Source organism: Pseudomonas carassii, from assembly GCF_036324045.1.
In the GTDB taxonomy this organism is placed as follows: Bacteria; Pseudomonadota; Gammaproteobacteria; order Pseudomonadales; family Pseudomonadaceae; genus Aquipseudomonas; species Aquipseudomonas peradeniyensis.
In genome coordinates this window covers 56,220-218,187 of the sequence record NZ_JAZDCT010000006.1, presented here as the reverse complement: position 1 = coordinate 218,187, position 161,968 = coordinate 56,220, and the positions used below count along the sequence as shown (strand labels likewise).

Annotated in this window: 149 protein-coding genes and 2 pseudogenes (1 of these 151 running past the window's edge); 65 read left to right on the top strand and 86 right to left on the bottom strand. The window is 64.7% G+C overall.

Annotated features, from left to right (window positions below; all coding sequences use genetic code 11):
* The 5 genes from V0R62_RS07110 to V0R62_RS07090 form a co-directional block, all read left to right on the top strand.
* Positions 1–2,044, top strand: a 2,044-nt coding sequence (locus V0R62_RS07110) for a T6SS effector BTH_I2691 family protein (protein WP_330103269.1), incomplete at its 5' end; no start/stop codon positions are given.
* Positions 2,041–2,856: a DUF6708 domain-containing protein gene (locus V0R62_RS07105; RefSeq protein ID WP_330103268.1), complete on the top strand. Its 816-nt coding sequence runs from the start codon at positions 2,041–2,043 to the stop codon at positions 2,854–2,856. The genes V0R62_RS07110 and V0R62_RS07105, both read left to right, overlap by 4 nt.
* Before the next feature lie 205 nt (positions 2,857–3,061).
* Positions 3,062–3,721, top strand: a complete 660-nt coding sequence (locus V0R62_RS07100; RefSeq protein ID WP_330103267.1) for a DUF6708 domain-containing protein — start codon at positions 3,062–3,064, stop codon at positions 3,719–3,721.
* Positions 3,718–3,975: a PAAR domain-containing protein gene (locus tag V0R62_RS07095; protein WP_330103266.1), complete on the top strand. Its 258-nt coding sequence runs from the start codon at positions 3,718–3,720 to the stop codon at positions 3,973–3,975. Before V0R62_RS07100 ends, V0R62_RS07095 begins: the two co-directional genes overlap by 4 nt.
* Positions 3,941–4,522 (top strand): hypothetical protein, encoded by a 582-nt coding sequence (locus tag V0R62_RS07090; RefSeq protein ID WP_330103265.1) that lies wholly within the window; start codon positions 3,941–3,943, stop codon positions 4,520–4,522. Before V0R62_RS07095 ends, V0R62_RS07090 begins: the two co-directional genes overlap by 35 nt.
* On the opposite strand, the gene V0R62_RS07085 is transcribed toward V0R62_RS07090, so the two are convergent.
* Both V0R62_RS07085 and V0R62_RS07080 read right to left on the bottom strand, forming a co-directional pair.
* The gene (locus tag V0R62_RS07085; protein ID WP_330103264.1) at positions 4,476–5,252 is read right to left on the bottom strand and encodes an AraC family transcriptional regulator; all 777 of its coding nucleotides are present in this window, start codon (positions 5,250–5,252) and stop codon (positions 4,476–4,478) included. The genes V0R62_RS07090 and V0R62_RS07085 overlap by 47 nt on opposite strands.
* Before the next feature lie 10 nt (positions 5,253–5,262).
* Positions 5,263–5,805, bottom strand: a complete 543-nt coding sequence (locus tag V0R62_RS07080; protein WP_330103263.1) for a helix-turn-helix domain-containing protein — start codon at positions 5,803–5,805, stop codon at positions 5,263–5,265.
* A 154-nt stretch (positions 5,806–5,959) separates the two neighbouring features.
* On the opposite strand from V0R62_RS07080, the gene V0R62_RS07075 reads away from it, so the two are divergent.
* The 3 genes from V0R62_RS07075 to V0R62_RS07065 all read left to right on the top strand — a co-directional run bounded on the left by V0R62_RS07075 (position 5,960) and on the right by V0R62_RS07065 (position 8,347).
* Entirely contained in the window at positions 5,960–6,742 is a 783-nt protein-coding gene (locus tag V0R62_RS07075) for an aldolase (RefSeq protein ID WP_330103262.1), read from the top strand.
* Positions 6,743–6,775: 33 nt separating this feature from the next.
* Entirely contained in the window at positions 6,776–7,666 is an 891-nt protein-coding gene (locus V0R62_RS07070; protein ID WP_330103261.1) for a dihydrodipicolinate synthase family protein, read from the top strand.
* A gap of 123 nt (positions 7,667–7,789) precedes the next feature.
* On the top strand, positions 7,790–8,347 hold the full coding sequence (locus V0R62_RS07065) for an RNA 2'-phosphotransferase (RefSeq protein ID WP_062360273.1): 558 nt from the start codon (positions 7,790–7,792) through the stop codon (positions 8,345–8,347).
* A gap of 168 nt (positions 8,348–8,515) precedes the next feature.
* Here the strand turns inward: V0R62_RS07065 and V0R62_RS07060 are convergent.
* The 14 genes and pseudogenes from V0R62_RS07060 to V0R62_RS06995 all read right to left on the bottom strand — a co-directional run.
* Positions 8,516–8,665: pseudogene (locus V0R62_RS07060) on the bottom strand (DUF3077 domain-containing protein); the annotation flags it as partial.
* A gap of 282 nt (positions 8,666–8,947) precedes the next feature.
* A complete protein-coding gene (locus V0R62_RS07055) occupies positions 8,948–9,238 on the bottom strand; it encodes a contact-dependent growth inhibition system immunity protein (RefSeq protein WP_330103260.1) in 291 nt (96 codons plus the stop codon).
* Positions 9,239–9,324: 86 nt separating this feature from the next.
* A complete protein-coding gene (locus V0R62_RS07050) occupies positions 9,325–9,555 on the bottom strand; it encodes a hypothetical protein (protein ID WP_330103259.1) in 231 nt (76 codons plus the stop codon).
* 514 nt (positions 9,556–10,069) lie between these two features.
* The gene (locus V0R62_RS07045) at positions 10,070–10,705 is read right to left on the bottom strand and encodes a hypothetical protein (RefSeq protein ID WP_330103258.1); all 636 of its coding nucleotides are present in this window, start codon (positions 10,703–10,705) and stop codon (positions 10,070–10,072) included.
* A gap of 271 nt (positions 10,706–10,976) precedes the next feature.
* Positions 10,977–11,501 (bottom strand): hypothetical protein, encoded by a 525-nt coding sequence (locus tag V0R62_RS07040; RefSeq protein ID WP_330103257.1) that lies wholly within the window; start codon positions 11,499–11,501, stop codon positions 10,977–10,979.
* Between the two features lie 861 nt (positions 11,502–12,362).
* Positions 12,363–12,701, bottom strand: coding sequence for a hypothetical protein (locus V0R62_RS07035; protein ID WP_330103256.1), 339 nt, complete (start codon positions 12,699–12,701; stop codon positions 12,363–12,365).
* Between the two features lie 157 nt (positions 12,702–12,858).
* Positions 12,859–13,095, bottom strand: coding sequence for a hypothetical protein (locus V0R62_RS07030; protein WP_330103255.1), 237 nt, complete (start codon positions 13,093–13,095; stop codon positions 12,859–12,861).
* 371 nt (positions 13,096–13,466) lie between these two features.
* A complete protein-coding gene (locus V0R62_RS07025) occupies positions 13,467–13,790 on the bottom strand; it encodes a hypothetical protein (protein ID WP_330103254.1) in 324 nt (107 codons plus the stop codon).
* 304 nt (positions 13,791–14,094) lie between these two features.
* Positions 14,095–14,728: pseudogene (locus V0R62_RS07020) on the bottom strand (hypothetical protein).
* A gap of 544 nt (positions 14,729–15,272) precedes the next feature.
* Complete coding sequence (locus V0R62_RS07015) at positions 15,273–15,752, bottom strand: pentapeptide repeat-containing protein (RefSeq protein WP_330103253.1); 480 nt, start codon at positions 15,750–15,752, stop codon at positions 15,273–15,275.
* A 347-nt stretch (positions 15,753–16,099) separates the two neighbouring features.
* A complete protein-coding gene (locus V0R62_RS07010) occupies positions 16,100–16,417 on the bottom strand; it encodes a hypothetical protein (RefSeq protein ID WP_330103252.1) in 318 nt (105 codons plus the stop codon).
* Positions 16,414–31,287, bottom strand: coding sequence for a two-partner secretion domain-containing protein (locus V0R62_RS07005; RefSeq protein WP_330103251.1), 14,874 nt, complete (start codon positions 31,285–31,287; stop codon positions 16,414–16,416). Before V0R62_RS07005 ends, V0R62_RS07010 begins: the two co-directional genes overlap by 4 nt.
* A 32-nt stretch (positions 31,288–31,319) precedes the next feature.
* Positions 31,320–32,999: a ShlB/FhaC/HecB family hemolysin secretion/activation protein gene (locus V0R62_RS07000; RefSeq protein WP_330103272.1), complete on the bottom strand. Its 1,680-nt coding sequence runs from the start codon at positions 32,997–32,999 to the stop codon at positions 31,320–31,322.
* 235 nt (positions 33,000–33,234) lie between these two features.
* Entirely contained in the window at positions 33,235–34,653 is a 1,419-nt protein-coding gene (locus tag V0R62_RS06995) for a short-chain fatty acid transporter (protein ID WP_330103250.1), read from the bottom strand.
* 349 nt (positions 34,654–35,002) lie between these two features.
* Here V0R62_RS06995 and V0R62_RS06990 point away from each other — a divergent pair, with 349 nt between their 5' ends.
* On the top strand, positions 35,003–35,596 hold the full coding sequence (locus V0R62_RS06990) for a DUF1842 domain-containing protein (RefSeq protein ID WP_330103249.1): 594 nt from the start codon (positions 35,003–35,005) through the stop codon (positions 35,594–35,596).
* A 19-nt stretch (positions 35,597–35,615) separates the two neighbouring features.
* Entirely contained in the window at positions 35,616–36,071 is a 456-nt protein-coding gene (locus tag V0R62_RS06985; RefSeq protein WP_330103248.1) for a DUF1842 domain-containing protein, read from the top strand.
* Positions 36,072–36,142: 71 nt separating this feature from the next.
* Here the strand turns inward: V0R62_RS06985 and V0R62_RS06980 are convergent, their stop codons facing one another.
* Both V0R62_RS06980 and V0R62_RS06975 read right to left on the bottom strand, forming a co-directional pair.
* On the bottom strand, positions 36,143–37,450 hold the full coding sequence (locus tag V0R62_RS06980) for a serine/threonine transporter (RefSeq protein WP_330103247.1): 1,308 nt from the start codon (positions 37,448–37,450) through the stop codon (positions 36,143–36,145).
* 216 nt (positions 37,451–37,666) lie between these two features.
* Positions 37,667–39,043, bottom strand: a complete 1,377-nt coding sequence (locus tag V0R62_RS06975; protein WP_330103246.1) for an L-serine ammonia-lyase — start codon at positions 39,041–39,043, stop codon at positions 37,667–37,669.
* Positions 39,044–39,189: 146 nt separating this feature from the next.
* Here V0R62_RS06975 and V0R62_RS06970 point away from each other — a divergent pair, with 146 nt between their 5' ends.
* Entirely contained in the window at positions 39,190–40,137 is a 948-nt protein-coding gene (locus V0R62_RS06970; protein WP_330103245.1) for a LysR substrate-binding domain-containing protein, read from the top strand.
* A gap of 24 nt (positions 40,138–40,161) precedes the next feature.
* Here V0R62_RS06970 and V0R62_RS06965 read toward each other — a convergent pair whose 3' ends face one another.
* Positions 40,162–41,025, bottom strand: a complete 864-nt coding sequence (locus tag V0R62_RS06965; protein WP_330103244.1) for a LysR family transcriptional regulator — start codon at positions 41,023–41,025, stop codon at positions 40,162–40,164.
* Positions 41,026–41,214: 189 nt separating this feature from the next.
* On the opposite strand from V0R62_RS06965, the gene V0R62_RS06960 reads away from it, so the two are divergent.
* A complete protein-coding gene (locus V0R62_RS06960; protein WP_330103271.1) occupies positions 41,215–42,207 on the top strand; it encodes an NAD(P)H-quinone oxidoreductase in 993 nt (330 codons plus the stop codon).
* 1 nt (position 42,208) lies between these two features.
* Here the strand turns inward: V0R62_RS06960 and V0R62_RS06955 are convergent, their stop codons facing one another.
* The 8 genes from V0R62_RS06955 to V0R62_RS06920 all read right to left on the bottom strand — a co-directional run bounded on the left by V0R62_RS06955 (position 42,209) and on the right by V0R62_RS06920 (position 51,751).
* A complete protein-coding gene (locus V0R62_RS06955) occupies positions 42,209–42,910 on the bottom strand; it encodes a PA1136 family autoinducer-binding transcriptional regulator (RefSeq protein ID WP_330103243.1) in 702 nt (233 codons plus the stop codon).
* A gap of 5 nt (positions 42,911–42,915) precedes the next feature.
* Positions 42,916–43,770, bottom strand: a complete 855-nt coding sequence (gene hchA / locus V0R62_RS06950) for a glyoxalase III HchA (protein WP_330103242.1) — start codon at positions 43,768–43,770, stop codon at positions 42,916–42,918.
* Positions 43,771–43,933: 163 nt separating this feature from the next.
* Positions 43,934–44,497, bottom strand: coding sequence for a nucleotidyltransferase family protein (locus tag V0R62_RS06945; RefSeq protein ID WP_330103241.1), 564 nt, complete (start codon positions 44,495–44,497; stop codon positions 43,934–43,936).
* Positions 44,494–45,465, bottom strand: a complete 972-nt coding sequence (locus V0R62_RS06940; RefSeq protein WP_330103240.1) for an XdhC family protein — start codon at positions 45,463–45,465, stop codon at positions 44,494–44,496. Before V0R62_RS06940 ends, V0R62_RS06945 begins: the two co-directional genes overlap by 4 nt.
* Before the next feature lie 3 nt (positions 45,466–45,468).
* Positions 45,469–46,680 (bottom strand): cytochrome c, encoded by a 1,212-nt coding sequence (locus tag V0R62_RS06935; protein ID WP_330103239.1) that lies wholly within the window; start codon positions 46,678–46,680, stop codon positions 45,469–45,471.
* Positions 46,681–46,682: 2 nt separating this feature from the next.
* The gene (locus V0R62_RS06930) at positions 46,683–47,222 is read right to left on the bottom strand and encodes a (2Fe-2S)-binding protein (protein WP_110738705.1); all 540 of its coding nucleotides are present in this window, start codon (positions 47,220–47,222) and stop codon (positions 46,683–46,685) included.
* The gene (locus V0R62_RS06925) at positions 47,215–50,046 is read right to left on the bottom strand and encodes a xanthine dehydrogenase family protein molybdopterin-binding subunit (RefSeq protein ID WP_330103238.1); all 2,832 of its coding nucleotides are present in this window, start codon (positions 50,044–50,046) and stop codon (positions 47,215–47,217) included. Before V0R62_RS06925 ends, V0R62_RS06930 begins: the two co-directional genes overlap by 8 nt.
* A 361-nt stretch (positions 50,047–50,407) precedes the next feature.
* Positions 50,408–51,751 carry an OprD family porin gene (locus V0R62_RS06920; protein ID WP_330103237.1) on the bottom strand — a complete coding sequence of 448 codons (1,344 nt, stop codon included), beginning with the start codon at positions 51,749–51,751 and terminating at the stop codon, positions 50,408–50,410.
* Between the two features lie 279 nt (positions 51,752–52,030).
* Between V0R62_RS06920 and V0R62_RS06915 the strand changes: the two genes are divergently transcribed.
* Positions 52,031–52,354, top strand: coding sequence for a DUF2790 domain-containing protein (locus V0R62_RS06915; RefSeq protein ID WP_330103236.1), 324 nt, complete (start codon positions 52,031–52,033; stop codon positions 52,352–52,354).
* Between the two features lies 1 nt (position 52,355).
* Here V0R62_RS06915 and V0R62_RS06910 read toward each other — a convergent pair whose 3' ends face one another.
* Both V0R62_RS06910 and V0R62_RS06905 read right to left on the bottom strand, forming a co-directional pair.
* On the bottom strand, positions 52,356–53,510 hold the full coding sequence (locus V0R62_RS06910) for a GGDEF domain-containing protein (protein WP_330103235.1): 1,155 nt from the start codon (positions 53,508–53,510) through the stop codon (positions 52,356–52,358).
* 120 nt (positions 53,511–53,630) lie between these two features.
* The gene (locus V0R62_RS06905) at positions 53,631–54,515 is read right to left on the bottom strand and encodes a LysR substrate-binding domain-containing protein (RefSeq protein ID WP_330103234.1); all 885 of its coding nucleotides are present in this window, start codon (positions 54,513–54,515) and stop codon (positions 53,631–53,633) included.
* Between the two features lie 104 nt (positions 54,516–54,619).
* Here V0R62_RS06905 and V0R62_RS06900 point away from each other — a divergent pair, with 104 nt between their 5' ends.
* The 4 genes from V0R62_RS06900 to V0R62_RS06885 all read left to right on the top strand — a co-directional run bounded on the left by V0R62_RS06900 (position 54,620) and on the right by V0R62_RS06885 (position 57,941).
* The gene (locus V0R62_RS06900) at positions 54,620–55,576 is read left to right on the top strand and encodes a DMT family transporter (RefSeq protein WP_330103233.1); all 957 of its coding nucleotides are present in this window, start codon (positions 54,620–54,622) and stop codon (positions 55,574–55,576) included.
* A gap of 210 nt (positions 55,577–55,786) precedes the next feature.
* Complete coding sequence (yghU, locus tag V0R62_RS06895; RefSeq protein WP_330103232.1) at positions 55,787–56,623, top strand: glutathione-dependent disulfide-bond oxidoreductase; 837 nt, start codon at positions 55,787–55,789, stop codon at positions 56,621–56,623.
* Positions 56,624–56,776: 153 nt separating this feature from the next.
* Positions 56,777–57,340, top strand: a complete 564-nt coding sequence (locus V0R62_RS06890; protein ID WP_330103270.1) for a hypothetical protein — start codon at positions 56,777–56,779, stop codon at positions 57,338–57,340.
* A gap of 16 nt (positions 57,341–57,356) precedes the next feature.
* Positions 57,357–57,941, top strand: coding sequence for a hypothetical protein (locus V0R62_RS06885; RefSeq protein ID WP_330103231.1), 585 nt, complete (start codon positions 57,357–57,359; stop codon positions 57,939–57,941).
* 82 nt (positions 57,942–58,023) lie between these two features.
* On the opposite strand, the gene V0R62_RS06880 is transcribed toward V0R62_RS06885, so the two are convergent.
* Positions 58,024–58,680 (bottom strand): CoA transferase subunit B, encoded by a 657-nt coding sequence (locus V0R62_RS06880; protein WP_330103230.1) that lies wholly within the window; start codon positions 58,678–58,680, stop codon positions 58,024–58,026.
* Positions 58,681–58,715: 35 nt separating this feature from the next.
* Positions 58,716–59,414, bottom strand: coding sequence for a CoA transferase subunit A (locus V0R62_RS06875; RefSeq protein ID WP_330103229.1), 699 nt, complete (start codon positions 59,412–59,414; stop codon positions 58,716–58,718).
* 120 nt (positions 59,415–59,534) lie between these two features.
* Here V0R62_RS06875 and V0R62_RS06870 point away from each other — a divergent pair, with 120 nt between their 5' ends.
* Both V0R62_RS06870 and V0R62_RS06865 read left to right on the top strand, forming a co-directional pair.
* A complete protein-coding gene (locus V0R62_RS06870; RefSeq protein ID WP_330103228.1) occupies positions 59,535–60,431 on the top strand; it encodes a LysR family transcriptional regulator in 897 nt (298 codons plus the stop codon).
* 105 nt (positions 60,432–60,536) lie between these two features.
* Complete coding sequence (locus V0R62_RS06865; RefSeq protein ID WP_330103227.1) at positions 60,537–60,854, top strand: DUF2388 domain-containing protein; 318 nt, start codon at positions 60,537–60,539, stop codon at positions 60,852–60,854.
* A 39-nt stretch (positions 60,855–60,893) separates the two neighbouring features.
* On the opposite strand, the gene V0R62_RS06860 is transcribed toward V0R62_RS06865, so the two are convergent.
* The 4 genes from V0R62_RS06860 to V0R62_RS06845 all read right to left on the bottom strand — a co-directional run bounded on the left by V0R62_RS06860 (position 60,894) and on the right by V0R62_RS06845 (position 63,924).
* Positions 60,894–61,829: a 5'-nucleotidase gene (locus V0R62_RS06860; protein WP_330103226.1), complete on the bottom strand. Its 936-nt coding sequence runs from the start codon at positions 61,827–61,829 to the stop codon at positions 60,894–60,896.
* A 40-nt stretch (positions 61,830–61,869) separates the two neighbouring features.
* Positions 61,870–62,568: an MOSC domain-containing protein gene (locus V0R62_RS06855; protein ID WP_330103225.1), complete on the bottom strand. Its 699-nt coding sequence runs from the start codon at positions 62,566–62,568 to the stop codon at positions 61,870–61,872.
* Positions 62,569–62,667: 99 nt separating this feature from the next.
* A complete protein-coding gene (locus V0R62_RS06850) occupies positions 62,668–62,937 on the bottom strand; it encodes a hypothetical protein (RefSeq protein WP_330103224.1) in 270 nt (89 codons plus the stop codon).
* 66 nt (positions 62,938–63,003) lie between these two features.
* A complete protein-coding gene (locus V0R62_RS06845) occupies positions 63,004–63,924 on the bottom strand; it encodes a LysR family transcriptional regulator (RefSeq protein WP_330103223.1) in 921 nt (306 codons plus the stop codon).
* Positions 63,925–64,048: 124 nt separating this feature from the next.
* Here V0R62_RS06845 and V0R62_RS06840 point away from each other — a divergent pair, with 124 nt between their 5' ends.
* Both V0R62_RS06840 and V0R62_RS06835 read left to right on the top strand, forming a co-directional pair.
* Positions 64,049–64,783, top strand: coding sequence for an SDR family NAD(P)-dependent oxidoreductase (locus V0R62_RS06840; protein WP_330103222.1), 735 nt, complete (start codon positions 64,049–64,051; stop codon positions 64,781–64,783).
* A 16-nt stretch (positions 64,784–64,799) separates the two neighbouring features.
* A complete protein-coding gene (locus V0R62_RS06835; protein WP_330103221.1) occupies positions 64,800–65,009 on the top strand; it encodes a tautomerase family protein in 210 nt (69 codons plus the stop codon).
* Between the two features lie 49 nt (positions 65,010–65,058).
* On the opposite strand, the gene V0R62_RS06830 is transcribed toward V0R62_RS06835, so the two are convergent.
* Complete coding sequence (locus tag V0R62_RS06830; RefSeq protein ID WP_330103220.1) at positions 65,059–65,940, bottom strand: LysR family transcriptional regulator; 882 nt, start codon at positions 65,938–65,940, stop codon at positions 65,059–65,061.
* 284 nt (positions 65,941–66,224) lie between these two features.
* On the opposite strand from V0R62_RS06830, the gene argC reads away from it, so the two are divergent.
* Together argC and V0R62_RS06820 are read left to right on the top strand one after the other, a co-directional pair.
* Positions 66,225–67,154 (top strand): N-acetyl-gamma-glutamyl-phosphate reductase, encoded by a 930-nt coding sequence (gene argC / locus V0R62_RS06825; protein WP_330103219.1) that lies wholly within the window; start codon positions 66,225–66,227, stop codon positions 67,152–67,154.
* 59 nt (positions 67,155–67,213) lie between these two features.
* Positions 67,214–67,900 (top strand): GNAT family N-acetyltransferase, encoded by a 687-nt coding sequence (locus V0R62_RS06820; protein ID WP_330103218.1) that lies wholly within the window; start codon positions 67,214–67,216, stop codon positions 67,898–67,900.
* 12 nt (positions 67,901–67,912) lie between these two features.
* On the opposite strand, the gene V0R62_RS06815 is transcribed toward V0R62_RS06820, so the two are convergent.
* The 3 genes from V0R62_RS06815 to V0R62_RS06805 all read right to left on the bottom strand — a co-directional run bounded on the left by V0R62_RS06815 (position 67,913) and on the right by V0R62_RS06805 (position 69,160).
* Entirely contained in the window at positions 67,913–68,392 is a 480-nt protein-coding gene (locus V0R62_RS06815; protein WP_330103217.1) for a VOC family protein, read from the bottom strand.
* Positions 68,393–68,477: 85 nt separating this feature from the next.
* Positions 68,478–68,765, bottom strand: a complete 288-nt coding sequence (locus V0R62_RS06810; protein ID WP_330103216.1) for a DUF2388 domain-containing protein — start codon at positions 68,763–68,765, stop codon at positions 68,478–68,480.
* Between the two features lie 23 nt (positions 68,766–68,788).
* On the bottom strand, positions 68,789–69,160 hold the full coding sequence (locus V0R62_RS06805) for a VOC family protein (protein ID WP_330103215.1): 372 nt from the start codon (positions 69,158–69,160) through the stop codon (positions 68,789–68,791).
* A gap of 154 nt (positions 69,161–69,314) precedes the next feature.
* On the opposite strand from V0R62_RS06805, the gene V0R62_RS06800 reads away from it, so the two are divergent.
* From V0R62_RS06800 to V0R62_RS06790, 3 genes are all read left to right on the top strand, one after another.
* Positions 69,315–69,806: a GNAT family N-acetyltransferase gene (locus tag V0R62_RS06800; RefSeq protein ID WP_330103214.1), complete on the top strand. Its 492-nt coding sequence runs from the start codon at positions 69,315–69,317 to the stop codon at positions 69,804–69,806.
* 84 nt (positions 69,807–69,890) lie between these two features.
* Entirely contained in the window at positions 69,891–70,499 is a 609-nt protein-coding gene (locus V0R62_RS06795) for a hypothetical protein (protein WP_330103213.1), read from the top strand.
* 61 nt (positions 70,500–70,560) lie between these two features.
* Entirely contained in the window at positions 70,561–71,376 is an 816-nt protein-coding gene (locus tag V0R62_RS06790) for a protein phosphatase 2C domain-containing protein (protein WP_330103212.1), read from the top strand.
* A 131-nt stretch (positions 71,377–71,507) separates the two neighbouring features.
* Here V0R62_RS06790 and cobF read toward each other — a convergent pair whose 3' ends face one another.
* Positions 71,508–72,257: a precorrin-6A synthase (deacetylating) gene (gene cobF / locus V0R62_RS06785; protein WP_330103211.1), complete on the bottom strand. Its 750-nt coding sequence runs from the start codon at positions 72,255–72,257 to the stop codon at positions 71,508–71,510.
* Between the two features lie 64 nt (positions 72,258–72,321).
* Positions 72,322–73,611: an OprD family porin gene (locus V0R62_RS06780; RefSeq protein WP_330103210.1), complete on the bottom strand. Its 1,290-nt coding sequence runs from the start codon at positions 73,609–73,611 to the stop codon at positions 72,322–72,324.
* Between the two features lie 346 nt (positions 73,612–73,957).
* Between V0R62_RS06780 and V0R62_RS06775 the strand changes: the two genes are divergently transcribed.
* From V0R62_RS06775 to V0R62_RS06765, 3 genes are all read left to right on the top strand, one after another.
* Positions 73,958–74,314, top strand: coding sequence for a histone-like nucleoid-structuring protein, MvaT/MvaU family (locus V0R62_RS06775; RefSeq protein ID WP_330103209.1), 357 nt, complete (start codon positions 73,958–73,960; stop codon positions 74,312–74,314).
* A 206-nt stretch (positions 74,315–74,520) separates the two neighbouring features.
* Positions 74,521–75,048, top strand: a complete 528-nt coding sequence (gloA, locus tag V0R62_RS06770) for a lactoylglutathione lyase (protein ID WP_330103208.1) — start codon at positions 74,521–74,523, stop codon at positions 75,046–75,048.
* Positions 75,049–75,141: 93 nt separating this feature from the next.
* Complete coding sequence (locus tag V0R62_RS06765) at positions 75,142–75,387, top strand: hypothetical protein (RefSeq protein WP_050705425.1); 246 nt, start codon at positions 75,142–75,144, stop codon at positions 75,385–75,387.
* Positions 75,388–75,537: 150 nt separating this feature from the next.
* Here the strand turns inward: V0R62_RS06765 and V0R62_RS06760 are convergent, their stop codons facing one another.
* Positions 75,538–76,359, bottom strand: a complete 822-nt coding sequence (locus tag V0R62_RS06760; RefSeq protein WP_330103207.1) for a shikimate 5-dehydrogenase — start codon at positions 76,357–76,359, stop codon at positions 75,538–75,540.
* Between the two features lie 162 nt (positions 76,360–76,521).
* On the opposite strand from V0R62_RS06760, the gene V0R62_RS06755 reads away from it, so the two are divergent.
* Together V0R62_RS06755 and V0R62_RS06750 are read left to right on the top strand one after the other, a co-directional pair.
* Positions 76,522–76,866, top strand: a complete 345-nt coding sequence (locus V0R62_RS06755; protein WP_330103206.1) for a hypothetical protein — start codon at positions 76,522–76,524, stop codon at positions 76,864–76,866.
* A gap of 101 nt (positions 76,867–76,967) precedes the next feature.
* Positions 76,968–77,150, top strand: coding sequence for a hypothetical protein (locus V0R62_RS06750; RefSeq protein ID WP_330103205.1), 183 nt, complete (start codon positions 76,968–76,970; stop codon positions 77,148–77,150).
* Between the two features lie 68 nt (positions 77,151–77,218).
* Here V0R62_RS06750 and V0R62_RS06745 read toward each other — a convergent pair whose 3' ends face one another.
* The 11 genes from V0R62_RS06745 to gntR all read right to left on the bottom strand — a co-directional run bounded on the left by V0R62_RS06745 (position 77,219) and on the right by gntR (position 88,635).
* The gene (locus V0R62_RS06745; protein ID WP_330103204.1) at positions 77,219–78,277 is read right to left on the bottom strand and encodes a metal-dependent hydrolase; all 1,059 of its coding nucleotides are present in this window, start codon (positions 78,275–78,277) and stop codon (positions 77,219–77,221) included.
* Positions 78,278–78,352: 75 nt separating this feature from the next.
* Positions 78,353–79,603, bottom strand: a complete 1,251-nt coding sequence (locus V0R62_RS06740; RefSeq protein WP_330103203.1) for an OprD family porin — start codon at positions 79,601–79,603, stop codon at positions 78,353–78,355.
* Between the two features lie 202 nt (positions 79,604–79,805).
* Positions 79,806–80,723 carry a catechol 1,2-dioxygenase gene (gene catA / locus V0R62_RS06735; protein ID WP_330103202.1) on the bottom strand — a complete coding sequence of 306 codons (918 nt, stop codon included), beginning with the start codon at positions 80,721–80,723 and terminating at the stop codon, positions 79,806–79,808.
* Between the two features lie 35 nt (positions 80,724–80,758).
* Positions 80,759–81,049 (bottom strand): muconolactone Delta-isomerase, encoded by a 291-nt coding sequence (gene catC, locus V0R62_RS06730; RefSeq protein ID WP_330103201.1) that lies wholly within the window; start codon positions 81,047–81,049, stop codon positions 80,759–80,761.
* A gap of 16 nt (positions 81,050–81,065) precedes the next feature.
* The gene (locus tag V0R62_RS06725; RefSeq protein WP_330103200.1) at positions 81,066–82,187 is read right to left on the bottom strand and encodes a muconate cycloisomerase family protein; all 1,122 of its coding nucleotides are present in this window, start codon (positions 82,185–82,187) and stop codon (positions 81,066–81,068) included.
* A 29-nt stretch (positions 82,188–82,216) separates the two neighbouring features.
* Positions 82,217–83,551, bottom strand: a complete 1,335-nt coding sequence (locus V0R62_RS06720) for an MFS transporter (RefSeq protein ID WP_330103199.1) — start codon at positions 83,549–83,551, stop codon at positions 82,217–82,219.
* Positions 83,552–83,606: 55 nt separating this feature from the next.
* A complete protein-coding gene (locus V0R62_RS06715; RefSeq protein ID WP_050705109.1) occupies positions 83,607–84,368 on the bottom strand; it encodes a 1,6-dihydroxycyclohexa-2,4-diene-1-carboxylate dehydrogenase in 762 nt (253 codons plus the stop codon).
* A gap of 202 nt (positions 84,369–84,570) precedes the next feature.
* Positions 84,571–85,581, bottom strand: a complete 1,011-nt coding sequence (gene benC / locus V0R62_RS06710; RefSeq protein WP_330103198.1) for a benzoate 1,2-dioxygenase electron transfer component BenC — start codon at positions 85,579–85,581, stop codon at positions 84,571–84,573.
* Between the two features lie 66 nt (positions 85,582–85,647).
* On the bottom strand, positions 85,648–86,133 hold the full coding sequence (benB, locus tag V0R62_RS06705; RefSeq protein WP_330103197.1) for a benzoate 1,2-dioxygenase small subunit: 486 nt from the start codon (positions 86,131–86,133) through the stop codon (positions 85,648–85,650).
* Positions 86,130–87,488 (bottom strand): benzoate 1,2-dioxygenase large subunit, encoded by a 1,359-nt coding sequence (gene benA, locus V0R62_RS06700; protein WP_232855143.1) that lies wholly within the window; start codon positions 87,486–87,488, stop codon positions 86,130–86,132. The genes benB and benA overlap by 4 nt, the downstream gene beginning before the upstream one ends.
* A gap of 127 nt (positions 87,489–87,615) precedes the next feature.
* Positions 87,616–88,635, bottom strand: a complete 1,020-nt coding sequence (gene gntR, locus V0R62_RS06695; RefSeq protein WP_330103196.1) for an HTH-type transcriptional regulator GntR — start codon at positions 88,633–88,635, stop codon at positions 87,616–87,618.
* A 207-nt stretch (positions 88,636–88,842) separates the two neighbouring features.
* Here gntR and V0R62_RS06690 point away from each other — a divergent pair, with 207 nt between their 5' ends.
* The 3 genes from V0R62_RS06690 to V0R62_RS06680 all read left to right on the top strand — a co-directional run bounded on the left by V0R62_RS06690 (position 88,843) and on the right by V0R62_RS06680 (position 91,254).
* Positions 88,843–89,382 (top strand): gluconokinase, encoded by a 540-nt coding sequence (locus V0R62_RS06690; RefSeq protein ID WP_262952325.1) that lies wholly within the window; start codon positions 88,843–88,845, stop codon positions 89,380–89,382.
* Between the two features lie 114 nt (positions 89,383–89,496).
* On the top strand, positions 89,497–90,849 hold the full coding sequence (locus tag V0R62_RS06685; protein WP_050705103.1) for a GntP family permease: 1,353 nt from the start codon (positions 89,497–89,499) through the stop codon (positions 90,847–90,849).
* 105 nt (positions 90,850–90,954) lie between these two features.
* Positions 90,955–91,254 carry a hypothetical protein gene (locus tag V0R62_RS06680; protein WP_330103195.1) on the top strand — a complete coding sequence of 100 codons (300 nt, stop codon included), beginning with the start codon at positions 90,955–90,957 and terminating at the stop codon, positions 91,252–91,254.
* Positions 91,255–91,410: 156 nt separating this feature from the next.
* Here the strand turns inward: V0R62_RS06680 and V0R62_RS06675 are convergent, their stop codons facing one another.
* The 4 genes from V0R62_RS06675 to V0R62_RS06660 form a co-directional block, all read right to left on the bottom strand.
* The gene (locus V0R62_RS06675) at positions 91,411–92,838 is read right to left on the bottom strand and encodes a sigma-54-dependent transcriptional regulator (protein ID WP_330103194.1); all 1,428 of its coding nucleotides are present in this window, start codon (positions 92,836–92,838) and stop codon (positions 91,411–91,413) included.
* Positions 92,807–94,300, bottom strand: coding sequence for a sensor histidine kinase (locus V0R62_RS06670; RefSeq protein WP_330103193.1), 1,494 nt, complete (start codon positions 94,298–94,300; stop codon positions 92,807–92,809). The genes V0R62_RS06675 and V0R62_RS06670 overlap by 32 nt, the downstream gene beginning before the upstream one ends.
* A gap of 291 nt (positions 94,301–94,591) precedes the next feature.
* Positions 94,592–96,037 (bottom strand): sensor histidine kinase, encoded by a 1,446-nt coding sequence (locus V0R62_RS06665; RefSeq protein ID WP_330103192.1) that lies wholly within the window; start codon positions 96,035–96,037, stop codon positions 94,592–94,594.
* 143 nt (positions 96,038–96,180) lie between these two features.
* On the bottom strand, positions 96,181–96,780 hold the full coding sequence (locus V0R62_RS06660) for a lytic transglycosylase domain-containing protein (protein WP_330103191.1): 600 nt from the start codon (positions 96,778–96,780) through the stop codon (positions 96,181–96,183).
* A gap of 186 nt (positions 96,781–96,966) precedes the next feature.
* Between V0R62_RS06660 and gspG the strand changes: the two genes are divergently transcribed.
* The 3 genes from gspG to V0R62_RS06645 all read left to right on the top strand — a co-directional run bounded on the left by gspG (position 96,967) and on the right by V0R62_RS06645 (position 99,805).
* Positions 96,967–97,392, top strand: a complete 426-nt coding sequence (gspG, locus tag V0R62_RS06655; RefSeq protein WP_330103190.1) for a type II secretion system major pseudopilin GspG — start codon at positions 96,967–96,969, stop codon at positions 97,390–97,392.
* 11 nt (positions 97,393–97,403) lie between these two features.
* On the top strand, positions 97,404–98,582 hold the full coding sequence (locus tag V0R62_RS06650) for a type II secretion system F family protein (protein WP_330103189.1): 1,179 nt from the start codon (positions 97,404–97,406) through the stop codon (positions 98,580–98,582).
* 65 nt (positions 98,583–98,647) lie between these two features.
* Complete coding sequence (locus V0R62_RS06645) at positions 98,648–99,805, top strand: GGDEF domain-containing protein (protein ID WP_330103188.1); 1,158 nt, start codon at positions 98,648–98,650, stop codon at positions 99,803–99,805.
* A gap of 15 nt (positions 99,806–99,820) precedes the next feature.
* Here the strand turns inward: V0R62_RS06645 and V0R62_RS06640 are convergent, their stop codons facing one another.
* Positions 99,821–100,735 carry a site-specific integrase gene (locus V0R62_RS06640; protein ID WP_330103187.1) on the bottom strand — a complete coding sequence of 305 codons (915 nt, stop codon included), beginning with the start codon at positions 100,733–100,735 and terminating at the stop codon, positions 99,821–99,823.
* Positions 100,736–100,950: 215 nt separating this feature from the next.
* On the opposite strand from V0R62_RS06640, the gene V0R62_RS06635 reads away from it, so the two are divergent.
* Positions 100,951–102,132, top strand: a complete 1,182-nt coding sequence (locus V0R62_RS06635) for an NnrS family protein (RefSeq protein WP_330103186.1) — start codon at positions 100,951–100,953, stop codon at positions 102,130–102,132.
* Positions 102,133–102,224: 92 nt separating this feature from the next.
* Positions 102,225–102,872: a DUF1345 domain-containing protein gene (locus V0R62_RS06630; RefSeq protein WP_062574194.1), complete on the top strand. Its 648-nt coding sequence runs from the start codon at positions 102,225–102,227 to the stop codon at positions 102,870–102,872.
* Here V0R62_RS06630 and V0R62_RS06625 read toward each other — a convergent pair.
* On the bottom strand, positions 102,798–104,027 hold the full coding sequence (locus V0R62_RS06625) for a pyridoxal phosphate-dependent aminotransferase (protein ID WP_330103185.1): 1,230 nt from the start codon (positions 104,025–104,027) through the stop codon (positions 102,798–102,800). The two genes, V0R62_RS06630 and V0R62_RS06625, sit on opposite strands and share 75 nt — an antisense overlap.
* Before the next feature lie 298 nt (positions 104,028–104,325).
* On the opposite strand from V0R62_RS06625, the gene V0R62_RS06620 reads away from it, so the two are divergent.
* Positions 104,326–104,589: a DUF1652 domain-containing protein gene (locus tag V0R62_RS06620; protein ID WP_330103184.1), complete on the top strand. Its 264-nt coding sequence runs from the start codon at positions 104,326–104,328 to the stop codon at positions 104,587–104,589.
* Here the strand turns inward: V0R62_RS06620 and V0R62_RS06615 are convergent.
* Complete coding sequence (locus V0R62_RS06615) at positions 104,586–106,673, bottom strand: putative bifunctional diguanylate cyclase/phosphodiesterase (protein ID WP_330103183.1); 2,088 nt, start codon at positions 106,671–106,673, stop codon at positions 104,586–104,588. The two genes, V0R62_RS06620 and V0R62_RS06615, sit on opposite strands and share 4 nt — an antisense overlap.
* 348 nt (positions 106,674–107,021) lie before the next feature.
* On the opposite strand from V0R62_RS06615, the gene V0R62_RS06610 reads away from it, so the two are divergent.
* Positions 107,022–107,303 carry a hypothetical protein gene (locus V0R62_RS06610; RefSeq protein ID WP_280083428.1) on the top strand — a complete coding sequence of 94 codons (282 nt, stop codon included), beginning with the start codon at positions 107,022–107,024 and terminating at the stop codon, positions 107,301–107,303.
* Between the two features lies 1 nt (position 107,304).
* On the opposite strand, the gene V0R62_RS06605 is transcribed toward V0R62_RS06610, so the two are convergent.
* The 6 genes from V0R62_RS06605 to V0R62_RS06580 form a co-directional block, all read right to left on the bottom strand.
* A complete protein-coding gene (locus V0R62_RS06605; RefSeq protein WP_330103182.1) occupies positions 107,305–107,985 on the bottom strand; it encodes an alpha/beta hydrolase in 681 nt (226 codons plus the stop codon).
* 116 nt (positions 107,986–108,101) lie between these two features.
* Positions 108,102–108,911, bottom strand: coding sequence for a substrate-binding periplasmic protein (locus V0R62_RS06600; protein WP_330103181.1), 810 nt, complete (start codon positions 108,909–108,911; stop codon positions 108,102–108,104).
* Positions 108,912–109,042: 131 nt separating this feature from the next.
* Positions 109,043–110,641, bottom strand: a complete 1,599-nt coding sequence (locus V0R62_RS06595; RefSeq protein WP_330103180.1) for a hypothetical protein — start codon at positions 110,639–110,641, stop codon at positions 109,043–109,045.
* Between the two features lie 3 nt (positions 110,642–110,644).
* Positions 110,645–111,406: a hypothetical protein gene (locus tag V0R62_RS06590; protein ID WP_330103179.1), complete on the bottom strand. Its 762-nt coding sequence runs from the start codon at positions 111,404–111,406 to the stop codon at positions 110,645–110,647.
* A 157-nt stretch (positions 111,407–111,563) separates the two neighbouring features.
* On the bottom strand, positions 111,564–112,091 hold the full coding sequence (locus tag V0R62_RS06585; RefSeq protein WP_330103178.1) for a thioesterase family protein: 528 nt from the start codon (positions 112,089–112,091) through the stop codon (positions 111,564–111,566).
* A gap of 269 nt (positions 112,092–112,360) precedes the next feature.
* Positions 112,361–112,771 carry an acyl-CoA thioesterase gene (locus V0R62_RS06580; RefSeq protein ID WP_330103177.1) on the bottom strand — a complete coding sequence of 137 codons (411 nt, stop codon included), beginning with the start codon at positions 112,769–112,771 and terminating at the stop codon, positions 112,361–112,363.
* 379 nt (positions 112,772–113,150) lie between these two features.
* On the opposite strand from V0R62_RS06580, the gene V0R62_RS06575 reads away from it, so the two are divergent.
* Positions 113,151–113,816 (top strand): HAD family hydrolase, encoded by a 666-nt coding sequence (locus V0R62_RS06575; protein ID WP_330103176.1) that lies wholly within the window; start codon positions 113,151–113,153, stop codon positions 113,814–113,816.
* Positions 113,817–113,940: 124 nt separating this feature from the next.
* Positions 113,941–114,669 carry a DUF899 domain-containing protein gene (locus V0R62_RS06570; RefSeq protein ID WP_330103175.1) on the top strand — a complete coding sequence of 243 codons (729 nt, stop codon included), beginning with the start codon at positions 113,941–113,943 and terminating at the stop codon, positions 114,667–114,669.
* A gap of 67 nt (positions 114,670–114,736) precedes the next feature.
* On the opposite strand, the gene V0R62_RS06565 is transcribed toward V0R62_RS06570, so the two are convergent.
* Positions 114,737–115,618 (bottom strand): LysR family transcriptional regulator, encoded by an 882-nt coding sequence (locus tag V0R62_RS06565; RefSeq protein WP_330103174.1) that lies wholly within the window; start codon positions 115,616–115,618, stop codon positions 114,737–114,739.
* A 158-nt stretch (positions 115,619–115,776) separates the two neighbouring features.
* On the opposite strand from V0R62_RS06565, the gene V0R62_RS06560 reads away from it, so the two are divergent.
* Both V0R62_RS06560 and V0R62_RS06555 read left to right on the top strand, forming a co-directional pair.
* Positions 115,777–116,421 carry an ankyrin repeat domain-containing protein gene (locus V0R62_RS06560; RefSeq protein ID WP_330103173.1) on the top strand — a complete coding sequence of 215 codons (645 nt, stop codon included), beginning with the start codon at positions 115,777–115,779 and terminating at the stop codon, positions 116,419–116,421.
* Between the two features lie 406 nt (positions 116,422–116,827).
* Positions 116,828–118,186: an 8-oxoguanine deaminase gene (locus V0R62_RS06555; RefSeq protein WP_330103172.1), complete on the top strand. Its 1,359-nt coding sequence runs from the start codon at positions 116,828–116,830 to the stop codon at positions 118,184–118,186.
* Between the two features lie 118 nt (positions 118,187–118,304).
* Here the strand turns inward: V0R62_RS06555 and V0R62_RS06550 are convergent, their stop codons facing one another.
* The 7 genes from V0R62_RS06550 to V0R62_RS06520 form a co-directional block, all read right to left on the bottom strand.
* Complete coding sequence (locus V0R62_RS06550; RefSeq protein ID WP_330103171.1) at positions 118,305–119,789, bottom strand: efflux transporter outer membrane subunit; 1,485 nt, start codon at positions 119,787–119,789, stop codon at positions 118,305–118,307.
* On the bottom strand, positions 119,786–122,896 hold the full coding sequence (locus V0R62_RS06545) for a multidrug efflux RND transporter permease subunit (RefSeq protein ID WP_330103170.1): 3,111 nt from the start codon (positions 122,894–122,896) through the stop codon (positions 119,786–119,788). Before V0R62_RS06545 ends, V0R62_RS06550 begins: the two co-directional genes overlap by 4 nt.
* On the bottom strand, positions 122,893–125,991 hold the full coding sequence (locus tag V0R62_RS06540; protein WP_330103169.1) for an MdtB/MuxB family multidrug efflux RND transporter permease subunit: 3,099 nt from the start codon (positions 125,989–125,991) through the stop codon (positions 122,893–122,895). Before V0R62_RS06540 ends, V0R62_RS06545 begins: the two co-directional genes overlap by 4 nt.
* On the bottom strand, positions 125,988–127,274 hold the full coding sequence (locus tag V0R62_RS06535) for an MdtA/MuxA family multidrug efflux RND transporter periplasmic adaptor subunit (RefSeq protein ID WP_330103168.1): 1,287 nt from the start codon (positions 127,272–127,274) through the stop codon (positions 125,988–125,990). Before V0R62_RS06535 ends, V0R62_RS06540 begins: the two co-directional genes overlap by 4 nt.
* A 289-nt stretch (positions 127,275–127,563) precedes the next feature.
* On the bottom strand, positions 127,564–128,064 hold the full coding sequence (tpx, locus tag V0R62_RS06530; protein ID WP_028692156.1) for a thiol peroxidase: 501 nt from the start codon (positions 128,062–128,064) through the stop codon (positions 127,564–127,566).
* A gap of 164 nt (positions 128,065–128,228) precedes the next feature.
* A complete protein-coding gene (locus V0R62_RS06525; protein ID WP_050705937.1) occupies positions 128,229–129,509 on the bottom strand; it encodes a serine/threonine transporter in 1,281 nt (426 codons plus the stop codon).
* 282 nt (positions 129,510–129,791) lie between these two features.
* Positions 129,792–130,988 carry an amino acid aminotransferase gene (locus tag V0R62_RS06520; protein ID WP_330103167.1) on the bottom strand — a complete coding sequence of 399 codons (1,197 nt, stop codon included), beginning with the start codon at positions 130,986–130,988 and terminating at the stop codon, positions 129,792–129,794.
* A 235-nt stretch (positions 130,989–131,223) separates the two neighbouring features.
* Between V0R62_RS06520 and V0R62_RS06515 the strand changes: the two genes are divergently transcribed.
* Positions 131,224–131,724, top strand: a complete 501-nt coding sequence (locus V0R62_RS06515; RefSeq protein WP_330103166.1) for a hypothetical protein — start codon at positions 131,224–131,226, stop codon at positions 131,722–131,724.
* 272 nt (positions 131,725–131,996) lie between these two features.
* Positions 131,997–132,245 carry a hypothetical protein gene (locus tag V0R62_RS06510; protein WP_330103165.1) on the top strand — a complete coding sequence of 83 codons (249 nt, stop codon included), beginning with the start codon at positions 131,997–131,999 and terminating at the stop codon, positions 132,243–132,245.
* Positions 132,246–132,281: 36 nt separating this feature from the next.
* On the opposite strand, the gene V0R62_RS06505 is transcribed toward V0R62_RS06510, so the two are convergent.
* Entirely contained in the window at positions 132,282–133,307 is a 1,026-nt protein-coding gene (locus V0R62_RS06505) for an Ldh family oxidoreductase (RefSeq protein WP_330103164.1), read from the bottom strand.
* A 143-nt stretch (positions 133,308–133,450) separates the two neighbouring features.
* Here V0R62_RS06505 and V0R62_RS06500 point away from each other — a divergent pair, with 143 nt between their 5' ends.
* The 6 genes from V0R62_RS06500 to V0R62_RS06475 all read left to right on the top strand — a co-directional run bounded on the left by V0R62_RS06500 (position 133,451) and on the right by V0R62_RS06475 (position 138,700).
* Positions 133,451–134,323, top strand: coding sequence for a MurR/RpiR family transcriptional regulator (locus V0R62_RS06500; protein ID WP_330103163.1), 873 nt, complete (start codon positions 133,451–133,453; stop codon positions 134,321–134,323).
* 26 nt (positions 134,324–134,349) lie between these two features.
* The gene (locus V0R62_RS06495) at positions 134,350–135,102 is read left to right on the top strand and encodes a transporter substrate-binding domain-containing protein (protein WP_330103162.1); all 753 of its coding nucleotides are present in this window, start codon (positions 134,350–134,352) and stop codon (positions 135,100–135,102) included.
* A 104-nt stretch (positions 135,103–135,206) separates the two neighbouring features.
* Positions 135,207–135,926, top strand: a complete 720-nt coding sequence (locus V0R62_RS06490) for an ABC transporter permease (RefSeq protein ID WP_330103161.1) — start codon at positions 135,207–135,209, stop codon at positions 135,924–135,926.
* Entirely contained in the window at positions 135,923–136,633 is a 711-nt protein-coding gene (locus tag V0R62_RS06485; RefSeq protein WP_330103160.1) for an ABC transporter permease, read from the top strand. The genes V0R62_RS06490 and V0R62_RS06485 overlap by 4 nt, the downstream gene beginning before the upstream one ends.
* Positions 136,634–136,649: 16 nt before the next feature.
* Entirely contained in the window at positions 136,650–137,894 is a 1,245-nt protein-coding gene (locus V0R62_RS06480) for an FAD-binding oxidoreductase (protein ID WP_330103159.1), read from the top strand.
* A gap of 23 nt (positions 137,895–137,917) precedes the next feature.
* On the top strand, positions 137,918–138,700 hold the full coding sequence (locus tag V0R62_RS06475) for an amino acid ABC transporter ATP-binding protein (protein ID WP_330103158.1): 783 nt from the start codon (positions 137,918–137,920) through the stop codon (positions 138,698–138,700).
* A gap of 362 nt (positions 138,701–139,062) precedes the next feature.
* On the opposite strand, the gene V0R62_RS06470 is transcribed toward V0R62_RS06475, so the two are convergent.
* Both V0R62_RS06470 and V0R62_RS06465 read right to left on the bottom strand, forming a co-directional pair.
* Positions 139,063–139,533 carry an OsmC family protein gene (locus V0R62_RS06470; RefSeq protein WP_330103157.1) on the bottom strand — a complete coding sequence of 157 codons (471 nt, stop codon included), beginning with the start codon at positions 139,531–139,533 and terminating at the stop codon, positions 139,063–139,065.
* A gap of 32 nt (positions 139,534–139,565) precedes the next feature.
* Positions 139,566–140,318, bottom strand: coding sequence for a methyltransferase domain-containing protein (locus V0R62_RS06465; protein WP_330103156.1), 753 nt, complete (start codon positions 140,316–140,318; stop codon positions 139,566–139,568).
* Between the two features lie 142 nt (positions 140,319–140,460).
* Between V0R62_RS06465 and V0R62_RS06460 the strand changes: the two genes are divergently transcribed.
* The 3 genes from V0R62_RS06460 (at position 140,461) to V0R62_RS06450 (ending at position 143,144) form a co-directional block, all read left to right on the top strand.
* On the top strand, positions 140,461–141,132 hold the full coding sequence (locus V0R62_RS06460) for a class I SAM-dependent methyltransferase (RefSeq protein ID WP_330103155.1): 672 nt from the start codon (positions 140,461–140,463) through the stop codon (positions 141,130–141,132).
* A 302-nt stretch (positions 141,133–141,434) separates the two neighbouring features.
* Entirely contained in the window at positions 141,435–142,739 is a 1,305-nt protein-coding gene (locus tag V0R62_RS06455) for an MFS transporter (RefSeq protein ID WP_330103154.1), read from the top strand.
* A gap of 93 nt (positions 142,740–142,832) precedes the next feature.
* Positions 142,833–143,144, top strand: coding sequence for a hypothetical protein (locus tag V0R62_RS06450; protein ID WP_330103153.1), 312 nt, complete (start codon positions 142,833–142,835; stop codon positions 143,142–143,144).
* A gap of 227 nt (positions 143,145–143,371) precedes the next feature.
* Here the strand turns inward: V0R62_RS06450 and V0R62_RS06445 are convergent, their stop codons facing one another.
* Entirely contained in the window at positions 143,372–144,304 is a 933-nt protein-coding gene (locus tag V0R62_RS06445) for a LysR family transcriptional regulator (protein ID WP_330103152.1), read from the bottom strand.
* Positions 144,305–144,419: 115 nt separating this feature from the next.
* On the opposite strand from V0R62_RS06445, the gene V0R62_RS06440 reads away from it, so the two are divergent.
* Together V0R62_RS06440 and V0R62_RS06435 are read left to right on the top strand one after the other, a co-directional pair.
* Positions 144,420–144,665, top strand: coding sequence for a DUF2790 domain-containing protein (locus tag V0R62_RS06440; protein WP_330103151.1), 246 nt, complete (start codon positions 144,420–144,422; stop codon positions 144,663–144,665).
* Between the two features lie 99 nt (positions 144,666–144,764).
* Positions 144,765–146,069, top strand: a complete 1,305-nt coding sequence (locus V0R62_RS06435; RefSeq protein WP_330103150.1) for an MFS transporter — start codon at positions 144,765–144,767, stop codon at positions 146,067–146,069.
* A gap of 6 nt (positions 146,070–146,075) precedes the next feature.
* On the opposite strand, the gene V0R62_RS06430 is transcribed toward V0R62_RS06435, so the two are convergent.
* A complete protein-coding gene (locus V0R62_RS06430) occupies positions 146,076–146,771 on the bottom strand; it encodes a tRNA (adenine(22)-N(1))-methyltransferase (protein WP_330103149.1) in 696 nt (231 codons plus the stop codon).
* 169 nt (positions 146,772–146,940) lie between these two features.
* Here V0R62_RS06430 and V0R62_RS06425 point away from each other — a divergent pair, with 169 nt between their 5' ends.
* Positions 146,941–147,321 carry a RidA family protein gene (locus tag V0R62_RS06425; protein ID WP_330103148.1) on the top strand — a complete coding sequence of 127 codons (381 nt, stop codon included), beginning with the start codon at positions 146,941–146,943 and terminating at the stop codon, positions 147,319–147,321.
* Positions 147,322–147,372: 51 nt separating this feature from the next.
* Here the strand turns inward: V0R62_RS06425 and V0R62_RS06420 are convergent, their stop codons facing one another.
* Positions 147,373–148,215, bottom strand: coding sequence for an RHS repeat-associated core domain-containing protein (locus V0R62_RS06420; protein WP_330103147.1), 843 nt, complete (start codon positions 148,213–148,215; stop codon positions 147,373–147,375).
* A 181-nt stretch (positions 148,216–148,396) separates the two neighbouring features.
* Between V0R62_RS06420 and V0R62_RS06415 the strand changes: the two genes are divergently transcribed.
* Together V0R62_RS06415 and V0R62_RS06410 are read left to right on the top strand one after the other, a co-directional pair.
* Complete coding sequence (locus V0R62_RS06415; RefSeq protein ID WP_330103146.1) at positions 148,397–150,397, top strand: peptidase U32 family protein; 2,001 nt, start codon at positions 148,397–148,399, stop codon at positions 150,395–150,397.
* 83 nt (positions 150,398–150,480) lie between these two features.
* Complete coding sequence (locus V0R62_RS06410) at positions 150,481–151,371, top strand: universal stress protein (protein ID WP_330103145.1); 891 nt, start codon at positions 150,481–150,483, stop codon at positions 151,369–151,371.
* Between the two features lie 45 nt (positions 151,372–151,416).
* Here V0R62_RS06410 and V0R62_RS06405 read toward each other — a convergent pair whose 3' ends face one another.
* The 4 genes from V0R62_RS06405 to ptrR form a co-directional block, all read right to left on the bottom strand.
* Entirely contained in the window at positions 151,417–151,938 is a 522-nt protein-coding gene (locus tag V0R62_RS06405; protein WP_330103144.1) for an acyloxyacyl hydrolase, read from the bottom strand.
* 214 nt (positions 151,939–152,152) lie between these two features.
* The gene (locus V0R62_RS06400) at positions 152,153–152,887 is read right to left on the bottom strand and encodes a phytanoyl-CoA dioxygenase family protein (protein ID WP_330103143.1); all 735 of its coding nucleotides are present in this window, start codon (positions 152,885–152,887) and stop codon (positions 152,153–152,155) included.
* A 52-nt stretch (positions 152,888–152,939) separates the two neighbouring features.
* Positions 152,940–153,383 carry a carboxypeptidase regulatory-like domain-containing protein gene (locus V0R62_RS06395; RefSeq protein WP_330103142.1) on the bottom strand — a complete coding sequence of 148 codons (444 nt, stop codon included), beginning with the start codon at positions 153,381–153,383 and terminating at the stop codon, positions 152,940–152,942.
* Between the two features lie 102 nt (positions 153,384–153,485).
* On the bottom strand, positions 153,486–154,361 hold the full coding sequence (gene ptrR / locus V0R62_RS06390) for a putrescine utilization regulator PtrR (RefSeq protein ID WP_330103141.1): 876 nt from the start codon (positions 154,359–154,361) through the stop codon (positions 153,486–153,488).
* 105 nt (positions 154,362–154,466) lie between these two features.
* On the opposite strand from ptrR, the gene V0R62_RS06385 reads away from it, so the two are divergent.
* Entirely contained in the window at positions 154,467–155,852 is a 1,386-nt protein-coding gene (locus tag V0R62_RS06385; RefSeq protein WP_330103140.1) for an aldehyde dehydrogenase family protein, read from the top strand.
* Positions 155,853–156,091: 239 nt separating this feature from the next.
* Positions 156,092–156,907 carry a 3-methyl-2-oxobutanoate hydroxymethyltransferase gene (gene panB / locus V0R62_RS06380; protein WP_330103139.1) on the top strand — a complete coding sequence of 272 codons (816 nt, stop codon included), beginning with the start codon at positions 156,092–156,094 and terminating at the stop codon, positions 156,905–156,907.
* Here panB and V0R62_RS06375 read toward each other — a convergent pair.
* Complete coding sequence (locus V0R62_RS06375; protein ID WP_330103138.1) at positions 156,895–158,298, bottom strand: aminotransferase-like domain-containing protein; 1,404 nt, start codon at positions 158,296–158,298, stop codon at positions 156,895–156,897. The genes panB and V0R62_RS06375 overlap by 13 nt on opposite strands.
* A gap of 54 nt (positions 158,299–158,352) precedes the next feature.
* Positions 158,353–159,252, bottom strand: a complete 900-nt coding sequence (locus V0R62_RS06370; RefSeq protein WP_330103137.1) for a helix-turn-helix domain-containing protein — start codon at positions 159,250–159,252, stop codon at positions 158,353–158,355.
* Between the two features lie 164 nt (positions 159,253–159,416).
* Between V0R62_RS06370 and V0R62_RS06365 the strand changes: the two genes are divergently transcribed.
* Together V0R62_RS06365 and V0R62_RS06360 are read left to right on the top strand one after the other, a co-directional pair.
* Positions 159,417–160,775: a glutamine synthetase family protein gene (locus tag V0R62_RS06365; protein ID WP_330103136.1), complete on the top strand. Its 1,359-nt coding sequence runs from the start codon at positions 159,417–159,419 to the stop codon at positions 160,773–160,775.
* Positions 160,776–160,929: 154 nt separating this feature from the next.
* Positions 160,930–161,968 carry the 5' portion of a polyamine ABC transporter substrate-binding protein gene (locus tag V0R62_RS06360; protein ID WP_330103135.1) on the top strand. Its footprint extends 50 nt past the window's final position, so 1,039 of the gene's 1,089 nt are visible here — the first part of the coding sequence; the start codon lies at positions 160,930–160,932; the stop codon falls past the right edge of the window.

Below are 161,968 nucleotides of genomic sequence, written 5' to 3'. Positions count from 1 at the left end.
GGCCCCCGACCTGGACGGCGAAGCCCGCGCCCCCGCACCAGGCAGCAGCGTGGCGCTGTGGCAGCGCTGGCTGCAAGACCCGAACAGCCCGCCCTACCGCGCCGTGCTCCTGCGCGATCGGGCCCTGCTCGCCGCGCTGCTTCCCAGTTTCTCCACCACCGACCCCACCGACTGGGGCGACAGCGAGAAGCTCTATGGGGCGCTGAGCAAGGTCATCGCCAGTGACGATGCCGGCTTGAACCTGCGCGACACCCTGCGTCAGGCCATCGCCGAGACGCAAGGCGCGATCAATGGCGCCAGCCTGCGCCTGAAGCCCCTGCTGCCGCCCGGCGTGCAGCGCGCCGTGATGCGCCTGAACAGCGCCAGTCAGTGGCTGTACAACGGCGTGCAACTGATCGAGCTGCAGGTGCAGATGAAGCTCCGCGAGTACTACTCCCTGCAGAGTGCCCACTTGCGCGAGCTGCAGCACAAGGCCAGCGCGCAGACCGCCAAGGCCCGCGAGCGCATGCTCCTGGGCCTGCGCGAATTCGACGAAGGGGTGAGCGCGTCCAGGCGCTGGGTGCGGCCGGTCATCCAGCACGGGCTGCTGAGCCTGGCGGTGCTCGACCCGAAGCTGGCGCACAGCATCATCACCGTCAGCGTCTGGGTCGAGGGCACCGCCGACGTGCTGCAGGAGCGCCTGGCCCAGGAAGCCGGTCTGCGCGTCAACCAGCTCAGCGACGCCGCACAGATCAGCCTGGTCAACCTCTCGGTCGCCGCAGGAACCCTCGACGCCAACGCCCGGCAACTGCTCCACGGCATGCGCATCACCGCGAAACAGGCGGCGCAGCTGGTGCGCACCAGCTTCACCGGCATGCGCGGCGTGGCGGGCAGCTGGGAACTCCTACTGGCCCTGGGCGGCTTGTACCTGACCCACGACAGCCTGGCGAAGAATCTGGAAAAGGCGGAAATCGAGATCGGCGAGAAATCCAGGGAAGCGGTGATGGCGTTGCATGGGTCCAAGCTGGCGATTCTTGGCGGTGGGATCGAGGCACTGGGTTTGATCATCAGGACCGGCGCCACGCAGATCAACACCAGGATACCCATGACGCCTGCGGGGACGGCACGGATGGCCACTGTCATAGAAATGGGGCGGGCAACAGTCAGGGTAGGTGCCGTCATGGGGGCCGTGGCCGGGATTTACGATACGGCACAAGCAGTGTTTTCCATAAAGCGAGCATCGGCGGGCGGGGATAAATACGCCATGTATATTCATAGCTTTGCTGCTACCGCATCGATTATTGGGCTTATTGCGTCAATACATGCAGTATTCACGCCTATACTTTTGGGTCCTTTGGGTATAGCGATTGTCTTCGCCACCGTCTCATATGGCGCTAGTAAATTTGCGGAAAGCAAGGAGTCCAGCCCATTAGAACGCTGGGCAAAGCGTTGTCATTTCGGAAAAGCCAATGAGAAACCTGCCATCCATTGGGAATTCCCTGAGCACGCTGATATCGCTTTTGCAGAGTTGAACGCCGCCACACTAGGCATCGAGGCAGGCCTGAAATTCGAATCCCGAAGAGCCGACCCCACGCTCACGGCTAAAATCGGATGGATTGCCCAAGCCGCGACCGATCAAAATCTGACATTCAAGATTTTACTACCCAATATTAATGTCTCAAGCTACAGCTATCACTGGTCCCTGATCGTTCATCGACATGGCGATGGGGTTCCGTCCAACTACACAAGCGGAGAAACAATCGCCTCAGGGTCCCATGAGGTTTTACACCCACTGCCAACTTCACAGAAAAAGCCGTCGTCGCGCCCCTCTCACAAAGTTAAAGACTACAGAGCAGATACCCTCAGCCAAAAAACCAGCAAAAAATCTGCAGTGTTGCACTCCGGGGGCTCCACTACCACCGAGTTCATAACCGGCCATATAGAACTCACCCCAAGCCTTGGCAGGCACAGCATACAGGCTGCAACTTTAAACGTGACTTACTGGCCAGACCGAAACTCCCCTGAGGCCTATGCACACTTAGAAATCCAGGCGATCAACGAATGACCAAAACCAATGAATATCTACCTCGCCACCCCATTGGCTGGAAGTATGACCTACCTCTTCCCTCCGAAGAACCACCTCAATCATTCAACCCGGCTCTGCTACCGCCCACACCAAATCAAATAAACAACACTTACATGGAAGTATCCAGAGCAACTTTGAGCACCAGAGGCCTTGGCAGCATTGGCGGAAGCATAACATTACTACTCAGCCTTCTAATAAACTTACCATTCATCTATGACTCAATCACAAATAGCAGCGAGATAAACATAGGATTTATACTTCTAGGATACCTATTTATAATTATTTCATGCTGGGCGATAATACCTTACATCCGTATAGACCTAGAACTACCGCGCGACGAGCCAATACGCTTCAACCGTTCACGCCAGAAAGTCTACTTCTATCAATACAGATTTGATCGCATCAGCGTGTTCAGCCGAAAAAAATGGGGGATCCACCCTGTGGTCTACGACTGGAAAGATCTTATCGCCGAAGCCTGTAGTGTCTACGCCCCCATGGGCAATGGCGGACTCGTAGAGAACGTCCTTATTGCAGTCCGCAAGCCAGGCACCGACGAAATCATCGACCGTCTTTTCTTCACCCATAACATCGAGGATGGCAAGCGATACTGGGAAATCATCAGACTGTTCATGCAACAGGGCCCAGAAGCCCTTCCCACCTTTGTTCGCCCGCCCCGCGATTGGGACAATGACTTCGAACTCACCCCCATTCGCCGATTGGCCCCCAGGGTGCAATGGCCTGAAGCGATAGACCGTGAGTCCCGTACCGACCCCGCAGGAGATCCCATATGAGATCGATTGCGCTTACTGCCCGTCAGGAATCCATGGAAATCTGTTAATGACCATAAATAACAAAACGTTAGCTCGTCGCGGCCTAGGCTGAAAATATAACCTACCACTTCCCGATGAGAAGCCCGCACATAAACTTAACGCAGCCTTGCTACCACCCACACCAAGCAAAATAAACAACACCTATATAGAGATTCCCAGATCAAGCGTGAGTGTTAGAGGTATTGCCTCAATTGGCGGAAGCATCGCCTTACTATCCGGCCTCATATTATATTTATTCACTATACTCAGCACAATAACAGAAATCGGCATCAGCGAAGCGAAAATCATAGCTATAGGCCTAACAATAACCACAGCCGCATACTGGGCAATGATACCGTTCGTGCGCTTAGACATAGAACTCCCACGCAACGAACCAATCCGCTTCAATCGACTCAGGCAAAAAGTTTATTTTTATGAATATCGATTTGATCGCTTCTACATATTCAGCCGAAAGAAATGGGGGGTACGACCCGTAGCCTACGATTGGAAAGACCTTATCGCCGAAGTCTGTAGTGTCTACGCTCCCATGGGCAATGGCGGACTCGTCGAGAACGTCCTTATTGCAGTCCGCAAGCCAGGCACCGACGAAATCATCGACCGTCTTTTCTTCACCCATAGCATCGAGGATGGCAAGCGATACTGGGAGATCATCAGACTCTTCATGCAACAGGGCCCCGACGCCCTTCCCACCTTCGTTCGCCCGCCCCGCGACTGGGACAATGACTTCGAACTCACCCCCATTCGCCGATTGGCCCCCAGGGTGCAATGGCCGGAAGCGATAGACCGTGAGTCCCGTACTGGCCCTACAGCAGGAGAACCCACATGAAACCAGTCGTCCTTGTAGGCCACCTGCACGAATGCCCGCTACATGGCGCGGGTGTGGTGGAAACCGGCAGTGAAACCTATCACTTCAATGGCAAACCCGTTGCCCGGGTCGGGGACCGCATCAGCTGTGGGGCGCTGATCGAGACAGGAGCCACGCACTTTCTCATCGATGGCAAGCGCGTTGCACGCCAGGGCGATCGCACCAGTCATGGCGGCACGCTTGTCGAGGGGGACTCTGGGTGGTTACTCGACTAATAGGACCAGTCAGCGCCTTTTTCACCAGGGGTTCCGCGACAAACCATGGATCCGCGACACGGCCCGCAACCATCGCGACACCTTTCTGCAGCAGGTCCTTGAGCAGGCCGGCAGCACCTACGGCGACGCCTGGCTCGCCGAGTTCCATGCCTTCGCCGCTCGTGAAAAACTGCAGCTGGTCTGCATCGACGAACAAATGCGCCTGGACGACCTGGCGCCGCCCGTGCTCGACAACATGGGCGTGCGCACCCACCAGGGCATGGGCTTCGAACTGCACAGCAATTTCTTCTTCGCCGACCACAGCATCTACTTCGCCACCTTCACCCACGCCCGCTGGTCCGAAGCGCCTCGCGAGGAGTACCTGGACGACCAGCGCGAACGGTACATCAGCCCGCCCTACACCTGGCACTCGCCCTGCGGCCTCTACCCCGTCGACCAGGCCTGCACGCAACTGGCCGCCCACTTCGCCGAGGCCAAGGCCTGGTCGCGCACCTGGCCTTTCAGCCATTGCGATAGTGCCCAGGCGTGGTCGCCAGGTGGCGCTTGAAGGCCCGCTGCAGATGGGCCTGGTCGGCGAATCCCGCTTCCAGCGCCACCTCGGCGATCGGCCTGCCGGCCCGCAGTTGCGCCCGGGCATGCTGCACCCGCTGGTCGAGCAGGTAGCCATGGGGCGTCAGGCCGAAGCGCTTGCCGAACGCGCGGATCAGGTAGGCCCGTGACAGCCCCGCCGCGATGCAGATGTCCTCCAATGTCAGCGGGTCGAGGCGATGGGCACGGATGAACGCGGCGGCCAGTTCAAGACGTGGATGGCGTGCGGGCTGGCCGCTCGCGTCAGCCTCCAGCACCTGCGGCAAGCCCCTGAAGAACGCGTCCAACTGCGCCTCCCGGCTTTCGTTCCCGGGCTCGAACAGCCCGGCGAACAACGCCAGCAACTGCCCGTACAGCGCCGCCGATGTGCTCAAGGTCGCCGAGGGCAGCGCAAAACCTCGCGCCAGCAGCCAGGGCATGTCGACGAACAGCATCAGGTACGACCAGGGTTCGCCCTGGATCGGGTTGCAGGTGTGCACCACGCCTGGGTTCATCAGCACCGTGGTCCCCGCCGCCACCTCGTGCCGGGCGTTACCGGTCAGGTAGGTGCTGCGCCCGCCAGTGATCACGCCGATGGAGAAGCTCTCGTGGGAATGGGCGGCGTAGCACACCTGGCGGCCGTCCCCCACGCGCCGGGCCTCGACGAAGGGCAATGCCGGATCACGCCAGAACCGCGAGACCTCGATCATCGCCCCGCCCTCACCCCTCGCCGCCCTGCACCACCACCAGCAACTGCGCCTGGCGCTCGCCGACCGAACGCAGGCGGTGCGGGGTCTGGGCATTGAAATGCAGGGCGTCGCCCGCCTCCAGCAGCACCCGCTCGCTCATGAAGTCCACCTCCACCTGCCCCTCGTGAACGAACAGGAACTCCTCGCCTTCGTGCTCCTTGAAGGTCGGGTCGCTGAACGTGGTCGGCGGCTGGATCAGGAACGGCAGCAGGCTGCGCTGGCCGACCTGCGAGGTCAGCACCGCATACCCCGGCCCGTCGCCACCGCCCACCAGCGCCTGGCGCTCGCCGCGGCGCACCAGGCTGTAGCGCGCCTGGCCGTCGTGCTCGCCGTCGAACAGCTCCTCGACATTGACGTTCAGCGCACGCGCCAGCTTCAGCGCGGCGGCGATCGACGGCGTGTTGAGGCCGCGCTCGACCTTGGACAGGTAGCTCTTGGTCATACCGGATTTCTCAGCCAGCTGCTCAAGGGTGATGCCCAGTTTCTTTCTCAGCAATTTCAGTCGGATAGACATGTGACGCGGGTTTCCCGAACAAACGCACTTGCTTATGACACTTTGTGTCATATAGGATTATTTGTGTCATCTGATGGCTCGCCCCCTCACCGTCCAAAGCTCGGGGGCGAGCCAGCCCTGACATCCGTCATCACGCCACAGAGGAAAGCTCCCCATGGCCAACACCCTTACCCTCAGCAAAGACCAGCTGGTGCAAAAGGCACTGACACAGATGCAAGGCTCGCTTGCCGATAATACGTGGACTGTGCGCGAAAAGCTGGCCCTGACCTGCCGAATTCTCTTCGACCACGGCCACGACTCGGGCCTGGCCGGGCAGATCAGCGCCCGTGGCCCGCAGCCGAGCACCTTCTACACCCAGCAACTGGGCCTGGGCTTCGACGAAATCACCGCCGGCAACCTGCTGCTGGTCAACGAAGACCTCGAAGTGCTCGAAGGCCAGGGCATGCCCAACCCAGCCAACCGCTTCCACAGCTGGGTGTACCGCGCCCGCCCCGACGTCAACTGCATCATCCACACCCACCCCACCCATGTCGCCGCGCTGTCGATGCTCGAAGTGCCGCTGCAGGTCTCGCACATGGACCTGTGCCCGCTGTATGAGGACTGCGCGTTCCTCGAGGCCTGGCCAGGCGTGCCGGTGGGCAACGAGGAAGGCGAGATCATCAGCGCCGCCCTGGGCGACAAACGCGCCATCCTGCTCTCGCACCACGGCCAGCTGTCCACCGGCACCAGCATCGAGCAGGCCTGCGTCTATGCCCAGCTGATCGAGCGCGCCGCGCGCCTGCAACTGCTGGCGATGGCCGCCGGCACCATCAAGCCGATCGCCCCGGAACTTGGTCGCGACGCCCACGACTGGATCGACCGGCCCAAGCGCCACGGCGCCGCCTTCAACTATTACGCCCGGCAGGCCCTGCGCCAGCACGCCGATTGCCTCGCCTGACCCTACCTTGCCTTGCTTGCGGAGCCACACACCATGACCACTCGATTCCACGGCATCATCGGCTACACCATCACCCCGTTCGCTCAAGACGGTGAAACCCTCGACCTGCCGGCCCTGGGCCGCTCCATCGACCGCCTGATCGACGGCGACGTCCACGCCATCGCGCCGCTGGGCAGCACCGGCGAAGGTGCCTACCTGAGCGACGGCGAATGGCAGCAGGTCGCCCAGTACAGCCTCGAGCGCATCGGCAAGCGCGTGCCGAGCATCGTCAGCGTCTCCGACCTGACCACCGCCGGCGCCGTGCGCCGCGCCCGCTTTGCCCAACAGCACGGCGCCGACGCGGTGATGGTGCTGCCGGCGGCTTACTGGAAGCTCAGTGAGGCCGAGATCGTCCAGCACTACCGCGCCATCGGCGCGGCCATCGATCTGCCGATCATGCTCTACAACAACCCGGCCACCAGCGGCACCGACATGCCGGTGGAGCTGATCCTGCGTATCGTGCGCGAAGTCGACAACGTGACCATGGTCAAGGAGAGCACCGGCGACATCCAGCGCATGCACAAGCTGCAGTTGCTCGGCGAGGGCCAGGTGCCGTTCTACAACGGCTGCAACCCGCTGGCGCTGGAGGCCTTCGTGGCCGGCGCCACGGGCTGGTGCACAGCGGCGGCCAACCTGATTCCCGAACTGAACCTGCGACTGTACCAGGCGGTGCAGGCCGGTGAACTGGAGCAGGCCAAGGCGCTGTTCTACCGCCAGCTGCCGTTGCTCGACTTCATTCTCAAGGGGGGCTTGCCGGCGACTATCAAGGCGGGCCTTGAGATGACTGGCCTGCCGGTAGGCGAGCCACGGCGGCCGGTATTCGGGCTGGATGCCCAGGGCCGCGACCAGCTGAGGGCGCTGCTCGACGCCTTGCGTCAGGGCTGACATCAGCGACGTACCTGTGGGAGTCAGCTCCCACAGGTGCTCTACACACTTGAGAACTCGACCCCGAACCCGGAGAATGCCCCCGACCCAAACGACCAGAAGCCATGGAAAAGGACCTTTCCAGTGAACCAGAAACAACGCGACACCCTCAGCAAGTTCCTCAGCTACGTACTGCGCCACGCCCCCGAATCCATCGACCTGTCCCTCGACCGTGACGGTTGGGCCGATGTCGACGCGCTGATCCACGGCGCCGGCCGGCAAGGCCACGCCTTCGACCTGCACGCCCTGCGTGAAGTGGTCGAGACCAATGACAAGCGCCGTTTCACCCTCTCCGACGATGGCCGCCGCATCCGCGCCGCCCAGGGCCACAGCAGCGCCCAGGTCGAAGTGCGCCACGTCGCCAAGACGCCACCCGCCCTGCTCTATCACGGCACCGCCAGCCGCTTCCTGGCCTCCATCGAGGCCCAGGGCCTGATCCCCGGCAGCCGCCATCATGTGCACCTGAGCGAGGATCCGCAGACCGCGCTGGCGGTGGGCAAGCGATATGGTCAGCCGGTGCTGCTCACGGTCGATACCCAGGCGATGTGCGCAGCGGGAACAGTGTTCTATCAAGCGGATAACGGTGTCTGGCTGGTAGACCAGGTGCCGCCGGCCCATCTGTCACGCCAAGCAGAGAAATAAGCCAAACCCGTCCCCCTGTAGGAGCGGCCTTGTGTCGCGAAAGGGGTGCGAAGCGCCCCCAGGGCTCGTGCATCAAGCAGATATCGCCGGGGCTGCTCTGCAGCCCTTTCCGACCGGTCCGACGCCTCGGCAAGGCCGCTCCTACAGGGGAATGCGCAAAGCCTGGGACTAGTGCGCCATCCACAGCTCATTGGCCAAGGCACTGAGATAATGCGCCGCCCAGACCATCCGCGGATCTTCGTCCATCACCCCGACCAAGGTCAGGAAACGCACATAGTCCATCAGCTCGGACGCCTGTTCGCGGGCATGCTGGCAAGGTGAACGCCGTCCAGTGTTCCTCCCACCGGGCAGCGCTTTGCCGCAACTGCTTCACTATTTGAAGATTCCGGCGCTGTTGGAGTCAGTTTCCATGTCCGTGATTTCTACACCTGGGTTCTCTGTGGTCAGCGGTGACTCTTCTTCCTGCGGCGAGGTGAGCATCAACAACCCTTCAGAGCTTCGTAAGCACACCAAATGCAATGGCGAACCTGCTCTGCGCCAAGATAATAATCTGGATCGCTCTGAAGCAAGCTGATCAGGCTCATATAGGACGATATTGTCTCATCCATCTTTATCAACATCAGTCAGTACCGCCCGAACCTTGCGCAGCCAACCAGCATAATCCAGACCTTCTGAGTCTGGCGCAAAAAAGCAACCTATTTCCCGTGCCACGAGATATTCAAGCACTTCATCAGGGAAACTGAAATCCAGCAACTCATCAATCTCTCGCACACCTGCCACAAGCACTTCTTTTCGCTCATCCACAAGCATACTGCGCAACGCCTCAGTGCTATTGAAATATTCTTCCGGCCAATCCTGATGAAAGTAGCAACCCAGTAGATGAGAGAGCATGGGGAACTTCATAGACACCTAAGTCGAAGATGTGAAAACATGGAACTCCAGACCCTGCACCCTGCGCTATCATGTACGCAGCACGCTCAGACCCTTTCCTCAAGGTAAGGGTAGTACTCTGGCCCGCCCTCCTTCTTTATCCAGATGCGTCCGCACTCCGGGCAAACAATAACATCTCTGCTCAGGGCATCTATCTGCTCGAAAAACGCCTCAAAAGAAACCTTCCTTTTGTCAGCCTGTTCCGCCAGCTCGTACAACAGCTTGTTCGGAATCAGCGTAAACTCCTCTGAAACAGGAGAGCTGACCAGACTGATCACATAAGTGCACCTGCATAGAAATTTAGCCAACGTTAATCTCTCAAAAAATTCCAGCACTCAGGCATTAAAACAATCAAAGCCTTCAGCATAGGAGTTACTTACGCATAGCTTCTTGCGAGGTCAATACTTGCAACACATCGCCGACCTTCATTTTGCCATTTTAAATCTCTCAAATTTGGCACAGGCCTCCCTTACCCAGCAGGTTGCAACCGACTCATTGTGCTAATCGCTGCTGTCACCCCTGTTCTTCCGGCAAACTATCCACGTACATAAGCACGCACTTGCCTGCATCCTTCACAACCATACTGATTGGCTTGCTGGTCTCACCACTGTCCAGCGAGAGCTCGACCAGCAGCTGCTGATTCTCGAACCCGGATCAGTTGCTCTATGCTTTTTCCGCAGTTTTCCCAGTCAAAGCGTTCTGTCATTTGATCGCCTGTTCATTTCAGTGGTCATGGTCAAAACACGTTCAGGTCACGATACTTTTAGCCTAATCAGCCAGTGCCCGGGAACGTCACTCACGACAGTTCTCCTCGGGTGCAGTGCTCCCTTGCACAGGCACCGGCAGGGTCTGTTCGACCTGCGCCAGACGCACCAGCTTGCGTACTTCGAACACACACTGCCACTGCCCTGTGCCCTTGCTGTTCCAAGGTGTGTCGATACCCACCGTCACCTCGTACTGCTGCCCTGCCTCCAGTCGATAGACCTTGCTCTGTTCCGGGCAGCTCACCGAGCTGATACTGCTGTCAGCGGCAACGGAGCGGTTGGTGGAGAACATGAACGGCGTCGACACCGGGACGCGATACTCCGTGACCACGGGCTGGTAAGGCCCAGCTGACGCCTGCCGGATACCACTGATGGCCGGTAACGACGGCATGACAGGGGGCGACATGCCAACCGAAGCGCTCTGCCTGGGAAATGCCGGATAAGCCGGGCTGGCCTCATCGAACCCACGGCCCGCCATGGCCATCAGGTGCCTTACCTTGGGTACGCACGAACCTGCGAGGGAGTCGCCATACACATCGGTATTGGTGGTTACACGTACCAACGCCATGTCGGCAGGCAGGGTCGGTTCAACATAGGGGACAGAGCCGAAGCCAGAGCAGCCAGCGAGTAAACAGGCCGACGAAAACAGAATTCCGCGCATCATGAAAAATCCTTTTACATCTTATTAGAAATATACAACATACTCAATGATCGCAAGAGATAGTTCTTGACAACCCTGAGTTCCAAAAGGGGACAAATTTAACTTCCATGCCCTAACTTCAGCGCACCCCGCCTCCAGAGCTCAACCGCGCCACCGACACCTTGAGTACCAGGCTTCGCCGTCGCCTTAGTCATGCAACAGCAGAATTTAGAGCAGCACAAATAAATCTATCCCTTTTTCCGTTGGTCCCTTTTCCCCTTTCAGTCACTTTAAATTACGACTGCCAGAATGTCAGGCAAACTCCATATTCATCAAGGAGATCGTCAGCAACCTCAAACTGAAATACCTTCCCTGGGAAAGCATCTGACAACGCACGCCTCCAATACTTGGCGATCTGTTCAGCAAATATATAACAAAGACGATAATCTTCTTCCGACAGGCCCACTTTAAATACGGGACGCCCCGGTGCATCTTCCCACTTTGAGAAAAACTGATTTATTGAAAATATATTTCTGTATCGCTCAACGTCTCTACGCAATGCACTTTGCTCCAACACACCGGACTCGGTCTCGACTAGCCCTTTCAAATGAAACCTTTGCGGATTGTATTGCTGAGCGTCAGGCAGCCAAAAAATGTGACCATTAATCTCAATAAAATCAGGAGAGAGCAGACCAAGAACAGAAATCGCTTGCTCTAATGAAACCAAGCTTCCTACATATGAAAAAAACTCCCCGGAACCAATATCTGAAACAAACAAACTCAGCGACTCTTTGGAGATATTACCTTTATACACCCTCATCACTTCAACCCCAAACTTTCAAGAATCGACAAAGGAACATTCCCTTCAAAAGCTTTTGTATCGCTTCCCTTCTTGGGGAAACACATTCCATTCGGAACTTCAAAAAAGGGGACCAAAAAAGGGGACAGATTTATTTTCCATGCTCTAACTTCAGCGCGCCCAGCCTCCAGCGCTCAACCTCCTCACTGAGACCTCAAACACTAGGCTTCGCCGTCGTCTAGGCCATGCAAAAGTAAAAAAATTAGAGTAGCATAAATAAATCTGTCCGCTTTCCCCTCGTAAATCTAGACCCTATAGCCCGCAAGCCTCATGTGCGAAAGCACCATCTCATCAAACACCTCATCAGACACCCCCCTCATCGACCTGACACTCTTCCAATTCCAAAAAATCGGAAGAATCTTACTGTCTAGGCGATCACACTCCTCAAGGAAAATATTAGCCAAATCATATTTATCCAAGCTTGGATTCTCCTCCAGCACCCTGTTTAGCACAAAGCTTGGCAGCATCCCATCAAGAATTTTCGACAACGAATCGTTACTTCCCAGAAACGACATGAATCCCCACCCACCGCTTCAACCTTTAAAACCATAGCACACCCGCAACTCTAGAGCGCCCGACAAGCCAAGTATCAAAGCATGAGCAACAAGGGGGGACAGATTTGCTTTCCATGCTCTAACTCCAGCGATCAACCTCCTCACCGATACCTTAAGCACAAGGCTTCGCCGTCGTCCTTGCCATGCAACAGCAGAAATTAGTTTATAATAAATATATCTACCCCTTTTCTCTTCAACCTCGCCTACCCATCTACCGGACAATGTTCAGCTCAACAATTGAAGGAATCCCTTTATACCGACCGGCGACTTACAGCTTGATAAAGGAAAAAACCTCTCTAAATGAATTCTCGATATCGGGTGATGCTTCAAGGTGAGCAAGTGCTTCGCTCGGGGTTAAAGGCATATCGTAAGGCTCAAAACCTCGGCGGACTGCAATACCATATAACGCATACTCATCAACATCCGAGTGCTCCCAATAGGGCACGAAGCCAATTATCTTATACACCTTAAAAACTTCATCCTGAAACCCCATCAAGTCGCATATATATACTGGGACTTTATCCAGCGATAAGGCTCCAGCACACCAGAAATTGAGCTCTTCTTTGCTGATAGCTCCACAAATCAGGCAGGTAATGACGAAGGCCATCAGCTCATCATTAAAAACATCAAACTCAATATACTTCACATTCCACCCCAATCAAAAAGAAGGGACAGATTTTTCATGTTTTCCGCTGCCACCTTCCACTACTTCGCCTGTTAATTCCTTACCAAACAACTGCGACGCCATTATTAAAACACCAATACTATCCCTCAATTGAATTCTTTGCGAGAATTATTGAGTCTAAAAATCCAGCCAAGGGAACCTTCAGGATTGAGCTATTCAAGTCAGTAAACACCTCAATCTCTAAACCACCCACTCCTTGATCCTGATTAACTTGCGCTATCGGCTCTCCTCTGTATTGTATTTCAACAGTCAACTTCTCGTAACGACTATCACTAAACCCAACAACCTCAAAGTCAGGATTACTATTAATTTTCATGGCTGCACCTTTGGATCTAAGAACCCAGATAATGACCCATCGCTATTGAACCGGAGCCCTCTACCCTCCGGAGCTCTCACCTCTAGCCCACCTCGACTCAAATTTTTATAGCTTGCATCAGGAAGCTTGAGTATTTCATTAACAATCCCTTGGGCGGTAGCGTTTTGTTTTTCAAGCCCACCTGACAGCTTAGGGAATATCCCCGTTGAGCGCTGCCCAGAAGCATGTTTTGTCAATGATCTAGCGGTCTCTGTGAGACCTTCCTTGTTAATAGAATTTGCAGCAGCTGAGGCTAGGTCATCAACAGTGCGACCGCCGAAGTTTTGCAACGCACTGGAAGTTGCTTTTGCACCGACTAGCCTTGGTGTTCGTTAAAAAACTTCATGCCTCAGCAACTTAAAACCACCACCTTGGCTAATCAACTTTTCTATATCAGCCGAACGATTTGTAGCGTTTATATAGAGCAAGACTTTATAGCTCGCGCAGTTCTGCTCTACTGGATAGCCGCCCAAAGGATCAATATTCAATTTTAAAACAAAATTCTCTGAATCACTTCTACCCCACATATAGTAGATACCACCCTGATAAGAGCTATCCCTTTCCTCAAAAATCTCTCCCAGCGCTCCTTCCACATCACTTCTCGCCGAAAGAAGACATGATTTTTCCGCACCATAGAGATCATAGACAATAGTCATTTCGGTAACACCGCACTCGGAGCACGCCTTGCGGCTGTTGCCGCAGAGTCATAGATCATAAAATTAACTTCGCGTCCTGCTTGGGCGCTCATCTTACTCGACAAATCTTTCAGGCCAAGGGCTTGCAAGTCTCTTGCACTCAACGGGCCCGTACGAGTTCCGCCACTCCTCAAACCTATTCCTAAGGATTGAGCGCGTTGCAAAAGTTCTGGACTTGCCAGCGCAACATCAAAGTCACTCCCCCTGCCAACGTCAAATGCCTCCCCAGTTTATTACAGCCCCTTTTGCACCGAGGCTATCGCCCTTATGTCACCGGCCTAAAATCATCAATCGTCCTATTTTTCTCTTTCAATAGAAACGCAACGAAACCGGGATTGAAAACCATCAAAAACTCAATAGCATCATAAATTTTCCAGCGATGTATTTCGGGATGATCAATTATGGTGACAAGGTGTTTTTTCAACAAGAGGCACATATTCCGAGTAGTTTTCACTACTCGCCAAATCAAAGATCTTGGCTATTTCAAACGGTTCACTACTCGCCAAAGCAATGATTTTCGATAGAGGGGAATAGATCTGGACTCTCGCAACCTCGATATCTCCACGATCAGCCACGTTGGCAAAATACCGAGTCACAGCCAAGAGTATTTGGTGATAAGTGTCGTCGTATCCGTGTAGTCGATGAAAATAGACTCCTTCGATGCCTCCAGGCTTGTCCATTCTCCCCTCCAAGGCAATCAACCCTTCATGGATGCCCCAACTAGTCAGTAACTTTGCAGCCAAGAATTGCTCCTCATCGTTATTCGCATGACGAAGCAAATCCAGCACGGCGTCAATTCTATCCTGTGGAATATCCTCTGGATCCAAATCTCCTGCACTCACGGCATAATCTGCATGTTTTGGAATGTGATTCAAAAGTTCGTATGTTTTCGACCCCATAAAAACCTATTTTTTTACCGTTTTAATATAGTCGGCCGGCACACAGCCCTTGATCAAACACTCACCATCACGCGTAGCGTTACCCAAATCTCTCTCCGCGCTAATCAACGAATATTTGTTTTTTTCGAGATGGGTTGTTTGTATACCTTGCACGAGCCGCATCTACTTTCGATTGCAATTCTGCTGCCACCTGTAGATTCGTCAAAGACTTGGTATCTGGAAGTACACCGGAATCAATGTCCTTCTGCAAGCGCTTTACGTCGATCTCAATTTTATCGGTGCCATAATTTTTCGGATTCGACGTTGCACTTGGATCGACCCAAAAGGGGACGACCCAAAAGGGGACAGGTTTATTTTCATGCTCTAATTTCAGCGCGCCCTGCCTCCAGCGCTCAACCTCCTCACTGAGACCTTAAAAACTAGGCTTCGACGTCGTCTAGGCCATGCAACAGCAGGGAATAAAGTAGAATAAATAAATCTGCCCCCTCTTCAGTCACGGCTCCCGCTGTTCCGGCTCATTTTGGATCGAGTAGAGAGGCTAGAATTAAACCTTGATTGCACCAAATACTACAGGATCGAAATCTTCAGGCCAAACTGTCCATTCATTATATATAGCACCAGAAAACAAAGCACCTTCTATTCTTTTAACGCAAAAATTAACATCGCACAAATTACCCCTCACAAAACTTGCACCACAAACATCCGCCCCCTCCAAACTAGACGACGAAAGATCTGCCCCGGAAAAATTTGCCCCAGTTGCTATAACATCTGAAAGATCCGCCCCCTTCATCTGCACGCACACTAGTGTCGCATTCATAAGAGCAGCACCATGCATTACAACCCCATTTAATATTGAATAATTAAAAGACGAACTCCTCAAATTCGACCTTGTAAAGTTAGCCCCCGAAACATCAAAATTATCAAAAATTGCACGATGAAGCTCCAACCCACTAAATATTGAGTTGACTAGACTATCCAAAGGCAAATCTAGAGTCTCGCCTGTCTCAAAGCAGATAGTTACCACCTATTCCTCCAATCTACCGGATAGCAAAAAGGGGGCAGATTTATTTTCCATGCTCTAACTTCAACGCCCCCGCCTCCAGCTCAACCTCCTGACCGAGACCTTAAGCACCAGGCTTCGCTGCCGTCTAGGCCATGCAACAGAAGAAATTAATTTATAATAAATATATCTGTCCACTTTTGCCCCGCCCCCTTTTGTCCCATAGCCAATAAAACCTTTCGATGCACCTACAGCAAAGTCGTCAAATATAACCTCACCGGTCTTTATCGTCACTTTCGGAGAGTATATGCTTCCAACCCCGTTAGCAGCATCAAATGAAACCTCCCCAAGATCGATTGCTTTTGACCAAATTAACTACCAATAGCCTCTCTGCGACGGTAAACGACCCGTCCAAGCTCCGATAGCCCCGGAAGTCTTTCGCTACCCACAATCAATTCAGAACGGCACCTCAAACTAGAGTTTTGATATGCCGTATATTGACAAACAATATCTTCAATCTCTTCAACGTCATCCTCAAGTTTTTCTTCAAGATAGAACCTCAATACCCACTCATCGCCCCCCCACTGCAATGCGACCATTCTAAAATTAGCAGAGACCGCCCCCACCAACGCCTGAACAAGCATTAGCACTTGGAAGTTCCACTCTTCCAGCCTAGGCTGACCACTCATTTCTGACTCCAGTTTGGATTTGTAGGGACAATGCTCGGCTTTTTTGTTCCCTTGATAATAAATACGTTAGTCGGCTGATCAGTTATACCAACTCCGAGATTAACGTTAGTTCCAGTTACACCCTCAAATTTAACCACTGGAAAACCTTGAGCATTCTTTCCTAGAATTTTCACTTGGCCAGAGTGGTAAGCATCAAGCACTTTTTGAGCATCTGAAACACTGTCCACGAAACCAACGCTCCCCCGCTCCTCAAGCTGCTGTGTCCCTGCAGTATGACGATTCTGCTTCTGGCTTATTTTTGTTGAGACCTCAGGGAAGTCTTTAGGTGTAAGTATTTCTTTTGCCCCACCAAAGCCTGACGCCCCCGGCCTGGAAGTAATAATATCCCTTTCCGCCGCCGCCAGCTCAGCAAGGTTCCCCCCCACCTTCGGTTTGAGCCCTGACTCCGTATAGAAGTACAGCTTTCCATCCGAAGCAAGGTATTCAAAGCTACCCGTCCTGCTGTTGAATACGGTCTGGTATCCATCCAGCTTGGCTACATTGGCGCCAACCCCACTGGCATCGCGATACCAGGCAGGTAACCCGGCCACCTCTCGAGTTGCAGCGCCCGCACCGACCATGGTGCCCGCCTTCGCCGCCTCCTCGCTGGCGGCCAGCATCCTGGCGACCTGCCCCAGTTTGGCCACCCGATTGACCGCGACGAAGTTCATGTAGAACTGCGTCTGCCACTCCATTTCGACCCTTGCCGCTTCCTCGGGCTTGCCCTGCAGGCGCAGCAACCGTGATTGCACTTGCGCATCCTGCTTGGCCTGCAGGAACGACTTGACGACTGCCTGCGGGTCGCGGGCCGAGGTCATCAGTTCATTAAGTATTCCTGTCGTAGTACGCTCAGGTTGCTTGACCAGTCCCTCGGCCAGCCCGGCAAGGTCCTTGAGGACGCCACTCAGGGCATCGCCAATCCCTTTGCCTGCACCTACGGCGTCCCCGCCCAAGTCGACTTTTTCGAAGTTCAGGTTCTTCTGGTAATAGTCGGCCCCCTTACCCGTCAGCGTGAACTCGCCATTCAACCTTGCATTATTGAAGTCAGCGTTGTGGTTCGTCGCATATGCCTCCAGCAACCCTAGCGTCTGCTCCGTGGTGTAACGCTTGTCTGGGTCCTCTATTACCGGGACGTCCCCCATGGCCTGGGGCACGTCGAAGCGCTTGGCCAGGGGCGTCAGTGCCTGGGCCAGATACCTCATGGTGACGGGGTCGATGACCAGGCCTTCCTTGGTCAACATCTCCTGCCATTGCTTGTCGGTGAGGTAGGCGAATGCCCGGGCCATGCGCTGCTCGGCCTCTGCGGGGCTGATGCCCTGCGCCTTGGCCAACGCCTCGGCCTGGCCCTTGATCAGGCGCATTTCGTCCGGGTGCGCCTGACGGTTGTACTGGTCGGCCATCTGCGCGACCCACGAACCCTTGTGGATATCGCCCCCAGCCAAGCCGGCCGAGGTCATGCCGATCAGCTGGGCGAATGCCTCTCGCAACTCAGGCTTGGATGCGAAACGCTCCTTGAGCACGCCGGCCATGGCCTGGCTGGCCCCCGCCGCCACGGCACCCGTGGTGAAGTCGCCCCCCGTCGCCGAAGAGATGGCGCCACCGGCCAGTGCGTGCAGCGCGGTGCGGCCAATACCCCCCTCTTTCCACATCGCCGCGGTGCTGTTGTCCTTGGCCGACTCCGCCAGGCTGACCTGCTTGTCGGCATAGGTCCCGATGTTGTTGAAGGCCACGGCAGCCGCGACGGTCGCCGCTTGCGAGACCAGCCCCTGGAGCAGGTTGTCGCTGAGGCTGCCGCCATTGACCGCCGTCTTGACCAGCCCGGACGTCAGGCCGATGGCGCCGGCATGCAGGCTGAAGCCGCCGATACCTTCCAGGGTGCCCAGGTTGAATCCATTGGTTTTGTCGAACACCGCATCGGTGCCGCGCAACGCCGGGGTGATGAACTTCTGCGCCAGCCCGGCGACCGCCATGGAGATCGCGGCATTCTTCAGGCTGTCCTTGCTGAACGTCTCCTTGAGCGCCTTGCCCAGGTTGCCCTTGTTGTTGATGGTGCTGACCGCGCCGGTAGTCGCCAGGCTCGTGGCCCCGGCCAACGGCGCGCCTGTCAGCCCCAACCCCGCCGGGCCCATGGCCACGGCCATCAGAATGGCGATGGCCAGCTGGGCAGCCGGGCCAAGGCCCGAGTTGTTGTACTTGAAGCTGGTATGGATCTCTTGCACCTGGCGCCAGTCGACGCCGCCTTGCGCTTCCAGGTCCTTGAGCCAGGCCAGCTTCGGATCGGCCTTGACCATCGCGTCGATGGACTCATGCACCGACTGCTGGTTGACCTGCCGTACATCCGCGCGAATCTTGCCGACGGCGTTGATCAGTACTTCACCCTGGGCCACCAGTTCGCTCTGACGCAAGGTTTCGTCGCTACGCCCCTTGCCCTTCATGCTGAACCAGCCAGCGTTGGACTTGCTCTTCTCGTGGCTCTCGTCGTGCAGGTCCTTGACCCCTTCGAAGGTGATGTCACCCCCGCTGTCCAGGGTCAGGTCGTCGCCGCTGGTGAGTTTGGCCACCTGGTAACGCTGGTCGCCGCCACTCTCCAGGATGAGGTCGCCGCCGGTACTGATCTCGCTGCCCACATGGCGCACGTCGGTGACTTCGTCGCGGCGGGTCTTCTTCTTGCCCCAGCTGCCCTTGCTCTTCTTGTCATACAGCGAATAGTCGCTGTCGGTCTCGGCCAGCAGTTCCAGCTGATCACCGGCACGGAGGAAGGCCTCGTCGCCGGCGCTGACGCGACTGGAGATCAGCTTGAGGTCCTCGCCGGCGGTCAGCGATATGTCGCCAGCGGCAGTGACGCGGGTGCCGACCTGGCGGACATGGTCCTCCTGGCGGGTGACCTTCTTGGTCTTGGCGTAGAAGTGCTCCTCGTTGGCCGCCGAGGACAGGGTCATGTCGTTGACGGCGCTGATGGCGATGTTGCGCTTGGCATCAAGCTCGCTGCCGGTCGCGGCGAAGTCATGGCCGGCCTTCATGCCGATATCGCGCCCGGCGCTGATCTGCGAGCCGAACTGCTGCACCGAGCTGCTGCGGTTGTTATGGCCGTTCTGGTAGCTGTAGGTCTGCTCGGCCGAGCCGATCAGCAGGTCACGACCGGTGCGCACGTCCACGTCGCGGCCGGCCTGGAGCATCCCGCCCACGTTCAGGAAATCGCGACCGATGCCCAGTGTCAGGTCATTGCCGGCCTCGATTCGCGCGGCGTTGTCGAGACGCCCTTCGGTAACGAACATGCCGCCCAGCATCGTCTGGGTGCGCTCGTTGATCAGGTCGCCAAGCATCGTGTTGAGGGCGACGTCGCGCCCGCTGATGATGCCCCCGGCACCGTTGAACAGGGTGTCGCCGGCCAGCAGGTCGACGCGGCCACCGGCCTGGATCAGGCCGGCGTTGACCAGGTCCTTGCCAGCGCTGGCCGACAGGTTGTTGCTGGCGCGCAGGGTACCGCTGTTCCTCATGCTTTCGCCGGCGACCAGGTTGATGTCCTTGCCTTCGATCAGCGCCCCGGTCGGCGCCAGGCGATCATTGGCATGGGCCAGATAGAGCACCGGTACCAGTACCTGCTCGCCCTTCACTTCATGCTTTTCGAGCCAGACGATGTCCTTGGTGAGCGCCGCCACCTGGGCGGAGGTCAGGGTGACGCCCACCGACAGACCCAACTGCTCGCGGCTGGCCACGGCGTTGTCCATCAGGTGGCGATACAGTGCCTCGTCGGAGGTCTGGCCATCGATGAAACGCTTGCCGGTGCGGGCGGTCACCGCCTGCTGGATAAGTTTCTGCTCGTAGTACCCATCGCCCAGGCGCTTCCAGCTCTGGTCCGGGTCGTAGCCGAGGTTGCCGAGCAGGTAGTCCGAGCTCATGAACTGCTTGAGGTCGGTGAGCACCGGGTCGGTCTCGACCAGGTACTTGTGCGGCTGCGGCGCGCGGCTGTTGGCCGGCAGGCCCTGGACCCGGGCGATGGTCTGCGGGCTGACCGCCGTGGCGGCGCTGGACACCGTCTGCGCCGCGGCCATGCGCACGTCCTGCGGCGCCGGCGCGGTGCCTGGCTGGACGATCGGGGTGGCGGTGTTGCGTTCGAGCGGCACGGCGGCGCTGCCACCGACGGGGCGGGCTATGTCCAGCGCGGCCAGGCCGGGGCCGCTGACCTGGGTCTGCTCCAGCGGGGTGCCGGCGCCGATCTGGGTGCGGCTCGGCAGGTTGTCCGGGCCCTGGGCCTGGCCCACCGCCGCGACACTGGCCACATCGGCCCGGTTGTCCAGGCCAAGGCCCTGGCGCTGGTTGGCCGCGAGTTGGCGCTCGGTGCCCTGGATGGCGGTGATCGCGGCGATGTCCACCGTGCGCCCCTGGACCACCGGCAACGGTTGCTGGCGCTGGGCCAGGTCGATGCTGGCGGCGCCGAGGGTCCAGTTGCTTGGCGCCGGCGCGGTGGTGCTGGCACCGGCCTGGCTGGCGGCATCGGCGCTCAGGCGGAACAGGCCGGTACCACCGGTGGGTAGGGTGAAGCCGGGCAAGGTCAGCGGGTTGACCTGGCGCTGGGCAAGATCAGGCGGCAACTGTGCGTTGATCTTGACGACATTGTTCCTGACCTGGCTGGCGGCCTGGGTGTCGGCGCCATTGAGTGCCAGGCTGGAATAACCGGTGTTGCTGCGGGTCACGCCATTGTTCAGGGTCTTGGTGGCCGTGATCGACACCAGTCCCCCCGCCTGGATCACCGCGCCGGCGGCAACGCCGGTGTTGGTCTGGGTTTCAGTCTTCGATACCTCTTCATAGGCCAGCAACTGCGCAGGCAAGGCGTAACCGGAATTGGGCCGGTAGTAGGGGTTGGCCCGGCCTGTATCCTGCGCCCCTATATGAATGGTCGGGACATAGGCTTCGTCTCTGCCACGACGCTTGGCGACGTAATCGAACTTGGTCTTGGAGTTGTACTTGGCGTATTCGGCGATCGCTCCGCCATTACTGACCAAGCCTCTCCAGACATCACTACGCTCACTGTCGTTCGGGTTACGGAACTGGCGTGTACGGATCAGACTCTCGGTCGAGGCGCCCTCGTTGTTGAACGTGTCCGCGGCGATGTTGATCGACGTTGCCGCGCTGATCGAGCTGTGCTTGTTCTCGAACGCCCCGGCCTGAACGCTCAGCGCGCCGCCGGTACTGATCGATGCCGCAGGCGAATTGCCTGTGGTAATGCGCTCGATCTCCTCGCTCACGTAGTAGTAGAGGTCGTAGTGTCGACCCTTGCAGTCCAGGCATTGGTACTTGATGGTCCCGGAGATCAGCCGCTCGTCGACCCTGAAGTTGTCACGCCGGTTGCTGAAGGTGTCGGCATGCAAGCCCATCGCCCCGTCACTCTGCAGCGTGGCGGAAACGTTCTCGATCAGGCTGGCCCGGCCCTGCGCGGCATTGGCCGCCACCATCAGACCGCCGAGGCTGTACACGGTGGCGAAGCGGTTGGTGAAGCTGCCGGTCAGCAGGCGCATGTCGCCGCCACTGGAAATCAGGCTCTGGCCAGTGGCGCTGCCTTCGTTGCGCAGCACCTGGCTGACCAGGTCGAGCTTGCCGGCGCTGCCCACCGTGCCGCCGTTGGCGAAACTGCCGGCATCCAGGGTCATGTCGCGACCCGAGGTGATCCGCCCCTGGTTGATGAAGGCGCCGCCACTGCTGACCTGTACATCGCCGGCACCGGCGATGCGCCCGCCGCCCAGTACCTGCACGCCGGCGGCGCTGAGGCCGAGGTTGCCCAGGCTGGTGGCCTGCCCGCTGCCGGTGTACCGGCCGCTCAGGGCCAAGTCGAGCGTGCCGTTGCTGGCGATCAGGCCGTTGTTGGTCCAGTTGCCGCCGCGGCCCACCAGGCTGGTGCTGGCCAGCAGCTGGCCGCTGCCGGTCAGGTTCAGCTCACCCACGTTGACGGTCAGGCGCGCGGCCTGGACCGCGCTGCTGTTGGTCCAGCTGGCGGCGTTCAGGGTCAAGCCGCCCAGGGTGACGATGTCGCCGCCGGCATTGCCCAGGTTGGCCATGCCGATCTGCAGCTCCCCTGCCCCGCCATGCAACAGGCGGCCGCCGCCGTTGAGGAAGCTGGCGGCCTGCAGGGTGAAGTCCTGGCTGGCAACTTCCAGCACGCCATTGCGGTTGTCCAGCACGCCAGCCAGTTGCAGCGTGGTGTTGCCAGCGCTGCCCAGGCTGCGCAATTGGCCGCCCTGGTTGTTCAGGCTGGCAGCGCTGAGGCCGATGCGGGTATCGCTCTCGACGATGCCGCCGACGTTGTCGAAGGCGCCACGCAGGGTGAAGTCCAGCGCCTGGCCGGCCAGTTGACCACCGGCGCCGTTGTCCAGGTCGGCGGCGTCGATGTTCACCTGGCCCAGGGCGTACAGACCGCCACCGCGGTTGTTCAGGTTGCCGGTATGGATCTGCAGCGTGCCGGCTTGCGCGGCCAGGCGGCCGCCGCTGTTGTCCAGGCCGCCCAGGGCGATCAGCTTGAGCTGACGCGCCTGCAGCGTGCCGCCCTGGCCGTTGCGCAGCAGCCCACCGACCTGGGCATCGAGCAGCCCCTGCAGGCTGGCGATGATGCCGCCGCGGTTGTCGACGCTGGCCGCCTTGAGCAGCAGGTTGCCGTCCTGGGCGATCAGCTTGCCGCCCTGGTTGTCGACAGCGCCGCTGGTGACGTCGATGGCGCCCTTGGCCTGCACGATGCCGGCCTGGTTGCTCAGGCTGGCGGTTTTCAGGGTGATGGCGCCGGCCTGGCTGTAGAGCAGGCCGTCGCGGTCGTTGTGCAGTGCGCCAGTGAGGTTCAGGCCCAGCGCCTGGTTGGCGGCCAGGGTGCCGTTGTCGCTGTTGTCGAGGCTGGCGCCGTTGAGGTCGAGGTAGGTCCGGCTGATCAGGCGCCCGCCCTGGTTGGCGATTGCCGCACTGCCGCGTAGCTGCAAGCCGGTGCTGGCCAGCAGGGTGCCCTGGGCATTGTCGAGCTGGCTGGCGAGGTCGAGGGTCAGCGTGTTCAGGCCGATCAGGGTGCCGCCACGGTTGTTCAGCGTAGTGGCCTGCAGGCTGAACGCGCCGCCTGCGTCCACGCGTCCGCCCTGGCTGTTGTCCAGGCTGCCGCCGCGCAGGTCGAGCTGCTGGGCGCCGGTGCTGGCGAGGTAACCGCCACGGTTGTCCAGACTCGCGGCCTTGATGCGCAGCTGGCCCAGGCTGACCAGGGCACCAGCGTCACGGTTGTCGAGGGCGCCGGCCAGGGTGATGTCCAGGTCGCCGTCGCGGCTGGACAGGGTGCCGTTGTTGCGGTTGTCGAGGCTCGTGGCATTGACGGTCAGGCCCTGCCAGCCGGAGATCAGGCCGCCCTGGTTGATCAAGGAGGTGGCGCCCAGGGTCAACTGCTGGCTGCTGATCAGCCGGCCATTGCTGTTGTCCAGCGTGCGCGCGGCGAGGCTGAAGCCCAGCGGGCTGGAGATCTCGCCCTGGCGATTGTCCAGGTCGCGCAGGTTGCTCAGGGTCAGCTGGCCCTTGGTGTGGATCAGGCCTGCGCGGTTGTCCACGTCGCCGCCGGCGATGCCCAGCAGCAGCGCCAGGCTGCGCTCGCCGAGCAGGCGACCGCCCTGTTGGCTCAAGCTGTCCGCGCTCACCTGCGCGGCGCCCTTGGCGGAGATTTCACCGCCGGCGTTACGCAAGGCAGCCGCGCCCAGGGTCAGGCTGTCGAGGCTGTTGATCAGCCCGTTGCCGCCATTGTCGAGTGTCCCGGCGCTGGTCAGCGCCAAGTGCGTGGCGGCGAGCAACTTGCCGCCCTGGTTGTCCAGGCCCTTGCTGGTGACGTTCATCTGCCGGCTGGCGCTGATCTGCCCGCCCTCGCGGTTGACCAGCTGACCGTCGATGTCCAGGGTCAGGTCGCCACGGCTGGTCACCGCCCCGCCGCTGTTGTCCAGGCGCTGCGCCTGCAGCGACAGGCTGGCGGCGGCGATCTGGCCCTTGAGGCTGGTCAGGGCTCGCTCGACCACCAAGGTCAGGCCCTGCTGGCCGAGCAGCTTGCCGTTGCTGTTGTCCAGGGTCGTGGCGGCCAAGGCGAAGGCCTTGGCGCTGGAGATCTCGCCGCCACGGTTGTCGACGTCGGCGAGGCGCTTGAGCAGCAACTGGCCGGGGGTGTTGATCAGGCCGCCCTGGTTGTCGAGCTGGCCGTGGTTCAGGTCCAGCTCAACACTCGCATCGGAGTACAACTTGCCGCCGTGCTGGCGCAGGCCGCTGACGTTGGCGGTCAGCGCCTGCTGCGCGGTGATGTGTCCGCCGCTGTTGTCCAGCAGGCCAGTGTCGATTCGCAGCAGGCCGGCGCTGGTCAGGCGCGCGCCGTCCTTGTTGTCGAGGCTGTCGCTGGTGATGCGCAGGTCGCCCTTGGCGCTGACCAGGCCCGCCTGGCCGTTGTCCAGGTGCGTGCCGCTCAAGGTGATCTTGCCATCGCCCAGCAGCTTGCCACCCAGGTTGTTCAGCACGCCCTGGCTGGACACGACCAGATCACCGGCGCTGGAGACTTCGCCAGCGGCATTGCTGATACTGGCGGCCGCCAGCGACAGCGCGTCCTCGCTGGCAATCTTGCCCTTGTCGTTGTTCAGCGCGCCGCTCAGTCGCGCATCGATGCCCTTTTCGCCGCGCACCTCGCCCTGGGCGTTGTCCAGGCTGACCCCGCGCAGGATGAACCGGTCTTCGCTGGCAATCAGGCCAAGGCGGTTGAGCAGCGTCTGGTGCTCGACCGTCAGCGCCCCCTTGGCCTTGACCAGGCCGCCGTCGCTGTTGTCCAGGGTCTGGCCTGAGAGATGAACGGCGCCCTGGCCGGAGATTTCGCCGTTGCGGTTGTCCAGACTGGCGGCCTTGACGTCGAGCAGGCCGGTAGCGGCCAGCAAGCCCTTGGCGCGGTTGTCGACTTTATCGGCGGTCAGGTCCAGCACACCGCCAGCCTCGACAGTGCCGGCCTGGTTGTCCAGTTCGCCCAGCTGCGCGCGCAGGTCGGTCCTGGCCGACAGCTTGCCCTTGCCATTGAGCACATTGGCCGCCTCGAGCAGCAAGCGGGCCTCGGCCGAGATGACGCCCGCCTGGTTGTCGAGCCGGCCCTGCACCTTCAGGTCGATGTCGTTCAGGCTGTTGAGCGTGCCCTCGGCATTGTTCAGGGTGTTGGCGCGCACCACCAGGTGGCGGGCGCTGATCATGCCGGCGACGTTGTCCAGCTGCCTGGCGATACGCAGGGTCAGGCCCTGGCTGCCGAGCAGCTTGCCGCCGCTGCCGTTGTCCAGGCTCTCGGCAACCAGTTCGTAGCCCTGGATGCCGTTGATCTGGCCGCCACGGTTGATGACTTCGCCGAGGTTGCGCAGCAGCAACTGGCCCGGGCCACGGATCAGGCCACTGCTGTTGTCCAGCCGGCCATGGTTGAGGTCGAGGCTGAGGTCCTCGATGCTGAACAGTTCACCACCCTGCTGGTCGAGGCGGGAGATGCTGGCCAGCACCTGGCGCCCGGCGATGCTGCCGGCGGCCTGGTTGCCCACCGTGGTCGCGCCGAGGTCCAGGCGCTGGCCACTGCTGAGCAGGCCACCCTGGCCGTTCTCCAGGGCGCCGGTGCGCACCGTGCTGTTGCCCTCGGCGGTGATACGGCCCTTGTTGCGGTTGTCCACGCTGGCGGCGCTCAGTTGCAGCTGGCCGTCGGTCTCCAGGGTGCCGCCCTGGTTGTCCAGCGCCGTGGTGCTGGTGATGCGCAGATCGCCCTTGCTGGTGACCTTGCCGGCCTGGTTGAGCAGCGTGACGCCTTCGAAAGTCAGGCTGCCGCGGCTGTCGATCAGGCCTTTGTTGTTGTCGATCACGGCATCGCGCAGCGGCTGGCCACGGTCCTCCAGGACCACCAGCAGCGAGCGACCGGCGCCCAGGCTTCCGCCCTGGTTGTCCAGGCGCGCGCCACGCAGCTCGACGTCGCGACCGGAGACCAGCCCCTTGTTCTGGTTGACCAGCCGCGCCACGGTCAGCTCCAGGCGGTTGTCGGCGATCAGCCGGCCACCTTCGCTGTTGTCCAGTTGTTCGGCCTGCACCAGCACCTGCGCCTGGCTGGCCAGGCGTCCGCCGCGGTTGTCGATATCGGTGACCCGCAGATCGATGCCGGCATTGCCGGCGACCACGCCACCGGCGCGGTTGTCGAGCGCGGCGCCGCGCAGGCTCAGGTTGCCCTCGGCGACCAGCTCGCCGCCCTGCTGGCGCAGCGTGCCGATGCGGGCGTCGAGGTTGGCGCGGCTGGAGATGCGCCCCTTGCCGTTGTCCACCTCCACGGCCTCGAGGTCCGCCGCCGTGGTGGCACTGAGCAGGCCTTGGCGGTTGTCCAGGTGCCGGCCCTTGAACGCCAGGGAGCCGCTGCTGCGCAGCACACCGCTGCGGTTGTCCAGGGCATCGACGAACAGTTGCAGCTGGCGATCGGCGTGCAACACGCCTTTGTGGTTGTCGGCGCTGGCGCTGCGCAGGGTCAGCAGGTCCTTGCCGGACACCACCCCGTTGCGGTTGTCCAGGCGACCGAGCAGCAGTTCGATCAGGCCCTGGGCGCGAATTTCACCGCCCTGGTTGTCGAGCAGGCCGCCGATCCGCGCCTGGATCCGGCCATCTTTGCTGGTCAGGCTGCCGTCGGCACGGTTGTCCAGGCTGGCGGCGGTCACCTGCAGGTCCTTGTGCGAGATCAGCGAGCCGTTGCGGTTGTCCAGCGCGCCTTGCACGGTGAGCAGGGCCGCCTGCTCGCCGATGATGCCGCCATCGCGGTTGTCCAGGCTCCCGGCTTCGATACGGGTGACCGCGCCGCTGGACAGCTCGCCGCCGACGTTGGCCAGCGCGCCGCTGACCTTCACGCTCAGGCCGTGCTCGCCACTGAGGGTGGCCGCTTGGTTGTCGAGGCTGGCGGCGCTGGCTTCAAGGCGGCTGCCGCTGACCAGGCCATTGACGTTGCGCAGGGCCTGGGCGACCCGCACCACCAGGGCCTGGTCGCTGCGCACGCTGCCGTCGCCGTTGTCCAGGCTTGTGGCGATCACCTCGAAGGCGCGGCTGCTGGAGATCTCGCCGCCACGGTTGTCAACGCTGCCCAGGCGCTTGAGCAGCAACTGGCCGCTGCTGTGGATCAGTCCGCCCCGGCTGTCCAGATGGCCGTTGGCAAGGTCCAGGGTCAGGTCGCTGTCGCTGGTCAGCTTGCCGCCGCCCTGCTGGTCGAGACGCCCGACCTCGACCAGCGAGGCGCCGTGGGCGCCGATGCGGCCACGCTCGCTGTTGATCAGCTCGTCGGCCTTGAGGGTCAGCGTGCCACCACTGGTCACGACACCCGCCTGGCGGTTGACCAGGGTGTCGGCTGTCAGGCGCATCGGGCCCTTGCCGGTGAGCAGGCCCTTGTCGCTGTTGTCCAGGCGCTGACCGGTGAAGGTGACGGCCTGGCCGCCGTTGACCACGCCGGCGCGGTTGTCCAGCTGACGGGCCTGCAGGGCGATGTCGCCCTCGGCGGCCAGGCGACCGAGGCGGTTGTCCAAGTCGCCGCCGAGGGTCAGCGTCAGGCCCTCCCGGGCCTCGATGACACCGGCGTGGTTACCCAGGCTCGCCGCCTTGAAGTCGAGTGCCTGCCCGGAGATGCGTCCCTTGGCGTTGTCCAGCGCCTGGGCGATGCGCAGGGTCAGCGACTGCTGCGAGAGCAGCTTGCCGCCCTGGTTGTCGAGGGCCTCGGCGGCGACCGAGTAGGTCAGGTCGCTGGAGATCTCGCCGGCGCGGTTGTCGACCCGGGCCAACTGCTGCAACAACAGCCGGCCCGGCGCATTGATCAGGCCGCCCTGGTTGTCGAGCAGGCCGTGATTCAGGTCAAGGAGCAGGTCCGCGCCGCTGAACAGCTGGCCGCGGTTGGCCTGGCGCAGGCCTTTGATCCGGGCGACCAGCGACTGGCCGGCGTGGATACGCCCGGCGTCGGTGTTGTCCACCTGACCGGCGTTCAACTCGAGCCCCTTCGCTGCGTAAATCTGCCCGCCGGCGTTGACCAGGCCCGCAGTGTCGACCTTGGCCTGGCCCTGGCTGCTGATCTGGCCGCGCTCGTTGGCCAGCGAAGCGCTTTGCAGCTGCAACTGCTCGGCGGCCACCACGGTACCCGCGCGGTTGTCCAGGGCCCCTGCGCTGGCAGCGGTCAGTTGCCGGTCGCCCTGCAGACGCCCGGCACGGTTGTCGAGGCTGGCCGCGCTCAACGTCAGGTCGGTGGCGCTGATCTCGCCACGCTGGTTGTCCAGCGCGCCGTTCAGGCGCAGCCGGGATACCTCGCGCGCCTTCAGCTTGCCGTCGGTGTTGAGCAGACTGCCCGCCTGCAGGTCCAGGCCCTGGGCCGAGACCAGGCCACGGGTGTTGTCCAGCAGTTGGGCGACACGCAGGGTCAGCGCCTGCTCGGAGAGCAGCTTGCCGTCCTGGTTGTCGAGGCTGTCGGCAGTCAGGCTGAAGCCGAGCTGGCTGGAGATCTCGCCGTGGCGATTGCCGACCGTGGTCAGGTTGCGCAACAGCAAGACGCCCGGGCTCTGCAGCGTGCCACCTTGGTTGTTCCAGTGGCCACGGGAAAGATCCAGCGTCAGCCCCTGGGCGGCACTGATGCGCCCCTGGCGGTTGTCCAGCCCGGTACTGGTCAGCAGCAGGCTGCCGTTGCCGGCGATCTGCCCTTGGAGGTTGACCAGGTGACCGGCCTGCAGCACGAAGGCCTGTTCGGCCAGCAACCGGCCACGGCTGTTGTCCAGCTGGCCGGCGACCGTCAGTTGCAGGCCTGCGCGCGCCTGCACGGTGCCGCCCTGGCCGAGCAGGGTCGCGGCGCTCAGGGTCAGCTGGTGACCAGCGATCAGGCCGGCGGTGTTGGCCAGTTGCCCGGCAATCCGCACCCGCAGGTCGTTGCCACCGAGCAGCTTGCCGGCACTGTTGTCCAGTTGCCGCGCCACCAGCGCATAAGCCTGGCCGGCGGAGATCTCGCCGCCGCGGTTGTCGACGGTCCCCAGGCGTTGCAGGGTCAGTTGCCCCGGGGTGGTGAGCAGGCCGCCGTCGCGGTTGTCCAGGTGACCGTCGGCCATGTCCAGGGTCAGCGCCTTGGCGCCGTGCAACTGGCCTGCGCCGCGCTGGTCAAGCTGGCCGAGGCGCGCCGTGGCCTGGCCATCGCTGGCGATACGCCCGGCATTGCGGTTGTCCACGCTGGCGGCCTGAAGTTGCAGGTCCTGCCCGGCGGCCACGGCGCCGGCGCGGTTGTCCAGGCGCCCGGCGACGGTGATGTCCAACGCCTGCCCGGCGCTCAGCCGGCCGCCCTGGTTGTCCAGCTGGTTGGCGTTCAGCGTGTTGCGCTGCGCCGACAGCTCGCCGCCGCGATTGTCCAGGGTCTGCGCGGTGACGCGCTGGGTCTGCCCGGCGCTGATCAGGCCGTTCTGGTTGTCGAGGGCCTGTGCCGCCTGCACGGTCTGCTCGCGCCCCGCCAGCACCCTGCCCTGGGCGCTGTTGTCCAGGGCGCCGCTGCTGATGCGGCTGTCCTGCCCGGCACTGAGGGTGCCGCCGCGGTTGCCCAGTTGACCTTGCACCTCGAGGCTCAGGTCACGGCTGGCGACAATGCTCTTGCCATGGTTGAGCAACTGCCCGCTGGCGATGCTCACGTCACCCTGGACGTTACGGCTGCCATCGGCATTCACGCCGGCCTCGATCACACCGAGGTTGGTCAAGGTGCCGGTCGCCTGGACGTTGATCCGGTTGCCGGCAGTGATCGCCTGGCGCGAGGTCAGGTCGGCGCTGCTGCGCACCTCGACCTGGCTGGCACCATGCACCGGCCCTTGCAGGTCGACACCGGCGGCCTGCAGCTTGACCGCGCCGCTGGCACTGGCCTGGGCCAGGCTCAGCTGGCCATTGGCGTCCAGGCGGATATCACCGCCACTGGCCGCCACGTCACCGGCCAGGCGCACACCGACGCCCGCCTCGGTGCCCACCAGGCGAATGGCCCCGGCGTACATGCCGCCCAAGGCCGTGGAATCGATGGCCAAGGCTGGTGCGGCGCTAGTGCTGCCAGCACGCGGCGTCGCGGCCAGGGTCTGGGCGTCGACATCGTTGCGCCCGGTGATGACATTCAGTTCACGCGCTCGTAACTGGGCATTCAGCCGCGCCGAGCGGGTGATGATGTCGAAGCGCTCGACATTGTCGGCATTGAGCCCCGCGCCCTCCAGGGCGACGCTGCCACTCTCGACCTGGTAGCCGCTGAGCGCGCCACGCCCATCGAGCACCGGCTTGCCGGTACTCAGGGTGACCTGTGGCGTATTGATGAAACCGCAACCATCGCAAGTAATGCCATGGGGGTTGGCGACAATGACCTTGGCGGCATGCCCGGCCACTTCGGTATAGCCGCGCAACTGGCTGGCGTTGGCACCGTTGACCTCGTTGAGGATGGTGCTGGCCGCCTGGCCCTGCAGGTTCGGGTTGCCGAGAATGATCCCGCCCAGCTGGGTGGCCTGGGTGCGCTCGGTGGCGTTGTTGAGAATCAGCCCCTGCTGGCCGACGTTGTAGTCGCGGAACTGGTTGTGCGACAGGCCGCTGCCGTTGGGCGCGGCGATATTGACGATCGGCACGCCGTTGCCCGCCTGGCCGAGGCTGGTGCCCGGCCCGCTGACCACCACGCCTTCGGCGGCCTGCGCCCACAGCGGCTGCCAGAACATGGCGTTGGCCAGCAGAAACGCCAAGCCACGCTTGGGCAACCCGCAGAAATGCTCACGGGGCTGAATTTCGGCCGAGCGTTGGCGGGCCAGGAAGGCAAACAGGCGGACGTCCATGTCAGGTCTCGTGAGTCAGGGGATCAGGTGGATCAGATGAAGAAGTCCAGGCGGAAATACACCGGGCGTTCCTTGTCGGTCAGCACATCGGGGCGTTCCAGGCTGTGGGCGAAGGTCACGCTGGCAGCCACATGCTGGCCACGGGCGAACAGCTCCAGCGAATGGCTGCTGGCACGGCCGTGGTACTGGCCGTTGTAGCGATCGTTGCGGATCACCCCGAGGTCGTAGCCCAGGCCCAGGCCGTACTCGGCCACCAGCGGCTGCAACAACGGCCAGTTGACCGCACGGGTCCAGCGCAGGTCGTTGCGCCAGTAGCCGCCGCTGTCGCCGGACAACGACTGGTCCTTCAGCCCGCGCACCGACGACAGGCCGCCAAGGCTGATGCGCTGCGGGCTGAACAGCACGTCCTCGCTGCGCTGGCCGGTGGCCAGGCTGCTGAAGCTCAGGCGCTCGCCGAGCACCTCGAAGCCCTGCACATAACTGAGGGTGGCGCTGTATTTGCGGTAGCGCGCCACCGGCTCGCCCGGGCGCGGGTCGGCATTGCTCTGGGCATCGAAGGCGCCGATGCCCTCCTGGGTGCCCAGGTCGAGGTTGACGAAGGCATTGCCCAGGCGCCGGCCATGGTTGATGCCGAACTGGGCTTCGCTGAGGCGGTTGCTGCTGCCTGCCAGGCGGCTGTCCTCGATGTAGTTGTTGGTGCGCAAGTGGGCCACGCCGGCACTGAGCGAGGTCTTGCTGGTGGCGTCGCGGTGCACCACGCGCTCGGCGCGCAGCTGGTGGTTCTGGCTGTCGCCGGTCTGCTTGAAGGCAAAGCCGTTGGCCTGGGCCAGGGAGCGGTATTCGCTCTCGCTGTAGCTGTAGGTGAAGTTCCACCAGCCCCAGGGCAGGTTGTAGAAGAACACGCCGTTCTTCGAGCCCTGGGTATGATCGCTGACCACGTCGTGGCCGCCGCGCAGCACCAGCTGATCGGACAGGCCCAGCGGGCTGTCCCACTCCAGGCCGACATTGGCCATCTGCTCGCCGGTGCTGCGCTGGCCTTCGTTGTTGCGCGACAGCGAGGCGCGCCAGGGTTTCTGCCGGGTGTTGCGCACCAGCACTTCGCTGCCGCCGACGGCCTTGCCCGGGGTCAGTTCCATCTGCGCCTTGTTCGACGGCAGGCGGTTGAGCTGGTCGACCATCTGCTCGATCTCGCGCAGGTTCAGACGCTGGTCGACTTCGCCGGGGAAGGCCATGGCCAACTCGCGCTCGCTCAGGCCACTGGTCGGGTCCGGGCGCAACCCCTCCAGGCGCCCTTCCACCACCAGCACCTGCAGGTGGCCCGAGGACAGGTCCTGCTGCGGCAGGTAGGCGCGGCTGGTGACCAGGCCACGGCCCAGGTAATGGTCGGTGATGGCCTTGAGCAAGGCGTTGAGCTGGGTGACGCCCAGGCACTGGTCGATGAAAGGCTTGAGCAGGCGGTCACGGTCGGCGACGGACAGGCTGTCGGCGCCCTTGAGCTCGATGGTGTGGATGGTGAAGCAGCGGGTGTCTTCAGGCCGGGGCTGTTCAGCAGGACGAGCACTTTCGCCGGGCAGGTTGCGCAGCTCTTCGAGGCGGCGTTGCTGCTCTTGCAGCAGACGGTCCTGACGGTCGCGGATCAACTCCTGGTCGCCGGGCGAAACCGCCCAGGCCGCAGGGCTGCACAACACACTGAAAAACGCACAGAGGGCCATCCTGCGCCCTGAAGGAAGACGTACCGCCATGACCGATCCCTGGTGAACAGTGCAAAGTGGCGGGCATACTATTTTGCCATCATATTGGCGTCAATTTGCCATCACTGGCTTTTTTGTAACCACATTCTCGATGTTGAATGGAACCATTGAGATAGAGCGGTTGCGCCTCCAGAAAATTTTATCGCCCCTTGCCTCGTTCGGCATGGGACTGCGCAGCAGCCCCATGCCTCAAGCCTTACGGCATCACCGGTGGCACATACTGCAAGGTCGTGCCCAACGCCCACAGCAGCACCAGCACCAGCGGTACATGCACCAGCAACTGCACGAACGAGAAGCCGATCAGATCACGTGCCTTGAGCCCCAGCACCCCCAGCAGCGGCAGCATGTAGAACGGGTTGATCAGGTTCGGCAGCGCCTCGGCGGCGTTGTAGATCTGCACCGCCCAGCCCAGGTGGTACTGCAGGTCGTTGGCCACCAGCATTACGTACGGTGCCTCGATGATCCACTTGCCGCCACCGGACGGAATGAAGAAGCCGAGCACCGCCGAGTACACGCCCATCAGCAGCGCGTAGGTGTCATGCGTGGCGATCTGGGTGAAGAACAGCGAGATATGGTGGGCCAGGGTCTGGGCGTCCGCGCCCTTGACCTGGGTGAGGATCGCGGCGATCGAGCCGTACAGCGGGAACTGGATCAGCACCCCAGTGGTGGTCGGCACGGCGCGGGCCACCGCGTCGAGGAAGCTGCGCGGGCGCCAGTGCAGCAAGGCGCCGAGCATGATGAACAGCAGGTTGTAGGTGTTCAATCCGGAGATCGCGGTGATCGCAGGCTTGGTGGCGAACTCCTGGTACAGCCAGCCGGCGGCCAGGGCCACCAGCAGCAGGATCAGGATCGGGCTGTATTCCAGCCACTCGCCCGGGCGGGTGCGCTGTGGCGAAGGCGGCGCGCTGAAGCTCGGGTCGACGCCGCAGTCCTGGGCGCTGCGGGCGCTGTTCGGCCCCGGGGCGGTGGCATAGGCCACGACCAGCGAGACGATCACCAACGCAGCGAGCATCACCCCCGACTGCCAGAGGAAGATGGTCTCGGTGAAGGGAATAACCCCGGTGATCGACAAGATCGACGGCGGCAGGCTGGCCGGGTTGGCCTGCAGTTGCGCGGCCGACGACGACAGGCCCAGCGCCCACACCGCGCCCAGGCCCAGGTAGGCGGCGGCGCCGGCGGCGCGGTAGTCCATCTTCAGGTCGCTGCGACGGGCCAGGGCGCGTACCAGCAGGCCACCGAACACCAGCGACAGGCCCCAGTTGAGCAAGGAGGCGAGCATCGAGATCAGCGCCACCCAGCACACTGCCGAGCGGCCATTCTTCGGCAGGCGCGCCAGGCGGTCGATCAACCGCGCGGCGGGTGGCGAGCTGGCCACCACATAACCGCCGATGACCACGAAGGCCATCTGCATGGTGAACGGGATCAGGCTCCAGAAGCCGTCACCGAAGGCCTTGGCGGTGTCGGTGGGCTTGCCGCCCATGGCCAGGGCGCCGAGGGACACCAGCAGCACCGCCAGGGCGGCGAACACCCAGGAGTCGGGGAACCAGCGTTCGGCCCAGTTCGAGCAACGCAGGGCAAAGCGGGCGGAGCGGCTGTCTTGGATATCAGCGGCCACGATGTTTTTCCTTTTATTGGTTTTATGGGGCGATGCCTTTCGAGCGAACAGCGCAAAGCCCCGAGGGCCGGCTGCCGTCACCGGACGCACGGTCGCCCTTGGGTGACACCACTCGTCGGACATACTGCAAAAAGGCCATCATCCCTTTTTCGGCCTGCTTAACTCAAGCGGGCTGCCAGGCAGGCGGCACCGCACTACAGGGATGGCTGCACAAGCCGGCTGCCAACAGCCGCTCGCACCGGGCACGCCAGTACATCCGCCCGTCTACCTGCCTCTCCCCCTTCTCCTCCGCCCGCCTGCGCAAGCGTTGGTAACGGTAATCCATTCATTGAATGCAACGGAGGCAATCATGTCTGTATCGCTGACCGCACCGTCGGAAGGCCTGTTCCCGGTGTCCTACCTCATTGGTACCAATGCCCCGGGCGCCCCGCGCCTGCAGCTGGACCTGCTGGTCTACACGCCAGACCGCAGCGTCAACGGCCACGCGCTGATCACCCAGACCACCAACCCACCGCTGGAGCTGGGCCTGGATGTCTGGGGCAGCTACAGCTACCTCACCGTGCAGCCGCCAAGCGAAGGCAAGATCCTGCTGACGGTACGTGGCAACCACGGTGGCCCACACGCCAATTCGCCGGAGCAGTTCGAGTTGCGCGCACTGCTCGACCTGGACTGGCAGAAAGGCACGGCCAGCTACCGTTACTACAACGGCCAGCGTTGGATCGAGGTGGACAACGTACCTGTCGTGCTTGAACTCAAACGCATCCAGACACTGGCGAACGTCGACCTGACGACCGAACTGCACAACGCCACCCTGGAGGCAGTGATCGCCACCGGTGACGTCGCGCAACTCAAGCAACTGGCCAGCGGTGCCGTGGGCAAAGCCCTGGACCAGGCCCTCGCCTCGACCAAGAGCCCGGCCGCCAAGGCCGCCAAGAAAGCCTGAGCAGACAAGGAGAATCAGCATGTCCTTCGGACTTTTTCATACCCGCCTGAACGTCAGCAACGGGCTGCTCGGCGCACCGATCCTGACCCTCGACCTGCTGGTGAATACCGTGCAGAAGAAGGTCACCGGCAGGGCCTCCATCATCCAGACCACGCATCCGGTGCAGGTCTTCCACGCCAAGGTGTGGGGTGGCTACAGCGAGCTGCCGTTCGCGCCCGCAGGCAGCCCGTCGATCGTCCTGCACCTGGATGGCAGCCCAAGCGGCCCGCTCAGCCAGATTGCCCAGACCTTCCACCTGCAAGGCCTGCTCGACCAGGGCTGGAACGCCGGCACTGCCAGCTACCGCTACTTCAGCAACGGCCACTGGGTCGACCAGCATGGCCGCGTGCGCAAGGCGCCGGACATCACCCACCAGGACCAACCGCAACCCGCGGAGCGCCTGAAGGCTGCGATCAAGCACCTGGAAAGCGTCTGACCTGAACGGATCGCGGGGCCAGCCCGCTCCCACACCTTGATGTGAGAGCGGTCTGGCCCCGCGATCATCGGTCAGGCCATGAAGCTGTAGGCGATCGCCGACAGCGTGATCAGGCCGATCACTACCACGAAGACATTCGACAGCTTGCCCGAATACTGGCGCAACGCCGGTACCTTCTGTACCGCGTACATCGGCATCAGGAACAACAGGCAGGCGATCACCGGCCCACCCAGGCTTTCGATCAGCCCAAGGATGCTCGGATTCAGGGTCGCTACCGCCCAGCAGGTCACCAGCATGAACAACGCCGTGGCGCGCTCCAGGCGCTTGGCCGGCCAGGCCTTGCCACGCCCGCGCAGGCTCTTGACGATCATGCCCTGGAAGCCCTCGCTGGCACCGATGTAGTGGCCAAGGAACGACTTGGTGATCGCCACTAGCGCGATCAGCGGCGCGACGAAGGCGATCACCGGGGTCTGGAAGTGGTTGGCCAGGTACGACAGGATCGAGATGTTCTGCGCCTTGGCCGCGGCCAGGTCGGCCGGGCTCAGCGCCAGCACGCAGCTGAAGCAGAAGAACATCACCGTCAGCACCATCATCACATGGGCGGTGGCCAGGGTGCGGCCGCTCTTGCGATCGGCGTCATTGCCATAGCGGTGCTTCTGGTCGACGGCGAACGCCGAGATGATCGGCGAGTGGTTGAACGAGAACACCATCACAGGAATCGCCAGCCACAGGGTCAGCAGCAGCTTCGAGGCGCTGATGCCTTCGTTGGCCTGGGCGAAGAACGCGCCGTTCCAGTTCGGAATCAGGCTCAAGGCCAGCAGCAGCAACGAGGCGACGAAGGGATACACCAGCACGCTCATGGCCTTGACGATGATCTGCTGGCCGCAGCGCACCACGATCATCAGCCCGCAGATCAGCAGCAGGGCCAGCAGCGCCCGTGGCGGCGCGCCGATGTGCAGCTGGTGCTCGAAGAAGCTGGTCAGGGTATTGGTCAATGCCACGCTGTAGACCAGCAGGATCGGGAAGATGGCGAAGAAGTACAGCAAGGTGATGAGCTTGCCGGCACCGACGCCGAAGTGCTCTTCCACCACCTCGGTGATGTCCTCGTTGCCGCCCTTGCGCCCGGACAGCACGAAGCGGGTCAGCGCCCGGTGAGCGAAAAAGGTCATGGGGAACGCCAGCAGCGCCAGGATCAACAGCGGCCAGAAGCCGCCGACCCCGGCGTTGATCGGCAGGAACAGGGTGCCGGCGCCGATCGCTGTGCCATACAGGCCCAGGGCCCAGGTGGTGTCGTGACGGTTCCAGGTGGTCGAGCCGCTGGTCGAAGCCAGGGCAGCCGAATCCGCACGAACGCTCGTGGTGCTTTGTACATCAGTCATTGGGTATCGCCTTGTAGTTGTTTTTGTCGCAGGTACAGCAGGTGTTGCAGGTTGATACCGCTCCCCTGTAGGAGCGGCCTTGTGCCGCGAATGGGCTGCAGTGCAGCCCAAGAATTTCAGTGTGGGAAGAGTATCGCCGGGGCCGCTTTGCGGCCCTTTCCGGCCAGTCCGACGCCTCGGCAAGGCCGCTCATACAGCGCAGTCAGTGCGAAGCCATCAGCACTCGACGAAAGCGACAGCCAGGCCGCCGCGGGAGGTTTCCTTGTAGTTGGCGTGCATGTCCGCGCCGGTGTCGCGCATGGTGCGGATCACCCGGTCGAGGGAGATGAAGTGCTCGCCGTCACCGCGCAGGGCCATCTGCACGGCGTTGATGGCCTTCACCGCGGCGATCGCGTTGCGCTCGATGCAGGGAATCTGCACCAGGCCGCCGACCGGGTCGCAGGTCAGCCCGAGGTTGTGCTCAAGGGCAATCTCGGCAGCGTTTTCCAGCTGTGGCGGCGTGGCGCCCAGCACTTCGGCAAGCCCCGCGGCGGCCATCGAGCAGGCCGAGCCCACCTCGCCCTGGCAACCCACTTCGGCGCCGGAGATCGAGGCGTTCTTCTTGCACAGGATGCCCACTGCGGCGGCGGCCAGGAGGAACGCCACCACGTCGTCGTCGCAGGCGCCGGGGTTGAACTTCATGTAGTAATGCAGCACCGCCGGGATGATCCCGGCCGCGCCGTTGGTGGGCGCGGTGACCATGCGCCCGCCGGCGGCGTTCTCTTCGTTGACCGCCAGGGCGAACAGGTTGACCCACTCCATGGCGCTGAGGGTCGAACCGATCACGTTGGGCTTGCCGACCTCCTGCAGGCTGCGGTGCAGTCGCGCCGCCCGGCGCTTGACCTTGAGCCCGCCGGGCAGGATGCCTTCGTTGCGCAGGCCGTTGTCGACGCACTCGCCCATGGCCGCCCAGATTTTCAGCAGGCCTTCGCGCACCTCGCTTTCCGGGCGCCAGGCGCACTCGTTGGCCAGCATCAGCTGGCTGACGCTGAGGTTGTGGGCCTTGCACAGGGCCAGCAGCTCGGCGCCGCTGGAGAACTCATAGGGCAAGGCGACCTCGCTGTCACTGCCTTGCGGCGCATCGATCTCGCTTTGCTCGACGATGAAGCCGCCACCCACGGAGTAATAGGTCTGGCTGAACTGGCTGCCCTGCCCGTCGAAGCTTTCCAGGGTCATCGCGTTGGGGTGATAGGCCAGGCTCTCGTCAAGCAGGCGCATGTCACGGCTGTACTGGAACTCGATCGGCTGGCTGCCATCGAGCATCAGGCACTGCTCCTGCATCAGCTGATCGATGCGTGGCTCGATGCTGTGCGGGTCGATGCGGTCCGGCCACTGGCCCATCAACCCCAACAGGCAGGCGCGGTCCGTGGCGTGACCGACACCGGTGGCCGACAGCGAGCCATAGAGGCGCACCTCGACTCGCCGCACCTGGGCCAGCAGGCCGCGTTCACGCAGGGCCTGGGCGAAGGTCGCCGCGGCGCGCATGGGGCCGACGGTGTGGGAGCTGGACGGGCCGATGCCAATCTTGAAAAGGTCGAAAACACTGATAGCCATGCTAATGCCTGACCGTGACAACCACATACGATTTGCCACGGCTCTCTGGAAAATTTGAGCGGTATTGCCAAGTTGCGCGATACTGCCCCTCTCAGGCCAGCTTGACCAACGAAACTTCCTACATAAGCCTTTAGCAGGACTAAACGATGAAAGGCCCACTCAACGGCCAGGTGTTCGTCTGGCTGCACGTGTTCTCCTGTGCGGCGCGGCACCTGTCGTTCACCCGCTGCGCCGAGGAGCTGCACATCACCCCCGGCGCGGTCAGCCAGCAGATGCGCCAGCTCGAGGAACGCCTGGGCTTTCGCCTGTTCCTGCGCCGCGCCCGCGGTGTCGAGCTGTCCGCCGAAGGCCAGCGCCTGGCGCAGACCGTGGCCGAGGCCTACGGCGGCATCGAGGCCGAGCTGCTGCGCCTGGATGCCGGTGAAATCCGCGGCACCCTGCGCCTGCGTTCGATCCCCTCGTTCCTGGCCAAGTGGCTAACGCCGCGCTTGCCGCGCTTCCAGCAGCGCTACCCGGACATCGAACTGCGCCTGGTGGCCGAGGACAGCAACCAGGCGTTGCACCCGGAAGACTTCGACCTGGCCATCGACCTCAACGACGGCAGCTACCCGGGCATGCTCTCCACCCCGCTGCTGGACGAGCAGATCTTTCCGGTCTGCTCGCCGGCCCTGCTGCGCGGCCGCCCGCCGCTGCACGGGCCGGCGGACCTGGCCCACTACCCGCTGCTGCACGACATCACCGCCTGGCGCGGCAGCTCGGAATACGCCGAATGGGAGTTCTACCTCGACGGCATCGGCGCCGGCGGGCTGGACGTGCGCCGCGGACACACCTTCAACCGCAACCACCTGACCATCGAGGCCGCCATCGCCGGGGTCGGCGTGGCCATCGCCCGGCGCACCCTGCTCAACGACGAGCTGGAGCGCGGCGCGCTGATCGTGCCGTTCGGGGTGCCGATCGCCAACCACAAGCGCTATGTGCTGCTGTATCCGCCAGGCGGGCTGAGCCAGCCCGGGGCGCGAGCGGTGCATGACTGGCTGGTGGAAGAGGCACAGGGTTTCCGCGCCTTGCATGCGCTGAAGCTGCCCGCCAACTGAAGGTATTCGGACCGGACGGCTTCCTCAATCGGCAAACGCCCGCACCAGGTGCTCGATCACCGCGCGCACCCTGGCCGTGTGGCGCAAGTCCTGGTGAGTGACCATCCACACCTCGTAGGGCTGGCTGCGCGTACGCTGTGGCCAGACCCGCCGCAGACCGTCGCGCTGCCCCAGCTCCACGGGAATCTCGCCCAGGCCCAACCCTTCGGCGATGCCCCGACGCAGCATCATGCTGGCATTGGCCGCCATCACCACCCGGCCCTCACCCATGGGCACGTCCACCAGGGTCGGTACCCCACGATCACGCCAGTACGGCTCGTACACCACCAGGTCGTGGCCGGCGAAACTGCCCTCCTGCGGCATGCCACGACGCGCCAGGTAGTCCGCCGAGGCGAACAGGCCCATCTGCCAGCTGGCCAGCTTGCGCAGCACCAGGTCAGGACTGTCCGGGCGCTGGTTGCGGATGGCGATGTCGGTTTCGCGTTGCGACAGGTTGACGATCTCCGAGCTGCCGCTGAGCACGATGCGCACCTCGGGGTGTCCCTCGTGCAACCGGCGCAATGCCGGAATGACGAACTCCAGGGCCAGGGAATCGGTGGTGGCGATGCGCACCTCGCCGGCCTGTTCGTTATCGCTGCCCCGGGTGCGACGGGCCAGCTCCAGGGCGGCCTGCTCCATCTTCTGCGCCAGCTCCACGGCCACTTCGCCGGTGGCGGTCAACTGGTAACCGGCGGGGGTGCGCAGGAACAGGGTCGCGCCAAGGTCGGCCTCCAGCGCCGCCACCCGCCGGCCCACGGTGGCCTGGTCGACGCGCAGCACCCGGGCGGCGCGGCGCAGGGTCAGTTCGCGGCTCAAGGCCAGCAACATGCGGGCGTCATCCCAGTTCATTCGCTCACTCCATTACTTGTCGGCCCGCAGGCATCGCGGCAGGAAACCCACCTGAAGAAAATCTGCAAAGGTGCGTCGCAAAATCGCCGCGCGACCGCGCAGCGTGGGTTTCATACCCTGTGACGCACCGGGCCAAAGCGGCCTTTCCTCAGAATGACAGAGGTCTTCATGCGTCACATCCCCACTCACATGACCGCCATCGACATTACCCAGCCAGGAGGCCCCGAGGTCCTGCAGGCCGCCCCCCATGCCACGCCTCGACCAGGCCCTCGGGAGGTGCTGATCCAGGTCCATGCCGCCGGCGTCAACGGCCCCGACCTGCTGCAGCGCAAGGGCCTGTACGACCCGCCCGCCGGCGCGCCGGACATTCCGGGGCTGGAGATCGCCGGCAAGGTCGTGGCCATCGGTGAGCAGGTCCGCCACTTTGCCGTGGGCGACGCGGTGATCGCCCTGGTCCAGGGCGGCGGCTATGCCGAGTACGCCGTGGCCGACGAACGCACCACCGCGCACTTGCCGGACAACCTGTCGATGGTCGAGGGCGCGGCCTTGCCGGAAACCTTCATGACCGTCTGGGTCAACCTGTTCCAGCGCGGCGGCTTCAAGGCCGGTGAAAGCGTGCTGATCCACGGCGGCGCGTCCGGCATCGGCACCACCGCCACGCAACTGGCCCGGGCCCTGGGCGCGGCGAAGATCCTCACCACGGTCAATGGCGCCGGGCAACAGGCCGCCAGCCTCGAACTGGGCGCCGACGTGGCCATCGACTACACCCGCGAGGACTTCGTCGAACAGGTCATGTTGCACACCGAGGGCAAGGGCGTGGACGTGATCGTCGACATCATCGCCGGCGACTATGTGGCCCGCAATTTCAAGGCCGCGGCCATGGATGGGCGCATCGTGCAGATCGGCGTGGTCAAGGGGCCGGCCACCGAGGTCGACCTGTTCCCCCTGCTGACCAAGCGTCTGACCCATATCGGCTCGACGCTGCGCGCGCGCAGCGCCGACGACAAGGCGGCGATTCTCGCGGACCTGCAGGCCAAGGCCTGGCCCCATGTGCGCAGCGGCGCGGTCAAGCCGCTGGTCCATGCGACTTTCCCGCTGGCGGCGGCCAGCCAGGCCCATGCCCTGATGGAGTCTGGCCGGCATATCGGTAAGGTGGTATTGAAGGTTGCGCACAACGGCTGAGTCAGTCGAGCGCGCCGCTGCCCAGGGCGATCCTGATCGCCTGGGCGGTGGTGCTCACCCCCAGGCGCCGGCGGGCGGCACGCAGATGATTTTCCACCGTGCGCACCGACAGGCCCAGGGTGGCGGCGATATCGGCCTGACGTTGCCCGGCGGCGGTCCAGGCCAGCACCTGGCGCTCACGCGCCGACAGTTGCCCCTCGCCGGGCGGTGCCTCCAGCAGCCGCCGGGCGCCGAGGAACGCGGCGTTGGCCAACAGGGTCAGGGCCAGGCGCGCCGACGCCGAAGCGTCGACTCGCACGCCACCCAGGCTCATCGCGCCCTCCAGGCCTGCCGGGCCGAACACCGGCACTTGCAGGCCATGGATACCCGGTCCGCCGGGCACCCGCACCACCCGATAGCGTTCGCCGTCGTCGCTCGGCTGCTTGCTCCAGAAGAAGGGTTCACGCGCCGCCAGCAGATGGCGCGTCACCGGGCAATGGCGCACGTAAGTCCGGGCATCGACCATCTGGCCGTCACCGAACCAGTCCCCTTCCACCCAGTGGATGCGCTCGACCACCTCGTCCCGTGCGGCGCTGGCGCTGAACAGCACGAAACGGTCATAACCCAGCGGCCGGGCGATGTTGCGCACGGCCGTCTGGATCGTCGCCAGGGTGGTGGCCTGCTCGATCTGCTGGATCGCCTGGACCACCTTGTCGAACGGCATGCCACTCACCCGCCGTTGGCCGCCTTGAGCAAGGCCGCGGCGGCCAGCTTGCCCAAGGCGTTGCCGGCCAGCGGGCTGTCGCCGGTGAGCAGCCGGCGATCCTGGTGGACCGCGCCGGAGATGCCGTCGTTGACGATCTCGACGCCCTGGGCCTGCAGGCGCTCACCGAACTTCCAGGTCAGGTGACCGGGCATGTAGCCGATGTCCGGGGTCTTGGCATCCAGCTCATCGGGGAAGGCGCAGATCTTGTAGCCGTCGTAGAGCCTGCCGCCGGCCAGCAGCGCCGCCGGACCGTGGCACAGGGTGATGACGAACTTGTCGTGGTCCGCCGCCCATTTCAGCACCTGGGCGACCTCTTCGCTTTCCGGCAGGCCGATCAACGCGCCGTGGCCGCCGGGAATGAAAACGCCAATGTAATCGGAGTCGTCACCCAGGGCGCTGTCGATCACCTCGGCGAGCTTGCGCGGCTGCTTGAAGGCGGGCTTGTAGCGCTCGAACAGGCCGAGCACCTGCTGGTCCTCGCGCGGCATGGCCCAGTATTCGAACTTGACCGGGTTGCCCGACAGGGTCGCGACGTCGAAGGCGAAGCCGGCCTTGTCCAGGTGGTACATGGGCAGCAGGGTTTCCACGGGGTGGTTGCCGGTGGAGAACAGCGTGCCGTTGTCGGTGAGCAGGTAGCGCTCGTCGGCGCCGATCAAGAGGATTTTCCAGCGTCCGCCCTGGTAGGCGTCGGGGTAGTCCGCACCGCTGAGATCAGACTTGGGTGAGGTGAACTGGCTGAGGGAATACGGCGAAGGGAAGAAGGCATTGTCCTCGGCCGGATCGGGGGTCGGGCGTTTGTCATCGTTGTTGCTGGTCATGGCTGTGCTCCTGTGCCTGGGGGGTTACCGGATCCATGCTAGGAGGCCACCGGATGAGCGGCAATGAGGGTTTTCCCTCAATGGCTGCCTGTGGCATCGGTACATCAGACCGCGCGGTCCTTGTGTAGGAGCGGCCTTGTGCCGCGAAAGGGCTCAGGGCAGTCTAGTCGAGCGCAGCGGGTGTATCGACGTCGCGCAATACACCTGCATCGTCTACCTCGACCACCTGCAATTGCTGCCGATGCCGTTGCAGCACCGAACGCGCGCCCTCATCGCCGGCCATCAGTGCAAGTTCAGGCCAGTAGTTGCGCCCAAACAGCACCGGATGCCCATTCTGCCCCAGATGACGCGGCACCACGATGACCGAAGGGCCAGCAGTTGCGATCAGACGCTGGAAAGTCGCGGGCAGAATCCACGGCATATCCCCCAACAGGATGGCGACCGCCTTTGCCTCGCTGTCCCCCAGCGATGCGGCGCCCGCCGCCAGGCTATGGCCCATGCCCAGCCCGGCATCGAGACTATGGACAACCCGACAGCCTGGCGGCAACCCCAGATCCTCGCCCCGCTCGCCAGCACGCAACACCACGCGCACCTCGTCGAACGCCGCCAGGGCGCGCTCGACGCTGTGCTGCAACAGACTGCGACCATCGCCAAGCATGGCCCGACGCTTGTCCGCGCCAAAGCGCGAACCCTGGCCGGCCGCCAACACCAGCGCGACGACGCTCACAAGGCCTCGCGGGCAATGCCGCTACGGGTGCGCAAGATATCGGCGAGCACCGCCAGGGCGATCTCCGCTGGCGTCTTGCTGCCCAGGTTGAGGCCGATGGGCGCATGGATGCGCGCCATCTCGGCATCGCCGAGCCCGCCGATACGGCGCAGGCGTTCACGGCGCTTTTCCGAGGTGGCCCGCGAGCCCATCACGCCAATGTAGAACGCTTCGGTGTGTACCGCTTCGAGCATGGCCAGGTCGTCGATCTTCGGATCGTGGGTGAGCGCCACCACCGCCGTGTCGCGGTGGCAGCCGCCGTTGGCGATGAACAGCGAGGGCAGTTCCCGACGGATTTCTATCCCGTCGAGCACCACGTTGTCCATCACCTCGTCGCGAGGGTCGCACAGCACCACCTCGAAGCCCAGGCCCTTGCCGAACTCGGCGCAGAAGTGCGCGACGCTGGAATACCCGGCCAGCAACAGGCGCTGGGCGGCACCGACGCGCAAGCGCACGCGATGCTCGCCCTGCTCCACCCGTGGTCCCTGGCTGTGGTCGTCCTGCACGCGGCGCTTGCCCGTATGCAGGTCGACCTCGCGCACAAGCCGGCGGCGGCCCAGCAAGGCCGCCTCCAGCTCACCCAGGTGCGCCTGGGTCGCGCAGTCGCCCGGCAGGTTCTCCACCAGCACATCGAGGATGCCACCGCAGGGCAGGCGGATGTTGCCACGGGTGTCGCTGCCGTCGCCATAGCGCACCACGGCGACGGCCCCGGCGAACTCGCCGGCGGCGACGCGCTCGAGGAAATCCTCCTCGACGCAACCACCGGACAGCGAGCCGACCCAGTGCCCCTGATCGTTGACCGCCAGCAGCGAGCCCGGCGCGCGCGGTGCCGAGCCATAGGTGCAGAGCACCGTGCACAGCCACACGCGCAGGCCATCACGCGACCACTGCGCCGCCTGGCGCACCACCTGCAGGTCGAGATGCTGCACGGGTCAGTCCGCCTTCAGCTGGGCCAGCTGCTGGGTGGTCATGTCGCCCGGCAGGCCACCCCAGGCTTCGCGCAGGTAGTTGACCATGTCGGTCAGCTGCCGGTCGTCGAGCTTGTCGGCGAAGCCCGGCATCGGCTGCATGCGCTCGAAACCGGTGAACTGCTGCTCGCGGATGCCGTCGACGATGGCCTTGACCAGGTTGCGCGAGTCGGCCTGGCGCAGCACGGTGTTGCCGCGCATGGCCACGGCGATGTGCGGCTTGCCCTCGCCCTCGACGCCGTGGCAACCGGCGCAGACATTGAGGTACTGCTGGCGGCCGCGCTTGGCGCTTTCGCCCATGGTCTCGTGGGCGACTGTCTGCACCACCTTGGCCGCCGGCGGCTGGTCGCCGAGCAGGTAGGTGGCCATGGCCGACAGGTCGCTGTCCTGCAGATGCTGGGTGCTGTGGTGCACCACCGGGTACATCTCGTTGAACATGCTGCCCTGGGCGCTGACACCGTGCTTGAGGAAGGTCGCCAGGTCCGCATGGTTCCAACCACGGTCGGCCAGGTCCTGGGCCAGCAGGCTCGGCGCCAGGTAGCCCAGCAGCAGGCCGCCGGTCAGGCGCTTGTCCTGCTGCAGCGCGCCAATCGGGTTGCGCGGGGTGTGGCACTCGCCGCAGTGGCCGAGCACCTCGACCATGTACTGGCCGCGCTTCCACGCCTCGCTGTTGCCCTTGCCCTCCTCCAGCTGCACGCTCTTGCCGTACAGCAGGTTCCAGCCGATCAGGCCGGTGCGCACGTTGAACGGGAAGCTCAGGCTGGTTTCCGGTGCCGGACGGTTGATCGGCGCCACGCTCATCAGGTAGGCATGAATCGCATCGGAGTCCTCGCGCTTGACCAGGTGGTACGAGGTGTACGGCATGGCCGGGTACAGGTTGGCGCCGTCCTTGCGCTTGCCCTCGGTGAGGGCGGCGAAGAACTCGTCGCTGCTGTAGTTGCCGATACCGTACTGCTTGTCCGGGGTGATGTTGGTGCCGTAGATGGTGCCGAACGGCGAATGGATCGGCAGGCCGCCGGCATAGGGCGCGCCGCCTTCGGCGGTGTGGCAGGCCATGCAGTCGGCGGCGCGGGCGAGGTATTCGCCGCGCTTGATCAGGGCCTCGTCCGCCGCCTGGGCGTTGAAGGTGACCAGTGCGCCGATGGCCAGGGCCAGGCTGCTTAGAACTCGCGTCATGCTCAGCCCTCCTTGACCAGGCCGAGGTCGCCCAGCACTTCGCGGGTCGCCTCGTAGTAGCGCACGTAGCCGGTGCAGCGGCACACATGGTGGCCGAGGCTGGCCTCGATGGCGCCCTCCAGCTCACTCTGCTTCAGCGGCTTGCGCTGGGCTTTTTCCACCAGCACCGTGGCGGCGTTGACGAAGCCCGGCGCGCAGTAGCTGCACTGGAAGGCGAAGCGGTCGACGAACTTCTGCTGGATCGGGTTCAGCTCGCCGGGGTTACCAGCTTCGTCGAGCTTGGCGTGGCCTTCGATGGTGCGGACTTTCTTGCCCTCGAAGTAATGCGCCCCGGTGATGCAGGTGCGCACTTCCTCGCTGGTGCCGTCAGGGTTGTCGACGATCACCACGCAGGCATGGCAGATGCCCTGGCCGCAGCCCAGGCGCGAGCCTGTGAGGTTCTGGTATTCGTGCAGGAAGTCGATCATCGCCAGGTCATCGGGGACCACTTCGGTGACGACAGGTTGACCGTTGAGGGTCAGTTGCAGCTTGCGGTCAGCCATTGAGGGCCTCCTTGACTCGGGCGGGGGTGATGGGCAGGTCGCGCACGCGCTTGCCGATGGCGTGGGCCACGGCGTTGCCGATGGCGCCGACCACCGGGATCATCACCACTTCGGCGATGCCCTTGGACGGGTCGGTTGGCGACAGCGGCGGCAGGATCTCCGAGGTCTGCTTCCACACCGCCACATGTTTGGCCATCGGCAGGCGATAACGGTTGAAGTTCCAGTCGCCCTCGCCCGGCCCCCCCTCGTACAGCGGCATTTCCTCCAGCAGCGCATGGCCGATGCCCATGGCGATACCGCCTTCGAGCTGGCCCTTGACCAGCTCCGGCACCAGCACCCGGCCGCACTCGACCCAGCTGTGGTGATTGAGCACCGTCACCTCGCCGCTGCCCTTGTTGACCTTGACCTCGACGATGGTCGCCACCGGGCTGTAGTAGGTGACCATGGCGTTGTTCAGCTGGGTGGCCGGGTATTCGGCGTTCTGCCGGTCGAGCAGGTGGAAGCCGGCGCTGTTCATCTGCGCCTTCTTCGCGTTCACCGCACCGTCGCCGTATTTCACCGCCACGGCATCGAGCGGCAGGCGCTCGCGCACGCCATCGATGACGAAGTCGGCCTCGGCCCAGCTCCAGCGGTTGAAGCCGTGCACGCTGACACCGGTGACCAGGCCCATTTCGTGGGCTTTCTTGGCCAGCGTGGCGAACGGGATCGGCGCCAGGCCGTTGCCGGTCAGCTCACCGTTGACCCACACCGCGTTCTCGCGGCGCACCACCAGCGGGTTGGCCTGGCCGCCATACGGGCCCTGGCTCCACAGGGCCATGGCCGCTGGCCACAGGCCGTGATTGAACAGCACGCGAGCCGCTTCGCGGGTGGCGTGGCTGAAGTAGAACGCCGAGTTGGTCGCCGACGACGGCGAGGCCAGCTTGCCGACCCAGCGCGGGTTGCGCAGCGCGGCGTCCTGCTCGGCCTGGCTGATCAGGTAGGGGTTGCCGCTGGTGGTCAGCGCCAGCTCCGGCCATTCGGTCTGGGCGGTCATGACCTCGTCGGCGACACGGCCAAGGAAATCGCTGACCACCAGCGCTTGCGAGGTCGACATGCCGGTGCCCAGCTCGGTGCCGATATGGCGCAGGCTGATGCGGCCATCGGCAGTGAACTCGACCGCCGCCATCGGCGCCTCGGAGCCGGTACCGAAGTCTTTCTGGGTGATGGCAAAGCCCACGCCGTACCAGTTGTCGTGGTCCTTGGCGTCCTCGGCCTGCTTGCGCGCCTGACGGTTCTTCCACCAGTCGTGTTCGGCAGCCTTGTCGAGAATCTCGTGCAGGCGCAGGGCGCCGGCGGGCACCGCGCCCTGGGTGTTCTTCATGCCCGACTTGAGCGCGTTCTTGCGCCGCAGTTCGATGGCGTCCACACCCAGGCGGTCAGCGATCTCGTCGACCATCATCTCGGTGGCGGCCATGCTCTGCAGGGTGCCGTAGCCGCGCATGGAGCCGGCCTCGACGCCACGGGAATGGTAAGCGGTCACCGACAGGTCGTTCTGCGGCATGTAGTAGATCGACTGCGCCGCGGTGGCGCCCACGGCGGCCACCGACGGGCTGTAGTTGATGCGCCCGCCACCGTCGACGCTCATGTCGGCGCGGAAGATCTTGAAGCTCATGTCCTTCTTGTCGACGGCCAGCTGGTAGCGGATGTCGAACGGGTGGCGCTTGATGCCGCTCTGGAACTGCTCGTAGCGGTCGTTGGCCAGTCGGATCGGCACGCCCGCGCCGTACAGCGCGGCGACGGCGGCGTAGAACACGAAGATGTTGTTGTCCTTGGAACCGTAGCCGACGGTGTAGCCCGGGTGCATGTTCAGGTGCTTCAGGCCGAAGCGCGACGGCTTGATCATGTGCACGCATTCCTGCGCCACTTCGAACGGGCACTGGGTGGCCACGACGAAATGCAGGGTGCCGGTGGCCGGGTCGAACCAGCCGTTGCCGTTGTCCGGCTCGAGGGCCGCGGGCTCGATCGACGGGGTATTGTAGCGCTCGTCGAACAGCAGCCAGTCTTCCGGCGGCTGCTTGAGCTGCTCGTCAATGCGCTGGGCGTAGAACATGCCCTGCTCGGTGAGGGTGCCGTGCTGCTTGGGCTCGGCGGTCCATACCGGCTTGCGCGCCAGGATGGTGGGGAACAGCATGGTGTTCTTCAGGCTTGAGTATTCGTCCTCGTCGAACGGCGTCTTGCCGCCCACGCGCACGAAACGGAAGCTGCCGTAGGGGTCGCGCTGGTACAGCGGGGCCTGGGCGCCGTAGCGGATCGCCTGGTCGTTGAATTGCAGCTTGAGCTTGGCCTTGCGGAAACGCTCGAAGTCGTTCCAGATCAGGATCGCCACCGGGTGGCCGATGAACATCGGCACCTGGCCCGGGGGCAGCAGCGGGTCCGGCGAATGGGCTTCGGGCCAGGCGATGCCGTCCTTCTTCAGGTCGTCGGCGGTGACGATGCGGTCCGGCTGCAGCTCGGCGCCCAGCAGGGACAGGTCGTAGCCTGCGTAGAGGCGGTCGGCCTTGGTGGCCTTGAGCAGCATGGCGTGGCCCTGCTGCTGCGGCCAGCCGGGCATGTCCTTGGCGCGGATGTCGCGGGCGAACACCTTGTTGCCACAGACCTTGGACAGCGCGTCGTTACGGAAACGCGCCTTGCCGTCGTGGTTCATCCACTTCTGCGGCGAGGTGGTGACCTTGTTTTCCATCAGGGCGGCGAAGGCCTGGCTGCCGAGCGGCGCCAGGGTCACGCCGACACCGGCGATCAGCCCGCCTTGCAGGAACGAGCGCCGGGAAATATCACGGTTGGACATGGTTGATCCTCTGGGTAGCTCTTGGGCTGCCCATGCTTTTTCTGGTGCTTGAGAAACTGGGAGGGCGCGCACGATCACAAAAACTGACTACGAAGTCAAGTTAACGATCGTAGGGTGCCTCTGCAAGTCAAGCAGACAACTTGTCGCGGGGTGGGGCCTTCAATTGGATAGGGCCCATGGCGAGGGCAACCGAGGCATCGCCGCTGCATGGCACGGGCGTTGCCCGTGATCGCGGGACAAGCCCGCTCCTACAGGTGGGGGCGTAATCACGGGCAAAAAAAGACGCCTCATCAGAGGCGTCAAGACATTCACCTGTAACCAAAGGAGCACGTGGGCTTCTCAAGGTGAATCCGGGAAATGTTCAGAGGATCGACAGCGGGTACTCGACGATCACCCGCACCTCGTCCAGGTCCGATTCGAAGGCCGTGGCCCGGGTAGTGGCCTGGCGCACGCGCAGCGACAGGTCCTTGGCCGCGCCGGTCTGCACCACGTACTTGACCTCGATGTCGCGCTCCCAGCGCTTCTGGTCGGTGAGCGGGTCACCGTTGTCGTCGCGGCGCATGTAGTAGGCGTTGGCGTGGCTGTAGTCGGCGTCGCTGCCACGGCCATAGCGGGTCATGAACGACAGGCCCGGCACGCCGTAGGCGGCCATGTTCAGGTCGTAGCGCAGCATCCACGAACGCTCTTTCGGCGAGTTGAAGTCGCTGTACTGAATGGAGTTGTCGAGGAAGATCGAGTCGGACTGGCGCAGGTAGTCGAAATCGTCGTCGCCGTTGTTGCGCTGATGCGTAAGCGCGAGGGTGTGGGCGCCGTAGCGCACGCCGAGCTTGGCGCTCCAGATGTCGTTGTCGAACTGCCCCAGGCGCTGACGCCCTTCATCCTTGGCATTGTAGAAATTGAACCCGCCGATCAGCGCCAGCTCATCCGACAACGGCCAGGTCACGCTGGTGCCGACGTAGTACTGGTTCCACACGTCCTTCAGGCGGCTGCCGAACAGGCTCACGCTGACGTTTTCGTTGATCGCGTAGTCGCCGCCGCCGTAGGCGATCCATGGCGAGTCCACCGGGCCGCCGTAGAAGGTCACGAAGTTCTCGCGCAGGTCGCTGGACACCGGCTGGCTCATGGCGTGCAGACGCCCGGCTTGCAGTGTCAAGCCTTGCAGGCTGGTGTTCTCCAGGGTCACCCCGCGAAAGCTCTCCGGCAGCAGTCGCGAGTCGCCGGCCGCCACCACCGGGTTGACCGGAAACACGTCGCCCACCCGCAGCACGGTGTCGAACAGGCGCACCTTGGCCGCACCGCCGACCTTGCTGTATTCGTCGCGGGCCTGGCCGTCACGGTCCACCGGCAGCACATCGAACGAGCTGCGCCCACCGTTGCGCCCGCCACCGGTGTCGAGCTTCAGCCCGAGCATGGCGAAGGCATCCACGCCGACGCCCACCGTGCCCTGGGTGAAGCCGGATTCGAAGCGGGTGATGATGGCGTGGGCCCAGGCTTCGGAGTAGCCGTTGTCGCTGGCCTTGCCGGGGTTGCTGGTGGGGGCGCGACCGTCGCGATGGTCGCGGTTGAAATAGTAATTGCGGTTGAGCACGCTCAGGCGGCTGCCCTCGATGAACCCTTCCTGCTGCGTTTCTGCAGCCCAGGCCGTCGGGCCGAAGCCGGCCAGCGCCACCAGGGCGGCCAGGGAAAATGTTGGATTGCTTGTCATCCGTTGCTCCTTCGATTGCGGCTGTTCTGGTTCTCGGGCCTTGGCGCTGGAGCGTCCCTGGTCTGGCCAGATGCGTGCGCACCCAGCCCCGTTGGCCGAGCCTGATGCTCGCCGCTGGCGGATAACGGGAAGGTGATGGGAGGATTACAATCGTGTCATTCGCGGCCGTGGAATCGGCATCCCCGGCCACCTTTCATATCTGTAACCCGGGCGTCATGCCGCTGTCGGCTGCCCGTCGCTAGCGTGGACTGCGAAACGAACCTTTCGGAGACACGCACCATGCTACGACCGACCCTGATCGCCGCCCTGCTGGCGCTTTCCCTTTCGGCCCAGGCCACGGGCTTTTCCAGGCTGGACAACGAGCAGTTGATCGAGGACCACCAGCAGGCCGTTGCGGCCTACGCGGCGCAACGCGCCAAACCAATGCCGGAGATCGTCGACTATCGCTATGGCATGAAGCTCGACGTCGCCCGCCTCGTGCGCCAGTCGGGCGACCCACGCACCTGCGAGGTGGTGCCCCGGCTGATGACCTTCGAGGACAGCCAGGGCACCCTGCGCACCGTGCGCTACTCGGTGCAGTCGCAATGCATCAACAACAAGTAGCTCAGCCGCGCAGCCCGTCCACCAGCTGCAGGCTGTTGCGCCCGCCGCGCTTGGAGGCGTACAGCAGCACGTCACCCTGCTCGATCAGGGCCGCCAGGCTGGCCGGTGGCCGGTCGAACAGGTTGGCGCCAATGCTCAGGGTCACCGCTTCGGGGGTGCGGAACGACTGCTCGGCCGTGACCTGGAACTGCCGGCGCAAGGTATCGGCGAGCTGTTCGATGGCCTGGCGCGAAGCATCGCCCAGCAGGATGACGAACTCGTCACCGCCCAGGCGCGCGGCGATCGCCCGTTCCGGCAGCAATGCCCGGATCATTTCGCTCAAGGCCACCAGCAGGCGGTCACCGGCGGCGTGCCCGTGCAGGTCGTTGACCAGCTTGAAGTGGTCGATGTCGATCAGCAATAGAGCGCCCGGACGTTGCGCCGAGACCTCCTTCAGCAGGTTCGCCGCCCGCACCTCAAGGGCGCGACGGTTGTACAGCGCAGTCAGCGGATCACGCGCGGCCAGGCGCTCGATGCGCTCCTCGCGGCGGTAGCGCACGGTGCCGGTCATCGACAGGGCGATCAGCATGATCGCCATGGCGCCCTCCACCAGCGACGCCTGGATGATCTGCCCACGGAACGCCGTGAGGTCGATCAGCGTCCCCGGCAGCAGCGCCGGCAAGGTCTTGGCCAGGTAGAACAGGCCGTGCAGCAGCAGGATGTAGCGCAACTGCACCGCTCCCACGCTGAGGGACTTGCCGTGCGGGCGCAGCAACGCGCTGGCATACAGGGTGAAGCCGGCGACCAGCAGCGAGTTGAGCACCAGGAAAGTCTTCGACCACAGCGGCCATTGCGGCAGCAGCAACAGGCCCGACCAGAGCAGCGGCGCCAGGTAGCAGGCTCGTGACAGGCGCGCCTCGGTGAAGCGCGACACCCCCAGCAGGAACAGCCAGTGGGCGGCGACCAGCATGCCGTTGGCGAACCAGATGCCGACGAACAGATAACCGCTGCCGCGCAGCAGGGCAAGCGAGGAGCCGACGCTGATGGTGGCGAAGCTGGCGCTCCAGCACAGCAAGGAGGACTCGCGCACGCTGATCCATTCCACGGCCAGGTACAAGGCGGCGACCGCGGCCAGGGCGATGGAGAGGGTCAGCAGGGTGGAAGCGTCGAACGCCATGGGTGGGGGTGGCCTGTGTATTACCGTTCAGAGCGCTGATTGTATGCGCTCGACGGCGTTTGCACAGGCACATTTGATATCCAAATGATGGCATCCTGACGAACAACCCATCCGCTCGCGCTATCGCCCGGCAAGGAAGCTCACCAGCTGTCGCCCATGGGAGCTCAGCGCCTCCCAGCCACGGAAGCAGATGCGCAGCTCCAGGGTCGCCCAGCGCTCCTCCAGCGCCACCCGGCGCACCGCCAGTTCCTGTTCGGCGCGCACCGCGGCGGTCTCGGGCAGCATGGCGATGCCGGCGTGCTGGGCCACCAACTGCGCGATGGCTTCGAAGCTGGGGGCGCGCACCCGCACCTTCAGCGGCATGGCCAGGTTCATCGCCAGCTCCTCGACGAAACGCTGCATGGCGCGCTCGGCCGGCAGGCAGACGAAGGGAAACCCCAGGGCATCCGCCAGGCGCAGTTGGCCACGCCCGGCCAACGGGTGATCGAGCGGCACCAGCAGCACCAGGCGCTCGGTGCGAAACGGCAGCGACACCAGGCCATCGTTGACCAGGTTGCCGTCGTACACGCCGATCTCGCACTCCCCGGCCAGCACCACCCGCAGCACATCGATGCTCTTGTGCTCGACCAGTTGCAGGTCCACCTCCGGGTAGTCGGCCAGGAACGGCCCGAGCACCGCCGGCAGCAAGGTGCTGTTGGTCACCGTGGAGGCCGCCAGGTGCAGGGTGATGCGCCGCTGGCCGGCCAGCTCAATGAGGGTGTCGTGCAGCTTCTGCGCCTCGCCCAGCACGCCGCGTGCCGACTCCAGCACCAGGCGCCCGGCGGGGGTCAGTTGCATGCCGTCGGCCTTGCGCAGGAACAGGGTCAAGCCACAGCGTGCCTCGAACAGGCGCAGCCGGGTGCTGGCGGCCGACACCGCCACCGGAAAGGTCGCCGCCGCCTTGCTCAGGCTGCCGGTCGCGGCAATGGCCGCGAGCAGGCGCAGATCCGCCAGGTCGAAGTGCATCAGGGCTTCTCCAAATCAGAACGCCATGTTCGAGAAAAAGCGATTCTAGCCTGCCTGCGTTCTGCGCAGAATAAGCCACGCCCCCTTGCCGTCACGGACCTGTCATGACCCGCCTGCCCGCCCCGCTCCACCGCGCCCTCGCCAACGGCAGCCTGTATGCCGTGCTCGCGGCCCTGGGTTTCAGCTTCAAGGCCATCTTCGTCAAGCTCGCCTATGCCGCCGGCCCCGTGGACGCCATCAGCCTGCTGGCGCTGCGCATGGCCCTGTCGCTGCCGCTGTTCGCCTGGCTGGTGTGGGCCAGCCGCGGTCAGGGCGGTGCGCCGCTTAGCGCCGGCGACGGCCTGCGGGTGGCCCTGCTCGGCCTGTTCGGCTACTACCTGGCCAGCCTGTTCGACTTCTATGGGCTGCAGTACATCAGTGCCGGCCTCGAGCGCCTGATCCTGTTCACCTACCCTACCCTGGTGCTGGTGATCCAGGCCATCGTCCAGCGCGAACGCCCCACCCTGCGCACCCTGGCGGCCATGGGCCTGTGCTACCTGGGGTTGGGCATCGCCTTCGTGCATGACATCGGCAGCGCGGGCGCCGGCAACCAGGTGCTGGTCGGCTCGCTGTGGGTGTTTGCCAGCGCGGTGACCTATGCCCTGTACTACTCCGGCACCGGGATGATGCTCAAGCGCATGAACTCGATGCGCCTGGCCGGACTGTGCGGCAGCGCCTCGTCGCTGATGGTGCTGGCCCATTACCTGCTGGTGGCGGATGTCGCGCCGTTGCTGAATCTGCCGAACGCGGTATGGCTCAACGCGGCGCTGATGGCGTTGTTCTCCACGGTGCTGCCGATCTACTGGGTGGCCCTGGCAATCCAGCGCATGGGCCCCACGCACACGGCGGCGGTGGGCAACCTGGGGCCTGTACTGACCATGCTGGCGTCGTGGTTGATCCTCAGCGAGGCAGTCTCGCTGTACCAGGTGGCCGGACTGGTGCTGGTGCTGTTCGGGGTGTCGCGGCTCAAGCCTGCGAAAAAGCCCGAGCCCCAGCCCGCAGTCCCTGCACGGTCCCTGTAGGAGCGGCCTTGCCGAGGCGTCGGACCGGTCGGAAAGGGCCGCAGAGCGGCCCCAGGATTTCAGCGTTGACGCATCAATTGCCGGGGCCGCTATGCGGCCCTTTCGCGGCACAAGGCCGCTCCTACAAAGAGCATGTCGCGCTTGTGACTATTGGCGAATCCATGGCATAGAAAGCAGTCAACCTGCATTGCGCCATCCTGGAGATTCCCCATGAGCAAGCCCTACGTTCCGCCCAAGGTCTGGACCTTCGAGGCGCCCTCCGGCGGCCAGTTCGCCAGCATCAACCGCCCGGTGGCCGGCCCCATCCACGACAAGCCGCTGCCCACCGGCAAGCACCCGCTGCAGCTGTACTCCCTGGCCACGCCCAATGGCGTCAAGGTCACCATCCTCCTGGAAGAACTGCTGGCCCTCGGCCACGGCGGCGCCGAATACGACGCCTGGCTGATCCGCATCGGCGAGGGCGACCAGTTCGGCAGCGGCTTCGTGCAGGTCAATCCCAACTCGAAGATCCCCGCCCTGCTCGACCGCGGCGTCGAACCGCCGGTGCGGGTGTTCGAGTCCGGCGCGATCCTCTTGTACCTGGCGGAAAAGTTCGGCGCCTTCCTGCCCAAGGACCTGGCGGCACGCACCGAGAGCCTCAACTGGCTGTTCTGGCAGATGGGCTCGGCGCCTTACCTGGGCGGTGGCTTCGGCCACTTCTACGTCTACGCGCCGGAAAAGTTCGAGTACGCCATCAACCGCTTCACCATGGAAGCCAAGCGCCAGCTCGACGTACTCGACCGCCGCCTGGCCGAAAGCGCCTACCTGGGCGGCGACGCCTACAGCATCGCCGACATCGCCGTATGGCCCTGGTATGGCCAGCTGGTGCGCGGCAACCTTTACGGCGCGGCCGAGTTCCTGGCGGTGCACGAATACCCGAACGTGCAACGCTGGGCCGAAGCCATTGCCCAGCGCCCGGCGGTACAACGCGGCACCCGCGTCAACCGCACCTGGGGCGAGGAAGCCAGCCAGGTGGCGGAGCGCCACGCGGCCTCCGACCTGGATTGAAGCGAGCCTGAAAACGGCCGGCACAAATAGTGGCATTTTGCCCTAAAGCTGCCGGCCTCTTGGCCGTAAACCTTGATCAGGTTCAACCCAGATCAAGGATGGCATTACTTGAAGAAGCTCTTCCAGGCCACCGCCGTCGTCGCCCTGCTGACGATGAGCGGATGCGTCTCCTACAACGTCAGCGGCCCGGTGGGCGCGCCGGCTCATCAGGCCACCGTCACCAGCCCGCGCAGCGCGCAAGTCGCCGATGTGCAGGTCAACGCCCCCGGCATTGACCACGCCACTGGCCAGGCCATCAGCCGCTCCCTGACCACCCAGCTCAATCACTACGTGACGCAGGCGGGTTACTTCAAGGCGGTCACCGAGTACCCCGCTCGCCTGGACGAGCAGGACGTGCTGCTCAAGTTCGACATGACCTCGCTCAAGGGCCACCGCGCGCCGCATCCGGCCTATTTCCCCGGGGCCCTGCTGACCCTGACGATGTGGATCTGGTTCAACGGCCCGATCTACGTCGACAGCTTCGATGTCGCCGGCAACCTGGTGATCGTCGACCGCGACGGCGTCGAGCTGGCACGGGCCAAGGAACAGCTCAGGTTCGAACACAACGTCGGCCTCTACGGTGGCGAATACTGGGCGCCGCAGATGGGCGGCAAGCAACTCACCAAACTGGTTGGCGAACTGCTCGACGACGCCACCGTGCAACTGGCAAAACGCTGATAACAGGAATTGATCGATGAACTTCTGCAAACACGCCGTGCTGCTCGGCGCCCTGCTGCTCGGCGGCTGCGTCTCCTACTCCACCGGCGACCTGGCCCCGGTCGGCACCTGGCCACCTGCGGCGAGCACTGCGGCGGTCAAGCCCAATGCCTACCTGCGCAACACCGCGCTGTACCAGGTCAATGACGGACCGGCCGTGGCCGCCGCCGGCGCCCATGCCGACATGTGGGAAAAGGCCGTCAGCGAGACCTACCAGCAATCCGGTCGCTTCACCCGGGTCAGCACCCAGAAGGGCGAGGCGGACCTGTACGCCGAATCGACCCTGACCAACCATGAAGAGTTCGTCACCGCATCGGCCTTCATCACCGGCTTCACTCTGTTCCTCATCCCCTCCACCGCCAAGAACACCTTCACCCTGCAGACCGTGTTCAAGGACAAGGACGGCAAGGAACTCGGCCGTATCAGCAAGAGCGAATCGGTGCGCACCTGGATGCAGCTGGTGCTGATCGTCGGCCTGCCGTTCCAGGCTGACACGCGCGACGTGGTTCGCGAGCTGGCTCGCAGCACCCTGGACGAGGCGGTACAGCGCAAACTGCTGTGACCGTCACGCTCGATTGACAGCGCGACAGCGGGCTTGCCCCGTGATCGGACAGCGATCACGGGGCAAGCCCGCGCGCACAGGACTAGAAAGTCATTTCCTTCACATCGTCGGCCACGATCAAGTTGCCGGCGGTCTTCTCGATGATTTCCTCGACGCTCACGCCCGGGGCGGTCTCGCGCAGGATGAAGGCACCGTTGTCGATCTCCAGGTAGGCCAGGTCGGTGAGCACCTTGCGGATGCAGCCGGCGCCGGTCAGCGGCAGGCTGCACTTGGGCAGCAGCTTGGATTCACCGTCCTTGGAGGCGTGGGTCATGGTGACGATGATGTTGTCGGCACCAGCCACCAGGTCCATGGCGCCGCCCATGCCCTTGACCAGCTTGCCGGGGATCATCCACGAGGCGATGTTGCCTTCCACGTCCACCTCGAAGGCACCGAGCACGGTGAGGTCGACATGGCCGCCACGGATCATGGCGAAGGATTGCGCCGAATCGAAGATCGACGCGCCACGGCGGGCGGTGACGGTCTGCTTGCCGGCGTTGATCATGTCGGCGTCGATAGTGGCTTCGGTGGGGAACTCGCCCATGCCGAGCAGGCCGTTCTCCGACTGCAGCATCACTTCCATGCCCTCGGGCACATAGTTGGCCACCAGGGTGGGGATGCCGATACCGAGGTTGACGTAGTAGCCGTCCTTCAGTTCACGGGCGACGCGTTGCGCCATTTGTTCGCGGGTCAATGCCATGGTCAGGATCTCTTTGTTGTTCTTGAGGACGGCGCTCAGGCCTTGACGGTGCGCTTTTCGATGCGTTTCTCGAAGGTGCCGACAATGACCCGGTCGACATAGATGCCCGGGGTGTGGATCTCGCTGGGCAGCAGCACGCCGGGCTCGACGATCTCCTCGACTTCGACCACGGTGATCTTGCCGGCGGTGGCGGCCAGCGGGTTGAAGTTCTGCGCGGTGTTGCGGTACACCACGTTGCCATAGTGGTCGGCCTTCCAGCCCTTGACGATGGCGAAGTCGCCAGTGATGGAGGCTTCAAGGATGTACTTGCGTCCGTTGAACTCGCGCACTTCCTTGCCTTCGGCGACCGGGGTGCCGTAGCCGGTGGCGGTGTAGAAGGCCGGAATGCCAGCACCACCGGCGCGCATCTTCTCGGCCAGGGTGCCTTGCGGGGTGAGTTCCACTTCCAGCTCGCCGCTGAGCAACTGGCGCTCGAACTCGGCGTTCTCGCCCACATACGAGGCGACCATCTTGCGGATCTGCCGGTCCTCGAGCAGCACGCCCAGGCCGAAGCCGTCGACGCCGCAGTTGTTGGACACCACGGTCAGGCCCTTGACGCCGCGGCGCTTGATCTCGGCGATGAGGTTCTCGGGGATGCCGCACAGGCCAAAGCCGCCGGCCAGCACGGTCATGTCGTCGGTCAGGCCCGCCAGGGCCTCTTCATAAGTTGCTACACGCTTGTCCAGTCCGGCCATGCTCAGTCGCCTTTTGTAGTTGTTGGAACCGTACGGTCATCTTCACTGTAGTCGACTGATTTGTTAATTTTGTTTTCGTCATCGATTGATAACTTTTACAAAACAAAGGGCCCATCCCCCATGAACGTCAAGCAGCTGCGCGCCTTCGTCACCGTGGCCAAGTACCAGAGCTTCGCCCAGGCCGGCGAGCACCTGCACGTCTCGCAACCGGCCCTGAGCCTGACCATCAAGGCATTGGAGGACAACCTCGGCGGCGCCCTGCTCACCCGCACCACCCGCAGCGTCAGCCTGACCCCCGAGGGCGAGGTGCTGCTGCCCCTGGCCCGACGCCTGCTGGCCGATTGGGACGACACCGAGGAAATGCTGCGCCAGCGTTTCACCCTGCAGCTGGGACGGGTCTCGGTGGCGGCCATGCCGGCCTTTGCCGGCAACCTGTTGCCGCAGTCACTGAAGGTGTTCCGCCAGCGCTACCCCAAGGTCAACGTCACCGTGCACGACGTGATCAACGAACAGGTGCTGGAGCTGGTGCGCCACCGCCGTGTCGAACTGGGTATCGGTTTCGAGCCCGAGAACAGCGAGGCACTGCGCTTCCACCCGCTGTACCTGGACCGCTTCGTCGCGGTGGTGCCCGCCGACTCGCCCCTCGCCCGCCAGCCTCAGGTGCGCTGGCCGCAGCTGCTGGCCGAGGATTTCATCGCCCTGCAGCGGCCCTCCGCGGTGCGCCTGCTACTGGAACAGCACCTGGCCGCCAACCATGGCAAGCTGGCGGTGGCCTTCGAGAGCCACCAGCTGTCGACCATCGGCCGCATGGTCGCCAGCGGCCTGGGCGTGAGCGCGGTGCCGGCGCTGTGCATCGGGCAGATGCAGGAGCTCGGCGCCCGCTGCGTGCCGTTGGTCGAGCCCACCGTTGAGCGGCGCATCGGCGTGATCGCCCTGAGCGATCACAAGCTGTCCAGGGCCGCCGAGGCACTGCTCGATGTACTGCTGACCCATACCCATCCGCAGGCCATCACCTGATTCGCAGGGCGTGCATTTCGCCAGCAGTGGAACTCCCGCCGGCCCTTCCTGCTCTTAACATCATGCAGTAACACCCTTGGGCTTCACCTTTGCGGAGGACTCACCATGCGCCACTTACTGCTCGTTCCCTCGCTGCTGCTCCTGCTCCCCGCAGGTTTCGCCCTGGCCCGTGTCGATGCTGGGGATGTCGCCACCTCGGCGGGGATCTCCGCCTCGCTGTACTCGACGTTCAAGGACGACAAACGGATCATCCCGGCCCAGGACGAACTGTCGGCCTTCGTCGCCAGTGGTGGCGCCATTCGCGGTGCTTACCTGGAGTCGGCGCTGACCCAGGTACGCCAGGCCAATCCCGGCTTGCAGGCCAGTGACGAGGAGCTGGCCAGGGCGCTGCTGTCGCAGGATGACAGGTTGGCGGATCACTAAGCGCAAGGAACCCGGGGCCGCTGTGCGGCCCCGGCCTGCTCAGCGCGCCCGGTTGGTGACCCCAAACGGAATATGCACCGACGGCGCCACGGTACTGGTGCTTTTCAAGTGGCCCGACTGGTCGTCGAAGAAGATGTGCGGCTTGAGCACCTGCAGCACTCGCCGCTTCTCGATCCCGCCGAGGAAGAACGCATCGTTGGCCATCACCCCCCAGCTTTTCAGGGTATTGAGTGCCCGCTCGTGGGAGGGTGCGTTGCGCGCCGTGACGATCGACACCCGCAGGCGGTTCTCGTAGCCGGGGTGGGTCAGTTTGTGCTCCTCCTCGGCCGCCTGGATACGGGCGATGCGCACGAAGAACTCCTTGAGCGGGCCGGGGTTGTGCGGCTGGGTGACGTTGATCACTTCATGGGCGTGGAAGCTGTCGAGCCCGCCCGACTGCATCACCGCCTCCGATTCATCCCCGGCCAACACACCATCGAAGTCGAAGGCGATGCGCAGGTTGTCGTCGCTTTCGTCGTCATCGAACTTCGAGTCCAGCACCTGCCCCGCCGGGTAGCCGGCCTTGATCGCGGCGTCGACGTGCTGCTTGTCGGCGGACAGGAACAGGGCGATGTTCAGTGCCGGGATGTACTCGTAGGGTGAACGGCCCTGGGTGAAGATCGCCCGGGTCATGTTCAGGCCGTAGTGACCGATGGTCTTCATCACCCGCATGCCGGTGTCCGGATCGTTCTGCGACAGCAGCACCACCTCCACCAGCGGGTCCTCGGGGTCGCCACGCAGGTCGTTGAGGGCCAGCAGGCGCTTGATGAAGGGATAGGCAATGCCTTTCCCCAACGGCACGTCCAGGTGCTGCTCCTGGTACTTGCGATACTGCGCCTCGCCCTCGCGACGGAACACCGCGTCCGATTCGCTGAGGTCGAACACGGCGCTGGAGGCGACACCGATGACCAGGCGATCATCCAGTTCGAAGGCCATGGGCTTTCCTTGTCTTGATATACGTTGATGGCGAGGCCGGTCAGCCGTCGCTGCGCCCCTGCAGGCGCGAGCTCCAATCCTCGACCTGGTGTTGCTCCAGGCGCTTTTCCAGTGTCCTGCGCCAGTTCGGCACCAGCGGCAGCGCCAGGCATTCGCGCAACAGGTCAGGCTCCAGCCGCTTGTCGAACAGCACCGCCGAGAGACGCGCCACCGACCATTGGGCATGGGGACGCTCAACCAACTGCAAGACATCGCCCGCCTCGACCACGCCCTCCTCCAGCACCCGGTAATACCAGCCGGTGCGCCCGCTCTGCTGCACCCGCAACGCCATCTGCGCCACGTCGAAGCGGTCGTTGAGCTTCCAGCACGGCATGCGCCCCTGGGAGATTTCCAGCAACGCCGTGCCGACGCGGATCCGGTCGCCGAGGCAAACATCGGCCTCGCGCCAACCGGTGCTGCTGAAGTTTTCGCCAAAGGCGCCGGGCTGAGTCAGCAAAGGGTGCTCGCCCAGCTCGGCGGTCCAGTCCGGATAGTGCTCGCGGGGATAATGGTGAATGGCCTTCTCGACGCCACCGTGTACGCGCAGATCGCCCTGTTCATCGCCGGCGATGCCAAGGAAGGTCACTGCCAGCGGGCCTTGGCGAGGTTGCTTATCGATGGCGCTGTGCGAACCCGGGCGGGTGAATGGCCGGGCACAGCCAGTGAGCAGGCTGTCGAGGCGCGGGCTGGGCGAGGTCATGCGGCGGTCTCGTGGAAAGGTCCGCCAGAGCTTACACCAGAGCTCTGGGTAATACCTCAGGGAGCGGGCAAGCCCGCTCCTGCAAAGCTGTACCGAGCGTTACTTGCCCCGCGCCTTGTTGTAGATGGTCTTGGCGCGATCGGCCGAAGCCTGGCAGGTCTTCATATCGCCCTTGGCCTGGGCTTCCTTGGCCTGCTTGAGCAACTCGTGATAATCATGTGCCATGCCGCCATGTAACGCCTGGCCCTCACTCTTGTTGATGTATTCCAGGTCCTTGATCTTGGCATCGCAGTTGGTCGCCGGGCCATCCTCGGCATGGGCGGCGAAACTCAGTACGCAGGTGATCGCTAGCAGTGTCATGGATTTCATGGCGTGTTCTCCTGGGAAACCGATGCAGCACAGAGCATAGTCCGCCCTCACATGCCCGACGGGGCTTCAGCCCAACGGTAGTGCAACCTCGCCGACCAGGAAGTCGATGAACACCCGCACCTTCAACGGCATGTGCCGGGCCTGCGGATACACCAGCATGAACGGCCGCGACGTGCCGCCATGTTCGGCCAGCACTTCCACCAGCTCGCCGCTGTCCAGGGCATCCTGCACGGTAAAGCGGTAGGCCTGCATCAAGCCGCCACCGTGGCGTACCAGGGTCGTGGTGGCGAGGAAATCACCCAGGCAGGTGAACGCGCCCTGGGTTTCGAGCTCGACCAACCGACCGTCACGGCGAAAGCTCCAGGGCGGCCGCCTGCCGCTGCTGGGCAGCTCGAACTGGATGCACTCGTGCCCGGCCAGGTCATCGAGGGTCTGTGGCGTACCGGCCCGGACCAGGTAGCCAGGGGTGGCGACCACCACCAGCTCGGCGTTCTCCAGGCGGCGGGCCACCAGCCGCGAATCGGCCGGCGCGCGGCCGCGGATCGCCAGGTCGAAATGCTCCTCGGCGAAATCGACATTGCGGTTGCTGACATGCACATCCACCTGCACCCCGGGATAACGCTGGCGAAAACGTGGCAACAGTGGCAACAGGCGGTAATGGGCGTAGGGCGTCGGCGCGCTGATGCGCAAGCGGCCACCGGGCTCGAGCTGGCCACCGGTGACCTGGCGCTCGGCCTCGACCAGTTGCCCCAGCGCCTGGCGACAGTGCTGGTAATAAGCCTGGCCGGCCTCGCTCAGGCGCATCTGCCGGGTGGTGCGCACGAACAGACGCACGCCCAGGCGCTCTTCCAGGCGCGCTACCGAACGGCTCACCGCCGCAGGTGTGACGCCCGCCAGGGTGGCCGCCTCGGTGAAGCTGCCGGCGTCGGCGGCAAGGCAGAACAGCTCCAGGCTGCCCAGTTGCAGGTCATCAAAATGGCGGGTCATGGCGGACTCAATTAATTACATGATGTATCGATTGAAATGCCGTACGCCTTATTTTTCAAGATCATGTTGCAACTTAAAGTGACTCCACACCCGAGCAACGGCTCGCACGAGCGGAGATCCTCCCATGAGCAACGCAAGAACCGTCATCATCACCGGCGCCTCCAGCGGCCTGGGCTTCGCCCTGGCCCAGGCCTACCTCGAGCGTGGCGACAACGTGGTCGGCAACGCCCGTACCCAGGCCCGCCTCGACGAAGCCGCCGCCCGCCTGGGCAACCCGGCCGGCTTCATCGGCGTGGCCGGCGACATCGCCGAAAAAGCCACCGCCGAACGGCTGTTCAGCACCGCACTGGAGGCCTTCGGCCGGGTCGATATCCTGGTCAACAACGCCGGCATCTTCATTCCCAAGCCGGTGACCGACTACACCGAGACCGACGTCGATGCGCTGGTCGGCACCAACCTCAAGGGCTTCTTCTACCCTGCCCAGGCCGCGGCCCGGGTCATGAAAGCCCAGGGGCACGGGCATATCGTCGCCATCACCGCCTCGGTGGCCCTGCAGCCGGACACCCGCGTCCCGGCGTTGCTGCCGGTGCTGGTCAAGGGCGGGCTGAACCAGGCGGTCAAGGGCCTGGCCCTGGAGCTGGCCGCCAGCGGCGTGCAGGTCAACGCCGTGGCCCCGGGCATCATCGACACCCCGCTGCACAGCGGCCACGCCGAAGGGCTCGGCGCGCTGTCGCCAAGCGGACGCACCGGCAAGCCCGAGGATGTGGTGGACGCCGTGCTGTACCTGACCGACGCCCGCTTCGTCAGCGGCGTCATCCTGCCCGTCGACGGTGGCAGCACCGCCGGCACCTGGCACTGAACCTGGAGCGACGCACATGCCTTATGTCCATATCCGCGTGACCGATGAAGGCGTCACGGCCGAACACAAACGCCAGTTGATCGAAGGCACCACCCGCCTGCTGGAGCAAGTATTGAACAAACCCCCAGCGAGCACCTTCGTGGTGATCGAGGAAGTGCCCACCGACAATTGGGGCGTCGGCGGCGAGACGGTTACAGCGTTGCGCGCACGCGAACGCAACCGATGACAAACCCTGTGGGAGCGGTCCAGTTCCGCTCCCACACGCTCAGCCTTGCCTACTGCCGCAACCTTCCCAACGCTTCCAATACATGCCCCGTCGCCCGTTCCACCTCCCCCTCGCGACAGGCGATCCCCAACTGGCGCCACAACCCCGGCCGCAATGGCCGCCGGGCGATGCGTGGCGATGGCGGCTGAACCTCGCCTTCCTGCGGCAGCAAGGTGGCCCCGTAACCCGCGCCCACCAGGCTCTTGATCGCATCGTTGTAGTTCAGTTCGATGCGCGGTTCGGGGTACAGCCCCGCCGCGGCGAACCACTCCGACGTCACCCGCGACAGCTGGGTGGTGCTGTCGTTGAGGATCAGCGCCCGTCCGGCGAGCCAGGCCGGCGTCACCCGTGCCGGTGGCTGCCAGTCGGCGGGGATATAGGCCATGATCGGGTCGCGCCGCCACGGCGTGATCCGCAAGCCCTTGCCCGCCACCTGCGGCAGCGCCACCAGGCCGATGTCCAGGGTGCCTTCGCGCAGCCGCGCCAGCGAGGCCTGCGAGGTGAGCACCTGGACCTGCACGTCGATCCCCGGATGGTCCACCCGCAGTGTTTCCAGGGCCTGGGGCAACAAATGAGCGATGGCGCCGGTCGAGGCGCCCAGGCGCACCCGGCCGGTCAGGCCCTCGACCTGGCGGCGCACTTCATCCAGCGCCTGATCGGCGTCGGCCAGCAGACGCCGGGCGCGGGCCAGCAAGGTCTCGCCGATGACCGTTGGGCGCACCTGGCCGCGGGTCCGGGTGAGCAAGGGCGCGCCGATGCGCGCCTCCAGCTCGGCCACGTGCAGGCTGATGGTGGGGGGCGCCAGGTTGAGCTGGCGGGCGGCGTCGGCGAAGGAGGCACGCTCGGCGATTACCACCAGGGTGCGCAGGCGGTCGAGGCTGATTTCTCGCATGGGGTCTCGGTAACTCTTTGGTTTAGCTGGCCCCTGTGGGAGCGGCCTTGCGTCGCGATAGGGCTGCGCAGCAGCCCCCTGCGATTTCAATGGAGGCTCGAATCTGGGGCCGCTACGCGCCCCTATCGCGACGCAAGGCCGCTCCCACAGGGCTGGGCGATCTCCTACAGGACAATGCGCTCAAGTTCAGAATCTCTGAATGCGGTGATCATGATATTCAAATTTTATTTCGTCCAGTGACCGGCGAGGATAGGGCCATTCCTTCTCTTGACTGGACCACCGACATGCACCAACCCCTCGTCTTCATCGACGGCGACCAAGGCACCACCGGCCTGCAGATCCACGCCCGTCTGCAAGGCCGCCAGGACCTGCGCCTGCTCACCCTGCCCGAAGCCGAACGCAAGGACCCGGCGCGGCGCAGCGAGGCGATCAACAGCGCCGATATCGCCGTGCTCTGCCTGCCCGACGACGCCGCCCGCGAGGCCGTGGCCACCCTGCGCAACCCGACGGTGCGGGTGATCGACGCCAGCTCCGCGCACCGCACCGCCCCCGATTGGGTCTACGGCCTGCCGGAATTGAACGAACAACAGGCCGAACGTATCGCCCGGGCCACCCGGGTGAGCAACCCCGGCTGCTATCCCACCGGCGCCATCGCCCTGCTGCATCCGCTGGTCAAGGCCGGTCTGCTGCCGGCGGACTACCCGCTAAGCATCCACGCCATCTCCGGCTACTCCGGTGGCGGTCGGGCCGCCGTCGAGCGCCATGAGCAGCGCAGCGACGCCTACCTGCCGACCCTCCAGCTGTACGGCCTGGAACTGGCGCACAAACATGTGCCAGAGATTCAGCAGCACGCCGGACTCAGCGCACGGCCGGTGTTCGTGCCGGGTTACGGCGACTACCGCCAAGGCATCGTGCTGAGCATTCCGCTGCTACTGCGCCTGTTGCCCGGGGTCGACACCGATCAGCTTCAAGCCTGCCTCGAGCGGCACTATCAAGGCGCCCGGCATGTACAGGTGATGCCCCTGCAGCAGCACGGTCCAGCACAGCCGCTGGACCCGCAGGCGCTGAACGACAGCAACGACCTGCGCCTGGCCCTGTACGCCAACCCCGAACACGGCCAGGTGTTGCTCACCGCGGTGTTCGACAACCTGGGCAAGGGCGCCTCGGGCGCCGCCGTGCAGAACCTCGACCTCATGCTGGCCGGGCTGCGCTAGAATGATCACCCGCCTCGTTCCGGGGCGGGTGTGTCAATCCTGCCGGAGCCCGACCCGCGATGTTCATCCTCCGCCGCCTCGACGGCGTGCCACCCGAATCCTTCCAGAACCAGATCCGCCAGCTGGTGATCGACCATGTCGGCCAGCTCAGCAGCGTCGCCATCAGCCCGGACAATCCGCTCTACCCGCTGTACCAGTACGGCGTCGGCCTGGAAGTGCACCAGTACCTGATGGCCCTGGACGGCACCCGTGGCCTGGCCGTCGAGCTGACCCTGGCCCTGGATGCCGAGGCACCGGACCAGTTGCTCGGCTTCGCCCTGGTGCTGCCGGCCCAGGACAACCCGCAAGCCTGCGCCCTGGCCTACCTGGCCGTGGCCCCCAACCACCGCCGCCAGGGCATTGCCCGTGGCCTGCTGGACGCGGCCCGGGAACGCTATACCTGCGTTGAGCTGAGCACCTTCGCCCAGCAAGTGCCGTGGTTCGAGAACATGGGCTTGCAAGTGGTCGCCAGCGCCGGGCCGCAGGTGCTGATGAGCAGCACGGGTCAGGCCAGCGGCGCGCTGATCGGGCGGCTGGACATCGCGCCGATCTACCAGACCGTCGAAGTCCGGCAGATCCACGCCTACCTGCTCAAGCAACAGGGCGAGGCCGCGATGGTCGACGCCGAGCGCCTGCGCGACGAGCGGCTGGACATACTGACGGAGCAGGCACGGGCGTGCGTCAGGGAACGCAAGACCGTGCATTGAAGCACCTTGCCTTCAGCCCTTGATGGCCCGCTCGATGGCGGCGATGTCGATCCTGCCCATCTGCAGCATCGCCTCGAACGCCCGCTTCGCCACGGCACGATCGGGGCTGGCCACCGCCTGGGTCAACACCCGCGGACTGATCTGCCAGGACACCCCCCATCTGTCCTTGCACCAGCCGCACACGCTCTCGCTGCCACCATTGCCGACGATGGCGTCCCAGTAACGGTCGGTCTCTTCCTGGCTGTCGGTCGCCACCTGAAACGAGAACGCCTCGCTGTGGCTGAACGCCTTGCCACCATTGAGGCCGATGCAGGGGATGCCCATCACGATGAACTCCACCGTGATCACATCACCCGCCTTGCCGGAGGGGTAGTCGGCGGGGGCCATGTGCACGGCGGTCACCCGGCTGTCGGGGAAGGTGCTGGCGTAGAAGTTCGCCGCGTCCTCGGCGTCGTTGTCGTACCACAGGCAAATGCTGTTCTTGGCGGTCATGGTTGGACTCCAGGGGGACTCGGTGCCCACGAGTCTAGTCGCCTGTCCTGGCATGCCAGGTCGGGCCGATCAGCGGCTCAAGCCATCAGCCCTGGCAGGCGAACGCCTGGGCCAGCTCGCGGTCGCTCAGCGCGCTCACCGGATGGAGCTGGCGATACTCGCTCAAGGCCTGCTCCAGCCGTGCGCCGCGCAGGCGCCCGTCGCTGGCGATGAACAGCAGCGCATCGTCGCGGGCGGCCTGGTAGGTACGCGCCGGATGGCTGGTGGAGCCGCTCACCGCCGCGCTAGCGAGGCTCGAGCCGACGGTGAAGTGGTCGGTCGAATTGCCCTTGCCATCCATCGCCAGGGCCGGGCCGGCAAGCAGCAACGTCACCAGAAACGCATGGCCGCGCAGGATCACGAAGCGACCCGTGCGGCTTGCACGGCGTCACCGTGCGCCTGGCTGAAGGCCAGGTAGTAACCGTTGCAATCCCGCACGCCGAACTCTCGCGAGCCATACTCCGTGTCCTGCAACGGCCAGGCGATATCCGCCAGGTCGCGGACTTGCGCGTAGTAACCGTCGACGTCCTCGATCACCAGGTACAAGGTCCCGGCGCACCCCGGCGGCAGTCGCCACAGGTCCTGCTCGGTGAACAGCACACTGCAGTCGTGCAACTGCACGGTGAGGGTCGATTGCGCGGTGTCGGCGACGGTGAATTGCAGCACATCGCGGTAATGTCGGCGGGTAGCGTCAAGGTCGGTGCAACGCAAGAGCGGGGCAATGGGCATGCGGAGCCTCCTGGTCGGCAAACGGGTGTCGCGGATCATCGCCGCAAACCCGCAAAGCGACAAGAGGCTGTATCTCGCGTTTGCCAGCCATCTGTATCTAACCACCGAAACCGCGCACGCCTAGGATCGAAGTCTTCGATCACAGAGGCCTGCCATGAACGACCTGCCCATCACCCCCGAATTTCCCGGCCTGACCCTGCGCCGCCTGCTGCCGGACGACCATGCCATGATCTGCGCCCACCGCGAGGCCATGTTCCTGGACGCCGGTGGCGACCCGCAGCGGCTGAAGACCATGACCGAGCACTTTGGTCCCTGGCTGCGGCCACGCCTGGAGGACGGTCGCTATTACGGTTTCGTGTTGCTGGACGACCCGCAGCCGGTGGCGGCGATCGGCCTGATGTCGATCGACTGGCCGCCGCATCCGGCCCACCCCTGCCAGGACCTGCGCGGCTATGTGCTCAATGTCTATGTCGAGCCGTCCCATCGTCGCCAGGGCCTGGCCTCGAAACTGATGCGCCTGGCCGAGTCGGAGTTCGCCCGGCGTGGCCTGGGCTTCGCGGTGCTGCACGCCACCGCGGCTGGGCGACCGATGTATGCGGGGCTGGGCTGGGCGGCGACCGCGGAGATGGCAAAGACCCTCGGTTGAGCGCTCAAGTCAGCCGCGCAGGCGCCGATACCCCTCGTGCATCCGCCCCGGATGCACGATTGTGCAGTTACTCAAGGAAGATTCATGTCGCGTCACAACCTCCCAGCGCTACTGGTGCTGTCGCTGTTCCTCTCGCTCACCGGCTGCATCGGTCTGCCCCGCTCCAGCACCGACGAAGCCCCGCCGCTGGGCCCGGTGCTGCCGGACAGCGAAGCGCGCAATGCCTGGATCGCCCAGGCCCTCGCCCTGGACCCGCTGGCCAGCCAGAACCGCCAGCCGCCACCACGCCAAAGCAATGCGCAGATCGTCGCCAAGCTGCGCCAGAAGCGTGACATTCAGTTGCCGGACGCCTACTGGACGCAATGGCAGCACAACCTCGATGCCTTCGATGCCGACACCGCGCACCACAAGGAAACCCAGCGCGCCCTCTATATCGCCACCTTCACCGACCAGCTCAAGCGCGTCGACGACCTTACCCTGCAACGCCTGGCCAACGCCCCCGACAGCCTGGACGCCGCCACCCGCGAGGCCTGGAAGATCCGCCTGATCGACCGCTACAGTCGCTACATCATCGATAGCGAAGTGAACCGCGACATCATCGACGCCCACCTGCGGCGCATGGCGCTGATGGATCGGCAATTCGGCGTCTGCGCCCTGGACAGCGACTGCTGGGACCGCCCAGCCAAGCCGTGACATTTGACGCGAGGCGCGGCAACGGTCAAGGTCGACGAACTTCACCGAACCGGAGCCCGACATGCATTTCGACCTGATCCAGTCCCTGAGCCTGGCCGGCAAGCCCGATGTGCCCAATGACGACCGCGTCGGCAGTGCCGACCGTCACGCCTGGGTCATCGATGGCGCCACCGACCTCGGCGCCCCCGGTCTGCTCGGTGAGCGCGGTGGCGCCGCCTGGCTCTCGGCCACGGCCCAGCGCGCCTTCGCCACGGCCTCGGGACCGCTGCACCAGGTCTGCGAGACGGTCTTCACAACGCTCGCCCAGGCCTACCGGCAGGATCGCCGGCGCGAGCCGCTGGCCACCTGGGAGTTGCCACGTGCAGCCTTTGCCGCCGTGGCCATCGAGGGCGAGGAGCTGGTCTGCGCGCACCTGGCCGACTGCGTGGTGCTGCATCGCGGCGCGCAAGGCATCCGCTTCCTCACCCCCGAGCCCGACCGCGAGGCCGAACGCGCAGAAGCCGAGGCGCTGGGTCCAGGCACCGGCGCCCACGGCGTGCGCACCCCGGCCGTGCTGGCCGACCGCCGTGTCGCCCGCGAGCGCCCCCGGGCCGTGCTCGGCGTCGATGCCGAATTGTCCCGCGAAGGCACCCTCTACAGCCGTGCGCCAGTGGCCGTGGGTGACGATGTCCTGCTGATGAGCGATGGCTTCGCGGCGCTGTTCGACACTTACCGGGCCTATGACCCGGTAGGCTTCATCGAGCGCCTGCAAAGCCACGGCCTGGATGACCTGGCACGGACGTTGCGCGGCATCGAGCAGGACGATGCCGCCTGCCTGCGCTACCCCCGCTTCAAGATGAGCGACGATGCCTCGGCGATCTGGTTGCGGGTTGGCTGAGCGCTGGAGGCGTTTCTGCTGTCACGGCAAGGACAGGCCTTCGAGGCTGTTAGGGTCTGTACGAAATGTAGTGCAGATACATTTCGTACAGAGCCTGGACGGGATGGTTGCCGCCAACAGCGGAGTCACCTCTACCCCTCCCTGCGTAACAGATAAGTATCCATGATCCACCCCTTGCGCCGTCGCGCCTCCTCGCGAAGGTGCACGATGCGTGCCTTCACCGCCAGCAACGGCCCGCTGACCAGCAACTCGTCCGGCGTGCCCAGGTAGGCGCCCCAATAGATCACCAGTTGCGGGTCGTCCAGGGCGGCAAAGGCACACTGGCCGTCGAGCATCACCAGCACGTTGTCGATCCGCACCTGTTCGCCCAGGCGTCGGCCCGGCAGCACGGTCAGCGGCTCGCCGATGCGGTTGAGGGGAATCTGGTGGCGGGCGGCCAGGGCCTGGATGCTGCTGATGCCGGGAATCACCTGCAAGGCCAGCGCCACGCCTCGTTGGCGCACCAGCTCGAGAATGCGCAAGGTGCTGTCGTACAGTCCGGGCTCGCCCCACAGCAGGAAGGCGCCGACGTCGTCGGCCCCCAGTTCGTCCTCGATCAGGCGGGCGTACAACGCGGCGCGCTGGATATGCCAGTCCTGTACCGCGCCGACATAGTCCGGCGCCTGGCCGTCCCGGCGCGGGTCCTCGACCCGCACCAGGCGGTAACCGCCCTCGGGCCGGTAGCGCTCGAGGATGGCCCGGCGCAGGCGCACCAGTTCATCCTTGTCACTGCCCTTGTCGAGGACGAAGAACAGCGTGGCGCGGCGCAGGGCCTCCACCGCCTCATAGGTGACCTGGCGTGGATCGCCCGGCCCGATACCGATCAGAAGAAGCTGTTTCATCGCCTGCCCTGCCTGGTTGCCAGTGGTCATTGTCGACCGACCACCGGCCCTTTGGCAAAGCGGCTCAGAAGATCGAGAAGTTGTAGCTGACGATGACCCGGGTCTCGTCCATGTCACGCGCCCACTTCTCGTAGTTGCTGCGGTAGGTGGAATTGCGCAGGCGCACGCTGACGTCCTTGAAGGTGCCGGACTGCACCTGGTACTTCAGCTCGCTGTCGCGTTCCCATTCCTTGCCTTCGGCATTGCTGCCCGGGACCTTGACGTTGTCGCCGTTGATGTAGCGGGTGAAGAAGGTCAGGCCGGGCACGCCCAGGGCCTTGAAGTCATAGTCGTAACGCACCTGCCAGGAGCGTTCCTGGGCGGCGGCGAAGTCGTTGACCTGGGCGTAGTTGACCAGGTACGGGTTGGTGCCGTCGAGGTACGGCATGGCGCTGTCGCCGTACATGCGCTGCCAGCCGGCGCTGAGCTTGTGGCCACCGAGGCTGTAGCCGAGCATGCCGCTGAAGGCGCGGTGGTCGATGTGCCCGGCGCGGGCGTTGCCGATGTCGTCGCTCTTGATCAGGCGCAGGTCGGCCGACAGCGTGCCGACCTCCAGGGGCTGGCTGGCGACCAGGCCGAGGAAGTGCTGGCGGTAGATGTTCTCGAGCTTGGAAACCTGGTACTGGGCGCTGATCCGGTCGTTGACGCGGTAGTCGACACCGGCCAGGTCGAAGTGGTCGGCCTCGATGTCGCAGGCGTAGCGCTTGTTCTTGCAATGCACGCGGATGTCCTGGCGGTCGGTGGAATCCCGCGCGGTGTACTGGTTCAGGCGCGCCAGGGTGAACTTGAGGTCGCGCACCTCCTCGGAGGTCAGCCAGGCACCATGGAACATGGTCGGCAGCAGGCGGCCGTCGTTGTACTTGAGCAGCGGCACGTCCGGCATCATCGAGCCGTACTTGAGCACGGTGTTGGACACTTTCACCTTGCCGGCGACACCCATCTTGGCGTACTGGTCGGCGGAGTGGCGCGGGTCGTGCCCGGAAGACGGCAACAGGCCGCTGTTGCTGTCGGCGGGGCTGGAGTCGAGTTTGAAACCGACCATGCCCAAGGCATCCACGCCGAAGCCGACCGGTCCCTGGGTATAACCGGACTGGACATTGAGAATAAAGCCCTGCGCCCACTCTTCGCGCTTCGACGCACCCTGTTTGGAACTGCTGTGGCCGTCACGGAAGTCCCGGTTGAAATAGACATTGCGTGCTTCTACCTTGGCACTGCTGTCTTCAAGAAAACCGGCGGCCTGGGCGTTGACACCGGCACACAGGAAGAACAGGCCGGCAACTCGGCGCCCGGGGGCGAGGGGGAAAGGGGCAAACATGCGAGGGAACATCCAAAAGAAGGGCGAAAAACCATCCGGGCAGCCATCTGCACCGGCACTACGCGATGAACGAATACATTTCGACCATCATCCATAATTTTCCTCCAAGGGCTCTAGCCTGCGCCATGGGACCATGGTCTAAAGCCTCTGGCCGGGTCGTTTCGAATAGCGCATGAAAAACCTGCAAAGTTCCCTGGTAATTGATTGAAAGTTTGCTGTTTACCCCCTCGCAAGCGACTACTACACTCTCGCTTAGCGAACAGCTTTACCCATCCACGTGGCCGACGTTCAGTCTGGTTTCATGTTCGTCACGTCCCGCCACGGCAGACTTACAGGAGTGATGACAGTGTCCAGACTTGCAGAGTTTCGTGCTGCCGAAAAAGCGCTCAAGGAACAGATGGCACAACTGGAAGCGCTGAAAAAGGATGCCGGCCTTAAACGCGAAATCGAATTCGAGCAGAAACTAGTCGGCCTGATGAAAAGCTATGACAAGAGCCTGCGCGACATCATCGCCATCCTCGATCCGAAGGCCGTGAGCCGCGCCCCGGCACCGATCAAGCAGCAGCGTCGGCCACGGGTGGTGAAGGTCTACCAGAACCCGCATACCGGCGAGCGTATCGAGACCAAGGGCGGCAACCACCGAGGGCTGAAAGCCTGGAAGGAACAGTACGGAGCGCAGACGGTGGAAAGTTGGGTGCGCTGATGAAACCTCGACACCCGCTTCACACTTTTTTCACATGCGCAGGCCCAGTATCAAACCAGCTAAAGGACTAGCGACCCCATCACGCGCCCGCACATGCGGGCCTCTAATTCCGGCGCCCCGCACTCGTGCGGGGCGCTTTCATTTGCGCTGCCGATGGACTTCCGTATCATGGTCCGCCTGTTTTAGGCCCCGATTCAGGAGTACCCATGAGCCTGCACGATCTGCAAACCCTGCCCGGCGTCACCGCCCAGCCGGACACCGCCACCGCCAACTTCGTATTCAACCACACCATGTTGCGGGTCAAGGACATCGAGAAGTCCCTGGACTTCTACACCCGCGTGCTGGGCTTCAGCCTGGTGGACAAGCGTGACTTCCCGGAAGCGGCCTTCAGCCTGTACTTCCTGGCCCTGGTCGACCACAAGGCCATCCCGGCGGACGACGCCGAGCGCCACCAGTGGATGAAGTCGATCCCCGGCGTGCTCGAGCTGACCCACAACCACGGCACCGAGAACGACCCGGAGTTCGCCTACCACAATGGCAACACCGACCCGCGCGGCTTCGGTCACATCTGCATCTCGGTACCGGACGTGGTCGCCGCCTGCGCCCGCTTCGAAGCCCTGGATGTGCCGTTCCAGAAGCGCCTGAGCGATGGCCGCATGAAGCACCTGGCCTTCGTCAAGGACCCGGACGGCTACTGGGTCGAGATCATCCAACCGACCGAACTCAAGGCCTGATCCTCGGTCGCGCTCGTCGGGCCGGGAACTCCCGGCCCCTCGCTGTGGTATCTAGAAGGAACGCCTGTTCCCAGCCACAGCGAGGTAAGGACGATGCAAACCCTTCACTGTGAATACCGCGACCACACCATCACCGCCAGCGTGATGCCCCACCCCGACTCGCCCCTGCCCTACGCGGCTGGCTGCGTGATCACCGATCCCGCAGGGCACAGCAGCCGGCGAATCTCGATGCCGATGAAGTTCTTCGCCGACCTGGACAATGCGCAGCATGTGTCCCTGGCCCATGGCCGGGCGCTGGTTGACCAGCAGTTGGATGAGGCGGACCGGCGGGTGTTCTGAGACGGGGTACGACCTCCCTTGTAGGAGCGGCCTTGTGTCGCGAAAGGGCTGCGAAGCAGCCCCGGCGATTGTTGCGTAAACGCTGAAACCCTGGGGCCGCCATGCGGCCCTTTCGCGACACAAGGCCGCTCCTACAGGACAGCGATACGGTCAGACATCTCGGGCATACGCCACTGCCGCGTCCACCTGCTCGACCGTCGGCCGCACCCCGGTGTACAGCACGAACTGCTCCAGCGCCTGCAACGCAATGACATCGAGCCCGGTGATCACCGGTTTGCCCAGCGCCTCGGCGGCGCTGATCAGCGGTGTCCGCGCGGGCATGGCCACCACGTCGAACACCCGCTGCGCCGCCGCGATGGCGGCTTCGCTGAATGCCAACTGCTCGGCTTCAGGCCCTCCGGCCATGCCGATTGGCGTGACATTGACCAGCATCGGCGGGCAGCGGTCGCCCAGGTCCGGCAGCCAGCGATACCCGCAGACGTCCGCCAACTGCCGCCCTGCCTGCTCGTTGCGGGCGACGATCGTGCCGTCACCAAACCCGGCGTCACGCAGGGCGCAAGCCACCGCCTTGGCCATGCCGCCACTGCCTCGCAGGGCGAACGCTGTGGACGGGTCGACCTGATGCCGGGCCAACAGCTGGCGCACCGCCAGGTAGTCGGTGTTGTAGGCCTTGAGCTGGCCATCGGTGTTGACCAGGGTATTCACCGAAGCGATGGCCGCGGCGGATGGATCGACCTCGTCCACCAGCGCCAGGCAGGCCTCCTTGTACGGCATCGACACGCCGCAGCCACGGATCCCCAAGGCACGGATGCCAACCACGGCGGCAGGCAGGTCCTGGGTGGTCATGGCCTTGTAGTAGTAATCCAGCCCGAGCTGGCGGTACAGATGGTTGTGAAAGCGCACGCCGAACGTCCCGGGGCGCCCGGCCAGGGAGATGCACAGCACCGTGTCCCGGCTCGGTGAATGGCTCATCGCGGTTCCTCTGTCATGGCTGAATCGATTTCGCCAGCGTACCAGACCCTGCCGCTGGTCGCCCCTTACACAACCTTTACCCTTTGCCGGCGCGCACTTTACCGTGGCCGCGGTCATAGTTATCAGGCCCCGTGCGTGGGGTTGCCTTGCGAGGTGTTCGCCATGAAGCGTTTCATCCCCGGAATCGCCCTGCTGGTCGGCGCGCTGGCCATCAGCGGGCAGGCATCGGCCCATGGTGACGGCTGGTATGGCCCGGGGCCAGTGATTGGCGCGGCGGTGGTGGGCGCGGTGGTCGGCGCGGCGGTATCGGGCGGCCATGACCGTACCGTCTACGTCGAGCGCCAGCCGGCCTATTACCCGCCGCCTCCGGTCTATGTGCAGGCGCCACCGCCGCCGGTCTATTACCAGCCCTATGTGGTCGAGCGCTATGTGCCCGCCCCGCCGCCACCGGTGTACCGTCGCTACTACGGCCCGCCACCGGTGTACTACGGTCCGCCGCGCTGGTAGGCGCCATAGTTGATAAAAGCAATGACCACTATCGAGGACATTGATTTCAAACCCTGAGGGCATCTGCGTAAGGTGGGGCCATGTTCGAGAGGAGATCCATCATGGCCCCGATCCAGATCATGTCCGTTGTCGGCAGCGCGGTGCCCAGCAGCCTGCGCCAACAAGGCCTGCTGGCCTGCTGGTACCTGATGCGCAACGGTGAAACCATCAGCGGCCCGCTGACCAGCCGCCGCTCGGCCGAGACCCTGGCCGGTCGCCTACTCGACCAGGCGTTCGCTGCCTGACCCTGAATTTGTTGTGCGTTGCTCCCTACGCCTCTTGTTGCCCGCCGTCATGGCGGGCTTTTTTTACCTCACAAGTGTCCGGAGCCCGGCGTCGCCCACGCCGCCAAAGGCAGTGGCGGTTGCTGGTCGAGGATGCGGCGCCAGATCAAGGCCAGCCTGCCGCTATCGAACAGGGAAGCGGCTCCGCCACCGATCCAACCCCGGGGCTGGGTGACTGCCCATTGTCCTGCAGGTTCGCGCCGGGCCATCTCGAAGCGGAAACTGTAGCTACCAGGCATGCCCATGCGCAGGTCGGTGACCACCAGCGAGTCACCGATGATGTCGTAGCGCAACCAGTCGTCGGTGAACCAGCGCAGCCGCTCGTGTAACGCGGCTCCCGCCAGTATCCCGGCCATCTCCAGGTTGCGCGACTGACGCAGCATCTCGGGCGGCTCGCGGTCGAACCAGCTGCTCACGCCCTCGTAGTAGTCGCCCTCCGGGGTTTTCGCCAGCACTCGCCAGATCAGGCTGTTGAAGGCGATGGGCACCGCGCGGACCTCGCTGTTGGTGACGCCTTGCGCCTGCAGGGCTATTGCGAAACGCTGCTCGGCAGCCATCCGCCCAGCCAGGCCGAAGCCCAGGTATGCAGTGCTGAACGCCAGCGCCAGGGACAGCAGCACGGTCGCCCTGCCCTTCAGGCCCTTGACCGCCGCATAGCCGACCGCCAGCAACAACGGCACGGTGTATACCGGGTCGATGATGAACACTGCGGCCCAGCTTTCCGGCGTCAGGTGCAAGGGCCAGAACAGCTGGGTGCCATAAACGGTGAAAGCGTCGAGAGTCGGGTGGGTGACCAGCGCCAGCCAGAAGGCCAGGAACAGCCGGGGCCGGGTGTAGCCCTTGTCTGGCCAGCGCCAGGCGACCAGCCAGGCCAGCAGCAAGGCCAGTCCGGTCAGAACGAAGATCGAATGGGAAAAGCCGCGGTGAAAGGTCATCTGCGACACCGGATCGGCGTAGCGGATCACCACATCCAGATCGGGCACGGTGCCCAGGGCGGCGCCGTAGAGCAGCGCACGACGCCCCTGGAGGCGGCCCAGCACGGTGCCCTGCAGGGCGGCGCCAAGTACGGCTTGAGTGAGTGAGTCCAAGGAGAACGGTTCCTGAGCGAGACCTGCGCAAGCTACCTGCTTCGCCATTGAATATGCAAATAGCCCTCGTGGCGGTCAGAACAGCTGCCAGGTGTACACCAGGATCAAGCGGTTCTCGTCGATGTCGCTGCGATAGTTCGAGCGGGCCATCGCGTTGCGCACCCGGATCCCCAGCCCCTTGAGCACCCCGCTCTGCACCGCGTAGCCCAGGTCGATGTCGCGCTCGCGATCCCGGCCCTCGAAGCCCTGCCCGGTGTCGACGTTGTCACCGCTGATGTAGCGCACCGTCGCGGTCAACCCAGGGATGCCCTGGGCGGCGAAGTTGTAGTCGTAGCGCAGCTGCCAGGAGCGCTCGTCGGTGTAGGCGAACTCGTAGGTCGGCACCTCGTTGCCCAGCGGCGAGATGTTGGCGAACACCCGGGGAAACGGACTGTCGCCGTAGATGCCCTGGTAGCCGACATGAAAGCCGTGTCCGCCACGCCGGGCAGTCAGCAGCGAGAAGAACGCCTGGTTGTCGATCCGCCCCAGCCGCGCGTCGCCTGCCTCGCGGGCGCTGAAATAGCCGAGGTTGGCGCTGAGCACCCAGTCGCCCACGGGCTTGCTGTGCTTGAGGCCGACGAAACCCTGCCGGTAGATATCCTGCAGTTGCCCATACCACAGGCTGACACTGCTCTGCCCGGCATTGAACCCGTAGTCGCCGCCCACATAGTCGAATGCATCGCTCTGTGCCTGGCGCATTGGCACATGGCCGAGCATGGCGCTCATCCTGTCGTCGCCGCCCTCGTTGCGCAGGTGCGTGCTGCTCAGGTGTCCGGCCTGCACGGTCAGGCCCTCCAGCTCGGCGGAACTGAGGCTGATGCCCTGGTAGGTCGGCGGCAGCAGGCGGATATCGCTGAAGGTGAGGACCGGCAGGTTGGGCTGCAGCTCGCCCAGGCGCAGCTCGCTCTTCGACCAGCGCGCCTTGAAGGTCGGCGCCAGTCGGCTGTACTCGGCCGCGGCGCGGCCATCGCCGTGCACCGGCAGCAGCCCGGTGTTGACCCGATCGGGGCTGCTGTCCAGGCGGATGCCCAGCAGGCCCAGGGCGTCCACGCCGAAACCGACGGTGCCGGGGGTATAGCCGGACTTGAAGTCGAGGATGAAGCCCTGGGCCCACTCTTCGGCCCGAGACTGTCGGTTGGCGCCGACGATGTCGCCGTAGTCGCGGCTGAAATAGTAGTTGCGGGCGCCGAGACTGGCTTTGGCGTCTTCAAGGAAGCCGCCTTCGGCGGCCAGCAGGGAGGGGCTGAGCAGGGTCAGGCCCAGAACGACGCAAGGGGTGTGGTTCATTCCGAAGCTCTCTGATCTTGTTGTTATGTGATGAACTGCTGGAACGGGGGAAACGCTGGTATGCCCTTCTCCTGGGCATGGCGAAACGGGGCAACACAGCACCTGTAGGAGCGGCTTTAGCCGCGATGCAGGCAGCGCGGTATCTGGCACCCGCTTCGCGGGTGATCGCGGCTAAAGCCGCTCCTACACAGCTCGAGTCAAATCAATGGGCCTGCTGCATGGCCCGTGGCCTCGCGCTGCGCTGCTCGGCCTCGCTGTCCTGCGCCTGCTGCAACTGGAAGTCGAAGGTCAGTTCGGCGACCCGCCCCTGCCCGCCATCACGGAACACCACCTCGCCCACCAGCCCTTCACGGGTGGCATAGGCGAAGTCGTCCCACAGGTAGCGGTCGCCGGCGAGGTTGATCTGGGTGGTCAGGTGGCGATGGCCCGGTGCCGAGATGAAGAAGTGAATGTGCGCCGGGCGCTGGCCGTGGCGGCCGAGCAGGTCCAGGCATTCCTGGGTCGGCCCCTGCGGGTCGCAGCCGTAGCCCGACGGCACGATCGAGCGGGCGCGGTAGCGGCCATCGGCGTCGGTAATGATGCGCCGACGCAGGTTGTAGGCGGACTGGCTCTGGTCGAAGAACGAGTAGGTGCCCCGGGTGTTGGCGTGCCACAGGTCGACCGTGGCGCCGGCCAGTGGCTGGCCCTGGGGGCCGAACACCTGCCCCTCGAGGAACATCAGCGTGGCCACGCCCTCCTCGCTGCCATCGTCCATTCGCGCCTCGCCCTCGGTGATCGGCGCGCCCGCCACATACAGCGGGCCTTCGATGGTGCGCGGGGTGCCACCGCCCAGGCCTGCCTGGGCATCCTTGGCGTCCTGCAGCAGGTCGAGGAAGTGCTCCAGGCCCAACCCGGCCACCAGCAAACCGGCCTCGCCGCGCCCGCCGAGGCGGTTGAGGTAATCCACGGCGTGCCAGAACTCGTCCTCGCAGATCTCCAGGTCTTCGATCAGGCGCGCGGCGTCCTGCAGCACTCGCTGGACGATACGTTTGAGCCGCGGACTGCCGTTGTCGTTGTGCAGGCCCGCGGCCTCTTCGAAGAACTGCTGCACCTCAGGGGTATGGGAAATCTTCACGGTCATGATCAGGTACCTCGCGTTGTTCTTGTCGTGTGGGTTCAGCGGTCGTCAGCATGGATCGACGAGGGATGGCGGCACAGGCCGGCGACCTCGATGTCCATGTAGGGGAACAGCGGCAGCTGCAGCAGGGTGTCGTGCAGCGCCTCGACGCTGGGCACGTCGAACACGCTGTAGTTGGCGTAGTGGCCGGCAATGCGCCACAGGTGGCGCCAGGTGCCCTCGCGCTGCAGGCGCTGGGCCAATTCCTTTTCATCGGCCTTCAGCTGCGCGGCCCTGGTCGGGTCCATGTCGGCCGGCAGCTTCACGGTCATCTTCACGTGGAACAGCATGGTGTCTCTCCTTGTCTCAGCGGCGGGCGAAGCGCGACAGTTGCGCCTCATCCAGGGTCAGCCCCAGGCCGGGTGTGGCCGGTACATGCAGGTGGAAATCGCGGTAGACCGGCGCTTCGCGGACGATGTCCTCGGTCAGCAGCAACGGGCCGAACAGCTCGGTGCCCCAGGTCAGCTGGCGCAGGGTGAGAAAGGCATGGGCCGAGGCCAGGGTGCCCACCGCCCCTTCGAGCATGGTCCCGCCGTACAGCGCGATGCCTGCGGCCTCGGCGATCTGCGCGGTGCGCAGCACGGCGCGGGGGCCGCCGTTCTTGGCAATCTTCAGGGCGAAGACACTCGCCGCGCCTGCGGCGGCCAGGCTGAAGGCGTCCTCCACGCTCTCGATGGACTCGTCGGCCATGATCGGCGCCGGGCTGCGCTGGTTCAGGCGGACCTGGCCGCCACGGTTGATGCGCGAGATCGGCTGCTCGACCAGGTCGACGCCGTTGTCGCCCAGCACCTGGCAGGCGCGAATGGCCTGGGACTCGTCCCAGTACTGGTTGACGTCGACCCGCACACTGGCGCGCTCGCCCAGTTCGCGCTTGATCGCCAGCACGTGCCTGAGATCCTGCTCCAGCGGGTTGGCACCGATCTTCAGCTTGAACAGCCGGTGACGGCGAATCTCCAGCATGTGCTCGGCCTCGGCGATATCCCGGGCGGTATCACCGCTGGCCAGGGTCCAGGCCACCTCCAGGCTGTCGCGTACCCGCCCGCCGAGCAGTTCGCTCACCGACAGCCCCAGGCGCTTGCCCTGGGCGTCGAGCAAGGCGCTCTCGATCGCCGACTTGGCGAAGGTGTTGCCCTTGGCCAACTTGTCCAGCCTGAGCATGGCGGCGTTGATGTTGCCCGCGGGCAGGCCGATCAATGCCGGCGCCAGGTGCGCGTCGATATTGGCCTTGATGCCCTCGGGGCTTTCGTAGCCGTAGGCCAGGCCGCCGATGGTGGTGGCCTCGCCGATGCCCTCGACGCCGTCGCTGCAACGCAGGCGCAGGATCACCAGGGTCTGGCGCTGCATCGTGTGCATGGCCAGCTTGTGCGGGCGGATGGTCGGCAGGTCGACGATGAGCGTCTCCAGCCGGTCGATGGTCGGGCTTGTCATGCAGGCTCCAGTTCAGTCAGGGTGGGGGTTCAGGCCGCCGCGGCCAGGGCGTGGCGCCGGCCGCTGGCCAGGTGCACGGCCATGGCCAGCGCGGCAACGGCGCCAGGGATGGCGAAGGCGATGAAATTCAGTTGCAGCGGCAGGTTGATGCCCATCAGCGCGCCGCCCAGCAACGGTCCGACGATGGCGCCGTTGCGGCCGATGCCGGAGGCCCAGCCCAGGCCCGTGGAGCGAACCGAGAGGCCATACAGCTGCGCGGCCCCGGCATACAGCAGGATCTGCGTGCCGATGGTGGTGGCGCCGGCGATGAAAATCAGCAGGTACAGCACCGGCATCGGGCTGTTCACCCCCAGCAGGCTGATCGACAGCGCGGCGGCGAGGAAGAACGCCACCTTGACCTTGACCAGGTTGTAGCGGTCGCCCAACCAGCCGCCGAAAATCGCCCCGGCCATGCCGCCGAAGTTCAGCGCCAGCAGGAACGACAGGCTCGAACCGAGGCTGTAGCCGGCGCCGGCCATCAGCTTGGGCAGCCAGGAGCTGAGGGCGTAGACCATCAGCAGGCAGCAGAAGAACGCCAGCCACAGGGCCAGGGTGCGGATGGCCAGGCCGTTGCGGAACAGTTCGAGCACAGATGAGGCTTTGCCGGCATCGCGGGGCAAGCCCGCTCCCACGACCAGGTCATCGTGCTCGGTGACATCGCAATGAGGGGCGAGACGCTTGAGCAACTGGCGCGCTTCATCGACGCGACCCTGGCGCACCAGGAAGCCGATGGACTCCGGCAGGTAGAACAGGATCACCGGCAGGAACAGCAGCGGCACGGCGGCGGCGAAGAACATCGACTCCCAGCCGAAGCGCGGCAGCAGGAAAATGCCAATGCCCGCCGAGAGCATGCCGCCCAGTGAGTAGCCGCTGAACATGATCGCCACCAGGGTACTGCGCAGACGCTTGGGCGCGTACTCGTTCATCAGCGCCACCGCGTTGGGCATCAGCCCGCCACAGCCGAGACCTGCGAAAAAGCGATAGAGGCCGAACTCGCTGGGGCTGCTGGCGAAGCCGTTGAGGATGGTCGCCCCCGAGAACAGCGCGAAGCACAGGGCGATGCCTTTCTTGCGCCCGATGCGGTCGGCCAAGCTGCCGAACGCCAGGGCGCCGAACATCATGCCGAACAGCGCGTAGCTGCCCAGGGCGCCGGCCTGAAGCGGGGTCAGCGCCCATTCCTGCATGATCACCGGCAGCACCACACCGTAGATGAACAGGTCGTAGCCGTCGAAGATCAGCAGCAGGCCGCACCAGGCCATGACCCTCCAGTGAAAGGGAGTAAAGCGGGCATTGTCGATGATCGCGTGGACGTCGAGTGTTCGCATGGCATCTGTCTCCGTTGTTCTTGTTGTGTGCAGAGAAACCTTGCCGGGGCGGCCTTCAGCCGAGGTCGCCACCGCCCACCGGCAGGGTCACGCCGGTGATGTACGAGGCCTCGTCAGAAGCCAGGAAGAGGATCGCGCCGACCTGCTCGTCGAGGCTGCCGTAGCGCTTCATCAGGCTGCTGGACAGGGTCTGGTCGACGATCTGCTGGTACCAGGCCCGCTCCTGGGCGCTCTGCTCGGCCTCGTTGCGCGGGATGCGTCGCGGTGGCGCCTCGGTGCCGCCGGGGGCGGTGGCGTTGACCCGGATGCCGCGCCCAGCGGTCTCGAAGGCCAGGCACGCGGTGAGCGCGTTGACGCCGCCCTTGGCCGCGCCGTAGGGCACGCGGTTGACGCCCCGGGTGGCAATGGACGAGACGTTGACGATGGCGCCGCTGCCGCGTTCGAGCATGTACGGCAGCGCGGCGTGGCAACACCACAGGGTGGGGAACAGCGAGCGGCGCACCTCGGCCTCGATCTGTTCGACCTGGTAGTGCTCGAAGGGCTTGGCCCAGATCGTGCCGCCGACGTTGTTGACCAGGATGTCGAGGCGGCCGAAGGTCTCGACGGCGCGGGCCATGACCTGGGCGCAGTCGGCATGCCGTTCGAGATCGGCGGTGAGGGTCAGCACGCCCTCGCCCGCCAGTTCGTGGACCAGCTCGGAGCGGTCCACCGCCACCACCTGCGCGCCCTCGGCCTTGAGCCGCCAGCACACGGCGCGGCCGATGCCCTGGGCAGCGCCGGTGACCAGGGCGACTTTGCCTTGGAATCGGTTGTTCATGTGAGTTTCCTATTCAACACAAGATCGTCGGGAGGGCTGCGCCCTCCATCGCGGCACAAGGCCGCTCCTACAGAAAAGCGTGCCCCCTTGTAGGAGCGGCCTTGTGCCGCGAAAGGGCCGCAACGCGGCCCCGGCGCTCTCGAAGTTCATGGATAAAAAGAGGCCACCCTCACCCGCACGATGCAGGCAGCCCCGTAAAACCTCAGGCCGCCGCGGCGAACTTCTCGTAGTAGAAATTGGCCGGGGTGATGCCCTGCTCGCGGATGTACTGGCTGACCGCCTCGACCATCGGCGGCGGGCCGCACAGGTACACATCGACATCGCCGTCGTTGAGGTGGCGCGGCTCGATGTGCTGGGTGACGTAGCCCTTTTGCGGGTACTGGCTATCGGGGTTGGCCACACAGGCGCTGAAAGTGAAGTTGGGAATGCGCGTGGCCAGGGCTTGCAGGCGGTCCAGTTCGACCAGGTCGAAGTCATTGGTCACCCCGTACACAAGGTGCAGCGGATGCGCGCTGCCCTGCTCGGCGATCTTCTCCAGCATTGCGGTGAATGGCGCGAGGCCCGTGCCGCCGGCCAGCAGCAGCAAGGGGCGCTGGATCGTCCGCAGGTAGAAACTGCCCAACGGGCCTGCCAGGCTCATGCTGTCACCAGCCTTGGCCAGTTGGGTGAGGAAGCTGCTCATCAACCCGCCCGGCACGTTGCGGATCAGGAAGCTGACTTCGCCGTCCTTGGGCAGCGAACTGAACGAGTAGGCGCGGCTCTGCTCGCTGCCCGGCACTTTGAGGTTGACGTACTGCCCCGGCAGGAATGTCAGGCGGCTGAGCGCCTCGCCCTTGATCGACAGGGCGATGGTGCTGGCCGACAGCTGGCGCACGTCGCTGATGGCCGCTTCAAAGCTGGCCTGCTCGGTCTTGCACACTTGCGACGAAGCCGGGATGCGCACCACGCAGTCGCTTTCGGCGCGCATCTGGCAGGTCAGCACGTACCCCTGGGCGATTTCCTCAGCGCTCAGGGCGTCCTCGATGAAGTTGTCGCCCAACGCGTATTGCCCGGACTCGGCCTTGCACTTGCAGGTGCCACAGGCGCCGTCGCGGCAGTCCAGCGGGATGTTGATGCCCTGGCGGTAGGCGGCGTCGGCCACGGTCTCGTGGCCGGCGGCCTCGATGAAACGGGTGACCCCGTCCTCGAAATTCAGTGCGATCTGGTAGCTCATGGTGCACCTCGCGGGCGAGCCTGTGCGCGGCGCGCCGTCAGGCACACCGACAGGCTCGGCGGTGAATCAGATGTGGTAGATGTCGATGACCTGGCGCACGTAGTCGTTCTTCAGGACCACCTTCTTGGCCTTGATAAGCGGCTGTTCGCCGCGCAGGTCGAGGGTGTAGAAGCTGGTGCCGAAGTAACTGTCGGTGGTCTTGTAGCGAAAGCTCAGAGTGTGCCAGTTGAAGCGCACCTGGCAGCTGCCCTCGTCCACCGCGACGATCTCGATGTTGCTGAGGTTGTGCGAGGTGCGGGTGTCCGGGACCGTGGCGCTGGAGCGCTCGGTCTTGATGCGGAACACCCGGTCCTCGAGGCCGCCACGGTTGCCGTACCAGATCAGCGAGATCTCGCTTTGCGGGTCCTCGGTCAGGGTGTCGTCGTCATCCCAGGACGGCATCCAGAAGGTGGCGTCGCAGGCGTACAGCTCCAGCCACTGGTCCCACTGGGCATCGTCCAGGTAGCGCGCCTCGCGGTAGAGGAAATCGCGCACGGTGTCATGCAGGCTCATTGCACGGCCTCCACGGGGATCAGCTGTTGTTCGTCCTTCAGGGCCTGGACCATGGTGTCCTGCCAATACTTGTGCTGCAGCACGAACAGGCCTTCATCCTCGGTGCGCACACCCGACAGCAGCGGCTTGAGCGCGATCTCGCTGGCCGCCGCGTCGGCGCCTTCGATCCAGTGCTTGGCGCCCCGGGACATATCGTTCCAGCCGGCACCTGCGCCGTAGCCGGTCTGGCAGGAGCGGAACTCTTCCAGGTCGTCCGGAGTGGCCATCCCGCTGACGTTGAAGAAGTCCTCGTACTGGCGGATGCGCCGGGCGCGGGCCTCGGCGCTTTCACCCTTGGGCGCGATGCAGTAGATGGTGATCTCGGTCTTGTTCACCGAGATCGGTCGGGCCACGCGGATCTGCGAACTGAACTGGTCCATCAGGTAGACGTTCGGGTACAGGCACAGGTTGCGCGAGTTCTCGATCATCCAGTCGGCGCGGGCCTGGCCGAAGTCGGCGGCCAGTTGCTCGCGTCGCTCATAGGCCGGGCGATCCTCGGGGTTGGCCCAGCGGGTCCAGAGCAGCAGGTGGCCGTGCTCGAAGGAGTAGAAACCGCCGCCCTGCTTGGCCCAGGCGCCGGCGCTCATGGTCTTGATCTCGTCGCCCGCCTCACGCTGCTTGCGCTGGTTCTGGGTGGCGGCGTAGTTCCAGTGCACGGAGCTGACGTGGTAGCCGTCGGCGCCGTTCTCGGCGGTGAGTTTCCAGTTGCCTTCATAGATGTAGGAGCTGGCGCCGCGCAGCACTTCCAGACCCTCGGGCGACTGGTCGACGATCATGTCGATGATCTTCGCCGACTCGCCCAGGTGCTCGACCAGCGGCTTGACCTCGGCATTCAGGCTGCCGAACAGGAAGCCCCGATACGACTCGAAACGGGCGACCTTGGTCAGGTCGTGGGAGCCGTCGCAGTTGAAGCTGTCGGGGTAGCCGGCGTTGCCCGGATCCTTGACCTTGAGCAGCTTGCCGCTGTTGTTGAAGGTCCAGCCGTGGAACGGGCAGGTGTAGCTGGACCGGTTGCCGCGCTTGTGCCGGCAGAGCATGGCGCCGCGGTGGCTGCAGGCGTTGAGGAAGGCATTGAGTTCGCCGTCCTTGTTGCGCGCGATGAAGATCGGCTGGCGCCCCATGGTCAGGGTGAGGAAATCGTTGTTGGCGGGGATCTGGCTTTCATGGGCCAGGTAGATCCAGTTGCCCTCGAAAATGTGCTTCATCTCCAGGTCGAACAGGCGCGGGTCAGTGAACATCTCCCGCTTGCAGCGGTAGACGCCCTTCTCCCGGTCATCCTCGAGCAAGGCATTGAGATAGTCGAATCCCAGGGACATGGCCAGGGCCTCCGTTGTTATTGTTCAGGCCGGGTCAGGTTAGGTCCCTGGGTAACGCGGTGATATCCGGATCGTGCAGAGTGCTATCCGTTTTGTGCAGGCAGTTTCATGCAGTGCCTGTAGCGACTCAGGAGCTCTCCCGCACCATCAGCTCGAACCCTAGGTCCTGCTGCCCGGTGGCCACCCGCTTGCCGTCCAGCAGCGCCAGCAGCGCCTGGGCCGCGCCGCGGCCGACCGCCGCGCGCGGGGTGCGGATCGAGGTCAGGCGCGGGACCATGTGCGCCGAGGCCGGCAGGTCGTTGAAGCCGACCATCGCCACCCGCCGCGGCACCTCGACGTCCTCGCGCAGCGCCTGCAGCACCGCGCCCTGGGCCAGGTCGTCGTTGCAGAAGAAGATGCCGTCGACATCCGGCGCCTTGGCCAGCAAGCGGCTAAACAGTGTGCCGCCCAGGCCGATGGACGACGGCTGCGGATCGAGCATTTCCAGCTCGGGCGCCTGCAGGCCGGCCTCGGCCAGGGCCTGGCGGAAGCCCTCGGCGCGCTGCATCACCCGCGGGTCGAGCTGCGCGGCGATGAAGCCCAGGCGCCGCCGGCCACGCTCAATCAGGTGGCGCGCCGCGGCGCGGCCGGCCTCGTGCTGGGAGAAGCCCACCGACAGGGCATCGGCCTCGCCGCCCAGCTCCATCATATGCACGCACGGCACCCGGCTGGCGGCGAGCATCTGCCGCGAGGCGTCGCTGCGCTCGAAGCCGGTGAGCAGCATGCCGCACGGTTGGTAGGCCAGGTAGTTGCGGATCAGGTTCTCTTCCTCGGCGATATCGTAGTGATAGTTGCCGATCAGCACCTCCAGGCCACGGGGGCGCATCACCTCGTGGATGGCCTCGAGGGTATCGATGAACAGCTGGTTGGACAGCGACGGGATCAACACCACCACCGACTGGCTGCGCGCCGAGGCCAGGGCGCGCGCCGCCGGGTTGGCGACATAGCCCAGGCTGCTCGCCGCGGCCATGACCTTCTGCGCCAGTTCCGGCGCGACCGTGCTGACGCCGCGCAGGGCGCGGGAGGCGGTGATGGGGGAAACCCCGGAAAGCCTGGCGACTTCCGCCAGAGTGGGACGACCGGTAGTGCGCGAGCCAGTGCGGGACATGAGTGTTGTAATTTTACCGCTTGCAGGAATGGGGAACGGTCACTAAGGTAGCGCTGTCTCTGAATGCAGGCAATGCAATCTTGGTAGCAGGCATGCGTTCAGCGTCCATACTGCCAAAGACAAGATCAATAACACCCGGGAGGGTGGCGCATAACCTTCGGCTCGTCCCGGCCAAGACAGCGCTATCTCACCCAGCAGGAGGTACAGATGAACCCTTCCCTGTCCGCGATCGTGGTCATGGGCGTAGCCGGCTGTGGTAAAAGCAGCGTCGGCGCCGCCATCGCCACCCGCAGCGGCGGCCGCCTGATCGAAGGCGATGCCTTCCACCCCGCCGCGAACATCGCCAAGATGAGTGCCGGCATTCCCCTGGACGACGACGATCGCGCCGGCTGGCTGGTGCGTCTGGGCCAGGAACTGCAAGACACCCTGGCCGCCGGCGAGCGCCCGATCCTGACCTGCTCGGCCCTCAAGCGCCGCTACCGCGACACCTTGCGCCAGGCCGTGCCCGAGCTGTGCTTCGTGTTCCTCGAACTGACCCCGCAGGAAGCGGAAAAGCGCGTGCTGGCCCGCCCCGGCCACTTCATGCCGGCCAGCCTGATCGACAGCCAGTTCGCCGCGCTGGAGCCGCCGCACGCCGAGCCCCTGACCCTGGCCCTGGATGCCACCCGCCCGCTGACGACGCTGGCCGAGGACGTGCACCAATGGCTAAAGCCCTGCGGTGAGCAGGCGCTGGCGCGGACTGCCTGATCCGGCGGTTTTTCCGGCTCACCAAAGACAGCGCTGTCTCCATGCTTCTCAAGACGCAATGACGCAAGACACGCGACACCAAAACAACAACGAAAAGACCGAGGTTCACGAACCATGTTCGGACTGGCTACCGATACCTTCCTGTTGCTCGACGCGATGGTCACCATCGTCGGGCTCATCCTGCTGATCACCCATTTCAAAGTTCACCCCTTCGTCGCCCTGACCCTGGCCGCAGGCTTTCTCGGCCTGACCTCCGGCATGCCGGTGGCCAAGGTGATGAAATCGTTCCAGGACGGCTTCGGCGGCGTGCTCGGCTTCGTCGGCATCGTCCTGGCGCTGGGCACCATGCTCGGCAAGCTGATGGCCGACTCCGGCGGTGCCGACCAGATCGCCCAGACCCTGATCCGCGCCTTCGGCAAGCAGAAGGTGCACTGGGCGATGATGTTCGCCGCCTTCCTGGTGGGCATCCCGCTGTTCTTCGAGATCGGCTTCGTGCTGCTGATCCCGCTGGTGTTCATCGTCGCCCGCCGCTCCGGCGTGTCGCTGGTGAAGATCGGTATCCCGCTGCTGGCCGGCCTTTCGGTGGTGCACGGCCTGGTGCCGCCGCACCCGGGGCCGCTGCTGGCGATCGGCATCTTCCACGCCGACATCGGCAAGACCATCTTCTACGGCCTGCTGGTGGCCCTGCCGACCGCGGTGATCGCAGGCCCCCTGTTCGGTAACTTCATCTCGCGCTACATCCCGGGCAACCCGTCCCAGGAGCTGATGGACCAGATCGCTCGCGAGTCGAACCAGCAGAACCTGCCGAGCTTCAGCGTGACCCTGATCACCGTGCTGCTGCCGGTGGTGCTGATGCTGCTGAAAACCTTCGCCGACGTGGTATTGCCGGCCGAGCACATCGTGCGCCAGTGGATGGACCTGATCGGCCACCCGATCACCGCCCTGCTCGCCGCCCTGCTGCTGGCCTTCTACACCTTCGGTTCGGCCCGCGGCTTCAACCGCCAACAGATCATGAAGATGCTCGACCAGAGCCTGGCGCCCACCGCCGCCATCGTGCTGATCGTCGGTGCTGGCGGCGGCTTCAAGCAGATGCTGGTGGACACCGGCGTCGGCAACGTGATCGGGCAGATGGCGGTACAGGCCGAGATCTCGCCGATCCTGCTGGCCTGGCTGGTGGCGGCGGTGATCCGCATCGCCACCGGCTCCGCCACCGTGGCGACCATCACCGGCGCCGGCATCGTCGCCCCGGTGATCGACCTGGTGCCGGGGGTCAACCGTGAGCTGCTGGTGCTGGCCACTGGCGCCGGTTCCCTGATCCTGTCCCACGTCAACGACGCCGGGTTCTGGCTGGTCAAGCAGTACTTCAACATGACCGTGGCCGAGACCTTCAAGACCTGGAGCATGATGGAAACCATCCTCTCGGTGGTCGGCATCATCTTCATCATGCTGCTGTCGATGGTGGTGTGACCGCTGGTCGCCGTCATGGCACCTTGCTGACGGGTCACAGGCCCAAGTGAGACAGAGGCCCTGCGCACGCTGGGCCGCTTTCTCCGTCGCAAAGGAGCCTGCCCCATGAAACACCCCTTCCTCCTGGCCGCCTTGCTCGCCTCGCCACTGGCCTTGGCCGCCGGTACCGGCGCCACCTACCCTGACGATCCGCACAATCCGGCGCCACAGCCGGGGGTCGACAGCACCCTCAACCCGATCGAGAAGCCCATGCCACGGGACACCGACCCGCGGATCAAGGGCAATGACCCGGACAGTCCGCCGGCCGAGCAGAATGATGATCGTGACCTACCGGGGATGGGCGACAGTGGATCGGAGGGGATGGGGCGTGACGGTGGTGGGTCAGGGACTAGCGGGAAACCTTGAGCCCATGACGCTACTCGGTCCCTGTAGGAGCGGCCTTGTGTCGCGAAAGGGCTGCAAGGCAGCCCCGGCGATATCAGCTTGATGCACGAATCCTGGGGGCGCTTCGCACCCCTTTCGCGACACAAGGCCGCTCCTACAGGGATCGCGTTGGGCTGGTCACCACTGGCGCTTGTCCGGGCGGGTCAGGCCGAGTTTCTCGATCTTGTAGCGCAGCATATCCCGCGACAGCCCCAGCAGTCGTGCCGACTTGGTGACGTTCCAGTCGGTGCGATCAAGCGTGCGGCAGACCATGTCGCGCTCCATGTCCGGCAGGCTGGCGGCGCCCTGTGGCTCATGACGCGGCGCTTCGAACGCCAGCACCTGCGCCGCTTGCGCCTGCGGCTCGTCGACCAGGGTCAGGCACAGGTTCAGCTGATGGGCGCCGATCACCTCGCTGGGGGCCAGCAGCACTGTCTGTTCGAGCATGTTGCGCAGTTCGCGCACGTTGCCCGGCCAGCCGTAGCCCAGCATCAGCGCCTCGGCCTCGGCCGAGAAACGCAGGTTGGGCTTGCCGTAGCGCCGCCCGTGGTGGGCCAGGAAATGCCGGGCCAGGCGCAGGATATCCTGCCCGCGCGCGTACAGGCGCGGCACCTTGAGGGCGATGATGCGAAGGCGGAAGAACAGGTCGCGGCGGAACTTGCCCTGCTGGACCATCTGCTCGAGGTTGCAGTTGGTGGCACTGATCACCCGCAGGTCGACCTTGCGCTCCTTGACCGCGCCGATCCGGCGGATGGTGCGGTCCTCCAGTAGCTTGAGCAGCTTGGCCTGCAGCACCAGGTCCATCTCGCCGATCTCGTCGAGGAACAAGGTGCCGCCGTCGGCCGCCTCGACCAGCCCCACGCGGCGCTCCTTGGCGTCGGTGAAGGCGCCCTTTTCATGGCCGAACAGCTCGGCCTCCAGCAGGTTGGCGGGGATCGAGGCGCAGTTGAACTCGATGAACGGCCCCTTGGCCCGGCTGCCGTCGAAATGCAGGGCGCGGGCCACCAGTTCCTTGCCGGTGCCGGTCTCGCCCTCGACCAGTACCGGCGGCAGGTCGCCGCTGGCCATGCGCTGCTCGGCGTCGAGCAGCTGGCGCAAGGTGTGCTTGAGCTCGAGCATGGCCGGCGACTCGCCGATCAGCGCCTGCAGCCCGGACTTCTGCGCCTCGCGTTCCTGATAGAACGACAGCGTGCGCTCCATGCGCTCGGCGGCCAGGGCCTTGTCCAGCATCAGCTTGAGCTCGGCCAGCACCACCGGCTTGGTCAGGTAGTGGAACGCCCCCTCCTTCATGGCCAGCACGGCGTCCTCGACGTTGCCGTAGCCGGTCATCATGATCACCTTGAGCTCCGGCGCCTGCGCCACCAGCGTGCGCAGCAGGTCGTGGCCGCTCATGCCGGGCAGCGAGTTGTCGGTCAGCACGGCGTCGGGCCGGGCGCGCTTGATCTGCTCCAGCGCCAGTTCCGCGCTGTGGAACACCGTGACCTCGAAGCCTTTCAGGCTCAGGTAGGTGCGAATGTTGTCGGCGAGGATTTCATCATCCTCGACCACCAGGATGCTGTGCTCCATGGTCCCCTCCCGCTGCAATGTTGAAAGTCAGGCTGACGCGGGTTCCTTCCTCTTCGCGGCTGGTCAGTTCGACCGCGCCGCCAAAGCGTTCCATGATCCGCTTGACCAGGGCCAGGCCAACACCCAGCCCGCCCTGCTTGGTGGTGAAGAACGGCTTGAACACCATACGCCGCTGCTGCTCGTTCATGCCCTTGCCGGTGTCGCTGAGCTGCAGCTGGGCCTGCTGGCCCTCCAGCTGACGCACCTCGGCGCGCAGCTCGCCGCCCTGGGGCATGGCCTCCAGGGCGTTGGCGAACAGGCTGTTGAGGATCTGCGTCAGTTGCAGCGGCTGGCTGGCCACCCATTGCGCCGGTGGCCCGTCGAAGGCGAAACGCACGCCGTTGCGCTCGATCTGCGGGGCGAAGGTCTGGCGCGTATCTTCGATGGCCGCCACCAGGTCCACCGACTCAGGCTCGTCGCTGGCCGGGCGCAGCGATACCAGCAGGTCGCGGACCCAGCGCGACATGCGGTCGACCTGGGTGATGATGTCGCCGATGTTCTTCTGCGCCGCCGGGCTGGCGATGTCCTGCGCCAGTTCCGCGCTGGAGCGGATGTTGGCCAACGGGTTGCGCAGGCTGTGGGCCACCGCCGAGGACATCTCGCCCAGGGCCACGTAGGTCTCGCTGGCTACCAGGCGGTCCTGCTGGTGGCGCAGCAGGCTGGCGGCGCGGCGCACGATCCAGAACAGGCCGAAGTAGATCAGCGCCCCGCCGACCAGGGTAGAGGCCCAGATCAGCACATAGCCGCGCTGGATGCGCCGAACCAGGTCCTGGGGTTCCTTGTAGATCTCGACCATCGCCAGCACCTGCTCGCCCTGGCTGTCGAACAGCGGGATGTAGTTCTCGATGAACAGGTGCCGGGGCTCGCGCTGGAACTTCTGCTCCTCACGATCCTCGTCGGCCTTGTGGTAGCTGGCCGATACCGACTGGCGCGAATGGAAGGCATGCTCCAGGTCGTCGTCCTCGTCGATGCGCTTGCCGATCAAGTTGGGGTTGGTCGACCAGACCACCAGGCGGTCGCGGGCATAGACATTGGCCAGCAGGGTGTCGGGCAGGTGTTCGACGTGGTCGAGGAACTCGACCCGGGTCGACTCGGCCAGTTGCGGGGTGAACTGCAGGTGCTGCTGGTCCAGGCGCGGGTCGAGCAGCTCGCCCATGGTGATGCCCGGCGGCAGCTGCGAATGGCGTACCTCGGCCTGGGCCATGGCCTGGATGAACTGGGCGGTGAGCATGGCGTCGCGCTCGACGCTGTCACGCACCACGAAACGCGTCGAGACGTATCCCAGCCCGCCGGCGACCGAGGCAATGATCAGCAGGCTGACCAACGAGAACCAGCGCAGCAGGTTGAACTCGCGCAGCGGCGCGGCCAGCCCGGTGGCGGAGGCGCCGGCCTTGTCAGGGGCATCGTTTTCGAGCGTCTGCATCGCGTCGCTCCCGCCTGGGGGCCGATGAGGGCTATCGGCATGCCCTTGCTACCGGTGGTAGCAAAATGACTCCATTAAGGCCGAGAGGACGGTACCGCCCCAGGCCTGTGTCAGGTCAAGCAAAAACTCAGCCAGCGCATTCAATATTGTATTTTTTGTTATATATCATGCACTTAAAGAAATTTATTAATTCTGAATCTAGAAAAATCCCCCGCTTTTGGGGAACCGTCACCCAAATTTCATAAAATACTTTTAAAACAATAAGTTAAGAAATATATCTACAGCTACACATCACATCGCTGCGACGCGAAAATTCAACAGCACCCGTGTCCCTATCCCCTCACGGCTGCTCAACCGCACCGAGCCGCCAAAGCACTCCATGATCCGCTTGACCAGCATCAGCCCCACCCCCACGCCACCTTGCTTGGTGGTGAAGAAGGGCCGGAAGGCCATGCGCTGCTGCTGCTCACTCATGCCCTTGCCGGTGTCCGAGAGGCGCAGGCTGAGGGTGCGCCGGTCGTGACGTATCACCTCCACGCGCAGCTCGCCACCCGCCTCCATCGACTCCAGGGCGTTGGCGATCAAGCTGCTGAAGATCTGCCCGAGCAAGGCCGGCTGGCCCAGCACCCGGACCGTCGGCAGCTCGGCCAGTACCAACCGCACGCCACCCTGTTGCAGCGCCTGACCATGGGCCTGGAGGCTGTCGCGCAGGGCCTGGGCCACATCCACCGGCACGGCTTCGTCGCCGAGCGGGCGCAGCGACTGCAGCAACTCGCGCACCCACTGCGACATACGGTCGACCTGGCTGATGATGTCGCTGATGTTCTTCTGCGCCGGGCCTTCGTCGAAGGCCTGGGCCAGTTCGGCGCTGGAGCGGATGCTCGCCAGCGGGTTGCGCAGGCTGTGCGCCACCGCCGACGACACCTCGCCCAGGGCGACGAAGGTTTCGTTGCCGATCAGCCGCTTTTGCTGCACCGCCATCAACCGGGCGGCGCGGCGCATGATGCCGTACAGGCCGACGTAGACCAGACCAGCGCCCACGGCGATGGCCAGCCAGATCAGCAGCAGGCCGTGCTCGATACGCACGATCAGGTCGTGGGGCTCCTTGTAGATCTCGACCATGGCCGTGACGTTCTCGCCGTCGGCATCGAACAGAGGGATGTAGTTCTCGATGAACAGCTGTTCGGGCGGGGTGACGAACTTCTGTTCGCTGCGCGCCTGCTCGAAGTCGTGGTAGCTGGCCGACACCCGCATCTTGTACTCGAAGGCTCGGTCGAGGTCGTCGTCCGACTCGATCAGCTTGCCGATCAAGGCCGGGTTGCTCGACCAGATCACCGTGCGGTCGGGGGCGTAGATGTTGGCCAGGAGCATGTCCGGCAGGTGGGCGATGTGGTCGAGGAACTCGCCCCGGGCCCGGCGCCGGGCCTCGGGATCGACGTCCGACAAGGCGTGGTCGGTACGCGGGTCGAGCAATTCGCCCATGGTCCGCACGTTGGGGATCGACACATGGCGCACTTCGGCGTCGGCGATGGAGGTGATGAACTGCGCGGTGAGCAAGGCATCGCGCTCGACGCTCTCGTCGATGATGAAGCGGCTGGAGATCAGGCCCAGCCCGACACCCACCGAGAGGATGATGGCCAGGCTCACCCAGGCGTACCAGCGCAGCAGGTTGAATGGCTTGCGCGCCGGGCCGGTGTCGGCAGGCAGCAGTGTGTCGGGACGGGGGGCGAGGTCCATGGCGGGCTCCGCGGCTGGGCACCTCTAGAGGTTATAGCCCAGAGTTGGGGGAAGCATGGGGTGTCGGGGGAGCTATTGATCGCGTGAGGGCTGCTGGTGCTCGGCGCTAGCCTTGCAGCGCCCCCCTCGAAAACCCACCCCACTCAAAGCGGCGCATCCTCGGCCAACCCACGCAACAACCGATACTCACGCAACACCGCCGGCACATACCGCCGCGTCTCGGCGAACGGCGGCACCACCCGCCCCCGGCTGAGCACCGCGTCAGGCCCGGCATTGTAGGCCGCCACCGCCAGGGTGATGTCATTGTCGAACAGCTTGAGCATGCGCTTGATATAGCGCGCCCCGCCCTGCACGTTGGACGCCGGATCCAGCACATCCCCGACACCCATCTCCTTCGCCGTGTCCGGCATCAACTGCATCAGCCCCGCCGCCCCCTTGGCCGAACGGGCCTTGGGGTTGTAGCCGGACTCGGCCTTGATCAGCGCATGCAGCAGCGCCGGCGACACATCATTGGCCAGGGCCGCGGCCGCCACCAGATCGGCATAGGGCCGCCCGGTGACCAACTGAGCGTTGACCGGCCCACCCGTCACCCCGCGCTCCTTGATCACCCGCTCATAGTGCCGTCCTGGCCGATGCACATTGGACAGCACAAAGCCGCCCTTGCCATCGCTGGCGATGTAGATGTCAGCCTGGGCGCCGAACGCCATCAGCCCCGCCGCCAGTCCCAGGATCAGTCCACGCATGTCGGTCGCCTCCCGCCGCAAAAGATCAACAGTGGCCCCCGATGTTGGGGGAAATGCCCCGTGGATCCGGGCTTTACGGCTATGACGCAAGCGCCGTGCCGCCCGCCAGCACGCACGGCGCCAGGGCCCGGCGCAGACGTGCACGGCTGTTGCATAACAGGGATAAACGCACTGGAGGGTTTCACCATGCAGCGCAACATCCACGCCCAACGTGGCTTCACCCTGCTCGAACTGTTGGTGGTGCTGGTGGTGCTGGGCCTGCTGGCCGGCATCGTCGCGCCCAAGTACTTCAGCCAGTTGGGCCGTTCCGAGGCCAAGGTGGCGCGAGCGCAGATCGAAGGCCTGGGCAAGGCCCTGGACCTCTATCGTCTGGAAGTCGGCCACTACCCCAGCAGCGAACAGGGCCTGCAGGCCCTGGTGGTCGCGCCCGGCGGCGAGGCGCGCTGGTCGGGGCCGTACCTGCAGAAAGCGGTGCCCCAGGACCCTTGGGGACGCCCATACATCTACAAGCAGCCCGGCGAGAACGGTGGCGAGTACGATCTGCTGTCGATGGGCAAGGACGGCCAGCCCGGCGGTGACGGGGAAAACGCCGAGATCACCAGCTGGCAGTGAGGAGCCCGGTCATGCGCTATCAGCTCAAGGCCCTGGGCAGCCAGGGCGTGGTGCAATTGCAGGTGGAGGCCGAGGACAGCGACCAGGCCCGACGCCAGGCCGAGGACCAGGGCCTGCGCGTGCTCAGCGTGCGCAGCCAGGGCCTGGTCCTGCGCCGCCGCCCGGCGGCGTTCGACCTGATGCTATTCAGCCAGGAGCTGGCCACCCTGCTCGGCGCCGGCCTGCCGCTGATCGACGCCCTCGAGAGCCTGGCCGAGAAAGCCCCGGGCGGCGCCACGCGCAAGACCCTGGAGCAGCTGGTGCGTCAGCTGTACGAGGGGCGCTCGCTGTCCCAGGCCCTGGCCCAGCAGCCACGGGTGTTCCCCGCCCTGTACGTGGCCCTGGTGCAGTCCAGTGAACGCACCGGCGCCCTGGGTGACGCCCTGAACCGCTACATCGGCTATCGCCAGCGACTGGACCTGGTACGCCAGAAGCTGGTCGGCGCCTCGGTCTACCCGCTGCTGCTGTTGCTGGTGGGCGGCGGCGTGGTGCTGTTCCTCCTGGGCTATGTGGTGCCGCGCTTCAGCCTGGTGTTCGAGGGCATGGGCAGCGAGCTGCCCTGGCTGTCAGGGGTGCTGATGCGCATCGGCCTGTTCCTGCATGCCCAGCAACTGCCCCTGGGGCTGGGCGCCCTCGCCGGCCTCGGCGCGCTGGTCGCCCTGCGTCGCCATCCAGCAGTACGTCGTGGCGCCGGCCGCGTGTTGCGCCGTATTCCAGCCTTGCACCAGCGCCTGGTGATGTACGAGCTGGCACGCTTCTATCGCTCGCTGGGGATCCTCCTGCAAGGCGGTATTCCCATCCTCACCGCCCTGGGCATGGCCCGGGGGCTGCTGGGCAGCAGCGCGGCCGAAGGCCTGGAGCAGGCCAGCCGGCGGGTCGCCGAGGGCCTGCCGTTGTCCGATGCGCTGCAGGCCGGGCAACTGGTGACGCCGGTTTCGCTGCGCCTACTGCGCGCCGGCGAGCAATCGGGCAATCTGGGCGAGATGCTCGAGCGCTGCGCGGACTTCCACGATCAGGAGATCGGCCGCTGGGTCGAGTGGTTCGTCAAGCTGTTCGAGCCCTTGCTGATGACCTTTATCGGCCTGCTGATCGGACTGATCGTGATCCTGATGTACATGCCGATCTTCGAGCTGGCGTCGAGCATTCACTGAGCAAGGTAGCAAATGGCCATGCGCATGGCTTAGCATCGCCGGTTTGCCCTTAGAGCCCTTGTATCGTGCCGCTTAGCCTGCCGACCCTGATCCTGGTCGCCGTTTTCATCCTGGCCCTGATGGGCATCCTGACCCTGCACGCCTGGCGGCGCTGCGCCAGCGACCCGAGCCTGGGCTACCTGGGCGCGATGCTGCTGATCTCGGGTCTGGGGGTGTGCCTGAACGCCCTGCGTGGGATTGGCGTGGACTACCTGGCCCTGGTACTGGGCAACATCGTCCTGCTGGTCGGCACCGGCCTGGGCTGGACGGCCATGCGCGTGCTCGGCGGGCGCAAACCGCACTGGCCACTGCTGCTAGCCGGCGCCGTGTTCTGGTGGCTGTTCAGCCTGTGGCCGGGTTTTCACGGCGATCTCGGCCTGCGGGTGAAGGTGTATTCGCTGCTGACCCTGGGCTACACCTGCCTGAGCATCGGCGAGTTGCTGCGTCCCCGGGTTCGCCTGCAGGTGTCCTATACCCCGGCGCTGATCCTGACCACCGTGCATGCAGTGCTCTACCTGATGCGCACGTTCATCGAGGAGGGTGTCGCCCTCGACCAGGCGATCAACAGCGGCGGCGCCAGTCCGGGATTCTTCGCCTTCATCCTGTTCGAGTCGATGCTGTTCGCCATCGGCATCTCCTATGTGACCCTGGCGATGGTCCGCGAACGCGCCGAGATCCTGTTGCGCGCCGCGGCCTACAGCGATCCGCTGACCGGCGTTGATAACCGCCGGGCGTTCATGGAGCGCGGCGCACGGTTGCTGCAGGACTGCGCGGCAAGCCAGGCGCCAGTGGCGCTGCTATTGTGCGACCTGGACCACTTCAAGCGAATCAATGACCGTTTCGGCCACCCAGCCGGGGACGAGGTGCTGTTGGCGTTCGCCCGGGAAACCGCTCGCCACCTGCGTCGGGACGACCTGTTTGCACGCATCGGTGGCGAGGAGTTCGCCTGCCTGCTGCGCGGCGCCAGCGAAGCCGAGGCCGAACAGGTGGCACAGCGGATCTGCGCCGGGTTTTCCGGGCTGGCGCTGCTGGAGCCGGGGCTGCTGGGCGTGAGCATCGGCATTGTCAGCCAGCCGGCCGCGCAAGGTGATCTGTCGCGGCTGCTGTCGATGGGCGACCGGGCGCTGTATGCGGCCAAGCAACAGGGGCGTGGCCGGGTGTTGCGCTATGCCGAGGTGTCCTGACGCCCTCGGACCCTTTCAGTAATCGAAGCGCTCCACCGCCCGCCGCCGCTCGTTGTCATCGCGCCGGTCATAGCTCGCCGTGGTCTGGATGTTGGCATGGTGGGCGAGCTTCTGCGCGATCGACAGGTCGTGCTCCTCGATCACCCGGGTGATGAATGCCCGGCGAAAATCATGGGGCATGATCTTGGCCCCCACCTGCGCCCCGCGCTGGCGGGCGATGTAGTAGATCGCGTGCTTGGTGATGCGCGCACGGGTGATATGGCTGCCACGGCGGATGCGGTTGAACAGGAAGCTGTCATCGCGCTCGCCGGCGGGCAGGTGCTGGCGACGCAAGTCGAGCCAGGCCTGCAGCTTGTCGAAGGCCCAGGCCGGGGCGTACTTGACCAGCTGGCGGTTGCCCTTGGCCAGCACCTGCACGCTGCGCTCCTGGAAGTCCACCTGGTCCAGGTCGACGTCCACCGACTCCGACTTGCGCATGCCGGTGCCGTAGAGCAGCGCCAGGATCGCCGCGTCGCGCACGCCCTGGGGGCGCGGGTCGGCGGCGCATACGTCCATCAATTCGCGGATCAGGTTGCGCCGCAGATTGCGCCCCGGCGGCAGGCGGCTGCCGCTGGCTGGCTTGACCTCGCGGATCATCAGCAACTGCTCGTGGTCGATCAGCCCCTGGCGCCAGGCCTCGTTCATCACCCCGCGCACCGCATTGACGTACAGCGACGAGGTATTGGGCGCGTAGCCATCGGCGCGCAGCGCCGCGACCAGGGCGATCACATGGCCGGGTTCGAGTCGGTGCCAAGGTACCTCGGCGATATCGACATCGGCGAAGCCCAGGCGGTCGGCGGCATCCTGCAGGATGTAGCGCATGGTCAGCTGGCTGGACGGGGCCAGGCGGGCAAGGTACTGCAGCAGCGGATTGCGCAGGAGGTCGGTCACAGCGGGGATCCTGTAGCAAAGCCGAATGCGCGGCGGGCGCAAGACGGCGTAAAGCGAGTCATTTCGACCCTGATCAAGGTCAAAACGACTACAAACAAAAAGAGTCATAATGACTTCACGCAGTGCCATCACCTTGATATTCAAGGCCTTTGAACGCTGGCATGGTTCGTGATGGTACCCCATTCAACCGCTCCGATCGAACCAAGGTCCCCGCCATGCTCGTCCAGCCGATCACCGCTCGCCCACGCCAGGCCCTCTGGGCCCTGGGTTTCCGTCCGTTCTTCCTCGGCGGCAGCCTGTTCGCCCTGCTCGCCCTGCTGCTGTGGGCCGGCGTGCTGGCCGGCGCGTTCCAGCTCAACCCTGCGGGCGGCGTGCTCGCCTGGCACCGCCATGAAATGCTGTTCGGCTTCGCCGTGGCCATCGTCGCCGGCTTTCTGCTCACCGCCGTGCAGAACTGGAGCGGCATCCCGGGCCTGAGCGGCCGGCCGCTGCAGGGGCTGTTCCTGCTCTGGCTGCTGGGCCGAGTTAGTTGGTTCCTGCCCTTGCCGACCTGGCTGCTGGTCCTGATCGAGGGTACCTTCCTGCCCCTGGTGGCGCTGGCACTGGCCCGGCCGATCATCCAGCGGCGGCTGCGCAACAACTACCCCATCGTGGTCCTGGTGCTACTGATCGCCGCCTGCCAGTGGCTGACCCTGGCCGGCGAGCTGCTGGGCAACGAGGTGTGGCAACGCCGCGGTGTACTGGCCGGGCTCTGGCTGGTGGCGGCGATGATGAGCGTGATCGGCGGCCGGGTGATTCCGTTCTTCACCCGTCGCGGCCTGGGCAACATGAACCCGGCGCAGGCCCGGCCCTGGCTGGACCGCGCCTGCCTGCTGGGCAGCGTGGCGCTGCCGCTCACCTACGTGCTGGGCTTCAACGATGCGCCGCAGCCGCCGATGGCCTTGCTGTTCGCCGCCCTGGCGATGCTGCACGGCGTGCGCCTGGCGCTGTGGCATGACCGTGGCCTGTGGCGGGTGCCACTGTTGTGGTCGCTGCACCTGGCCTACGCCTGGCTGATCCCGGCCTGCCTGGGCCTGGCGCTGTGGCATACCGGGTTGGCGATCAATCCGAGCCTGGCCGCCCACGCCCTGACGGTCGGCGCCATGACCGGACTGATCGTGGCGATGATGGCCCGGGTCAGCCTGGGGCATACCGGGCGGCCTCTGACGGTGCCGCGCAGCATTGGCTGGGCGTTCGCGCTGATCCAGCTGGCGGCGCTGGCCCGGGTCGTGGTGGTGCCGTTCACGGCGCTGGGGCTGGGGTTGTCGGTGCTGTTCGGCAGCGCCGCGCTGCTGCTGTTCCTCTGGCACTACCTGCCGATCCTGCTGCGGGCACGGGTGGATGGCATGCCGGGCTGAACGCCCCGCCTCGGCTGTCGCGCATTGCGTGGGAGCGAGCTTGCCCCGCGATAGTCTACAGTTCAACCCACGCCCATCCGCCAAGGGACCGCATGGCCTTCCACCATCTCACCCGCACCCACCCTCGTCTCAGTATCGCCACCCTGGCCGGCCTGCTCGGCGGCTGGCTGATCCCCGCCGGCGACACCGTGCAGCATATCCTCGCCGGCTGGAACCTCGGCGTCTGGCTGTACCTGGCCATGGTCCTGTGGCTGAGCCTGCGGGCCAATGCCGAGCGAGTGCGCAAGGTCGCCCGGATCGAGGATGAAAACGCCGGCCTGGTGCTGATCACCGTCTGCGTCTCGGCCATCGCCAGCCTGGCCGCCGTCACCCTGCAACTGGTGTCCAGCCGCGGCCTGGAGGGCGGCGCCCTGGCCCTGCACTACCTGTACACCGGGCTGACCGTGGCCGGCTCATGGCTGCTGATCGGCTGCATCTTCAGCCTGCACTACGCCCGGCTGTTCTACACCGGCGACCGCCATGAACCGCCCCTGCGCTTCGCCGACGGCGAGCGCAACCCGGACTACTGGGACTTCCACTACTTCTCGTTCACCATCAACGTTGCCGTGCAGACCTCGGACATCGGCGTCGCCGGTCGGGCCATGCGCCGGGTGGTGCTGGCGCACTCACTGGTAGGTTTCGTGTTCAACACGGCGATCCTCGGTTTTACCATCAACATCGCAGCCGGATTGCTCGGCTAGCACCCGCAACGCGCAGGCGGCGATGCGCCGGCACACCTGCTCCAGCACAGCGGCTTCCAGCACCAGCCCAAGGCGCAGATGCCCCGCCGCGCTTGGCCCGAAACCATCCCCCGGCAGCAGGGCCACGCCCTCCTCGTCCAGCAGGCGCTGGGCGAACGCCTGGGCGCCGAGCCCGCTACCGCGAATGTCGAGCATCACGAACATGCCACCGGCCGGCCGAAGGGCATGAATGCCCGGGCAACCCTCCAGCACCGCGCAAACCCGGTCACGCCGCTGCCGGTAGACCTCGCGCATCCGCCGCACATCATCCCGCACCTGATCCAGGGCCACGCAAGCCGCGTGCATGACGAACTCCGGCAGGCCGAACAGCATGCTCATCACCAGCGTGCCGAGGTGCCGGGCGAACAGCGGCGGGCCGATCACCCAGCCGACCCGCCAGCCGCTCATGGCATGGGACTTGGACAGGCTGCCGATGGACACGCAGCGTTCGGCCATACCTGGCAGACTCAACGGACTGGGCGCCTCACCCTCGTACAGCAGCGACTGGTAGACATCGTCGCAGACCAGCCACAGATCATGCTCCCGACATAACTGCGCCAGGCGCTCCAGGTCGGCCTGGGCGATCACCGCGCCCGTCGGATTGTGCGGACTGTTGAGCAGCAGGCCCCGAGTACGCGGGGTGATCGCCCTGGCCACCGCAGCCGGATCCAGGCGGAATCCCTGCTCCGGCCGCACCGCGACCTGCACGGCCCGCGCACCGCAGGCGCCGAACACACCGTGATAGGTCACGTACATGGGCTCAGCGACGATTACCTCGTCGCCGGCCTCGAACAGGCACTGAAAGGTCGCGAACAGGCCGCACTGGGCGCCGGCGGTCACCACGACCTGCGCGGGATCCAGTGGTAGCTGGCTGTGGCGCACCACAGCCTCACGCAAGGCGAGACTGCCGCGCACATCGCTGTAATGGGTGTCACCGCGCCGCAGGCTGGCCACGGCAGATTCGACCACCGGGGCCGGGGTATCGAAATCGGGGTCGCCCACTGACAGCAGGATAATCTCGCGCCCCTGCCGGCGTTGCTCCAGGGCCTGGTAGTGAATATCCCAGGCAGCGACTGCGTGACCGGCGATACGTTGGGTGAGCGCGGAATAACGCATGACTGTCTCCCTGTCTGCCGGTCGGCACCGTTGGTCCGAAAAGCGCTGCCGATAAACATAGCAGAGCAACCCTCACTGTCAGCCGCCGGCCCACGGGGAAAACGTTTGCCCTGGGAAACATTCAGCCACCGTTCATCGTGACAGCACTGTGACCGCCGTCATGCATTAGTACATCTGCCATATTTTCCGGCGATTGCTGCCATGGCAGGTGCTATGGTTAGAGTCCCGACTGGCCAGGACGGCCACAGTGCGACTGCTACGGAATCACCGCGTTCAGGACACGAACAAGGAGGCTGGCATGAACAAGATGACGTTCCCCAACGCCTGCCAGGTGATGCGCTGGCATTTCCATCCGCTGGGCTTCGAGGCCAGCATGGATGCCCCGCGCAGCATGGTCGCCCGGCTATTTGACCGGGCCACTGGTGAAACCCTGCTGGCGATCGCCGGCATTCCCTGCGCCACCATCATGCCTGCCGCCGATGTCGAGCGGATCATCGAGGCGGTCGAGGCTGAGATGGAAACCTTCGACCTGATCGCCGGCCGCCTGCGCAGCGCTGTCTAGATTGCCTGCTCCTGGCGCGCCTTCAACACCTGCAAGCCTTTCATGAACTGCTCGGGCGGCACCGGCTGGCCAAGCAGGTAGCCCTGCAGCGAATCGCAGCCCAGGCGGGTCAGGAAGTCCTGCTGGCGGTCGGTTTCCACCCCTTCGGCGACAATCCGCAAGCCCAGCGCCTGGCCCAGGGCGACGATGGCCGAGACGATCGCCGCGTCGTCGCTGTCCTGCTCCAGATCGCGCACGAAGCCACGGTCGATTTTCAGTTCGTTGGCCGGCAGGCGCTTGAGGTACATCAGGCTGGAATAGCCGGTGCCGAAATCGTCGATGGAGAGGTCCACGCCCATGTCCGACAGGCGCTGCAGCACATGCAGGCTGGCGTCGGCATCGCGCATGGCGGTGGTTTCGGTGATTTCCAGGGTCAAGCGGTTGGCCGGCAGGCCGTTTTCGTTCAGCGCCTGAGCCACGCTGTCGACCAGCCCGGCATGGCAGAACTGGATGGCCGACAGGTTGACCGCGATGCGCCAGTCATCGTTGCCCTCATCGAGCCACTGGCGCATCTGCCGGCAGGCTTCGCCCAGCACCCACTCGCCGATCGGAATGATCAGGCCGGTCTTCTCGGCCAGGCCGATGAAGCGGTCCGGCAGCATCAGGCCATGTTGCGGATGCTCCCAGCGCAACAGGGCCTCGGCGCCGATGGGCTGGCGCTGCACGGCGTCGAACTTGGGCTGGTAGTGCAGGCGGAACTGGTTGTGCTCCAGGGCCGTGCGCAGGTCCTGCAACAGTTGCAGTTGCTGGCGGGCGTTGCTGTTCATCGAGGCGTCGAAGAAGCTGTAGCCGTTCTTGCCGGCGCTCTTGGCGTGATACATGGCCGCATCGGCGTTGCGCAGCAGTTCGTGCTGGTCCAGGCCGTTGCCCGGATACATCACGATGCCCAGGCTCGCCGACAGTTGCAGGTCGTGCTCGGCCACGCGGAACGGCCTGGCCATCAGGTTGACCTGCTTGACCGCGACGTTCATGGCGTCGTCCGGTTCGTCCAGTTCCACCAGCAGCACGAACTCGTCGCCGCCGATCCGCGCCAGGGTGTCCTGGCTGTGCAGGTGGCCGCGCAGACGGGCCGCCACGGCCTTGAGCAACAGGTCGCCGACATGGTGGCCGAAGGCGTCGTTGACCGGTTTGAAGCCATCCAGGTCGATGAACATCAGGGCGAAGCAGCCGCCCTGCTCCGCCACCCGGCCCATGGCCTGGTCGATACGGTCGGCCAGCAGCGTGCGGTTGGGCAGCCCGGTCAGGGTGTCGTGCAGGGCCAGCTGGGTCAGTTCCTGGTTGGCCAGGGTCAGCGAACGTGCCAGCTCCGCCGTGCGCGCCTCCAGGCGGGCGTCCAGCACCGAGGTCAGCAGGGCCACCGCCAGCACCGCCAAGGTAGTGATCAGCACCAGGTAGTCCAGGCCATCGCCGGCCAGGCCCGTGGTCAGCGCGCCGCAGAAGCTGCCTGCCGGGAAGTTGGCCGCGGCCATGCCGGTGTAGTGCATGCCGACGATGGCGATGCCCATCACCACCGCCGCAACACCGCGAATCTGGCGCACATAGGGGGTGTGCTGGCGCAGGCGGAAGGCGATCCACAGCGCCGCCGCCGACGCCCCCACGGCGATGGCCAGCGACGCGCCGAACAGCGTCGGGTCGTAGTCGATGCCCGGCTGCATGCGCAGCGCGGCCATGCCCATGTAGTGCATGCAGGCGATGCCGGTGCCCATGATCAAGGCGCCGAACACCAGCTGCAGCCACGGCAGTTTCGGCTGGCTCACCAGCCACAGGGCAAAGCCCGAGGAGGCCACCGCGATCAGCAGCGACAAGGCCGTCAGGGTGGTGTCGTAGCCCAGCTCGATCGGCAAGCTGAACGCCAGCATGCCGATGAAGTGCATCGACCAGATGCCGATGCCCATGGCGAACGCCCCGCCGCCCATCCACAGGTACACCGCCCGCCCCTTGGCCGTGGTGATGCGCCCGGTGAGGTCCAGGGCCGTATAGGAAGCCAGGATGGCCACGCACAGCGAGATCAACACCAGCGAGGAGGAGTAACTACCGATCAGCATTGGTACTTCCAGGAACAGGCCGAGGAACGGCCCGGGAAAAGCCGATGATTGTACTCAAGCTTTGGCGAAACGCACGGGGTTTTCGCGGACCTGAATGGATCCAATGATCGACGCAAGGCACCGCAGGGACTGGGCTAGAGCGTATTGCCCAGCAATTGAAGGCATATTGCCATTGGTCGTCTCGGGCCACATCGCGGGGCAAGCCCGCTCCCACGCTGTGATACACGCCTGAATGATTTGGAAGATGGCGTGGGAGCGGGCTTGCCCCGCGATGGCGTCACGACGAAACCCACGCCAAGGGCAACGACTCCAGCTAATATCAATAGGCCGATACCCCAGGAGCTCGCAATGGCCACCCCATCCCGCCAGGCAGCGTTGCTCACCCTGCTCGCCCTCGCACTGTCGCTGTCTGGCGGCTGTTCGAACAAACACGCCACCACTCGCTACGCAGCCCAAGGCTCCAACTGTTACGCCAAGGCCCTGCCCAGCAGCGGCGAGGGCGGCCTGGCCTTCGGCCCCACCCTCGCCATGGCCAGCAAGAAATCACTGGCCAGCTGCGTGCGCTACGCCGGCAGGTCGGGCGGCACGCCGCACACCTGCCAGGTGGTCGTGGCCAAGTGCAAGGGCTGAGCTAGCCCAGCGCCTCCTCGATCAACGCGGCGACTTCCTTGGCCCTGGAGGCCAGCGACGCGTGGCTGGCGTCCAGGGTGATGACCTTGCGTGCCTTCAATCGCGCCGCCATCGCCTGCTGGTTGACCGGCGCGATCATGTGATCCTGGCTGGAGACTTGGTACCACGACGGTTTGTGCTTCCACGCAGGATCAACGATGGTGTCGCCAAAGGTACCCGCCAGCGGCGCCTTCTGGGTCACCGCCATGACCAGCGCCTCGTCCGCCGACAGGTCCTGGCAGAAGCTCTCGTGGAACTTGTCGGCCTTGATCCACAGGTAACCGTCGCTGTCCGGCGCCAGGTTCGGTGCCGCCAGGGGTGGATGCTGCTGGGTCAGTGCGCCCGGGCTTTCGCCCGCATCGGGTGCGAAGGCCGCGATGTAGACCAGCCCCGTCACATTGTCCTGGTTGCCCGCCTGGGTGATCACCGCCCCGCCATAGGAATGCCCGACCAGCAGTACCGGCCCGCCAACCTGCGCCACCATCTTGCGCGTGCGCTCGGCGTCATCCGCCAGGGAGGTCAGCGGCAGCTCCACGGCGCGGACATCCTTTATGCCCTTGCGCGCCAGCTCGACGATCACCTTTCCCCAATGGGCGGCACCGCCCCAGAAACCATGTACCAATACGACAGTAGGCTTGCTCATGAATGAACACCTTCGCTAGGGAAACAGGGATGTGGTTCGCCGCAACAGCATAGGCCATCGGCTGCCACGCCTTAGATCAAAGGCCTTGGACGGCAAGCGCGCAAATGACGCAAAGCCTATTGGCCGGCCTGCTGGCGCTGCCAGCGTTGCAGATTCTCGGCCACCAGCTGCTCGGGCAACGGTCCCGCAACCAGCGCCCTCATCTTGCGTGCCAGCTGTTCGCGCAACGCCGGCTTGTTGCAGCCGGACTTGTGCGACAAGGCCAGGTACAACCCCTCGCTGGAGACCGGCGGTTCGAGCACTTCAAGCGCCTGTTCCTTGCCCAGTGTGCGGGCCAGGGCCAGACCGGGGTAGTGTTCGAAGATCACATAGTCGCTGCGCTTGAGCAGCAGCTTCTGGAAGGCCTGGGTGACGCTGGGCACGGCCTCGAGGTTGAGCTGCGCCCGAGCGTAGTCATCGAAGGCCTGACCGTGGCTGTTGTTGACCAGCGTCCCGCCGCGCCGTCCCTTGAGGTCGGACCAGTCGCTGTAGGCGAAGCCCTCGCCCTTGCGTACCCAGACCACGCTGGAGTTGAACAGAAAAGGCGGACTGACGAAATCCACCAACTGCTCCCGCGCCTGGGTGCGGAAATACCCGGCCAGCATGTCGACGCGCCCACTGCTCACCTCTTCCTGGGCCCTCGACCATGGGCCGACATACACCACGTCCACCACCAGGCCGAGCTCCTTGGCCACCTGCTTGAGCAGGTCGGCATTGGCGCCGATCAGGCGCTCGGGGTCCTGCGGGTCACGCCAGAGGTAAGGGGGGTATTCCGGATTGCCGGTGGCGGTGAGGTGCTGGCAGGCGTCAGCGGCGACGGTGACCTTGGGCACCGCCGCCAGGGCGAACGACAACAACACAGACAGGCCCAGACAACGTCCGTTCATTGCGTTCCTCGTGCTATGGATTACGCCACTGACAACGTGGCCTTACACAGTGTGCACGAGAAATGGCCGAACGCCACGTGCGCTGTCGCGATCCGTACTGCGGTACGTCGTCACGCCAGCTGCGCGATGGCTCAGTAGCGAATGGACAAGGCGATCGCCTCGCTCGGGGTCTGGTGTTTCTCCAGCAGGCCCAGCACTTCTTTCTTCAACTGCTCCTGCCTGTCGATCAGCGCCAGATCGCGGAACTTGTAGTCCAGGTCGGCGTAGCTTTCCGACACGCCGGCATTAAGGTGGTTCTTGCCGAAGGTGTGCACGATGTGCTTGGACTTCCAGATGTCGTACTGGCTGAACACCTGGTCCTGCGGCAAGTGCCTGGCGACCGAGAACGGCACCCGGGTCAGCAGGCAGTAGTTCATCTTGTACTTGTGGAACTGGTAGTGCTCCAGGGAGTGGACGAACGACACGTACCAGATATAGGTGGCGATCACTTCGATGTTGAAGGCCTTGTCGCCGGGCTGGCACGGCAGGTTGACATAGCGGCACAGCTCGGCGACCCAGTTGTTGATGTAGGGCTCGGAGCTGTCGCGCAGCAGGTCGTCGTAGCTGGCCGAGACGAACTTCAGCACCGCCGCGTAGTAGTCGCGGTACTGGGCATTGAGCGCGTGCTGGCCATTGAGGTACTGGTCGAACGGGATGGCGAACCTGATCTCGAATTTCTGGGTCAGTGCCTGATCCTCGGTCTCGCGCTTGTTGTACATGTTCAGGGCGTTTTCATAACCGACCTTGTAGAAGGTCTGCGCCGAGTAGTAGCCGATGCAGCTGTAGAGGAACTTGTCGGCGATGCCGGTGGTTTCGCGCAGCGACAGCGGCGACTCCTTGAACTGGTGGTTAAGCATCAGGATGTAGGCAGTGTGCGGGTCCATCAGCTTGTGGAAGTTCGACTCCCTGGGCACCAGGTTGAACAGGAACGCCGCGCCCATTTCGGCGAAGAACAGGTGGTGGTGCAGGTGCGCGCCGAGGATGAAGAACACCATGGTGTTGGACATGAAGTACACCTTGGCCAGGTCCCAGTGCGGCTCGCCCGGGCCGACGCTGAAGCCGTCACGCAGGGTGATGCGCATGCTGTCGGCGGCAAAATCCTCGGCAATGGCGATGCTGGCCACGTCGAACACCGAGCTGGACAGGCGAATCTCCCGGGTGAAGTCACGCATGTCGAAGGTCGACACGCCATCGACCGTCTGCAGATAGTGGGTGATCTGCGACGACATCAGGAACACCCGGAGGTCCTCGTCCGAGATGGCCGTCGGCTGCGGGAACTGCCCCAGCGGCACCTTGTAGTAGTCGCGGTTGGCCTTGATGATCGACTGGATGTAGTTGTGGTAGACCTTGTCCTTTCTCCAGCGGTAGACCAGTTCGGCTGGCAGCTTCTTGGGGATGTATCCCATGTGGTAGTCGGTGCCCGGGATCGGCGTGCTTTCCATCGAGATGGAATCGCGGTTGTAGTGGCGATAGCCGAAGTAGCGAGGCAGCAGCCATTTCAGCTGAACCCATTTCCAGGCCAGGAAGCTGGTGCCGAGGTTGACCGCGTACAACGCCAGCAGCAGCGGCACGAACTTGACGTAGTACAGGCCCACGTACACATGCTTCAACGGCTCGGCGCGGGTCTTGCTCATCAAGATGATCACGGGGCTGACGGTAATGAAAAACGCCAGCAAGATGACTTCCAGCATGCTTCAAACTCCTTGTTCGATCGCTTTGTTCTTGTTGCGGCTTGCGCCGTAGCTGTACAGGCAGGCGCCTGTGAAAATCACGTTGACGACGCTCCAGGCGAGCGCCGCGTCGGGGCTGTACCAGCTCGTCAGGTCGAAGGCCGGCAGGTTCATCAGCGGTGTGTCGCCGGCCAGCGTGCGCACGAACAGGTAGAAGCCGAAGGTGTAGGCGCGGGCCTGGAAGTACAGGTCCGAGCGGCGCAGGAGCAAGGCATAGGCTACCGGCGCCAGCAACAGCGGCAGGGCGTAGCCGAAGGTGGTGATCCGCGCCGAGTACAGGAAGCACAGGTTCCAGGTGGTGTAGAGGTACGGCCAGTAGGCCGGGACGCGCACCACGAAGTCACTGTGGCGCCCGGAAATCTGCCAATGCTTGCGCGAGTACGGCAGGCAGACGATCAGGCCCACGGCGGCAATGATGTTGAGGACGTTGCCGGTCTGCCAGTCGATCACCGAGGCCTCGATGATATTCAGCACGATCACCAGGTAGATGAGCTTGTAGATGAAGCCCTCGATCCTTGGCTTGTAGCGGGCATAAGCCAGGAAGCACATGGGCAGCAGCACGCTGATGGTCTTGATGCGCATGAACAGGTTGGCGTTGGGCACCAGCAGCGCCGGCAGCGACAGGACGAAGAAGGTCAGGCCCACCAGGCGGTAGCGCCTGAGCAGCTCGGCGACCAGCAGGAAGGCGGCGAAGAAGGCCAGCATCAACAGCAATGTGTTCGGCATGAAGTGTTTCCCTACTCATTCATGGATCGACGTGCGGCGCGAACGCCGGGCACGGCAAAGCCTGCCGCGCACGCCCGGGCCAGAGGCCGGGGACGGTGGAGCAATGGACAGGCTGCGGTATCAGGTGGCTGGCAAGGGGGCCGCGGCGCGGCCTGGCTCAGGCCTTGCCGAGGACGTGCGCTTCAGCCTCCAGCCATTTTTTCACGGCTTCGGGCATCGGCGCGGTGGTGGGTTGGACCTTGAGCTTCTCGGCGATCACCGCGTTGGCGACCAGGCCCTTGCGGCCAACCCAGGCGCCTTTGGAGTAGCCGGTCACGACCACGTCGCCTGCGCTGTTGAAGAAGCTGTACTGGAAGTAGGTCCAGTTGTCGTCGAGGCAGCAGATGCTGAATTCAGCCGTGTACTTCTCGAACATTGAAAGTTGCTTTTTGTAAACGACCAAGTTGCCGCCGAGCATTGGCTTCCAGCCCAACTTGAAGGCCGGAATGAGGATTTTAGCGCGCAGGCAAAGTTCCAGCATGAACAAGTCGGCGATGGTCATGTAACGACCATTGTTCATGTGTTTATTGATGTCGATATCGTTCGGCCAGACCCGTAGCGTGCGGTGCAGCGTATCGGTCAGAGCCATGGGCGGTTTGAAGAAACCACGCAGGACAGCGAGCAACAGGCGGATGTACAGATTCATCCGGTTATCCCTCCCTAGGATTTTTTATTATCGTTCCCTGTTCAGCCAACCGTTGATTAATCGGTTGGCGGCAAGCGGCGCATTGCAGGCCTGCTTGTTTGCTTCTCAGCGGTGGCGAAACTAACAGCTTTCGCCGGGAGCAACCAGTGGCCAACACCGTAATTGCTCTAAAAACGCCAACTGAATAACCGGTCACGTTCGGACTTTATATCCAATTGATGCTGAAACGTTTGTTCTTTTATTGGAAAACTATTCGTCACGGTGTTCCGCTAGTCCATGTGCTCGCACAAGGCCTGGCGCAATGCCTCGGGCACTGCAACCGGCTGCCTGCTCTCGGGGCAGACGCACACCTGGGTCAGGCTGGCGCGAAAGCAGACCTCGCCACCGGAGCCACGCGCCTCGACGGCAAAGCTGAATGATGTGGTACCAGGCTCACCACTGCTGACCTGCACGCTGATCAGGTCATCCCAGGTCATCGGCGCCAGGAACTCGATGGACAGTGCCCGCGCCGGCGGCATCACGCCCATGGCGAACAAGGTGCGCAGGCCTTCACCGCCGAGGCGGTGGGAGAGAAACTCGTGGATTGCCTCGATGACGAAATAGGAGATGCGAGGCGTATAGACGATCCCGGCGGGATCGCAGTCGCCAAAGAGAATTTTCCGGGTGGTGATGAAAGGCATGACGAACGATGCTCCCTGCGGTGGATGCCTGGCCGCTCATACTAGCGTGCCAGCGCCTTTGCTGCCCCACCGCTCTCAAGCCATGCACCAAGGCGGACAAGGTAATGGCACAGGAGAAACTGGCCCGAAACAGATGTAGGAGCGGCCTTGCGTCGCGATGCGCCGCGCGGGCGGCGCTCGATCTGATAGGCGCTGAAACTCCCCCGCCGAGCGGTGCTCGATCTCACAGGCGCTACAACTCCCCCGCCGAGCGGCGTTCGATCTCACAAGCGCCCCCCCCGCCGAGCACCTTGAAATCCCCCCTGCCGCCCAGCCAAGTGCATTTCCCCACCCTGATCCCTTATGATGCTGAATGGTTTCTCCACCCTCAGGATGCCCGATGCTGACCGCCCTGCTGTTCGACCTCGATGGGACCCTCACCGATACCGACACCTTGCACCTGCAAGCCTTCCGCAAGCTGCTGTTCGACCATGACGGCCGCGAGCTGACCCAGGAGCAGTTCAACACCCAGGTCAGCGGTCGCTCCAACGGCCTGTTGTTCGCCGAACTGTTCCCCCAGGCCGACGCCGCCAGCCGCCAGGCCCTGGCCGAACGCAAGGAAGCGCTGTTCCGCCAACTGTCACCGACCTTGGCGCCGATGCCCGGCCTGCTGCGCCTGCTGGAGCACGCCGCACGGCATGGCATCGGTATGTGCGTGGTGACCAACGCGCCGCGCCTGAATGCCGAGCACATGCTTGGGGCCATGGGCCTGGTGGCGCGTTTCGAGCATGTGCTGGTGGCGGACGAACTGGCCCGGCCCAAGCCCGACCCCCTGCCCTACCTCACCGGGCTGCAGCGCCTGGAGGCCAGCGCCGGGCAGGCGCTGGCGTTCGAGGATTCACTACCGGGGGTCAAGGCCGCCGTCGATGCCGGGATCTTCACCGTGGGGCTGGCCACGACCCAGCCTGCCGAGCGGCTGCTGGCTGCCGGGGCAAGGCTGGTAATCGAGGACTACGACGATCCACGGTTGTGGGAGCTGATCGAGCTGATGCAAGCGAGCGCCTGACGGGCTGCCGGCATCCTGGGCCTGCTTCGCGGAGCAAACCATTCGTCGGTAACGGCAAAGATGCTGTCGAATCCCCTGGAGCTCACTCGACCACCTGGTGAACCCCAAGCGTGGAGTCACGCCCATGAGCCCTACCGCCCCCAAGCACGCCGTGGTCACGCGCAGCCAGTGGCTCGCCGCCCGCCGTCAACTCTGGCTGCACGAGAAAGCCTTCACCCACCAGCGCGACGAACTCGCCGCGGCCCGCCGCGCCCTGCCCTGGGTGCTGGTGGACCAGGACTACCGCTTCCAGGGGCCGCACGGCGAGCAGGGCCTGGCTGAGCTGTTCGCCGGGCGCAGTCAGTTGCTGGTCTATCACTTCATGTTCGCCGAGGGCTGGAACGAAGGCTGCCCAGGCTGCTCGTTCCTCGCCGATCACTTCGACGGCGCCAACCTGCACCTGGCCCACCATGACGTGGCCCTGGTGGCGGTGTCACGGGCGCCCTATGCCGAGTTCCAGGCGTTCCGCCAGCGCATGGGCTGGCGCTTCCCGTGGTTCTCCTCGCACGGCAGCGCCTTCAACCAGGACTTCGGGGTCAGTGTCGCCACCGACGGCAGCGCCCAGTACAACTACGAGCCCTATGCCGGCAACGAGGCAGAGCTGCCCGGCCTCAGCGCGTTCTATCGCGATAGCGAGGGCAACCTCTACCACACCTACTCCACCTATGCCCGTGGGCTGGACATCCTGGTCAACGCCTACAACTTCCTCGACCTGGCGCCACTGGGGCGCAATGAGGAAGGGACCATGGACTGGGTGCGCCACCATGATCGCTATGAAGGCGCGCAGGACAAACCCCACTGCTGTGGGGACTGAGGAAGCACCATCGTGGGACAAGTCGCATCGGCGGTCCGCCGATGCGACTTGCCCCACGATGGCCGTGTCAGATCGCCTGCACCGCCAGCAACTCCGTCAACACTTCGGCCAGCGCCTTGACCATGACGTCTGCCGTTGGCCGGTGCACGATCACGATCTCGTAGCTGTCCACTTCAGGCAGCCCCTGCCCGGCCCCCAGCACCCGGTGCTCGCCCAGCGCCGCCCGCGGCGGCAGCAGGCTGATGCCCATGCCGTCGGCCACCGCCGCCTGGATCCCGCTGAGGCTGGAACTGGTAAAACTGATGCGCCAGCGCCGCCCCATGCCTTCGATCGCGCTGATCATGTCGTCGCGGTACAGCCCCCGTGGCGGAAAGGTCACCAGCGGAATCGGGTCGAGCTCGAACGACGGTGTGCGCGCACTGTCGATCCATTGCAGTCGCTCCGGCCAGCAAGCCACGCCTTCGCGGCTGTTGCGCCGCTGCTTGAGCAGCACCAGGTCGAGCTCGCCATTGTCGTAGGCCTGGCTGAGGTCACGGCACAGGCCGCTGGTGACCTCCAGCTTGACCTGCGGGTGGCGCCGGCTGAACGCGGACAGCGCGTTGGTGGTGCGTCCGCCGACGAAGTCCTCCGGCACGCCCAGGCGCACGGTGACGCCGACCATGGCCCCGGCCAGGGCTTCGAGCATCTGGTCGTTGAGGGCCAGCATGTGCCGGGCATAACCGAGCAAGGTCTGCCCGGCATCGGTGGGCAGCACGTCGCGGTTGCCGCGCACCAGCAGGCGATGACCGACCATGTCCTCGAGGCGACGGACCTTCTGGCTGATGGTCGACTGGGTGGAGTGCAGGCGTGCGGCAGCGGTGGTGAAGCTGCCACAGTCGGCCACCACGACGATGGCGCGCAACAGGTCGAGGTCGAACAGGGTCCTATTCGGTTTTACGCTGGAAGACATCTCGGTATTCGACTTCTGAATGATAAGCCTGGTTTCTACCATGGGTGCCGATACCCGGCAACATGCGCAAATACACTGGCTTGCATCCAGATAATTCACTTCTGCTACAAGCATGAGCCCCCTAGGATGAAACTTCGTCACATCAGGAGCCGACGCCCATGCGCCTGCCGCTCGCCGCCTTGCTGTTGAGCCTGAGCCTTGCCACCCATGCCGAGACCACGACCATGAACAGCGCCTTGCTAGATGCCAGCCTACGGGGTGACGCCCCTGCCGTGCGCCAGTTGCTCAACCAGGGCGCGCAACCGGACACCCGCAACGACCAGGGCCAGACCGCCCTACTGGTGGCGACCCACGCCAACCGTGTGGACGCGGCCAAGGCGTTGATCGAGGCCGGTGCCGACGTCAACGCCAAGGACAACATCCATGACAGCCCCTACCTGTATGCCGGCGCGCGAGGCCTCAACGATATCCTGCGCCTGACCCTCGCCCATGGCGCCGACCTGAAGAGCACCAACCGCTACGGTGGCACCGCGTTGATCCCGGCGGCCGAACGCGGCCATGTCGAAACCGTGCAATTGCTGATAGATGCCGGCGTCGATGTAAACCACCTCAACCGCCTGCACTGGACCGCGTTGCTCGAGGCGGTGATCCTCGGTGATGGCGGCCCGCGTCATGTGGAGATCGTGCGTCGGCTGCTGGCGGCCGGGGCGGACCCGCAGATTGCCGACAAGGACGGCGTGACCGCACTGGAGCATGCCCGCCAGCGCGGGTATCAGGAGATGATGACCCTGCTGGAGCAGTAACGCGCCTCTGGTGGAGTGAACACGGGGCGCTACTTCGTGTGTCAGTAACAGGCAAGATTCCCGTATACAAAAAAATCAATTTCTGTTTACACTGCCCCGCGCCTACGACAACGGTCATCGCCGTTGCGTATTGCGACAGGCTCAAGCCATGCAACATTCACTACTGCCCACCTTCATCGGGCACCCTTCTCGAACGCCGTGCGTCCAGTACGCCGCATCCGCCCTGCTTCCGTCTGCCCACACGCCCCCTGCCCCCTCACCTGGGCTGCGCGTGTGCGGTGCACCGTTTGCCCAAGCCCTCGACACCCGGCTTCGCCACGGCGCCTGACGACACAGTCGCGCTCGGCTCGAACAGCCGACGCCACCCTACAATCAGAAAACACACCCCGAACGGGAGGGGACTCTCATGCCCAAGACGCTACTGGTCAAGAACGCCGAACTGCTGGTGACCATGGACGGCGAACGCCGCGAGATCAAACGCGGCGGCCTCTACATCGAAGACAACGTGATCAGGCAGGTCGGCCCCAGTGATACGCTGCCGCAACACGCCGACGTGATCCTGGACATGACCGGCAAGGTGGTCATTCCGGGCCTGGTCAACACCCACCACCACATGTACCAGAGCCTCACCCGCGTGGTGCCGGCCGCCCAGGACGGCGAGCTGTTCAACTGGCTGACCAACCTCTACCCGATCTGGGCACGGCTGACCCCGGAGATGATCTCGGTGTCGACCCAGACGGCCATGGCCGAGCTGATCCTCTCGGGCTGCACCACTTCCAGCGACCACCTGTACATCTACCCCAACGGCTGCAAGCTCGACGACAGCATCCACGCCGCCGAGGAGATCGGCATGCGCTTTCACGCCGCGCGCGGCAGCATGAGCGTCGGCCGCAGCCAGGGCGGCCTGCCGCCGGATTCGGTGGTGGAGAAGGAAAGTGACATCCTCAGGGAGTCCCAGCGCCTGATCGAGGACTACCACGATGCCAGTCACGGCTCGATGCTGCGCGTGGTGGTGGCGCCGTGCTCGCCGTTCTCGGTCAGCCGCGACCTGATGCGCGAGGCGGCGGTGCTGGCCCGCGAGCATGGCGTGTCGCTGCACACCCACCTGGCCGAGAACGTCAACGACATCGCCTACAGCCGCGAGAAGTTCGGCATGACCCCGGCCGAGTACGCCGAGGACCTGGGCTGGGTCGGCCACGACGTGTGGCACGCCCACTGCGTGCAACTCGACCAGCACGGCATCGAGCTGTTCGCCCGCACCGGCACCGGGGTCGCCCACTGCCCGTGCTCGAACATGCGCCTGGCCTCGGGCATCGCGCCGATCCGCAAGATGCGCGACCACGGCGTGCCGGTGGGCCTGGGGGTCGATGGTTCGGCGTCCAACGACGGCGCCAGCATGATCGGCGAGGTACGTCAGGCCCTGCTGTTGCAACGGGTCGGTTTCGGCCCCGATGCGATGACTGCCCGCGAGGCGCTGGAGATCGCCACCCTGGGCGGCGCCAAGGTGCTCAACCGCAACGATATCGGCGCCCTCGCCCCAGGCATGATCGCCGACTTCGTCGCCTTCGACCTCGGGCATGTGGCCTATGCCGGCGCCCTGCACGACCCGCTGGCGGCGCTGGTGTTCTGCACCCCGACCCACGTCGACACCAGCGTGATCAACGGCCGTGTGGTGGTTCAGAACGGGCGCATCACCACCGTCGACCTGCCCCGGGTGCTGGAACGGCACAACCAGTTGGCGCGTCAGTTGGTCAGCGGCGAGTGATGGCAGCCGAGCGCTGCCGGTAGCGGGTGTGGTGTTTTGCACCGTCGACCCATCATTCGCGAATGATGGCCGTCATGTGTGAAACACCACACGGGCACTCATGGAGTGCCCCGCCCGTTCACTCCACCACCAGGTCCCGCTGAACATCCCAGCCGCCGCCAAGCGCCGCAATCAACTGCACGCTGGCCACCAGCCGCCCTTGCAACAACGTCAACACACTGCGCTCGTTGCTGAGCGCCGTGGTCTGCACATTGACCACATCCAGATAGCCGATCAAGCCCGCCTTGTACTGGTTCTCGGTCAGGCGCAAGGATTCCCGCGCCGCATCCAGCGCTTCCTGGCGCACCACCGCCTCGTCGCCGTACACCTTGAGCTGCACCAGGTAGTTCTCGACCTCCTTGAACCCGTCGAGCACCGTCTGCCGATACTGCGCCACGGTCTGGTCGTACACCGCCACAGTCCGGTCAACCTCGGCACTGCGTTTGCCGGCATCGAACAGCGTCAGCGCCAGTTGCGGCCCGACCGACCAGTAACGGTTGGGCAACTCGATCCAGTTGTTGAAGCTGCTGCTGGAGTACCCGCCGTTCATGCTCAAGGACAGATCCGGGAAATACGCCGCCCGCGACACGCCGATGTTCGAGTTGGCCGCCATGACCTTGCGCTCGGCCGAGGCGATGTCGGGACGCCGCTCGAGCAGCTGCGACGGCAGCGACAGCGGCACCTGCGGCAATGCCGGAATATCATCGCTCGCCGCCAGGGCAAAGTCGGCCGGCGCCTTGCCCATCAGCACGGCGATGGCGTTCTCGTACTGCGCCCGCTGCCAGGCCAGGTCGATCAGGTCGGCCTGGGTGCTCTTGAGCTGAGTACGCGCCTGGGCCACGGCATCCGGCCCGGCAACCCCGGCGCGGTATTGGTTCTCGTTCATCTTCAGCGACCGCTCATAGGCCGCGACCGTGGCTTCCAGCAGGCGCTTCTGCGCGTCGATCACCCGCAACTGCAGATAGTTCTGCACCAGTTCCGACTGCTGGCTCAGGCGGATGGCCGCCATGTCGGCCAGGCTGGCCTCGGCGCTGGACTCGTTGGCATTCATGGTTTCACGCAACTTGCCCCACAGGTCGATCTCCCAGCTCACCCCGAGCTGCGCGTTGTAGGTGTTGCGGATACCGCTGCTGTTGTTCGACAGGCTGGAGCTGGAACTGCCGGTGCCCTGGGCCGAACGGTTCTTGCTGGTGGTCAAGTCCAGCGAGGGAAACAGCGAGGCACGGCTGCTGCGCACCAACGCCTGGGCCTGGCGGTACTGCGCCTCGTACTGCGCCACGGTCTGGTTGCTGCGGTTGAGCTCCTCCACCAGGGCGTCGAGCCGCTTGTCGCCATAGATCTCCCACCACGCCCCACGAGCGATGGCGTCGGACGGATTGGCCTGGGTCCAGCCTTCGGCCTGCTTGAACTGCGCCGGGGTGCTGACCTCGGGGCGGTGGTAGTCCGGGCTCAGGGTACAGGCGCTGAGCATGGCCACGCACAACCCGGCGCTGACCAGGCGCGAACCACGCCCCTGGGTCAGCAGCTTGAGAGCACGGTGGATTCGGGTGTGGGCAAAGTTCATAGCGGGGTATCCAGGGCAGCGTCGGTGCGCACGCCGCGCCAGCGGTTGAACCGGTGGCGCAGGCGATCGAGGTACAGGTAGACCACGGGCGTGGTGTAGAGGGTGAGGATCTGGCTGAACACCAGGCCGCCGATGATGGTCAGGCCCAGTGGCTGGCGCATCTCGGCGCCCTCGGCGCGGCTGAGCAGCAGCGGCAGCGCGCCGAGGATCGCGGCCAAGGTGGTCATCAGGATCGGCCGCAGGCGCAGCAGGCAGGCACGGCGGATCGACTCCTCCGGCGACAGGCCGTCGTGACGCTCCAGTTGCAGGGCCAAATCGATCATCAAAATGGCGTTCTTCTTCACCACGCCGATCAGCAGGAACAGCCCCAGCAACGAGATCAGGCTGAACTCGCCACCGGTCAGGTACAGCGCCAGCAAGGCGCCGACCCCGGCCGAGGGCAGCGTGGAAAGGATCGTCAGCGGGTGGATGTAGCTCTCGTAGAGAATGCCGAGCACCAGATACACCAGCACCAGGGCGCCGAGGATCATCAGCGGCTGGCCTTCGGTGGTCTTGGTAAAGGCGTCGGCGTCGCCGCCAAGCTTGGCGATCACCGACTCGGGCAAGCCAAGCTTGGCCACCGCGCGCTCCAGCGCGGCCATGGCCTGGTCGGGGCTGTAGCCTTCGGCGACGTCGAACGAGATGTCCTCGGAGGCGAACTGCCCTTCGTGGCTGACGCGGTCGTTGGCCAGGCTGTTCTCGTAGCGGGCGAAGGTGGACAGCGGCACCCGGGCGCCGTCGGCGGTGATCACCTGCACCTGCTCGAGGGTGCTCGGGTCCCAGGCGTATTTCGGGTTGATCTCCAGCACCACCTGGTACTGGTTGAGACTGTCGTAGATGGTCGAGATCTGCCGCTGGCTGTAGGCGTTGTTCAGCACCGCGGTGACCATGTCCATGTCGATGCCCAGGCGCTTGGCCTGGTCACGGTCGACCACCAGGGTCACCTGCTGGGTGCCGGCGCCGTCACGGGCGTCGATGGCGGTCAGCTCGGGCAGCTTGCGCAGCTCGGCGGCCACCTTCGGGAACCACTCGCGCAGGGCGGCCAGATCGCCGCTCTGCAAGGTGTATAGGTACTGCGAAGTGCTCTGGTCGCGACCACCGCCGCCCAGTTGCAGGTCCTGGTCGGCCATCAGGTACAGGCGCCCGCCGGGGATCTTCGGCAGGTCCTTGCGCAGGCGGTCGATCACCTTCTGCGCGTTCTCCTTGCGCTCGGCGATCGGCTTCAGGCGCACCAGCACGAAGGCGTTGTTGGTGCCGCTGTTGCCGCCGATGAAACCAGCGACGCTCTCCACCGCCGGGTCCTTGAGCAGGGCGCGGCGGTAGATCTCCATCTTCGGCTGCATCACGGTGAACGACAGGCCGTCATCGCCACGGATGAAGCCTTGCAACTGGCCGGTGTCCTGCTGCGGCATCAAGGTCTTGGGCACCACCACGTACAGGGCGATGTTCAGCCCGATGGTGGCCAGCAGGCTGAACAGGGTCAGACGCTTGTGGCGCAGCGCCCAGCCCAGGCTCTTGTCGTAGCCGGCGACCATGCGCTGGTGGATGCGGTCGCTCCAGCGCTGCAGGCGGGTCTGCTGCTGCGGGCCGTGGACCTTGAGCCAGCGCGAGCAGAGCATCGGCGTCAGTGTCAGCGACACCAACAGCGAGACGATGATCGCCGCGGCCAGAGTGATCGAGAACTCCTTGAACAGCCCACGGACGATGCCGCCCATGAACAGGATCGAGACGAACACCGCCACCAGCGAGACGTTCATCGACAGCAGGGTGAACCCCACTTCCTGCGCGCCCTTGTAGGCGGCGCGCATGGGATTTTCGCCGTTCTCGATATGCCGCGAGATGTTCTCCAGCACCACGATGGCGTCGTCCACCACCAGGCCGGTGGCAAGAATCAGCGCCATCAGCGACAGGTTGTTCAGCGAGAACCCACACAGGTACATGACCGCGAAGGTGCCCACCAGCGACACCGGCACCGCCAGGCTCGGGATCAGCGAGGCGCGCAGGTTGCCGAGGAACAGGTAGACCACCAGGATCACCAGCACCACCGCGATCAGCAGGGTGTGCTCGGCCTCCTTCAGGGTGGCCTTGATCACCGGCGAACGGTCCATGGCTACGTTGAGCTTGACGCTGGCCGGCAGCAGCGACTGCAAGGCCGGCAACTCGGCCTTGATCTGCTCGACGGTCTGGATGATGTTGGCGTTGGTCTGGCGGTTGACCACCAGCAGCACCGCGCTCTCGTCGTTGAAGAAGCCGCTGTTGTAGCGGTTCTCCACGCCATCGCTGACCTTAGCCACGTCGGACAGGCGCAGGATCGCGCCGTTCTGCTGGCGGATCACCAGCGGCTTGTAGTCCTCGGCGGTTTCCAGCTGGTCGTTGGCACGCACCTGCCAATTGCGCTCATGGTCTTCGACGAAGCCCATGGGCCGGCGCTGGTTGGCGTTGGCCACGGCGTTACGCACATCGTCCAGGGACAGGCCGTACTGGTTGAGCAGCTGCGGTTCCAGCTCGATGCGCACCGCCGGCAGCGAGCTGCCGCCGATCTGTACCTCCCCTACGCCGCTGACCTGCGCCAGGCTCTGGGACAAGATGGTGTCGGCCAGGTCGTAGAGCTTGCCCTTGGACAGCACGTCCGAGGTCAGCGACAGCACCATGATCGGCGCCTGGGACGGGTTGATCTTCTTGTAGGTGGGCATGCTGCGCATGCCGCTGGGCAGCAGGTTGCGGGTGGCGTTGATCGCCGCCTGCACCTCGCGCGCCGCGCCGTCGATGTCGCGGCCCAACTCGAAGCCGATGATCACCCGGGTCGAGCCCTGGTTGGAGCTGCTGGTCAGCGTGGTAACGCCAGCGATGGCGCCGAGCTTGCGCTCCAGTGGCGTGGCCACGGTGGAGGCCATGACCTCCGGGCTGGCGCCGGGCAGGCTGGCCTGCACCACGATCACCGGGAAATCCATCTGCGGCAGCGGCGACACCGGTAGCAGGCCGAAGCTCACCCCGCCCAGCAGCATGATCGCCAGGCTCAGCAGCATGGTGGCTACCGGCCGGCGGATGAAAGGTCCGGACAGGTTCATGCTTCGGCCTGCCGCGCACCGTCAGCCGGGCGCCAGCGGCGCGCCAGGCGGTCGAAGTACAGGTAGATGACCGGCGTGGTGAACAGCGTCAGCACCTGGCTCACCAGCAGGCCGCCGACCATCACCAGGCCCAGCGGCTGGCGCAGCTCGGCGCCGGAACCGGTGGCGAGCATCAACGGCACGGCGCCGAACAGCGCGGCCAGGGTGGTCATCAGGATCGGCCGAAAGCGCAGCAGCGCCGCCTGGTAGATCGCGTCGCGCGGGCTCATGCCCTGGTGACGCTCGGCCTCCAGGGCGAAGTCGATCATCATGATCGCGTTCTTCTTGACGATGCCGATCAGCAGGATGATGCCGATGATGGCGATCATGCCCAGGTCGTTGCCGCTCAGCAGCAGCGCCAGCAAGGCCCCCACCGCCGCCGAGGGCAGCGTGGAGAGGATGGTCACCGGGTGGATGTAGCTCTCATAGAGCACGCCCAGCACGATGTACATGGTCACCACCGCGGCCAGGATCAGCAACAGGGTGCTCGACAGCGAGGCCTGGAACGCCTCGGCGGCGCCCTGGAAGCGGGTCTGCACGCCGATCGGCATACCGATGTCCTGCTGCACCTGCTCGATCACCTTGACCGCCTCGCCCAAGGATGCGCCGTGGGCCAGGTTGAACGACATCATCACCGCCGGGAACTGGCCGATGTGCGAGATCGCCAGCTGGGCCTGGCGCTGCTCGATGCGCGCCAGGGCCGACAGGCGCACCTGGCCGCCGTCGGTGGCCTTGACGTGGATCGACTCCAGGGCCTGCGGGCCGAGGCTGGCCGCGGTCTGCGACTGCAGCACCACGCGGTACTGGCTGGCCTGGGTGTAGATGGTCGAGATCTGCCGCTGGCCGAAGGCGTCGTACAGCGCGTTGGTGATCTGCGCCACGGTGATCCCTAAGCGGCTGGCCATGTCGCGGTCGATCACCAGGAATACCTGCAAGCCCTGGTCCTGCAGGTCGCTGGCCACGTCCTGCAACTCGGGGCGGTCCTTGAGCGCCTGCACCAGCTTGCCGCTCCACTCGGCGAGCATGTCGGCATCCGGCGAGCTGAGGCTGAACTGGTACTGGGTGCGGCTGACCCGGTCCTCGATACTCAGGTCCTGCACCGGCTGCATGAACAGACGGATGCCGACCAGCTTGTCGAGCTGCGGCTGCAGGCGGTTGATCACCTCGGAGGCGGTGACATCACGCTCGCCGTGGGGCTTGAGGTTGATCAGCAGGCGGCCGCTGTTGAGGGTGGCGTTGTCACCGTCGACACCGATGTAGGAAGACAGGCTCTGCACCGCCGGGTCCTGCAGGATCACCTGGGCCAGGGATTGCTGGCGCTCGCTCATGGCGGCGAACGAGGTCGATTGCGGCGCCTCGGAGATACCCTGGATGACCCCGGTGTCCTGGGCCGGGAAGAAGCCCTTGGGCACCATCAGGTACAGCACTACAGTCAATGCCAGGGTGGCCACGGCCACCAGCAGGGTCAGCGGCTGGCGCTCGAGCACCCAGGTCAGGGTGGTGCCGTAGTGCTTGATCAGCCAGTCGATCCAGGCGCCGCTGGCGCGGTAGAAGCGACCCTGTTCCTCTTCCTTGGGTTCGCGCTTGAGCAGGCGCGCGCACATCATCGGCGTCAGGGTCAGCGACACCACCAGGGAAATCAGGATGGCCACCGCCAGGGTGATGGCGAACTCGCGGAACAGCCGTCCGACCACATCGGCCATGAACAGCAGCGGAATCAGCACCGCGATCAGCGAGAAGGTCAGCGAGATCAGGGTGAAACCGATCTGCTTGGCGCCCTTGAGCGCGGCCTGCATGGGTGTTTCGCCCTCCTCGATGTGCCGGGAGATGTTCTCCAGCATGACGATGGCATCGTCCACCACAAAACCGGTGGCGATGGTCAGGGCCATCAAGGTGAGGTTGTTGACCGAGAAGCCGGCCAGGTACATCACCCCGAAGGTGCCGATCAGCGACAGCGGCACGGCGATGGAGGGAATGATGGTGGCGCTGAAGCGGCGCAGGAAGACGAATGTGACCATCACCACCAGGGCGATGGCGAACAGCAACTCGTGCTGCACGTCGCGCACGGCGGCACGGATGGTCTGGGTGCGGTCGGTGAGCACGCTGACATCCAGGCCCGCCGGCAGGTTGTCGGTGATCGAAGGCAGCAGCTCCTTGATCCGGTCGACCACCTCGATGACGTTGGCGCCGGGCTGGCGCTGGATGTTCAGCAGCACCGCCTCGTTCTGGTTGGCCCAGGCGGCCAGGCGTTCGTTTTCGGCGCCGTCGACAATCTCGGCGACATCCTTCAGGCGCAGCGGCGCGCCGTTGCTGTACTTGAGGATGAGGTTGGCGTATTCCTCGGGCGAACGCAGTTGGTCGTTGGCATCGAGCATCGACACCCGGGTCGGACCGTCGAAGTTGCCCTTGGGCTGGTTGACGTTGGAAGCGCCGATCAGGGTGCGCACGTCGTCCAGGTTGAGGCCGTTGGCGGCCAGGGCGTCGACGTTGACCTTGATCCGCACGGCCTGGCGCTGGCCGCCGGCGATGCTGACCATGCCGACGCCGCTGATCTGGGCGATCTTCTGCGCCACGCGGGTGTCGACCAGGTCGTTGAGCTTGGGCAGCGGCATGGTCTTCGAGGAAATGGCCAGGGTCAGCACCGGGGTGTCGGCCGGGTTGACCTTGTTGTACACCGGCGGCGCCGGCAGGTCGCTGGGCAGCAGGTTGCTGGCGGCGTTGATCGCGGCCTGCACCTGCTGCTCGGCGACATCCATGTTCATGTCGAGGTTGAAGCGCAGGGTCAGCACCGAGGCGCCGCCGGAGCTGGTCGAGGCCATCTGCTCCAGGCCCGGCATCTGCCCGAACTGGCGTTCCAGCGGCGCGGTGACGGCGCTGGTCATCACCTGCGGGCTGGCGCCGGGGTACAGGGTCATGACGCGGATGGTCGGGTAGTCGACCTGGGGCAAGGCCGCCACCGGCAGCAGCTTGTAGGCGATCAGGCCGGCCAGAACGATGGCCAGCATGCTCAGCGTGGTGGCGACCGGCCGCAGGATGAACAGGCGCGAGAGGTTCATGCGCCCGCCTTGGTGCCTGGTTCAGCGGTCTGGGCCGAGTCCTTGGCGCCCTGCCCCTGCAGGTGCTGGCCGGGGGTGGTGGGGACCTGGGAGCTATCCTCGACCACATCGACCTTGGTGCCTTCGCGCAGGCGGTCGGTGCCTTCCAGCACCAGGCGCTCGCCGGCGGCCAGGCCCTCGACGATCACCGTGTTCTCGCCATCGCTGGCGCCGACCTTGAGCTTGCGCACGTTGATGGTGTTCTCGGCGTTGACCACATAGGCGAAGGTGCCGTCGTTGCCGAACTGGATCGCCGCGGCCGGTGCCAGCACCACCTGCTTGAGGGTGTCGGCCAGCAGGCGCACGTTGACGAACTGGTTGGGGAACAGCGCGTGGTCGCTGTTCTGGAAGGTGCCCTTGAACTTCAGGGTGCCGGTGGCGACGTCGATCTGGTTGTCGAGGCTGCCCAGCACGCCGGTGGACTGCAGCTTCTGGTCGCCCCGGTCCCAGGCCTCGACCGGTAGGCTGGCGCCGCTGCGATAACGGGCCAGCACGGTGTCGAGCTGGGTTTCCGGCAAGGTGAAGGCGACGCTGATCGGCTGGGTCTGGGTGATGACCACCAGCGCCGTGGTGTCGTTGGCCGCCACCAGGTTGCCCAGGTCCAGCTGGCGCAGGCCCACGCGGCCACTGATCGGTGCGCGGATCTGGGTGAACTCGAGGTTCAGGCGGGCGTCGTTGACCTGGGCCTGGTTGGTCTTGACCAGCCCCTGGAACTGACCGACCTGAGCTTCGGCGGTGTCCAGGGTCTGCTTGGCGATGCTGTCCTCGGCGTACAGGCCTTTATAACGGGCCAGGTCGACCTGGGCGTTCTTCAGTTGCGCCTGGTTCTGCGCCAGGGTGCCTTCGGCCTGCTGCAGGGCGATGCGATAGGAACGTGGGTCGATCTCGGCGAGCAGATCGCCGGCCTTGACCTGCTGGCCTTCCTTGAAGTGGACCTTGACCAGCTCGCCGGCGACCCGGCTGCGCACGTTGACCGTGTTGGTCGCGGTCACGGTGCCGAGGGCCTTGTAATAAAGCGGGAAGTCTCCGACCCGCACCGGCTCGACCCGCACCGGCACTGCCTCGGTGGAGGCGCCGAAGCCCGGCCGGCCGCCCATGCCCAGGCCCTTGCCCGGACGGTGCCCGTCGCCTTCCTTATGGACGGTCGCCGCGGGCCACAGCCACCAGGCCAGCAGGGCCACCAGCAGCAGGATCAGCAGGCCGAACAGCCAGCGACGAGGGGAACGGGAGTTGGAGGCTTGCATGGGTCGAACGAACCTTGTTCAGAGAAAGACGGCGTGGAGAGCGTGAACGATAAGCACTGGCATCGCTTTAGCAAAGGGGCTTTACCAGTGCTTTACCTTCGGCTGACGTTGGCAAAGGGGTGAACTTTAAATGAAAACGGCCTGGAACAGGGTCCAGGCCGTTACAGGGTGTAACCCCTGGGGGTGCTTCGCCCCCTTTCACGGCACAAGGCCGCTCCTACAGCAGTCAGCGCTTTCTGTAGGAGCGGCCTTGTGCCGCGAAAGGGCCGCAAGGCGGCCCCAGCATCACTTACTTCAGGACAGCCAGCGCCGCCTCGTAGTTCGGCTCGTCGGCGATTTCGCCCACCAGCTCGCTGTGCAGCACCTTGTCGTTTTCGTCCAGCACCACCACGGCGCGGGCGGCCAGGCCGGCCAGCGGGCCGTCGGCGATGGCCACGCCGTAGTTTTCCAGGAACTCGCGGCCACGCAGGGTCGACAGGTTCTTCACGTTCTCCAGGCCTTCGGCGCCGCAGAAGCGCGCCTGGGCGAAAGGCAGGTCGGCGGAGATGCACAGCACCACGGTGTTGGCCACGTCATTGGCCTGGGCGTTGAACTTGCGCACCGAGGTGGCGCAGGTCGGGGTGTCGACGCTCGGGAAGATGTTCAGCACCTTGCGCTTGCCGGCGAAGTCGGCCAGCGACTTGTTCGACAGATCGCCAGCGACCAGGGAGAAGGCAGGTGCCGCAGCGCCTTGCTTCGGCAGTTCACCGCTGACCTGAACCGGGTTGCCTTTGAGAGTCACTTGAGCCATGGCGGAAATCCTTATACGGGGTTGGAAAAGGATTCAGAGTTAACCATGAAGGGGCGCAAGTGCCTATGGGTAAAGATGAAATTGTCCTACGTTCGGGCAATTCCTGTAGACAAACGCCCGGGTGACTGGCGTCGACCCGGGCGTTTTTCCTACATAACGGGGGCTCAGGCCAGCAGGCCGTACACCACCGAGGTCAGGGCCACCAGGCCGACGACCACCACGAACAGGTTGGACAGCGCGCCGCTGTACTTGCGCATCGATGGCACGCGACGGATGGCGTACATCGGCATCAGGAACAGCAGCACGGCGATGATCGGGCCACCGAGCGATTCGATCATGCCGAGGATGCTCGGGTTGAGGGTGGCGACGATCCAGCACACCACCAGCATCAACGCGGCGACGATGCGGTCCAGGGCCTTGGCGCCCGGGCGCATGCCGGACTTGACGATCATGCCCTTGAGGCCCTCGCTGGCACCGATGTAGTGGCCCAGGAACGACTTGGCAATGGCGATGAAGGCGATCAGGGGCGCAGCGAAGGCGATGGCCGGCTGCTCGAAGTGGTTGGCCAGGTACGACAGGATCGACAGGTTCTGCGCCTTGGCCTCGGCCAGCTGGGCGCTGCTCAGGGTCAGCACGCAACTGAACACGAAGAACAGCACCATCAGCACCATCAGCAGGTGCGCGCGACGCAGGATCTGGCCGCTGCGCTCATCAGCGTGCTCGCCGTAGCGGCGCTTCTGGTCGACAGCGAAGGCCGAGATGATCGGCGAATGGTTGAACGAGAACACCATCACCGGGATCGCCAGCCACACGGTGTGCAGGAAGGCCGAGCCGGACGGCACCTGGGTGGCGGTGTCGAGGATGCCGCCGGTCCAGTGCGGCACCAGGTACAGGGCCAGCAGCGCCAGGGCGACGATGAACGGGTAGACCAGCAGGCTCATGACCTTGACCGTGGCCTGCTCACCGCAACGCACGATAGCCAGCAGGCCGAGGATCAGCACGAACGACAGAATCGCCCGCGGTGGCGGCGCGATGTGCAGCTGGTGCTCCATGAAGCTGCTGACGGTGTTGGTCAGCGCCACGCTGTAGATCAGCAGGATCGGGAAGATGGCGAAGAAGTACAGGACGGTGATCAGCGCGCCGGCGGTGATGCCGAAATGCTCTTCGACCACTTCGGTGATGTCGCCGCCCTTGCTGCCGGAGAGCACGAAGCGGGTCAGCCCGCGGTGGGCGAAGTAAGTCATGGGGAAGGCCAGCAAGGCCAGGACCAGCAGCGGCCAGAAACCGCCAAGGCCGGCGTTGATGGGCAGGAACAGGGTTCCGGCGCCGATGGCCGTGCCGAACAGGCCCAGCATCCAGGTGGTGTCTTGACGCGACCAGCTGCCGAGGGTGGCGGGGGTCGATTCTACAAAGCGTTGTTCAACGCTTGGGGCCTGCTCATTCATTCCGGGTGACGCTCCACTCGCAAGACTGCAACAGGCTGAGAATGGCGAAATAGACGATTCGCCCAACTCAACCGGGGAAGAGGGGCGCGATTGTGCATGCAAAGGTTGCACTTGGGGAAGCCCCGCCCGAGGGACGGTTGCACTTGTCTTTACAAGCGGGTTGTGCTGGAGGGGCTGCTATGCAGCCCTTTCGCGGCACAAGGCCGCTCCTACAGGGGCTTGCGTTTCTCTGTAGGAGCGGCCTTGTGCCGCGAAAGGGCCGCCAAAGCGGCCCCTGGCAGATTACCGCTGAACGGCGGCAAACGCCTCGGCCACCTGGCGCAGGTTGGCCGGACGCAGCCCGGACATGCACACCCGGCCACTGTCGATCAGGTACACGCCGAACTCGTCACGCAGGCGACGCACCTGCTCGACGCTGAAGCCGGTGTAGCTGAACATGCCGCGCTGGCGCAGGAAGAACTGGAAGTCCTGGCCCGGCAGCAGCTCGCCGAGCAGGTCGACCAGGCCCTGGCGCATGTCGAGGATACGCTTGCGCATCACCTCCACTTCCGCCGCCCACTGGGCATTGAGCGTGGCATCGCCGAGCACGCCGGCCACCAGCTGGGCGCCGAACGCGGGCGGGCTGGAGTAGTTGCGGCGCACGGTGGCCTTGAGCTGGCCGAGCACGCTGGAGGCGGTGGCGGCATCGTCGCAGACCACCGACAGGCCCCCTACCCGCTCGCCGTACAGCGAGAAGATCTTCGAGAACGAGTTGCTGACCAGGCACGGCACGCCGGCACGGGCCATCTCGCGGATGGCGTAGGCGTCTTCCACCAGGCCTTCACCGAAGCCCTGGTAGGCGATGTCGAGGAACGGAATCAGCTGGCGCGCCTTGACCACCTCGACCACCTGCTGCCACTGGTTCTGGTCCAGGTCGACGCCGGTGGGGTTGTGGCAGCACGGGTGCAGCAGGACGATGCTGTTGGCCGGCAGGGTCTGCAGGGTCGCCAGCATGCCAGCGAAGTCGACGCCACGGCTGGCGGTGTCGAAGTACGGATAGCTGTGCACCTTGAAGCCCGCGCCTTCGAAGATCGCCCGGTGGTTGTCCCAGGTCGGGTTGCTCACCCACACCTCGGAGCCCGGGAAGTAGCGCTTGAGGAAGTCGGCGCCGACTTTCAGCGCGCCGGAGCCGCCGACGGTCTGCACGGTGGCCACGCGGCCATCGGCCACAGCCGGGTGATCTGCGCCGAACAGCAGCGCCTGGATCGCCTGGCGGTAGGCGGCCAGGCCTTCCATCGGCAGGTACAGCGAGGCTTCATGGGGCTGGCCGGCCAGGCGCTTCTCCACCTCGCCCACCGCCGCCAGCTGCGGCACCACGCCAGCTTCGTCGTAGTACAGACCGATACTCAGGTTGACCTTGTCGGCGCGCGGGTCGGCCTTGAAGGTTTCCATCAACGAGAGGATCGGGTCGCCGGCATAGGCATCGACATGTTTGAACACAGCGTGCAGCTCCTTGGAAATCAGGACAGTTCAGGGAAGGCTCCAGCGAGGATACCCGCAGTGGGGCGTGAGGAACATCACCGATGTGCAAGGAGTCGATGCAGGGGTGCAAGAGCGAGCGTTACGACGCAAAGACATTTCCCACATCAATTACGGAAACGGATGAATAGGCACCCTCTGCATCGGCCTGCCATTGTCCCGCTCACACGAATTACATGTATAAAAAAGAGAGGGATTGATACAGCCGGACAGGACGTACCAGGTCATTGCCCATCATGGAATTGCCTTCGATATCAGCGAGTTCACCGTCCAGCCAGGTGAGCACTGTCAATTGCGCAAGTTGGCCTTACCCTTCGTGCACAAAGGGCATTACCAAATCGTGGAGGCCGTGGCCCAACTCTATGACCGCATGCTCGCAGGCAATCTGCCATGCCAGATGAAAGTTGCAGTATCACGCCCACTCACACGTCAGCAGGGGGACGTGCTGAATGATCAACGGAGCGATGTGCTCACCCTGGTCGGAGCAGCAGTGGGTAAAGCGGCAGGAACTACCGTTGTCGGAATCGCGGGTACGATGGCCGCTGGCTTAGTGGCCTCCGCTGCAGGATTTGCAGCCTCGAGGCTGGCAAAGGGAGCAATACCAACATTCCATGCCGGCGATGTTTTGGTATCGCTTCAAGCCCAGGTCAACGGGGGAATTGGCCCTCAACGTAGCGCGCTGCTGCTGATTCTCTGAGGACGGGTATACACAATGTCCTATATCTACCTGACTCTGTGTACTGCACTGACAGGCTGGTTCCTCGACTGGATCTGTAAACCGACGCTGGTACGCAGATGGCTCTACCTGGTTTTCCAGATCACAGGCATCACCGCTTGCACCCAACTCGGTGCCCAGGAGGTTCTTTACTGGGATGGAGGGGCATGGGGCCTGTTCTTTTCACTCGCCGGATTTCCTCTGCTGTTCGAACGCTCGAGTTGGTATGAGCGAAACCGATAGAGGAGGCATTCATGAACATGCTTTACCTGCTGATCTATCTACCGGTCGCAATCCTTCTGTTCGACTGGCTTTGCAGGTCAGTACTGCTTCGCAGAATCCTGTACATCGTCTTCATGGTGGCGGGCATCAGTACCTGTTCACAGCTGGGACAACGCGAGTTCATGAATCTCGATGGTGGGCAATGGGCTCTATTCTTCGTCGTGCTCGGCACGACCTTGCTGTTTGATCGCTCGCACTTTTTTGATCGTGATCGGGATTGAGGACCTGCGCCCCATCCCGATCCAGATGGGGCCAGTTCAGCCTGCCAACCCCTGCAACTCCACCCACTCCCGTTCACTCAACGCCACCCCTTCCCGCCCGGCCACTTCACGCTCGCGATAACGCCGCTCGCCCGGCATCCGCGTCAACCCGACTGCCTGCATCTGCTCCACCAGTTCGCGGCTGCGCAGCGCGAAACGCTCGCCCTCGGCCTTGCTCGGGTCGATCACGATGATCAACTGCCCGGTCCAGGGGGTCTTGGCTCCCGGATGCCCGGACCAGTCGAACTCCCAGGAGAAATTGCCGCCCGTCAGCGCCGCCGCCAGCAGCTCGACCATCATCGACAGCGCCGAGCCCTTGTGCCCGCCGAACGGTAGCAAGGCGCCGCCCTCGAGAATCGCCTTGGGGTCGGTGGTCGGCCGGCCCTCGGCATCCACGCCCATGCCCGGCGGCAGTTGCTCGCCCGCCCGCGCGGCGATCTGCACGTCGCCATGGGCCATGGCACTGGTGGCCATGTCGAAGACGATCGGATCATGCCCGGCGCAAGGCGCGGCAAAGGCGATGGGGTTGGTGCCGAACAGTGGCTTGCGCGCACCGTGTGGCACCACGCAGGTCATGCTGTTGACCACGCTCAGGGCCACCAGGCCTTCGTCGGCGAACGGCTCGACATCCGGCCACAGCGCGGCGAAATGGTGCGAGTTGTGGATCGCCAGCACCGCGATGCCGGCCGTGCGCGCCTTCTCCACCAGCAGCGGGCGGGCTGCCGCCAGTGCCGGCTGGGCAAAGCCGCCCTTGGCATCGACTCGCACACAGGCCGGCGCAAGGTCGCTCACCTGCGGCTCGGCGCGGCCATCGACCCAGCCGCTGGCCAGGGTCGAGACATAACCGGGAATACGGAACACCCCATGGCTGTGGGCACCGTCGCGCTGGGCACTGGCGCAATTGTGGGCGAGCACGGCGGCCACCGCCGCGCTGCAGCCATGACGCTCGAAGATCGACTGCAGCAACGCCCGCAGTTCGTTAAAAGGCACGCGCACGACAGGGCCGGTGGAAGGTGAAGACATCTGGAGCTCCTTTCTTGGAATTGGATTCGCTACAGCGCAACTGCACAGACTTTCCCGCCAATGACAGCTATCTGTCAAATATTGACTTGATGACAGAAAACAGCCATTTTGGCTTCCACGCCAGAAATCAACCGGGACCGACCATGAGCCAATCGATCAAGCAACGCCTGGAAAGCAGCCTGCACACCGCAGCCGCCTCGGGCCGCCAGATCGCCAGCTACATGCTCGCCAACCTCCACGAACTGCCGTTCCAGACCTCGGCCAGCATCGCCGCCAAGCTGGGCGTCAGTGAATCCAGCGTCGGCCGCTTCTGCCGCTCGCTGGGCTACGCGCACCTCAAGGCGCTCAAGCAGGACCTGCAGAACGACCTGGGCGACGGCCCCTGGCTGGTGGGCGACCGCCTGCAGGAGTTCCGCCAGCAACCCGAGGACGACCAGCGCTCGGGCAGCCTGGAGCTGGAAATGGCCGCGCTGGTGCGCGTGCACGAATACAGCCGCGGCGAAGCCTGGCAGCAGGTGGCCCGGCGCCTGGCGGAAAAACCACGGGTGTTCGTCGCCGGCTTTCAGACCGAACGTGGCGTGGCCATGTGCATGAGCCACCTGCTGCAGTACCTGCGCGACGGCGTGCAACTGGTCGACGGCAGCGCCGGGCACTTCGCCGAGGTGCTGCTGGGGCGCCCACAGGACTGCGCGCTGGTGGTGTTCGAGGCGCGCCGCTATTCCCGCCATGCCCTGCAGCTGTGCCACAAGGCCCGCGCGCTGGGCATCCCGGTGACCCTGGTCACCGACACCTTCTGTGACTGGGCCGATGCCAACGCCGACGAGGTGTTCCGCATCCCCACCGAATTCAACCTGTTCTGGGAATCCACCGCGACCATGCTGTCGTGGGTGCACCTGATGGTCAACGAGGTCTGCAAGAAGCTCGGACCGGATGTTGAAAGACGCTTGGAAGCAACTGCCGCTCTACATAACGAGTTCGTCGGCTACACCTCGTGGCCGGCGGGCAAACAACAATAGCAAGAGTGCAACTACCGAGGTGCGAGATGAAAGGAACCATGGCTGTGGTGGGTGCGTGCGCCCTGCTGCTGGCGGCAGGCGCCAGTGCCGAGACCCTGCGTTTTGCCACTGAAGGCGCTTACCCGCCGTTCAACTACGTCGATGCGAACAACCAGCTGCACGGCTTCGACATCGACATCACCCATGCCCTGTGCGAGCAGATGAAAGTCGAGTGCACCCTGGTGGCCCAGGACTGGGAAGGCATCATCCCGGCGCTGATGGCGCGCAAGTACGACGCCGTGGTGGCCTCGATGATCGACACCGAGGAACGGCGCCGCAAGATCGCCTTCACCGACCGCTACTACCGCACCCCGCTGACCGTGGCGGTCGCCAAGGACAGCAAGATCAGCGACGCGCAGACCGACTTCAAGGGCTACACGGTCGGCGCCCAGTCCGCCTCGACCCAGGCGATCTACGCCGAGGACGTGTACGGCAAGGCCGGCGCGGACGTGAAGCTGTACCCGACCCTGGACGAGGCCAACGCCGACCTTGCCGCCGGACGCCTGGACGGGGTGATCGCCGACAAGTTCCCGCTGCACGAATGGCTGAACAAGAGTGGCAAGGACTGCTGCAAGATCCTCGGTGACGTCGACGGCACCAAGGCCGATGCGGCGATTGCCGTGCGCAAGGATGACGAGGCTCTGCGCGTGCGGCTGAACGAGGCCCTGGCGGCGATCGTGGCCAATGGCACGTACCAGAAGATCGCGAGCAAGTACTTCGCCTTCGATATCTACCAGTAATCTCGTGGGAGCGGGCTTGCCCCGCGATGGCGTCCTTCGTCAATCAGGTGCTATCGCGGGGCAAGCCCGCTCCCACGGGGTCGCCTGTATCCCGGGGGTTACCCATGCTCGATCAACTCTCCCTGCTTTCCTTCGCCAGCGGCGGCTGGGGTCAGGCGCTGCTGGCCGGCGCCCTGGTGACCGTGTCGCTGGCCCTGGCCTGCCTGCCCATCGGCCTGCCGCTGGGCCTGCTGGTGGCGCTGGCCGCGCGCTCGCGCAAACGCCTGCCGCGAGCGTGGGCCACCACCTTTTCCACGGTGTTCCGCGGCCTGCCCGAACTGCTCACCCTGCTGATCATCTACTACGGCTGCCAGATCGCCGCGCAAAAGATCCTCGCCGCACTGGGCTACGAGGGCGAGGTGCTGATCAACACCTTCCTCGCCGCCATGGTTGCCTTCAGCCTGGTGTTCGCCGCGTTCTCCAGTGAAATCTGGCTGATGGCCTTCAAGACCCTGCCCAAGGGCCAGTTGGAGGCCTGCGCAGCCCTGGGCCTGGGCAAGCGCACCGGGTTCTTCAAGGTGGTGCTGCCGCAACTGACGCGCATCGCCCTGCCGGGCCTGTCGAACAACTGGCTGAGCCTGCTCAAGGACACCTCGCTGGTTTCGACCATCTCGCTGATCGACCTGATGCGCCAGACCAACCTGGCGGTCAGCGTGACCAAGGAACCGATGCTGTTCTACGGCGTCGCCTGCCTGGTCTACCTGCTGTTCTCGGCGCTGTCGGGCAGGGTCTTCGCCCTGCTGGAGCGGCGCAGTAACCGCCATCTGCAAGGAGCCCGCCCATGAGCCCGGAGCAACTGCTGGCCTACGTGCTCGACCCAGACCTGCTGGAGCGCTACGGCGCGCGCTTCGTCGATGGCCTGCTGGTCACCGCCAAGCTGGTGGCGATCTCCTTCACCCTCGGCGCGCTGCTGGGCATGTTCCTGGCCCTGGCGCGGATGTCGCGGAGCCTCGTGCTGCAACGCCTGGCCGCCGGCTATGTGTACTTCTTCCGCGGCTCGCCGCTGCTGGCGCAGTTGTTTTTGCTGTACTACGGGCTCGGCTCGCTCAAGGGCTTCTGGCAGGACCTGGGGCTGTGGTGGTTCTTCCGCGAGGCCTGGTACTGCGCCCTGCTCGCCTTCACCCTCAACACCGCCGCGTACCAGGCCGAGATCTTCCGCGCCAGCCTGATGGCCGTCGCGCTAGGCCAGTACGAGGCCGCCAAGGCCCTCAACCTCAAGCGCTCTACCACCTTCTTCAAGGTGGTGCTGCCACAGTCGCTGCTGGTCGCCATCGGCCCGTTGGGCAACGAGCTGATCATGATGATCAAGGCCAGCGCCATCGCCTCGCTGGTGACCCTCTACGACCTGATGGGGGTGACCAAGCTGGCCTTCTCGCGCAGCTTCGACTTCCAGATCTACCTGTGGGCGGCGGTGCTTTACCTGCTGATCGTCGAGGTGGTCCGGCGCACCCTGAAACACCTGGAGGCCCGCCTGGGCCGCCACCTGAACTGATTGAAGGAATCCTTTCATGCATTGCCAGACCATCGTCCTGGGCGCCGGCATCGTCGGCGTCAGCACCGCCCTGCACCTGCAGGCCCGCGGACGCCAGGTGATCCTCATCGATCGCGACGAGCCGGGCAGCGGCACCAGCCATGGCAACGCCGGGCTGATCGAGCGCTCCAGCGTGATCCCCTACGCCTTCCCGCGCCAGTGGAGTGCCTTGCTGCGCTACGGCCTGAACCGTCAGCCCGACGTGCGCTACAGCCTGCCCCACCTGCCCAAGGCCGCTCCCTGGTTGCTCAGCTACTGGCGCCAGTCCGCCCCCGGCCGCCTGGCCAAGGCTGCCGCCGACATGCTGCCGCTGGTACAGCGCAGCGTCGAGGAGCACGATGCACTGATCGAAGCCGCCGGTCTGCAGGGGCTGGTACAGGCCAAAGGCTGGATCGAGGTGTACCGTGATGCCGCGCTGTTCGAACAGGCCAAGGGCGACCTGAAGGGGCTGGCCCGCTACGGCCTGCAGTACGAGATCCTCGAACGCGAACAACTGCAGGCCCGCGAACAGCAACTGGACGGTGGCGTGATCGGCGGCATCCACTGGCTCGACCCGAAGACGGTGAGCAACCCCGGCGGCCTGACCCGTGGCTATGCGGCGCTGTTCGTCCAGCGTGGCGGGCAGTTCCTCCACGGCGACGCGCGCAGCCTGCGTCAGGTCGAGGACGGCTGGCAACTGGACACGCGTCGCGGCAGCGTGACCGCCGACGAAGTGGTGGCCTGCCTCGGTCCGCAGTCGGCCGACCTCTACGAGCGGCTGGGCTACCGCTTTCCGCTGGGCATCAAACGCGGCTACCACATGCACTACACCACCCGCGACGGCGCCGAGCTGGGGCATTCGATCTGTGACACCCAGGGCGGCTACGTCCTGGCGCCAATGGCCCGTGGCGTGCGCCTGACCACCGGCATCGAGTTCGCGGCGAGCGACGCCGCCGCCAACGAGATCCAGCTGCGCCGCTGCGAAGCCCTGGCACGCAGGCTGTTCCCGGCCCTGGGCGAGCGCCTGGACGACAAGCCCTGGCTGGGCCGCCGCCCCTGCCTGCCGGACATGCGCCCGGTGATCGGCCCGGCGCCCCTGCACAAGCACCTGTGGTTCAACTTCGGCCATGCCCACCACGGCCTGACCCTGGGCCCGGTCAGCGGCCGCCTGCTGGCGGAGCTGATGACCGGCGAGCGCCCCTTCACCGACCCTGCGCCCTACAGCGCCGCGCGTTTCGACTGAACCTTGAGCGGGAGAACAACAAGATGACCGCCCCCCTGAGCCTTGCCAGCCTGCACCCTGCCCCCGATCCACGCCCGGAACTGATCCGCATCGAGGGCCTGAACAAGCACTACGGCGCCTTCCATGTGCTGCATGACATCGACCTGTCGGTGCGCGAGGGCGAGCGCATCGTGCTCTGCGGCCCGTCGGGCTCGGGCAAGTCGACGCTGATCCGCTGCATCAACCGCCTGGAAATCGCCCAGCAGGGCAGCATCCATGTCGCCGGCATCGACCTGGCCAGCAAAGGCCGCCAGGCCGACCAGATGCGCAGCGAGATCGGCATGGTGTTCCAGCACTTCAACCTGTTCCCGCACATGAGCGTGCTCGACAACTGCCTGCTGGCGCCAATGAGCGTGCGTGGCCTGTCGCGCCGTGAGGCCGAGGAACGGGCGCGGTTGTACTTGAGCAAGGTCGGCATCGAGAACCAGGCGCACAAGTACCCCAGCCAGCTGTCTGGCGGCCAGCAGCAGCGGGTGGCGATCGCCCGGGCGCTGTGCATGAAGCCGAGGATCATGCTGTTCGACGAGCCGACCTCGGCGCTCGACCCGGAGATGGTGGCCGAGGTGTTGGATGTGCTGGTGCAGTTGGCCGGCACCGGCATGACCATGCTCTGCGTCACCCACGAAATGGGCTTCGCCCGGCAGGTGGCTGAACGGGTGCTGTTCCTCGAGGGCGGGAAGATCATCGAGGACAGCCCGCCGGAGGTGTTCTTCGGGCAGCCCAGGACGGCGCGGGCACAGGCGTTTCTGAAGCAGATCCTGCATTAGCGATTGGCGATTATGGGCGCATTCATTTGCAAGGTGTTCACCGTTAGAGTCAGCCCTTTCAAGGTGCTGAAAATTGGCGTCCGACTTGGAATTGCCGGGGCTGCTTTGCAGCCCTTTCGCGACACAAGGCCGCTCCTACATGTGACCGCGCCCCTTGTAGGAACGGCCTTGTGTCGCGAAAGGGTCGCAAAGCGACCCCGGCAATCTTGAGTTGGAACGGTCATATCTCAAAAATCGCAAGACCTTGAAAGGGCTGACCGTTAGAGTGGCAGCGCCGAACACTATGCATCGACATCACAAATGAATGCGTATGCAACTTTCAAAACAATCAACATTTAACACAGGTAACCCAGAACAAAACCTCACCCAGAAACCACCGGTTCACACCGCACTTCAGTCTTCACTGAATTGGCAATAAAACACTCCTCATGGGCCAGATGATGCAACCGCTCCAGTTGCTCAAAACTAGGCCGTCGCTCCCCGGAAAACTCGACCGCCGGCCGCAAGGTCACCACGGTCATGGCCATGCGCCCTGCCTCGTCAACGGCCATTACCCCCAAGGCATCATCAACATACCGCTCGACACAAAACCGCTGCTTGGCCGCCAGGGACAGGAACCACAGCATATGGCAACTCGACAACGCCGCGACGAACGCCTCCTCCGGGTCCACCGCCGAGGCATCCGACATCGGCAAAGGTACCACATGGGGCGAGGACGAGCCCGGCACCTCCACCCCGCCATCGAAACGCCACAAATGCCGACGACTGTAGCGGTTACCGAGAAAATCCTGCCCGTCACGATTCCAGGTCACTTGTGCGGTGTACTGCGCCATCCGATACCTCCTTGATCAAATAAACACATTGTTCAGCGCTTGCGCGCCCAGATGCCAAAGGCCATGTCGCCTATGTAGATGCCCCGCGACTGAAGCCGCTCGACCTCCAGCCGCGCGTGCAGCGTATCGATCCCGACCTGCCTGGCCGTAGCCACGCCATGACCGATGATCCGCGGCAAGCAGGCGCGAATGATATCGGCCAGGGGATAAGCGCTGTCGGGTGTCTGCACCAGGCCTTCGGCCCGCAGATCTTCGACCGCCAGCCCCGCCTCGCTGAACAGCCGATGCAGGTTGAAGCCGATATGCAGGTCGGCCCCCTCATGGGCCAGCATACGTTGCAACCACTGTTGGGCCTTGCGATGCAGCGCAAAGGGTTCCAGGCTGGCCGGGGTCAGGCTGCTGTCGTGTTCCTGAAAAACCATCAGCCCACCGGGCAACAGATGCCGGGTCAGCAGACGCAAAGCCTTGACCGGTTCCGCCTGATACATCAGCACCCGCCGCCCGACGATGGCATCGAACAACCCCAGGGACTCGGGCAGTGCCTGCAGGTCAGCCTGGACGAACTCAGGTATCGCCGCGCCCTTGGGTGTCTCACGCTTACGTGCAAGCTCCAGGGCATCAGCCGCCTGGTCAACCCCGACCACCGCGCCATCGCCATCCACCAGCCGGGCCAGCAGCCAGCTGACATCGCCGCTGCCACACCCGACGTCGAGCACACGCATGCCGGGGCCGATACCGGCATCGACCAGCAGACGCGTGGTGAAATCCGCTTTCGCAAGTGCCATGCCATGCTCCTTCGCAGGTGCGCCAGTGTGCAGAGCAAAGGGCCCCGGACACAAGACTGGCCTATGCTAGTGTGGTGTTTCACAAATAACGACCATAACTCGCGGCGCTTTTTGCACTCATGCAGCGTTGTCGGACCTGACCATGCCCACCACCACCGATCCCCTGCTGGACAGCTGGCGGCACAACGCCCAGTCCTGGATCGAAGCCGTACGCTCCGGCGCCATCACGTCCCGTCGCGAGGTCACCGACCAGGCGATACTGCTGGCCGTGCTGGGCCGTCAGCCTGCGAGGGTGCTCGACCTGGGTTGCGGCGAGGGCTGGTTGCTGCGGGCCCTGGCGGCACGGGGCATCGACGCGGTCGGCGTGGATGGCGATGCGGCGCTGGTCGCCGCCGCGCACTCGGCGGGCTCGCCCCAAGTACACCTGGCCAGCTACCAGCAGCTGGCCGAAGGTGCGGTGGACATCGGCCAGGACTATGGCCTGGTGTGCGCCAACTTCGCCCTGCTGCAACGGGACATCATCCCCCTGCTCTGCGCCATGCGGACCTTGCTGCTGCCCGGCGGCACGCTGCTGATCCAGACCCTGCACCCGTGGACGGCGGCTGCCGGACACTACCAGGATGGTTGGCGCGAGGAGACCTTTGCCGGCTTCAGCGGAAACTGGCGCCCCATGCCCTGGTACTTCCGCACCTTGGGCAGTTGGCTGAAGGCCCTGGAGCTGGCCGGGTTCGGCCTGCTGGAGCTGCAGGAGCCGCAACATCCGCAGAGCCAGGTGCCGCAATCCCTGCTGTTGGCAGCGCACAGGCTGGACTGACACCCCTGCGGCCACTCGTCGCAGCCTTTTCCTACTTGGCAAATCCTGCACAGGCCTTAAAATCCCGCCTCCTTTTCGCCCGTCGCCCCAGCCGGTGGCAACCGCCCGCAAAGACAGCGTCCGTGCCTCATCACATCGCGCATGTGCCACAGGCTCAACCGCCCCCGCCCGACCTGCCTGCATCAGGTCCGCGGTTGAATCTTGCCAAGGTCGCAGCCCGCCCAGGCCGCACTGCACGCCGCCCATCCAGGTCCGTGCAGCCGAGAAGGCGCATCTGAGCTCTTTTCAACCTTGAGGTAACTATGTCTGTGCGTTTGCTGGCGATGGCGCTGGCACCCCTGCTCGGTCTGTTCATCATTGCCCTGGGCAATGGCGTGCTGTCTTCCCTGACCACCCTGCGCCTGGGCGCCGCCGGCGAATCGGCGACCACCATCGGCGTGGTCTCCTCGGCCTACTTCATCGGCCTGACCCTCGGAGCGATCTTCAACGACCGCCTGATCCTGCGCATCGGCCACATCCGCGCCTACAGCAGCTTCGCCGCACTGATCGGCGCAACCATCCTGCTGCAGGGCCTGTTCTACGACACCACCTGGTGGTTCGCCCTGCGCCTGATCAACGGCTGGGCCGCGGTCGGGGTGTTCCTGGTGATCGAAAGCTGGCTGCTGCTGGCCGGCGACGCCAAGATCCGTGGGCGTCTGCTGGCGCTGTACATGATCGCCTTCTACGGCGCCGGGGTAATCGCCCAGGCCGGCCTGGGCGAAGTCACCGGCTGGGGCGAGACCGCGCCGTTCATGGTTGCCGGCATGCTCGCCACGCTGTCGGTGCTGCCGATCGTGATCCTACCGCGGGTGTCGCCGCTGCTGGATCAGGTCGAGCCGCTCAAACCTCGGCAGTTGCTGGGCGTGGCGCCGACCGGGCTGGTCGGCTGCTTCGGCTCGGGGGTCGCCATCGCCGGGATCTACGCCCTGTTGCCGCTGTACCTGCAGCGCATCGGCCTGGATGTGGGCAAGGTCGGCGACATGATGGCCTGGGTGATTCTCGGCGCCATGCTGCTGCAGTACCCGGTCGGGCGCTGGTCGGACCGCAAGGACCGCCAGGACGTGCTGATCGCCCTGGCCGCCCTGTGCACCGTGCTGTCGGTGCTGATCGTGCTGCTGCCGGCCGACACCGTGCTGCTGCCGGCGCTGCTGTTCCTGCTCGGTGGCGGCGTGTTCGCGCTGTATCCGGTGGCGGTCAGCAGCGCCGCCGACCGCGCCCCGGCCGACGCGCTGGTGCCGATGATCCAGGGGCTGCTGCTGATCAACTCGCTGGGCTCGGCCATGGCGCCACTGGCCATTTCGCCGATGATGACCGCCTACGGCGAGGCCGGCCTGTTCTGGGCCTTCGCGGTGATCAACCTGGCCATGGTCGGCTTCTTCCTCTGGCGCCGTGGCAAGCGCCCGGCACCGGAACACCCGGCGCCGTTCGCGCCGACCGCGACCTTCTCGCCAACCGGCGCGGAACTGCGGGTGACCGAGGACCTGATGCACGCGGCCCAGGAGCACCCTACGCTGGACGCGATGGATACCACGCACGGTCAACAGGCGTCGCGTCCCGACGCGCACTGAAGGCTCACAGCAAGGACCGCCCGTCGCTTGACGGGCACCTTGGCACCACCGTGGCAGCCCAACCATGACAGGTCATCCGACAGGAGATTCATCATGGTCAATCCACGTCCCCTCGCCTTGATGCTGGCGCTGCTGCTCGGTGGCGGCACCACCCTCAGCCTTGCCGCGACCGACATCAATGGTGGCAACAGCCATAGCGGACACGCCACAGACCAGGGCAAGACCGCCGGTGAAGACGGCAGCATCAACAATCCCGGTGGCAGCAAGGATAACGACAGCAGTGATACCGGTAGCGATTCCGACGCCGCCGATGGTGCTGCCGGTGGCTCCAACAGCACCGGTGAAGCCACAGGCTCCGGGGCCGGGGCGTCAGGTGGCAGCGCCGAGGATCAGGATAGCCGTTGACCTGGCTGTACCGGCCTTGCCGCCAGCCCGTTCAAGGTGATGATAATTGGCACCCGACCTGGATTTGCCGGGGCTGCTTTGCAGCCCTTTCGCGGCACAAGGCCGCTCCTACAGGGGTACGCGCTCGCCTGTAGGAGCGGCCTTGTGCCGCGAAGGGGCCGCAACGCGGCCCCGGCAATCTTGAATAGGAGCCCAAAACTTTATAAAGGCCTTGCCCGCGATATGTGTCAGCGCCAGTAGCGAGGCTCATCCGCCACCCGCTGATGCTCGGCAAACAGCAGCGGCAGTTGTTCCTTGAGAAAATCCAGCCAGGTGCGCACCTTGGCGTCCAGGTAATGCCGCGACGGGTAGATCGCGTAGATTTCCCGCTGACGCAGCCGGTGCGGTGCCAACAGCCGGCATAGGCGCCCCTCTTGCATCGCCTGGCTGGCCGAATAATAGGGCAGCAGCCCCACGCCCATCCCCAACTCGGTAGCCTTGAGCATGGCGTCGGCGACGTTGGTGAGAAAGGTGTCCTGGGGCACGATCACACAGCTGTCGGGCTGGCCCTCGAACGACCAGTCCTCCTCGAACAGCGGGTCGACCGTGCGCAGGCAGACGTGGTCGTGCAAATCCTCAGGCCGCTCGGGCACGCCGTGGCAGGCCAGGTACTCGGGGGAGGCGCAAAGGATGCTATGGATGCTGCCCAGCGGGATGGCGATCAGTTGCGAGTCCGGCAGGCCCTGGCCGATGGTGATCACCACATCGTGCCCCTCGGCCAGCGGGTCGGGGTTGCGCTGCGACAGGGTCAGTTCCATCACCACTTCCGGGCAGGTAGCGTTGTAGCGCGCCACCAGCGGCATCATCAGCAAGCCCAGGCCATGGGTGCAATGAAAACGCAGGTGGCCACGAGGCGTGAGATGGGCGCCACGGGCCTCGTCCACTGCCTCCTCGGTAAGCAGCATGATCTGCCGGGTGCGCTCTAAAAACCGTTCCCCCGCCTCGCTCATGCGCAGGCGCCGGGTGGTGCGGTGCAGCAGGCGGGTCTGCAGCTGGTTCTCCAGCTCGGCAACGATCCGCGACACCTGCGCCGCAGAGATATCCAGGGCCTGTGCCGCCGCGGCGAAGCTGCCGCACTCCACTACCCGGGCGAAGGTTCGCATCGCATGCAGCATGTCCATGAGCCGGCACCCTCATTCATACATGAAAGGCAGCAATCTATCACGGGATAGCCCATTTATTGTGAAACGCAAATGAATGGATCATTAGCTATCCGCAATAAATGAGGAGCCTGTCATGAAACGTTCGATCGCCCTGCTCGCCCTGAGCGCCACCCTCGCCTCGTTTGGCGCACTGGCCGACACCACCGCCAGCACTTACGAATACGGCATGCCGCTGGATATCGCCAAGGTCATCTCGATCACCCCGGCCAGCAACGACGCCGACTGCCAGGTGGGCACCGCGCACATGGTCTATGTCGATCGCCAGGGCCAGACCCGTGAAGTCGACTACCGCCAGATGGGCAACTGCTCGCAGCTGTAAGCCCTGGGAAAAATACCAGCCATCTTGCTGAAAGTGCATTTGCCTGCCCGCGACACCGCCGCATGATCTGCCGGGACAACAACAAGAACGTCCCGGACCATGAATACGATCGATACCTCCACGGCCACGCCCGTGCGCGCCTGCGACGCCACCCATGCCCGCATTACCTGGCGGCTGATGCCGCTGCTGCTGGTGTGCTACCTGTTCGCCCATCTGGATCGCATCAACATCGGCTTTGCCAAGATGCAGATGAGCGCCGACCTGGGCTTTTCCGACACGGTCTACGGCCTGGGTGCCGGCCTGTTTTTCATCGCCTACGCGCTGTTCGGCGTGCCCAGCAACCTGGCCCTGGAGCGAGTCGGGCCGCGGCGCTGGATCGCCACCCTGATGGTGGTCTGGGGCCTGCTGTCCACCGGCATGATGTGGGTACAGGACGCCGCCGGCTTCTATGCCCTGCGGTTTCTGCTGGGGGTGGCCGAAGCAGGTTTCTTCCCCGGCATCCTCGTGGTGCTCAACCGCTGGTACCCGGCCCGGCGCCGTGCCCAGATCACCGCGCTGTTCGCCATTGCCGTGCCTTTGGCCGGCGTGGTCGGCGGGCCGTTGTCCGGTGGCATTCTCCAGGCCTTCCACGACCAGGGCGGCCTGCGCGGCTGGCAATGGATGTTCCTGATCGAGGGCCTGCCGGTGGTGCTGCTCGGGCTGGTAGTGCTCAAGTGCCTGCCGGACAGCTTCGAGCAGGTCGCCTGGCTCGACGCCGGGCAGAAGCGGGCGCTGCGCGAGGAAATGGCCGGCGAGGAGCGGCACAAGCCGATCAGCTCGCTGCGTGGCCTACTCGGCAACGCGCAGGTCTGGCTGCTGGTGGCGGTGTATTGCGCGGTGATGCTGGCGGTCAACACCCTGGCCTTCTGGATGCCCAGCCTGATCCATGGCGCCGGCATCGGCAGCGATGGCCAGGTCGGCCTGCTCAGCGCCATTCCCTACCTGGCCGGGTGCCTGTTCATGCTCGGTTGTGGGCGCTCCTCCGACCGCCAACGCGAACGCCGCTGGCACCTGTGCGTGCCGCTGCTGATGGCCGCCGCCGGTATCGCCCTGGCCGGGTCGGCGCCGGGCAACGCCACACTGGTGATGGCCGGGCTGGTGATCGCCGGCATGGGCGCCAGCGCCGCCCTGCCGATGTTCTGGCAACTGCCGCCGGCGTTCCTGGCGGGTGGTACCCAGGCCGCCGGCATCGCCATGATCAGCTCGTTCGGCAGCATCGCCTCGTTCGCCGCGCCCTACCTGATCGGCTGGATGCGCGACAGTACCGCCAACCCGGGCCTGGCCCTGCAGGTGCTGGCGGTGGCCATCGTGCTCGGTGGCATGCTCGTGCTGAAGGTGCCCGCCAGCGTGGTCAACCCGAAATGAATGGGCTCAGGCCAGCAGCTCGCGGATCCAACCGGCCTGGCGGGTGATGTCGCGCACCTTGTCCTCGGGCACCGGCTGGCGTGCCCGGGCGAAGTTGTCCAGGCTCTGCTGCTTCTGGCGCAGCATGCGCTGCCACTTGAACAGAAAAGCCGGGCTGCGTGCCTGCATCAGCAGCGGGCCGAAGTACAGCTGCTCGGCCGTGTAGGCGACCGCCTCGGCACGTTCGGCGACGATGATCTCGTAGTCGAAGCGGTTTTCCCGCAGTACTTCCTCGCCGACGATCCGGTAGCCGTTGCCCATCAACCACTGGCGCAGCGCGGGCTCGCCGCCGTTAGGTTGCAGGACCAGGCGCTCGTGCCCGCCCAGGTGCTGCTTGCCGGCCTCGAGAATATCGCGGATGGTCTCGCCGCCCATGCCACAGATAGTGATCGCGGTGATGCCGTCACCCGGTTCGATGGCCGCCAGGCCACTGGCGTGACGCACGGTGATGCGATCCTCCAGGCTGTTTTCGCGCACGGTGCGCCGTGCAGCCTCATAAGGCGTGAGCGCCACCTCGCCGGCCACCGCCGCGACAATCGCACCGCGACGCACCAGCGCCACCGGCAGGTAGCCATGGTCCGAGCCGATATCGGCCAGGCGCGCCCCGGCCGGCACATGGGCGGCCACGCGCTCCAGGCGCATGGACAATGTGTGTTCGTTCAACGCAAGCCTCTTCTGACAACCTGGGCCCGGCGCCTGTGGCCGGGTCGGGGCGCGATTCTGACCGCCCGCGCCACGCATTTCAAATGCCCGCGACCGGCCGCCGCGCCTCGACCTGCCCGACCCGCTCGCGTAGGCTTGGCGGTTTCCTTCCGTTGCAAGGCGAAATCCCATGGCTAACAGTGACATCATCTACACCCCCGACCCGGACGCCGACTCGATTTCCTCGGACGTTGCCGAGTACAACGGCATCCTGGTCAGCACCCAGATCCCCGTGCAGGCCGACGGCAGTCTCGAACTGGGCGACATCACCACCCAGTGCGAATGCACCCTGCAGGCGCTCAAGGTCGCCCTGGAACGCGCCGGTAGCTCGATGGACCGGGTGCTGCACCTGACCATCTACCTGACCGACATGGCCGACCGGGCGGTGTTCAACGAGGTGTACCAGCGGTTCTTCAGCAAGCCGTGGCCAGTGCGCGCGGCGGTGGGCGTGGCTTCTCTGGCGTTCGAGGGAATGCGTGTGGAAGTGACGGCGATGGCGGCCAAGGGCTGAGATCTGTTCATGGGCCGCCTTCGACGCGGCCCCATGACGACTGGCTCTTCATCAAACGCTGCTTTCTTGTGGTCCATCGCGCAATGCCGCATTCAGCGTCTCACCAACACCTATTGCCACCTGGCCCATAGGTGACGTCTGAGCTCGCACCCTTTTCTCTTGGTACATACGGTTGATATCAACCTGCAACTCCTTTGCCTTGGCGCCAAAATTGACTTCTTGGCTGGAGGAGACCATGTCAGAAACCTTGGAAACCGCAGCGGCAGCGACGACCCCGACAAGCAACCCCAAGTCCGTCGCCCAATTACCGCCCCCCTCCTCCGTGGCACCCAGATAGACGCCTGCGCCCCATCCAACTAGAGCTGAAGCTGTACTAGTCATTGCTCCAAAACCATGGGTAGCCCTCTGCATGAATGTCACGGGTTGACCCGCCAGTCCCTCAAGCTTGTTGTCTATCAGTATTTGTCGATTTTCCGAGTAGACGGACATATCCCATAACTGTTTTAAGTGATGGGGCGCCTCGTTCGCACCAGCCGTGCCTACAGCCGACGCCGCCGTGGCCAGGAGTGATCTGACAAATGTCCTCTCAGTACCCCGGGAGTCATGGAAGTTGATCGGATCACCCTGACAGTACGCATAAGCATTGATCCCTCCGGCCCCAAACGGACTCAACCGATCAGGCGAGTTGAACCGCATCAGCAATGGATTGAAGGTCCGATGCCCGTTGCCCAAGTGATAATGGCCCGTCAGCGAGTCATGGGGCTGGCCGCAGTAGGCCAACAGAGCACCACGCTTATCGGAAACGGCCCCATAAGGCGTGTAAGCCCTGGGCAGGCTGGAGCCTCCCAGCACCGATCGCTGCTGGTCGATCACGGCCAAACGGCTAGAAGTCATCGCACAACCTTTCGCAGAAAGATATTGGACCCGACGCTATCACCACCGCACCGCACGCATAACTGACAAAAATACCAGGCCCGCTACCACCGTTTGGGCGAGTTCATCGGTTATGGATGCCCCCGCCCCGTTTCACCGCTACAATGCCCGCCTTACCGTGACAGCCCGAACCTATAACGACATGTCCCTTCCAAAGCATCACCTGGAACTGCTCAGCCCTGCCCGTGACGTGAGCATCGCCCGCGAGGCGATCCTGCACGGCGCCGACGCCATCTACATCGGCGGCCCGAGCTTCGGCGCGCGCCACAACGCCTGCAACGAGGTCAGCGATATTGCCGAGCTGGTGGAGTTCGCCCGGCGCTACCACGCCCGCGTATTCACCACCATCAACACCATCCTCCACGACAATGAGCTCGAACCTGCCCGCAAGCTGATCCACCAGCTGTACGACGCCGGTGTCGATGCGCTGATCGTGCAGGACCTGGGAGTGATGGAGCTGGATATCCCGCCGATCGAGCTGCACGCCAGCACCCAGACCGACATCCGCACCCTGGAGCGGGCCAAATTCCTCGACCAGGCCGGTTTCTCCCAGCTGGTGCTGGCCCGCGAGCTGAACCTGCAACAGATCCGCGCCATCGCCGCCGAGACCGATGCAGCCATCGAGTTCTTCATCCACGGCGCGCTGTGCGTGGCCTTCTCCGGCCAGTGCAACATTTCCCACGCCCAGACCGGGCGCAGCGCCAACCGCGGCGACTGCTCCCAGGCCTGCCGCCTGCCGTACACCCTCAAGGACGACCAGGGCCGCGTGGTGGCTTTCGAGAAACACCTGCTGTCGATGAAGGACAACAACCAGACCGCCAACCTGCGCGACCTGGTCGATGCCGGCGTGCGCTCGTTCAAGATCGAGGGCCGCTACAAGGACGTGGGCTACGTGAAGAACATCACCGCCCACTACCGCAAGGAACTCGATGCCATCCTCGAGGACCGCCCTGAACTGGCCCGCGCCTCCAGCGGCCGTACCGAGCACTTCTTCGTGCCGGACCCGGACAAGACCTTCCACCGCGGCAGCACCGACTACTTCGTCAGCGATCGCAAGATCGACATCGGCGCCTTCGATTCGCCAACCTTCACCGGCCTGCCGGTGGGCGTGGTGGAGAAAGTCGGCAAGCGCGACCTGCTGGTGGCCACCGATGTCCCGCTGACCAACGGCGACGGCCTCAACGTGCTGGTCAAGCGCGAGGTCGTGGGTTTCCGCGCCAACATCGCCGAGCTCAAGAGCGAATCCGAGGAAGACGGCCAGAAGCGCTACCGCTACCGCGTCGAACCCAACGAGATGCCCGAGGGCCTGTACAAGCTGCGCCCCAACCACCCGCTGTCGCGCAACCTCGACCACAACTGGCAGCAGGCACTGCAGCGCACCTCCGCCGAGCGCCGGGTCGGTGTCGAGTGGCATGCGGTACTGCGTGAACAGCGCCTGATGCTCACCCTCAGCAGTGAAGAGGGTGTCAGTGTGCAAGTGGCCCTCGACGGGCCGTTCGGTGCCGCCAACAAGCCACAGCAGGCCCTGGACCAACTGCACGACCTGCTTGGCCAGCTGGGCACCACGATGTACCACGCCACGGCCATCGAGCTCGATGCGCCGCAGGCGTACTTCATCCCCAACTCGCAGCTCAAGGCCCTGCGCCGCGAAGCCATCGAGGCTTTGACTGCGGCACGGGTCAAAGCGCACCCACGGGGCGGACGCAAGGCCGAGACCACGCCACCGCCGGTGTACCCCGAGTCGCACCTGTCGTTCCTGGCCAACGTCTACAACCAGAAGGCCCGCGACTTCTACCACCGCCACGGCGTACAACTGATCGACGCTGCCTACGAGGCCCATGAAGAGCACGGCGAAGTGCCGGTGATGATCACCAAGCACTGCCTGCGCTTCTCCTTCAACCTGTGCCCCAAGCAGGCCAAGGGCGTGACCGGCGTGCGCACCAAGGTGGCGCCGATGCAGCTGATCCAGGGCGATGAAGTGCTGACCCTGAAGTTCGACTGCAAGCCCTGCGAGATGCACGTGATCGGCAAGATGAAGAGCCACATCATCGACCTGCCGACCCCGGGCAGCGCGGTGGCCCAGGTGGTCGGGCACATCAGCCCGGAAGACCTGCTCAAGACCATCCCGCGCGCGCCGCACTGAAAGACGACCCGCCGTCGCTCCACAGGATTTCACCGGCGGCGGGTCTAGACTGAACAGGGGGCTGCCACACGTGGAGGTGTGAGATGAGCCAGTTCAAGCGTTTGTTGGTCATGCTCGGTCCGCAGATGCGCCATACGCCTGCCCTGCAGCGCGCCGCGGCGCTGGCCGAATCCAGCGGGGCCCTGCTGGACCTCAATGTCTTCGTCGACGATGTCGACACCTTCGGCCTGATGAGCGACGGCCGCGAGCGCGAGCGCCTGCTCGAGGACAACCGCCAGTGGCTGGCCGACGAGGCCGAGCAACTGCGCAACGCCGGCCTGGATGTCTCCACCGAACTGCTGCTGACCCGCGACCCGCTGGGCAGCGTGCTGGAGCAGGTCGAGCGCCTGGGCTGCGACCTGCTGGTCAAGGACGTGCAGCACGAGCCCATCCTCAAGCGCCTGCTGGTCACGCCGCTGGACTGGCAATTGCTCAAGGACAGCCCGGTGGCGGTGCACCTGGTCAGCGATATCCGCCTGCCCCTGCCCCGACAGATCGCCGCGGCGGTCGACCTCAACAGCCATGGCGCCGGCGAGCATCTGGACGACCAGGTGATCCGCAGCGCCCATGCCCTGGCCCTGCAGTGCAACGCCGAGCTGCACCTGTTGCATGTATGTGATGCGGCCAGGACCCATATCGCCGACTTCGGCGCCGGCACCGTGACCATGCCCGGTTTCGACACAAGCGTGCGCACGGCCCAGCGCACGGCGTTCAACCGCCTGGGCGACCACTACCAGATAGATCTGGAGCGCCGCCACTTCCTCGAAGGGCCGGCGGTCAAGGCGATCACCCAGTACATCGCCGCCCACCGGGTCGATGTGATCGTCATGGGCAACCACCGGCACGATGCCTTGCAGGCGTTTCTCGGCGGCACCACGGCGCATGTGCTGGAGCACCCGCTGTGCAATGTGCTGGCGATCAAGGCCGTGCGTTAAACGACAAAAGCCCGCTCCCACGCTGCGGGAGCGGGCTTGTCCGGTTCAGAAGCCTTTGCTGTAGAACAGCGAGTACGACTCGATCCCGTCGTTGGGCTGCTTCAGCCCGGCGTTGGAATAGTGCATGGCGCGAATGCCGATCTTCTGCTCCGCCGGCAACTTCAGGCCGAAACCGATCCGGTCCTCAAAGTTCACCGACGAGCCCAGGCGCTGGTCGCCCACGTCGGTCTTGGAGAATGCCGCCAGACCGATACCGGCCTCGATGAACGGGGTGTAGGTGAAGCCACTGAACTCGTAGACGAACACAGGGCTGAACGACAGCGAGTGGGCGCCGCTGGCCTCGCCACCTTCCCAGTAGGTGTAGGCCGCGTCCCAGTAACCGGTCAGGTGGCCGGTGCTGCTTTCCAGCCATTTCTTGTCCCAGTCGAACGACATCCCGATACGGTAAGTCATGTCGCCCTGGCCAGTGGCGCCCACGGCACCGGATATCTGGGCGGCCTGGGCCAGGTTGGCGCCTGCGAATGCCAGCACGGCGGCAGCCACCGTAGTGGCGAGACGGGTCTTCATCAAATGACTTCTCCTGATGGTCTTCACGGGCAGGCCCGCGACCTGGCGCGTGCCTGCGGGCAAGTGGGGGCTGCGCCCCTCGTTCTGCACCGGCGACCCGGCACATCCAACCGGGTTACAAGTGGTAATACTTCCTCGATTATTGTCCGAATATTCCGATAGTGAAAAGTGATTTGCCACTATTGGCTAAGGACACTGCGTTCCATTCAAGGGTTCAGTCGTATTCCGCCTCCTCGTGCTCGCCCAGCAGCCGGCGCTGGCGGGGCGTGGCCTGGGCCAGCACCTGCGGGTTGAACTGCCAGTGCAGGTAGGGCGAGAACTTCTGCGCCACCATGCGCCGACCGTAGTGCACCTGGAGCATGTCGCGCACCTGTCCGACGCTGCGGTTGGTGCCGCCGCCATGCCAGGCATCGCTGCGAAATATCAGCGCATCGCCGGCCCGACAGAGCACCGCCACCGCGTCTTGCCCTTGCCAGGCCTGTTCGCCCTCGCCGGGGCGCCGCCCGGCGCGATGGCTGCCGGGCACGATCCAGGTCGGTCCTATCGCATCGTCGATATCGCAGAGGTATAGCTGCGCCGTGAGGATCTGCACGGGCAGCGTGAAACCCGCATTGCCTGGCAGCTCGAATGGCAGGTGATCGAGGTGCAGGCCCATGCCCGGATAGCCGGGGTGACTGCGCCAGGCAGTCTGGCCGATGATGTGGCAATCGCTGCCCAGTGCCGCCTCGGCCAGTTCAATCAGCGCCGGCAGGTCGAGAAACGGCAGCCACAGCGGATCGCGGTTGAAGACGCACTTGTAGTGCTCCAGCAGGCCCTGGTAGTCCCAATGGATCGGCTGCAGGTCGTCGATGGCGCTGCGCAACAGGGCGACCTGCAAGGGATCGAGCACCTCGGGGATTAAGGTGTAACCCACCTCATCCAAGGCCTGCAGACAGTCCTGAAGATGCATGGCGCCCCTCTACCGCCCTCTTGGGAGCGGGCTTGCCCCGCGATCGCGTTCCTCAGCGCCAGTTGAGATCGACCCGCGCCGGCGCCTTGCCGTCCACCGTTACCTGCTGTTGCACGGTCCGGCCATCGGCATTGCCGATCACCCGGTAGTGCCCTGGAGGCAACTGCACGAAGATCAGCGGCCCGACGTCCTGCAACGCCAGCACCGATTGGCCCTGGACTGACTGGATGTCCAGCGCGGCGCCGCTCTGGAACTTGCCGTCCGCACCGGTCGACAGGGTGATATGCAGGTCATAGCCGGGCGTCCGGCGCAGAGCATTGGCCTCGTCCTGGCCGATACCACCCTGCAAGTAGCGAATGCCGTTCTGCTCCTGGGGCTGCAGTTGCACGCCCTGCGGATCGATCGGCGCGTTCAGGTCGGCGGCCGCCGCCAAAGTCCAGGGCATGGCCAGCACCAGCAACAGCGCCGCGCACAGGCCGTAATGATGGGTACGCATGGTGCATTCCTCCCGCATGGGGGATGGTCTACACAGTTTTGAGGCTTTTCCGAGGCCGGGGTTCGCATCCCGGCACACCGTTAGTCCGCATGACGTCACCTTTCAGGACGTGGGCAGCTCACGACGCTCCTCCAGCAGCTTGATGAACATGCTCAGGCTGCGCGACACCGTGCCCCGCCGCCACACCAGCCAGGTCTTCAGGTAGCGGAAGTCCTCGGCCATCGGCCAGGCGCTGACCGTGCTGCACCCCGGCATGTTGTCGAGCATGCTGCGTGGCATCATTGCCAGGCCAGCCCCGGCACTGACGCAGGCAAGCATGCCGTGGTACGACTCCATCTCGTGGATCTTGCCCGGCACCGCCTGGTCATGGACGAACCAGCTCTCGAAATGGTGGCGGTACGAGCAGTTGGCGCGGAACGCGTAGATGCTCGAACCGTTGACATCGCGGGCGCGGGTGACCGGTGAGTGGTTGAGCGGTGCAATGACCATCATCTCCTCCTCGAACACCGGCATGCCCTCGAGCGTCGGGTGCAGCACCGGGCCATCGACGAAGGCCGCCACCAGGCGCCCGGACAGCACGCCTTCGAGCATGGTCCCCGACGGGCCGGTGGAGAGGTCCAGGTCGACCTTGGGATAGCGCTGGTTGTAGGCCGCCAGCAAGGCCGGGATGCGCACCGCCGCCGTGCTTTCCAGCGACCCCAGGGCGAAGGTCCCCTGGGGATCCTCGCCCGCCACGGTCAGCCGCGCCTCGTGCACCAGGTCGAGGATGCGCCGGGTGTACTCGAGGAAGTTCCAGCCGGCCGGCGACAGGCGCAGGCGGCTTTTCTCGCGGATGAACAGCTCGACGCCCAGGTCTTCCTCCAGCTGCTTGATGCGAGTGGTCAGGTTCGACGGCACCCGATGGATCTGCTGGGCGGCGGCGCTGATGCTGCCGTGCTCGGCCACGGCCTTGAACATCTCGAGTTGCACCAGGTCCACGATCATTCTCCAAACGTGAATGTTTCACTCATTATTATTCAGTTTTCATTAAAGCACGCTACCCCTAGTCTGGGCTCACCCGATCAAAACAATGAGAGTCCTGCCATGAGCGAGATCAGCAGCCTGACCCACGCCATCTCCGTCGACCCCTACAGCGGCGAACGGATTGGCCACTACGCCTTCGACACCGACGCCGCACTGGACGCGGCGCTGCAACGCGCCAAGGCGGGCTACAACCAGTGGCGCAACGTGTCGCTGGGTCAGCGCAGCGAGTACCTGGTCGCGCTCGGGCAGGCCCTGCAGGCCAACGCCGAGGCCTTCGCCCAGATGATCGCCCGCGAAATCGGCAAGCCGATCAGCCAGGCCCGCGGCGAGGTCAGCAAGTGTGTCGGCCTGTGCCAGTGGTACGCCGAACACGGCCCGGCCATGCTGGCGCCAGAGCCGACCCAGATTGAAAAGGCCCGCATCGAATACCGCCCGCTGGGCCCGATTCTCGCCGTGATGCCGTGGAACTTCCCAATCTGGCAGGTGCTGCGCGGCGCGGTACCGGCACTGCTGGCGGGCAACACCTATGTGCTCAAGCACGCGCCCAATGTGATGGGCAGCGCCTACCTGCTGGCCGACCTGTTCAAGCGCGCCGGCCTGCCTGAAGGCGTGTTCGAGGTGCTCAACGTCACCCCCGAAGGCGTCACCCGGGCCATCAACGACCCGCGCATCGCCGCCATCACCCTTACCGGCAGCGTGCGCGCCGGCATGGCCATCGGCGCGCAGGCCGGCGCCGCGCTGAAGAAGTGCGTGCTCGAACTGGGCGGTTCCGACCCGTTCATCGTGCTGGCCGACGCCGACCTCGATGCCGCAGTCAAGGCCGCCGTGATCGGCCGTTACCAGAACACCGGGCAGGTCTGCGCCGCCGCCAAGCGCCTGATCGTCGAGCAAAGCATCGTCGAGGCGTTCACCGAGAAGTTCGTCGCGGCCACCCGTGCGCTGACCGTGGGCAACCCGCTGGACGACGCCACCTATATCGGTCCGATGGCGCGCTACGACCTGCGCGATGAGCTCGACGGCCAGGTCCAGGCGACCCTGGCCGAAGGCGCCACCCTGCTGCTGGGCGGCAGCAAGATCGAAGGCGTGGGCAACTTCTACGCGCCGACGGTGTTCGCCAACGTCACCCCGGACATGACCGCCTTCAAGCAGGAGCTGTTCGGCCCGGTAGCGGCGATCATCAGCGCCCGCGATGCTGAGCACGCGGTGGAGCTGGCCAACGACAGCGAGTTCGGCCTGGCCGCGACGATCTACACCGCCGACTATGCCTTGGCCGAGCGCATGACCACAGCCTTGGACACTGGCGGCGTGTTCATCAACGGCTACTGCGCCTCCGACCCCCGCGTGGCGTTCGGCGGCGTGAAGAAGAGCGGGTTCGGCCGTGAACTGTCGCACTTCGGCGTGCGCGAGTTCACCAACGCCCAGACGGTGTGGCTGGATCGCAACTGATCCACTGGCTCAAACCCTGCGCCATCCCTGTGTAGGAGCGGCCTTGTGCCGCGAACGGGGCGCGTAGCGCCCCCAGGGTCTGCGCCACAAGACAGATCACCAGGGCCGCTCTGCGGCCCGTTCGCGACGCAAGGCCGCTCCTACACAGGGCTGGGCTGCAAATCAGCCCGAGTCTGTATCTTGAATCCGCGCCACGCGAACGAATAATCGAGCACCTCCCCAGCACTCCGGAGGTACCGATGAGCACCCAAACCAGCAGCCAGCGCCTGACCGTTCCTGATCTTGCCGCCATGAAGGGCCGGCAGAAGATCGTCGCCCTCACCGCCTACAGCACCCCGATCGCGCGCCTGATCGATCCCTTGGTGGATTTCATCCTGGTGGGCGATTCTACCGCCATGGTCGCCTACGGCAGGCGCTCCACCCTGGCCATGCGCCTGGAAGAGACCATCAGCCACACCCGCGCCGTGGTCGACTGCACCCAGCATGCCTGCGTGATTGCCGACATGCCGTTCGGCAGCTATCAGGAATCCCCCGAGCAGGCCTTGCGCAACTGTGCCCAGGTCCTGTCCGCTACCGGCTGCGACGCCGTGAAGCTGGAGAGCAACCGGACGTTGGCCTCCACCGTGGCCTTTCTGGTCGATCGGGGCATCCCGGTCATGGCCCATGTCGGCCTGATGCCGCAATTCGTCAATATCATGGGCGGTTACAAGGCCCAAGGGCTTACCGAGCACAGCGCCGCGACCCTCCATGAGGACGCCCGCGCCAACCTGGGCGCCGGCGCCTTCAGCCTGCTGCTCGAAGGCGTGGCCGAGCCGTTGGCCCGGCGTATCAGCGAGGAAAGCCGGCAGCCGTGCATCGGCATCGGCGCCTCCCCGGCCTGCGATGGCCAGATTCTGGTGACCGAGGACCTGCTGGGGCTGGGCGGGCCGCGCAAGCCGAGGTTCGTCAAGCAGTATGCCGACGTGGCGGCGGTGATCCGGGTCGCCTGCGCCCGCTACGCCAACGAAGTGCGCCAGGGCGAGTTCCCCGAACGCGAGCATTGCTACGGCTGCTGAGGCGCCCGACGTATCGCCTGGGCCAGCAATACCAGCGCACCCTCGATATCCTGCTGCCAGTCGACGGTGAAACTCAGGCGCAGATGGTCGCGCCAGTGTCCGGCCTGGCTGAACACCGTGCCCGGCACGATGACGATGCCCTGCCCCAGCAACTGCTCGCAGATGGCCTGCATGTCCACGGGGCGGGTTGCCTGCAACCAGAAGGTGGCGCCCGCCACCGGCATCGTCAGGCGCAGGCAATCGGCGGCATGGCGCTGCAGTAACCGCGCCATGCGTTGTCGGCTGTGCGCCAGGAGTCGCGCCAGTTGCGCCTGGTGCCGCGCCAGGCGCCCGGACACCAGCAGGCGGGCCACGGCCTGCTGACGATAGCTGGGCAGGCGAAAGCCCTGGGCCAGGAAGGCCGCCACCAGGCTACCCGCAGCGCCACGGCACAGCAGGTAGCCGAACGGCGCCTCGGGGCCGATGCACTTGTCGAAACCGGCCAGCACCAACAGGCGCTGAGGATCGGCATGTTCCCGATAGCGTGAGCATCCCAGGTCGTCGCACAACGCGCCGTAGCTGTCATTTTCAAACAGCCACACCTGATGGTCGGCCAGCAGCGCGCACAAACGCTGCTTGTCCTCGAGCGGCATCACGCCGCCCTGAGGAATGTTCACAGTCGATGACAGCACCGCCGCCTGCACGGGCTTCTCTGCCAGCAGCCGCGCCATCGCCTCCAGATCGAAACGGCCGCCCGCGCCGAGTGGCGCCTCGACAATGTTCAGCCCCGCCGCTTGCAGCAAGCGCAGGACAAGCCAGGAGCAAGGCGACTCGACCAGTACCCAGGCGCCCGGTGGCAAGAGCGTGCGCACGGCCAGTTCGAACACACTTCGCCAGTCGGCGCCGATGAACACCTGGTCGGCCTGCCAGTGATCATCCACGCTACGGCTGTAGCAACGGGCCAGGGCCTCGCGCAGCGCCGGCTCGCCAAAGGGCGAAAACGGCGGCGCCTCGGCACGGGGCAACTGGCGTAGCAGCTCACGCTCGACGGTCAACAGCGGCCCTTCGAGTGAGGCGAGCATGGTCGGCGAGTCGCTGCTAAGGGCCAGCATGCCTGGCTGCCGGGCATTGGCGTACAGGCGGTCGATCAGGCTCAGCGAAGACGGCAATTGCCCGACCGAGGTCTGGGCCACGCTGAAGTAGCCAACCTTGGGCCGGGCCTGGATACGCCCTTGGGCCTCCAGCATGGCGAACGCCTGCTTGCTGGTCGACAGCGAGACCTGCAGATACCGGGCGACATCGCGCAGCGAGGGCAACCGATGCTCCAGCTCCGGCGCGCGGGCGTCGAGCCAGTCGCTCAGGTAGCGGTGGACTTTCTGGTAGGTGAAACGCGGTGCCCGCTCGGTCTCCATGCCGATGCTCCCAGGGAGTTCGGCGGGCACCCTAGCAAGTTTTGCCGCACCGTCCTAGTTTCCCCGGCCTCGCCTGAGCGTCTCGCTGGGCAGCTCGCGGAACAGCTGGCGATAGCTTTCGGAAAACCGCCCCAAATGCCAGAACGACCAGCGCATGGCCACCTCGGCCACGGTCGCGTCGCCTGCCAGCAGGTCGCGCCGCGCGCCATTCAGCCGCCGCAGGCGCAACCAGTGCGCCGGCGGCAGGTTGGTGAAGCCTTTGAAGGCTTGCTGCAACTGACGCACGGAAACCCCGGCGACCTTGGCCAGCTCCACCAGGTTGAGGGTTTCGTCGGGGCAATCGGCGGCCCATTCGCTGACCCGGCGCATGATCGCCCGCTCCTCGTCGCGCCGGCCCAGCGCCTCGCCCTGCAGGCGCTGACCGGCGTTGTCGAGGATGAACAGGCAGTCTTCCAGTAATTGCTCGGCCAGCGCCCTGCCCTCCAGCGGGCAGTCGGCCTGGCCCAGGCGGGTCAAGGTGGCGCTCAGCCAGTTGCCGAACAGCGCGTTCTGCTGGCAGGTCAGCGGCACCATGAACAGACCGCGCAGGCACTCCAGGTCGAGGCCGTGGCTGGCCAGGAACGGCTGCTCGAACACCACCGCCACTTCCTGGTAGTTCTCCGGGGTGATCCAGATGTTGCGGCTGTCTTCGTTGAGCAGGTAGAGGCTGTTCTCGCTGCGGTCGAAGCAGAACGCCAGGGCGCCGCTGGGGGCGCGGAAGAACTGCTCGACCCGAGTGTTCAGGCGCTCCTCGTACACCTCGACACCGTCGAGGCCCAGCCAGCGCAGCTGGCCGTTGAAATGCCCGGGGGACATCTGCCGGTACTGCTGCTGCCAGCCTGGGGTGGCGCGGGTCTGTTCGGTCACATCGGTGGTACGGAAGTCCTGGACCTGCAAGGCGGTTGGCGTTGTCACGCGCTGTCCTAGTTGCACTCTTTTGGTGCATTGATTGCCGGAGAAAGTGGATAGATCACCCCGGGGGGCAGCGACCAAGATAGTCCTCAGCGTCACCTGTGGGAAGTGCCCTGCGGCGATGAACGCCTTGCGTCCCACCACAACTACCCAACCAAGAGGTTTGTATGAACGCCCCCTTCGATCAGCTGTCCACCTGGCTGAAAGAACACCGGATCACCGAAGTCGAATGCGTGATCAGCGACCTGACCGGCATCGCCCGTGGCAAGATCGCCCCGACCGCCAAGTTCCTCCACGAGCGCGGCATGCGCCTGCCCGAGAGCGTGCTGCTGCAGACCGTCACCGGCGACTACGTCGATGACGACATCTACTACAGCCTGCTCGACGCCGCCGACATCGACATGGTCTGCCGCCCCGACCCCACGGCGGTGTACCAGATCCCCTGGGCCATCGAACCGACCGCGATCGTCATCCACGACACCTTCGACAAGCAGGGCAACCCCATCGAGCTGTCGCCGCGCAACGTGCTGAAGAAGGTTCTGAAGCTCTATGCCGACAAGGGCTGGCAACCGATCGTCGCGCCGGAGATGGAGTTCTACCTGACCCAACGCTGCGAAGACCCGGACCTGCCCTTGCAGGTGCCACTGGGCCGTTCCGGCCGCGCCGAGAGTGGCCGTCAGTCGTTCTCCATCGACGCCGCCAACGAATTCGACCCGTTGTTCGAGGACGTCTACGACTGGTGCGAGATCCAGGGCCTGGACCTGGACACGCTGATCCACGAGGACGGCCCGGCACAGATGGAAATCAACTTCCGTCACGGCGACGCCCTGGACCTGGCCGACCAGATCACCGTGTTCAAGCGCACCCTGCGCGAGGCGGCGCTCAAGCACAACGTCACCGCCACCTTCATGGCCAAGCCGATCACCGACGAGCCGGGCAGCGCCATGCACCTGCACCAGAGCGTGGTCGACATCGCCACCGGCAAGCCGATCTTCGCCAATGAGGACGGCAGCATGAGCGAGCTGTTCCTGCACCATATCGGCGGCCTGCAGAAGTACATCCCCAAGTTGCTGCCGATGTTCGCGCCGAACGTCAACTCGTTCCGTCGCTTCCTGCCCGACACCTCGGCGCCGGTGAACGTCGAGTGGGGCGAGGAAAACCGCACCGCCGGGTTGCGCGTGCCGACTTCCAGCCCCGAGGCGATGCGCGTGGAGAACCGCCTGCCGGGCGCCGACGCCAACCCCTACCTGGCCATCGCCGCGAGCCTGTTGTGTGGCTATATCGGCATGGTCGAGAAAATCGAGCCCAGCGCCCCGGTGCAAGGCCGTGCCTACGAACGACGCAACCTGCGCCTGCCGATCACCATCGAAGATGCGCTGCAGCACATGGAAGACTGCGAAAAGGTCCAGCAGTACCTGGGCCAGCAGTTCGTCCAGGGCTATGTCGCGGTCAAGCGTGCCGAGCATGAGAACTTCAAGCGGGTGATCAGCTCGTGGGAGCGGGAGTTCCTGTTGCTGAGCGTTTAAGCCCCCTCGGGGGCGCTTTGCGCCCCTTTCGCGGCACAAGGCCGCTCCTACAGGGGCTGCGCGCGTTCAGTAGGAGCGGCCTTGTGCCACGAATGGGCTGCGCAGCAGCCCCTACACCACCGAATTCGAAGAACAAGACCAACGAGGTGTCGACATGCGTCATCCGCAAGCTTTGATCCCCGCAACCTTCGCTCTGCTGTTCGGCGCCGCCGTCCAGGCCCAGCCGACGGTGAGCGTGTACAACTGGACCGACTACATCGGTGACACCACCCTGGCCGACTTCCAGGCCAGCAGCGGGATCAAGGTGGTCTATGACGTGTTCGACTCCAACGAGACCCTGGAGGGTAAGCTGCTGGCCGGGCGCACCGGCTACGACGTGGTCGTGCCCTCCAACCATTTCCTCGCGCGCCAGGCCCAGGCCGGCGCGTTCCTGCCGCTGGACCGCAGCAAGCTGCCGAACTGGCGACACCTGGACCCGCAACTGCTCAAGCAGCTGGAGCAGAACGACCCAGGCAACCAGTACGCCGTGCCGTACCTCTGGGGCACCAACGGCATCGGCTACAACGTCGACAAGGTCAAGGCGGTGCTGGGCATCGACAAGATCGATTCCTGGGCGGTGCTGTTCGAAGCCGAGAACCTGAAGAAGCTCAAGCAGTGCGGCGTGGCATTCATGGACTCGCCGGACGAGCTGTTCCCGGCCATGCTCAACTACCTGGGCATGAACCCGCGCAGCGAGAAGGCCGACGACTACCGCAAGGCCGAGGCCCGCCTGCTGGAGCTGCGCCCCTACATCACTTACTTCCACTCCTCCAAGTACGTCTCGGACCTGGCCAACGGCGACGTCTGCATCGCCTTCGGCTATTCCGGCGATGTGCTGCAGGCCGCCCACCGCGCCGAGGAGGCCGGCAATGGCGTCAAGGTCGCCTACAGCATTCCCAAGGAAGGCAGCAACCTGTGGTTCGACCTGCTGGCCATCCCCAAGGACGCCAAGAACCCCGAGCAGGCCCTGGCCTTCATCAACTACCTGCTCGACCCCAAGGTGATCGCCAAGGTCAGCGCCACGGTCGGCTATGCCAACGCCAACCCGGATGCCAAGGCCGACATGGACCCGGCGCTGGTGAACAACCCCGAGATCTACCCGCCCCAGGACGTGCTGGACAACCTGTATGTCTCGACCATGCAGAGCCCCGGGA

Coding starts and splice junctions, on each gene's coding strand:
- V0R62_RS07105 (WP_330103268.1), top strand. CDS start 2,041: ATGACCAAAACCAATGAATATCTACCTCGCCACCCCATTGGCTGGAAG.
- V0R62_RS07095 (WP_330103266.1), top strand. CDS start 3,718: ATGAAACCAGTCGTCCTTGTAGGCCACCTGCACGAATGCCCGCTACAT.
- V0R62_RS07085 (WP_330103264.1), bottom strand. CDS start 5,252: ATGATCGAGGTCTCGCGGTTCTGGCGTGATCCGGCATTGCCCTTCGTC.
- V0R62_RS07080 (WP_330103263.1), bottom strand. CDS start 5,805: ATGTCTATCCGACTGAAATTGCTGAGAAAGAAACTGGGCATCACCCTT.
- V0R62_RS07075 (WP_330103262.1), top strand. CDS start 5,960: ATGGCCAACACCCTTACCCTCAGCAAAGACCAGCTGGTGCAAAAGGCA.
- V0R62_RS07070 (WP_330103261.1), top strand. CDS start 6,776: ATGACCACTCGATTCCACGGCATCATCGGCTACACCATCACCCCGTTC.
- V0R62_RS07055 (WP_330103260.1), bottom strand. CDS start 9,238: ATGCTCTCTCATCTACTGGGTTGCTACTTTCATCAGGATTGGCCGGAA.
- V0R62_RS07045 (WP_330103258.1), bottom strand. CDS start 10,705: ATGATGCGCGGAATTCTGTTTTCGTCGGCCTGTTTACTCGCTGGCTGC.
- V0R62_RS07040 (WP_330103257.1), bottom strand. CDS start 11,501: ATGAGGGTGTATAAAGGTAATATCTCCAAAGAGTCGCTGAGTTTGTTT.
- V0R62_RS07035 (WP_330103256.1), bottom strand. CDS start 12,701: ATGGCCTTCGTCATTACCTGCCTGATTTGTGGAGCTATCAGCAAAGAA.
- V0R62_RS07030 (WP_330103255.1), bottom strand. CDS start 13,095: ATGAAAATTAATAGTAATCCTGACTTTGAGGTTGTTGGGTTTAGTGAT.
- V0R62_RS07025 (WP_330103254.1), bottom strand. CDS start 13,790: ATGACTATTGTCTATGATCTCTATGGTGCGGAAAAATCATGTCTTCTT.
- V0R62_RS07010 (WP_330103252.1), bottom strand. CDS start 16,417: ATGAGTGGTCAGCCTAGGCTGGAAGAGTGGAACTTCCAAGTGCTAATG.
- V0R62_RS07005 (WP_330103251.1), bottom strand. CDS start 31,287: ATGGACGTCCGCCTGTTTGCCTTCCTGGCCCGCCAACGCTCGGCCGAA.
- V0R62_RS07000 (WP_330103272.1), bottom strand. CDS start 32,999: ATGGCCCTCTGTGCGTTTTTCAGTGTGTTGTGCAGCCCTGCGGCCTGG.
- V0R62_RS06990 (WP_330103249.1), top strand. CDS start 35,003: ATGTCTGTATCGCTGACCGCACCGTCGGAAGGCCTGTTCCCGGTGTCC.
- V0R62_RS06985 (WP_330103248.1), top strand. CDS start 35,616: ATGTCCTTCGGACTTTTTCATACCCGCCTGAACGTCAGCAACGGGCTG.
- V0R62_RS06980 (WP_330103247.1), bottom strand. CDS start 37,450: ATGACTGATGTACAAAGCACCACGAGCGTTCGTGCGGATTCGGCTGCC.
- V0R62_RS06975 (WP_330103246.1), bottom strand. CDS start 39,043: ATGGCTATCAGTGTTTTCGACCTTTTCAAGATTGGCATCGGCCCGTCC.
- V0R62_RS06970 (WP_330103245.1), top strand. CDS start 39,190: ATGAAAGGCCCACTCAACGGCCAGGTGTTCGTCTGGCTGCACGTGTTC.
- V0R62_RS06965 (WP_330103244.1), bottom strand. CDS start 41,025: ATGAACTGGGATGACGCCCGCATGTTGCTGGCCTTGAGCCGCGAACTG.
- V0R62_RS06960 (WP_330103271.1), top strand. CDS start 41,215: ATGACCGCCATCGACATTACCCAGCCAGGAGGCCCCGAGGTCCTGCAG.
- V0R62_RS06955 (WP_330103243.1), bottom strand. CDS start 42,910: ATGCCGTTCGACAAGGTGGTCCAGGCGATCCAGCAGATCGAGCAGGCC.
- hchA (WP_330103242.1), bottom strand. CDS start 43,770: ATGACCAGCAACAACGATGACAAACGCCCGACCCCCGATCCGGCCGAG.
- V0R62_RS06935 (WP_330103239.1), bottom strand. CDS start 46,680: ATGACGCGAGTTCTAAGCAGCCTGGCCCTGGCCATCGGCGCACTGGTC.
- V0R62_RS06930 (WP_110738705.1), bottom strand. CDS start 47,222: ATGGCTGACCGCAAGCTGCAACTGACCCTCAACGGTCAACCTGTCGTC.
- V0R62_RS06925 (WP_330103238.1), bottom strand. CDS start 50,046: ATGTCCAACCGTGATATTTCCCGGCGCTCGTTCCTGCAAGGCGGGCTG.
- V0R62_RS06920 (WP_330103237.1), bottom strand. CDS start 51,751: ATGACAAGCAATCCAACATTTTCCCTGGCCGCCCTGGTGGCGCTGGCC.
- V0R62_RS06915 (WP_330103236.1), top strand. CDS start 52,031: ATGCTACGACCGACCCTGATCGCCGCCCTGCTGGCGCTTTCCCTTTCG.
- V0R62_RS06910 (WP_330103235.1), bottom strand. CDS start 53,510: ATGGCGTTCGACGCTTCCACCCTGCTGACCCTCTCCATCGCCCTGGCC.
- V0R62_RS06905 (WP_330103234.1), bottom strand. CDS start 54,515: ATGCACTTCGACCTGGCGGATCTGCGCCTGCTCGCGGCCATTGCCGCG.
- V0R62_RS06900 (WP_330103233.1), top strand. CDS start 54,620: ATGACCCGCCTGCCCGCCCCGCTCCACCGCGCCCTCGCCAACGGCAGC.
- yghU (WP_330103232.1), top strand. CDS start 55,787: ATGAGCAAGCCCTACGTTCCGCCCAAGGTCTGGACCTTCGAGGCGCCC.
- V0R62_RS06890 (WP_330103270.1), top strand. CDS start 56,777: ATGAGCGGATGCGTCTCCTACAACGTCAGCGGCCCGGTGGGCGCGCCG.
- V0R62_RS06885 (WP_330103231.1), top strand. CDS start 57,357: ATGAACTTCTGCAAACACGCCGTGCTGCTCGGCGCCCTGCTGCTCGGC.
- V0R62_RS06880 (WP_330103230.1), bottom strand. CDS start 58,680: ATGGCATTGACCCGCGAACAAATGGCGCAACGCGTCGCCCGTGAACTG.
- V0R62_RS06875 (WP_330103229.1), bottom strand. CDS start 59,414: ATGGCCGGACTGGACAAGCGTGTAGCAACTTATGAAGAGGCCCTGGCG.
- V0R62_RS06870 (WP_330103228.1), top strand. CDS start 59,535: ATGAACGTCAAGCAGCTGCGCGCCTTCGTCACCGTGGCCAAGTACCAG.
- V0R62_RS06865 (WP_330103227.1), top strand. CDS start 60,537: ATGCGCCACTTACTGCTCGTTCCCTCGCTGCTGCTCCTGCTCCCCGCA.
- V0R62_RS06860 (WP_330103226.1), bottom strand. CDS start 61,829: ATGGCCTTCGAACTGGATGATCGCCTGGTCATCGGTGTCGCCTCCAGC.
- V0R62_RS06855 (WP_330103225.1), bottom strand. CDS start 62,568: ATGACCTCGCCCAGCCCGCGCCTCGACAGCCTGCTCACTGGCTGTGCC.
- V0R62_RS06850 (WP_330103224.1), bottom strand. CDS start 62,937: ATGAAATCCATGACACTGCTAGCGATCACCTGCGTACTGAGTTTCGCC.
- V0R62_RS06845 (WP_330103223.1), bottom strand. CDS start 63,924: ATGACCCGCCATTTTGATGACCTGCAACTGGGCAGCCTGGAGCTGTTC.
- V0R62_RS06840 (WP_330103222.1), top strand. CDS start 64,049: ATGAGCAACGCAAGAACCGTCATCATCACCGGCGCCTCCAGCGGCCTG.
- V0R62_RS06835 (WP_330103221.1), top strand. CDS start 64,800: ATGCCTTATGTCCATATCCGCGTGACCGATGAAGGCGTCACGGCCGAA.
- V0R62_RS06830 (WP_330103220.1), bottom strand. CDS start 65,940: ATGCGAGAAATCAGCCTCGACCGCCTGCGCACCCTGGTGGTAATCGCC.
- argC (WP_330103219.1), top strand. CDS start 66,225: ATGCACCAACCCCTCGTCTTCATCGACGGCGACCAAGGCACCACCGGC.
- V0R62_RS06820 (WP_330103218.1), top strand. CDS start 67,214: ATGTTCATCCTCCGCCGCCTCGACGGCGTGCCACCCGAATCCTTCCAG.
- V0R62_RS06815 (WP_330103217.1), bottom strand. CDS start 68,392: ATGACCGCCAAGAACAGCATTTGCCTGTGGTACGACAACGACGCCGAG.
- V0R62_RS06805 (WP_330103215.1), bottom strand. CDS start 69,160: ATGCCCATTGCCCCGCTCTTGCGTTGCACCGACCTTGACGCTACCCGC.
- V0R62_RS06800 (WP_330103214.1), top strand. CDS start 69,315: ATGAACGACCTGCCCATCACCCCCGAATTTCCCGGCCTGACCCTGCGC.
- V0R62_RS06795 (WP_330103213.1), top strand. CDS start 69,891: ATGTCGCGTCACAACCTCCCAGCGCTACTGGTGCTGTCGCTGTTCCTC.
- V0R62_RS06790 (WP_330103212.1), top strand. CDS start 70,561: ATGCATTTCGACCTGATCCAGTCCCTGAGCCTGGCCGGCAAGCCCGAT.
- cobF (WP_330103211.1), bottom strand. CDS start 72,257: ATGAAACAGCTTCTTCTGATCGGTATCGGGCCGGGCGATCCACGCCAG.
- V0R62_RS06780 (WP_330103210.1), bottom strand. CDS start 73,611: ATGTTTGCCCCTTTCCCCCTCGCCCCCGGGCGCCGAGTTGCCGGCCTG.
- gloA (WP_330103208.1), top strand. CDS start 74,521: ATGAGCCTGCACGATCTGCAAACCCTGCCCGGCGTCACCGCCCAGCCG.
- V0R62_RS06765 (WP_050705425.1), top strand. CDS start 75,142: ATGCAAACCCTTCACTGTGAATACCGCGACCACACCATCACCGCCAGC.
- V0R62_RS06760 (WP_330103207.1), bottom strand. CDS start 76,359: ATGAGCCATTCACCGAGCCGGGACACGGTGCTGTGCATCTCCCTGGCC.
- V0R62_RS06755 (WP_330103206.1), top strand. CDS start 76,522: ATGAAGCGTTTCATCCCCGGAATCGCCCTGCTGGTCGGCGCGCTGGCC.
- V0R62_RS06750 (WP_330103205.1), top strand. CDS start 76,968: ATGGCCCCGATCCAGATCATGTCCGTTGTCGGCAGCGCGGTGCCCAGC.
- V0R62_RS06740 (WP_330103203.1), bottom strand. CDS start 79,603: ATGAACCACACCCCTTGCGTCGTTCTGGGCCTGACCCTGCTCAGCCCC.
- catA (WP_330103202.1), bottom strand. CDS start 80,723: ATGACCGTGAAGATTTCCCATACCCCTGAGGTGCAGCAGTTCTTCGAA.
- catC (WP_330103201.1), bottom strand. CDS start 81,049: ATGCTGTTCCACGTGAAGATGACCGTGAAGCTGCCGGCCGACATGGAC.
- V0R62_RS06725 (WP_330103200.1), bottom strand. CDS start 82,187: ATGACAAGCCCGACCATCGACCGGCTGGAGACGCTCATCGTCGACCTG.
- V0R62_RS06720 (WP_330103199.1), bottom strand. CDS start 83,551: ATGCGAACACTCGACGTCCACGCGATCATCGACAATGCCCGCTTTACT.
- V0R62_RS06715 (WP_050705109.1), bottom strand. CDS start 84,368: ATGAACAACCGATTCCAAGGCAAAGTCGCCCTGGTCACCGGCGCTGCC.
- benC (WP_330103198.1), bottom strand. CDS start 85,581: ATGAGCTACCAGATCGCACTGAATTTCGAGGACGGGGTCACCCGTTTC.
- benB (WP_330103197.1), bottom strand. CDS start 86,133: ATGAGCCTGCATGACACCGTGCGCGATTTCCTCTACCGCGAGGCGCGC.
- benA (WP_232855143.1), bottom strand. CDS start 87,488: ATGTCCCTGGGATTCGACTATCTCAATGCCTTGCTCGAGGATGACCGG.
- gntR (WP_330103196.1), bottom strand. CDS start 88,635: ATGTCCCGCACTGGCTCGCGCACTACCGGTCGTCCCACTCTGGCGGAA.
- V0R62_RS06690 (WP_262952325.1), top strand. CDS start 88,843: ATGAACCCTTCCCTGTCCGCGATCGTGGTCATGGGCGTAGCCGGCTGT.
- V0R62_RS06685 (WP_050705103.1), top strand. CDS start 89,497: ATGTTCGGACTGGCTACCGATACCTTCCTGTTGCTCGACGCGATGGTC.
- V0R62_RS06680 (WP_330103195.1), top strand. CDS start 90,955: ATGAAACACCCCTTCCTCCTGGCCGCCTTGCTCGCCTCGCCACTGGCC.
- V0R62_RS06675 (WP_330103194.1), bottom strand. CDS start 92,838: ATGGAGCACAGCATCCTGGTGGTCGAGGATGATGAAATCCTCGCCGAC.
- V0R62_RS06670 (WP_330103193.1), bottom strand. CDS start 94,300: ATGCAGACGCTCGAAAACGATGCCCCTGACAAGGCCGGCGCCTCCGCC.
- V0R62_RS06665 (WP_330103192.1), bottom strand. CDS start 96,037: ATGGACCTCGCCCCCCGTCCCGACACACTGCTGCCTGCCGACACCGGC.
- V0R62_RS06660 (WP_330103191.1), bottom strand. CDS start 96,780: ATGCGTGGACTGATCCTGGGACTGGCGGCGGGGCTGATGGCGTTCGGC.
- gspG (WP_330103190.1), top strand. CDS start 96,967: ATGCAGCGCAACATCCACGCCCAACGTGGCTTCACCCTGCTCGAACTG.
- V0R62_RS06650 (WP_330103189.1), top strand. CDS start 97,404: ATGCGCTATCAGCTCAAGGCCCTGGGCAGCCAGGGCGTGGTGCAATTG.
- V0R62_RS06635 (WP_330103186.1), top strand. CDS start 100,951: ATGCTCGTCCAGCCGATCACCGCTCGCCCACGCCAGGCCCTCTGGGCC.
- V0R62_RS06630 (WP_062574194.1), top strand. CDS start 102,225: ATGGCCTTCCACCATCTCACCCGCACCCACCCTCGTCTCAGTATCGCC.
- V0R62_RS06625 (WP_330103185.1), bottom strand. CDS start 104,027: ATGCGTTATTCCGCGCTCACCCAACGTATCGCCGGTCACGCAGTCGCT.
- V0R62_RS06620 (WP_330103184.1), top strand. CDS start 104,326: ATGAACAAGATGACGTTCCCCAACGCCTGCCAGGTGATGCGCTGGCAT.
- V0R62_RS06615 (WP_330103183.1), bottom strand. CDS start 106,673: ATGCTGATCGGTAGTTACTCCTCCTCGCTGGTGTTGATCTCGCTGTGC.
- V0R62_RS06610 (WP_280083428.1), top strand. CDS start 107,022: ATGGCCACCCCATCCCGCCAGGCAGCGTTGCTCACCCTGCTCGCCCTC.
- V0R62_RS06605 (WP_330103182.1), bottom strand. CDS start 107,985: ATGAGCAAGCCTACTGTCGTATTGGTACATGGTTTCTGGGGCGGTGCC.
- V0R62_RS06600 (WP_330103181.1), bottom strand. CDS start 108,911: ATGAACGGACGTTGTCTGGGCCTGTCTGTGTTGTTGTCGTTCGCCCTG.
- V0R62_RS06595 (WP_330103180.1), bottom strand. CDS start 110,641: ATGCTGGAAGTCATCTTGCTGGCGTTTTTCATTACCGTCAGCCCCGTG.
- V0R62_RS06590 (WP_330103179.1), bottom strand. CDS start 111,406: ATGCCGAACACATTGCTGTTGATGCTGGCCTTCTTCGCCGCCTTCCTG.
- V0R62_RS06585 (WP_330103178.1), bottom strand. CDS start 112,091: ATGAATCTGTACATCCGCCTGTTGCTCGCTGTCCTGCGTGGTTTCTTC.
- V0R62_RS06580 (WP_330103177.1), bottom strand. CDS start 112,771: ATGCCTTTCATCACCACCCGGAAAATTCTCTTTGGCGACTGCGATCCC.
- V0R62_RS06575 (WP_330103176.1), top strand. CDS start 113,151: ATGCTGACCGCCCTGCTGTTCGACCTCGATGGGACCCTCACCGATACC.
- V0R62_RS06570 (WP_330103175.1), top strand. CDS start 113,941: ATGAGCCCTACCGCCCCCAAGCACGCCGTGGTCACGCGCAGCCAGTGG.
- V0R62_RS06565 (WP_330103174.1), bottom strand. CDS start 115,618: ATGTCTTCCAGCGTAAAACCGAATAGGACCCTGTTCGACCTCGACCTG.
- V0R62_RS06560 (WP_330103173.1), top strand. CDS start 115,777: ATGCGCCTGCCGCTCGCCGCCTTGCTGTTGAGCCTGAGCCTTGCCACC.
- V0R62_RS06555 (WP_330103172.1), top strand. CDS start 116,828: ATGCCCAAGACGCTACTGGTCAAGAACGCCGAACTGCTGGTGACCATG.
- V0R62_RS06550 (WP_330103171.1), bottom strand. CDS start 119,789: ATGAACTTTGCCCACACCCGAATCCACCGTGCTCTCAAGCTGCTGACC.
- V0R62_RS06545 (WP_330103170.1), bottom strand. CDS start 122,896: ATGAACCTGTCCGGACCTTTCATCCGCCGGCCGGTAGCCACCATGCTG.
- V0R62_RS06540 (WP_330103169.1), bottom strand. CDS start 125,991: ATGAACCTCTCGCGCCTGTTCATCCTGCGGCCGGTCGCCACCACGCTG.
- V0R62_RS06535 (WP_330103168.1), bottom strand. CDS start 127,274: ATGCAAGCCTCCAACTCCCGTTCCCCTCGTCGCTGGCTGTTCGGCCTG.
- tpx (WP_028692156.1), bottom strand. CDS start 128,064: ATGGCTCAAGTGACTCTCAAAGGCAACCCGGTTCAGGTCAGCGGTGAA.
- V0R62_RS06525 (WP_050705937.1), bottom strand. CDS start 129,509: ATGAATGAGCAGGCCCCAAGCGTTGAACAACGCTTTGTAGAATCGACC.
- V0R62_RS06510 (WP_330103165.1), top strand. CDS start 131,997: ATGAACATGCTTTACCTGCTGATCTATCTACCGGTCGCAATCCTTCTG.
- V0R62_RS06505 (WP_330103164.1), bottom strand. CDS start 133,307: ATGTCTTCACCTTCCACCGGCCCTGTCGTGCGCGTGCCTTTTAACGAA.
- V0R62_RS06500 (WP_330103163.1), top strand. CDS start 133,451: ATGAGCCAATCGATCAAGCAACGCCTGGAAAGCAGCCTGCACACCGCA.
- V0R62_RS06495 (WP_330103162.1), top strand. CDS start 134,350: ATGAAAGGAACCATGGCTGTGGTGGGTGCGTGCGCCCTGCTGCTGGCG.
- V0R62_RS06490 (WP_330103161.1), top strand. CDS start 135,207: ATGCTCGATCAACTCTCCCTGCTTTCCTTCGCCAGCGGCGGCTGGGGT.
- V0R62_RS06485 (WP_330103160.1), top strand. CDS start 135,923: ATGAGCCCGGAGCAACTGCTGGCCTACGTGCTCGACCCAGACCTGCTG.
- V0R62_RS06480 (WP_330103159.1), top strand. CDS start 136,650: ATGCATTGCCAGACCATCGTCCTGGGCGCCGGCATCGTCGGCGTCAGC.
- V0R62_RS06475 (WP_330103158.1), top strand. CDS start 137,918: ATGACCGCCCCCCTGAGCCTTGCCAGCCTGCACCCTGCCCCCGATCCA.
- V0R62_RS06470 (WP_330103157.1), bottom strand. CDS start 139,533: ATGGCGCAGTACACCGCACAAGTGACCTGGAATCGTGACGGGCAGGAT.
- V0R62_RS06465 (WP_330103156.1), bottom strand. CDS start 140,318: ATGGCACTTGCGAAAGCGGATTTCACCACGCGTCTGCTGGTCGATGCC.
- V0R62_RS06460 (WP_330103155.1), top strand. CDS start 140,461: ATGCCCACCACCACCGATCCCCTGCTGGACAGCTGGCGGCACAACGCC.
- V0R62_RS06455 (WP_330103154.1), top strand. CDS start 141,435: ATGTCTGTGCGTTTGCTGGCGATGGCGCTGGCACCCCTGCTCGGTCTG.
- V0R62_RS06450 (WP_330103153.1), top strand. CDS start 142,833: ATGGTCAATCCACGTCCCCTCGCCTTGATGCTGGCGCTGCTGCTCGGT.
- V0R62_RS06445 (WP_330103152.1), bottom strand. CDS start 144,304: ATGGACATGCTGCATGCGATGCGAACCTTCGCCCGGGTAGTGGAGTGC.
- V0R62_RS06440 (WP_330103151.1), top strand. CDS start 144,420: ATGAAACGTTCGATCGCCCTGCTCGCCCTGAGCGCCACCCTCGCCTCG.
- V0R62_RS06435 (WP_330103150.1), top strand. CDS start 144,765: ATGAATACGATCGATACCTCCACGGCCACGCCCGTGCGCGCCTGCGAC.
- V0R62_RS06425 (WP_330103148.1), top strand. CDS start 146,941: ATGGCTAACAGTGACATCATCTACACCCCCGACCCGGACGCCGACTCG.
- V0R62_RS06420 (WP_330103147.1), bottom strand. CDS start 148,215: ATGACTTCTAGCCGTTTGGCCGTGATCGACCAGCAGCGATCGGTGCTG.
- V0R62_RS06415 (WP_330103146.1), top strand. CDS start 148,397: ATGTCCCTTCCAAAGCATCACCTGGAACTGCTCAGCCCTGCCCGTGAC.
- V0R62_RS06410 (WP_330103145.1), top strand. CDS start 150,481: ATGAGCCAGTTCAAGCGTTTGTTGGTCATGCTCGGTCCGCAGATGCGC.
- V0R62_RS06405 (WP_330103144.1), bottom strand. CDS start 151,938: ATGAAGACCCGTCTCGCCACTACGGTGGCTGCCGCCGTGCTGGCATTC.
- V0R62_RS06400 (WP_330103143.1), bottom strand. CDS start 152,887: ATGCATCTTCAGGACTGTCTGCAGGCCTTGGATGAGGTGGGTTACACC.
- V0R62_RS06395 (WP_330103142.1), bottom strand. CDS start 153,383: ATGCGTACCCATCATTACGGCCTGTGCGCGGCGCTGTTGCTGGTGCTG.
- V0R62_RS06385 (WP_330103140.1), top strand. CDS start 154,467: ATGAGCGAGATCAGCAGCCTGACCCACGCCATCTCCGTCGACCCCTAC.
- panB (WP_330103139.1), top strand. CDS start 156,092: ATGAGCACCCAAACCAGCAGCCAGCGCCTGACCGTTCCTGATCTTGCC.
- V0R62_RS06375 (WP_330103138.1), bottom strand. CDS start 158,298: ATGGAGACCGAGCGGGCACCGCGTTTCACCTACCAGAAAGTCCACCGC.
- V0R62_RS06365 (WP_330103136.1), top strand. CDS start 159,417: ATGAACGCCCCCTTCGATCAGCTGTCCACCTGGCTGAAAGAACACCGG.